Source organism: Streptomyces sp. V4I23 (assembly GCF_030817975.1).
In the GTDB taxonomy this organism is placed as follows: domain Bacteria; phylum Actinomycetota; class Actinomycetes; order Streptomycetales; family Streptomycetaceae; genus Streptomyces.
The window spans coordinates 7,750,583-7,974,224 of the sequence record NZ_JAUSZW010000004.1; the positions used below are offsets into that span (position 1 = coordinate 7,750,583).

A 223,642-nucleotide genomic window follows, 5' to 3' on the forward strand; every position below is an offset into this window, starting at 1 on the left:
AGGGCTGTCCGCTGTTGGCGAGCCGGTCGAGCCGGTCCGGCAGCGGTGGTGCCAGGTGCGGGCCCGGTCGAGGCGAACAGCGGCGCACCACACAAGGGTCCTGTCTCAGCAGCATCGGAACCCCTCGCGGGGATCGGCCTCCCGGGCATCCATGCGGCTGCGCTCGAACTCGCGGCGGGACATCACCTTCGCGGCCGGGTCGTGAGACCTGGCATGGGCGACGTAGCGGTCGTACACGGACTCGCCCGACACCTCGCGCACATACCAGCGGACCCAGTCCACCGCACGTCGCACTCCGCTCACGGCTGTCATGCACGCCATTGTCATCACACCTCGCCGCTGCCTGTAGCCTCGCGGTCCGTGCCCCCGGTTGCGGTCACCAGCTCCGCCTTCTCCTGCTTGGTGGTGATCAGCCCGGCGGGCGCGACCAGTTTGGACTCGACGTACGGGACCTCAAAGAGACGGATGCTTTCCGGATCGCGGATCGCCCTCATGCTGACTCTGGCCGCATCCGCGAGTACCACCACGATGAGGACGGCGAAGAGGGCCGCGAGCACACCGTCGACGGTCGAGTTGGTCACGATGGTGTGCATCTCGTCCATCGTCTTCGCCGGCGGCAGTACCTGGTTGGCGTCGATACCCGCCTGGTACTTGTCGCGCTGGGTGAAGAAGCCCACTCTGGGGTCGCCCGAGAAGATCTTCTGCCAGCTCGCGGTGAGGGTGACCGCGGCGTCCCAGGCGAGTGGAACGGCCGTTACCCAGGCCCATTTGAGACGCCCGGACTTGATCAGCAGTGTGGTGCAGACGGCGAGGGCGACGGCGGCCAGTAGCTGGTTGGCGATGCCGAAGAGCGGGAAGAGCTGGTTGATGCCGCCGAGCGGGTCGTGCACCCCGACCCAGAGGAAGTAGCCCCAGCAGCCGACGACGACGGCGCTCGCGAACCAGACACCCGGCTTCCAACTGACCTGTTTCATCGGCTTGTAGACGTTGCCCAACATGTCCTGGAGCATGAAGCGCCCCACCCTGGTTCCTGCGTCGACCGTGGTGAGGATGAAGAGTGCCTCGAACATGATGGCGAAGTGGTACCAGAAGGCTTTCATCCCGGCGCCGCCCACCACCGCGGAGAAGATGTCCGACATGCCCAGGGCGAAGGTCGGTGCACCGCCGGTGCGCGAGAGCAGGCTTGCCTCCTCGACGTCCCGGGCCGCCTGTGTCAGCTGCTCAGGGGTGATGGTGAAGCCGAGGCTGGCGACCGCCTGCGACGCGGATTCCACAGTGGTGCCGAGTACGCCGGCCGGGGCGTTGATCGCGAAGTACAGACCGGGGCTGAGAATGCCGGCGCAGATCATCGCCATGACTGCAACGAAGGACTCGGTCAGCATCGCGCCGTAGCCGATCATCCGAATCTGGGACTCCTTCTGGATCATCTTCGGAGTGGTCCCTGAGGCGATCAAGGAGTGGAAGCCGGACAGCGCGCCACAGGCGATGGTGATGAAGACGAACGGGAACAGCGAGCCCGCGAAGACCGGCCCCTGGCCGTTGCCGGCGAACTCGGTGACCGCCGGCATCTTCAGTGTCGGCAACGCGATCACCACGCCCAGCGCAAGCAGCAGGATCGTGCCGACCTTCATGAAGGTGGAGAGGTAGTCACGCGGTGCCAGCAGCATCCAGACGGGGAGTACGGAGGCGACGAAGCCGTACACCACCATCCAGATGACCAGGGTGCTCGGCTCCAGAGTGAAGAAATCGGCGAGTGAGGACTCGGCGACCCAGCCGCCCGAGACGATGGCGAGCAGCAGCAGCGCGACTCCGATGAGCGACACTTCGGCGACCTTTCCCGGTCGCAGCACCCGCAGGTAGAAGCCCATGAAGAAGGCGATCGGGATCGTCATGCCGATGGAGAAGACGCCCCATGGCGAGTGCGCCAGCGCGTTGACGATCACCAGCGCCAGCACGGCCAGCAGGATGATCATGATGACGAAGACCGCGATCAGGGCCGCCGCGCCGCCGAACGGACCGATCTCGTCCCGCGCCATCTGGCCGAGCGAACGGCCGTCGCGGCGGGTCGAGAAGAACAACGTGACCATGTCCTGGACGGCTCCGGCGAAGATCACACCGGCGATGATCCAGATGGTTCCCGGCAGGTACCCCATCTGCGCGGCGAGAATCGGACCGACGAGCGGACCGGCCCCGGCGATCGCCGCGAAGTGGTGGCCGAAAAGGACCCGACGGTCGGTCGGGTGGAAGTCGACACCGTTGTTGAGCCGCTCGGCGGGGGTGGCACGCGTCTTGTCGGCCCTCAGCACGCGGTACTGGATGAAGCGGGCGTAGAACCGGTAGGCGATGGCATACGAGCCGAGAGCGGCCGCGAGCATCCAGACGGCGGAGATCTCCTCGCCGCGTGAAAGGGCGAGCACGCTCCAGCCGACCGCACCCACCAGAGCAACGATCACCCAGAGGGCGATCGACTGCGGACGCATTCGCCGCTGGGAAATGTTCAATGACTCCGGCTCGGCCATGGCATGGCTCCCGTCCGTCACGATCACCGGACCGTTTCACCAGCGTACCCGTGTACACCATTGACTCCGAAGATCACGAGCACCTTCAGCGCGGCGTAGAGTCGCCGCCATGCGCCGTTCAGCACACACCGCCGCGGAGCCGGAGGCAGCCGAGCCATTGACTGCTTGAGCTCGCCAACGTTCGCTGAAGATCGCCGCGTGGACCGCCGGAAGGCCCTCAAAGGAGTGCTTCGTGTCCAGGATGGCCAGGGTCTTGGGGTCGCCCGGCTTCGCGCTGGGGGTGACGGGTTGCTCGGCGACCTGGCGGGTCTGGACGGTGGTCACTGCGGCGATATTGGTGCCTGGTTCCGGGCGGGCTGCGTGAGTTCGGCCCATACCAACTGGCCGTGGGGGAGGCGGTGGGTGCCCCATCGGGAGGTGAGGGCCTTGACCAGGTGGAGTCCTCGTCCGCCGCATTCGTCGCTTGCGGTGCCTGGGGGTGTCCGGTTGCGGTCCCAGCCGGGCCCGTGATCCCCGACCTCGATACGGACGACACATGCGGCGGCTTCGTCGTGGATGACCTTCAGGGTGTGCCAGATAGGCCCCGCTCCGTGGCGGACCGCGTTGGTGACCAGTTCGGAGATAACGAGCATGGTGTCGTCGGCCAGTTGGGAGTGACACGAGTGCCGAAGTCGGTCCGTGGCCTGCCGCGTGCCTGCCCGGGCGATTCAAGCGCCGCGGGGAGAACCCATATCCAGGTTGTGCCTGCGGTACGGGGCCGGGAGGAGCTGAGAATGGACATTGCATGCTCGCAGGGTGAAGGCGGCCTGTTCGTGTCGACGGCATCCGCGTTTCATGCGCGATGTCGTCTGCGGGCCACTGGGGATTTTCATTGGAGTTGTTCAGGCGCTCGATCCGGTTGACAGCACATTTCACGAGGATTCTCAGCCGGTTGCTGCCAGGACCCTCAGCCTGACAGCAACAGGCCACGGAAGCGGGCAGTGTGCGAAGTTGCCCGGGGTCCTGATCGGTCACTCCGTGGCCGATCAGGACCAAAAGGGGCCGCGACGAAGCGTCCGGCCGGCGATCAGCGCCTACAACTGATCGTGCATGAGAGAGTTGCGCGGGGGGCAGCCCGAACTCCAGAATGTCGGCATCTTCTACCGGGTCCGCATCACTGGCTGCCAACTCCGTCCCGAACCGAACGGCGAAACCGCCGAGTCGGTCTGGACTCCGATCACCGACGTCGCTCACCTCGGACGCTCTTCGCTGCTCGACGTCGGCCTCGCCTTGGCTCAGTCCGTTCCAGCAACCGGCCACGTTGCCCCGGTCCCAATCGGCGGTCTGATCCAGCACTGAAGCCACCAGCAGCATCACAGGGAATCCGTTCTTCCCGGCTTCTTCGACCAGTCGGTGCGGGGGCCTCGCCGGGTGAGCCTCGGGGCATCAGTGTGATGAGCGCCGGGCCAGGTGGGCTTCGCGGTGTCGCGGGAGCCGTTCGTAGTCGCGGACGTTGCGCCGGGACTTCATGCAGTACGAGGCGCACGTATGCACGGGCTCCCTTGCTTCGCGCTGCCGTTCCCCTCGCCCCCATGGCGCTGCGAGCCATGGGGGCGACGCGGCCTGCGCAGAGCGGCGGGCCGGTACCTGCTGGCTGTTCGCCCGGATTGGCTGGGAGCTGGCCGAATTTCGGCCCGCTAACCTCGCCGTTTCGGTTGGGTACGGCTGGCTTTGGGGCGGAAACGCGAAAGTGCCTTCCTGACCTGGGACGATGAACCTTGCTGAGGGGTTCTGTCGGTCCAGGCGGAGGGCACTTTCTACGTGCAGGCTATCGGGTTGCGTCCCAAGGTCCATGTCAGTGCCGATGGTTCGGGGGTGGTCGGGCATGCCGGGGCACGGTTGCTGGCGGATCTTGCCGATGCCACCGGGCTGACCGCCGCGTACTCCGCCGCTCTCAGGCCGCTTCGGCCGCGCGGGACCGGGCATGATCCGGGCCGGGTCGCCACCGATCTCGCGGTGATGCTCGCCGACGGCGGTGAGGCGATCGCGGATCTGGCCGTGCTGCGGGACCAGGGCGAGGTGTTCGGCCCGGTCGCCTCCACGCCCACGGCTTGGCGGTTGCTCGCCGACACCGACGAGGCTGCACTCGCTTCGCTGCGAGCGGCCCGCGCTTCAGCCCGGGAAGTCGCCTGGATGCAGGCCGCCGAGACCGGCGAGGGCATACCTGCTGCTCGGGCCGGCGGACGAGAACTTCCCGGCCTGGTCCTGGACCTCGACGCCACGCTGGTCACCTGCCACTCGGAAAAGGAACAGGCCGCACCCACCTATAAGGGCGGCTTCGGCTTCCATCCGCTGCTGTGTTTCCTCGCGAACACCGGCGAGGCCGTGTCGGGGCGGCTTCGGCCCGGGAACTCCGGAGCCAACACCGCAAGCGACCACATCACGGTCCTCGACCAGGCGCTCGCGCAGATCCCCGACGCTCACCGGCACGGCACCGACATCCTGGTCCGCGCCGACAGCGCCGGATCCGCGAAAGCCTTCCTCGCCCACATCCGCGACGTGCGGAAACGAGGAATTCGTACCTTCTTCTCGGTCGGATACGCCATCACCGAGCCGGTCCGCCGCGCTGTCCGGGCCCTGCCCGACCGCCTCTGGCATCCCGCCCTGGACCAGGACGGGACGCTGCGTGATGGCGCCGAGGTCGCCGAGCTGACCGACATGGTCGACCTGACCGGCTACCCCGTCGGCACCCGCATCATCGTGCGCCGCGAGCGCCCGCACCCCGGCGCCCAGCTGTCCCTGTTCGACCTCGACGAGGGCCTGCGGCATCAGGTGTTCCTCACCGACACCCCCTACTCCGGTGGTGGTTCCGCCCAGTTCCTGGAGGTCCGTCACCGCGGGCATGCATGCGTCGAGGACCACATCCGGTGCGGCAAAACCACCGGCTTCGGCCGCTTCCCCTCCCGCGACTTCGCCATCAACACCGTCTGGCTCGAACTCAGCCTCACGGCGATCGACCTGATGGCCTGGACCCGTGTCCTGCTGCTGGACGGGGAGCTGGCCACCGCCGAGCCGAAGAAGCTCCGCTACCGGCTGCTGCACGTCGCCGCCCGCCTCACCCGCGGCGGCCGACGCCTGCGCTTGCGGATATCAGCGACCTGGCCCTGGAGACACGAACTGGCCACGGCCTTCCATCGCCTCGCAGCACTGCCCCGTCCCGCCGACTGACCGGCAACCCTGCCCGCCACGACCCGAAGGATCCTGGAGAACCCGACCACCGCGCCGGGACTCCGCCATGTCCGAACACCGAAATCGCATCGGTCACCCGACAGTTGCCCCTCAGCGACGCCTCACCGCCCCAACCGAAACGGCGAGGCTAAGCGTCTCTTCGGCGTCAGTTGACGGTCCAGCCGCGGAGCTGGCGGGCGATGCGCGGGACGCTCAACGCCCCGGCGGCGACGTCACGCACGAGGATGACGGCCGCTTTGGGCGGGTACTCGAGTCTGCCCCATTCGAAGTTCATGGGCCAGTTGCCCCGGTCATAGCGTGCGTGCAGGTGGCGGGTAACGGCAGACAGGGAGACCGCCGCGTTCTGCGTCAGGCCGCGGAGCGAGGAGTGCACGTACTCCCGGCTGATGGGCACGGCCTGACGGTGGCAGCAGCCACTGACATGGATGCTGATACTCGGGTTCCGGTGGCCGTGGCCGGCCACTGACTGACGCTCGGCTGGGCTGTCCTCGTGTAACGCCCGCCGTGCGCTGCTCAGCTCTGGCTGGGGGGCTGTGGGGGTGAGGCAGGCGGGAAAGATGTGACGGCCTCGACCAGGGCGTCGCACCCTTCCCAGTTGAGCATGTGGCCGGCGTCGGGCACGGTGATCAGTCGTGCGCCGGGAATTCCGGCGGCGAGGCGCCGGGAGTGGATCGGCGGGGTGGAGCGGTCGGCCGAGCCGACCATCACGATGCTCGGCACCCTCACCCCGGCCAGGCGCGGGTAGCGGTCCTCGCGGGCGAAGGCCCGCAGGATCGGCAGCAGCGGGCGATGGTTCTGGCGAAGGAACACCTCCCGATAGACAGCGATCATTGCCGGCGAGGGCCGTTTGCCCGACTGCATGGCTCCGAACAGCACGCCGCCGGTACGGGTGCGCGCCCACCGCTGGAGGAGGCCGCTCTCCAGCAGGGGTATCTGCAGCCGGTTCTGCGGCGCCCCGTCGTAGATCCGCCCCGCCCAGGTCGCGAACAGCACCAGGCCGCGAAGACGTGGAGCGAGACGGGGATGGTCGAGCAGCGCGCGGATCGCGACGAACCCGCCCATCGAGTGGCCGACCAGCACTCCGTCCTGTACGTCGAAGTGCTCCAGAACGGCCGCATAGTCCCCGGCCATGGCCCGGGAGCCGGCGCCGTCGTGGCCGAGCGTGGAGCCTTCATGACCGCGCTGGTCGAAGACGATGACGCGGCGCCCCCGCGCGCGAAGGGCTTCAGCGACGAGGTTCCACTCCAGCAGCGACACACCATACCCATGGGCGAGCACCACCGGCGGGCCCTGCCCCGCGACAATTACGCGCAGCACCGTCCCGTCGGGGCGAGGAACGGACACCTCCTCACCCTCGGGCTCCCGCGAGAGCCGCTCGTAGGGGAAGGGATCCGGCAGGCGTTCGATCTCCGTGGCCACGGTACGCGCAGCGAGACCGCACCCCACGGCTGTGGCGGCCAGCGTGGCACTCCCCGCGAGCAAGCCCCTCATTGTTCCTCCTGTCGGCACTGATCAAATCCCGCACCATGCGTGTACATGCCCATGGTCCCGGATTCAACCGCGTTTCCGCTGCGCGCAGTTCAGCCCTCTACAGGGGCAGCAGCCCGCCGACCGAGCATGGTCGCGACAGTGCCGTCGAGCACGCGTGATCCACGAAAGGCTCCTGCCCGCCACACAGCGGCGGGGAAGCACGACGAAGCCCTGTGCGTCCAGCGTCCGGCGGTATCGATGAGTTCGAGCAACATGCCTGCAACGCCGCCGACACCCCCTCCGCATAGGCGGTGCGGTTCTCATGCGACAGAGGTCGCGCCCCTGTACGACGACGGTGTCGTCGCCCACCAGCAGGCCGCGATGCCCGAGCACCTCCTCCGTTCCCGGACACCGGTGCCGACGGCTCGTACGGCAGCCGTGGGTGACGGCCCGCGGCGTGCAGGGCCCGGGTGGCCTTCGGTATGGCTGCGCAGCTCCGAGCCCGTCGGAGCCCGTCCACAAGTGCTGTCAGCAACATCGACGAAGAAAGGCACGGAGTTGGTCAGTCCGGTCTCCAGGCAGGCCAGGCGCTGACGTATCGCGTCGACGTCGTCCAGGGACACACCGCGCGCCAGTGCTACTCCTGACCGACACCGAAGCCGCACCGCGTGGGCCACCTTCGCGGAGGCCGGGGAGCCTGGGCCGGGCACGCCACGGGCCCCGGGCCCCTGTCTCTTCCGTCAGCTCGGAGAGGATGGACGTCATGGCGGATGAGGATCAGGGTCGGGGCTGGATGGGTCGCACTTTGGTGCACTACGGCGCGTTGCGTGGAGACGTCGCCGGCTTGAGGGCGGCCCTGGCGGATGGGGCGGATCCGGGCCTTGCGGACAAGGCGGGGATGACGCCCCTGCATTTCGCCGCGCAGTCTCAGGCTGCGCCGGCCGCAGAGGTCCTCCTGGCGGCGGGTGCATCCGTGGACGTCGGCGACAGCAACGGCAATTCCGCTCTGTTCAATGCGGTGTTCAACTACCGAGGTGATCCGGCAACGCTCCAGGTACTGCTGGAAGCCGGAGCCGATCCCGAGCTGCAGAACGCGAAGGGCGTGAGCCCGCGCGGTCTTGCCGATCTGATCGGCAACTACGACGTGGCCGTTCACGTGCCCGGTGCTGGTCAGAACCGGTAGGCGCTGGTCAGGCCTCCTGCCTCTCACGCGGCTGCTGGACGTGGTTCGTAGAAGGTGCCGTCGCGGAGCATCGCGAAGAGGACGTCGGCTCGTCGTCTGGCGAGGCAGAGGAGGGCTTGGGTGTGGTGCTTGCCCTGGCTGATTCTCCTGTCGTAGGAGGCCTGAGAGGTCCCGGCGCGGGCGGCCCCGCCGTCCCCTGACGGACGGCTGCATTGCCCGGCCGAAGGCCAGGAACCGGTGTGCGACATCGGCGAGTTGCGTAGAGTGTGCGGTCGTGACGTTGTATGAGCGCTGGTCCCTGGTCGCCTCGTTCGGTGCCCTCCTGGTCAGTGTCGTCGCCTTCGGCGCGGTGCTGTGGCAGCTCGTGATGCTGTCGCGCGCCACGACACTGGACCATGACCGACGGCGCAAGCAGGCGACGGTGGAGTACCTCGCCGCCACCATGGACAGGCGCAAGGAACTGCGCGACGAGGGCATTCCCGACGAGCGGGACCCCGCGGCCGTCTCCGCGTTGATCGGCCGAATGGACGCGGGTGACCGGACGGCGACACGGCTCGTCTACGCCTACCTGACGATCTACAACCATCTCGGCGTGGCGGCGCGGTCGGACGCGTTCGACCTGCGAGTCATCGACCAGGCATGGGGCGGCTCGGTCATCGCCATCTGGGAGGGCTACCGACCGTGGATCGAGCGCCAGAGGCGTGCCCGCTGTGAGCCGCGGCTCTACGAGGACCTCGAGCATCTGGCCGCCCTGATGACTCCGCGGCGCGTCGCGGCTCCGCACGAGGGCAGGAGTGTCCCCCTGCAGAGATGACCTTCAGGGCCGTGGCGCCTCCCGAGTTCGAGGCTGTCGCACCCTGCCGCCCCTGCCCCCGCCGCGTCAGGCCGGCGGCGTCCGGTCCGCGAAACCGTGCTCCGCCGGGCGGGCCGCGCGCTGGGCTAGCCAGCCGGACACCCGCGGACCGCCGCTGACCGCGCTGCCTTCAAGGACCGTGCGGACGTGTTCGAAGCCCTGGCGGAGGTAATAGCGGTGCAGGGCCCGGTTCGTCGTCCAGGCGTCGAGCCTGACCCAGGCCGCCCGAGACCGGTACGCCCTGTCCCCGCCCCAGTCGAGCAGCCGCCCGCCGAGGTTCTGCCCGGCGTGTGTGCGGGCCACGGTGAGCTTGCTGATGTACAGCGCGGGGGCGGCCTCCTCCTCGGAGGTCCACAGCCCTTCCGGGGGGACCGGGGCCAAGGTGACGGTGGCGGCGGTCAACCCGCCGTCGCGCACCACGAACGTCTGCCCCGCTTCGACGGCTGCCCGCAGACGGTCTGCCGGGTAGGGACGGCGCCACTGGTCGGTACCCAGCTCACCGAGCCAGGCCGCCGCCTCGTCGCGGATGGACAACAGCATGGGCAGATCGTCCGGTTGTGCGCATGTGATGATCACGAAGCCTCCCCAGGACTCCACGGGCAGTTGACGCTGCTTCCATGCGCGGCCCGGCGGGGCCACAGCATGCCACGGCGCCGGCGCTCGCCGCCCGGCCCGGTGCCCGAAATGGCCTCTGCCGGTCGGCGGTGTTCCAGCACGTGTCGTCACCGGTGAAACACCCGTTCCCCGGCCCGGCCAGGCGGCAGCGTCCGCAGACCGGGCGTGGCCAGCGGCTACGCCCGATTCGGGACCACAGCCTGTGCATCCGGTGGTCACGAGCGTTCCAGCACTGCTTGCCCGATTGAGAACGCCGCGGCCACGATGCGGGTCACGAGCTGCCGACTCCCCGGGGCTCCTGAGCACACAGGTCGCAATCCGCCGCACCAGGACGCCTGCAGGGCCTGTTGACGCACGCCTTGCCCGGCCGGGCCCGGCGCGTCGGGTGCGCCGGGCCCGCACAGCCCAGATCACTCAGCACCGCAGGGCAGTCATCACAGACCAGCCGGCCGGGCCCCGGCGCCATCGGCCCGCGCCGTGACCCGCTGGCTCCTGACTCACCCGGACGCCCTGATCGAGAGCGACCAGGCCCGTCTCAAGGCCGTGCTGGCCAACTGCCCCCAGCAAGACGCCCTCGCCAAGCACGTGCGGACCTTCGCCCACATGGTTACGGACCTGCACGGTGACCAACTGCCGGAGTGGATCGCATCAGCCAGAACCGCAACCGACCTGCCCCGTCTCAGCCGGTTCGCCCAACACCTCGAACGCGACGTTGACGCCGTCGTCGCCGGCCTGACCAGGCCCTGGAACTCCGGTGTCGTGGAAGACCATGTCAACCGGATCAAGATGCTCAAGCGCCAGTTCCGCCGCGTAGGCTTCGAACTCCTACGCAAACGTGTCCGGTTGGCCTGACCGAGCGTCACCGCACCATACGAAAGGCCAGAGCCGAAGATCAGTCACAAAGCCACGAAGCTGAGTCGGCGCGTCACTGCTCATCGAGGGATGCCTGCCGGGTAAGGAACTCCTCGAACGCCGCCTTCTGCTTCGGATCCATGAAACCTTGGCGGACATCGCGGGCCTGCTCCTGGAGCCAGTGCGCCTCGTCGGGGTCCAGAAGCTCGGCGACCACCACGCCTTTGCGAGCAACCGCCGTGCGCCCTCCCGCGCGACGAAAGAGCGTGAACGCGCCGAATTCCGCTGGGTGGGCCAGTTCCGGCTCCTCCGCCACAGCCCGGCTCTCGTCCCCAGCGCCATTCGTCGGGTAGGCGGTGGGGGCCCAATGCTCCCAAAGCGCCAGCGTGGCCGCGGGCACCAGCACCGCGCGTTCCGCCTCTTCACGCCCCTCCCACATGAACGTGACAGTGACGGGCTCGCCGACCGCCTCAGCCAACCCGAGCACTCTCTCCACCTCATCGTTGATCGGGTAACCCACCACTACATCGATCTGAATGCCCATGGTGCCTGAGGCTAGTGGCCGCTTCCGACATGCCAGGCCCACTGCTCCTGCGCCTCGTCGACCACGGCTCACCAGGTGGACCGTCCGAAACCGGTGATCTCACCGGCTGAGCGCCTGTCCGAGGCAATACTGCGACGGGGAGCAACCGCTCCACATGATTTGGGCCAGAGCCGGTTTCTGGTGAACACCGAACACGGCGGAGTTCGGCTGCCTCCCAAAGATCTCTACGACCGCTGTCACGACTCGTGAAGAGCCACATGGCGGTGATTCTGGCCCCCGCCCCGACGGCAGGCGCATCTGCCACCATCGGTTGCTGAACAACACCCTCCTCCGTTGCAGCGCGGCGGCGCGCAGTCGGAGAAGCGCGCTGGGATCCACTGAGCCCAGCTCGGTTTCACTCACCCTCTTCCCTGGTGGCTGATTCACGTGCATGCTGTGCGGACCCCGCCCGGTGCGCCGGGCGGGGGCCAGTCCCTCCCGGCTCCCCACGGGAGGGCGGCCCATGCCCGCCACCGGATGCGACACTGACTTGCCCACCGCACGCTCGCAGTGCAGCGCTTCCCGCGCTCCGGCGCTACGCCCGTTTGTGGTGACCCGCCGACGGACCGCCAGCGCCTGCCGGTTGCCGGCGAGGCCGGGATTCACTTGCCCCAGGGGACGCTTCCTGTTCACTGGCTGCGTGGTGGTGCTCGCCACCGGTGTCGCCGCAGCCATCGCCATCGGGCTCCTGCACCGATGACCGCCGCCCCACCCGATGTCGGCCTTCGTGCCGGCCTGGGGGCAGGCCTCCCCGCTCAGCAGAACGCCCGCCCCGAGGGGCGGGCGTTCGTACTACATGGCTTCTTGCTGCCGCTCCTTCGCCTCGCGGATGTCGCGGACGCTGGCGGTGAGGGTGCCGTCCTGCTGCTCGTAGTGGGAGAGCGCCAAGCCGAGGCCGAAGAACGTGGGCGCCCATTCGCCGATGAAGATGCCCCATCGGTCGGCGCGGTCGAGGCCGGCGCCGGGTTCGGCTTTGAGGGACGCGGCCCAGGTGAAGATGGAGAAGCCGATGGACATGAAGGCTGCGGTGTAGGCGTGCTCGCTGCGGAGGCCCTTCTCGTGCAGCATCTTGATCATCACGTGTCTCCCTGGGGTGTGGGGGTCAGGGCACTTTCACCAGGGTCACCCGGCTGGCGGACGGTCGCATCTGGAGGGCACGGAACGCAGATGCCGCAAGAGGGGCGTTCGCGCGTATGCCTCCGATCAGCGTCGGTCGTAGGCAGGGCATGCTCGGGGCCGCACTGGAGGTCTCGTCAGGCACCTATCGGGCTCGACGGCGGCGGCAGCTCTCTGGCCCTGATCGAGTCCGAGGGCGATCCGATGGCGGCCCCCACCACCGGCTGGCCTCATTCCAGCGCTACCGCGCCGCCCTGAGTGAGATCTGTACGGAGCCGCCCACCGTGACCTACCTGGACGAAGCCGGCTCCCGCCGATCCGAGTGACCGCGGCCAACACCGCCACCACCTCACCACCCCAACAAGGAGATAGAGCGCATGATCCGGCCGCCGGTGCCGCCGTCCGCAACGGCCAGACGTTGCGCCAGTTCGCCGATCTCGGCACCGGTCACGGGGAGGCGCGGCAGGTCGGCGGAGTCGGCCTCGGAGGGCGACGCCTCGACGATGACGGCCCACGAGGCGCGATCCAGCACCTCCCGCAGCCGAGCCGTCGTCGGCCGGCCCTTGCCCGTACCCTCTCTTTCTTCGTAGCTCACGGCACTGACCTAGCCAGCTGCGGCGTCCGGTGCGGCCGACCGGCTGAAGGTGCTCTTCGGGCGCACTGGGCGGGATGGCCCGCGGCTTTCTACATCCAACCTGTGTTGTTCCTAGAATGGCCAGGTGAAGGACATCGACGCGATCGCAATGTTGCAGGATCCGGTGCGGCGCCGCCTGTACGAGTACGTGGCGGCACAGGGCCGCGAGGTCAGCCGCAACGAGGCCGCCGAGGCGGCCGGGGTGGCGCGCACGCTCGCTGCGCACCATCTGGACAGGCTGACTGAGGCCGGGCTGCTGGAGAGCGGTAGCCGCCGCCTGACGGGCCGCTCGGGGCCGGGGGCGGGCCGTCCCGCCAAGGTGTACACGCGGGCGCATGCCGAGCGGTCGGTGTCGCTGCCCGCCCGCGACTACCGCACCGCCGCCGAGTTGCTCGCCGAGGCCGCCGAGCAGGCCGGGCTCGACGCCGGGCTCTGCGCGGCCGCACGCCGCCGGGGTGAGGCCCTGCGCGGCTCGGCGGCGCCCTGTGGCGGCCTTGAAGAGGCCATGAAGTTGCTGGCTGCCCGCGGCTACGAACCGCATCTGGAAGACGTGGAGAGCGCCGAGTGCGCCCAGGGCGCCGAAGGCGCCGAGGGGGCGACCCGGGCATCCGCACGCGTCGTCCGTATGCGCAACTGCCCCTTTCATGCCGTGGCCGAACGCTTCCCGCCGCTCGTCTGTGGCATGAATCTCGCGCTGCTGGAGGGGCTGCTCGGCGCGGACGGTCCCGTCCGCGCTCGCATGGACCCCCGGCCGGGGGAGTGCTGCGTGGTCGTCGAGACTTCTAAATACAATGCTGATTGACATAGAAAGCCGGGCCGTGCTGGGATGAGGTCATGACTGCATCCGCGCATGCCGCCCACCTTGCCCAGCTCAACGTCGCCACGCTCCGCCACCCCTTCGACGACCCGCGCGTGGCGCCGTTCGTCGAGATGCTCGATCCGGTCAACGCCGCCGCCGACGGCGCGCCCGGCTTCGTGTGGCGGCTCGTGGAGGAGGGAGCGGCCGACGCCACCGGCCTGCGCCCGGCTGGTGAGAACGTCATCGTCAACCTGTCGGTGTGGGAGACCCAGGAGGCTCTGTGGGACTTCGCCTACCGCAGCGGGCACCTGGAGGTGATGCGGCGGCGCCGCGAATGGTTCGAACGGCACGTCGAGGCGCACCTGGTGCTCTGGTGGGTCCCCGCCGGGCACCTTCCGACCGTCGGCGAGGCCCTGGAGCGGCTGGCGGACCTGCGGGCGCACGGGCCGTCCCCGCGCGCGTTCACCTTCGCCTCCTCCTACACCGCCGCCGAGGCCGCCCAGCACCTTCAGGCCATGCCGCCAGCGCGGCCCGAGCAGGCCGCCCGGAGCGCGTGGCCGACGCCGGCCGGGGACTCGGCGGCGGTCTGAAGCAGGGACGCCCAGCCCAGCAGAGCGGCGGCACTGGTCTCCGTGATCGTCATGATCAATGCGGCCAACCGGCCGGGCGTCATGTCCGCAGAGCGACACATACGGCACACTGGCTGAGCCGGCCGCCGTCGACTGGCACGACCGAGCACATCGACCAGGTCATCGTCCTCCACAAGCCCGGTTTCGGTGCCGCCCCTGGACGGGTGTGGGCGCGAACATGCCGGGCGATGTCCGCGTTCTGGCGACGCTTGAGGGCGTCTGGTGGGGCATGTGCTCTGCGGGACGCAGGCTGTGACGGCGCCATCGGAGTCCATGGTCGACTTGTGCGCGGCGATCCGAGGTGATGCTTGCGACGGGGGTGTCCTGCCGAGCCTTGACAGTGAGCACGGTGTCGGGTTCCGCATGGTCGGATCAGCGGCTGGAGTCGCTGTCGACGGAGCCTCCAGTCCGGTCCGGAGACGGAACCGAGCGGACAGATACGGGCGTCCAGGCCACCATGAAGGATCACCCGGACGGCATCGTCCTCGTGAGCGATCCGTGGGCCACCGCTGTTTCGCTCAAGGACTGCGAAGAGAAGCCGGTCGACTGCCGCGGTCTGCTGCGCGTGGACAGTCGCCGCTCCGATCCGTACGGCGGCTGGGCCCGCCTGTGCGTGGGCGTGGCGGAGCGTCTTGGTGCCGCCGGGATGCTGCTGTCGCTCGGCCGGCGCCGGCTGCTCGTGGAGGGCTGCCGGCCCCCGGTCCTCCAGTACAGCCTCTTCGAGGGGTACGCGGCCAAACCGCGCGCCCTGCAGTCGGACGCCGACGAGGACGAGATCCATACGGGCACCAGCCGCTGCTCCGCACCCGCAGGGACGACGAGACGCAGCGCGGGTGCATCAGCGGCGGGAATGGTCAACTGCGTCACCAAGTGGTGGCACTGGTCGTACCGGGACCGCTCCAGGGCCTGGTGCACCACCGCCGTCTACGGTCCCGTGGAACGGGAGCGTGCCGCATGACGGGCAGCAGTTCTGTGATCAGCTCGGACGACCGCCGGGCCGGCACCTCCGTCGTGGCGAGAGCCCTGCGGATCACCGGCCGCGACCGGCGCCCCGTGTTCGGCTCCGCCGTCCTGGCCAGCGCGGCGGCGCTGCTTGTCGGAGGAGGGATCGTGGCAGGGTTCGCGCGCTGCGGCCTATGCCGGCAGTTGTCATTGTGATTGCCGGGGTGCTGATGACGTCCGGGTGTTCCGCACAACCAGAAGCGCGACCAGCCTCAGTGGTGCCGCGGGCGACCGCATCGGACAAGATCCCCGTAGCGCCTCTGACGAGGGAACAGTTGAGAGCGCTTACCTTTAAGGACGGTGAGGTTGCGGGGGCAGGCTCGATTCCGGTGCAGGACCCCCAGCCGAAGGAGGAACGGCGCTCTTTCCCGCCGGTGTCCGACCCCGTTTGCCAGACCGCGATCGACATCCGCAGTGGGGAGCGCGCGTCCACCGTCGTCTTGCAGGTATTCAACTGGAAGGGCGACATCTGGAGTGGCGGCTCGACGCTTGCCGCCTACGAGGATGGGAAGGCGCAGCAAGTCTTCGCGAAGCTCAAGCAGGCGCTCGGCTCCTGCCGCTCGTATGAGGGCACAGGCTGGGTCGGTAAGTTCAAGACCACGCTGACGATGGAACAGCCCCCGGACGTTGGGGACGAAGCCGCGCGTTTCCGGGAGACCATCCCCAGTAGTCCTGAGACCCCCGGGGACCGGCACGAGCAGTTCACCGTGGTGCGGGCCGGGAACACCATCGTGACGTTCCGGAAGCTGAACGTCGGCGGCAAGGCGTGCGCCACACCGGCGTGATGCCGGAGGTGGCCCACTGCCGCCGGAGACCGTCCATCATCGCGCGGACGGTGTCCTCGTCGGCCGCGGTGATGTCCAGGACCAGGAGCCCGGGCTCTGCGATGTGCTGCTCATCGACCTGCATGTCCCTTCCGACGGGCCCGCTGGGGCGTCCGGTTCGCGGGCCGCTGGAGAAGCATCCGTACGAGGGGGCCGGGGCACCGGCTCGCCCGGTACTGGTCGCGCGGACCGGGTCCGGGCCGTAGACCGGGGGGCGACGTCTTGGCCGCCTGAGCGAACCACACCTTCCTCATGTCCTCGCCGTTCAAGGCGGGAAAGGGCCTGTGGCGGCACCAGGATCCTCTACGGTGTCGCATGACAGTCTTGATCATTGGCGGCAGTGGGTTCCTGGGCACTGAGCTGGTCCGCCAGGCTCAGGCAGCAGGGCACGCGACGGCCGCGACCTTTGCGTCCAGGTCCGGCAGGGCTTCAGGTGGCACGTGGCACGCCCTCGACCTGAGGGAACCCGGCCGCATCGAAGCACTCATGGCTGAGGTGAAGCCCCGCGTGGTGGTCAATGCGACGAGCGGCTACGCCGACTGGGAGGTCACGGCTGAGGGGCCTGTCCGCCTGGCGATGGCTGCGGCACAGCACGGCAGCCATCTGATCCATGTGTCCAGCGACGCGGTGTTTTCTGGCGGCCGCGTCCACTACGACGAGTCCTGCCTTCCTGACCCGCTCACCCTACGGTGCGGCGAAGGCCGCAGCGGAGACAGGCGTACGCCTCGTGTATCCAGAGGCCGTGATCGCCCGCACCTCGCTGATCATCGGCGACCGGCAGTCTGCGCACGTACGCGCGGTGCACGACTTGGCCGCCGGCACCCGCGACGGCGTCCTGTTCACCGACGACATCCGCTGCCCTGTGCATGTCGCCGATCTGGCTGGAGCGCTTCTGGAGCCGGCGTCGTGCGACGCGTCCGGTATTCCATCTGGCCGGGGCCGACGCTGTGAGCCGTCACGAGCTCGGCGTCCTCATTGCCGGGCGTGACGGTCTCGACGCTTCCCGGCTGCCCGCGGGACTGCGGGCCGCGTGTTTCCTGGAGCCCTCGACCTGCGTCTCGACAGCCGGGCGACCCAGCGGAAACTGCGCACCACACTGCGCGGTGCTCGGCAGTCCCTGACGTCACCGGCATGACCGCCCAGCCCGTCGGCCGATGAGCGAGGGGCCGGGTCGTCCTCGCGACGCCGGCCGCTCTGCTGTTCGCGTAGAGACGGCGGTATTCGAACCTGCGGCGTGTCCCGGACGCGGAACCGCGAGCCGCCCCAGCGGCACGCGAGAACCACCTGGAGCGAAGCCGTACTTTCGGCGGACGGCGCCCGCCGCCCAGACTGCCGACAGACCCGCCCTTTTGGCCACGGCCCCAAGGCGCTGGCGACAGCCCCGAGGGTGGCCGCCGCCCGAGTCGCGAGCCCGCGCCGTGGCCACGGAGGCCGATCTGGACACCGGCCCCCTCCACCACCTCCAGCTCCCCGACCTTGCCGAGTTGAGGGACCGGGGCGTGCTCGACTCGGACGCGCTGGGAGACTGACCTGGTGAGCACGATGCGCCGCCCACTGGGCACCGGCCCCCGCCCGTATCCTGCCGCTGAAAGGGACGACCGCGGAGGACGCAGCCGCACAGCTGCCGAACTCGCCGCCCAGCTCGCTTCCGCCCCGGCCGAGCCTCAGCCGCACCGATCGGCCGCCAGCCGTCGTCCCCTGGGCGCCGGACCGGAAGTGACCCAGTAGCCCTCATTTGAGGGCCAGTTCATAGAAGGCTGGTGTGCTGATCACTTGCTGGACAAGCGGAGATCTCCGGACCAGGTCTCACACCGGACACGGCCGGAGCCGAAGGTGATCTCCAGTGCGAGCCGCCCGCTGTCCGAGGAACCCTCTTCGCTGACTGCCAGTACCGTCTCGCCGAGGTGAGCCGCGAGCGGGGTCTCGCCGCTGATCGGCGCCACCTCGACGCGGCCTGACTCCGCCATGTCGTATCCCGTGAAAGGGGCCGTCATCTCCACGATCAGGCACCAGTCCGAACCGGTCGTGACGTGCGTGGCGACCGCCTCGCTGTCGATCAGCCATACGTCCAGCGGGCGGGACGGAGCCTCTGAGCCGTACAGGTGCCACGAGGCGACTACTTGCTCAAGACGGCGCCCTACCAGGTAGCCAGGGCGCACACCGGCCCCGTGCAACGGGCACTCGCTCGCCCTCTTCGACTCCACCCAACGACCGTACCGTCAGATGAGCCCCCAGCTCACACTCTTATACGGGAGGAACTCAGACGAGTACCTATCCTGCCCAGATTTCCGGCCCCTGCTTGACGACGACGAGTCCGCGAGCCCGGTCGGATGGCCAGAAATCTACCTGATACAGGAAGTGGTCACCGGGGCCTCCATTGGTGTCGGCCGACGGTGGTCCGGCAGGGACGTAGGAGACCCGAACGCGTAGCAATCCAGCGGGAACAGTCAGGCTCGGCCCGTCGGCGGGATCGGTCCCGGGGCTGGACATGGTGAGCTGACCGGTTGGGGCGTCAAGGTCGGTCTCAACGATGTGCTCGGCCGTCGGGTCCGTTGTTGGCGTGGAGGCGTGAACGGTGATCAGCGACTCGACCATGTCGTCCCGAGCTGTGCCGACGGAGATCGAGTGCGGTTCAACGCCGATGCGATGGACGTAAACCGCTTCTTTCGTCCATCCGGCGGGGGCCAGGTCTGGGTCCGTCGCGTGTTCGGCGATCCACGCGTCATAGGGGTCAAGGTCTTGGACGTAGAACTGCCCGTGATCGGCGTCGATCACGAATCTCAGCGAAGCGTCTGCCGCTGCCCCCAGTCGCCGTAGGGCACTCTGGGAGGAATTCGCCTAGGCCGGAGCTGGGCATGTCTCGCGGAGTGGAGTCGTCTGTGTCATCGTCGACGGTGTACCCGCGCACTTGGTCCGTTGCGTTGGCGATCCCGTCGCTCTGACTGCCGAGGCGCGCTTCCGTCTGGTAGACGCCGTCGCCGGCGTAGGAGTAGACAGCCAGATCGGGATAGCGGTCGTGGTTGTAGTCGGCGACGGCGATGCCGCGCGTCTCGCCGAGGTCGAGGTCGCGGGTGCGCTGGCCGCCGCCCGCAGCTGAGAACGGCCCCCACCGAACCTGGGCAACGCTCGGGTCGATCGGATCGTCGCCGCGCCACTCTCCAGTGGCCACCACCACAAGGTCGGTCCACCCGTCTTGGTCGAAATCTGAGACAGCGGCCAAGACGTCCTGCTGATCTTTCCCGGCGCTGCCTACCAGTTGCCTGGCCCCCACTGGCGTGCCGTAACCGGAGTCTTTGCCGAAGGCGATAGTCAGCCGCTTTCCGACACGTGACGGATCTGAGACGCGATCGGCGTGGCCGTCGCCGTCCACGTCCACGACGAGATCGTTCGATCGCGTCAGGCAAGGCTCGATCGAGGGCTTTCCGGTGGGGCGCGGGGGTGCGGACGGGTCGCTGGCGCACGCGGCGATCGGCAGCAATGCCACTCCCATGGCCGCCGCCACGGTCCCCCGCGTGATCCGCATCCGGACAAGCGGGTGCGTGCGGGTCTTCATACGGGTTCAGACGCCGGTGGATGACGAACAGTTGCGGTGCAGGCTGGTTGGAGAACCGGGGTTCACCGCGATCACTGGTACCCGGTGTCACCGCACTGCCCGTGAGGGAACCTCCGCTTCAGTGACAACTGTGAGGATCGTGGGGTGCCGCCGGGGGCGGGAGCCTGACCTGTGTGACAACTGGCCTCAGCTGCCTTGGAGTAGATCTGTCGGCTCCGGCCCCGGGCGGTGCTTGCTGCCGCCGGACCGGCGGGCCTGTCCCGATAGGGGCCTTGCCCCACAAGGCGCCATCACATTTCTGACCGCCCACCCGGCCTGGCGTCGGCCATCAGCCCCAGCCGATGAAGGAGCCGCGTGACCCTCACCAGCATGCCCCAGCCCACGCTGCCCGCACAGCGGGCAGCACAGCCCGCGGAGGACGTAATCCTCGGGGTCGACGCCCACAAGGACGTGCACGTCGCCGCAGTGATCACCATGCTCGGCGCACGGCCGGCCCACCAGGAATTCCCGACAACCGCTGCGGGATACCGCCAACTCCTCGCCTGAGCACGCTCCTTTGGCATCCTGCACCGTGCCGGAGTGGAGTGCACCGGATCCTACGGATGGGCACTGGCACGGTTCCTGCAGCAGGAGAACATCCAGGTCATCGAGGTCAACCAGCCTGATCGCGCCGGCGCAAGCGGGGCAAGACCGACGCCGTCGACGCGGACGCCGCTGCCCGCGCGGTCCTGTCCGGCCGCGCCACGACCACGCCGAAGACGGTGAAGGCCCGGCCGCGGACCTGCGCGTCCTCAGACTGGCCAAGGAATCGGCCGTCAAGGCCCGCACTCAGGCGATGAACCAGCTCAAAGCCGTACGCCTGGGCGTCGATCCCGCACTCCGTGAGTCCTTGTCCGGCCTCAGGAACCCGGCGCTGATCGCGCGGTGCGCGGCCGGCCTTGCCGACAGCGACGACGCGGCCGTGTTCACCCTCCGCCTCGTGGCCCGCCGCATTCGGCACCTGACCGGCGAGGTCAAGGAGCTCGCCCGCCGAGTCACCCAGGCCGTCCGCGGACACCGCCCGCAGCTGCTGGAGATCGTCGGCGTCGGGCCGGACAGTGCCGCAGCCCTCCTCATCGCCGCCGGCGACAACCCCGACAGGATCGCCACCGAGGCGTCATTCGCCGCTCTGACATAGGGGCATCTACTGGCATGAACACTGCTCATCGGCGCCGGATTCAGGCGCTCGCAGGATCCAATGCTCGTCAAAACCGGCGCCTGCAATCGCCTTCTGGACCGCAAATCTATGGGTCACCATGCCACCAGTGACTACGGTTCGCGTAGATCATGCTGCCGAGGAAAGGGAGTGGGCAATCGTCCACAGGCCGCGGATCCGGTCGCGCCGATGAGGACGTCGGCGCCGGTGGAGTGCCAGGTGGGGATGGCCGCCGCTGGCAGGGATCTCGGTGTAGGGGCCGTCGACGCTCTTGGTGGCGGGCGCGAGGTGGGCGGCGGCGTATTCGTCGGCGGGCCAGGATCCGGGTGGCCGGCGGGGGACCGCTCCAGCACGGTGCGCCCCGGGAGAGCGGTGGTCATCACTGGTCACCGCCGTTCTCGTAGGCGTCGATCAGGTCGGCGATGGCATCAGGACTCGCCGCCTTGCCGAACCAGGCGCCGTCCTCGGTGAAGACAGGCACGGCGTCGCGGTCGGCGTCGAAAGCGCAGAGGTACGGGCGGTTTCTTTCCAACCTGGCCTGGGGCGGTGGTGAAGGGCACCTCTGGCGGTAGCGGGTGGATGCGTGGGGCAGGATGGGCTTCGTGCCCACCATGGTTGTTGAGATTCACGTGCCCTTGTCGCCGACGCCGAACCTGCCGGATGGGGCCTACCCGTATCCCTGGATCGAGGAGGTCGAGGACTTCCTGGCCGATCTCGAAGACCAAGGCGATGTAGAGGTCTTCGATGACGGTGAGGAAGTCGCGGACGCCTACGTCTTCTGCGTCACCGGAGCCGGTGAAGAGGATCTTCTGGCGGTGGCGTCCCGCGTGGCCACGCTGCCCGGAGTCCCTCCGGGGACCTTTGCGGTCGTCAGTGACGACGGGGCCGAGGAGCTCGGGCTGGGGCGACGGGTAACGCTTCCGCTGCCCATGGCCTGAGGCCCAGACTGAGCCTTCGTCACCTGGCAGAGTTCAGGTGAAGTGGGTGGGGCCACCGCGTGAGTGACGAAGTGAAGCTCCTGGCAGATGAGTTGTCGCCCGAGATCAACCTGACCGCCCGGAGCTTCGTGTGCTTGTCTGCCCATCGGGGGTCGATCTTTCCAGCTCGACCCTTCGGTTCCTGTCCAGCCTGCTGCGGGCCGACCTCTTCAGCGCGTACTCGACGGCGCAGACTCGCCGCCGACCGGTAGCGCTGCGGGTGCTGGCCCACCTGCGTTGCGGTCACTCCTACGCCAAGCATCCACCTGGTCCGCTCCCGCGGGATCCGCCCGGACTCCTCCGCGGGACCGGTGTACTTCGTGCTGTACGACCTGGAGACCCAGCAGCGGGCCCGCAAATTGGCCGCCGCACTGCACGCCGCCCTGTACGGAGACCTCGAACCACTCACCCACGCGGCGCCCGAAGCCGCCCAATGACCCCGGCGGGCACCAGCACCGGTGCCCCGCCGGCCGCCGCAGCGGCCCGGCAGCGCCAGAGAGCCCCCTCCAGCCATCGGCGCGGACAGGCCACCGGGCTGCGGGGTCCCCGGTGGGCCGCCCAGGCGCCGGGCGGCACCGGCGACTGGGCACCGGCCGGGAAGGAGCGCGTGCGGCGTGGTGACGAAGTCTGGGGAACTCGCCGGTGGGTACTCGCCACTGGATCATGGCCGGCGGATACCAGCGACGCCGCCGTCCCGCCGACCTTGCGGCACTCCCGCCAGCCGTGCGCGATCCCGCCGACGAATGGAGACGACAATGCAGGACAGCGCTCCGTCACAAGCCGCGAGCGGCCCGAGGAACCGACGACGCACCTCAGCACAACTCACCACGCCGTCACAGGCCGAAGGAGAAGACGGCTCAGACAGCGACGACAGCGACGACAAGGGCTCCTAGGGCGTGTATCGAAAGTGCATGCGGAGATAGGCGTGGCGTAGTACTCCTGGAGAGCCTCAGGAAACACGTCTTCCTCACTTGGAGTTGTTGATGGCCGTTCGCCGTGTCGTACCCAATGTCCAGTCGGAGGCTGTGCAGGAGAGCCGGGAGTTCTACGGCCTGCTCGGGTTCGAGGAGGTCATGAATCACGGCTGGATCATGACGCTCGGCTCCCCGTCCAGCCCGGCGGCGCAGGTCAGTTTCATGGCCAGCGACAAGACCGCACCGGTCACGCCCGACATGAGTGTCGAGGTGGAGGATGTGGACGCGGCCTACGAGATCATGCAGGAGAGCGGCGCGGAGATCGTGCACCCCTTGCAGGATGAGGAATGGGGAGTGCGCCGGTTCTTCGTCCGTGACCCCAACGGCCGGGTAGTCAACGTGCTGGGCCACCGCTGACGATCATCCTGGTCTTGAGCGAGGGTGCTGGTCACAGCCACTCGTTGATGGCCGCGACAAGTACGGTCGCTTCGTAGCGGATGGCGAGCTTCTCATAACGGGTAGCCACCGCCCGATGCCTCTTGAGGCGATTGATGCCGCATTCGACTGCGTGCCGCTCGCGGTAGTCGATCTCGTCGAACTGTGGCGGACGGCCACCGCCGGAGCCTCGCTTCTTGCGGTTGCGGACGTGGTCGGCCTTGTCCGGGATGGTGCAGCGGATTCCTCGACGCCGCAGGTAGGCGCGGTTCTTGCGGGAGGCGTACGCCTTGTCGGCTCGCACCCGGTCCGGTCGAGTGCGGGGTCTGCCCGGCCCCAGCCGGTGCACCCGGATCTTCTTCAGCACGGGTTCGAACTGCGGAGAGTCCCCACGCTCCCCGGCTGTGATCACAATCGACATGGGCTTCTGGCCCTGCTCAACGGCCAGGTGCAGCTTGGTGGTCAGGCCGCCGCGAGACCGGCCGAGACCGTGGTCGTCCGGCTCGGTGTCGACGCCGCCGGGCGGTTCGACCTGCAGGTCCCCCTTTTCCGCGCTCCGGCGGCGTGCTGGTGGGCCCGGCACACCGTGGAGTCGACATTGATGTCCCACGTGATCAGGTGTTTTGCGTCGGCCTGGGCCTGCAGCTCGGCGAAGATGCGCTGCCAAGTGCCGTCGCGCTGCGAGCGCCGGAACAGGTCGTACACCCGGGCCCACGGGCCGTATCGTTCCGGCACATCCCGCCACGGAGTCCCGGTCCGCGTCCGCCACCGTATGCCGTCGATCAGCTGCCGCCTCGTCCATATCGGCGGGCGCCCCGGTTCCTTCCCTTGAGGCAACAGCGGCTCCAGCCGGGCCCACTGCGCATCCGTCAGATCCCCACGTGCCACGAAGCGAGATCACCGCATCTCAAGATCCACTTTTGATACACGCCCTAGCTAGTAGTGCTTCGTTAGGTTGGGTCTCCTTCTGGTTTGGCAAGAGAGCGGCCGCAGGTGGTGCATGTGCCGGTCCAGCACTGCAGCAGATTCCGGAGGGCGTCGAGGACCTGGTAGAGGGTCAGGCCGGCGGTGTACTTCTGGGTCGACCCGTAGGCCGTGTATCGGAAGTGAATCGTGCGCATAGGGTGTCGGCACGTCGCTGAGCCACATAGCCCTCTCGTCCGGCCGTTCGATCGAGCTCACCGAGCTGCGAATGTCTTCGACCTACGGAGGGATGCTGGAGGGCTACCCGTGCAAGCCCACCAATGACATGGAGGTCAGCGACCTCCAGCGGCAGGCTGAACGTGCGTTTCCCTCCACGCCGGTCCATCTGGTTCCACCCTCCCGCGAGTACCCGGACCAGACGCCGGCGCCTTCGGCCCCGTCGAGGTGCTGCCTTCCGTGGCCTGCATCGCGGTGGGCAGCGGGCTCGCGGCGGCTGCCGGTGCAGGGACGGGCCGCTCGGCAGGCCACGTCCAGCCCGGACAGCCGCCGTTGCTGCTCTTCGGTTCCCCAGAACCTGCTCTTCACCACCACTTGGTTGCCGGCTCAATGAAGGGGGCTGCTCGGGGCTGAGGAACATCGCGTAGATCGTCCGCCAAGCCCCTGGTCGTGCTCATCGCGCATCGGCGTACAGTCGCTCGATCAGCTGGACGACGATCTCCGGCTCGCGTAGCGTCGGGAAGTGGTCGGAGGCGGCCAGTCGGACCGGGCGGCAGGGGGGATCCGGTCCGCAATCTCCTCGTTGCAGCGCACCACCCGCCCGGGGGTCCTCGCGCCCCACTGCGCACCGGTTCCAGCCGCGGTCTCCAGGCCCCCTTGCTCCCGCACCGGGCCGCCTCGGCGCCGTCCAGCGCCGCACGTAGTTCATCCGTGATGAATCGGTCGCTGACGCACACCCATGAGCCGAGTGTCAGTGCTGTGGCCCAGGATGACGGGCATGATCCAGACACTTCCGCTGGCCCTGCCGGGCACGCTGGTGGACTTCCACCGCATCGACTTGACCGCCCGCTACTCCAAAGGATGGGGTCCAGGGGTCGACGATGTCGCGGCCGGACCGACCGGTGAGATATACGCGCTGTCCCGCGTGCACCGGTACATCTACGGCGTGGCCGACGACGAACAGGACCCGGCGACAGCCAACTTCGGCTACCGGATCATCACGCGGTACTCCGCAGGTGGCGAGGTGCTGGCGAGTGCCGTGTGCTCCCCGGACGACGACGAAACCGCCTCGGCTGTGGCAAGCGGCGGTGACATGACGCTGTGCGTCCTGCCGGACGGCATCCTCGCCGTCAGTGCAGGCCCGAACAACACCACGCTGGTCGCCCCCGACCTGAGCCGGGTCATTGCTACCTACGACTCCAAGGACAACCGCCCCTTCGAGGAGTTCACACCGGGCGATGCTTTCGCCACCTCCATCAGCGTCACGCCCTCGGGCCGCCTTCTGTGCAGCGTCGCCGAATACGGTGTGTGGAACTACGGCAGCGTCATCACCAACATCGTCGGCGTGGCCGACGGCGCCCTGACGGCCGCTTCCAAGCCGACGATCAACGCACTGGCCTCGCTTGATCCCGAACCGGCCCGCCAGAGCGATGTCGACCTGCGCGCGCACGTTGCGTACCAGGGTGCCCCGGTCGGACTGGCGAACCGGCCCCGGCCCGCGCTGACCGAGCTGGTGGCCGGCGAAGACCGCCTCTCGGGCTGGCGCGACTCACGCCTCGGCCGGCCCGTGCCGCTGGCCGATGACCTATTCGTCGTCCCCCTCTACGCCAAGACGTTCCGCGGCGGCAGCCGGGGCCAGCCGTTCGTCTTCGCCCTCGTCAACGACCAGGGGGAGATGACCGGACGCCTCCACGGCATGCACGAATGGCGCGACTCCCCTTTCACCGGCTTCTGCTTCAACGTGGCCGCCGACCCGCTTCGGGGCTACGCCTACCACCTCAACCGCTACGGCCTGTACGCGTGGAACAAAGCCGGGGTACTGCGCGTCAGACTGGACACCGAGACCAAGGCCTTCAAGCCGCTGACCCACTTCACACTCACCGCCTGCTCGCCCGCCGGCGACCTACTGCTGGTCCACAACAAGCAGCACCTCATCCTGCGCGTGCCCGCTCCCGACGACCTCACCGGCCTCGCGGCCGCAGTCGAGGAGGCCCTGCGCGCGTACGCCCGGCAACGCACCGCCCTGAAGAAGCAGTGGGCACCCGTCAACTGGCACTGGACCCAGACGTCAGCACCGGTCCACCGTATCTGACCGGCCGCACCAAGCCGCCGCCCTGCGCGCCCAGGAGCGAGTCCTGCAGGGGCATTCCCGTCCGCCCGGGGGGGTGGGCCGAGGTCTGCACACGGCGCTCCCGGGCCCCGGCAGGGGCCCCGGGAGCGCCGCGGGCAGGCCACTGTTCGGCAGGCGGCTGGTGCGCAGGGTGCTGCCCGTAGCGCGGTGTCGTCATGCTGCCGCCTCCGCTCCCTGTCGCGGTGCGGGCAGCACAAGCGCGGCATCGGGGTGGCCGGAGAACGCCGCCGCGACGACGCATTGCAGTACCCACCGCAGCGCATCGATTTGTCACACGAAGTAGTCGTCCGAGGGGAAGTCGGCCACGCGGTCGTGCTTCTCCTCGAACTCTGACAGGACGGCACGGATGCCTGTGAGCGCCTTGCGCTCCGCTCCGCATCCGTGGATGTCGACCTCCGCAATTCGCGCGCGGAGGAAGGCTGCGAGAGCAGCATCCTTGGCAGGAGTGTTCTCCGAGCGGAGTGCGGCATCGCGACTGAAGATCAACGGTTTTCCTCTCTCCTCGGGCGAGGGATGCGCCCGAAACCTCTGGCGCTATCGGTGGTGAGGGCGTGCATGAGTTCAGCGGCGAAGCGCGTCACCGCCGGCATGCAGGCCGCCAGTGCCGGGCCTTCTTCGCGACGGGCGGCGGCCCGCGCAAGATCAAGGCGGCTGCCCGCCGTGGCGGTTGACCCACAACTGGGGTCAGCAGCCGGGGGAGGGAATGCCGTCACTTCGCTGACCTCCTGCCCTTGAGCCGTACGACCCGGTCGGGCGTGAGTCGGATCCGGCCCGGCCCGAGACAGGCGTGCTCCGGTGCCGAGTCGTCCTCCTGGCCGGGGCGAAGAACGACCGCCGACAGCAGCAGGAAGCCGCGGTCGGGGTCGCGGGCGATGCGGCAGAGCACCGTTTCGTCCTCGATGCCGATTGTGGTCACGACGCGGGCTGTGTAGAGGGACAGGGAGCGGTGGAGCAGGCCGGTCCGCGGTAGCCGGTAGCGGTCGCGGTGGCCGAGTGGTCCATGGGCTTCGGCCCAGATACGGACCGCTGCTGCAGGGTTCTCTGCTGACCGGTCGACCACGTAGTGACGGCCAGTAATCAGCTCCTGGACCACGACGTGGTCGTCCAGCCGCTGTGCGGCCGCAGCCTGCCGAATCTTGCGCCAGGCGGACATGAGTTCGTCAGCGCTGCGGCATGTGATGGGCTGCGAGATGACTCCGGTGTGGGCGGGGGACACCACGAACGCGGGCAGTTGAAGGAGCTGAGTCCAGCGGAGGGCCTCCATGAGGCTGGCCGTGCGCAGGGTGCGAGCGGCGGGTGTCCCTGCGGATTCCAGGAAGGCGGCCTGGAGTCCGCGGTCGTGGGTCGGTACGCGGGTGCTCATCGCCCGCTCGCGGCGTGGTGGACCGGCGCGTCGATGCCGACGACGAGCCGATCGGCGATATCGGCCAGGCGCTGGGCGCATGCTCTGTCGTCGGGGCCCTGCACGACCCAGTGGGCCAGTCGGTCGTCGATGCTGCTGAGGGGCGGCGCGGAGACGTAGGCGCCGAGACGCTGGTTCAGCACCAGTCGTTCGAGCCAGGGCTCGAACGTGTCCAGACCGGACTCGCCGGGGCTGGACACGCTGAGTTCGGAGATCCGGCCGCTGAGGCGCGGGGAGGCGAACTGGACCGCGGCGGTTGACGCGGCCCGCGGAGACAGGTCCGGTTCGGCCCCTGTGGCGACGGCGGCCGCCGCGGCCGGCAGGTCGATGCCGAGCGCGAGCTCGACGAGAAGGGGGATGAGGTCGCCTCCAAGGCTGGGGCTCACGTGGGTGATGCGCGGGCCCCGATGGGTGAGCCTCAGCTTGATGTGAAGCAGGCCGGATGAGATGCCGAGGGCCTCGACGGCGCGGCGTACCACGGACGTGACGGCTGGATCCCGCACGAGGGGGTCATGTGCGCGCACCACGTGGCCCACCTCAAGGACCGTGGGCGCCGGACCAAGCACCTTGCGAGTGATGGCGACGATGCGTGTCCGCTCCGGCCCCAGTACGATCGTCTCGGCGCTGACCTCCTCGCCCTGGAGGAACTCCTCCACAAGGCATTCCGTCACCGCGAACGCCGACAGGCCCAGGACGCTGGAACTGGTCGCCGCCCGGTAGGCGTAGCGCACCTCGGACTCGCTATCCGCGCGCCAGACGCCCGCACTCCCGTCCAGGCCACGCGGCTTGACGACAACGGGGAAACCGAGCACTTTCGCGCGGTCGACGGCGTCCTGCTCGGTGCCGGCCGCGTAGGACCTGGTCGACGGCACGCGGTGCTCGGCCAGGAGACACCACCTCTCGGCCTCGTCCCGGCAGCGGAGCGCCGCTTCCGGCGCCATCCCCGGAAGCCCGAGAGCGTGTGCGAGGCGCGCAGCAAGCTCCACGTGCTGGTCCATGTACGTCAGGACGCCGGCCACCGGCCGCTCGGAGGCGAACTCCTTCACCATCACCGCGGCCAGGTCGGGCGCTCGTAGATCAACGCTCAGAAATCCGGCAGCGTGCGAGGTCGTCCACGTCGGTGCGGTGCCGTCCACGAGCACGATCGGATGGATGCGGCGATGCGTTCCAGGCCGTGCAGGAGTGCCCGCAGGGGGAGGCAGAGAGCGGCACCGAGCAGTCCGGCTGTGAGGACTGCGGCCGCGGCGAGCAGGTCCCCGCCGGTCTCGATGGCCCAGGAGGCGAGGAGGGGAGCGGTTATGACGGCCATAGCGAGCTGCGTGCCCCACACGCCGGCGTAGAGGCCACGGGCTCCGTCCGGGCTGATGCGGTTGATGAGGTCGGAGGCTGTGCTGAAGAGAAGGACTTCGCCAGTGACCGCCGCGGCGGCGAGGCTGTATCCGACCGTCGTCGAGGCGAATCCGGCCGTGCTCATCCCGAGGCCAAGGATCAGCGAGAAGAGCGAAGAGGCCAACCATCGACTGCGTGCCGGCGGCGCGACGGCTCAGCACGGGCATGAGGATCGGTGTCACGATGACGACGCCCGTGGCGGCCGCCACCTGGGTCCAGCCGTAGGCGGCCGCGTCCAGGCCGTCGACCGCCATGAGCATCGGCAGGACGGTGAACATCCCTGCGCACGCCGTGAGAGCGAACAGGCTGAACACGCACACGAGCCAGAGCCGGACGTCGCGGAGCGCCTGACGGTCCGACGAGCGCGCGGCGCGCTCGGGCCGTCTGCCCGCGCGTGCTTTCTCCGGGCGCATGAACACTGCGGTGATCAGGGCGAACGGCGCACAGGCGACGGCGTTGAGAGAGAAGAGGAAGCCGATACCCGTGTCGGCGGCGAGCAATCCGCCGGCCGCGCCGGTCACGGCCGCGCCGACGTTGACCGCGAAATGGCGCCAGCCCGAGACGAGGGCGCGCCCGGCCTTCGTGGGGATCTGGTCCTGAATCGTGGCGGAGACGATCGGCCGGTGTGCGTCGTAGACGTGGCCACCACGAAGGAAGCGGCGATCACCGCTGCCTTCGACTCCGCGGCGGCGAGAAACGGCAGGGCCGACGCGGCGCAGACCATGGTGGCGATCAGCGCGGTGCGGCGGAGCCGAACAGGTCGGACAGCCAGCCGCAGGTGAGTTGGCCGACGAGCCGTCCGAGCCCGAACGTGGCGATCGCTGCGCCGGTCACGTGTGTGGTGTATCCGAGCTCGGCGAGCCGGTAGGACTGGAAGGGGAAGGCGAAGCCTGCGGCGCGGGCGATGAAGGTGCCGATGAGCAGTGCCCAGATGACCCCCGGCCACTGGGTGGGCGTCGGTGAGACGGGCGCGGGTGTGGGTGTGAGGGACAGCGACATGCGTACCGCGGTGGTCACAGACGCTCCAGGGATGAGGCGAGAGAAGCAGGTGTGGGGCGCCGCCTAGGTGGTCGAGGGCGCCCACTGGGGCTGACTGCCTCCGCAGCTGCGGATGCCCGAGGATCTCCGACGGGGGCGGTCACCCTCGGTGCGGGCCAGCCCGGCCCTGGCGAGGGCTCGGTGCGTCAGGTAGGCGTAGTAGACCCAGCCCGTCTTGCCTGCGTTTGGCCCGGATGTCACCTTGCCCCACGCCCAGTTCTGGCCATGGGGGTAGGCAAGGCAGTAGTGGGTGAAGCCGGTGCCCTTGTAAAGGACCCCGAGCGACGTGTAGCCCGTGCCAGGCCGGTCCGCAGGTTGACGGCCGTGGTCGTCGTCGCCCGGTGAGGCTCGTCCCACTCGTGGGGCGCAGTACTACAGCCTTTGGAGCGGCTTCGGCGAGGAGGGGTTCCATGCGGTCGGCCTCGAAGAGGTGAGGAGAGTCGAGCACGCGAACGAAGCTCGACAGGGAAGGCGGTGCTTGCCCCGTGGGTGTGTCGATCGAGGTACTGATCGTCGACTGGTCACACATCGAGGCCGCTCCGCCGGACGAGCGGGCTGACCTCCTGGAGGAGGCTGCATTCGGCGAAGCCACGCGGCCCAATGCCGACGAGGGCTGGACCTGGCCCACACGGCCTGCCGCCGACTGGTACGCGAGCTATGAGTTCTCCCGGACGCTCGGCTCGTACAAGCCTCACTTCTGGGCGGGTGAACGGTGGGAACGACTCCGCGACTTCGCGGATCAGCGGCTTCGGGGCATGTTGGACCGCTTCGCTTCTGTGCTGTTCTGGCACGGCCTCGAGTACATGGAGGACATCGATGCGGAGCAAGTACCCGAGCGGTCAAGCCCTTGGCCGGCGAGCACGCTCATGTGGAGCTCGCCAATCGAGACAGCAGAGCTGAAACTCCTGTGGGAATGCGTCTCTCCGCAGCTGGAAGCACTGCGCCAACCGTTCGACCGGCACGTCGCGCGTCCAGAGGGCTGGATCAACGACTTCGATTCGTTCGTGACGTTCCTGGAAGGGTGGAACGAAGTCGTCACTGCCGCGCACGCCAGGGGATGGGGAATCGTCGGACTGCGCTGCTGATCAGCGGGGCTGTTGTCCCCACCGGCAGCTTGCAAGGGAGCCCCCAACAATACTTTTGCGGCATGGCTGATCTCTACGAACTCCAGCTCGCTTTCGACCTTCCGGACGACCGCAGCAGGGACAAGGCCCCCGACGCTGGTGTACAGGTCGCCGAGGTGTACCGAGGCGTCCGCTGAGGCCATCGGGTGACGCGTGGGCTCGTCGGCCGCATGTCTGCTGACTCTCGCTTCGCTGTGCCGGGCGTTCTCACGAGGCGTCCGTCATCGTCTCGTCCACCTGCCGAGGGAGGGCCGCTCAGGGCCCGTTTGCGCAGGCATCACGACGAGAAGCCACTCGGGCGCTGAAGTGAGAGTCAGCACGGAGTGCGGTTCATCGTCCACGCCCAGAACCGGGCGCGCGCCCTGACCAGGCTGCGCAACCCCGGCCTCAGGGCGGTCTACCTGCGCGGCAACACCGCCCCGCCGACACCGGACGAGATCACGGCCGTCCTGCACCACCCCGACGGCCTCATATGGCGCACGGCCCCCGACAACGGTGTCGCCGTCGCCACCGAGCTGTGGCGGCCGATCAGGCGCCTGCTGAGGGCGTAGCGCCGGAAAAAAGATCGCGCACGAACCGAACGATCCGCATCCGCCCACCGTCTAAGTGCTGAACCGTCGTCGAGGGCATGTGGTGGGGGACTGTGCGAGCCGAAGAGCAGGATCCTCTCAGCCCGGCACAGGCCCGTCGCGTCAGGGCGGTGCTCGCGCTGGGAGGAGTCCCGCGGGACGACCACGCGGACGGTGTGCAGCAGGTACGGCTGAAGCTGATCGAGCGCCGCGCTCAGGGCACGGAGTCGCCCCGCGACATCGGCGCGTGGGCCGCGGCGGTCGCCTCCAACTACGCGGTCGACTGGCATCGCGGCAGGAACCGCCAGGAGCGGGTCAGTGAGCGGCTGCAGACCATGACCGCATGGCGGCAGTCCGTCCCCGGGCCGGAGGAGGGGGTGCTCACTCTGGCGGTGGCCGAGGGCATTGAGGCGCTGCCACCTCTGCAGAAGCAGGTGCTCATCCTGCGGTTCTACGCCGACCTGACGGTTCCGCAGATGGCGGAGGTCCTCTCGGTACCGCTGGGCACCGTCAAAAGCCGCCTGCATGCGGCGGTCCAGGCCATGCGAGTCCATCTTTCAGCGGATACAGGGGTACGAGGATGACGGGCGACCAGGAGACGGAGGACCTGCTCGACGAGCAGGTGAAGCTCATCGGCGGGTTCATGGAGGAGGACGAGCAGCCGGCTGGGGAGCAGGGCGTCGTGACGCTGCCCGAGGCGGGGGCCCGGCGTCGCAGGGTCCGCGCGCTGCTCGTCGCGGGGGTGGGCCTGGCGGCATCGGCCGCGCTGTTCCTCACTCTGTGGGCGCCTTGGGATCCGGCGCCGGCTGAGACGGCGAGACTCTCCGAGTCGGGAATCGTGGCGTGCTCGGAACTCATCGCCGAGGGGACCGTGAGCCGTGTGAGGTCCGCCGAGCCGGGGACGGTCCGCGTCCGGCTGGAGGTCGACCGGTACCTCAAGCCCGAATCGGGACCGGGAGAAACGGACTTCTCGGTTCCGCAGAAGGACGGTGCTGCCTACAAGGTGGGAGAAAAGGTACTGGTGAGCGTCTCGCGGTTCGAGGACGAGGTCCCGCTGCTTTTCATCGGCGAGGAAATCGAGCCGACCTGGGAGTGGATGAGGACAGAGGCGGGCAAAGCCGATCGCCCCACATGCCCGGGGCGCGGGTGACCGCAGGCGACGAATGATTTTTCCTTCCCTGGTGATCTTCAGACTGCTTGCTGACTCTGGCTTCGCTTGTGCCGGGCGTTCTCACGAGGCGGCCGTCATCGTCTCGTCCACCTGCCGAGGGAGGGCCGCTCAGATCCCGTTTGCGCAGGCATCACCATGAGAGCCACTCGGTCGTTGAAGTGAGAGTCAGCACCCGCCGGCCGACGGCTCCGGTGACCTTGCACGCGTCCTTCGTTGCTCTGGTCGGCGGCACGCGCTGGTCAGGTCCTGCGTCCACTGCCGCGGGTAACCGGAGTGGTCGGGGGCTCCTGCCCGGAGTCCCCGACCATCAGGGCCCCGCGAGCCATGCACGGCGCGAGGCCGCCCGGCCGAGCGGCGCCCGGCAGGGTGCTGCCGGGCGCCGCGGCGGATCGCAAGAGGAGTGCTGCCCGGTGGCCGGGGCCTATCCGCGCAGGGGGTCCGTCCGGGAGGCGGGCACCAGGTCCCACCACCAGGAGATCGACGCGATGTCCAGCGGGTCGGTGCTGTCGTCGGTCGGCCTGTCGGTGAACGCGCTGGGGAGCAGGGCCGGGTCGTCGGGCGTGGTGTAGCGCAGGGAGCTGATGCTCCAGTCCTGGGTGGCCCGGATGAAGGAGGAGAGGCCACGCAGGTACTGCCGCATCTGCGGGCTTCCCTGGTCCTCCAGCTTCGCGCGCAGGCTCAGGAACAGGCACATGACGCGGTCGCGCTGGGCGACGGCCATGGTGAGGGCCGCTTCCGGGCTCAGGTCGTACTCGTGCATCAGCACGCGGACGACGTTCAGGTAGTAGCCCGTCCCGCGGCTCTCCTTGTGGTGGGAGTAGATGTCGTTGTCCCACGTCGTGATGAACGAGGTCATCTCGGCGGCGGCCCGCAGTGCCTTGCTGTCCCGCTCGTGCGGCTGGAGCTCGAATCCTTGGCCCATCTCCAGGAACGGCTGCACGACGGAGGTGGCGCCGTCGTAGAGGCGCATCAGCGCGTAGTCGTTCAAGGTGGGCACCCGGTTCGCGGCGCGCTGCTCCGCCTCCCAGACCACGGCGAAGAAGTATTCGCGCAGGGTGTCCACCCACCGTCCGGCCTGCAGGGCGGTTCCCCAGCGCGACACCCGCAGCGTCAGGTCGCGCAGGCCTTCAGCCAGTGGATCGTCGGTGAGCATGGGCGCCTGGGGGTTCTGCGCTATGCGCAGCAGACGGTGGAGCACTGCCGCCAGCTCGTAGGGCTTGTCGCCCAGGTCGCCTTCCTCGCAGTAGCCGTCGTCCACGGCGAACAGCCATATGACGAAGTCGGAGAGCAGGGCGACAACTTCCTCCTCGCCCTCGGGAAGGATCCGCGAGGCGAAGACGCCGATGTCCTGCGTGACGAGCCGGCTGCGCCATTCCTGGGACCCGAGGTTGAACTGATCGGCCCAGGCGGCGGTCCGTGCATCGATGGCGGCGTGGCTCGGGTGGATGGCGGACGGGATGGGTGCGTACGTCGGCGGAATCGCCAGGGGTGAGGTCACGTGCTGCCCTTTCAGCTCATCAGTACGCGAGCACGGCGCGTGCACACGAATCATGGCCGGAATCTCACGTTAAGTAATCACCGCGCATGGTACTGATGCTGAGTCAGCCCTCCAAGGGGGCCTCTGTGGCAGGAGGTCACCAGAGGGGGACGGACAAGGGCCGCCAGTCTTCCCCTTGTTCACCTACGGGCACGGGCCGCACGATGCACCTGCTGACGGAGGACTATCAGGCACGCCAATGGCCTTGTCGCAAGCGACCTTCGTCCTCAACGAGCCCAGCGCCTGGGAACGGCCCGGCACGCCGCGGCCGCGAGGGCAGACACCGAGGGCGCCGGACCGAAGGGAATCAGAGTTTCCCTTTGTCCTGAAACAGCCGCTGAATCGGTACGGTGTGGCGCGAGCCGCCCGGTATCCAGGGCGCTCGGAGGTGGCCATCGCGGACGCGACAGCCGCTGGTCGGCCCTGTCGGTCGAGGGCGGACGGTTCCGGTGATGTCCACACCGGGGTCTGCCTCCTTCCCGGCCTGCCCGGCCACGGTCCATTCACGCCGCATGCCACCAGTCTCTGCCAGGCCGACATGGCTGACCTGGACAGGGCCGTCTCCCCGCTCACTCCGAACTTCACAACCCACTGTTTGGAGTGTCCGTGGACTCAAGCGGCAGCTGCCCGCTCGATCCCGCTGCCGACCTCGCCGAGGAGAGGCGACACCTCAATGCCATGCGCCCTCTGGTCGCCGTGGAACTCCCCGGCGGGGTGCCCGCGTGGACCGCAACGGATCTGCCCACCGCGCAGGCCGTTCTCGGCCACGACGCTCTCACCAAGGACCCCGCCCACTGGCCGGCGCTCACCGACGGCCGTGTGCCGGAGAACTGGGAGCTGATAGCCCTCGTGCGCGGGGCGGCGATGCTGCACCAGGGCGGGGCCGAGCACCGCCGTCTGCGGCAGCTGGTCACCAAGGCCTTCACCCGAGCCCCGACCCGATCGAAGCGCTGCGCCCTTGGTCGGGGCCCTCACCGAGGAATGCTGGAGAACCTCGCGGCCGCGGGCACCGGGGAACCGGTGGACGTGAAGGAAGTGTTCGCCCGCCCGCTGCCAGTGCGCGTCATCTGCAAGGTGCTCGGTGTGCCCGACGCCGCAAGTGATGCGCTCCGTGCGCACTTCGAGCGCCTGGTCATACCCCAGCAGGACGCCCCCGCCGACGACATCAGGGCGGCCTTCACCGCGATCTACGGCACCCTGTCCACCCTGGTCGAGGAGAAGCGCCGACACCCGGGTGAGGATCTCACCAGCGCCCTGATCGCGGCCCGCGATGTGCAGGACCGGCTCAGCGAGCAGGAACTGGTGGAGATGATCTTCCTGCTTCTCATCGCCGGTCACGAGACGACGATCCATCTGATCACCAGCACCGTGCACGCCCTGCTGACCCACCCCGAGATGCTCGCCGCCGCACTGCAGGCGCCCGACCCGGACGCCGCCTGGGCGGCCGTGGTGGAGGAAGGGCTGCGCTACTCACCACCCGTGCGTCACATCCTGCTGCGCTACGCCCTGGACGACGTCGAAATCGCCGGGGTCACCGTGGCCAAGGGCGAGGCCGTGATGGCGAGCGTGATGGCCGTAGGCCGGGACGGCTCCCGCCACACGAACCCGGACTCGTTCGACACCACCAGATCCACGAACCGCGAGCACATCGCGTTCGGCCACGGCGCGCACTACTGCCTGGGCGCCCGGCTGGCGAGGCTGGAGGCACAGATCGCGCTGCGCGCACTGTTCACCCGGTACCCGCATCTCACGCTGGCCGCAGAGCCGCAGCGCATGGCCTCCATCTCGGAGCAGGGGCTCCTCTCCCTGCCGGTCCACCTGCACGGCATCAAGGGCGCAGCGGCGGCCGCGGAGGGCCGCCAGACGGCTGCTGCGGCGTCCTCGTAGGTTCGGGCATCGACGAGCGCCGGGCCCGAACCAAGGGTTCGGGCCCGGCGCTCGTTACCCGCCCTGGCGCGCCGCCGGGCAGCAGCAGCGGGCGGTCACGCTCAAGGCGGTCAGCGGTTCAGCAGCGATCGCCACCACGAGCGGGGAGGTTCAGACGCGGCGGCGGTGACCGAGCCGGGCGCTTCCCGGGCGGCAACCGGCAGCGGCTGGGCGGCTTCCGGCAGCGGCTGGGCGGCCGCCGGTGCGGGAGGAACGGGCTGCGAGCCAATGGAGCGCGGCCAGGTGAACTGGACGGGAAGAGCGGAGGGACGGCGGGTAAGCCAGTCGGCGGTGATGCCGATCTCCGTCTCGGGGATGGCAAGCCGCACGTCCGGGAGCAGTGCCATGAGTTCGTCGATTCCGGTGTCCGCGATGGCGCGGCCGATGTCTCCGCACGGGCACTCGTGGGGCCCGGCGCTCAGTGCGAGGTGCGAACGGTTGCCGTGCATCGGCACGCTGAGATCGGGCCGCTGTTCCGGGTCCACATTGGCGGCGGCGATGCCGAGGAGGAGCAGGTCACCCTTCCGGATGTGCTGGCCGCCGAGCTTGGTGTCGTCGGTGGCCCACCGGCCTGGGACGACACTGATGCTGGGGTTGTCCCACATGACCTGTTCCAGTGCATCGGGCAGGGTCATGCGGCCCCCGGAGAGGCTGCCACGGAACCGGCGGTCTGTCAGGATCAGCCGGAGTGTTTGGGCGATCAGATTGACTGTGCCCTGATGCGCAGCCACCAGGGTCATGCGCAGATGCTCGACGATCTCGGTGTCCGTGAGTCGGGACTCGTGCAGGATGAGGCTTGAGGCGAGGTCGTTGCCCGGGGCTGTCATTTTGTGAGCGACCAGGTCCTGCAGCACCTGGGTCACGGCGGCGTTGCTGGCTGCCGCGGTCTCGCTGCCGCGCAGCAGGTCGAGTGTCGGCTCGACCAGGAGGGGGCCCTTGTCCGGGGTCATGCCGAGCAGGCGACTGACGACCAGCATGGGCAGCGGCTCGGCGTAGTCCCGCACGAGGTCGGCGGTGCCGTCCGCTTTGAAGCCGGCGACCAGCTCGCGTGTGTAGTGGGTGACGTACCGGCGCATGCCGCGGCGATTGAACTGGGCCAGACCGTCCACGACCGCGCCGCGCAAGCGGGCGTGCTCCGCGCCGTCGGCGAAAACGCACATCGGCTGCCAGGCCACCATGGGGAGGAAGGGCGAGTCTGCCGGCACGCGACCCTCGAGGAAGGCATTCCAGCGCCGCGAGTCACGGCTGAACACGAGCGGAGTGCGCATCACTTCCAGGTTCTCCCGGTAGCCGAGCACGATCCACGCCGGGATGTCCCCGTGCAACAGGACCGGAGCGACCGGACCGTGCTCCTGGCGCAGCTCCTCGTACGCGCGGGCCGGGTCGGTGATCTCCGCCAGACGCCGGAGGCCATTGGGGGCCATGCCGTGGGCGGGGCACCCGGGCGGCGGCACGAGCCTGTCGGCGGGTATCGGGGGTGGGGTAGTCACGGAGCCTCCGGTTATGGGAGCACCCTGTCACGAAGGCCGGCCGGGGCGCTCATGATCGTCACTGCTGACCGCGGGCTGCGGCCCCGGCTGCCGGTCTCCAGGCAGCAAGATCGCCAGCCACAGGGCAGCATATCGGCGGCGCGCCACGACCCGACACTCCGTCAAGCAACCTTGTGCGACGGGCGGGTTAAGTCATCACCAGCTCGGGCCGATCTCCCGGTGGCCCAAGCCGCCCTGTCGGAAGACGATCAAGGGCGAATAGTATGCGGCGAACTTGACCGCTCCGGCCGACCGACTGTTCGCGCGCACCTGACCAACCCCACCCATCACGCCGGGGCAGCTGAGCACCGGCGCGAGTCTGTCTCGCGAGAGGACGCACCGTGTCACTGGATTCCATCCCCCGTGTCAAGGGACGTGTGCCCGGCCTCGGCCACGTGCCCCGCCTGTTGCACGACCCGCTCGGAGTCCTGCGATCCCTCCATGCCGAAGGGCCCGTACTACGCATCGACATCGGCACCATGCCGGTGATCCTGGTCACCACCCCCGACACGGTCAACGAAGTCCTGGTGAAGAAGGGGCGCTCGTTCAGGAAGGGCCGACTCTTCGACCGCATCAGGCCGCTCGTCGGCAACGGCCTCGGCAACTCCGAGGGCGCGCAGCACATACGCAACCGGCGCCTGATCCAGCCGATGTTCTACAAGGAGCGCCTGGAGGGCTATGCCTCTGTCATGAGCGGGCGCGCGCAGGCTCTCGCCGACTCCTGGAGCGACGGCCAGGTCATCGACGCCAACCAGGTCATGGGCAATTACGCGATCGAGACCCTGGCCGCCACCCTCTTCAGCGCCGACATCGGCCGTCCCGCCGTCGAGTCCGTCCGCGAGGACCTACCGGTCATCCTGAAGGACATGCTGCGCCGGGCCCTCGCCCCCAAGGCCCTGGATGGGCTGCCGATCTGGCGGGCCTTCGATCGGTCCGCTGCCAGGATGCGCTCCGTGATCGATGATGTGATCACCACCACGCGTGCCTCCAACCCGGAAGGCCGCACCGACCTCCTGTCCCTGCTGCTCTCTGCGCGCGACGACACCGGCGCCGGCCTGACCGACGTGGAGGTCCGCGACGAACTGGCCACCATGCTGTTCGCCGGCACCGAGACCACGGCCTCCACCCTCGCCTGGGCGCTCTACCACATAGGCCGGCGCCCAGACGTGGAAGAGGAACTGCTCGCGGAGATCGACAAGGCGATCGGCGACCGTCCGGTCACCTTCGCCGACGTGCCGCGGCTGCCCGGCATCACCCGGGTCCTGGATGAGGCGATCCGCCTGCACGGCGTGGTCACCCTGATGCGGCGCACGATCGAACCGGTCACCATCGGCGGCTACGAGATTCCTGCCGACACTGAAGTACTCATCAGCCTCTACGCGCTGCACCGCCGCCCCGAGCTGTACCCGGACCCGGACCGCTTCGACCCGGACCGCTGGCTGCCCGAGCAAGTCGCCGCACGACCCCGCGACCACGTCGTCCCCTTCGGTGCCGGCAACCGCAAGTGCATCGGCGACAAGTTCAGCTGGCTCGAAGCCACCATCACCCTGGCCACCATCCTGCCCCGCTGGCGACTCCGCTCCGTCCCGGGCAGCAAGCCCCCCACTGAGGCGACTTCCTCCATGGCACACCCGACCCGCATGCCCATGGTCATCCACCAGCGCCAGAAACACTGACCCTCCGTCCCACCGGTTCCGCCTCGTGTGCCAGGCCGGGCCCCGGTCCGAGTTTGCTTGCAGCTTCGCGCGCCGTGGATCGTGCCGCACACGAGCACCCACACCCCCGTCGACCCTTGGCGTTGCTCGACAAGATGTGCTTTCCTGCGCGGCTAAACGGGAAGCACGGCCCCCCTATGCAGCGGGGAAGCACGACGACCAAGCGGGAAGTGATGTCGCAGGACCGCGAGATGCCACCCGAGCGAGGCGGGGATCGAGAGCCGGATCAGTTGGTGTGGGAGATGCTGGAAAGCGCGCGGGTCGCCGTGGGCCTGACGCGCAAGGATCTGGCCCAGGCCATGGACGTACACCCGAGGACCCTTCGTAACTGGATGAAGCATCCATCGAAGCTGACGGCTGAGCAGATCGAGCGGTTGGCCCGCCCGCTGCGCATCAGTGCGGAGAACATAGCCAACTTGCACCGGCTGACGACGCAACGACCAGCGCTTCCCACCGCCAGCGAGCTGCAAGAACTGCCGGACATGGAGATCTACCGCCGACTGGTCGACCACTGCCTCTACCCCTCGCTCGTCAGCGACTACACGGCAGAGAACATCCACATCAACTCAGCGTTCCGGGACCTCTTTGCGAGCGTTGCACCCCACGCTTTCGCGTCACCGCTGCGGAACGGACCGAAGTACATCCTGTTCCACCCACAGGCGAGCGACGTGCTCGGTACCGGCGACGACGCATCGTTTCGCGAGTACTGGCTCATGCCCGCTCTGGCGCACTTCCTGGCAGCGTGGCAGCAGCGGCCGGAAGACGGAAGGCTGCTGCACATCAAGCAGGAGATCATGCGGCGGCCCAAGGCGCGCCGAGCCTTTGAAGCGACCCCGGACTGGATCGTGCGGAGCGGCGACATCCATGTGAACAGCACCGCTCGCCCGTTCCGCGATCCGCGCTCGGGCGACCTGCGCACGGTCCACATCGTGACGGAAGGCCATCCCGGCTACCAGCCGCTCGCCGTGACGCACACGACGTGGGTCCTCGACGAGAGTGACCCCCGCCCGGTCCGCCGACAACGTCGGTGAGACTGAACGCTGTAGTTGGCCTCACCGGCCAGGTGCGTGCTCAGGCAGGTGCGAGGTCCCGTCCGCCGCCTGAGCCCTCGAAGCCGTCTGGCCTCAGATTCCGGCGGCATGCAGTTGGGCGAAGGTGCCGACCTTCGCCGACCATGCCCGCTGCCCCGGTACAGGACACCATCCGAGCAGCGAGTCGGGAGTGATGCTGTCGGGCCAGATCATGTAGCCGAGCATGACGAGCTCGCACCCCGCCGCATGGGCGGCATCGGCCGGGAAGGTCGGCCAGTCGGGCCAGTGTGCGAGGTCTTTCTCGGCGAGGGGCTCGCAGCTGCCATCGCGGACCACTTGCAGTAGATAGCCGCTGTCCGCGGCCTTGCATATGGCAGTGAGATCACGGCGGCAGTTCTCAGTCGTCATGGCATGACGCTACTGACTTCGGCTCGTTAGGGTGATCTTTATCGAAGTGCCTGATCAGCAGGGCGTGTTGTCTGTATCCCGTGGTGTATGAGGTATGCGGATGGGAGTGGGCTGACTCCTGCGGGACGTCAGCGCCGGGCGGACGACGCTCGGACCGGCTGTCCGTGGCCGGGCTGATCGCCATGCGGCCCGGCTCCCGCACCCGACTGTGCCACCGCCTGCGCACCCACCCCACCGGCAAAGGCAAGCGCCGCAGCATGGGCGAGCGCGACTTCATCACACTGAACGACAGCACCCACCAGCTCCTCAAAGCGCCGATCGTGCTGGTCTGGGACCGCCTGAACACCCACGTCTCCCACGCCATGCGTGAGCTGATCGCCGAGCGCACATGGCTGACGGTGTTCCTGCTCCCCGCCTACTCGCCCGACCTCAACCCCGTGGAGTGGGTATGGGCGCACGTCAAGCGCAGCCTGTCCAACCTCGCCGTCGTCGCCCTCGACCGGCTTGAGGCCCTCGTCCGGAACCGGCTCAAACGACTTCAGTACCGGCCCGACACCCTCGACGGCTTCATAGCCGGCACCGGCCTGACCCCCGACACCCCAACGTCACCCTGACGAGCCGAAGTCAGTAGCCGTCTATCCCGAAGAGGCGATCCAGGCGCTATGGCCTTCCTGGGCCCGTCGCCGGTCCCTCCGCCCGAGCGAGGAATACCGCGTCCCCACCGACGAGGAATGGCAGGAGTTCCTCGGCCACTTCGAGCGGCGCAAGGTCTCCATCGGCGCATGCGGCCGCGCGTTCGGAACCCCGTGCATCCACGAACACGCCTGCATCCGCTGCCCGATGCTCTGGCCCGACCCCGCCCAGCGTGACCGGCTCGTCGAGATCGGCGACAACCTCCTCGCCCGCATCGCCGAGACCGAACGCGAAGGATGGCTCGGCGAGGTGGAAGGGCTGCAGGTGAGCCTCGCCGGAGCCGAGGAGAAACTCGCCCAACTCGACCGGCGCCCCGCCAGCCGCAGCGTCGTCGACCTGGGCATCCCCACGATCACTGCTCCCGCCGTTCCACACCAGCACCGGCCAGATGAGCGAACGTGACCCCGACGTTCCACTTACATGCTGGCCGCGAATGGCCCGCTTTTATCCACGCGGTCAGCATTGTCCTGGGGCGCGAGCTACTCCAAGCAGTCCGAGGAGATCGTCCATCATGCGATTGAACAGCGGGACAAAGTCGTCGAATGGTGCGGCGAGATGGCGGTTCACGGCCATGCAGAGGAGCCCATAGATCTGCCGCCAGCAGGTGATCATCAGCATGGCGACACCGGCCGGGTGATCAAGTCCGATTAGGTCGCGGTAAACGATCAACTGCTTAAGCAGAGCGGGATCGATCTCGTCATCTGAAGGAAAGTCCAACTTTCCCTGCCGCCACAGCTCTGTGAACATCACGCCGAACGCGCCGCCCAACTCGCGGACGAGGAAGCGGTCTAGGGCGCCCTCCGATGCCGCCAACCGTGCGTACCCTGCGCCCATCAGAAGGTCGAACTCCGCGGGGTGGGCGATGGTCCAGTCCAGGACTGTGCGGGTGGCTGCGTATAGCTGGGCGCCCAGGTCTCCGGATGACTCGCGGCGCGCCGCCTCAACGACGAGGGAGACGAACTCGCGCGTCAGATCTTCGTATACCGCAAGGATGAGGCCCTTTCTGCCATCGAAGTACCTGTACAGCGCAGGCGGGGAGACGCCCACGCCGCGTGCGACTTCGGACAGGGTGAGGCCCTCGACGCCACGGACGGCGGTCAGTCGGCGCGCTTCCGCCCTGGCATCCCGCTCGAGTTCCGCCCGTAGGCGCTCGCGACGCGACTGTGCGCCCCCTTGTGCTCCTTCTGTACTCCCTTGCACCCTCTCGCCTCCTTAACCTGCTTGGGCGTCAAGTGTCCACCGGCGAAACGGAGTTGCCGCGATCGTGGCCCCTTGCTGGGCACTTGCGATGACGCCATGTTATGTGGTTAATGGTCTTCACTAAACTACAGCGCATCATTCTGGGGGTCTCAGCGCATGGCAACCGATCACTTCAGCCTCTTCCAAGAGGCGTCGAGGAGTCCGGAGCGCCCGTACCGGGTCATCCTCTTCGCCGATCTGTCCGGATCAACGGAGATGAAGACCAAGACGGGAGAGGTGAACTGGCTACCCACCATCGGCAAGTTCCTCGACATCACCACGGAGGCCATCACGTCCCACGGCGGCACCGTGGTCAAATATCTTGGCGACGGCACTCTCGCAGCCTTCGGCAGCGAGCACGCCGCCGATGCGATCAACGCAGCTATCCGCATCCAGGAGATGCTGCGCACCGAGAACAAGAACGCGCTCAAGGAGTGCCTCGCCACCATCGGCATCGCCACCGGCCATGTGGTCGAGTACGAGGCTCCTGGCGGGGGCCTGGACTACGTCGGCTCCGTGGTTGACCGCGCCGCACGCCTATGCAGCGCCGGCGCACCACAAGCCATCTGGGTCGACAGCGCGACCGTCGTCTCTGCGAACATGCTCAAGGTTTCGTCCACGCTGGGTCGAGAGTTGGACTTTGGCCCCGACGACTATCTGACGGAGACCGAGGAGAAAGTCCGGCTCAAAGGCTTCCCCGAGCCGGTCAGGTACCGCGAAGTCATCTGGCGCCAGGAGCCAGCCGGAGCCAAGAACGGGATGCTGACCGAGGCCATCGAGAAGCAGGAGGGCACGAGAGGCGCGGGTACGCAGCAGACCGTGACAACAGCACAGCCGCCCTTGTCCGCGTCGAACGCCTGGGCCCACCAGACTTCGGCACCGACAATGGACGGCACGGTCAAGCGCTGGGACGCCACCCTGGGCCGCGGCTTCATCGCAACGAATTCCGAGTACGGCGACCACTATGTCGACCGCCGGTTCATCGTCGGCGAGGGAGACCTGACAGAAGGACGCTCGGTCAGGTTCATCCCGCTGCCTCCGCTTCAGGAGGGGAAGCAGCCGCTGGCAGGCTGCACCGTGCAAGAGGGCAACCGCATTCAAGGACACTTCCAGCGAGTCTTCTCCGACAAGGGGTACTCCTTCGTCGACGTCATCGACTCACGTGGCAACCGGCAGGCGCTCTTCGTTCACCTAGGCCCCGAGGCGGGGAACCGACGGCCCGGAGACCCAGCTGTCTTGGAGGTGTGCAGGAACTATAAGGGGATCGCCGGTCAGCTCATCGCCAACGGCGACGCTGACCGCGCGGCCAGGAGCAGCGGCACCGACTTCGACCGGGACGGCGTCCTCCATGGCGAACCCGCCTGACCTCCAGGGCCTGCCCGGCGCGCTATCTGACGTTCGCGCCGAGCTGGTCCGCGCCGATCAGAAGGCGGCCACGCTCCTCGCACTGTTCTCGGCGATTACGGCGGCCATCGTGGCCACCTTCGCCGTGCGCAAATCGGGAATTTTCGCTCTATGGAACGGCGCCGAGTGGCTCGCCTGGTTGGGCATCGGCTGTATGGCCGCCAGCCTCGTCCACCTACTCTTCTGCGTCCGGCCCGGCGGCGTCTCCCGGCTCGGCGGAGGAGGATACTTCGCCTACTATGCGCAGTACCAGGGACGGGTGGCCGACCTTGTCGCCGATCTGTCGACCACGACGGATGCCGAACTGGAACGGTGCACCCAGCTCATCGAGTTGTCCCTACTGGCTACCCGGAAGTACAAGCTAATTGCCCGTGCAGTAGACCTCCTGGGCTGTGCGCTCTCACTGGTCGCCGTGGCGACCCTGCTCGATGCAGTGAGTTAAGCGGCGGGAACCCGGCCAGACGACCAACCTGCGCCATCGGCCGACGGCGCAGGTCGAGTCGCCCCGGCCGGAGGGCCCACCACCCGCATACCCAACGCCAAGGCCTACTCGCTTAGTTCAGAGAACACCGCGTTCGTGAGCAGAGCGTTGAAATTCATCGTCTTCTCCTGCTCGACGGGGTCGTTGTCGGCGATGACGCCGCGGTTACCGAAGCCGAGCCATTGGGAGAAGCCGTTGAACGCCTCGACCTTGTTGGTCGCCGCGGTCACCCGGCGCCGCAGCGGCGCGTCGGAGAGGTAGCGCAGCAGCTGCACGGTGCGGATCACGCGGCCGACCTCGCGGAAGGCGGTGTAGGTGGCGTTCTTCCGCGACCCGGAGCGCAGGCGCTTGAGCAGCATGGACGAGGAGATCGCCCCCTCCCTCACGGAGATGGCCACGCGCATCAGGTGGCGGAACTGGGACTCGATCAGGTCCCAGTCGATTGTGTTCTTGCCCGGCTCGCCGAACAGGGCGTCGATGTGCACGTACTCGGTGGTCCTGCTGGGCCGGTAGAAGGTCAGGCCCTTCCAGTTCCTGATCTTGGGCATCAGGTCGAAGCCCAGCAGGTGCGCGAGCGCGAACACCGGCTGGGACTGGCCTTGGGTATCGGCGTGCACGGTGGTCGGCTTCACCTCGGAGGTGTTCTTGAGCAGGCCCTCGATGATGTAGACGGCCTCCCACACCCCGCACGGGATGAAGTGCGTGAACAGTGCGATATAGGTGTCCGAGATGTAGTGGTAGGCGATGCCGCCCGGCTTGCCGTACCGGACGGACGTCTCGGCGAGCAGGTTGTCGAGGTAGGTGTCGATGTGTGTGCCGTCGCCCCACGCCTGCGAGATGTCGAGACGGGCATGCGCGTTCACCAGGTCGGCGATGGCCTCGTTCAGCAGCACGAGCGAGAAGTGCCGGTTCGCCGTGTACGACAGCTCGTGGCCGGAGACGCCGGGGATGTGGCGGGCTGCCTCGTACGGGCCCATGTTGGTGCCCTTCACGAAGGTGGTGATGACGTAGCGGCCGAACGGGTGCTCCAGCTTCGGCTCGTTGCCGGAGGCCGGGCCGAAGCGGCGCCACCACTCCACCCAGTCGGCGAGCGCCGCCGCAACGGCGGCGCTCGCAATCTCGCCTGTCACGACCACCGCATCCCGAGGGCCGCCAGCTCCTCCACCGCTCGGGCGCCAGTTTTGCGGCCTTCACACGCTGCTGGCTGACCCAGGCACCCAGCCGTAACGGTCTCGCCGTTGACGTGCTCGGTGTGGCTTCGGGGGACTTCCAGGTGCCCCTCGCGCTGGTGATACTGCCGGGCGGCGGCCAGGTTCTGGGCCCACATCTCGGCCCGGGTGCGCTTGGCCGGCGCGGCGGTGATGTCCAGCATGCTGGTGAGCATCCACTGCTGGGTCGCCGTCAGTCTGATAAAGCCGGCGCGCTGGGCGGCGGCCCACTTGCCCAGGTCCTCGCCGTCCGCGATGGCCACACCGGCCTTGTCGGGGAGAGCGCCGCCGACCTTGATGTGCAGCCAGGCGAGCCGGAAGGCACGCTGCCAGTCGATGCTCCACGTCGGACACCAGCCGGGGTCGATGTCTTCCAGCGCCTGGCGCCGCTCGTCGGTCAGGGGAGCCGTGCCGCCCTCCGGCTCGGGCAGGCCCTCGGCGCGGCAGCGTTCGAGCTCGGCTGCCCGGCGCGCGGCCGCCCTCTGGTTCTTCAGCCAGCGCCCTACCGGGTACTCGCCGACGACGGCGTCCACGGGTGCGGCCAGGCCCACTTCGTGCTCGTCGGCCCAGGCGGCGGCTGCGGCCAGGCCCTCTTCGAAGCTGGCGTCGAAGTGCGACCACACCATGCCGAGGGCCTGCAGCTGGGCCGCGCGGTCGGGGTCCAGGCGGCCGGCGTTGTAGTGCCGACGGCAGTCGGTGACCCACACACCCAGAGGGAAGTCGGCCGGGGACCAGTCGGCAGGGGTGCGGTAGCCGTAGGGCACGCGCATGTCCTGGTGCTCTGTGGCGTAGCGCTGGGCGGCCTGGATGCCGCGTCGCCAGTGCACCCGCTCGGGGTTGAGCACGCGCAGCTCAATGAACGCGGCCAGCTGGCGCGCGTCGCGCGGCGCGGAGAACCGCAGCAGGTCCTTGGCGGGGCGGCTGACAGTCGGTGTCTCGTCGCCGTCGGCGCCCTGGTCCAGGTCCTCGTCGAAGTCGGCGGTCTCGTCGCGGGGCCCGGGAACGCGGGTGCGGGAGTTGCCCGGGTCGGCGAGCTTCTCGATGCGAGCATCGTGTGCACGCAGCGCGGCGAGCAGCTTGGCCAGGCCGTTGTACGCGGGGGAGGTGAGCATGGCGTCCGGTGCCTCGCCGGGGGCGAGGAATGCGGGCACGACGAGCGTGGCGATCTTCCCTTCGCCGGGGTGCATGCGCAGCGCGCGGCCGACGGCCTGGACCAGGTCGGGCATCGAACCGCGGACGTCGCAGAAGATGACGGCGTCGCATTCGCGGGTGTCGATGCCCTCGCCGAGAACCTTCACGCTGGCGACCAGCCGCAGCCTGATCTCGGTGCTGTCGTCGGTCGTATCGGCGGCGAACTTCCCGAGTACGCCGCGCCGGTGGCGGGCTTGTGCTCGCCGTGCAGCCACTCGGCCCACACCTCGGTCTCGGCGGGGTACAGGTCGGGGTCCTTCGCGTGCAGCTCGCCCGCCTTCCCGGGCAGCCCCAGGGCGAAGGCCTCGGCTTCGGCAACCCGCTGGTGGAAGGAGAGCACGCGGCGCAGCTCTTCCTTCGCCGACACCTTCAGCGCAGCGGCCTGCAGCGCGCCCAGCCGCTTGCCGCGGACCTCTTCCGAGCCGTCGCCGGCGGTGCGCAGCGCGCTGTTCAGGGCCGGGTCCTGCACGTCGACGACCAGCACCTGGCACGGGGCGACGATGCCCCGCTCGATCGCCTCTTCCAGCGAGAGGTGAAACGCGACCCTGCCGAACAAGCCTTCGGGGTCGTTCAGCATCGAAGCGACCAGCTCGCCCGGGCCGCGACGGCCGCCGGGCTCGTCGTCGTCGACCTCTCCGGCCTGCCACACGCGCGGTGTGGCGGTCATGTAGAGGCGCCGTTCGGCGGGGATGCGGGTGTTGTCGTGAACGACGGCCCAGGGCTTCCCGATCCGGCCGGAAACCCGGTGCGCCTCGTCCACGATGATCAGGTTCCAGAGAGGCAGGCCCGCCGTGTGGGCCTTCTCCAGGAACCCAAGGCCGAGGGAGGCGTAGGTCGCGAACACCGTAGTGCGGCCCGGCCTGCTGGTGAGCTTGACCAGTTCGTCCGGGTCGGTGGTGTTGAGGAATCCGACCTCGTCCGACTTGAGGGAGGAGACGCCGAAGAACGGCCCGGGCCGGCCGCCCTCGCGCCAGGCCCGGGCGGTCTGTTCCAGAAGGCCGAGTGAGGGGACCAGAACCAGGACGCGGTCGGCGGTGAGCTCTTCGGCGGTGTGCACGGCCACCAGCGTCTTGCCGCTGCCGGTGGCCATGATGACCTGGGTCCGCAGGCCTGCCGATGGCAGCGGTGTGCCCGCCGGCAGCTCGAGCTCGCGCACCGTGGCGACGACCGCCTCGGCCTGGTGCTCCCGCAGGGGCTTCAGCATCTTTGTGTCTCTCACTCTCTGCGCGTTGGATGAGGCTTCCAGGTGGGAGTGGTCGCCGTCCAGCTCCCCCAAGGCATTGCGGACTGCATGCCGTTGACGGGGCGGCGGCCGGGTGTCGTCAGAGCAGGCGTCCGTCCTCGTACAGCTCTCCGTCCGAACCGCGGCCCGGAGACATCTGCGCGATGTCGGCGTCGTTCGCGTCCTGCCAGGCCAGGTACTCCTGGCGGACGTATCCGCGGGGGAAGTCGGCCCACTGGGCGTCATCGGGTGCGACCGGCCGGACCGCGGTGCCGTGCTCGGCGTCGTAGCCGATGAGCTTGTGAATGGGCCGCAGGGCGGCGGTCTGGACCTTCCCGTCGGCGGGGTCGGCGCCCAGGGTCTGCCGGTCGCCGAGCGCGGCGTGCCGCAACAGTCACTCGCGATTGCCGATCGCCTGGGCCCGCCGCAGCCGCATCAGCTCGTCGGCCTCCAGGTGCAGCGCGGGCGCTGCGGCGTAGGCGATTTCGGGGGAGGGTGGGGTGCTCGTCATGGAGGGTGTGCTCCCGGCAGTTGGGCGGGCAGCCCGGGCGGGCCGCCCGCTGGGGTGAGTCAGACGGCGAGGTCGGCCAGGACCCAGCACTTGGTCGCGACCCCCGGAGAAGCTGATCTCGCGGCCGTCGGCGGTGTGGCCGTAGCGGAGGCCGTGGCGCATCTCGAGTCGGACGACGGTGCGGGCTGGCCGGTGGGCGTGCGCCGGTCGCCAGCGGGCCAGATGCGGCCGTCGGACTGCTTGACGTACACGGCGAAGGGAGCGGTGACGCCCTTGCGGGTCCGCCAGGTCGGGGGGCCTCGGACGGCTCTTCCAATTTGGCGGATTGAGCCGGAGCGTCGTACAGCGCGCCGATCGCGTCGTGCCTTCGGCCAGGGTGTCGAAGAACCCGAGGACGCCGAGGACGTCGGTGCCGCTGGCGGCGGGTAGGAATACGTGCCTGTTCGGGTCCAGGTCATTGGCCTCGGTCCAAGTGCTCCTGCGAGCCATTACCTGGTAGTCAGCATCGAGTGAGTAGCGGGGATCCTGTCGATGAGTCAGCCGCCCGCGAGGTCGCGCTCACGCGGGACGACCCGACCCGGGTTGTCCTGACCGGCCAGGGCCAGGCCGCGCCCGAACCGTTCCCGCACCTCAGCTGCAACCGTCGACATGCGACTGTCCGCCATCGCGACATGCGGAGCACATGGCGCCGCCGGAGTGCGCATCCGTTCTCGGGCAGGCATCCGCTGGGGCGGGCCCCGTTCTCATCGCCGAATGAGTAATGCGTCCCTCGAACGCCACCAAGTCTGGCGGGAGTTGGATAGTCGGGCTATATCAGCGCGGCCTGTTTTGGTCCCCACAATAGGGAAAGTGTGACCAGGATCACATATCTGACTGTCCGCTGAAGTTGCCCGGTATGGCGCTCTCTGCCTGCTTATTTGATCTTTTCTCTCTGGATACCTTCCGCGTTGGTCATGCTTGTTACTTCTCAATAAGGGTGAGAATTCAGGATGAATCGCGATCATCTGCCTGCTCCGGAGGAGCGAGGGCGGATCTGGAGCGGGAGGAGTCTCCGCTATATAGCGGGCGGGCTCGCTCTGCTTTTGTCCGTAACGGTGATGGAAGGCGCGGCTGTTGGCGCTGAGTCGCAGTCGGCCCAGGCCGAGACGCCGGCGAACCTCGGCCCTGCCCAGGCCGACGACGAGGCGTCGGCGCAGGTGATGGCCCGGCTGCAGAAGCGGCCGATCGAGATCCTGGACGCGCGGACGGATTCGACGACGAGCTGGGCAAATCCAGACGGGACGGTGACGGTGCAGTCCTTCACCGGTCCGATCCGGGTGAAGGACTCCCATGGCGCGTGGCAGCCGGTGGACGTGACGCTGTCCGAGGTGGACGGCAAGGTGCTGCCCAAGGCCGCGGCCGCGGACATTGCCTTCTCCGCCGGCGGCAGCACGGCACCGCTGGCGCAGGTCACCCGCGGCGAGAAGACCTTCGGCGTGGCCTGGGACGGCGCTCTGCCCAAGCCGGTACTCAAGGGCAACATGGCCACCTACCCGAACGCGGTCCCTGGCGGAGACGTGGTCGTCTCCGCGCTGCCAGAGGGCTTCTCCCACTCGGTGGTGCTGCGCGAGCGGCCGAGCGGGCCGGTGGAGTTCCGCCTGCCCGTGACGGCCAAGGGCCTCACTCTTGCCGAGACGCCCGATGAGCGGCTGCGCTGGGAGGACACCAAGGGCAAGCAGGTCGCTGCCGCTCCGCCGCCGCTGATGTGGGACGGGACGCAGGATGCGAAGTCGAAGGAGCCGGAGAACGCCCAGGTCGTCACCACGACCGTGGAGACGGCCGCCGACGGCCGGCAGACGCTCGTGCTCAAGCCCAGCGCCACGTTCCTGTCCGACCCGGATGTGACCTATCCGGTGGTGGTCGACCCGACGAACACCCTGGCGGGTCCGACCACGGACACCTGGATCCAGTACGACGCCTACCCGACCAGCCAGCGCGGGTCGACGGAGCTGAAGGCGGGCACCTACGACGGGGTGCAAAAAGCCCGCTCGTTCCTGAAGTTCGACGTGGCCCAGTACACGGGCAAGAAGATCGTGGACACTGATCTGCGCCTGTACTCGTACTACTCCTCCACCTGCTCCACCACGGGGTCGGGTGTGCAGGTGCGGCGGATCACCTCGGACTGGGATCCGTCCGCGATCTCCTGGTCCGCGCAGCCGTCGACGACTACCACGGGTGCGGTGACCTCGACCGCGGCCAAGGGCTACAACTCCTCCTGCCCCGCGGGTCTGGTCTCGTGGGATGTGGATGCGGTCGTGCAGGCGTGGGCGGACGGCCAGCCCAACTACGGCGTCCGCCTGGCGGCAGTCAGCGAGACCGACACTCTCACTTGGCGGCGGTACCGTTCGGCGAACTACGTCGACGGCGCCCACGACCCCAATGTTGAGCCGTCGCTGACCGTGACCTACAACTCCTACCCGGCCGTGCCGACCGCGCAGGCGATCACGCCGAGCGCGGTGAACGCGTACAACGCCAAGCGGTATGTGACCTCACTGACCCCGACCATGTCGGCCAAAGTGAGTGATGCGGACGGCGGGACGGTCAAGGCCCAGTTCGAGGTCACCCCGGACCCCGCCTACAACGACACCACCTACACCTACACCGCGCTCAGCGGCAGTGTGGCCTCGGGCTCGACCGCCTCGCTGACCATCCCCTCGACCAGTGCCTTCCCCTCGGGTACGCATCTGCGGTACCGGGTCCGCGGCTACGACGGCTCCCTGTACGGATCATGGACCGGTTACACCGCGTTCGTTCTCAACACCGCCAAGCCCGCCGCCCCCAGCATCGTCTGCGACCCCTACACGAAGGACACCTGGACCGCCAAGGCCGCCAACGGTGCGCAGTGCACATTGGACACCACCTCCACCGACGGGCAGGGCTACTACTGGGGGTTGAACGATCCCAACACCCCCAACCGGATCGACGACACAGTCGACGGCAACGGCGGCGACCCTAAGACCGTGACCATCAATCCGGCCGACGGATGGCACACCCTCTACGCCAAGACCGTCGACTCCGGCGGCAACATCTCCGCCAGCACGACCGAGTACAAGTTCGGTATCGGCGCCGACGGAGCCGCCATCCTCACCCCCGGTGACGGCGACCGACCCGCACGCCGGGTGGCGCTCTCCGCCACGGGCAAGCCCACCTACACTGGGGTGACCTACCAGTACCGGCGCGGCGAGACCGATGCCTGGGCCAACGTGCCGCTGGCCGACGTCACCAAGAACTCCGACGGCTCGGCCGTCACCGCTTGGCCGCTGGCTGCACCCAACGGCGCGCCGCCCGCCTTGGTGTGGAACGTCACCACCACCTTCGCCGAGGACGGCCCGATTGATGTGCGGGCTGCCTTCACCGACGGCACCACCACCGGCTACTCCCAGCCGGTGACCGTCACCGTCGACCGTGACGCCGGCACCGCACCGTCCGAGGAGGTCGGTCCTGGTTCGGCGAACCTGCTGACCGGGGACTACACCCTCTCAGAGTCCGACGCCTCCGCATTCGACATGAGCGTCACGCGTACCGCCTCCTCACGCCGCCCTGATGCAGGAGCGAAGCAGGAGGGCCAGGCGCCGATCTTCGGTCCGCAGTGGACCTCCGGCACGGTCGCGGAACTCACCGAGTCCGACTGGGTGTATGTGAAGCAGACGTCGGCGACCTCGGTCGCTCTGGTCGATGTCGACGGTGAGGAGACCGGATTCACCGCAGCCGCCGGGGGCGGCTGGACGCCTGAGCCCGGTGCAGAGGACCTGATCCTGACGGGCTCACTGACCGGGTCGTTCACGCTGAAGGACACCGAGGGCACCACCACGACCTTCACCAAGGTCGACGCCGCTGTGACCACTTGGACGGTCTCGTCGACCTACCTGCCGACGAGCAACTCCACCACCAAGGTGGTTTCCCAGACGACCACGGTGGACGGCAAGACCGTGGCCCGGCCGAAGTGGGTCATCGCCCCTACCACCGCGGTGTCCGCCTCGACCTGCGAGACGACGCCGTCGACCAAGGGCTGCCGGATGCTGGAGTTCGTCTACGCGGCCTCTACCACTGCCACCGCCACGTCCTTTGGCGACTATGCCGGCCGGGTCCAGCAGGTCCGCCTGTGGTCCACCGCCCCGGGGGCGACCAGCTCCACCGCGTTCTCCATAGCTGCCTACGCCTACGACGACTCCGGCCGTCTGCGTGAGGTGTGGGACCCGCGGATTTCCCCGGCGCTGAAGACCGCCTATGACTACGACACCGCAGGCGGGGTCACCACGCTGACCCCGCCCGGCGAGCTGCCGTGGACCTTCACCTACGGCACGGCCGGCAATGCGGCCACTGCCGGCGCGGGCATGCTCCTCAAGGCATCACGCCCCGGCCTGCAGCAGGGCAGCGCCGACATCACCGAGGGCACCGCGGCCACGAGCGTCGTCTACGACGTCCCGTTGACCGGCGCCAACGCCCCGTACGCGATGGGCGCGGCGGACGTGAAGGCATGGGGCCAGTTCGATGTCCCCGCCGACGCCACCGCCGTCTTCCCTGCGGATGTCACTCCGGCTGGCCACGCCGGTTCCAGCCTGACGGCCGCAGACTACAAGCGTGCCACCATCACCTACACCGATGCCTCCGGCCGCGAGGTCAACAGCATCACTCCCGGTAGCCACATCACCACCACCGAGTACGACCGGTTGGGCAACACCGTCCGGGAACTCAGCGCCGGCAACCGCGCGATCGCTCTGGGCCTCACCGCGGCCGACACTGCGGTCCAGACCAGCCTCGGCATCACTCAGTACTCCAGCGCCGAACGTGCCGACCTGCTCTCCACCCGCTCGGTCTACAACGCCACCGGAACCCGGGAGCTGGAGGAGTTCGGCCCGCTGCGCCGAGTGGAGCTGACCAAGGATCTGGTCTCCGGCAGCACGACGCTGCTGCAGGCCGGTTCCTCCGTGGCCGCTCGCACCTGGACGGTCAACGAGTACGACAGCGGTCGCCCGACCAACGGTACGGCAACGGTCGAGAACCAGGTCACCAAGAGCACCACCGGTGCCCAGGTGCTGGACTTCTCGGCCATCCACGCCGAGACCCGCGCCACCCAGACCGACTACGACTGGGGCAAGGGCCTGCCGGTCAGGAGCATCCAGGACCCCGGCGGCCTGGCCCTGACCACGACGACCGAGTACGACTCCCAGGGCCGCATCACCAAGCAGCTGCTCCCCGGGGCGACCGGCACGGACGCGGCCACGAGGGTGACCACGTACTGGTCCGCGACCGGTACGGGCACCTGTGCCGGCCGCCCGGAGTGGGCTGACCTGGTCTGCTCCGCCGGCTCGGCCGGCGCCATCACCGGCGGCGGCACCAACCCGAGCCAGCTGCCCACGTCCACTACCGAGTACGACCAGTGGGGCAACCCCACCAAGGCCACCGACACCGCGAACGGCGTCACCCGCACCACCACCACGACCTACGACGCGGCGGGCCGCCCGACGAAGGTCACGGTCACCGGCGGTCTCGGCCAGGCGGTGCCCGAGTCCACCACCGAATACGCCACGGACACCGGCAAGGTGATCAAGACAATCTCGCCGAGCGGCGGGACGATCACCAAGGCATACGACAAGCTCGGCCGCCAGATCTCCTACACCGACGCCGACGGCGGCACCACCACGACCGAGTACGACCTGCTCGACCGCCCGGTCAAGGCCACCGACACCGTCCCCTCCACCGTCACCTACACCTACGACCACACCGCCGAACCACGCGGCCTGGCCACGAAGACCACCGACTCCATCGCCGGTGCCTTCACCACCACCTACGACACGGACGGCTCGGTCGCTACCGAGAAGCTGCCCGGCGGCTACACCCTCACCACCACCGAGGACACCACAGGCGCGCCGACATCGCGTCTCTACACCCGCGACAGCGACGGCGAGATCCTCGCCTCCGACACAGTCACCGAGTCCATCCACGGCCAAGTGACCGCCCACACCGGCTGGTCCGACCAGAGCTACCGCTACGACAACACCGGCCGCCTGACCACCGTCGACGACACTGTCAGCGACGTGTGCACCCGCCGAAGCTACGGCTTCGATCAGCGCACCAACCGCACGTCCCTGACCTCCGCGGTCGGCACCACCGGCGCGGCCTGCCCCACCACGGGAGGCACCACCACCAGCCACACCTACGACAGCGCCGACCGCCTCGCCGACACCGGCTACACCTACGACGCATTCGGCCGCACCACCGCCCTGCCCGGCAGCACGCTCGGCTACTACGCCAACGACCTCGCCTACCAGCAGACCGCGAACGGTAAGCGTCAGACCTGGCAGCTCGACGCGAACCTGCGCTTCCGCTCCTGGACGGTCGAAACCGAGACCTCCGGTACCTGGACGCAGACCGCCTCCAAGCGCAACCACTACGACAGTGACGGCGACAACCCTCGCTGGATCGTCGAGGACACCGCCAGCGGCGACCTGACCCGCAATGTGGAGTCCATCGGCGGTGACCTCGCCGCTACCACGAGCAAGAGTGGCGACACCGTCCTCCAGCTCACCACCATCCACGGTGATGTGGCACTCCAGCTTCCCCTGGACACCACCAAAGCCCCCGTCGCCCTGGACAGCGACGAATACGGCAACCCCCGCACCGGGCAGGCAGCCGCCCGCTACAACTGGCTTGGCGCCAAGCAGCGGTCGGCTGAGACCCTCACCGGCCTCACCCTCATGGGCGTCCGCCTCTACAACCCCACCACCGGCCGGTTCCTCCAGACAGACCCCGTCTACGGAGGCGGTGCCAACGCCTACGGATACCCCGGCGACCCCATCAACCAGTACGACCTTGACGGCAGGGCCTGGTACCACAAGGTTGGCCGCTGGGCCTGGCGCAACAAGTGGGGCATCGCGGCCACCGCCGCGATGTTCGTACCAGGCGGTCAGTTCGTCGCCGCAGCGCGCTTCGGGTACACGGCATGGCGGGCATACCGGCTGGCGAAGAGTGCCCGGTTTGCCAGCCGGGCACTGCAGTCCGGCCGCTGGGGTGGCATGAGCTACCGCTACGGCAACCTCAGCGTTGCCAACTACGGCCGTGCGAGGGGAACGTGGCGCGCCGGTCAGGCCTCCGGCAGGTGGAACCACAATGCTCGCCGCATGAAGATCGGCTGGAACTGGAACCGCTTTGCGGGAAGGCCGACATTCCGCTTCGGTTGGAGATGGCGCAACAAGCCGCGACACTTCACCCTGTTCTGAGGAAGCCATAGCTCATGACCTACCTACACACCGACGACAGGCTGAATGCCAGGGAAGAGCCAACGGTCCGCGAGCGGGAACTCCTCGACGCGATCGACGGTGTCCTCGCCGAAGCCGATCCTCCCGGAATCGTCCAGGACGAGGCTCTCTGGTATCTCGGCACCGCACTTGAGGGCCAGAGCAATCTGGAGATCACCATGTCGATCAGCTGGGATCGTGACATCGCGCTCCGCGTTCTGCTGACCGAGGATTCCTTCTCGATCGGCTGGGGCGGCGATCTCGGCGAACCCTTCACCTTCGAGTCGTTTCGGAGTCACGCCCTCTCCATCGAAGAGATGAAGGCAGCCTTCATGCGCGAGATGTCCCGCGACATCCGCGTGTCGCGCCGCCGACGTCTGCTCGGCGGCACGGCGGAGTTCCACATCCGCCACGAGGGAGTTTGGATCGATCTGCTGCGCGGCGGAGTCTCGTCAAAAGACAAGGCTCTTGGGGGCGCGGTACGCGAGGTTACGCTCCTGACGTGAGTCGGGCCGACAGCAAGAGCCCCTGGCCGACACCACCCTCAGCCGTCGGCCAGGGGCCACTGCCGTCGGCAGTTTCCTTAGCCTCGCGCTTTCATGAAGCCTGGTGTCCGACGGGTGGTCAGACAAACGAAAAGTGCCTCTGACCAGCAAGAATGAGGATTGTCGAGGTCCTTGTTCCTGCCAACGTCGGAGGCACTTCCCAGGTGAAGAAGCGTATCGGGTCCTACCCACGTGTCCGTGTCGAGGGTGGTGGCCGGGCGGTGGTCTCGCAGGCGGGAGGCGTCCTGCTGGTGGAGACGGCCCGTAAGACCGGGCTGGACCAGGCGATATCGGCGGCTCTGGCGCCGTGGTGCAAGTCGCGGGCGGTGCACGATCCGGGGAAGATTCTGCTGGATGTGGCCCTGGCGGTCGCGCTCGGCGGGGACTGTCTGGCCGATGTGGGCATGCTGCGGGCCGAGCCGGCCGTGTTCGGTCCGGTGGCCTCCGATCCCACCGTCTCCCGCCTCATCGATGTCCTCGCCTCGGCCGGGCCGAAGGCCCTGGCGGCGATCCGCTCCGCACGGGCCCATGTCCGCGACCGTGTCTGGAAGTTGGCCGGGGAAGCGGGACCGGATGCCGGCGGACAGGTGATCGTGGACATCGACGGGGTGCTCGTGCTGGCCCACTCCGAGAAACAGGACGCCGCCGCTACCTGGAAGAAGACGTTCGGACACCACCCGCTGATGGCCTTCGTCGACCACGGCCGAGGCGGCAGCGGGGAGCCGGTCGCGGGCTTGCTGCGGCCCGGCAACGCGGGCAGCAACACCGCCGTCGACCACATCACCACCGCCCAACTCGCCCTGGCCCAGCTGCCGAAGAAGTACCGGAGCGGGCGTCAGACACTGATCCGGACCGATTCCGGCGGCGGCACCCACGAGTTCGTGGCCTGGCTGGCCAGGCGCGGCAGGTGGCTGTCGTACTCGGTCGGCATGACCATCACCGAGCAGATCCACCACGCCGTCCTGAAGGTTCCCGCCTCGGCCTGGACCGCCGCCACCGAACCCGACGGAGAGATCCGTGACGGCGCCTGGGTCGCCGAGCTCGACGGCGACTGCCTCAAGGGCTGGCCGAAGGGAATGCGGCTGATCGTCCGCAAAGAACGTCCGCACCCCGGCGCCCAGTTGCGCTTCACCGACGCCGACGGACTGCGGCTGACCTGCTTCGCCACCAACACCACCGGCACGGCGATCGCCGCCCTCGAACTGCGCCACCGCCAGCGGGCGAGAGCCGAGGACCGCATTCGAGGAGCCCGTGCCACCGGCCTGCGCAACCTGCCCCTCCACGACACCGCGCAGAACCAGATCTGGCTGGAGATCGTCCAGCTCGCCCTGGACCTGCTCGCCTGGATGCCGATGCTCGCCCTGACCGGCCGGGCCCGGCTCTGGGAGCCCCGCCGCCTGCGGCTCCGCCTGTTCTCCGCCGCCGCCCAGCTCGTCACCACAGCCCGCCGCCGGCACCTGAAATTCGCGACGCACTGGCCCTGGACCGACGTGATCACCGACGCGATCGAACGACTGCAGGCCCTCCCGAACCCTGGCTGACCAGCAGCGACAACCCACCCCCACGACCAGAACCCGCACGCCGGAGCAGTGGAACCCGGCGCCCACCCGACGCGACAGCCGGGCCACTGGCCTGCCCGCACCCCACCCAACAAGCTGAAACGGCCCACCAGATGAACCGGCAAGCCGTCACGAAAGATCGAGGTTAGAACCGAGGACGCTGGTAAATGGCACGTACTCGAATTCGTGAGACGACGCAGCGGTGGTGTGCGCGCCACCCCTTCTTGGCAGGACTGGCCGCAGGAACGATCGTGACGCTGGTCTTCGTGACCCTTGTGGGCTACCACGCGTTGAGCGACATCCTGATCTCCTTCGCAGTGTTTTCGGCCCTGGTCACCCTCACTGCGCTGGGTGAGCGGCGCCGGAGGAAGCGGCTGGACCTGCCTCTGTAAGAGCCGACGCCGGGCACTGGAACCCAGTGCCCGGCGTCCGCAGAGAGCAGACGAGCTGCAGTCTTACCGGCGGGCGATGGAACTGCCCCTCATCGCGTCACCGCACCCATGACCAGGATGTCCGTCCTCTTGTATTCCAGTTCGTCAACACCCAGGCCATCGTCTGGACCCCCGCCTCCGGGGACTCCGTCTCACACGTTTAAACGAATGGTTATCAATGAGGCGCAAGTTGAATCTTCGTGCACTGTTCGTCATCGCAGCACTTTCTGCGACCGGGGCCATGATTTCCTTCATCGTCAAACTGTCCGGGATCGCTGAGGATCCGACTCTTCTATGGGGCATATGGTGGGGCGCAACAGCCCTCGGCGCCGGGACCGCAAGCCGCCAAATGCATGATCTTAATCGCGGTCAGCCCCGCCGCTAACCTGTCTCGTCGGCAATGCAGCCCGCTGTCCATTCGGCAGGCGCCGCCTTCTTCTCCACATCAAGGAACTTCATGCGTCGAGTCGCAACGCTCCTCATTGCATCCATTCTGGTGGCTGGCTGCAGTAGCTCTACTTCTGCCCCCGAGGGCAGCCATCGGCCGCTGCCTGCACCGACGGTGTCCGTGTCCCGGCAGGCCGTGCCAGCCGCCGTGACGACCGACACGGTACTGCCCGTCGTGTCCGGGGAGTTCGGGCGGAAAGGCGCCATCACCATCCCGAAGGCCGAGCCCAGCGGGAAGTTCGTCCTCACCACCACCTTGCCGGGCCAAGGCCGGAAAGCCCGTAAGAGCGACATCGTGATCGCTGACTACACGGCCAAGACCTGGAAGCGCGGCACGACGCTGCCCAGCACCTACGATAAGGGCAGCGCCCCCACGGTGTTCCCCGTCGGCCAGGGAGCGGTAATTCCCGCCCTGGACCGCGCCGTCCTCGGACAGCGAGCCGGCAGCCGGATCCTGGTCGTGGCTCCGCCCGCTGCCGCCTACGGCACTACCGGCAACGCCCAGCTCGGCGTCTTGGGCACCGATACCGTCGTCTTCGCCGTCGACATCACAAAAGTCATCGGGGCGAAGTCCACTGTCCCCGGGCAGCAGCAGGACGTGCCTGAGGCGCTGCCCCAGGTGAACGCCGACCACTCGGCCGTCGCGATCGCCGTGCCCGACACAGCCCCGCCAAAGAGCCTGGTCTCCAAGGCGCTGATCAACGGCTCCGGCCCCCCGGTCACGGCCGGCCAGACGGTGGTCTTCCGGCACGCCGCTGCCGTGTGGGGCACCAATCGCGGCAAGGAGGAGGCCACGCTCTTCGACTCCTCCTGGTCCCAGGGGCCCACACCCGTCGTCATTGGCCGCGGCAACCTCATCACAGGACTGGACCGGTCCCTGGTCGGGGCGAAGGTAGGCAGCAGGATGCTGCTCGTCGTTCCCCCGGGCCTTGCCTACGGGGCCCAGCCCCAAAAGAGGGTCCCAGCCAAGTCCACTCTTGTCTTCGTCGTCGACATCCTGGCGGCAGCGTAGGGCCGAACGCGAGTGCCGACGTGTGCCACGAGGACTGCCTGGTCAAGGGCGATCCCTCGGCTCTGACGGCAGAGGCGCTGCGCGGAACCACAACTCCGGGCAGCGCCTCCGCCACCTCACTGCCCCAGCGTGCGGCAGCTACGGGGCGGGGTGGAACCAACCCCGGGCAGGGAAACGATCTCCGCCGAATCGGGAAGCGATCTTCAGGCGGCGCTTTCGCTGCATGCCAGACGCACTCGTGAACGGCCCTCAGCGGCCCGGCTGGCGTCGTGTTTGAACGTACTCTTGCCGACCCTGACCGGGAACGCGACCGCCGCGAGGCGCCCGCGGCAGTCAGCGTTGGTCTAGCGGTTCTCCTTCCACGCGCGGATCTCCAGGCCGACGATGGGGGCGTCGGGGTCGAGGCGTCCGGTCATGACGAGCCAGTTGCGTACCGCGGCGGCGACGTCGCCGCCAGCGGCGTCGACCAGGGCCTTGGACTGGACGGCGTCGAAGCCCTGCTCTCCGGAGCCGGGACCGCCAAGGTTCTGGCCGTAGGCTCTTTCCTCGGTGCTGTCGGGGCGCTGGACGACATGACGTCGGACCCCGGGGGGAGTCGGCCAGACGGCCGGCGTCGTGCGTGAACGCTCTCTTCTTCGCCCGCACGGTAAAAGCGATCTTTCCGTGGTTCCTGGCCGCTTCTTCCACCACCGGCCGCAGTCGGGAGGGCGCCGGAGGCGATGTGCTGCCTACCGGCCTTGGCCAGGGACAAGCTCCAGGCCTTCACCGGCTTCCCGTCAGGGCCGATCACGGGGCGGCCCTTCTGGTCCTTCACGACCTTCTCCGCCCGGCAGTGGTTCTTGCCGCGCACCCGGGCCTTGTAGCCCTCACGGTTCAGGCGCGGCCGCACATGTCCCGCGGCCAGGGCCTTCAGGCTCTCCATATCGCGCGGGCCGCCGGCCTGGACCCTCCTGAACAACGGCTCGCAGGGCCTCCACGAAGCTGGCGCCCTTGTTCTTGGTGAAGAACTGGCTGACCAGGCTCGGGTTGCGGCCGAGGATCTCGCCGACCTGCTTCTTGCTGAAGCCCTCCGCGATCAGCTGGTCGGTGAGCCGCGCGGCCTCATTGCGCTGGGCACGGCGGCCACGTCCGCCGACGCTCCGCCTCCTGCGCGGCGTCACGCCGCCACCTCATCGTCCTCGTCGCCGACGCACTCGTGATCGGCGTACTTCGTGGTGTCGTCATCGAACTGGTCAACGCCGCCGGCGCCGCAGCCGTGACACTCCCACTCGGCGCTCCAGGTCACCACTCCGCCACGGTCGCAGTCGTGCCCGGACGACGCGGTGTCCTCGTCGTCCCACACCGCATCCCCGGACGCCCCGCACTCCGCGTGCTCCCACCGGCCGCCCCACGCCACCTCAGCGTTCACAGCTCCTCCGCCTCCAGGGCCTGCCGGCCGAGAGCCTGCAGTACTGCCTGCTCCTTCTCGCTCATGGCCGCTAACGCGGCCGACGTCACCCTCTGCGGCACGCCGACGCCGGAGGTCCAGGTGTGCTTGGCGTAGGCGAACGTACGGTCCATCTCGAACCAGCCGGGCACCCGCTCCGGCACACGCGGCGGGGTGATCAGCTCGGTGCGGCCCTGCCCGGCGGTGGCGTGCAGCAGGCCGCGGATCTCCTGCGACATGACCGGGTAGCCGTCCGCCCACTTCGCGCCGGCCTTGGCGGGGATGGTCCGCGACCACAGGTCCCGGCCCGTCTGCGACGGCGAGCCCATCAGCACGACATCGTCCCAGTGCCGGCGCAGCGCCTTCCACAGCTCGACGAAGGCGGCGCGCACGGTGGCCGGGCCGGCGCCGGCCGGGTCGAACCACTCACCCACGCTGCGGATTTCGGTGTGCTGGTCCTTGCCGCGCTGCCAGCGGCCCACCGGGTTGCGGGGGTGGACCAGGTGCCCGGCCTGCCGGTCCTTGCCGCGCGAGGACTCCACCTGCCAGCCCTCCGGCAGCGGCCCGTTCAACCACTCGGCCACGGCGTCCTTGAGGAACTGGTGGCGCCCGGCGCTCTGGTGCCAAGGGTCGCCGGCGGTGATGTAGATGCGCTCCACGTCCGCGGGGACCGACGCGTACACGGCGGTCAGGATCTCCGCCACGCTCGCGCGCCCCAGGTCCAGGGTGACCGTGCCGCCCTGCCACACCAGCACCCCGGTCGCGGTGTCCAGGAAGGCCATCTGCCGCGTGGCCTGCTTGAAGTTGGGCCGTTTCGAGGTCAGGTTCGGCTCGGCATAGATCCAGCGGTCACCCTCCGCACCCGCGGGAATCGACGGCAGCGTCCGCTCCTGCTCCCCGGTCGGTGCCATCGGCGCCAGCACCGGCACCGGCGCCGGGGTGGGGGAGGGCGGCCGCCAGCTCCTGGTCCTCGCTGCTGTCAGTGTGCCGGCCAGCCTCGTCGGCGGCCGCGGTGGACTGTGCTGCGGGGCGCAGGGCAGACGCCGGAGCGCCTGCCGGTTCCTTGATCGGCTGTGCGGCCGTCTGCGGCTCCGCGTGATCTCCGCTGGCGGGAATCGGTCGTCGCGGCCTCTGCAGGCATGCTGACAGGCTCTTGGGGCCCGAGAGAGGGCACCAGAGCGACGACGTCGATCACCGACAGGCCGGCGGACGTCGCGAGACGATCCGCCTTCGCCTTCTCGTATGCGCCCAGCTCCAAGATCCGCTTGTCGCGCTCGGCTTGCAGCTTCGCCAGCTGCCGCTCGAGCGGCTTGATCTCATTACGGATCTCGCGGAGCTCGGCGAGGCCGGCGTTGTATGCCTTGCTGTCCATCTGCAGCTGGTAGTTCCAGTGGAGGCCCCGCCTTGGGCGGCCGGAGCCGTTCGGTCAGTAGCTCTGCGGCTTATGGCTCTGCCCCTCTTCGCGGAGTTCCTGCAAGCGGCGACCACTGGGGAGGTGAACGTACTGGCCCCAGCCGTTGATGTCGCTCCCCGTCTGGGCCTTGAGCGCGGGGGAGGGCTGAGCGAAGGTCCGCCCATCAGGGATCTCCACCCATCCGTCAGCGGTGACGGTGGCCTCATGGGTCCGCTGTCGGCGGGGCTGGTGATGCTGCAACTTGTCGCCAGGCGCTACTAGGCCGGCCTCGATGATGAACATCAACGCCCCCGGGCCACGGGCCTGCTCTGCGTCCGGCTTCTTCTTGCCGAGGAGCTCGCGGCGCAGCACGTCGTTGGGGGTGTCGACGAGCGGCTCGCTGTGTCGCTGCAGATAGGCGAACACCTCATCGTCGATCTCAATCTTCCGCACGCAACCTCCACTCTGAACTTTAGGCTGCAAAGTCTGGCAGATTTGGAGTGTGGTGAGCAAGTCCCGGGACGGCGGCTTCTGGCGGTCACGTCCGGGGGCGGCGCCTGCGTGCTCGCCGGGCGGAAATCAAGTACCAAACTTGGGCAAAACCGCCATCTGGGAGCGGTTCGTACAGACTGCTTGCGATGAGCCGCCGCTGCTCGACCAGGAGCTGCCAATGAGGAAGGTCCCACTCTGCCAAGGAGACCAGAACATTTCGGTGCTGGGCGATCTCCTCCTCGCAGTCACACTCGCCGGGCTGTAGACGGATCAGCGCGTGGGTGGTGGCCGGTGCTGGAAACTCGGCATACATCCGGCCGAAGTCTTGCCGGTAGTCCGGATGATCGGCCCACATGCGGGCGATGTCTGCCAGCGTCCGCCACGTCATCTCGGCCTCGACGAGCCCCACCGCTCGGAGATTGATCCGAGTGTGCGCCGCGGCGAACTCAGCCTGATGGAAAAGGACAGAAGCCATCCGTTCCGCATCGGTAGCCGGTGCTTCCCGCAGATGAGGAGCAAGACGAGCCTGGACGAACCGCAGTGCCTCATCAACCAGTTGACTGCTGAAGGGCTGCGCTGCGAAGTCCCCAGGCACCGGCACACGAACGCTGGCACGGTCGACACTCATTCGGTCACTCCCTCGAACCACAGACATTTCAGGTACCTAGAACGACGCGTAAGCGTCCCCGTTGGGAGACTGGATCGCCATCTTCCGTTGTGCCAGTTCGAGCCCCTCCTCGAAGCTTCCGCCCCCGCAAAGGGCCCGGCCTGCCTGGTCTGCGAGGACAGCGGCCGCATCACCGCACCCGGCATCAGCATCGGCTGCACCGAGTGCGCAGGCCCCGCCGCCGAGCGCAAGGCCGAACGAGCCCGGAAAGGCAACACCCCGCCGCGCCGCGCCCGCCCGGGCGCCGGCGGCAAGACGACGGGAAACAGCGGCGGTCGCACCCCCGTCACCGGCCAGGGCGTCACGGTCGACGGGGACAATAACCGGCCCATCCGCGTCAACTCCCCCGCCGGCAGCGGTGGCCCGCTCACCGCCGACCAGGCCGCCGCCGTCCGGGACGCGGTCAGCTCGGCTGCCTCCCGCAACTCCAGCGGTGTGCACTTCGCCGGTACGAACAACGCCCCCATCGCCAGCGTCACCCGTGGGGGCAGCACCCGATCGGGCTAACCGGTAGTCGTGTGACCAGCCAGAACATAAGAAACCCGAACTCAATGTATGCATACTCTTGAAATGAATACTCGAAGTCTGCGTTATTGAGGTGTCGCAAGCACCCAGGGCGGCCGCCAGGTCGCCAACTCAGCCGGCCGCCCCGGGCCTTCCAACCCGCACAACCCAACGAGGGGAAGCAGAAGTGACGCAGCAGAACCGCACCGCCGCCCACGCCGGAGCCATCGAGCCGGACGTCAAGGTCTCAGGCGGCCGCATCAGCATCACGGTCGACCCGAAGGCCACTCACGCCAAGGTCACCGTCCACACCACCGACACCGAAGGCCCGATCGCCGAGGCTGTCGCGAGCACCACCTTCACCGAGAACGGGGCCACGCTCCGCGTGATCGTCTCCGACGAGACCAACAGCGGCACGGTGTTCAACGCCGGGGGCAGCGTCTTCAGCTTCGGCGGCAACAACGTGGTCATCGGCAGCAGCAGCGGCGTGGTGGTCATCAGCGGCGGCGACATCACCATCGGCGGCCGCAGGATCGTCTCCGGCGGCCGCGTCGTCGCCGACCAGGGCACCGTCGTCGCCGGCAGCGGCACCATCACCATCGACGTCACCCTTCCGGCCGGATCCTCCCTCTCGGTCAACACGAAGAACGCCGAGACCACCGTCCGCGGTGACCTGAAGAACCTGCGGCTCGACGCCCGCAACGGCTCCGTCCATGCCGCCGGCGTCCAGAGTCTGGAGGCCGAGACCCACAACGGCTCCGTCCTGGTCGACCGCGTCGACACCGACATGGAGGCCAGCACCCACAACGGCTCCATCACCATCGGTGCCTACAACGGCCAGCGCGGCTCCGCCCGCACCCACAACGGCGACGTCACGATCAGCGCCACCCCGGCCTCCAGCGGCAGGCTCTCCGCCCGTACCCACAACGGCAACATCCACGTCCGGGGAGCTAGCCACCTGGACCTCAAGACCTCCACCCACAACGGCCGCGTCTGGTAACGCCCACCGCCCCGGGGGCGGCCGCCAGGTCGCCAACACTCAGGCCGGCCGCCCCCGGGCCTCCCGACCCGCAGCCCGCAGCACGACGCCACCGAAGGAGCAGCACGTGGCACACATCTCCGCCGAAGCCGGCCAGTCTCGCCCGACCGCCGGCACCGCCCGCCGTCTCACCGTCCGCGCCCTGAAGCGAGCGCGTCGGCTTACCGATCCGGCCGCCAGCGCCACCCTCCTGGTCATGGTCGGCCTGTGGCTCACCCACACCGGCCCGGCCTGGCTCACCACCGCCAACGACTGGACGGTCCTGCTGTACGCCGTCGCCCTCCTCGGCATCAAGACCACGGCCGACACCGTCGCCGAGTACGTCATCGACCTGATCGACCCCGACCGCTGGGACGGCGACATCGCGTATGAGATCGCCGAGGGCCTGACCCAGCTGCGCGCCGACATCGACAACGGCGACGCCGACATCGACGACGTCCTGGACAGTTTCCGTGCCAGCAACCTGCTGCCCGAACTGCTCTACACGCTGCGGAACCTGACCGCCGGATACGCGGCCCGCGGCGACGAGGACGAGAACCAGCGGCTGCTCGCCGCCGTCCTGCACCTGCGCAACGCCGACGAGAACATCGGCTACGGCCACGACGAGATCGCCGCCCTCGAGGGCGGCGGGAAGTAGCTACGCCCCGGGGGCGGCGGCCAGGTCGCCAAACTCAGCCCGCCGCCCCCGGGCCTCCCAACCCGCTCCAACCGGAGCAGGGGGCCGGAACCATCGTCCCTCATCACCGCGAGGAGCAGAACCATGACCCCCCGATCCGACGACATCGCCAAGGCCCGCGAGGACCTGAAGAAGACGCTCGCCGCCGCCAAGGCCAAGCGAGACAAGATCTTCGAAGAGACCGAGAAGGTCCGCGAGGCCGCAGAAGCCGAGATGTGGAAGACGGTCAAGACCGAGCTGGACGGCGCCTACCACGGTGCGCGCACCGACGCCGTCGAAGTCCTCGGCGTCACCCGCGACTACATCCTCAAGCAGACCAAGAAGTACAGCTAACGCACCCACCCCGGGGCCGGCCGCCAGGTCGCCAAAACTCAGCCGGCCGCCCCCGAACCTCCCGACCCGACCAGTACGAGGAGTAAGCCATGGCTCTGCGTGAGCGCCTCCGCTCCGCCGCGTACGACGCGATGACGAACCCCGACGGCTCGCCCGCCGGCGCCCGCCGCGCCACCCAGGCCGCCTCCCTGCTCGCCGCCACGGCCGCCGACCACAGCACCGCCGCCGTAGCCATCGCCGGACTCGGCGCCGCCGCCGTCGCGGCAGAGGGCGCACTGTCCAACTACATCTACCCGTCCGGCACCTACGCCTCTTTCACCGTCAACGGCGGATCAGGAGAGTGACGATGTTCCAGGCAGGTGACGAGGTGCGGATTACCTCCTGCGAGGACGACCCCCGCGCGGCCGGCAGGACCGGCCGGATCGTGGACGAGGTCCCACCGGGCCCGCTCACCGCAGGCAGGTGGACGGTGAACGGGATCAGCCTCTTCAGCGGCCCCGTCCTGTGCCACACCCACGAGCTGCGCAAGACCGGCCGGCGACAGCCGCGCTGACAACCCCTCCCTCCTCCCGGGGCCGGCCGCCAGGTCGCCCGCCACTCAGCCGCCCGCCTCGCGGACCTCGCCCGACCCGACCCATGCCCAGACAGGAAGGCCTCGCCATGCCCGCATCCGCGACCGCGACCGCTCCGCGGACCTTCTGGTCCGAAGCGGCCCTCGCCGCAGCAGTCGACGCAGCCTTCGCCGAAGCACTCGCCGAAGAACTGGCCGCCGCACTCGCCGACGCCGCACCGGCCAGGTCCGCCATCGTCCTCCCGGACACCGACACCCTCATCCGCCAGGCCGGCATCGTCACCGGGCCGTGCCCGCCCGACCCGCGCACCCCCTCCACCACCGGCCGCTTCCTGAAGAAGGCGTCGATCATCACCGCCCGGGCCGCCTGGTGGCTGCTCAAGCACACCACTCTCTGCGTCGGCGTCCTGCTGGTCGGGACCCTGCGCATCGTCTGGCACCTCGTTGCCGAACGCAGGCCGAGTCCCGACTGGGCCATCGCCCCAGCCGACTTCCTGGAAGCCACGTCCGAGCACGTCAAGACCCGCGGCTGGACGCAGTTCGCCATGGAGTCCCGCCGAGGGGTGTGCGTCCTCGGCGCCGAGCGCGACCTGATCCGCTCCGGGACCGGCACCCGCGCCACCGCCTCCCAGGCCAACAGCCACCTGCTCGCCGTCACCGGCGCCCGCTCGGTCCCCGCCTGGAACGACCAGCTCACCCGCACCGAAGCGCAGGTCCACTAGGCGCTCCTGGCCGCCGCCGCTCGCGCCCGAGCCGCCCGCTCATCCCGCCCCGCTCCAGGAAGGCCACGCCATGCTCACGGTCACCAGCGACAGCGTCTCCTACTTCCAGCGCCGCCTCGTCAAGCACACCGAGTCCATCGCCCCCGACGCCGCGCGTCTGGTCGCCGGCCGCTTCGGCGCCCTGCCCCCGGTGCAGCTCGTCATGGTCGGCGACCTCAACCGCTGGTCGGCCCTCACGGCCGACGCCGAACTCGCCCTCGTCCCCGGAGTGTCCGACCGGATCCAGGCCGCGCACCGGCGCGAGTGCCGCCGAGGCCGGCGCAGCAGGTACGGCATCACCGTGCTCGGCCACTTCGTGACCCCGACCACCCTGACCCGCACGGCGCCCGCGGCCCCGACCGACCGCAGCGACCTGGTCCACGACATCCGCCTGCGCACCGCCGCCGGCACCGGCAACCCGACCCAAGACGTGCCGCAGCTGCTCGCCCACATCGAGATGCTGGAGCAGCGCCTGGCCGCCGCCGAGGCCGTCCTGCCCGGCATCACCCAGCTCACCCCGGCGAGCCGGTCGAGCTCACGATCTACCGCACGGAGTACGAGCACGGCCAGCTGCCGCTCGGCCTCTACACCAACCGCGACGCCGCCCGCGCCCACGGCGAGGACCTCCGCACCCGCGAAGGCCTGCCCACCGGCGCGATCCTCACCTGGATCCCCGACTTCGGCGACGCCGAGGCGATCGAGGAGCTGGCCCTGTTCTGGCCCGGCGAGGACGACGAGATGGAGGAGGACAGCTCCACCGGCTACCTCGTCACCCCGCTCACCCTGACCGCCGTGTACGACCCGGAGGCCGAGGAGTGATGAACCGCCGCACCGTGTGGGAGATCGACGTCCCCATCGAGCACCGGCTGGACAAGACCCGCAAGGGCGTCCGCGTCTTCACCAGCCTCGCCGCAAGCGGCAGCGACGCCCTCGCCTCCGCCCTGCGCGCCTGCGAGATCGCCCAGATGCACGCCATGTCCGGCCAGCCGATCCCCGCCGGCACCAGCCGCGGCGACTGGTCCGCCCGCGGACTGCGCCCCGACTGGAAGCTGCGCTGGGACCGCGCCGAGAAGAAGCAGATCGTCCTCTGACTACGCCCCAGGGCGGCCGCACAAGGCCTGAGAAACCGCCGGCCGCCCCGGGCCCCTCACCCCGCAGCAGCGGAGAAGGAGAAACCCCATCATGCACGCCCCGACCGTCCGCCCGAAGACCACGAAGCGCAACGCCGCCGCGATCATGCGCGCCATCGCCCGCCGCAGCCCCCGCCTGAACACCACCCCGGAGTCCGTCTGCGAACGCGAGCAGTGCTTCGTCGCCTGACCGGTGAAGAGGCCGACTGCTGGAACTGCGGCCTGCCCGCCACCCTCCGCAGCACCCGGCGCGGCTCCGCCCTCCAGCGGCTCCTGGCCGCCGTCGACGCCCACACCCCCCGCCCCCGCAACTCCCGGAAGGCGGCCCTGGCATGAGCACCCTGAAGTCCCTCAACCACCTCATCGGCGCCCAGGCACTGGGCGACCACCTCACCGCCGCCGTCCAGGACCTCGTCGACCGCGAGCAGCTCGACCGCGCCGACGCCTACCAGCGGATCACCGACGCGGCCGACGCCGGCGACCCGGCCGTCCTCGCCGCCACCCGCCAGATCTGGGTCCGCCGCGACGACGTCGACCCCGAAGAGGCCCCCGCCCGGCGGCTGTGCGTCCTGGAGCGCACCCGCACCGGCGTCTTCGTCACCTTCGCCGACATCGACCAGGCCGCTGACAACACCGACGACGGCGAACACGCCAACGTCATCCCGGAACTGCTCCCGTACAACGACCACTCCCTCGGCGCCGAGCTGCCGGTCGAGGTGCTTCAGATGTACCGCCTCGAGGCCTGGGAGCCGTTCGAACTGCTGCTGCCGACCATCGGCGGCATCGACAACGTCCGGCCACAGGGGGAGCGCAAATCATGACCACCGCCCGGCCCCGCCCGGGCGTGACCGCCTGCCGCCAGTGCGCCGGCCGCCCAGCCGCCGTGCTGGAGACCGTCTCCGCCAGCAGGCACGACAACACCCGCATCGCCGACCACCTGGCCGCCGACCTCGGCGACGGCGCCCACACCCACGCCGACCGCGACGGCGACATGCACGTGGTCCGCCCGATCGGAACCACATCGTGAGCGGCCGCCTCGCCCCCTTCCCCCGCTTCACCGGTACCGAGCCCTGCCAGGCCCCGGACTCCCACCCCGACTGGTGGACCAGCGACGACTCCAACGACCGAGCCGCTGCTCAACTGGCCTGCCGCCGCTGCCCCCTCGCCACGCGCGAGGCATGCCTGGCCTGGGCCATCGACCACCCGACCGACGCCATCTGGGCCGGCACCACCCGCACCCGGCGCTCCCAGCTGCGCCGCGAATTCACCACCACCGTCCCGAAGGAGCCGAAGTGAACGACGCTGACCGCGCCACCATCGTCGAACGGCTCCAGCATGGATGCAGTCCCCACGCGATCCACGCCATCCTTGGAGTGGAGCCGCGAAGCGTCGGAGTCCGCTCCTCGTCAGTGGCGGCCGTTAGCGTGAAGGCATCGGCTTTGACGAGGGTGAGCGGGAACTGGCGGAAGGGGCGGGCCGGGATGATGCGTGCGTACAAGTTTCTTCTGCGTCCCACCGCCGGTCAGGAAGCGTCGCTGCGGGCGATGCTGGCCGATCACTGTTCGCTCTACAATGGTGCGTTACAAGAGCGCCGGGACGCCTACCGGCACGTCTCGAAGACGAGTATCGAGTACGGCGACCAGTCCGCACAGCTCAAGGAGATCCGGGCGTTCCATCCGGAGCGTCAAGGCCGCTGGTCGTTCTCCTCCCAGCAGGCCACCTTGCGCCAGTTAGACAAGGCGTTCCAGGCGTTCTTCGGGCGCATCAAGGCGGGGGAGAAGCCGGGATACCCGCGCTTCAAGGGGGCCGGATACTTCGACACCGTGATGTTCCCGAAGGACGGGGACGGCTGCCGGTGGAACTCCACCCCGCATGACCGGCAGACCCGTGTCCGTCTGCAAGGTGTCGGGCACATACGGGTTCACCAGCACCGCCCCGTGAAGGGTCGGGCGAAGACGATCAGCGTCAAGCGGGAAGGCCGCCGCTGGTACGTCATCCTCGCCTGTGACGAGGTACCGCCCGCGCCCCTGCCCGCCACGGGAAGCATCGTGGGCATCGACATGGGCGTGACGCACTTTCTCACCACATCCCAGGGTGAGCACGTCGTGAACCCGCGCCTTCTTGAGCAATCAGCTGAGGCGCTGGCCGCCGCGCAGCAGCACCGGTCAAACTCTCCTTCGGCGTGGTCGCCGGAGCCGGCGCCCTGGTCGCCCTAATCGTTGCCTACCGCCGCCAGCGCGTCGACGAGGACGGCGCCCTGCGCGACGCCACCCGCCTGCACACCGAACGCTTCACCACCGCCGTCTCCCAGCTCGGCGACGAATCCGCCGCCGTCCGCCTCGGTGGCGTCCACGCCCTGGCCGGCCTCGCCGACGACGCCCCCACCCGCGAACTGCGCCAGACGTGCATAGACGTCCTGTGCGCCTACCTCCGACTGCCCTACACCGCCGAGGCCGAACTCCCGGCGGATGACGCGGAAGCCCGCCACAGCTACCTGGCCCTCCGGGAAGTCCGGCACACCGTCATCAGGCTCATCCGCGACCACCTCCGCCTGCCCCTCAAGCATCAGCACTCGTGGCAAGGCCACCACTTCGACTTCACAGGAGTCACCTTCGACGGCGGAGACTTCTCAATGGCGACGTTCTCGGGAGGCTCGGTCAGCTTCAGCGGGGCGATGTTCTCCGGAGACGGAGTCGACTTCCGCGGGGTGACGTTCTCCGGAGGCGCGATCAGCTTCATAGGGGCGACATTCTCCAGAGGCGGAGTCGACTTCCGCGGGGTGACGTTCTCCGGAGACGGGGTCAGCTTCCTCGAGGCGACGTTCTCGGGAGGCTTGGTGAGTTTCGGCGAGGCGACGTTCTCCGCAGACGTGGTCAGCTTCCGCATGGCGACGTTCTCCGGAGGCAGGATCGGCTTCGGCGGGGCGACGTTCTCGGGAGGCTTGGTGAGCTTCGGCGGGGCGACGTTCTCCGGGGGCGGGGTCGACTTCGGCTGGGCGACGTTCTCCGGAGACGAGGTGGACTTCGGCGGGGCGACGTTCTCGGAAGGCAGGATCAGCTTCGGCGGGGCGACGTTCTCCGGAGCCAGGGTGGAGTTCCGCGGGGTGACGTTCTCCGGAGCCAGGGTCGACTTCGGCTGGGCGACGTTCTCCGGAGGCGCGGTCAGCTTCCGCGGGGCGACGTTCTCCGGAACCAGGTTCGACTTCCGCGCGGCGACGTTCTCCGGAGGCGCGGTCGACTTCGGCGGAGTCACCGGTCCCGCACCCTCTGGCCTGGTTCCGCAAAGCGGATCGTCTCTGCCCACCGGGCTTACCCTGCCATCAGCCTGGCACCCCACAAATCCGTGACCCTCACGTGGGTGTTCTCTCGGCGATCACCCATCTTCCACAGTCGGCCGGACCTATGTCGAGTGCAACGATCACCGCAGGCATCCGGCGGCGAAAAGCTCAGACCGCGACGGCACTGGGTCTCGCCGAGCGCTGGCAGACGCCCGACGGCCCCGGGGAACTGGACGCGGCGGACCGCGGGCCGCACAGCGCGCCGTTCTGTCGAAGCGCCTACCGCGACCGATGGCCCACGTCAGGCAACCGCATCACGGCAGGCCCCTTGAGGGCGACGTGGTCGGGCGTGATCCAGTTCGGGCTGGTCGCCATGCTTATCTAGAGGTGCTTCCCGGGTGTCAGGGACGTGAGGTCAGGCCTCCTTCGTCTATGAGGGTGGCCAGGGTGCGGTGTGCCGTCGACATCATCGGCGTCGGGCCGGGCGCCGTACTCCCGCCGTCGCGTATGACGGGCGCGTGAGGAGATCGCGCCGCCGGCCGTTGCCGAGGGGGAGCAGCTGCTGCCGCGAGGTGGCCGAGCCCGTCGTGGGCGCTCCGCTCAGCGCGGCACCGTGGGCCCGAGCCGTTCGGCGAACTGGGTGTGAACTGCCCTTTGAGCGAAGGCCGTTCATCCACTCGGAGGCGTACAGTGGATACGCGACTTCGCAGCAGGCACTTTGTGCTGCGCCCGTCGGGAGAAAAAAAATCCTTCAACCCGGTTACTCACCGTGGGTTGTCGGAACTCCCCGTGAGGCGCGGGCGCTACGGCGCTCCCAAGTAGAGGGTCCACAAGTGATCAGCCTGCAGTTTTCCGCCGAGAACGGCTTCATCGTCCTGTTGAGCCTGCTCGTGGGTTGGGCGGTGTACCGGCACAGCATGAAGAACCGCCCCGGGCAACAAGCTCATGGGGATCTGGCCGTTGCTATTGGTGCCGTCGCGGCCTCGGTCCTCATTCTGGGTTTCCTCTTCGGGGTGGGTGATGGTTCGGGCACGGTCGACAACACTCCGCCAGCTCCGTTGTCGAGCATCACCACCCGCGAGTAACGGCCGGAGCTGTGGCCGAGGAGAACACTCCAGGACGACACCACTTGGCCTGGCATGCAGAGAGGGGCCCAGGACCAGCTGCCCGGGGCCCTCTCTACTTGTGCCGTAGCCGTCATCGTCGTCCAGTAGGGGCTCGTGCTCGCTGCCCCGGCCACGCTGACGAGCCAGAGGAGCAGCGTCCGCGACAGCGACACGTGCAGGTGCCGGCCGCCCTTCACCTCAAGCCCGCGGCGTCCCAGGCTGACCGTCCAGACGACGGGCTCCTTGTCCGCTGTTTCGGCTTCACTCACTTTCGCCATGCTTCTTGGCTCTCCTTCCCGCCGGTACGCCTGCGGCTCCCCGAACAGCCGGGGCAGGACAAGCGGCGGTACCTCCCATTGGCAGGGTGCGGGCGGGCCGTTCCCAGGATTCGGGGTGAACCCGGAAAACTTGGAACGCCCAGGTCAGAGCGCGAACCAGGGGATGTTCGCCCGAATCGTGCACCCCGTGCCGATGTTCCTGGATGTTCGCAGATATGGGCCGATGTTCCTGTCGCGAGGCATAGGCTTGGGCCGCAAGGAGCAAGGAACGCGGGGGACTCGGTTGGCCAGGGATGATCTGTCGGATCTCACCGACGACGAACTGCTGCTGGCCAGGGAACCAGGTGCTGGATGAGTTCGCGACCGCCCTCGAAATACTCCACATCGCCTGCGGGGCCCCGCCCAAGCTGACCCTCAAGAAGCGGACAAGGACGGCCGCTGTCCACTGCCCACCTCCACGCTGTCCGAGGTGTTCAACGGCAAGAAGCTCCCGAGCTTCGACTTCACCATGGAGCTGATCCGTCAGCTGCGGCCCGATGACGCCGAGCTGCAGGAAGAGTGGCGCGCACGCTGGGTCGATGCCAAGTACACGACCACACGGGCGGCCAAGGCACAAAAGCGCCTGGAGAAGGTAGCCGGTCAGGCGCGGGACCGAGCGGCCGGCGACATCGACCGGCTCCGCGAAGAGGCCGCCGCGGAACGGCAGAGAGCCTCCCTCCTGCGCACGGAGGCGGAGAAAGCCCTCACGGACGCCCAGGCAGAGGCCGCACGTGTCGTGGCGACGGCCGAGCAGGCCGCTCGCTCGACCGAGCTGAGGGCAGCTTCACGCGCTGAAGAGATCCTTGCCCGAGCCCTGGACGAGTCAGAGGAAATCAGGCGGCAGGCCCAGCAGGAAGCCACCCGGAACAGCGAGGCACAGGCCGACACATTCGACCCCGAAGAACTCCTTCGCCAGTTCCTCGACAGGGAGTTCAGGGAACTCACCGAATCGGGCACCTCCACCTGGCACGCCCTGGTCCAGCCCGAGCTGGTCCATGTCGCTGCCCCCAAGCGCCCTCTCCTCGCACGCCGCTGAGCCATATATGGGGAACCGCGGCCCAGCACGAGCCGATGCATGTCGCTGCCCCCGAAGCACCCCTTCCTCCCAGCAAACTGAGCGACTTGTGGCGAACCTTGCATCTGCTCGCCCTACGCCTTCCTACGGAAGACGCAGAAGGGTTGAGGACACGCTGGCGTGCGATCGCGCTCGGCACCCTCGGCTACGTGGACGGCGACGGGCTTGTTCCGGGGCTCCCCCGAGTCGTCGAAGCTCTGCCGCTTCGGTCGCCGGAGACCAACATGGCGCAGGCTGCGCTCCGCGACCACGCCGAGGCGCTGCTGGCGCGTGGCGCAGGCCCCAGATCTACGGTCGGTGACGAGCAAACTGGCTACTCGAAAAGATGCCGGTGTGCTCTGCCCCAGGCAATCCTGTTGTCGAGTTCGGCCAGGACCCCGTCGGCTACCCAGGTGGATTGGGGCTCATGACCCTGGTCGGCCAGCCGACGTACGAGGTCGGCATTGTCCCGCTGTCTGTCAATGACGGAGCTGACGATCCCGGCGGTTGAGTCAAGGCCGTACGCGGTACAGAAAACTTCCAGCCGCCGACGGCGGTCGGGCGGCGCCGGGTAGCGCAGCCAGCGCAGGCACTCGGCATCGTCACGGAACGGGGCGACGTACTCCAGCGCGTAGGCCACGTCGTGCAGCCGCGGTGCCGGGCGGGCGAAGTCCCAGTCGATGATTCCCACCGGTTGGTCGCCCTGCCACACGACGTTCCAGGGGCCGAAGTCCCCATGGCAGACGATCTCGTCATGGCCGGAGCCGTCCGCGTCTACGGACCAGGTCGCGCCCGGCGGGGGTGAGAAGCCGGCGCAGGCGTCGTGGTAGTCACGCAGCAGCCGGGCGAATTTCCTCAGGCCCTGGTCATCCACCACCTTGGCCCAGCCCGCAGGCCCGGAGTCACCTTCGATGAAGGTCAGGACTTCACGCCCTTCCTCGTCGAACCCCAGAGGCCGGGGCGCGTAGGTGAAGCCGACCTCCTCCAGGTGCCGCAGTAGCGCGTGGACACTGGGTGTCCACGGCTGGACGGGCCTGCGGACGGTGTCCCCGATCCGCACCACCCGACGATGGACACCATCCTGCATCACTTCCTCGCTGGTCACCTGATTCACGCTACCCAGCCGACCGAACTCGCCGCACCTCGATCACCGTCAGCGACATAGGACGACCAGTCACCTCCCCGGGTAATTGGCCGCCAGCGTCCCGCACACTGCACGATCGGGCAGCCCCAACCCTCGTTGCCGTCAGCAACCGACTGGGGAACGAAGAGCAGAACTGGCCGATTTCACAGATCCTCATCATCCAGGAGTACGCATACGAGAACCAGCTCCTGGCCCGGTACGACTCCCGCCTCGTCGTGGCACTCGACTCCCTTGCGAAGCGCCCGGTACGGCTCACCGACGGCGATGTCAGGGACAGATACCGTCAGCGAGTCGACGGTCGGCTCACTGAGCTGGCCCGGTCCTTAGAAGGGGATGCCACCCAGATCGTCCCCGCCCTCGTCAAGGCAGACGAAGTGCTGGCCGCTCTGGTGCCCGATCCACTGCCTCCGCGCGACAGCTGGTGGTACCACAGGCGCCGTGCTCTGCAGAAGAAGCTGACTTCCCACATCGTCGCGTGCGGAGTCGAGGTCCAGGCCCATGGAGCGCTATCCGCCGGCAAGGCCGAATGGACTGAGAACGACATCGCATCCGAAAAGCGGTCCGGGGACACCGTCCTGTGGTGGCTCCGACTGCCCTGCCGGGTCGCGGACGAAAGCTGGCAGGCAGGCCGCATGATCCACGAGAAGCCCACCGCGTCCGGACCAGCATCGGGATGCGCCCCGGCCAGTGGCGGCTGACGCTGGAGTCATGAGGGCCATCTGGTCCGGAGTGATCAGTTTCGGATCGCGTCGATCACCTGCCGTGGTACCGCCAGCGGCCACCTGGCTTCGGCGTCCGGTCCGGGAGTAACGGATCAATCCGCGCCCACTCGCGTCAGTCAACGGCATCCCTGGACCAACGGCAGCGTGCGAGTCGATAACGCGTATGTGGAAGCCGTCGGTGCCCCTGCAGCTGGAGTCAGGTCAGAGAGGCGAGCGTGAAGTGCCGCACCTGAAGTGGTGCAACAAGGTACTCGTCTTCACCCGGGAGCACCACGGGCTGGTCACGCCAGTGCCCGCCCTGCGCCACCGCCCGCTTCGAGGAGAGCTGACCGCAGTCCCGTCACTCCCACCTGCCCGGCCTCCGGATCGGAGGCCGGCATCGGCGTGCGCCCCTCACCACTGCGCCACGGCCCCGCCAGCGCCCCATCCCTAAGCTGTCGGGTGATGATCAACCCACCCCCCACAGCACCACCCACCCATGGGGGCTGCCTTGACTCTGAACCCGCCCACCGCGCACACCCTGACTCGCGCCACCGTCCACCGCTCCGGCCCCATCACCACACTGGTCACCGTCCAGGGCTGGTACACCGAGCAGCTGCTGGCCCCCGTCCGCACCGAGATCCTTCTTGAGGTCACGGGACGGAGCAGGGCAGACCTCGCCGGTAGTTGCTTGTGGGTCATGGCCCGCCTCGACGCGACCACCCCCGCTGGGCTTGCCCTGTACGGCTGGCCCCCGGACGAGCCCGCCGCGCCCGGGCACGCGGAAGCGGCGCTGCTCGGCGGCGGCGCAGACATGTGGGCCGGGACGTTGGCGATCACCGTGCCTGCCACACGCTGGGCCGCTTGACCTCAAGGATGGCCAGAGGTCTGCGGCTCCCTTGGTGCCGATGGCATGGATGGCTTTGTTCACGAGCTCCCCGGCAGCAGATGTCCATCACTCTGGGAGGCACCCGCCAACCGAGTCGGTCGATGTTCACGAGAGAGGGAGGCACCCGGCGACGGTGCGATGGTGGGCGCCACCTACGCCCGTAGCCAGCGCCTTCCCGATGCCGTCAGGCATCGATGTCCACGGCCTCCCGCTCCATCACCAGAGCCGAGCACACGCAGGAGCACCAGCAGGCCCCGCCCGCGTGCACGTAGTGCGCCGTGCTCAGGGGCCCGCCGCAGCTGACGCACTCCGACGCGCAGCCGCACACGCCGCAGTCGGCGCACTTCATCCGGTCGCACGCGGTGCACAGGGAATCCTGCGGGGGCGGGGTGGGGAAGCACTCGCGGCAGCTCAGGCTCCCGCCGCACTCCCCACGGCAGATCGTCGTCACCGCCCCAGCCTCGCGGCCCCGGCCGGGTGCGCGCCGCTGCGACACGTCCCGTTCACTCCGCCGCGCCGCCCTCTCCGGCGGACGTCCACTCACCGAGCTGCTGCCCGTTCTCGTGAACATTCAGCACGGCCACTGCCTCCCGAACTGCTGTCCAAACGCTGCTCTGTGAAGTGAACAGAGCCATATGGAGCCTGCCCGGCTTCACGGCTACGGCTGATGGCCTTCGCCGCGTTGCTCCCGGGCGGCCTGGAGGCTGGCCTCCAGCGCGGCTCCGCATTCACGGCTTCGACGCAGTGATTGAGTCGGCCCTGGCCGATCCCGCCGAGTTCCGTACGTCCGCTGCCGCGTACCGCCAGGCCGGCTCCCGGATCGAGGTGGTCGCGCTCGCGACCCCGCAGGCGCTGAGCCAGCTCGGGAGCCTGGACCGCTCGGGCGGGCGCTACGTGTCGTGGGAGAACCATGACTCCTGCGCAAAGGAGATGCTGACGACGCTGTCGGTCATCGAGGCCGAGCAACTGGCCGACCAAGGGGTCTGTTGTGGTGCCTGGCTGATGCGTGACGGGGGCGGCCTGGCGATTCGCGGGCACGCAAAAGGCCGGCGCCCAATCCGCCGAAGCGGGTGGCAAGGGCGCCGGCCAACCGAAAACACACACTCCGCGGGGGACCCGAGAGGCGGTCTCGCCAGCGAGTGTATCCGCCCGGCGCCACATGGGGTACGCGCTTCCTTGCCGACGGTGACGCAAAGAGGGTATTGTTGTCTCGTTGGCGTGTCGTGGCAGCGCGCCAGCACCGAACACACACCTCACACCAGGAGCAGCCCGTGCCCATCTACCTCGCCCGGCGCGATACAGACCAACATGTCCAGGAGCTCGAGGCCCCCGCCGTCATCGACGCCGCACGCCACGCCGCCTCTGACAGCGCACGCCTTGCCTGGCCGGCCACCGCCGCGGCCGCGGCCGCCGAACTCGCCGAACTCGCCCGCGACCTGGCCGACGCCGACGTCACCGTCCAGTGGCACTCCGACGGCCTCGTCCTGCCGGACCTCGCGTCGGCCCCGGGCGACACCGCCGGCATCCGCGTCCACACCACGCGCCGCGCCCCGCACGCCCTCTACGTCATCACCGCCACCGACCTCGTCCCGCTCACCCACGCCGCCGGTGCCCTCGCCTACCTGCGGCCGCTCATCGACGCCGCCGCCCGCAGCTGCGATGGATGCCTGGCCGAGCCCGGCGAGCCGTGCCTGCCGAACTGCCTGCCGGGCCCCGCAACCACCTGACGCCCGCCCCGGGCGGGGCGCCCTCGCCGGCGCCCCGCCCTCATCGTGATGGAGAAACGACGAAGATGATCCGCGCCGGACGCCTCAAGTACGCACAGACCATGGCCGACCTGGCCGCCCAACTGGGCATGCCGCTTGGCACCTTCCGCAACAAGAAGACTCACACTCAGGAAGGGCACCCCGCCCCGATCAGCTCGCCGACCTCGAGGGCTCTGCTGTGGGACAGTGAGCAGACGAAGGCCTTCCACGCCGGCCAGCCGGTCCCAGCCCTGCCGAAGATCGACGACGACGAGGACCTGCTGGACCGTCACGAGGCCGCCGCCGAGCTGGGTGTGTCCGCGGCCAGCTGGAACAAGTACAAGAGCGACCCCAAGTTGGCCGAGCACGTTGTCCTTGTCCCCGAAGAGGACGGTACGGAGCACTGGCCGCGCCGCGTGGTGCGCGAGTACAAGGCCGACCGGCCCGGCCGCGGCGCCGGCGGCGGCCGCCGCACCGGCAGCGGCGACATGATCCCGCGCGATGAAATCCTGCCCCGGATCGCCGAACTCCTCGACGACAACCCGGCCATCACGCTCACCGAGGTCGCCGACACCCTGGGCATTGCGAAGTTCCCCACCGCCCAGGCCGGCCTCGCCCAGCTCCGCGGCCGGCGCATCGCCGACCTGGTCGAGGCCACCCCCGGGCTCACCCCGCTCGAGGCCGCCGAGCGCCTCGGCTACCCCACCGTCACCCACCGCGGCGCCGCGACGATCGCCGAGGCTGAACTGCGTACCCGTCGTGCACGCCCGTATGTGCAGAAGGTGGCCGACGTCCTGGCCGAGGCCGGCGTCGCCGAGCCGGTCCAGGTGGAGGTGCGCCGACTCGGCGACGAGCACCTGGTGGCCGCCGTACCGCTCGCCGCCGGCCAGAGTGCACCGGCGCTGGTGTGGGACGAGCGGTACGGATGGCGCACCGCGACCAGTCGCCGCCACCCGATCGGCAAGGACGCCGGCACCGCTCCGGAAGGCGAGGGCATCCGCTACCTCGGCAGCGGCAGCGGCACCCGGCCGGAGCCGGCCGAGTTGCTCGAGGCGCTCGCCGACGGTCGCAAGGGCTCCAAGCGCCCCAAGGCCTGAAGCCGCGGAGGAGTCAGCCGGCCTGCAGGTAGCTCGCCGCGGGGGCCCACGGTGCCGGAGCCGAAGCGGGCGTTGAGCGCGTCGATGGCCTGCTCGGCGCGCAGCCGGTGTTCCCGGTCGGCGTCGAAGGACAGCTGTTCGGCGATGGCGGCCGCGTCCACGAGCTGCTCGCAGTGCAGGGCGACCGCCCGTACCCGCGCCCGCTGCAGCCCCAGGGCCCGGTACATGTCGTACGAGGCATCGCGCAGGTCGTCGGTGTGCGCAGACGGCCCGCCGGGCAGCTGGCGGCTGCGGTGCAGCTCGGTGCGGTCGGCGAAGGTCACGGTCAGCGTCACGGCCTTCGCCGCCTGCCGGCGTCTGCGCAGCCGCTCGCCGAGCTCGACCGCCAGCGACAGCAGCGCGGAGCGCACCAGCTCCGGGGCCAGGGTGTCAGTCGGGAAGCGGCGCTGCGCGGCCGCGCTGTGCGGCAGCTCGGCCGGCACCACCTGGCGACGGTCGATACCGCGGGCCCGCTCGCTCAGCAGCCGGCCCGCCTTCCCGCCCAGGACCCGCTGCACCGTCGACTCCGGCAGATTCGCCAGCAGCCCGATCGTGTGCACCCCGTACGTCATCAGCGTCCGCTCCTGGGCGCTGCCGATTCCGTGCAGCTCGCCGACCGGCCGCGGGTGAAGGAACGCCGCGACCGCCTCGGGACTGGAACCGACCGCGTGCACTCCGCCCCGCCCCGGCTCCCGGGACGCCATCGCCGCGATCGTCCAGTTCGGCCCCACCCCGATCGCCACGGGCAAGCCGTACCGCGCCAGTGCCCGCGTCCGGATCATCAGGGCCAACTCCGCCGGATCGCGTTCGAAATACCGGATGCTGCCGGAGACGTCCGCCACGGCAACCGACGGAGGCAAGGCCTGCACCACCGGCGTCACGTCCCCCACCAGGCCGAGCAGCAGCCGGTACAGCTCGGGATCGACATCTCTCGGGCAGCGCAGATGAAGAATCGGCGAACCGGCCCCCACGGCCTGATCCTGCTGCTCGTCCCCGGCGACACCTCTCACCCCCACCGTACTCGAACAAGAATCGAACGCATATCGTCCGGTGCGCTCCGGCCAGGGCTTGCCCACCTACACCCGAGGCTTGCCCAGCGCCACGCCCCTGGGGCTCGCCCAGCACCCTGACCAGCAGCAACGCCATCGGGTACATGTACCGGTATGGGACGCCTCCACTGGCCCGCCATCGTCGACCGCGCCCGGGCAATCGTGACCGCGTACGGGGAACTGGGCTGCACGCTGCGCCAGGTGCACTACCGGCTCGTTGCCGAAGGGCTCATCCCCAACACGGCGCCCACCTACCGGCGTCTGTCCTCCCAACTGGCCCAGGCCCGCCGCGACGGCCACTTCCCCGACCTGATCGACACCCTGCGCGAAGTCCACGTCCCTCCGGCCTGGACCGACGCCCCCGCATTCCTCGCCGACGTCCCCGGATGGTTCGCGCTGGACCGTACCGCCGGCCAGCGGACCGCGCTGTACGTCGCAGCCGAGAAGGACACGCTGCGCCGCATGTTCACCGAGTGGCTGGCCGACCTCGGCGTCCCCGTCCTGGTCGTACGCGGCTTCGGCTCCCAGTCCTACGTGGACGTCGTGCGGGCCCGCACCGCCCGCGACCCGCGCCCCGCCGTGCTGCTCTACGTCGGAGACTTCGACTGCTCCGGCGCCGACATCGAACGCGACTGGGTCGCCCGCACCAGCTGCTGGTCGAAGGTCGAGCGCATCGTCCTCACGTACGAACAGACTCAGGACTACGAACTTCCCGCGGCTGCGGGCAAACGGGACGACCCCCGCTGGCCGGCCTTCGCGCGACGGTACGGCTTCGACGTCGACCGGCCCGTCCAATGGGAGGTCGAAGCCTTCGAGCCGGCCGAGCTCCAGCGCCTGGTCCTCGAAGCGGTGGAGTCCCACTCGACCGCTCCCAGCTCGCCCGGCAGCTCGCCGAAGAGCAGCGCCAGCGCCGGCAGCTGGCCGACTTCCTGCGCCAGTTCCACGGCTCGGGGGGTCCGTGAGTCTGGGCAAGCCTGCCGGCGGCGCCCTCGAAGAGGGTTGCACCCACAGTTGTCTGCACAGTTGTCTGCACAGGCGGACCCAAAGTTGCACCGGAGGTACTACCGGAGGTGTGAACCCCCCTTTCGTGATCTTGAGCGTTTTCCCTGTTCAAACCCCCCGGGCAAGCCCATCTCCTACGCCGACACCTCTTTCTCCGCGATAGCCGGAGGAAGGGGCCTGTTGATCTGACGGCCCAGCGCGGCCTGCTCGCTCTCTCGTCCCTCCGCCGGCTCCCGCATCACTTCGGCGCCTCGTCCGCCGAACCCCGACTGCCTGCCCCGGCTCCGTTTGTCCGCCGCCCCGTCGCTCGCCAGCGCGCGGCGCGCCAAGCGGCAAATCGGGCACGCTCGTAGCGCTCTCCTGCCACACTGAAGCGCCCCGCCGCCTCCCCCGTCGGCGGGGCCCCTGCGTCTCCGGCCGCCGCTCATCCCGCGCTGTTGGCGGAACGCGAAACGGCCCCGCCGGTGGCAGATTCTAGGGATCGTCGCAACACGTGATCACTGGCGTATCTGGCGAGCTATTGCGCTGTGTTCCGACGAGCCCGGGGTGAGCGGCTCACAGAGGTTCCGCCCGGCCCCTGCTCCTCAGCCCTCCACGGGCAGGAACAGAATGAGCCCCATGAATGACGGATCGGACTGGCCGACGGACAAACTGACCGCGCTCAGACTCGGGAGGAGGCTGGTTGCGGAAGTCCCGGCATCGCGACCAGATCTCCGCGCATTCGTGGACATCCGTCCCACGCAGAGCGAGCCGGATGTCCAGGCTCGGGACGAGGGATGGGTTCGCAGCGACGCTGAACGTAGCTTTCGGCTGGAGCATTGGGAGTACGACCGCGAGCACATTGATGGCTTCGACTATGACGTCGGCTCAGCCCTCATCAGGTCCGCCGACCCCCCGGAAGAGTCTGAGCTGACCACCGTTCTCAACGCATGGGGCACCCAGCCCGGCCTCTTCGTCTACCCCTGGGAAAGCGACGATCCCAGGTAGGCGAAGATCAGCTCAAGGGCGCTGTCAGCTCGCGCAGACGCGCGGCAGGGGTTTCCCAGCCGAGCGTCTTGCGTGGGCGGCTGTTCAGTTCGGCGGCGACGGCGGCCAGGTCTTCGGGGGTGTGGACCGCCAGGTCGGTGGCCTTGGGAAAGTACTGCCGCAGCAGTCCGTTGGTGTTCTCGTTCGACCCGCGCTGCCAGGGGCTGGCCGGGTTGCAGAAGTAGACCGGGATGTCGGTGGCCACCGTGAATGCCCGGTCCTCGGCTTCGGCGGGCCGGTCGCTGATCATGACCATGTCCTTGACCGGGTGGGAGATGCGCTTGTGAGCATGGCGGTTGGGACGCCGTCGGGCACGGCCCGTGCCGAGGGCTCGGATCAGTTCCCGGCGCAGTTCACCGCGGCCCTGGACGTAGAGGGCCTGGTAGATCGTCTCGTGGGTCACGTGCATCTCCGGCCGGTCGGGGAAGCGTGCCCGCAGAGCCTGACAGATCTGCTCAGGGCTCCACCGCATCGTGAGGTGGTTCTGGACGAAGTCCCGCAGCTCGGTGTTCTGGCCGATCTTGCCGGGCTTTGGGCGGGGCCGGCGAGCATCAGCACGGGCCTGAGCGGTGTGTGGCCGGTAGTACCAGCCGCCGTTCGGCATGGTGCGCCGGTTGCGGTGTATCTCGCGGCTGACCGTGGAGGGACTGCGGCCCAGTTCTGCGGCGATCTGCCGGATCGATGCCTTCTCGCGCAGCCGATCGGCGATGTGGGTGCGGTCGTGCTCCTGCGAGTACCGCGACGGACGGGAGGGCGGCTCCCCGGGACCTGCCGGGTGTCCGGACGTCTGTCCGTGGTCCTGGTAGATCGGGGGAGTCGCCCTGCGGCCCTTGCCGGGCGAGTTCTGGCCGTTACGCCACTTCTTGCCCGTGCGGAGATCGATGCCCACGATGCGGGCCGCTTCCCGGGTGCTGTAGCCCTGCTCCATGAGCTGGAAGTATGCGGGCCCGCTCGCGGGTTAGTTTCCGGGCCCCCTGAGGCTTCCTGTTCTTGCGGATCTCGAAGTCCATCGCACCCCTTGAGCTGGGGTGTTGCAACCCACTAGAACCTAAGGTGGGCGGGGCCGTTTTGTCGGGGCCGACTCAGTGCGCGTCCCAGTCGATGCGGCGGCGCTGCGGGCGGGGCGGCTCGCTGCCGGTGCGCAGCGCCCGCTTGTGCGCCGCCCGGTCCCGCTTGTGCGCCGCCCGCTGAAGCGACGTCCGCTGCCGTCCTTCAGTAGCTGTGTCAGAACTGAGGGTCTTTCACTGATCAGTTTCGGCTCAGCCGGACCGGCGAGGGGCCGCCCGGCCTGCGTCCGGACAGCCCCTCAGCGGGAACCGCTCAGCCTTCTAGCCTTGCCGTTTCGCTTGGGTACGGCTGGCTTTGGGGCAGAAACGCGAAAGTGCCTTCCTGACCTGGGACGATGAACCTTGCTGAGGGGTTCTGTCAGTCCAGGCGGAGGGCACTTTCTACGTGCAGGCTATCGGGTTGCGTCCCAAGGTTCAGGTCAGTGCCGATGGTTCGGGGGTGGTCGGGCATGCCGGGGCACGGTTGCTGGCGGATCTCGCTGATGCCACCGGGCTGACGGCCGCGTACTCCGCCGCTCTCCGGCCGCTTCGGCCGCGCGGGACCGGGCATGATCCGGGCCGGGTCGCCACCGATCTCGCGGTGATGCTCGCGGACGGCGGTGAGTCGATCGCGGATCTGGCGGTGCTGCGGGACCAGGGCCAGGTCTTCGGCCCGGTCGCCTCCACGCCCACGGCTTGGCGGTTGCTCGCCGACACCGACGAGGCGGCACTCGCTTCGCTGCGAGCGGCCCGCGCGTCAGCCCGGGAAGTCGCCTGGATGCAGGCCGCCGAGACCGGCGAGGGCATACCCGCTGCCCGGGCCGGCGGACGAGAACTCCCCGGCCTGGTCCTGGACCTCGACGCCACGCTGGTCGCCTCCCACTCGGAAAAGGAGCAGGCCGCCCCGACCTATAAGGGCGGCTTCGGCTTCCATCCGCTGCTGTGTTTCCTGGCGAACACCGGCGAGGCGGTGTCGGGGCGGCTGCGGCCCGGGAACTCCGGCGCCAACACCGCGAGCGACCACATCGCGGTGCTCGACCAGGCACTCGCCCAGATCCCCGACGCCCACCGGCACGGCACCGACCTCCTCGTCCGCGCCGACAGCGCCGGATCCGCGAAAGCCTTCCTCGCCCACGTCCGCGACGTGCGGAAACGAGGAATCCGTACCTTCTTCTCGGTCGGATACGCCATCACCGAGCCGGTCCGCCGCGCCATCCGGGCCGTGCCCGACCGACTCTGGCATCCCGCCCTGGACCAGGACGGGACACTGCGCGAGGGCGCCGAGGTCGCAGAGCTGACCGGGATGGTCGACCTGGACGGCTACCCGGGCGGCACCCGCATCATCGTGCGCCGGGAGCGGCCGCACCCCGGAGCCCAGCTGTCCCTGTTCGACCAGGACGAGGGCCTGCGACATCAGGTGTTCCTCACCGACACCCCCTACCCCGGTGGCGGCTCGGCCCAGTTCCTGGAGGTCCGTCACCGCGGCCATGCATGCGTCGAGGACCACATCCGGTGCGGCAAGACCACCGGCTTCGGCCGCTTCCCCTCCCGCGACTTTGGTGTCAATGCCGTCTGGCTCGAACTCAGCCTCGCGGCGATCGATCTGCTGGCCTGGACCCGTGTCCTGCTGCTCGACGGGGAGCTGGCCACTGCCGAACCGAAGAAGCTCCGCTACCGGCTGTTGCACGTCGCCGCCCGTCTCACCCGCGGCGGCCGACGCCTGCGCTTGCGGATATCGGCGACCTGGCCCTGGAGACACGAACTGGCCACGGCCTTCCACCGCCTCGCCGCACTGCCCCGTCCCGCCGGCTGACCGGCAAACCCCTGCCCGCCCACGACCCCAAGGACCCCGGAGAACCCGACCACCGCGCCGGGACTCCGCCATGTCCGAACACCGAAATCGCGTCGGCCACCCGCCAGTTACCCCTCAACGACGCCTCATCGCCCCAACCGAAACGGCGAGGCTAGGCGTTGTTGTTGATCCACGGTGCGTCGCTGATGTCGCTGGGAGTGCAGGAGGTGTTCACAAGGTCGCGACGGCAGGTCTGGAAGCGAACCCTGCTGCCTTGGCCTTCGTAGTAGTTGGTGCTGGAGGACTCGTAGTAGTCCTTGTTGCACGCACCCCAGTTGGGGGCACCCAGGTTGTTGTTGCACCAGCCGTGTCGATACGGCTGCCAGACGCCGTTCGCGCCCCTGAGCCAGTTCTCCCAGTAGATGAAGGTCTGGTTCCCATCCGCGAGGGAGTCCTGGATGCTCCACTTGTCGCCGTACCTGGTGAAGCAGCCTTTGGCGGTCCTGTCGTACGAGAGCGATCTGGGGTTCCAGACGAAGACTTCCGAGCAGGACTCACCCGCCGACTCATAGGAGTGCGTGGACATCTGATCTTCGAACGGTTTCTCGAAGTCCGCGGCGAGGGCCTGGCCCTGCCCCGCTATGAGAACGGTGAAGATGACTGCAATTGCTGCGACTACCGAACGGATGCGCATCTGTCTCCTCGGATATCACGCGGACGAATGGAGAAGCTTCTGGTGGCTGCCAGGGAAACCGCGGTCCGCCTGGCGACGCCGTACCAGGCCGATGACTTCACCTTGGTTTGGGCTTGGTTCCTCGTGGCATCGAGCTTGCCGACATCGTCCGCGCCGGAGCAACAGTTTGCTATGTCCCGGACAACTGTTGCCTGTCTGACCTGGTCAGCGGCTTGTCCCGGACACTGTCCGGTTCGCTGGGCGTGATGCCCAGGGCCTCGCGCGCACCGGTTCTGACACAGTTCCTCAGCCCGTCCAGGGCTCGCGGCGACATCGTGCACATCGCCGCCGGCCCGAACGCCTACGGCGCGAAGTGGCCCAAGGCCGTGAAGAAGATCACCGACGTCCTGACGTCCCAGAGACGAAGGAAGCAGACGAGCCCGACGCCCCATCGACAGAGGAAGAGGAAGAAGCGGAGCCAAACGACAACAACGGGACGGGCGGCCAGGACTTCGACGGCCAGGTGGGCATCCAGTTTGGATACGCCTGTTCCCCAGTTGGCGCTCTCGGCATCGCTGAGGACGGCCGTCCCGCCAAGTGCTTCATGGGCAGGGACGGCCGGGCTCGGTGGGGTTATGACTCGAACCGTGGCTAGCGTCGTGGTGGGGGACTCCCCAACGACGGGTTCTTCTTCGTACGGTGCTCGTATGGGCAGGGACGGGGTGCCCCGGCTGAGGCTGATCGTGGTCGCCGACGGCGACATCGGTCCGCGGCTGTGCCGTGGGTGCGGTGGTCCGCTGATGCCGGGAGTGAAGGCGACGGCCGTGTTCTGCTCGTCGGGGTGCCAGTCGAGGCACGGGCCGGGTGGTTGAGACCGGCGGCGTCGTGCCGTATGAGGTACAGGACGCTGACGGACAGCCGATCGAGCCGGTGCGCCGGTACCTGCGTGACTTCGTCGCCCAGGGCCGCCGTGCCGGAAGTGTCCGGAGTTACGCCTACGACCTGTTGCGGTGGTGGCGGTGGCTTCAGGTCGTCGACGTCGAGTGGGACAAGGTGACCTCGGCGGAGGTGCGCGAGTTCGTGCTGTGGCTGCAACGCACGACGAAACCGCGTCACAGCCCCAGGAAGAAGACGGCCGCCACCGCCGGTACGGTCAACCCGATCACGCGCAAGCAGCACCCGGGCGATCAGTACGCCGTCCGAACGATCCGCCACAGCAACGCGGTGATCCGCAGCTTCTATGAGTTCTGGATCGAGCGGGGAGCCGGTCCGCTGGTCAACCCGGTGCCCCAGGAACGCCGCGGGGGACGGCGGCCGAACGCGCACCACAACCCGCTGGAGCCGTTCCGGCCCGAAGGCCGACTGCGCTACAACCCGCCACTGCCCAGACGCCGCCCGCGAGCGATGCCCGATGAGCAGTGGGACGCCCTGTTCGCGGCCCTGCGCTCGGACCGTGACCGGGCCCTGGCCTCGCTGGTCATCAGCAACGCCAGCCGCGCCGCCGAAGTCCTCGGGATCCGCTGCAGCGACCTCGACTGGGGAGACCAGCTCGTCCGGGCCCGCTGCAAGGGAACGGGAGCCGAACAGTGGCTGCCGGCCAGTAACGACGCGTTCGTCTGGCTGCGGGTCTACCTCGACAGCATCGGCCCGCTGGCGCCGAGCGACCCGGTCTGGTCGACCCCGCGGCGACGGCGCCGCGGCGAAGGACTACCGGCCCGGCAGCCGCTGAACTACGACGCCCTCCGCGCTGTCCTGCGCCGGGTCAACGTTGCCCTCGGCACGAACTGGACGATGCACGACCTGCGGCACACCTGCACCCGCAGGATGCTCCGGGATCGCAGTCTTTCGCTTCGCGACATCCAGACCATCCTCGGCCACGCGCACCTCTCGACCACGCAGCTCTACCTCGAAGAGGAGCCGGAGGAGGTCATCCGCCGGGTGCACCAGCACCTGTTGGACCTCAAGCAAGCCGAGCAACCCGCCCTCAAGCCCGTCCCGGCCCCGGCCCGCGGCTACGACGCCGCGGACTTGGCCGTGCTCTTCGGAGAAGTACCGCGATGACCAACACGACCAGCACGCCCGCCCAGCCCTCGCAGGTGACACGCTTTCCCGCCTTCATCGGAGCCCAGCAAACGGGTCCGGCCCGCCGTCGCGTCGGGCCGATCGACACCCTGTCCAGCCGCGAGGTGCTGCAGAAGCTGTCCCAGCTGCGAACGTGGGCCGACCTTCCCGCTGTTGAGGTACGCGCGCGACTGCGCGCCGCCGAACGTATGCTGGACTGGCTGACGCAGCGGCCCGGCGACGGGTGGCAGGAACGATGGGACTCCTGCGAAGCCGACCCGGGGCCGCTGAGCTGGGTCGCCAGCGCCGCCGCGGCAGAAGGACGCACAGCGAAGAACTTCCGCAACGAGGTCACCAGCGGCCTGGCCGGCCTCCTGCTGTGTCGCCTGGTGCTGCCCAGCTACGACTTCCTGGTCGGCTACGGCGCGGTCCGCCTGTTCGCCGACGTGCGCACGGAGCTGTCCGTCGAGGCCTTCACCCGTGCAGAGGAAGCCGCCCGAGCACGGGGCATGGCCGGACGCCAGGTCGCAGAAGTCCTCACCGCCCTGTCCAAGATCGTGCTCCACGCCGGCAAGGAGCTCGACCAGGTCACCACTGACGACGTGCTTGAGTTCCGTGCTTGGAACATCAGCCGCTACCACCGGCACAAGAGCGGCCTGCACGGGGCCTGGGACGTGCTGCGCGACATCGGCGTCCTCGACACGGACAAGAGTCTGCGCGCCGCGATCCGGCTGGGCCAGCTCACGCCCGAGGAACTGGTCGCCCATCACAAGATCCATCCGCGCTGGTCCGCGACATGCTGGTCCACTACCTCAACGAGCGGCGCCCCGGCATGGACTTCAGCAGCTTCCGCCAGCTCACCAGCACCCTGGCCGGCACATTCTGGGCCGACATCGAACAGCACCACCCCGGCATCGACACCCTCGACCTCCCATCGGAAGTCGCCGACGCCTGGAAAGCCCGGCTCGCCTTCACCTCCGGCAAACGAGGATCTCCAGGCCCCGCAAGGGGCGCCTGGAGATCCTCGGCCGCGTCCGGACGCTCTACCTCGACATCCAGGAATGGGTACACGAAGACCCGTCCTGGACACCATGGGCGGTCCGCTGCCCGATCCGCCGCAGCGAACTCGAAGGCGTCTCCAAGCGCAACCGCGCGCGGACAGCGGAGGTGCACCAGCGCATCCGCGAGCGCCTGCCCCACCTGCCCGTGCTGGTCGACACGGCAGAGAAGCACCGCGACGACCAGGCCGCCCTGCTCGCTGGCGCCCGCCACACGCCCATCGGCGAGACCTTCGAGCACGCCGGGAGAACCTACCGCCGGACCCGATACCGGTGGGACACCCGCAGCGCCAGCCAGCACGGCCCGGACGCAGTCCTCGTCACCGAAGAAGGAAGCGGCGAACGCATCGAGTTGCTCGGCAAGGACGAGGACGCCTTCCGGGCTTGGGCCATCATCGAAACCCTGAGGCACACCGGCGTCCGCGTCGAGGAACTGCTGGAGCTGACCCACCTGGCGTTGGTCTCCTACCGCCTGCCCGACAGCGGCGAGGTCGTTCCCCCGCTGCAGATCGTGCCGTCCAAGAGCAACGAGGAACGACTGCTCCTGGTCACCCCGGAGCTGGCCAGCGTGCTCGCCACCGTCGTCTGCCGGATCAGGGGAGACGACGGCCGGGTCCCTCTTGCGGCCCGCTACGACGTGCACGAACGCGTGACCGGCCCGAATGCTGCCGCACCTGTTCCAACGCAAGATCGGATGGCGCCGGGAGATCGTCAGCACTCGAGTCGTCAACCGGCTCCTCAACGACACGCTGAAGAGATCCGGACTCACCGACCGGGCAGGCCAGCCACTGCGCTACACACCGCACGACTTCCGCAGGATGTTCATCACGGACGCCGTCACCGGCGGTCTGCCCGTCCACATCGCCGCGAAGATCCTCGGTCACCACAGCCTGAACACCACCCAGGCATACCTCGCCGTCTTCCAGGAAGAGCTGATCAAGTCCTACCGGGCCTTCCTCGACACCCGGCGAACTGCCCGCCCGGCCGCGGAATACCGAGAACCCACCGAGCAGGAATGGGACGAGTTCCAAAAGCACTTCGAGTTGCGCAAGGTCGAACTGGGCACCTGCGGGCGCCCCTACGGCACCCCCTGCCCCCACGAACACGCCTGCGTCCGGTGTCCGGTGCTCCGAGTCGACCCGCAGCAGCGCCGACGTCTGGACGAGATCATCCGCAACCTCGGGAATCGCATCGAGGAGGCCCGCGTCAACGGCTGGCTCGGCGAGGTCCAAGGACTCCAGATCAGCCTGGAAGCCGCCCGGAACAAGCTCGCCTCACTCGACCGACTCGCCCGGACCCGCAACCGCACCCCTGTCACCCTGGGCATGCCGATCATCCCGGGCCAGAAGGTATGACCTCAGCGATATCACCAGAGTGGAATTCAGTCCTTGCGCCCGGTCGCGGCCACGGTGACGCCGAGGCCGATCATCGTGAGCCCACCGATCCCACCGACCAAGGAGAGCCGCTGAGGCGAGCGGCCGAACCAATCCCGCGCGGTGGCCGCGACCAGTCCCCACACGCTGTCCGAGGCGACCGCGATGGCGTTGAAGACCAGACCGAGCACGAGCATTTGAACCGCGACATACCCCTGACTGCGGTCGACGAACTGCGGCAGCACGGCCGCGAAGAACACGATGGTCTTGGGGTTCGACACACCGACCGCGAACCCCTCCCAGAACGTGCGCAGGCCGCCGTGCGCCGCCCCGCCGTCGGCGAACGAGGCCTGCAGCGAACCACGCTCCCGCCACGCCTTGACGCCGAGATACACCAGGTAAGCGGCCCCCGTCAGCTTGAGCACCGTGAAGACGAGGACCGAGCGTTCCACGATGGACCCGATCCCCAAGCCCACGGCCACGATGAGCACGTAGGCGCCGAGCGTGTTCCCCACGACCGTGGTCAGTGCGGCACGGCGCCCCTGCGCCAGCGCCCGCCCGATCACGAACAGCACGCTGGGGCCAGGGATCACGATCAGCAGGAACGACATGACGGCGAAGGCAAGCAAGCGGTCGGTAGACACCATGAAGCTCATGCAAGCACGGGGAAGGTTCGCTCTTCCAGCCGTTTCTCAACCAGCCTCACGATCCGAACAGACCCTAGTCCGGAAAAGGCTCAGCTGTGTGTACTGCGTCCTGGCCGGCCCTGACGCGCTCGTGCTGGCCACTCGAGCATGCTTCGCTCTCGGCCTCTCACTCCCCACCACCTACGTGGCCCTGGAGCAGAGGATCGGCCACACCTTCAAGCAGGACCTGCGCCTGTCCGCCGTCGTGGCCGCAGCCCGAACGCCCTTGATGGCCAACTGCAGTGGGCCCGCGGCGACGCGATCCGCCACCAGCTCGGCGAGGCCGTAGCCGACGACTACCTCAACCGCCTGGCCTTGGCCGCCTGACCCCGCCCCGGGCCCGCCGCCTGCCGCGGCGGGCCTGGCCTGCTTCCATGCGAAGGGCACAGTCTTGAACACCACCCCCGTTTCCGCCGGCGACGGCCCCGTCGTAGTGGTGCCGTGCAGCGCTGCCAAGCTCGGCACGACCATCCCCGTCCCGGCCGCGGACCTCTACGTCGGACCGTTCCACCGGCTGTGCCGACGGGCCGCGCATGCCATCGCCGGCAGCGTCGGCACAGTCCTGGTCCTCTCCGCGGCCCACGGCTTCCTGACGCTCGGCGAGCCGCTGGCCCCGTACGAGCTGCGCATGGGCGAGCCCGGCAGCGTCCGGCCCGACCAGCTACGCGACCAGGCCGCACGCCTCGGCCTCCACCACGTCGCCCAGCTGGTCGCCCTCGGCGGCCGCGCCTACGTCGATGCCGTCGCCGCCATCCGGCCGGACGTCCTGCGCCCCCTGGACGGCTGCCGCGGCATCGGACAGCAGCGCGCCCGGCTGTCCCGCATCGCCGCCGCCGAGCAGCCGCTGTTCCTGGCGCAAGAGTTCGCCGTCGGCCGCACCGGTACACCTGCCCCGCCCAACTGCCGCCCTCTAACTGATCATTTCAGAATGAGGCCCTGGGGACAGCGGTCCGCGATAGGTTGGCAAGCCACGCGATGGATGCCGCCGGGAGTGAACCAACGATGGATACTGTGTCGCTGGTCTCAGCAGTTGTCTCAGTGGCGGGCGCGGTCGTGACCGTGACCCTGGGCGGGCTGTTCGAGTGGCGTCGCCAGCACTCCGACCGCGAGCAGGCCCGTCGTGAACGCGTGGGTCGGTACCGCGATCCCCTGCTTCAGGCGGCGGCGGGCCTTCAAGCGCGGCTGGGCAACGCCGTAGCGCTGCTGTCCGGGCGGCCAGTCACCCAAATCGCGCCCGATTCGGCCCGGCAGGAGGAATACAACCGGTACGAGAGCCTCTACCGGTTCGCCGTCTACCAGGGTTGGGTGCACATCCTCTTCCAGGAGGCGGGCTTCCTCGACCTGGGCAGCCGCCGACGCAACCGCCGTCTGGTGGAGCTGCTCGCCGGGGTGAGTGGCGCGATAGCGGGACACGAGGACCACGGCCGGACGGGAGTGCTGCAGGGGGGCGAACAACGGCTCCTCGGAGAGCTGATGGTCGTGCCGGACGGCTCCGACCAGGCACGTCGGCGCTGCCTGGGATACATGGAGTTCCGTACGAAGCTTGAGAGCGATCCGGAGTACGCCCAGCGGTTCCAGCCGGTACTCGACTATATCGACGGCCTCGTAGCGGATGGTGCGGCGATGCATGGGCGACTGACCGCCGTGCACAATGCGCTCATCGACCTGATCGACTTCCTCGATCCTCACCGAGTGTGGGTCATGGGCGCGCGTGACAAGCTGCCGCTGCCTGTCGCGGAGGAGGGAGCCGAGAGGCCGGAGCTGGTCGACGGTTCGAATGACGCCGTCGACGTCACCGACGCGCAGGCCGCCCCGCCGGGCGACAACGAGCTGCCACCGGAGCCGCTGGACAACCCGCGCTGACTGCTTGTATGGCCGACTTTGGGGCCTGCTCTTCGGAGTCGGCGGAGGCAGATGATGCTGCATGCCAGCTCCAGCAGGCCCTGGTGGAGGTCGGCGCGGCGTTCGTAGCGGATCCGCAGACGTTTGGACTGATGGAGCCAGGCAGAAGGTGCGCTCGACCACCCACCTGGTTCGGCCCAGGCCGGAGCCATGGGCGGCACCGCGCCTGGCGATGAGGGGCTTGATGCCGCGCTTCCACAGCAGACGTCGGTACTTGTCGAAGTCATAGCCGCGGTCGGCGAACAGGCGCTTTGGCTTGTTACGCGGACGTCCCCGCAGCCCTCGTATCCGAGGGATCGCGTCGAGCAGGGAGATGAGTTGGGTGACGTCGTGCCGGTTTGCGCCGGTCAGGGACACGGCCAGCGGGGTGCCGTGCCGGTCCACGATCACGTGGTGCTTGGACCCGGGGCGGGCACGGTCGACGGGCGAGGGCCCCGACATGATCCCCCTTTGAGCGCCCGGACGTGGGAGCCGTCAATCGCGCAGTCGTCCATCTCCAGCAAGCCCGCCTTGCGTAGTTCGGCAAGCAGGGTCTCGTGCAGGCGGGGCCAGACGCCGGCCGCCCAGTCCCGCAGCCGGCGCCAGCTGGTTACTCCGGAACAGCCCACAGCCTGGGCGGGAACGTCACGCCAGGCCACACCCTTACGCAGCACGTAGAGGATGCCGCCCAGCGCGACCCTGTCGGGTACTCGAAGCCGCCCAGGATGCCGGTGCCTGCGAGTCGAGTGCGGTGGCAGCAACGGAGCTATGCGCTCCCACAGTTCATCAGGGAAGAGATCAGCAGACACCCCGCGACCCTGCCCATGAAGATCGTCAGAATCCAGCCGACACACCGATCTCATTCTGAAACGATCAGTAAGCCCGTGGAAGGGTGAGCCGACCGCCCATTCCGGCCGACCGGCAACGGGCGCCACCGGTCCCGCGGGATCTGGCACACGAGCACAAGGCCTCCGCCGGCGGCGGGGGCCTCGTTGCATCTCCGGGCGGTGAACGGCCTGCGACCTGCGCAATCAGTGCCGTGAAGACGCCCTACCTCACCCCAATATGTGACTAATGTGGGGTATAGTTGTCTTGTTGGTCGGCGGTGGCAGTCGGCCAACACCGGAATCCCGCACCCGAATTCACAGGAGAGCTCTGTGTCGACGCAAGTCACCGACCCGTTCGCGGTCCGCACCTTCGTGACCCTCCACCCCGACCGCCTCGTCCGCGAGCGTGAGCAGGGGCCGGACGGCCACCTGGACCTCGCCGAGCTGTTCTCCGACCCCGGCCAGGGTAGTCCCGGGTTCCTGGAGCGGAAGAGGTCTGATTCGTCGGCGGGGTTGACGAGGTGCAGGGATGTCTCCATGTGGTTCGGAGCGCGAGGAGGTATCAGGCGGCCGTCCCGTTTGCCCGGGGCGGCCCTGCTCCGTGCTGCCACGCCAGGAAACCCCCTGGTGGCATGCCTTCTACCTGCTTTTCGCGCCAAGAGAAGGCGCAGCTGCTCGCCGTTTGGGGCTTCTTCGGAGAGCCCCATTCGCTGCCGTGGCCTGCGGCGACAGCTCGGCCTTGGCTCGTTTCCTGGGCCCCCTTCTTGAGGTCCGCCACCTACCTTGCGGTCCGACCAGATCGCCAACCGACAGCGCCAAGGTTGTGCCGGCGGGCGGCCGAACCCCCCGCGTGCTGGAGGCGGTCCGAGGTTGACAGGCGTCCCCAGCGTCGCACTTGACTCCGGCCCGTCGACTACGCGGGCCGAGCCGGCTGCCCGGGCACGTCCCGGCGGCCCAATTGGTGGCATCGCTTCTGGGGCACGTCTTGAGCGGCAGGCGCGGCGCCTATTCGCTATGGGCCGTTCGGCATTCTGTCCAAATCGGCCATATCGCCAAAGCTCAAGGAATACTCAAGCGGTAACGAAAATATAACGGTGGTCCGATTAAACCCGGAGGCGCTGGTGATGTTGTGGTTTGATCATCTCGCCGAACGCCGAATTGACCACCCGCCCTAAGAAAATTCAAATATGGGGGGACCATGAAGCGCTCTGTAGTTACGGCTGTCGCGATATTTGCGATCGCCGCTGGTGTTCCGGGCATTGCTCAGGCCGACTCGCCGGATCCGGCGCCTGCCGATGTGTGTGACGGCGGGTGGAAGGTCGACATCTACGCGCAGTCGAAGAAGCACCTGGGGATGGGGCCGAAGTACAAGGACGGCCCCGGGGGGACGATGGTGCTGACACGGGCCGAGGCGGGGACGGCTTCGACCAAGATCACGGATGGCGGCGGGGTGACGGTCAGTGGCATCGTGGCCGAGGCGAAGGTTGAGGTGAGCCGCGAATCGGTCAAGGAGGTGTCGTGGGACACGCAGCACCAGTTCCGCCGCAACATCACCCGCAACAAGTACGGCAACGCCCAGCACGGCTCCTGGGGCCACAACGTCAAGTGGCAGAAGTACTACCAGCTGCCCAACTGCAGGAAGACTCAGATCACCCACGGCGCCGCGGACATCGCCAACACGACGATCGGCTTCAGGTACTGGGAAACGAGCTCATGATGCGCGCGCCCGCGGCACTGGCCGCCTCTGCACTCCTGGCACTGTCCCTCGGGGCCTGCACGAGCGACCGGGACTCCGACCACCCGCGCCCTCCCGTGGAGTCGGCGTCCCAGCCGGCGCCGATCCCCACCGAGCCCCTGCTCTCACCAGAGCTGGAAAAGGGCTTCGAGGAAACCTTCGCGGAAGGACCACGCCAGGGAGACAGCCAGTTCGGAACGGTTCACTTCCCGAAAGGTGAATCCTGGGTCAAGCTGAACTGTTTCTCGGATTCAAAAACCGTTCAGCTGAAACTCTCTCTGGAATCCATCGGCGACTACACCGTGGGGTGCTCCCACTCCAGAGTCGAGAAGAACGCGAACCAGCTCAATCTCGCTACGAGCCGCAAGCTCCGCTTCACCATCGAAGCAGACAAGGAAGCTCGCTGGATAGTCAGCATCCAAGCACCCCAGAAGTAGCCGGTGGTGGCTCGCCCTTTCAGGGAGAGCCACCACCATGTCCGGCTCCGCATCCCTTGCGGCGAGCGGAGCCGCCCTGAGGGCGCTCGCCTGACGCTGACCTTCCCGGGCAGAGCTGGTCCGCACCAGGCCCGCCCCTTGCGCGGCGGCGGCCCCCTGACTTCATCCGCACGCGCGTCACCCTCGACGGCCTGTCCCGGAGCCATGAGGCCATCCTTGATCCGGCCAACCGCTGGAACGGCTTCCTCTCCCTCTTCTTCACGCTCGACACCGTCCGGCAGTTGGCCGTCGACACCCAGGCCCTCGCGGCCGGGTGGCCAGCCAGGCGAGTTCGTCGAGGTGCAGGGTGCCGGACCGTCGGTACGCGGCACAGAAGCGGTACGCCGAGGCCATCACCAGGAGGCCTGCGACAGGCCCCTGGAAACGGAGGTTCCATCATCGATCTGGACCCTGGCTGTCGCGACCCGTCCGGCGGCGGTATCGCCTCCCGCGCGCTCCATCAGCTCAGCAAGTGCGGAGAACCGGTGCTGTCCGTCGACGACTACAAGCCGGTCGGCGAGCAGCGGGGCCTGCGGAGTGGCGAGATACGCACCACAGGGGCAATGAGATGATCTTGAAGCTGAGCGGGCCCGGCCAAGGTGAGCCGAAGGGCCGCAATGAAGCGATCTTTGAGTGTGCGAGGCTCTGGCTCAGGACGGCCGCCACAGGCCGACGCCCACAGTCGGGACGGGACTCGGGGCGACTCCACTCGGCCGCTGGCGGACCAAGCCAGGCATTCATCTGAGAGAATGGCTGAATAGCCCATAGCGGGCATCGCGCCCGCAGGGCGCACGAGACGAGCCCAATCATGACCACCCCCGAGCCCTCTGACGGTTCGCCGCCAGACCGCCCGCCCTCGAACTGGGGTACCCCGCCCACCGGCCCGCCAGGGCCGCCGGGTGCCGTGCCGCGCAATGGTCTCGGCATCGCAGCGCTTGTCCTGGGCGTCATCGGCGTACTGGCGGGGATTATCCCCATACTTTTTTCCTCGCCGGGGTCCTCGGTGCGCTGGCCCTGGTCTTCGGCATCATCGGCGCGCAGCGTGCGACCCGGCGCATCGCGACGAACAGGCGCATGGCGATCTCGGGAGCCGTCCTGGGCCTGATCACGCTCGTTCTGTCGGTGGTCGGAGCGGTGATTGTCTTCAGGGCGACCGACGAGCTCGTCGAAGACCTGAGCCCCACCGAGACCAGGCCGCCCTCGGCCCGGTCCACTGTCCCCTCGGGTGAACTGAAGATCGGCGCGACCCAGGAATACCAAGACGGCCTGAAGGTGACCGTCAGCGACCTGAAGACCGTCGATGTGTCCGACACTGCAGAGGGCTACAGCGGTGACCGGGCCTTCCAGGTGACGGTGACCATCGACAACGGTACCGACCAGACCGTCGACACAGGGCTCACCACCGTCGAGGCCCGCGATGCCGACGGCGCCGAACTCGCCGAGATCTTCGACATTCGCAGCGGCCTGGGCTCCCTGGACCTGAGCGATAGCCTCCCCGAGGGGAAGAAGGTCTCCAGCCCGGTCGCCTTCGACCTTCCCCAGGCCAGCGGCACCACGGTCGACATCGAAGTAACCCCGGGCTTCCTGGACTACGACTCTGCTGAATGGACCGGCACGGTCCCCTAACCGCGATCCCGCACGCCAAGGCCGGCCATCGTAGAAGGGCGCCGACGAGGACGACGAGGAGGTCACGGTGACGGTCGCGCTCGTCACCGAAGAGGTCACGTACGAATTCGAGGCCGAGCTGGAGCTGCCCGCCCGTGCCGTTGCCGACTCCGAGACGCTGCGCGACTACCTCGCCGAGAACGAAGAAGTCTGGCTCGATCACCTCGACCCCCTCACCCACTGCATCAGCGTCGACGAGCGCAGCGTGGACGACGCGACACTCGTCCTTGCTGCCTGATCCTCCGTGCCGGCCGACAGGTTGCGCCGTCGGCCGGCGCTCTCCGCCTCGCCTGCCGAAGGAGAACCGTGCCCGAGCCATCCAGCGCAACGCCGCATCCTGGGCCGCCGTCTTCACCGTCCACGGCGACACCCAGGCGGCCACCGTCGATCTGGACCCCGACTGTCGTGACCCGTCCGGCGACGGAGTCCCGCAGGTCGTCCTCGCCGCCTGACCGCCCCTCCTGCGCCCCGGTACGGCCCCGCGCCGCACCGGGGCGCACCCGTCTGCCGGACCGCCTCCTGGCGACCGCTCGTCGATGTGTCGGCGGTGCGCGGCGGCGCTGGGCCGGCCATCCCCCAAATGGCCGCTGACCTCGGAAAACGCCGAGAGGAGATCGGGGTCGACACTCCTGAATGTGACTCGTGAGTGGTATAGTTGTCTCGTTGGTCGGCGGTGGCAGTCGGCCAACACCGAAACCCACACTCCGAACAAAGGGGACAGCTATGCCCGCGACCGCAACGGCCGCCTGGACCTTCGCGCTCTGGGTGTCGCCCACCGGCACGTTCCGCCTGCTGCACTGGAACACCGTCACCACCCCGCAGCGCGCACTGTGCAGCGATGTCGTTCTGCCGATCAGCCTCACCGGCGAGCTGACCATGTGGGCGGACGAATGCGCCATCCCGATGGGCCGCCCGTGCAACGCGCACGCCTCGGAACTGCTGCGGGCCTACCATCCGCATCCCGGCGTGCACTTCGGCGACGTCGTCTTCACCGGCGCCACGGACCCCGACACCGACACCGTCCACGGGCTTGACCAGGACCAGGCCCTGACACTGCTCGACCTCTACCTGCTGCGCATCAACGCCCGCGTACCGGGCGCGCGGCGCGGCTGACGCCAGGTCGCGCCGGGCTCCGGACGCGAATTCCGGGGCCCGGTCCTCCGGATAGCCGAGAAAGGGAAAGCCATGAAATACACGATCGTCGGCGACTGGTACGAATGCTGGGATCTCGCCTCGACTTTCGCCGTCGTCGCCGAGGGAGAAAGCCTCGACGAGGCGAAGCAGAATGCGGCCGAAGCCGTCCTGGAGCACTTCCCGCACCGAGCCCAGGGCGAGGACGGCGAGAGTCCCGAAACCCTCTGGGGCGGCGACAACGGCGCCTACGTCGTCGCGGCCTTCGAGGGAGACCTGCGCCCTCGGGCCATCGAGAGCGCGACATTCGAGCTGATCGCATGACCGCAGCAGCCACCCAGACGTTCACCGTCATCGGCCTGACCCTGGACGTCGACTGCACCGAGCTGCTCATCGCCGCCGTTCTGCCCGGCCCGGTCGCCGACCAGATCGAGCTGCTCGCCACCAGCGAAGCCGACTTCACCCGCTGGGCGAAGGAGTTCGACGCCCCCGACCCCGACACGGCAGCCGCCCTCGCCTACGAGCACTGCCGCAGGTGGGACGACGAGGCCTGATCCACGGGGCACAGCCGTCCGGCTGCCCCCTTATCTCCCAGGCTGAGGAACCGACGAAATGCGGTTCGCGGGGTGACGGAATGCGCGGAGCTGGGCCATCCCGCTCCTCCTGACATCCCGAAAAGGCATCACGGAGTCGTATCGAGGCCGCCATAGTGTCAGCGTGATCGGAATCTTGATCTCCGCGTTCAGCTCGCTTGTTGCGCTGGGAGCATTGGTGGTTAGCGCTCTGGCTCACCGTCATCAGGTGGCGCGCAGCGTGGCTCTGGACGCTCGGGAACGCGCTCTCGAAGCGCGGGAGAAGGAAGCCGAGAGGCGTGAGCGCCGTGTGCAGGCGTCGATGATCGAGATCCGGGCCTCGTCGACTGGGTCACCACTGCACGACGGCTGGGTGACACATCGTCTGGAGATCCTCAACCCCAGCAATCAGCCGATCACAGATCTAAGTGCAACGTATAACGGCGAAGCGGTGGCTGACGTGTCGGGGTCGCTCAACTCGGGCTCCACACATGCGTTTCCGCTGCCTCCGCCGGAGAGCGGTGTTCCGGCGTACATGGTTCTTCAGTACATCACCGTCTTCTTCACCGACGCTGCGGGAATGCGATGGCGCCGCGACGGGGCCGGAGGCCTGCGGCGTGGCGCCATGACGCCGGACGGCGAGTGGAGGTGGACGGATCGCGAAGACCCAGTCATCACGCCATCGATGGCGAACGACATAGCCGTGGGACCGGGAGCTGGGAGCTCCCACTGGGCGGCCCTCGCCGATGCCGACACTCACCAGAGGCGCGGTGTCTTCCTCTGGGTGGCCGCAGCCCTCGCGGCGGTGCTCGCGCTGTTTGTGGTGTTGCTGTTCATCTGAACTCGGCCCTCGCCATACGGACCGCAAAGCGGAGTCAGCGGGCCGGGCGAGCACTGTTGAACGTCGGCGTAGGCATGTTCACTGGGAAGCCCCACGCTTCTACATGGGACCTGCACTCTGCAGTGGCCCGCGTTCCAGCAGGTCAGAGAATTCCGTCAGTTCCCCAGGCTTCCCGCGGCCGCCGCCAGGCATAGCCCGGTCTCGCGACCGGGCTTGCGTACACGGCTCTTCGCCGAAAGCTCGCCTCGTCGACGGTCCTCAATCCGGCCAAAGCCGGGACGGGCAGCCGCGCCCCTACGGTGCCTGCTACGGGCGCCCCAGGGGGCCTCGGCCCGCGGTCGGTGGGGCCGACAGCGGCTACTCGTCGAACGGGTCGCTGTCGGCGTCGGGGTCGTATGCCTCCTCCCAGCCCTCCAGCGTGCCCTCCTCGTCGCCCTGGAGGGCCGCGTTCCGGTCCGCCCAGCTGGTGACCCACGACGGATCGGCCCTGTTGACCCAGTGCGAGAGCAGAGCCAAGGCCGCCGCCGTCTTTCCGGAACCCAACGTCATCGTCTCCTGGTGTGCCGGCCAGGCCACTGCGTCGGTGTCCGGCGCGTAGGGGGCGCCGCCGTCGAGGATCCGAGGGAGTGGACCGCTCTTGACGACCGGTACCAGGAGTCGGGTGTCCCAGAAGCACGCCGCGTAGTGGATGGTGCTCTCGAAGAGGGCCTGGCCGGAGATCTGCCAGCGCACGTTGACCGTGCACCATTCGTGGTCCCCGAGGCGGTAAGCGCGGGCGTCGGTCACTTCCCGGGCCGCAGCCACAATCTCGTAGGGAGGGGCCCATCCGAGGGCTTGCATCCCGGGGACCGCCGCGAAGAAGGAGCCCGGCTTCATGGCCGTGGGGAAGCGTGCAGTGGCGGCCCGGCCGAGCTGCAGCACACCCCACCGGGCCAGTGCCTCGTCGCGGGCGTGGACCGGCGTGGACTGCGTAGTCGCGCAGCAGCGTCCACAGGGCTTCCTCGTCGACGGTGGCTGTGGGCGCGAACTGGCTCAGCACGCCGTCCAGGTTCGTCAGGTGCACGAACCTTTTACCCAGGTCCTCGACGTCCTTGTCCATCGGGGCGGGTATGCTCCGCCCTTGCCGAAGTCTTTGTGGTTGCTACTGACGAAGTACACCGTCTCATCCGGGTGTTCCCGGGCGTACTCGACCGCGGTCAGCCAGATCGCCACATCACGCGCGCCGACCTTAACCGCCTTGTCGCCCTCACCCTTCAACGTGGCCGGCGGAAGGACGTTGGCCTCCCGGTAGACGCCTTCACGGAGCGCCGTTTCGCTCGTCGGCAGCACCTCGAGCAGCTGGCCGTACCTGGCACGCCAACTCTCCCGCATCTTCTCAGGGTCGGGGGCACCGAGCTTCGGCTGCTCGGTGACGCTCACCCTCTGGAGCTTCCTCAGCGCCCTAGCTGCCTCCCGGTGAGCGTTGCTGTAGTCCACGGCCTTCTGTGCTGCCAGCTCCTCGAGCGCCATCCAGGGGACCGCGATGCGTTCGGTCTCTGTCTCCCGGATGGCGCAGGACGTCCGCGTCACTGCTCCGGAGGCCTATCCCGCGTATGACACAGGTATCCAAAAAGATCATGAGGCTGCCTTTTGGTTGGCCGGATGTTCCGCAAGCAGTAGCACCCGAATCACGCTCCGTGCACGCGAGTTGCCCAGATAGGCCGCCGCCCGCTACTCGGTCCCTCGCTGCGACAGTGCGCGTACGGCCGCTCGGCTGACTGCTGGGGCGCAGCTGTCCGGCTGCGTCCCGGACTTCTCCGGCCCATGTCGGTGCTGACTGGCAAGGGGCTGGCGGGCTGGAGTCTCGCCGAAGCCGCCGGGCCCCCCGCGCAGGGCCGCGGGGGCCCAAGCGCACTGGTTGGCTGGGTGCGGCACTGTGGGGGCGCAGCGCTCTGTTCTCTCCCCGGGGGCGGGGTGCTGGGTGGTCTGTGTCGCCTGGTGGGGCGATGTGCTGCGCTTCCCGTCCCGCCTTGCTGTGTGCCGGGTGCTTGGCTGCGCTGCGGCCCGGTCCGAGCGCTGTGCGCTCTCAAGCATCGGGGTTCTGGCAGCCGGTGGGCGGCCGTGGCCCGCACAGTGCCCCGCTCGGACGTCGTGGTGTGCAGCGGGTGCTCCTGCCGGGGGCGCCGGGGGTGGCTCAGGCGTGGGTCCAGGCGCGGAGCTGGCGGGCGATGCGGGGGACGCCGAGTGTTCCGGAGGCGGCGTCGCGGACGAGCGCGACGGCTGCTTTGGGCGGGTAGTCGAGCCGGTGTCCTCCCAGGGCGAGATAGGCCTCGCACGAGTGCCAGGCGAACGCCTCGTTCGAGTGCTCGAGGCAGGGGAGTTTCGCCAGGGTCTGCAGGAGCGCGGCGGCTTTGAGGTGGAGGGAGCCGTAGATGTCGCGGTCCATGGCCCGGGCTTTGACGCGGGCGACGGCGGCGTAGAGCGGCCCGAGGTCGTCGACCTGCGGGTCACCGTCGAGCAGCTCGGCGGCGTGCAGCAGGAAGGTGACGTCGAGCGGGTGCACGGGTTCGGGCTGCGTCACGCGGCGTGACCCCGCTCCTGGTACTCGAGCTCGGCCCTCGCCTGCTGCTCGGCGGCGCGCTGCTCCGCGCCCGCGTCGATGCTGCTGGGTTCGGCGGCGAACGCGGCGCCGCTGCGCGCCATCGACTCTCTGAAGCCCTCGAGGAACCGCTGCTCGACGGCGGTTGCGCGGGCGTAGGCGGCCGACAGGATGTACTCCTGCAGGCTCACCCCTTCCTGCCTCGCGGCGGCCGCGATCGCGGCTCGCTGCTCAGGGTCGGGAAAGCGCAGATTCATGCCTTTGGGTTCTGACATGGTACCTATGGTACCAGCGGTACCAGCCGTAGGCGCAGGCTGTTTCCGGGGCCGGGCGCGGGAGTGGCGCCGAGAACATTGCCGTGCTGCCCGGCCCGGTTGCCGACCAGATCGAGCTGCTCGCCACCAGCGAAGCCGACTTCTCCCGCTGGGCAGAGGAGTTCGATGCCCCTGACCCCGACACGGCAGCCGCCCTCGCCTGCGAGCACTGCCGCAGGTGGGACGACGAGGCCTGATCGACGGGGCGCGGCCGTCCGGCTGCGCCCCGCACCTCTCCGGCCCACGTCGGTGCCGCCCGGCAAGGACTGGCCGGCCGCAGCCTCGCCGAAGCCGGCGGCCCCTGCCATCACGCCGCGGGGGAGCCCGGGTGCAGCGGTCGGCCAGGTGCAGCGGCGTGGGGGCGCAGCGCCCTGCTTTCTGGCCCCGGGGGTGGGGTGCTGCGCCGTCCGCGCCGCCCGGTGGGGCCGGTCCGCTGCGCTCCCCGCCCCACCTCGCTGCGTGCCGGGCCGCGCTGCGCTGCGGCCCGGACCGGCGCTGCGCGCTCTCACGCACCGGGGGCTCGGCAGCCGGTCGACGGGGACGCTGCGCGCCCCGCTGGCTCGCTTCGCGCTGCCGTTCCCCTCGGCCCAGGGCGCTGCGCGCCATGGGGCGGCGACACGGCCCGCGCACTGCCCCGCCCCGGGGTCAGAAACCCGCCCCGACCTCGGGAAATGCGACGGCGAATTGATCCAGAACCCTTGAAATGCATACTCGGAGAATGCATAATTGAAGTATGCGGATCGGTGGTGGCAGCCGATCGGCAGCCGAAAGCACGCACTCCCGAACCGAGGGGAACCATGCCGAACGAGAACGCTCGCCGTCACCTCTCCGCCGTCCCCGCCCCGGCACCGGCTCCCGAGCCGGAAATGCCCTACATCGAGGCTGAGATGGAAGACGCCATGGGCTACCTCCTGGCCCGCATGGTGCCGCTGACGCGGCGCACCGGCTGGAAGATCGAAGAGATCATCGAATCCGACATCTTCGGCCTGCTCGCCATCGCGTACGTCGCGGCCCTGCGCACGAACCCGCCGCTCCCCAAGACCGGCCCGGCCAAGGAACTCGACGCGCTCGCGTTCTCCTTCTACCTCCGCATGCTCGCCAGCGCCCCCAAGGGCTTCGACGACGTCACCGACCTGATCGTCCTGGACAGCATCCAGTGGTGCTCCCCGGCGCTCGATGCAGCCGCCCAGGCCCGGCACCTGCGACTCGTCCAGAACTGACTCAACCCCTGGGGCGCAGCCGATGCGCTGCGCCCCGCCCTCCGCGGCGGGGGAGTGGCACCCCCGCCGCCGGGACGGAGGGCACATCACCTGAAGGGAAGTCCAAATGGCTCACGAGATCGAACAGTTCACTGACGGCACCGCAGCATTCGCGTCCGCGCGGGAGAGTGCGTGGCACGGCCTGGGGACGATCACGGAGGGGGCGATGACCGCCGAGGACCACGAGCTGCTGCAAGTTCGCCGTCGGCACTGCTGCCGATGACCTGGCCCTTGACGAGACCAGGGCACTGGAAGGCGCGGCAGCCGACCTCGCGGCCGCCCTGCACTCCGCCCGAGACGCCGGACGCCGCGCCCTCCCCACTAACGGAGCAGTCGAACCCCCTCCGGCGCGTAGGCAGCACCCTGACCGGTGGCACATTTGCTGCCCCCGGTCGCGGAAGTACGCAGAGCCGAGCCCAGTCACCAGTCGACGTGCGCGCTGATCCATCTGTTCAGGCTGTCGTCGTCTGCGGGTGGCAGGTCGGGGCCGCAGGTGAGGGGCGTGTAGGACAGTTGGAGGTGGGTGAGGAGGCCGTAGGGGCCGTTGTCGGATGCAGGCCCGAGGACGAGGGCGTGGGTGGGGGTGCGCCAGATGCGGTGGGTCAGCGCGGGTCCGGTGACTGTGGCTGCGGATGACAGGATCGTCCGCTCGGGGCCTTGGCCGAGGTGCTCGGTGACTGCCTGCGCTGCCTGTTCGAGTACCGCCTCGCAGTCCTGGTCGGTGCACGGCCTGCGGCCACTCCAGCCGGGCAGCTGCTGCCAGTCGTCGATGAGCTCGTACAGCCACTCTCCGTTGGTCACCTCGTTGTCGTCCGGGTCGACGGGATAGACCTCGCCGAAGACCAGGAAGTGCCGGACTTCCGGGCGCCCGAACGGGTTGCTGCCTTCGGTGCACAGTACGTGCCCGTATCCGGTGCGGTAGGAGTCGCAGACCAGGTCTTCCCATGCCCATCCGCGCTTCTGCACCTCCGCATTGCGGGATTCGAAGTCGTCGGGAACGTGCGGCGCGGTTGACAGGGCGACGAGCTCGGCGACGGCCTTAGCGGTCAGCGGCCGGTGGGCGAGGGCATGGACGGGTATCGGCATGCTGATCACTCTATGAGCGGCCGATGCCGTCGTAACTCGTGAAGTATCGGCGATCCCGATGCCTGAGGGTGCCGCCACCGGCGAGCTGGTCCTGCCGGGGTCGGGCGCGGAGTACGGCGACGCCCCGCCCGTAGAGGCCTGACGCCCGACACCGGGGCGCAGCCGGACCGGCTGCGCCCCGGCCCGGATCGGCCGCTCGGATTTCCCGCCGGTGAAGGGTGTTTCGCTAGACGCGTGTGATCTTTATGGGATATAGTTGTCTTGTTGGTCGGCGGTGGCAGTCGGCCAACACCGAGAACACACCTCTGCGAGAGATGGAGTCACCCATGACCCGCACGCCCGATGCCCTGCTCATCACCCCCGAGGCGGACATTGTCCCGGTCAACCTGCCCCGCCGACTCCGACGCGCGGCTGACCGTCATGCGCTCCGTGATCCGCTGCGAGCGGGTGGACGTCGTGGGGCTCACCAGCCAGCTCGACATGTGGCTGGACGACGAAGGGCTCTACAACCACCCGGTCAACAAGCTCGCAACGGTGCTCGCGGTCCGCTTCGGCTTCACCTACCAGGACTACCACGGGCCCGTGCTGCTGACCGGCGGCGCGGACGCCGAGGGCGAGACGGTGCCGCTGTCCAAGGACAAGCTCCTGGCACTGCTGACCAGCCTCGAAGAAGAGCTCTAACCCCCGCCGCCGGAGCAGCCGACCGGCTGCTCCGGCCCCCCTTGCGGCGGGGGAGTGGCACCCCTGCCGCGCCGAGAACACCACCCCGAGAAAGGGCACCCGTGATGAGCGCGCGCACCGCCGAGACCGTCAGCCAGTTGGTCAGCGTCCTGACCCTGTCGGCCCGTATCGCCGAGTCCGGCAGCATCACGCACCTGCCGGAGACCGTCCGCCCCGTGGGCTGGGCGGCGCACTACGCCGGAGCCGAACAGCCCTGGGAGCGGGTAGCAGAGGCCCGCGTGAACCAGGAAGTCGTCCCGCTGCTCGCCGAGATCGCGAGGGCCGAGCCTCCGGCCGACGTCGCGCATCTGTACGTGTCCGTGGAGAGTTGGCGGCGCGCGGCGGTGGCGGAGACGCGCCGGACGGCCAGCGAGGAGGCGTACGAGCGAGTGGTGGGCGAGATGCGCCGGGAAGCTCTGGCCGCCATCGATGCGGAGGGTGCGGCCTTCCAGCCGGTCGGGTGGGAGGAGTCAACGCGCATCTTCCGCGTACAGGGTGAGTGGACCGTCACGGTGTCCGTCAGCGGAACCGACCACTCGGCTGTACGGGAGACGTTCACGGCCGGCCTGCCGGTAGGCGGGATGAGATCCTGGCAGACGCGCAGAACCGCATCCCGCGCGTCTCCGGCACCGTCCGCGCCGCCGCCGACACCCCGGAGCGGGTGCGCAAGGCGTGGCAGCGAGACCGCCGCAAGGGCACCGCACCGAAGCCCGCCACCGGCTACTACTCGCCCGGCAGTTGGGTGACGTGGCAGCACCCCGAGACCGGCCGGACGCTCACCGGGATCGTCACCAAGTGGCTGCTCGGCGAGCGGACCGACCCGGCCCGCCGCACGGTGATCCCCTCGGACGGCAGCGAGCCGGTCGTGATGGTGCTGGCACCCTGGGCGAAGCCCACGGCAGGCCCGTGGAACGTCGTCTACGGGGAGAGGTCCAGCCCGGTCCAGCCGGGCGCGCGGCAGCTCTCGTTGGCGTGAGCGCCGGGGCGGGGCTGTGAAAGTGGCCTCGCCTTTTCCTCGCCCCCGAGGAGCGGGTCACCACCCGAGGGGCGCACTGTCCGGCCGGGCTCGGCCGTCGGCGCCGTCTGCCGGGGTCTTCTCAGGCTTGGCAGGCGTTGACAAAGATCAGGGGGGCGGGGGCGGGGTGGTCGGGGCCCTTTCGGTGGGAGCTGCCGGAGGGGATGTGCCGCGTGGTGATGAGGTCGCCTGGGATGTCGGTGGCCTGGTCGGTGAGCCACAGGTCGGGTAGGGCGATTCCGTTGCGGTGCGCCTCGCGGGTGGCCATGTGGGTCAGCGTGGTGAAGAGCAGGTCCTCGAGGGTGGAGGCCGGCAGCTGGCGGGCGATGGCGGCGGCTGCTCCGGTGAGTTCGTAGCGGTCGTCCGTTCCGCCGTGGGAGAGGGGGACCGGGTGGACACGGCGGAAGAGAAGGCGGAGGGTGCGTCGTGCGCGCGGCGGCGCGGGGCGCGTGCCGCGGTCGGCGGTGATGCGGTGGTAGGCGTCGATGTACAGGCTCTGATCGGCCGGGCGGATGCCGCAGGCGGTCAGGAACGTCCCCAGCTGCGCGGTGGTGGGCGGCAGTTTCCTGCGCTTCACGATCCGCCAGGCGGTGGTGGGCGGGAGCGGGGCCCGGCCGGGGGCGAGGCGGCTGAGCTCGCGTAGGGACGGGGCGCCGGCTCGCTCGTAGGCCGCGGCCAGGGCGGCGCCGAGGTCGTCCTCGGTGTGGATGAGGGCCGGGGCCGGCGCGTCGAGGGTGCGGAGCCGGCCGCGCTGGGCGGTGCGGCCGCGGCTGCGCAGGAGGAGGGCCCGGGTCTGGTCGGCCGGACTGCCCCCGCAGGCGCGGACGTAGGCGTCGAGGACGTCGGGGGAGGGGGCTGCGGTGCCGGACTCGGCGCGCTGGACGGTGCCGCGGGAGACGTTGGCGGCCGCGACCAGCGCGCGCTGGGGCAGCCCCGCGGCCCGGCGCAGGGCGAGCAGGTGCTCGGCGAGGTGTGCGAAGGGGCGCTCCGGGGCGCCGCAGTGACGGGAGCGGGTCATGTCCGCCGCCTACTTGGCCGCGGAGGACCGCACGGCGGCTTCGACGAGGACCGTCACCAGGCGGCGGCCGCCGCCGGCTGCGGTCAGGGTGGCCGCGCCGATCGCCCCGCAGCCGCCCAGCAGGGCGAAGACGGTGTCCAGCGGGGTGCCGACGAGGAACAGGGTGCTGCCCAGCCCCAGGATGGCGATCAGCAGAATCAGCGCGTGTGTGGGCCCGAAGCGCCCGGTGGCGCCGGCCACGGTGCAGGGGCAGGCGCGGACGGGGCCTGCCAGGCTGGGGACAGGGAGGTCGGTCATGGTGTGCAGGACTCCGTCCTGACGGGGGCCGCGGCGAAGCGCCGGGGCCCGGGCTACTGGTCGCAAAGTCGCGCAGTCCAGAGACAGTTGGCCCTGCCGGAAGCGGGCTGCGCGGCACACAGCCTTCCACGCCCTGGTGGCCCGCCGCCTCGCCCCCGTATGGCTTTTGCCCGTTGTGCGGCATCCTGGCCCCGCCGGTGTGCCCCGCTCCACCACGGAATCCGCGGTGGGCCGTACCACGAACCGTGGCCTGACGACGGTGAGTTCCGCGCAGCGCGTGCCTGCGGCGGCCCACCGTTTGTTCCGGCCGACTTGCGGCGTTGGCCGCTTCAGAAAGACGCTGCTCCCCACACGACACCGACGGCGAGCCGCCGGTGTCCTCCTGACGGCTACTGGTCGCAAGCCCGAACCGCTTCAGGACCCCCCGGCAGGCGCGTTGGCCCGCGCCCGTCGACACGCCAAGCCGGCACCCTCTGGGTGTCGGCTTCTCGTGCCTCTTCAGGGCGTCACGGTGGCGAGCCCGAGGGCGGTGCCCAGGTCGGTGCCTGCCGTCCCGGCCGCCGTGACCGGCACCTCGAGCTGTACACGAACGCTGAACGGCTGCAGGGGCCCGGACCCAGCTGCCCCTGCTGCTTTCTTCAGGGGCAGCCCCCACGGCCGGCCCCGCCTGTGCTGCTCCGTCGTTTGTGGGTTGTTGGGTGCGGTCCGGGCGTGGCGGCGTGCGGCACGGTTGGGGCGTAGCGTTCGCTTCTTGCGCCTGCCGGGGGTGTGCCGGTGGGCGCAGCTCTCGTTTCCGGGTCGGGGGGTGGGGCGTGGCCCGGGGCGTCGGGGTCGGTGGAGGCGGTCCGCTGCGCTCCCCGCCTCCACCTTGCTGCGTGCCGGTCTCCGCTGCGCTGCGCCCGGTCCGAGCGCTTTGCGCTCTCACGCGCTGCGGAGGCTGTCAGCCGGTCGGCGGGGCGCTGCGCTTCCCGCTCCCTCGCTTCGCGCTGCCTGCCTCCTTGCCCTTTGGCGCTGCGCGCCACGGGGCGTCCGTCCCCGGCCCCCGGGCCGTGCCCCGCCCCCTTGGCCCGGAAACCCTTTGTGGCCTGGGAAGTTGGTTGAGAAGAGCGGGGAAACCACCCTCCATTGCGTGATGCATCTATGGTATAGTTGTCTTGTTGGTCGGCGGTGGCAGTTGGCCTGCGAACGGGTGTGTCAACTTAACGGCCCTGTCTCACATTCGGTGGTGACGGAGTGTGCCGCTATCCGAGGAGGATGCGGTGGCGAAGTAGGGTGAAGCCTGCTCGTCCGTGCATCTGGCGCGCGATCCGCTTGGTTTTGGTGTTGACGCCCTCGGTGGGGCCGTTGCTGTACGGAAGCGTGAGCGCGGCGATCACTGCGTCCCTGTCTCGGTCCAGGCCCCGGGCGAAGGAGTGCAGATGGGGCAGATCGGTTGCGCGGACCTGGATGATCCAGCGTGAGAGTGCGTCGGTGTTTCCTTCGCGAGGCGTCAGGAGCTGGGCGAAGTCCGCGGTGTGGGGGGCCAGTTGGGTCATCTCGGGGCAGGCGGCGGTGAGCCGTGCCAGGAGGTCGTGATGTTCGGTCTTGAGGTTGTCTGGCCTGGTGAGGAGCATCCGGGCGAGCCGGCGTGGGGAGATGTGGCTGCGGTCGGCGTCCGCGCGGCCTTGGTTGATGTACTTGTGCAGGAGGTTGAGGCAGCCTTCGTAGCCGAGGGCCTTGATCTCTTCGAAGAGGTGCTTGACGGGGACGGCAGGGTCCCCAGCCCGGCGTTTGCGCAGGTGCTCGCGGTAGGGGTCGACGAGGCTGGCGCGGTATTTGGGGACGCGGAGCATCCGCTCGGGCCGGTCGGCTCGTGCGTAGCGTTTGACGGTGTTCAGGGCCAGTTGCAGACGGCGGGCGCATTCGAGCAGGCCCACGCCCTGATTGAGCAGGTCATGGACCTGGTGCCAGCGTTCCAGGGTGGTTCGGGCGCGTGGCCCGTCGTAGATGGGTGCGTCCAGTACGGTGGCCCAGCAGCTGCTGTGCGCCTTCACCTCGCTGAGGGCGGCTTCGCACAGGTTGTGCCACAGATGCCACCTGTCCGCGACCTGGACCGCGTCGGGCAGGGCGCGGCGGATGGCCTCGGCGTAGGTGGCTGAGCCGTCACGGCACACGACCTCGACACCCGGATGCCCGCGCAGCCACGCTTCCAGCGTGTCGGCCGTGCGGTCGGGCAGCACGTCGATCCGCTCATGGGTCTCGGCGTCGATCACCACGGTGGCATAGCGGTGCCGCCGGCGCAGGGCGAAATCGTCGACGCCGATCACGCGGGGCACCCGCCCGGTGGGCAACGGGATGCGCAGCACGGTACGCAGGGCCGCGTGACGCGACAGGCCCACCGCGAGTATCGCCAGCAAACGTGATCCCGCCCGGCCCGCCAACTCTTTGACCACGGCCTTGACCTGCCTGGTCAGACGGGCCGTGCGCCGCTGGTATCGCTCCAGCACCCCGGGCACCTGTTCGCGGAAGGTGTGGCGACAGCCTCGCGTGGGCACACCAGACGCCGCACCCGCACACGGACCACCACCCGTCGCCCCTCGACCGGAACGTCGGCCACCGTCCGCCAGTGATAGCCGTGCACCCGTCCCGACGAGGCCCCGCACATCGGGCAGACCGCGGTGTCCAGCGGCGTCCGGGCCCGCACCACGATCCGCTCACCCTCATCGGCCACATCCTCCATGACCAGCGGGGACAGACCCGAAAACACCGTCTGCACAAGCTCGTTGACATCCATCACATGAAGGTCAACGACCCTCACAACTCTCCGTCACCACCGAATGTGAGACAGGGCCGTTGATTAGACACTCCCAGCGAGGGTGCCTTCACCGCCGTGGTCGGGCTCGGCCGCAGTCGTTGCGGTTACCGGGCTCCGGGTCGAGAAGGCGGTCGGCAGCAGACTTCGGGATGGCGACACCTCCACCTCCGGCATTGGCCAGAAGGCCAAAGCATTCCTCACCGTCTTGGCCAACGCGCACACCCCTCCCCACCCCGCCACTGCGCATCATCAAGGGCCGGAGTGGGAGCTGTGAGAGGAGTGGACGCGTGGACACTGTGCGGACGACCCCGCGGAGAACCGCGGATGAGGTCGGGGCTGCGAGCAGGTTGACACGGCGGCGGGAGGTCGCCGATCTGGTTGCCGAGGCCCGTGGTGGCGAGCTGCGGCGGACGATGGGGCTCACCCAGCTCACGCTGCTCAGCGTGGGCGCCACCCTCGGGACCGGGATCTTTGTTGTCCTCGGCCAGGCAGTGCCCGAGGCGGGCCCCGCCGTCGTGGTCTCCTTCGTCCTCGCCGGGATCACCGCACTGTTCTCCGCCCTGTCCTACGCCGAACTGGCGGGCATGATCCCGGGCGCCGGATCCTCGTACAGCTATGCCTACGCCACGCTCGGCGAGCTGGTCGCGTGGGTCTGCGGCTGGTGCCTGGTGCTGGAGTACGGCGTCTCGGTCGCCGCCGTCGCGGTCGGCTGGGGCCAGTACGTGAACGAGCTGCTGGAGCTCACCGTCGGCTGGACGCTGCCCGAGTCGCTGGCCGCCCCGCCCGGCGCGGGCGGCGTGCTGAACGTTCCGGCCGCCGCGATCGTCGTCCTCGCCATGGTGGTCCTGCTGCGCGGAGCACGCGAGAGCGCCGTCGTCAACACGATCATGGTGGCGGTGAAGGTGGCCGCCCTGGTGATGTTCTGCGCCGTCGCCTTCACCGCGTTCCGCGCCGGGAACTTCCAGCCACTGTTCCCGCTCGGCATGGCGGGTGTGAGCGCGGGCGCTGCCTCGCTGTTCTTCTCGTACATCGGCTTCGACGCCGCGTCGACGGCCGGTGAGGAGGCGAAGAACCCGCAGCGTGACCTGCCGCGCGCCATCCTCCTCTCCCTCGGGCTGATCACCGCGCTGTACTGCGCGGTGGCGATCGCGGCCGTCGGCGCTATGCCGTGGCAGACGTTCGCGGGCACCGAGGCCACGCTCAGCCAGGTGCTGGTCCGCTCGGTCGGCGGCGGCAGCCTGTGGCCGATCCTGCTGTCCGTCGGCGCGGTCGTCGCCACCACGAGCGTCGTCCTCGCCGTGCAGTACGGGCAGACCCGCATCCTGTTCTCGATGGCGCGCGACGGGCTCGTGCCGCCGCTGTTCGCCAAGATTCACCAGAAGACCGGGGTGCCCCGCGCCAATACGGTCATCGTGTCCGCGTTCATCATGGTGCTCGCTGCACTCGTGCCGCTGGGCGCGCTCGCCGACGCCACCAGCATCGGCACACTGTTCGCCTTCGCGCTGGTCAACTGTGCCGTCCTGATCCTGCGCCGGCGCAGTCCCGAGGCACCGCGCAGCTTCCGGGTGCCGCTCGCGCCGGTGACCTGCGTGCTGGGCACGCTGTGCTGCGGCTATGTGATGTGGGGGCTCGGCACCGACACGTGGATAGCGTTCGGCCTGTGGATGGCGGTCGGGTTCGCGATCTACGCGCTCTACGGCATCAAGCACTCCCGGCTGGGCCGGCCTGTCCCGCAGGAGGAGACCGCCGCATGACCTCGCTGGACCTGACCGCCGACCTGGTGGATCTCACCCGGGCCCTGGTGGACACTCCGTCCGAGAGCGGCGACGAGGCCGACCTCGCCGACGCCGTGGAGTCCGCCCTGCGCGCGTGCGGGCATTTGACGGTCGAACGCATCGGCAACTCCGTCGTGGCCCGCACCGACTCGGGCCGCGCCGAGAGGGTTGTCATCGGCGGCCACCTGGACACCGTCCCGGCCGCCGGAAACCTGCCTTCCCGGCTGGACGGAGAGCTGCTCCACGGGCTTGGGGCGTGCGATATGAAGGGCGGCGTCGCCGTCGCCCTGCGCCTCGCGGCCACCGTGACCGCACCGGTACGTGACGTCACGTACGTCTTCTACGAGTGCGAGGAGGTCTCCGGCGACCGCAACGGCCTGAACCGTATCGCCGCCGAACGCCCCGACGTGCTCGAGGCGGACCTCGCGATCCTCATGGAGCCGTCCGACGCGGGCGTCGAGGCGGGCTGCCAGGGTGTCCTGAACGCGGACATCACGGTGCGCGGCGAGCGCGCGCACACCGCCCGCTCTTGGATGGGCGTCAACGCCGCGCACCGAGCGGCCACCGTACTGCAGCGCCTCGACGACCACACCGCCGAGCGAATCGTCATCGACGGCCTGGAGTACCGCGAAGGGCTGAACGCGGTCGCTGTCCGCGCGGGCATCGCCGAGAACGTCGTCCCCGACACCTGCGTGATCACGGTCAACCTGCGCTTCGCGCCGAGCCGTTCGGCCGGGCAGGCCGAGGCGTATCTGCGCGGGCTCTTCCCCGAGTACGAGGTCGAGGTCACCGAGGTCGTGCCGGGCGCCCTGCCGGGGCTCGGACATGGCCCGGTCGCCTCGCTCGTCGAGGTCCTGGGAGCAACCCCCCGCCCCAAGCTCGGCTGGACCGACGTCGCCCGCTTCGCCGCGCTGGGCACGCCCGCGCTCAACTACGGCCCGGGTGACCCGACCCTCGCGCACACCGCCGGGGAGTACGTGCCCGTCGGGCAGCTGCGGGAGTGCGAGGCTCGGCTCGCGGCCTGGCTGAGTGGCTGAACCCCACGGGGGCGCGCTGCCCCGGGCTGGTGGAACGGACGGTGGCGACCGTCGGATCCCACGACGCCGACCGGTGACCCCACCTGCTGCCTGCTGCAGGTCAGGCCCGGTCGGCGCCACGCATGCCCCCGAGCGTCCGCAGCTGCAGCCACAGCACCAACCGCTCGTCCGGATCCTCCAGATCGATGCCGAGGTGCTGCTGCGCCTGTCTGAGGCGGTACCGGCAGGTGTTGGGGTGTACGGCGAGCAGCTTCGCCGCCCGCGCCATGTCGTATCCGGCGTCCAGCCAGCACACCAGGGTCCTGGCGTAGTCAGTGCCGTGCTCCGCGTCGTGCGCCAGCACCTCCCGCCAGGCACCCGCCGTCAAGGTCCGCTCCTCGCCGATGAGTTCCCGCAGCCGGAGCAGGGTGACACGGGCGCGTACCTCGGTCACAGCAGCGACGTCCTCGTCCGGGGCGAGCACCCGCAGGACGAGGTCGGCGTCGTCCCGTGAGCCGCGCACGGCCGCAAGGTCCTCGACCACGTCGCCCAGCCCGGCCCGCAGCGTCACCCGCAGCGCCCGACCCGCGCGCCGCACGAGGTCCTCGGCGAGCCGCTTGTGCCGTTCCCCACCGCGCTCACCGGTGACCGGCAGCAGCGCGTACACGCTGCCGTCCACCAGCACGCACGCGTGCCGCCCGTACCGCGCCTCGCATTGGAGCCGTACGAGGTCGAGGAGCCGCAGCGCGGTCTGTTCCCCGTCGGGCCCGGACACCGCGCCGTCGAGGGCGAAGGCCGCGACACGGACCGGGGTGCCGGCGGCGAGGCCGAGGCGGTGCGCGGCGTCGGCGGGATCGGCGGTGCCGTCCAGGAGACGGCGCAGCAGGTCGCTCGTCAGATGCCGGGACAGTTCCTCGCTCGCCCGTGCTCGCAGCAGGAGCAGGGCGGCCGTGGACGCACCTCGGGTGAGCGCGTCCTCGGCATCGGGTCCGATGTGCCCGTCGTCGACGACCCACATCGATCCCAGCGTCTCGCCGCCCGCGCGGATCGCAACGGCGAGCCGCGGCAGCTCGTCGCCGTCGAGTGCGGCGAGGCGTACGGGTCCGGGGACGGCGAACAGGACGCGGTACTGCTCGGTGTTCTCGGGGCTGCTCGGCACTTGGCGGCCCAGGATGCCTTGCCGCCGGACCTCGTCGACGACCTGCCCGGGGACGGTGGAGTAGGCCAGAATCCGCTGGCGAGCGTCCTCGATGACGGTCGCGCCGCCCACGGCCGCGGCCACCGCGTTGGCGAGCGCGAACAGGTCACCGAAGGCCGCCCCGCCGCCCACCGGGCCGGGCCGGGAGCCGATCGCGGAGGCCAGCAGCAGATGGACGTGATGCCAGGCGGCATCCTCGTCGACGGCGAGCAGCGCGAGGCCGTGGGCCTTCGCCGCCGCCATTGTGTCGGGCTGCCCGTCCCTGTCCCGTATGACGAGCCCGGCCATGCCGGCTGCCGCAGCATCGCGTGCCAGCGGCGCGACCTCACCCGCTCGCGCCCCGACCGTCAGCAGCAGGGCGCCGGGCGCGCTGTGCGGAAACGGCGCCCCGGCGTCGTACAGCAGCACCTCGGACACGGGCGCGGTGAGGCCGGCCGGGGCGGTGAGCACGCGGAGCATGGGCTCGCCGAGGGTGTCGAGAAGCTCCTCGAGGGTGCAGGTGTCCATGGGCGGTCGGGCTCTCCGGTGGGGGGACGGTCACGTGGGGACAATTGGCCTTTCTATCGGAGGTGACCGCTCAGGGGCTTGGCCGATCACAACAGGGAGACGGGATCTCATTGTGCCTGACGACAATGGCCTACAGGCTCCGGCCCCGGAGACTCGAGGCATGACACTTGTGACGATCCCCGCCGCCAGTTCCTGGGCGACGGCCGGTACGCCGGACGTGAGTACCCTCGCCGCGAAGGCGGCCCGTACCGCCGGGGTCACGATCCGTACTGCGCACGACGCAGCTGGTATCCGATCCGTGGCCGACTTCTTCGCTGATGTGTGGCAGACGCCGCGCGCCGCCCCGCCCTACCCCGCGGAGGTGCTGCACAGCCTGGTGCACGCCGGTGGCGCGGTGCATGCGGCGTACTCCGCCGGGCCGTCGGGCGAACGGCTCGCCGGGGCGGCGGTGGCGGTGTTCGGGCCACCCGCCGAGCGGGACGTGTACTCGTTCGTCGCGGCGGCGACCGCGTCCGGCCGGGGCGTCGGCCTTGCGGTCAAGCAGGCGCAGCGGCTGTGGGCGCTGGAGCGGGGCGCCACCACCATGCGCTGGACCTTCGACCCGCTGGTCAGCCGCAACGCCCGCTTCAACTTGGTCAAGCTGGGTGCCGTCGGCAGCGAGTACCTGGTCGACTTCTACGGGCCGATGAGCGACGGCGTGAACAACGGCGACGAGAGCGACCGGCTGACCATCATGTGGGACCTGGTGGCGGGGACCACGCGGACGGACGACCCCGCCCAGGGCCGCTCCGCCGCCGACGTCGTTCGCCGGGCACCGGACGGCGGCCCGCTCGCCCTGCGCGACGCGGACAGGCTGTGGTGCCGCGTGCCCGAGGACATCGTCGCGCTGCGCGCAGCCGACCCGGCGCTCGCACTCGATTGGCGGCACGCCGTGCGCGAGGTCTTCAGCGATGCGTACGCCGAGGGCCTGCGCGCGACGGCCATGTCTCGCGACGGCTGGTACCTGCTGACCCGCCCGTCCCCCGACCTCCCGTCGGTGGGGGCCGGCGCCAAGGCCACCGCCGCGACCTCTTCCGAGGCCACTTCCACGATCCCCTCCGATGCCGCTTCCGAGGAGCTGAAATGAAGCTCGAACGCGTCGAACTGCTCCACCTCGCCATCCCGCTCGTCACCCCGTTCCGTACCTCCTTCGGGACGATGACCAGCAAAGACACCTTCCTGCTGCACGCAGTGACCGACGAGGCCGAGGGCTGGTCCGAGTTCGCCGCCGACCCGGAACCGCTGTACTGCTCGGAGTTCGTCACCGGCGCCGAGATCGTCATCCGGGACTTCCTGCTGCCGCGCGTCGCCGCCCTGCCCGAGCCGACGACCGCGGCCGTCGCCCCCGCCATGGCCTCCGTCAAGGGCCACGAACTCGCCAAGGCCGCCCTTGAAACCGCCCTCCTGGACGCCGAACTGCGCGCCTGCGGGATGTCAATGGCGACCTTCCTCGGCTCGGTCCACGAACGGGTGCCCGCCGGGGTCTCGGTCGGCATCAAGAACTCCGTGCCCGAACTGCTCGACGACGTCGAGCGGTACCTCGCCGAGGGCTACATCCGCATCAAGCTGAAGATCGAGCCCGGCTGGGACGTCGAGCCGGTGCGCGCCGTGCGGGAACGCTTCGGCGGCGAACTCCCGCTCCAGGTCGACGCCAACACCGCCTACACGCTCGCCGACGCCGAGCACCTGCGAAAGCTCGACGACTTCGGGCTGCTGCTGATCGAGGAGCCGCTGGAGGAGAACAACCTCCACGCCCACGCCCAGCTCCAGAAGCGTCTGGCCACCCCGGTCTGCCTCGACGAGTCGATCCACTCCGCGCGCGACGCGGCGTCCGCGATCGCGATGGACGCCTGCCGGGTCGTCAACGTCAAACCGGCCCGCGTCGGCGGCTATCCGGAAGCCCGTCGCATCCACGACGTGGCCGCCGCCCACGGCGTGCCGGTGTGGTGCGGCGGAATGCTGGAGACGGGCATCGGCCGCGCCCCCAACCTGGCGCTCGCCGCCCTCCCGGGCTTCACCCTCCCCGGCGACACCTCCGCCTCCAGCCGGTACTTCGCCGAGGACATCACCCAACCGTTCGTCCTCCAGGACGGCCACCTGCCCGTACCCACCGCCCCGGGCATCGGCATCGACCCGCTGCCGGACGCGCTTGCCCGGTTCACGACGGCGACTCGGGAGTTGTACGCGGGACGGCAGTGATCAGGTGACGGTGGTGACGGGGCCGTGGGCGGGGCCGTGTGGCCACCAGCCGGTGGACGACGACGAGCTGATGGCGGCACCGGCTCCCGCAGCCCACTTCCTCACGCCTCCCCGAGCAGGGTGAAGGCGCCCTTCCGCAACTGCCCAACCGGGCGTACGTCCTCCGGAGCAGCTTCTGAGCGCTTTACAACTCACGGCTGTCCGGGACGTGCTGCTGACCTGCCCGGGCAGTCATGCTCTGTCCGGGACAGCTCAAGGTCGTGGACTGCACTCCTTTCACACCACCCTCGGGGTCGGTCGTGTGGTCGGGAGGACGCCGGCCACGATTAGGCGGGGGATTGCCGTGGCGCTCCGGGCGTGCCTGATGATCCAGATGCTGTCTTCGATGTCGCGGTAACCGGCTGAGTGGTCGCTGGCGTCGCCGACAAGGAGCAGGGCGAAGGGCGGTCCGGTGGCGGTGTAGTTCGCGGCCTGGGCGAGGTGGTCACGTTCGACGGGTTGCTGGGTCTTCCATCGCGTGGTGCGCAACTTGATCTCGGCGACGAAGCGGCTGCCGGGCTCCGGCGTGTAAATGACGTCGGCGCGACCGCTGGCGACGTCCCACTTATCCCGCTCCACGGTGCCCGGCGGGAGAGAGGACTGAGGTGGTGGTGGAAGTCGTCCTGGAGGCTCTTTTCATTCCAGGGGACGACGGTGCCATCGGTGTCCTTGCGCGCCGGCCCTAGGTAGGCGGTGCGCTCACCGTAGAGGTTGGCCTGGGCATCGAACCGGTCGTATTGGAAACGCAGGAAGTGCTCCAGCAGGGGGGTGAAGTAGTGGCTGTCGCTCGGCTTCCAGGCCGGGCTGGTCTTCAGGATGTCGAGCAGGGTCTCCAGGTGGGTGTCCACGCGGGCGTTGCCGGTGGGGGTGTAGCCCTTGGCGAGTTGGTGCGCGAGCTGCTCGAGCCGGTCGAGCTGGTGAGAGTCGAGGTCGTCGCGAAGGCCGGTGGCGTCAGATTGGAACAGCGCGGCAAGCGCGGGACGGCCCTCGAGGGATTTTCCCGGCACCCCCTCCTGCGCTGCCACTTCATCAGCCGATTTGCTGGCGCCGCTGGCGTACAGCGTCGTACAGCGTCTGGGCGTCCGGGTGGTCGGTGAACTGGGGGTCGTGAGCGAGGGCTTGCTCCAGTTGGTGCAGCAGGCCTTGGCTGCGCACGAACGGCGCCTCCACGGCCGGACTGATCAGTGCCGTGAGCCCCTGGGAGTCATTGGCGGGGGCGTGGATGCTGCGGCTGGCGAGGAAGATCTGCAGGAGGTCGTTCAGGGCCTCGGCGGGGTTGTACCAGCTGGGCTGGTCCAGGTGTGTCTGTGCGGCGTGGAGGGTGGTGACGAGCTTCGACCAGGCGCTTTGGGCCAGGCTGCGGGCGCTGAGCCAGTCGAGCTGGTGCATGCGGCCGGTCCAGGCGGCGAGGTGCGCGGCCGTGGTGTCCAGCTGGTCGGCTGCGTCGGTGAGTCGTTGCCGGGCGCTGTTGTCACCCGTCGGGTTCTGTTCGAGGTCGGCGAAGGCGAGGACGGCTTCGATGGCGGCGGCGTGGGCGCGGGCGTCCAGGCGGGCCTCATGGCTGCGGTCGAGCTCGGTGAACCGCATTAGGGCTCGCCGCAGCTGTTCCTCGGCGGTGATGCGGTCGGCGGCCTCCAGTGCGGTTCGCTCGTCGGCCAGGGCAAGTTCAAAGGTCGCATCGGCTCGGGTTGCCGGAGACAGGTCGGGCTGATTCTCCAGAGTGCTGAGGGTCGAGGAGGTGGTCGGTGTCGGCGAAGTGGTCGCGGGCGATGCCGATAGGACCGGCAGACGTTCCAGGGCATCGGCAGGCTCACTGCCGGTGATCTCGGTGAGCAGCGCGAGCAGACGGTGCGGGGAGCCTCCCCCTACCGCCAGGCGCAGCAGGCCCGCGATCGCCGGCTGGGCGAGGGCGGCGTCACAATCGCCGGCGAGCGCGTCCTCTGCGAGCGTGGCCAGATCTCGTACGGTCCGGTTACCCAGGCGGGCGGCCAGTTCCGGCTGGGTGCACACGACGTCGAGCGCGTCGGCGAGGACCCACGCCGAGTGAGGATGGCGCAGGCCCCGAGCCGCGGCCGCGAGCAGCGAAGCAGCCTGGTCGGCCGGGATGGTGTCAAGGCCGTGGGCCAGTGCGGTGAGGAGGTAGGGCAGTTGAGGGCCGGCGGCCAGCGTGTCCGCTTCAGCCGCGACGGTGTCTGCTCCGCCGAGGTCCTCCAGCCGGGGCCCGGCGTCCAGTTCTTCATCGCTCGCCCGGCTGGCCCACTCCTGGAGGGCCTGGTCCACGCTCGATCGCGGAACGCGGGTGGTCACCGGCGGACCGGTGGCCACCCGCGTGACCCGCGAGGCGCTCGGGCTACGCCTTGAAGACGCCCCGGTTGCAGCGCAGCGCCGCCACGACGACGGCGATGATGACCGCCGTGATGACGGCCGTCCCCACGACCGAGCCGGTGGCGGCGAAGATGCCGCCGAAGCCGGCCACGCCCAGCGCCGCACCCATCGCGAGGGCCGTCTCCTGGAGGGCCGCGGCGCGCGCGACGTCCTTCGGCGGGACGCTGCCCAGCAGGTAGGCGTCGCCGGAGGCCATGGAGACGCCGACGCCGAGGCCGATCAGGAAACTGGCGGGCCACAGGCCGACGAAGGCGGCCACGATGAGGCCGACGGCGCAGGTGGCCAGGCTGACCTGGAGCATGTGCACCGCGGTGAAGCGAGCCTGGAGCTTGTGGAACGCGAACCCGCCGAGGGAGACCCACAGGGCCAGGACCGAAACCGGCACGATCGACAGGAGCGAGTCGGCCTCCGCGCTGAACAGGAAGACCGATCCCGTGTAGCTGGCGGAACTCACGACGAGCGCAAGGGAGGGCGCGCCGAGCCGGGAGAAGCTGAGCATCCGTACGTCGATAAGCGGGTCGCGCGAGCGGAGCTGCCGCGTGCAGAAGACCGCCAGGACCAGGCAGCCCGCGACCGTCGCGAGGAGGCGCCCGAACGCGGCGCCATGGCTCTGCAGACCGGCCACGAAGAGTCCGAAGCCCACGAAAGCGAGGGCGGAGGAGGCGACGTCGACCTTGGTCGACGAGGCCTGTCCCAGAGTGATGCCGCGCAGCAGCGCGGTGGCGAGCACCCCGCACACCAGGGCGACGGCGGCGGGCAGCCAGAAGAGCATCGTGTAGGCGTCCATGCCGACGAACGCCCGGCCGATCAGAGGTCCTGCACCGGCTCCGATGGCGTACGTGGTGATCCACAGGGAGTAGCCGAGAGTGCGCTCCGACGTCTCGGGCAGTCCACCGATGACCGAGGCGACGCTGGAGACGATCAGCGCGTAGCCGAAGCCTTGGATGAACCGGCTCCCTGTCCACATCGTCGCCGAGTCCAGCAGTGCGGGACTCGCCCCCGCGAGGGCGAAGACGAAAAGGCCGGTCGCCAGCGTCACACCGGGACCCAGGCGTGCGCCCAGACGCGAGCCGAGGACGACGCAGGAGGCGAGGGCGATCGTGTACCCGTCGATGAACCACAGGCGCCATGAGTCGGTCAGGACCGGCAGGTCGTAGGCGATGGAGTTGAACAGCGTGGAGTCCACACCGCCCAGGAACATGGGGACCAGCAGCAGCAGGAAGAGGACCTTCTTCGACACGGCGGTGGACCGCGCTGGAGCAAGGACAGTTCCGGTCATGGCAGACCTCGTCTCAGTTGGCTTTCTTCGGCGAGCGCAGCAGGAGGAGGACCCTTGCGACGACGCCCGGCAGGACTGCTAAATCCGCAGTCGGTCTTCTCTCTCCGAGCCCGGTGGGACGTGCGTGCGCCGCGCGGTGGGCCGCAGGGCACTCAGGGCTGGTTTTCGAGGGCGCCATGAAGTCTCCGAGTCGAAAAGTGAACCCCCTAAGACGGTTCTACCAGGCCGTGATTCCTACGGCAACCGGCCAAGCCGGTTCCACGCTCCTGCCTGGGGCGCCGCGCGAGTAACGCGTCGGAGGCCGACCCCGCGGCGGACCGGCGGCCGCAACTACGCAAGCCGGGCCCCGGCCCGTGCGGCGCCCGGAGAGGGGGCGCCACGGCCGGGGCCAGCACGGCCTCACCTGTACGGCGACGGGCGCGGGTGCCCTACACGCCCCGCGGGTAGGGGAATTCGCGGTTGCTGAGGTACTGCGGACGCGGCGCGTCCGCAGCGTAGGGTGCCCCCAGCGTGTTCTCCACGCTGTTGTAGACGATGAAGATGTTCGAGCGCGCGAACGGCGAGAGGTTCCCGTTGGAGCCGTGCAGCAGGTTGGAGTCGAACATCACCGCGGAGCCGGCGGGACCCGTGATCTGCTCGATCCCGTGCTCCTCCGCCATGCGCGTCAGGTGCTTGCGGTCCGGGGAGCCGACGCTGGGGGCGGCCACGCGGAGCGACTCCTTGTGGTAGTCCTGCGGGGTGGCCCCGACCGTGGGGACGAACGTCTTGTGGGTGCCGGGCATGACCATGAGCGGGCCGTTGAACGGGTGGTTCTCGGTGAGGGAGATCGAGACGCTGAACGCGCGCGGCCGGGGCATGCCGTCCTCGGAGTGCCAGGTCTCGAAGTCGGAGTGCCAGTGGAACGGGGCGCCGCCGAACCCCGGCTTGTAGTTGACCCGGCTCTGGTGGATGTAGACCTCGGAGTCGAGTACCTGGCGGGCGATGTTCATGAGCCGGGGCGACCGGAGCAGCTCGGCGAAGATCTCGCTGACCTTCTCGACCTCGAAGACGGAACGGACCTCGTCGGACTCCGGTTCCAGGATGACGCGCTCGCTCGCGCGCAGCGCCGGGTCCTCGCCGAGGCGCCGGAGTTCGGAGAGGTAGAGGTCCACCTCCTGCGCGGAGAGCAGGTCGTCGAGGACCAGGTAGCCGTTGGACTCGTACTGCTTGAGCTGCTCGCCGTCGAGCGGGCCCGGAGCCTCCCCCCACACCGACGGGTCCGTCCGCGGCTTGGGAACGGCCTCACCGAGGACTCGGGTCGGATACAGGTCGGGGCGCTGAGCGACAGTCATGTACTGTTCTCCTTTTCAGGGGAGCGGCGGCTTTTTCTGCCCGTATAGGAGCGCAATTCATCGGCTCGCGGGGCGAGGTGCCGGAATTCCAAGACCTTTTTCTCGCGGCTCATCGGTCCGTCCTCCGGCCCTTTCGATACTGCAAGCTCGCAGAGAGTAAAGAAAGGGTCTTCGAGTGTCCTGAATCGTCCTTGGCCTAATCAGGACCGCGAAGTGCACCGTCCGTCCACGGAGACGCGGACGCGGGGTGCCGTGCCCTCCAGCAGCGCGGAACCACCTGGAGCAGTTCTCTTGCTTGTCCTCGACATGGCAACCGGCTAAGGTGGTTCCATGTCCGTCAAGCGATTCCCCGAGTTCCGTCTCGGCAAGGTGCTGGCGACCAGCTTCACGGCGACCCTCACCGAACGCTGCGGTGAACCCGTCGAACGCATTCCCGTCCCCGATCGGCTGGTCGACTGGTTGGCGGTCAACGGGCTCAAGGTCGTTTCGTGCAGCGATTCCCAGCTGGAGCATGCTCGGCAACTGCGTGAAGCGATCCACGAAGCCGCCACCGCCGTCGCGACGCAGGTCCCCCCTCCCGCCGCAGCCATCCAGGTCATCAACGACTGCAGTACGGGCGGCCAGGCCTCGGCGGTCCTTTCGCCCCGAGGCGAACAGGAGTGGTACCTGGGTTCCGCCTCCGTCGAGGACGCCCTCAGCGTGATCGCCGCCGACGCGGTCGACATCGTCTCGGGCGCGCGCGAGGGGAGGATGGCGTTGTGCGCGTCCCCGACGTGTCGGGCCGCCTTCTTCGACACCAGTCGGGGCGCCACGCGCAGATGGTGCGAGATGAACACCTGCGGGAACCGCGAGAAGAAGGCACGTTTCCTCGCCAACAAGCGCCAGGACCCGAGCCGCGCCGGCTGAAGTCGCACCGGGCGCCGTTCTACGCCGACGCCCTCCTGCCTCCTGGCCGTCCCTCCCTGTCAGGGAGGTGCCCGACCCAGTCGCACGGTGGCCGGAGCGCCCCGTGTTCGACCGTCGCAAGCGAGTAGCCGCGCCATCGTCGCTCATCCCGACCGCGTCCAACACCAGGACTTGCCTCGTGCGTTGGAAGCGGCCCGCGCCGCAGTGTGCTGCTCGCAAGTTCGGAATGCTGCCGCTCGACAACCGTCGGGCGCTGTAGACGACGAGGACAGGGCGTCGTTGCCACCAGGCTCCCGCACCCCCTCGTCCCGCCACCGCACGCAGGTGCAGAGAGGGAAGTACATGCTGGACGTTCTGAAAATCGACGCCACCGCGGAAGTGGTCTACCGCGAGATGCTGGCGCATCCGCAGGAGGGCGTGGCCGAGCTGGTGCGCCGGCTCGAACTGACCGAGCAGGACGTACGGGCAGCACTCGACACCCTCGGCGAGATGGCCCTGGTGCGGCACTCCCTCGAAGACCCTCAGAGCTTCCACGTCGTGGAACCTCACCTCGCCGCGGAGATCCTGCTCGCCAGGGAACGGGCCGACCTCGCGGCCCAGCAGCAGCGCGTGCAGGAGGTCCAGGCCGCCGCCTTACAGCTCAAGTCGGAGTTCACCCAGGAGAGTCCCAAGGACGAGGTGCACCGCCTGACCGGGGTCGACTCCGTACGCGACTACCTGGCGGCGCTTCACAACGAGGTCCAGGACGAGCTGCTGACCTTCGCCCCGGGCGGAGCGCAGACGGAGGCCAACCTGCGCAGCTCGCGCCCGATCGCGGACGCCCTGCTTGCGCGAGGGGTGCAGATGCGCACCGTGTACCTGGACAGCGTCCGCAACGATCCCCTCACGGTCGCGCACGCGGACTGGCTCGTCGAACGGGGCGGCCGCATACGCACCGCGCCTTCGCTGCCGAACCGCCTGATCATCTGCGACAAGAAGATCGCCATCGTCGCCGTCGACTCAGACGACACCTCGGCCGGGGCGGTGGTCCTCCGGACGGCTGGAGTAGTGTCGTCCCTGTACGCCCTTTTCGAGAACATTTGGCAGGCCGCCCAACCCATGGGAGAGAGCGCCCAGTCGAGTGACGAACAGGGCCTCAGTCCGCAACAACTGGAAGCCCTGAGGCTGTTGTCCCTCGGGCACACCGACGACTACGTTGCGGCGCGGCTGGGCGTGTCAGGCCGCACGGCACGCCGAATCGCCACGAAGCTCATGGGCCACCTCGGCGCGCGAAGCCGGTTCCAGGCCGGCCTGCACGCGGCTGCTAGGGGCCTCATCCGGCCGTGACGGCCCGTACGTCGCCGATCGACAAGCAGTCGAAAGGGAATGGCCATTCGGACAGGACACCCCACTCATGTACCTCGTACAGCTCACCCTTGCACCCTCGGGCGATGCCCACCCACCCGCTGAGATCAAGCAGGCGCTCCACGACGCGGCGCCGGACGTCGTCGACCACGTCACCGTTCACACGCAGACGCGGCCCCACCTTGTCGTCAGCCTCTTCCTCCGCGCCGCCTCCCTGGACGAGGCCGAGGCGGCGGCGAAGCGGATCTGGCAGCACGCGACCACCAGCTGCAGCCCTCTGGCCGCCTGGTCCCTGCGGCGGGCCGAAGTGCCCCTCCACCCCTACGACGTGGAGTGAGCCCGGCTCCTCTCGACGCCCGTCCCACGCGCCGCCGCTGCCCGCGCCCGGGCGGTGCGTGGGACCTGCATGCACATTTTTGCGTGTCCCAAACGGTCCAGCCCGGAGAATGTCGCGATCGCCGTGGCCCTTTGGCCGGATGACTAATCCGACCGCAGTCCTGAACAGGTCAGGACCCATTTAGGCCAACCGTCCGCCCTTCCCTCGCCGCTGCGAACATCGCAGACTCGTTATCGCCGGACAGCAAACCAGCGAGAGGCGAGTCATGAAAGAGCGAATGTTCATCTCCGATAGCTCACCGGTGGAGAGGGGAATTCCTTGCCTCTCACCCGAAGACGACGGCGGGTGGCAGTGACCGTATGACGACCTCGAAGAACAGTGTCCAGGGAAATTCGATGGCGGATCTCGCCGAGAAGTACGGCACCCCGCTGTTCGTCTACGACGCGGACGTCCTCGCGGACACGTACCGCACGTTGCGCGGCCTGCTCCCCGCCGGCGCCGACATCTTCTACTCGCTCAAGGCGAACCCGAACATCAGCGTCTGCGCCCTGCTGAACTCGTTCGGTACGGGAGCCGAGGTCTCCTCCTACGCCGAACTGGCCACCGCCCTGCGGGCGGGAGTCGACCCTGGCGACATTATCTTCCTCGGCCCCGGCAAGGACGAGAGGGAGCTCACCGCGTGCGTCGAAGCCGACATTCACGCGATTGTCTGCGAGTCACTGGACGAACTCGACCTGCTCGACTCGCTGTTGGCAGCGGCAGGACGTGACGACTTCCCGGTGCTCCTCCGGGTGAACCCGGCCTTCGGCAGCAAGGGGTCCGGGCTGGCCATGGGCGGTAAACCCCGGCAGTTCGGCATCGATGAAGCCGAACTGCGCGGTTCCAAGTACCGCCTCGCGGCCCTCCGCAACGTCCGAGTGAAGGGCGTGCACGCGTACATGGGGACGCGGTTTCTTAACCACGAGGACGTCGTCGAGAACACCCGGCGCATCCTCGCCACCGCGGAGGACCTGGCCGGACAGCTCGGTTTCCCTCTGGAGACCGTCGACTTCGGCGGCGGACTCGGCGTCGCCTACTTCGAGAACGAGGAGGACCTGGACCTCGATGCGCTGGGCGCCGGCCTCGCGGAGGTCATCACCCCCTTCTCGGTGCGCAACCCAGACTGCCGGATGATCATGGAACTGGGCCGCTTCCTCACCGCCACGGCCGGGACGTACGTCGTCCGCGCCCGCTACGTGAAGGAGTCCATGGGAGAGAGCTTCGTGGTGGCCGACGGCGGCACGAACCACCACATGGCAGCCGTCGGCGTCGGCAGCTTCGTCAAGCGCAACTTCCCGGTCCGCCACCTGGAAAACCGGGCCGCCGGAGCCTCGCGCCCCTACAGCGTGACCGGACCCCTGTGCACGCCCAACGACGTCGTGGCCAAGAAGGTCCGCCTGCCGGAAGTACGGCCGGGAGACCTGCTCGCGGTGGAGCGGTCCGGAGCCTACGGGCCGACCGCCTCACCCGGCCTCTTCCTGAGCCACGGCTTCCCGGCCGAGGTGCTCGTCCACGGCGGGCGCGCCCACCTCATCCGGGAGCGCGACACGACGGAGGACCTGCTGGCGAAGCAGCGCCTCGTCGATCTCCGCGCCGCGTCCGCCTGAACACGTGATCCGTATGGACACCTGATCCGAACGAGAACCTGATCCGAATGAGAACCGCAGCGAAGCAAGCTGCGCGAGTCGGACTGGACGTACTCGACCGCTCCGAACTCCGCCGCCTCATCGAACGACCCTGGTTCTTGCGCTTCAGTTTCGCCCCGGAGGAAATAGCCCACGCCGAGACCCTCGGCGAAGATCGCCGCCTGGAATTCCTGGCCGGTCGGTTCGCCGCCAAAGAGGCCCTCCTCAAAGTCCTGAGAATCGGTTTCCTACAAGGTGTGACGCCACGGGAGATTTACGTGGAACACACCGCGCACGGCGCCCCTGTCGTCCACCTCCGCGGACGAGCCGCGCAACTGACCCCGTCATCCGTCTCGGTCTCCATCACTCATAAGCAGAACGTCGTGGCCGCCGTCGCCATCAGCCTCCCCGAGGCCCTTGGTGCGACCGCCGACGACCCCACCGGCGAAGCAGCCGGAAACGGACGAACCGAACCCACTGCACCGAAGGAGCTTGACGCCGTGCCGCCGCCGAACACTCCCGTGACCGCGACCATCGGGACCAGTACCCGCGACGAGCGAGAAGCACAGACCACCGCCTTCCTCCGCGTACGCGTCGGCCAGGAAGAGGCTCACTACGGGGGCAATCTCGTCGACGGTGCGCGCATCTTGCGCCTGTTCGGCGACCTCGTCACCGAGATCACCATCCGCACGGACGGCGACGAAGGACTGCTGGCCCAGTACAGCGACATCCGCTTCACCGCACCCGTGAGGCCTGGCGACTACATCGAGGCGCGCGCACGGCTGGTGCGCCAGACTCGACTGCGCCGCGTGGTCGAGCTGGAGGCGCACAAGGTCATCCGCGCCAGCCCCGAAGAGGCCGACAGCGCCGGCGAGGTCCTCGACGAGCCTCAACTCGTGTGCGCTGCGACCGCCACCACCGTTGTACCCCACCGCCGGGCACACACGGCGACCGCCCGCACCCCCACGGCCGAGGAGGCCTGATGCCCCGCACTCCGCAGCTCCTGCACGAGATACTGGACCGAGCCGCCGACCGCGATCCGGAGTCGGCCGCACTGAGCTCACGCGATCGCGGCCTCACCTACCGGGAATTCGCCACCGCCACCACCGCCATGGCCGCCCGCCTGCGGCGCGAGGGCCTGCGGCGCGGCGACCGGATCATCGTCACCGCCTCCGACGGCATCGGCATCGCCATCCTGGTCTACGCCGCCTCGCGCGTCGGCGCCGTCTTCAGCGTGCTCCACGAGCAAGTACGCGGCGGGCCGCTGGAACACGTCCTGCGCGACTGCGAGCCCGCGCTGCTGGTCTCCGACGACCTCGACGCCGGACGGACCGCCGCCGAGCACGGCGTCCGCTCCCTCGTGCTCGACGAGCTCGTGCGCACGGCACTCGACGCGGACATCGCCGAGGCCGCTCCCCCCGCCGGCCCGAACGCCCTAGGCGTGGACCCTGTCAGCCTGATCTACACCTCGGGCACCACCTCCCTGCCCAAGGCCGTGGTCAGCACCCACCAGCAGGTGCTATTCGCCGCCACCGCGATCCAGGAGTGCCTGGAGTACCGCAGCGACGACGTCGTCTACTGCCCGCTCCCGCTCTCCTTCGACTACGGCCTCTACCAGGTCTACCTCGCGGCCCTCAGCGGCGCCCGACTCCACCTGGCCACGGTGGCCGAGGTCGGCCCCCCGCTGCTGCGCAGCCTGGAGGAGGCGGGCGCCACCGTCCTGCCCTCCATGCCTTCCGTCTCGGACCGACTCGCCTGGCTGCTCAGCCGCAGCAGCGGGGGGCCGAGCCGCCTACGCCTGCTCACCAACACTGGTGCGGCGCTCTCCGAGCCCACCATGACCGCGCTGCGCGCCGCCCTGCCCCACCTGCGAATCCAGGTGATGTACGGCCTCACCGAGTGCAAGCGCACGGCGATCATGCCCCCCGATGGGGACCTGGACCACCCGGGCTCCTGCGGGCTGCCGCTGCCAGGCACCGAGGTCTTCATCGTCGACGACGACGGAGACCGGCTGCCCGCGGGAGAGATCGGCCAGATCGTCGTCCGCGGACCCAACGTCATGGCCGGGTACTGGCGTCGCCCCGAGCTGACCGACGAGCGCTTCCCGCGCACGGAGGGGCTGTTCCCCGAGCTGCACACCGGCGACTACGGCTGGCAGGACAAGGACGGCTACCTCTACTTCTCCGGCCGCAGGGACGACCTCTACAAGGAGCGCGGGTTCCGCCTCAGCACCACCGAGGTCGAGGCCGCCGCGACCCGGGTCGACGGAGTGACCTCTGCCGCCGTACTGCCTCCCGAGGGCAAGCGGACCGCACTCCTCGCCGTCGTCGCGGACCTCACCGCCGGCCAGGTGCGCGAGGGCATGCGGGACCACATCGAACCCTTCAAGATCCCGCGCCGCTGCGTCCGCCTCGACGCCCTGCCCACCAACGGCAACGGCAAGGTCGACCGCAAGAAGCTGGCCGCCTTGATCGAACAGGACCCGCCCGCCTCGGTCACCACAGAGGCCCTCCAAGCGCGCCTGGCCCACTGACCCCTGTACGCCCCACCAGAGCAACGCCCGAGAACGACAACCACCCGACACACGTGAGGAACTGACCATGGACCGCCAGCACGTCGTCACCGCCCTCGAGAACGCCCTCACCGACGTCCTGGAGCGCCCCGTCACCGGTCTCACCGGCGACGTGAAGCTCTTCGCCGACCTGCACCTGGACTCCACCACCATGCTCGAGATGCTCATGTTCCTCGAGGACTCCATCGGCCTGGTCGTCGACCCGGAGGAGCTGGACGCGGACGACTTCGTCTCCGTGGACACCTTCACCGACTTCGTCCTCGCCACACAGGGCGAGCAGGTCGCGGCATGACGCTCACTCAGCCCGACCTCAGCGTCTTCACGACCCTGGAGTCCGAGGTACGCAGCTACTGCCGCAGCTGGCCCACCGTGTTCAACCGCGCGCAAGGTAGCCGGATTTACGACGAGGACGGGCACGAGTACCTCGACTTCTTCGCCGGGGCCGGTTCCCTCAACTACGGCCACAACAATCCCGTGCTCAAGCGCACTCTGCTCGACTACCTGGAGCACGACGGCGTCACCCACGGGCTGGACATGTCCACCACGGCCAAGCGCGCGTTCCTCGAGTACTTCCAGAACACGGTGCTGCGCCCGCGGGACCTGCCCTACAAGGTCATGTTCCCGGGCCCGACCGGCACCAACGCCGTCGAGGCCGCCCTCAAGCTGGCACGCAAGGTCAAGGGCCGCGAGTCGATCGTGTCGTTCACGAACGCCTTCCACGGCATGTCGCTCGGCTCGCTCGCCGTGACCGGCAACGCCTTCAAGCGGGCCGGCGCCGGCATCCCGCTGGTACACGGTACCCCCATGCCGTTCGACAACTACCTCGACGGCAGGACCCCGGACTTCATCTGGTTCGAGCGGCTCCTGGAGGACCAGGGCTCGGGCCTGAACCAGCCGGCCGCCGTCATCGTCGAGACGGTCCAGGGCGAGGGCGGCATCAACGTCGCCCGCGCCGAGTGGCTGCACGCCCTCGCCCAGCTCTGCCGCCGGCACGACATGCTGCTCATCGTCGACGACATCCAGATGGGCTGCGGCCGCACCGGCGCCTTCTTCTCCTTCGAGGAGGCGGGCATCACGCCGGACATCGTCACCGTCTCCAAGTCCATCAGCGGCTACGGACTGCCCATGTCGCTCTGCCTGTTCCGAGCGGAGCTCGACGTGTGGGAGCCGGGCGAGCACAACGGCACCTTCCGCGGCAACAACCCGGCCTTCGTCACCGCGACCGCCGCCCTCAACACCTACTGGAGCGACGACACGCTGGAGCGGCAGACCCTGGCGCACGCCCAGACCATCGAGGCCGCGCTCCACGACACCGCCGCACACCACAGCGGATCGGCCTACCGCGGCCGTGGGATGGCCTGGGGCCTGGAGCTCGCCGACCCTTGGCACGCGGGGCGCGCCGCACGCCGCGCCTTCGAACTCGGGCTCCTCGTGGAGACCTCCGGGGCCCACGACGATGTCTTGAAGCTGCTGCCCCCGCTCACCCTCACCACCGACGACCTCGACGAGGGACTGCGCACCGTGCAGCGCGCGGTCTACGAAACGGCGTGACCGCGCCCGCCACCGACATGAGAGACACACGAGAGAAAGGCCCGACCCGACATGACGATCACCATGCCCACTGCAGCCTCCACGGAGCCGAACACTGCCGAGAAGAAGCGGGCCGTCTTCCGCGCACCGGTCCCTCAGGACGGACCCGCCGTGTGGAAGATGGTCGAGGACACTCCCGGCCTGGACTCCAACAGCCTCTACTACTACTCGCTGTGGTTCCGGGACTTCGCCGACGGCTCGCTGGTCGCGACGGTGGACGACGAACTCGTCGGCTTCCTCACGGGCTACCGCCGCCCCGAGGAGCCCGAGACCTACTTCGTGTGGCAGACCGCCGTCAACCCGCGCCACGGCATCCCGTTCCTCGGCGTCAAGCTCTTCCAGGAGGCGGCCGACCAGCAGGTTGCCAACGGCGCCCGGTACGTCGAGGCCACTGTCTCCGCCGAGAACAAGGCGATCATCATGGTGCTGAAGCAGTACGCGAAGAAGCACTTGGCCCCCGTCGAGACCCGCGTGCTCTTCCCTAGCTCCCTCTTCGCCGACAGCGAGGGCCACCACGACGAGGTCCTGTACCGCATCGGCCCGCTGACCGCCGGCTGAACCGGGCCGCCCGTCACTGGTCCGAGCAGCACCGCATCCGACGACTGGGAGCCGACCGCCATGGCCACGCAACCCACGACACTGCACCTCGACATCAGCAACGCCCACTTCCGCATGGACTCCGAGGAGGTGCGGAAGGCACGAGACGCCCACTGGTACGCACGTACGGATTGGGGCATCGCCGTCCTGCGCTACGAGGACAGCAGCGCCCTCCTGAAGAGCCCCCTGTTGACGCAAGGATCGGCCAAGTGGCCCGCTCAGCACGGGGTCGTCGAAGGACGCTTCGACGAGTGGTGGCAGAAGACCCTGCTGGTGCTGGAGGGCGGCGAGCACAACAGGATTCGCCGCCTGGTGAACCCCGCCTTCTCGCCTCGCCGGATAGCGCCCCTGCACGCGAAGTTCCAGGACCTGGCGGACGGCCTGGTGGACGAGTGGATCGAGGACGGGCGCACCGAGTTCGCGAGCCGGTTCGCCGCACCGTACGCGACCAGGATTCTGTGCGTGATGCTGGGCATCGACGAGAACGACTGGAAGAAGATCCACGAACTCGCCTCTACGATCGGCCTCGGCCTCGGCATCACCATCCAGGAGAACATCGCCCGGATCGACCAGGCCATCGTCGAGCTAACCGAGTACGCCGAGTCCCTGGTCCGCAGCCGCAGGGAGTCCCCCAAGGGCGACATCCTGAGCACCCTCGTGGACGCGAGGGACGAGGACGCGGGCAAGCTTTCCGACGAGGAGCTCATCAACCTCATCATCCTGTTGATCTTCGCGGGCATCGACACGACCCGGAACCAACTGGCCCTGAGCGTCGAGGCGTTCTCCAAGCAGCCCGACCAGTGGGAGAAGCTGGCATCGGACCCCGAGCGCTACTCCGCCGCGGCGGTCGAGGAGGCGCTGCGCGTCAACCCGATCGGCCGCTGGATCTCGCGCGAAGCGGCGGAGACGTTCCAGTACAAGGAGCGCACGATCGAGAAGGGGACCACGCTCCACCTCTTCACCATGACGTCGGCCACCGACCCGGCCGCGTTCGACGACCCTGACCGCATCGACCTCGACGCCGAGCGCTCCCCGCACTTCGCGTTCGGCGGCGGACTGCACCACTGCCTTGGGCACTTCGTCGCCCGTGCGGACATCGGCGTGGCCCTCTCGACGCTGGCCACGCGGCTGACCGACCTGCGCGTGGGGGAGGACGCCGAGTGGCTGCCCGACTCCGGCAACACGGGGGCGGTTGCGCTGCCCATCACGTTCACCTCGCGTTCCTAAACCGCGCTTCCGATCGGAGGAGACCATGAAGATCACTGTTGACGAGGTCAAGTGCCAGAACCACGGCCTGTGCGCCATCTCGGCGCCGGATCACTTCGAGCTCGACGCCGACGGGAAGCTGGCGTACCAGGAGACGTTCGACGAGGAAAGCCTCGACGCGATCGAGGACGCCATCGACTCGTGCCCCTTGCAGGCGATCGTCATGGACCGTGACGCCGCATGACTGGCGCAGCGCCGCGCATCGGCATCGTCGGCTCCGGCATAGCCGGCCTGCGGGCGGCCCAATCGGTCCTCACTTGCGAAACCGGTGCCAGGATCACCGTCTTCGGGGACGAGGCCCACCGCACGTACAGCCGGCCGGGTCTCACGAAGAAGCGCTACCCGCCGTCGGCCGACCTCAGAGCGGCCATCACCGAGGACCTGAGGGTCAAGGGGGCCGAGACCAGCGCGCTCGACTGGCACCTCGGCACCCGCGTCGAGGTGGCGGACCTGCGCGGCAGGGTCCTGCACCTGAGCACCGGCGGAACGTTCGCCTACGACGGCCTGGTAGTCGCCTCGGGAGTACGCCCGCGGACCGCCGCCCGCGACGACGAGGAGTGCGCCTCGCACGCGCACAGGACGCTGCGCGGCCTGGACGACGCGCACTCCATCCACCAGGAGCTCCATAGGAGAGAGGTGGTGACGATCGCGGGCGCCGGGTTCGTCGCGTGCGAACTGGCCTCGTTGGCCAAGGAGTACGGCTGCGACGTGGTCATGCTCGAAGCGATGAGGCACGGGCCCTTCGAGAACATCCTGGGCGAGGACGTCGCGCGAGCGCTCGGACGCTGGGTCACCGCGAACGGCGTCACCCTGCTGACAGGCGAGGCGGCGAAGGAGCTCCTCTGCGACCGCTCGGGAAGGCGCTCCGGAGGCGGACACTCGGCGTCGCCTCCCGGGGCGGCGTCCGAACGACCGCTCTTCATCGAGGCCATCGGCAGCGTTCCCAACGTGGAATGGCTGGACGGGAACGGCCTGGACCTGTCTGACGGGGTACGGGTCGACGAGTATATGCGCGTACTGGGGTGCGAGGGCGTTTTCGCAGCCGGCGACATCGCCCGCTATCCCGACCCGTGGGGCACAGAAAGACTAACCCGCATGGAATTCTGGAAAAATGCGATTGACACCGGCAATATCGCCGGGAAGGCGCTAGCGTCGTCTCTGGGATACGGATCGATGATGACCCGGATCGCGTACTTCCCCAGCATGGCTACCGAAGTATTCGGACTTCGCATCCAGATCGCGGGGAACCCCAGGAACGCGGACTCCATGGAGATCGTTCGCGGCGACCTCGAACGCCCCGGTGACGGAGTCCTCGTCACGTACCTGCAGGAGAGCGCGATCGTCGGGGCGGCCTACCTGGACAAAGGGGCCCAGTTCAACCGCCTCTACATCGAGCTCCTGAAGTCGCTGAAAACGCGCTAGCCCTATCGACCTCACCTCATTTGTCATAGCGCCAAGAATTCGAGAACGATCAGGAGGAACATCATGCAGGTTCGTAGGATTTCGGAGATCGAAGGTACTGACCGCGATGTCACGGCGGCGAGCGGCGCGTGGCGCAGCAAGCGCATCCTGCTGGCTTCGGATGGATTCGGGTACTCGGTTTCCGAGACCGTCGTGTACGCCGGAACCGAGACCGACATCTGCTACGCGAACCACGTGGAAGCCGTCTTCTGCATCTCCGGGAAGATGATTCTGGTCGACCGCGACGAGAACGAGGAACACGTCATCACGCCCGGCACCCTCCACATCCTGGACGACGCCGACAACCACACGATCAAGCCGATCGAGGACAGCACGTTCCTGTGCATCTTCACCCCGGCCCTCACCGGCCGTGAGGACCACGACGAGAACGGGGTCTATCCGCTGCTGACGGACGAGGTGGTGGAGGCCAAGTAGGCCGCGCCGCGACCCCGCGCACCCCTGGAGTCCTCGCCAGGCCACTGGCGGGGACTCGGCGTCACCGCGTCCGGGACGGCCCCGGCGGCGGGTTGCCCCAGGACGGGCCGGGTAGGTGCGCACGATCATGGATCTGCCAGAAGGGAATCTACAGTGAAAGTCCTGTGGCTCACCGCCCACCCCGAACCCCGTTCCCTGAACGGCTCCTTGTACCGCGACGGTGTCCAACACCTCCTGGACCAGGGGCACGAGGTGCGCACCAGCGACCTGTACGCGATGAAGTTCGACCCGGTCGTCAGGGCCAGTGACTTCTCCCACCCCGACGGCGAGCGGCTCGTCGTCGGCAGCGCGGCCCAGCAGGCCTTCGAACGGGGTGCGTTGTCCCCTGACATCGCCGTCGAGCACGACAAGTTGTCCTGGGCGGACACGCTCGTCGTGCAGTTCCCGTTGTGGTGGTACGGAATGCCGGCCATCCTCAAGGGCTGGTTCGACCGCGTCTTCGTCGGCGGGTTCGCCTTCGGCGTCCGCGACGCCCGGGGGCGCCAAGTGCGCTACGGCGAGGGGGCGCTCGCGAGTAAGCGCGCGATGGTCGTCGTCAGTGCCGGTGCTCGGGAGGCGAGCCTCGGCCCTCGCGGCGTCAACGGTGAGCTCAACGACCTGCTCTTCCCTCTCCAGCACGGCACGCTGTGGTACGCAGGGATCGAGGTCCTGCCCCCGCTGCTCGTCCACGGAGCCGACCGTGTGGACGAGGCCGCGTACGCCTTCCACGCGAACGTCCTGCGCCAGCGTCTCGAGGACCTTCCGTACACCGGACCGCTGCCGTTCCGCCACCAGAACGGCGGCGACTACGACGAGGACCTGGTCCTGCGCCCCGAACTCAACCCGCACGCCACAGGGACCGCCGCCCACTACCGCACTGAGAGCTGACGACGAGGCCGTCCTCGTCAGTCGCCGTGGAAGAACAGAGCGAGCGCCTAGCCTCCCTGTTTCGCTTCGCGTGGCTGAGCTGATCGGATTGTGGTGAAGCGGGGGTGTTGGTTGCTCGTGGCCGGGTGGGCATGGCCGGGGCCCGACGCGCGGGTCGGGTTCTCCAGGGTTCCTTGGGGCGTGGGTGGTCAGGGGCGGTGCTGCGGTTCAGGTGGCCGGCCGTGGCAGGGCCGTGAGGCGGGCGAATGCGCTGGTCAGCTCGTTTCTCCAGGGCCAGGTTGCGGAGATCCGCAGGTGCAGGCGGCGACCGCCGCGGGTGATGCGGGCGGCTGCGTGCAGTAGCCGGTAGCGGAGCTTCTTCGGCTCGGCGGCGGCCAGTTCGCCTTCCAGCAGCAGAGTGCGCATCCAGGCAAGCAGGTCGAGGGCGGTCAGGGACAGCTCCAGCCACGCTTGGTTGATGGCGAAGTGGCGGGAGGGGAAGCGGCCGAAGCCGGTGGTCTTGCCGCAGCGGATGCGGTCCTCGACGCGGGCATGCGCCCGGTGGCGTACTTCCAGATGCTGCAAGGAGCCTTCGCCGTAGGGGGTGTCTGTGAGGAAGACCTGGTGGCGCATGCCTTCGTCGAGGTCGAACAGGGACAGTTGGGCGCCGGGGTGCGGGCGCTCACGCCGCACGATGATCCGCGTGCCGTCGGGGTAGCCGTCCAGGTCCACCAGGCCCGTCAGCTCGGCGACCTCCGCGCCAGTGCGCAGGGAGCCGTCCTGCTCCAGCGCGGGATGCCAGACGTGATCGGGCAGGGCGCGGATCGCGCGGCGGACCGGTTCGGTGACGGGATAGCCGACCGAGAAGAAGGTGTGGATGCCGCGGGAGCGCAGGGCGCGTATGTGGTGCAGGAATGCCTTGGCGCCTCCGGCGCTGTCGGTGCGGATGAGGATGGGGGTGCCGTGGCGGTGGTCGTCGGGGATCTGGACCAGGGCCTGCTCGAGGACGGCGATGTGATCGACGGCGGTGTTGGCCCCGGCGTTGCCCGGCCGCAGTACTCCGGCCAGGGCTTCTCCGGTGTTGTCCAGGAAGCACAGCAGCGGGTGGTAGCCGAAGCCGCGTTTATAGGTGGCAGCCGCATGCTCCTTCTCGGAGTGGCAGGTGATCAGGGTGGCGTCGACGTCCAGGACCAGGCCCGCAAGATCGCGTTCGCCCGCGTGGGCCGCGAGTATCCCAGGGCCGGTGTCGGCGGCCTGCATTCAGGCGACTTCGCGGGCGGTGGCACGGGCCGCCCGCAGTGCCGCGAGGGCGGCAGGATCGATGCCGGCCAGCAGCCGCCAGGCGGTCGGAGTGGAGGCCACCGGACCGAACACCTCGGCCTGATCGCGCAGTAGAGCCAGGTCCGTGATGGCCTCGCCGCCGTCGGCGAGCATCACCGCCAGATCCACCGCGATCATGCCCGGACTGTGTCCCGTCCCGCGTGGCCGCAGTCGGCGCAGCGCGTTGGTGAACGCGACGGTCAGGCTGGTGGCATCGGCGAGATCGGCCAGCAGACGGGACCCTGCATGGCTGACCACCCCGCGCCCGTCGGACGAGACGACGAGCTTGGGGCGCGACCCGGTAGTGTGCACGCAGAAAGTGCCTTCCTGCTGGAACGACGGAGACCTTAGACAAGCCTCATCGTCCCAGCTCAGAAGGCACTTTCGCGTTCCCGCTCAAGATCCGGACACCGTGGCAAGTGAAACGCGCAGGCTAAGCGTTGTCCGATAAGGGATCTTCGGTAGCTGCGTTTGGTCCAGTGGCACTGCACCCGCCATGCGCTCTGCTCGTAGCCATGACGCCTCAGGCGCACTGGGGGAGTCAGGATGATGGACGTAGGGCGAAGCAAGGCCGAGGACGTCGTCGCATGGCCAGGGGCGCCGTCAGAGAGGAGCGGAAGCCAGCCTGACTGAGAATATTCGCCCGCTGCTTCCCTGGAGTCCTTACGGACCTGTGCCGTCGCCGCGCAGGACCAGCCGGCGCCGGAGCGCCGGTGGCATTCGCCCCCGCACTCAGTCGTCGTCCTCACCAGGGGCGGCCCGGGTGTCGGCGTACGTGCCCACCCACACGCCTGGCTCGCCCGGCACGCGCCAGGCGGTCGACGGGCCGGAGGTGCGCCACCGGGCGCCGATCTCCTCGATCGCGGCAAGCGCCGTGGTTTCGTCGGCGGCCGCCACCTCGATGACGACAAGTCCTGGTTCGCTGATGTGCAGGTCCTCGAAGGGCTTCATGCTGTGACCGAGGCAAGCGCTCCGGCCGTGGTTCCGGCCGGAGCCGTCTCTCACCCGAACGGGGCGAGGCGAATGTTCCATGAGACGGCGCCGGCGCGTCGTGGACGATGGTCTCCTCGCAGGGGCCGTCGGCGAAGACCTTCAGCCCTTCGAGCTTGGTGGCGTCGAATCTGCAACGGCGTCATCAGCGTGGTCCGCGCCCTGCCAGCCTCCGCCATCGGCGGTCCAACGCCGTTGGCCGGAAGACTCCGTTCCCCCCAGGCACCGCCGCCGGGGACACGCAGTAGTGCACCGCGTTGGTGGCGAGCAGGGCGCGCCAGCCCCGAAGTTGGAATCAGGAAGTGACGACGTAGCAGGTGTAGGCGCCCGTCACAGTCGTGTCTGTCCGGCCGCTGCCGGTTGTGGACTGCTCTTCGGACCTGCCGGTGACGGCCCATTCGACCCCGCGGCGGCTGTCGGCGAACCACTCCTTGGGGGCAGATGCCGCCTCGCGCTCGCACTCTTCACGGGCGTAGTCGAGGCCGCTCTTGACCGCTGTCTTCCCGGGCACGGTCCGGTCCACGGCGACCTGGGCGAACACCCTCATGTCGTGCGGCTTCCCGCAGCCGACGGGACGCACGACGGCCGGGGTGCCGATGGCCGCTTCCGTTGCGGCGCACTGCCCGCCCTTCAGCGTGCCCTTGAGGGCGAGCACCTTCGTGGCGTCATCGACTCGCACGCCGTCCTCGCCGGGCGCCGGGTGCGCATAGGGGTCGCCGAACGCCGTGACCTGGTACGACGCCTGCAGACCGGTGACACCGATCAGGTCCATCTCCCGCAGGAGCGGGTCGAGGTCGGCAGTGACCTTGGCCAGACGCCCTTCGGTATCCAGCGTGACCGTCATGGCGACGGGCTCCGTTCCCATGCCGGCCTTCGCGGTGGCCCGGGCCCTCCACAGCAGCAGCTCGGCCGCGATCTCGGGGAGCACGGTGACCCGGTAGATGCGATTGCCGTCCGCGTCGCGCTCCGGTTCCTCGCGGGGGACCGTGCGCGTGAACGGCAGAGACGTTCGGACGAGATGCCCACTGATCGGCAGGATCGCTGGCGGCCCTACTGGACGCTGTCGTACACAGAGTCCGGCCACGGCTCGCGGAGCCCTGCCCACGGGTCGTGATCGCCGTGGGTGACGTCCTCCGCAACCGCGTCGGCGAAGTCGTTCGGGTCCGGTTGCGGGGGCTGGGGGTAGCGGGAAGTGTCCTGGCCCCAGGCGGCGAGTCGGTCGATGGCGTACCAGCGGTAGGGGGTGTCCCGGGCGGCGAGTTCGTGAACTACGTCGGTCAGGGCGGGGACGTGGCGGGTCAGTGCCGGGTCGGCGAGCAGAGGCAGGATCGCAAAGAGGGCGGCGTCGCGGACCTGCTGTTCACTGTCGCCGAGGAACGGGTGCACCGCGTCGTAGAGGACGGGACGGGTCGCAAGGAAGGCCTCGATGTCTTCCTGCCTGCCAGGCGGCCACTCGGGCGGATAGTCCGTGTCCTGGGCGGTGTCCCCGAGCCAGCCGAGCAGACGTACCCGCAGCAAGGACAGCTGCTCGCCGTGCTGGTCGATCTCCCACGGCCTCTGGCTCGTGACCATCGCCAGCGTCCGCGGATCGCCCAGGATCGCTGCGACGAACAACGCGGCCGGCGCCGTGGCGCTGTAGAAAGTTCCCTGATGCGTCACCGCGCCGTACAAATCCCGCACCGCCGTGCCCTGGACACGCGGATCATCATCAAGCAGCTGCCGAAGGATCACCGGCGTCATCGGCGCCACGTTCGGGCAGCAGTGCTCCACGGCATTCCAGTCCGTCCGCAACAACAGCGCGCGCACGTCCACGAAACCCGCGCTCCCACCCTCATTCGTCATGCGGCGAGCGTGACAGGTACCTCCAACATGCCGGCTCTGTGGCCGTAGAGCCGGGACACCGTTTTTCGAAGACTTGCGCTGCCAATGCGGGGAATAGCGCACGGTTGGAATGACGCTCCCCGCCAGTTGTTGCCTCCGCCTGGACCGCGGCGCGGCGCGAGGCATACGCCAACGACCGGGGTGTGCGCGCGTCGCTGGTCGCGGTCACGGCACGGTTCAGCCGTCAAAAGGTTGACCAGTACCCGGCGACCGGACGCCGCCGGCGGCCGCCGCCTACTGCCAGTACGTCGCCGAATGGGTCGGCACCAAGTTGCGCTGGCAGCTGGGCGTCGAGGAGGCAGAGTGGGAGGTGTTGAAGGTGTATGCCGACGGCCCGCGTGAGGACACGCTCGTCAACTACACCACCGCGCCATAGCCGTGAGCGTGAACGCTGCCGCGCGGAGCCCCGGGCGTCCTCGGGCTTGGCCGTCGCGCTCGAATCAGCGGCTACTGGGCTCCTCGACGGGTCTGACCTTGCCGCACCCTGCGGCGGGGCCAGAACCACAGGGGCGGGTGGAAAGTCGACCCGACCCGAGAATGGCCCGGCTCGACCGGCCGCCGCGCGCCGGGTCGCGACCGGTGAGCGCTTGCTACGATCCGCGCGCAGGCGTTCGCATTGCTGGGCTGGGGGCTCGGACAGGGCACGATTGCCGTCTGCATTCGTCGCGTTGGTTTTCAGGGGAGGGGCTCATATGAGGCAAGTACGTATGCCCGGACAGAGGTTTACCGCGGCGATCGCGATAGGGGCTGCTGTGTGTACGGCGATGTCCGTGACGCCGGCCGCGGCGACACCGGCCGTACCAGCGGCGGTTCCCGATGCTGCCCCGGCAGCAGACACCACAGCGGGGGCCTTGGGCACCGAGCCGGGCTCGCAGATCGTCAGTGCCGGTCCGAGCGGGTTCCTCACCGAGGACATGGACGGCGACATGCGCTGGACCCGCTACGCCGACGGCACCAGCACGGTGCTGGGCAGGCACACATCGGAGCTCGGACTGGCCCAGGAGTGGGGCTCACTGTCCGACACCGTCGTCGTGCCCCGCCGCAATCCGTTGGGCAGTCCGCAGTACGACGGGGCAACGCTCCACGACATGGCGTCCGGCGCCGCGCCGGTGGAGATCGACCTGCAGACGCTCGGCCGGGAATACGCGTACGTCGGGACTGTCGGGTCCACGGTGATTGCCGCCGTGACCACGGGGACCGGTCAGCAGGCGCATGTGGTGACGAAGGACGGCGCAGCACTGTCCGACCGGGCGGTGACCGGTCTGCCCGCCGATGCCCAGGACATTCGCACGACCGGGGCCAGCGAAGGGTCGGTGCTGCTCAGTTACCGGATCGGTGAGCTCGGCACCAGCCCGTGGTACCTGGCACTGGTCGACCTTGGTACCGCGACCGTCACCGAAACCCACGATGTCGGCCGTTACGGCATGGCCCACGCTGCGGCCTTGTCCGAAACCCACATCGCCTGGTTCGAGCGGACCGGCTCCTCCACCACGAAGATCCTCAACGTCGCCGTACGCGGCGGCAGTACCCCGCCGCGCCGGGAAACCGTCACCGGGCTGGACAGACCCGTCCTCGGCTTGACCGGCAACTGGCTGACCTACGCGAGCGCGACCAAGGTGTACTTGGGCAACTCGGACTATCAGCTGGCGCTGACGGCCGTCCCGGTGGACGGCGGCTTGTCCCACAAACTGCTGGAACATGTCACTGCGCTGGTTCCTTCGCCCGATGGCAGCCTGCTGGCCATGGGCGGAACGCTGCCGGAAGGGGAGGGCCTCTACCGCATCGCACCGGACACCGACGGTGCCCCGACCACGACATTGGTGGCGAGCTCGGATCGGCCGACCGCGGTGACCGTCCTCGGGCACGATGTTCCATCGGTGATCGACCTCGACAAAAACTCCGGCAACGTGTTTCTGGCGTGGCACCTGTCGCGGGCGAATGTCCAGTTCACGGCGGCCCTTCGCCACGTGCGCACCGGACTTGTCCAGTCGGTTCATCTGTCTCCGCTCCTCGGGGGCTACCCTGTTTCGCAGCAGGTGGGGTTCTGGTGGGAGGGGCTCCTCGACGGCGGCAACGGCAAGGCGGTCAACGCGCCGAACGGCGCCTACACCTGGACGATCGAGGCCAAGCCCAGAAACGGCATCGGCCCGACCGCGACCGCGTCCGGCACCTTCACAGTCGTCCGCGAGCCAGCCCCGCACGACTACAGCGACAACGGCTCCCCGGACCTACTGGCCCGCGACAGCAGCGGACGCCTGTGGCGGGAGGACACTGCTACCTCCTCGAAGGCCAGCCGCACCCTCAGCGAGACGGGGCACACCCTCGTGGGCAGCGGCTGGCAGCAGTTCAACAGGATCGAGGCCGCAGGCAATCTGGCCGGCGGTCCGGCCGGTGATCTGGTGGCCCGGGACACCGCCGGTGTGCTGTGGCTCTACCAGGGCAAGGGTGACGGCACGTTCGCCACCAAGGCGCGGATCGGGTCGGGCTGGCAGATCTACCGCCACCTGGCCGGGGCCAGCGACCTCACCGGCGACGGCAGACCCGACCTGGTTGCCACCGATGCCGCCGGCGCACTGTGGCTCTACAAGGGAACCGGCAACGCTACCGCGCCGTTCGCCGTCCGCAAGAAGATCGGTCTGAGCGGCTGGCAGCAGTTCAACACCATCGAGGCCACCGGCAACATCGCCGGCAGCGCGGCTGGGGACCTGGTCGCACGGGACAAGGGCGGTGTGCTGTGGCTTTACCAGGGCCGCGGTGACGGCACCTTCACCACACGGATCAGGATCGGTGGCGGCTGGAGCGCCTACAACCACCTCGTCGGCATCGGCGACGCAAACCGCGACGGACGCCCCGACCTTTACGCGGCAGGATCCGACGGCAGCACCTACGTCTATGAGAGCACTGGAAACGCTGCCGCACCCTTCCGCTCACGAAGGTCCACCAGCGTCCTCTTTGGCACCGCACCGACCTACGATCACATCGCATGACGCACCCGGTTCTGGCCCCGCCGCACACCGCGGCGGGGCCAGAGCTAGTGGCTCGTCTCGCAGCCTTGGCCGGGGAATCGACCCGCTGCCGGTCGGCCAGCAGACTGTCTCCAAGACCTGATCTTGGAGGTGGTCGTGGGACGTCGACCGAGTGTGTTCGTCCGGCCGGTCTCGATGGACGAGGGCCGGAAGTTGCAGCGGATCAGCCGGAGTGCGAAGGACCCGGTGAAACTCCGCCGGGCGATCGTGGTGCTGATGTCGGCCCAGGGCCAGACGGTCAAGGACATCACCACGCTGATGCAGGTCGGCGAGGACTACGTCCGCGATGTCATCCACGCCTTCAACGAGCGGGGGTTCGACGCTCTGGACCCAAAATGGAGCGGGGGACGCCCCAAGACGATCAGTGACGAGGTGCGCGAGCACATCTGCCTGATCGCCCGGACGTCCCCCGCCGACTGGAAGATCTCTGCGTTCTCCGCCTGGAGCCTGAGCAAGCTCGCCGAGCACCTCATCAAGCAGAAGGTGACCGCAGCCATCAGCCGGGAGACCCTGCGCCGGATCCTGCGCGCGGGCAAGGTCTCCTGGAAGACCACCACCACCTGGAAGGCGTCCACCGACCCCGAGTTCATCGCCAAGATGCACCGCGTCCTGGCGCTGTATGACACTCCGCCCGCCGACGGGCGGGTGATATGCGCCGACGAGTTCGGGCCGCTGAACCTGATGCCCCGCAAGGGCAAGGCATGGGGGCCGGTGAGGCGTCCGCGCCGGCTCCGGGCCACCTATAGCCGCCACCACGGTGTGCGGCACATGCTCGCCGCCCTCGATCTGGCCACCGGCAAGCTTGTACTACCGCATCCGCCCGCGCAAGCGGTGGCGGGAGTTCCTCGGCCTCCTCAAGGCCCTACGCGCCCGCTGGCCCGGTCAGAAGCTGTATGCGGTGCTGGACAACTTCTCCCCGCACAAGCACGCCAAGGTCCGCACCTGGGCGACCGGCAACGACATCGAGTTGGTCTTCTTGCCTACCTACGGCTCCTGGCTGAACTGGATCGAGGCCGAGTTCGCGGCCCTGCGCTACTTCGCACTCAACGGGACCGACCACCGCAGCCACGACGAGCAGAACGCCGCCATCGCCGCCTACGTCCGCTGGCGCAACACTCGCGCAGAACCGAAGACCAACTTCGCCCCCGATTCACCGATCCGATCATGGACCGATTACCCGGCCAAGGCTGCGTGACGAGCCACTGGCAATCTGCGGCAACGTCGAGGACACAGGCAACGGCGACCTCGCCACCCGGGTCCTGGTCCCCATCGAGCACACCATCCCCACCGAGGCCCGCTACACCCTCTTCCACCACGGCCGCGGTCAGATGATCGACCACATGCTCGTCACCCGCAATCTCCTCGCCCACTACCGCGGCTCAGAGATCCACAACGACATCCTCCACGACGACTCCATCGCCTTCGCCACGGACATCAAGTACCCCGAGTCCGACCACGCCCCCGTCATCGCCACCTTCGACTTCGACTGACCCCCGCAGCGCCTCGCCCGTCACGTGTTCGATGCCAGCCGGTGGCCGTCACGGCAGGAAGCCCGGCCACTCGAACCGCTGCCTGCGGGTCTGTCAAACGAGCGGTGTAACTGGGTTGTTGGTTACTGGCGGGCTGCTGAGAGCCGGCCGTCGAAGGTGATGTCGAAGGCGTTCAGCGCGGTCTTCCAGCGCATGGTCCAGCGGGCCTGTCCTCTACCGGTGGGATCGAGCGACATGATGGCCATGTAGACGCACTTCAGGGCAGCTGCTCGTTCGGGAAGTGGCCGCGGGCCTTGACCGCCCGGCGGATCCGCGCGTTGACCGACTCGATCGCGTTGGTGGTGCAGACGATCCGCCGGATCTCAGTGTCGAACCGCAGGAACGGGGTGAACTCCTCCCAGGCGTTCTCCCACAGCTTCACGATCGCCGGATACTTCCTGCCCCAGGCGTCGGCGAACTCGGCGAACCGGTCCAGGGCGGCCTCCTCGGTCGGCGCCGTGTAGACGGGCTTGAGGAGCCTTGCGATCTTGTCTCAGTCCTGGCGGTGGCGCCAGGGTGATCCGGAGATCCCAGTCGAGCTCGACTCTGCATACGACGCACCCGCGTTGCTCACTTCGTGGCCGTCCTGCCAGTGCAGGTCTCTGGGCCGCCTGCGGTAGCGGGTCCTGCGCTGGCAGGCACCACCACGCGTCCATGAGACTTGGAGCAGTATCTGGCGCCGGTCGTGTGCGGTCGCGTCGTGACGGTCGTCGTTGCGGCAGGCACGGCGGAGGTGACCTTCACGGTGAAGTGCCGCGCAGGACGGTGAACGGCTCCGCGAGATGTGCCGTGGCCAAGGTGCCGTTCCTGGCGCGCAGTCTGGTGGTCAGGCTGATACGCGTGGCGGTGGCGGTCTCCTGGTCGTCGTCGTACAGGTACGCGGCGGTGGGGTCGGTGAGTTGGACGGAGTGATGGATGACATCGCCCGAGACGATCAGTGCGCCGTCGCCCACCGCGACGGACTGATGCCCCGGTGTATGGCCGGGAGTAGCCATAATCGCGATGCCGGGCATCATCAGGTAGTCACCATCGACGACGTTCAGGCTGCCCGCCGCGCGCAGCGGGTCGACGATGCGTTGACGCACGGGGTGTTCTGGGTCCTCAGGCAGGCATCGCAGTTCGGCATGCTGAACGAGGTAGCGGGCGTTGGGAAAGGCGGGGGTGGAGCCGTCGCTTGCGATGCTGCCGCTGACGTGGTCGCTGTGGAGGTGAGTGAGGACCACGGCATCGATCTCTTCGGCTGTCACGCCGGCGGCGGCCAGTTCGGCGGTGAGTCGTCCGGGGACCGGTGCCCACGTTGCGGCCGGGGAATCGGCAGCGCCCAGGCCAGTGTCCACGAGAACCGTACGACCTCGCGGGTCTCGCAGCAGATAACAGTGAAAGTGCAGGACCCATTCTCCGGTCGGATCAGGCGTCTCCGCCAGGGCCCACACCGGATGACCCGGGCCCCCGAACAGCTCGCCCAGTGGCCGCGCCAACTGTGGACCCATGGGACCTACAGCATCGCAGAGTGGGACTACCTCAATGCCCGCGATGGTGCGTGAAGGGTGATGCATCAGGATTGGCCCCACTCCGCTTTGCGAATCAGCGCTGAGGCCGTCCGGCCCGGTCGCTGCGAGTTTCGGCGTATACGTGCTCCACTTACGAAGCAGACTCGACTGAGTATGCGGATCGTAGCCACAGGGACCGCAAAGCCGTCAACCCTGCTTGGGGCTTGACTCCGGCCTGCCCAAGTCCCGAGCCGCCGTGCCGCTACGGGGGAGCGAGGTCTGGGTGCGGCGCACAAGTACCAGCCGAGGGGGCGGGGCCTGATCGTGCCCCGGACCCACGTGGAGCCTTCAGTCGACGACGGTCAGGAAGTGGTTCTCAAGCTGGTCAGTGGGTCCCGGTGTCCGCTGCACGGCTCGCGGTTCGGCGTATCCCGCTCGCTGGTTGAGTCCTTCGTGCGGCGACCCTCCGACGCCAGCTGCCAGGTCCGAGCGGTCGGATTCACGCCCTGGGTCGGTTGATCAGCCGGGAGAGCACGATGACGCTCTCAGTGCGGTCGATGGAGTCGGCCTCGCGGACACGTTGGATGGCCTGTTCCAGGTGCGTGATGTCTCGGGCCAGCATGTGGAGCATGGCATCCGCTGCACCGGAGACTGTGCACGCTTCGACGACTTCTGGGATCTCCTCCAACTCCTGCCGTAGTTCGACGGGAGTGGGGTTGCCCTTGCAGTAGACCTCGACGAACGCCTCCGTCCGCCAGGCCAGCGCCTGAGGATCGATGAGGGCGGTGAAACCGCGGATCGCACCGCTGGCCACGAGGCGGTCGAGGCGCCGTTTGGCGGCGGGCGCGGACAGCCCGGCTGCCTCGCCGAGCTCGGCATAGGTGCTACGGGCATTGCGCAGCACGCAGCGAATGATCTCCTCGTCGATGCCGTCCACGCCGCCGCCTCCATGGGTTGAAACGAATCTCACACAATAAATCTACAAACTTAGCTCAGATATGCAATAAAGCGGTTGTGATCAGCAAGATTTAGCGATTGATTGCGTAGGAGTCGCGACCATAGCATCCGTGATCGGCCCCATCCGCCATAACGGAAAGCGACTACGCATGACTACGACGCTTGCCGCCGAAGAGGTCGCTGCCCTGGCGGCGATCGATGAGGCGGCCATCGCCCGGACGCTGCTTCAACTGCTCGCCCTCCCGAGCGTGACGGGCAGCGCAGCCGAATCTGAGACACAGCATGTTCTGGCCCGGCACCTGGAACAGCTTGGGCTTGACGTCGACCTGTGGTCCATGGATCTGCCTGCCCTGCGTGAGGATCCCCTCTTTCCCGGCGCCGAGGCTCCGCGGGATGACGCGTGGGGCCTGGTGGCCGTCACCCAGGGCGGCGACGATGGACCGACGCTGATCCTGCAAGGTCATGTGGATGTCGTTCCGCCCGGCGACCTGGCGCAGTGGAATGGAGACCCGTTCGTGCCACGAATGACTGGAAATGTCGTCCACGGCCGTGGTGCTTGTGACATGAAGGCCGGGGTGGTCGCAAACCTCGCCGCCCTGGCCGCGATACGTGCTTGCGGGGTCAGGCTGCGCGGGCGGGTGGCAGCTCACTTTGTGGTCAGCGAGGAGGACGGCGGTCTCGGTGCATTCGGCACGCTCCGGCGTGGTCATACCGGCGATGCCTGCCTCATCACCGAACCAACCGGCGGGACTCTGGTGACCGCCAACGCCGGCGCGCTCACCTTCCGTATCGAGGTGCCGGGCAAAGCGACCCACGCCAGCACCCGCTACACGGGCGTCAGTGCTATCGACGCGTATCTGCCGATCCACCACGCACTGGCTCGCCTCGAGGCGCGGCGCAACACCAGCCCTGATCCGCTGATGGCCGACTACGCGATTCCGTATCCGCTGTCCGTGGGCGCGCTGCGCTCGGGTGACTGGGCGAGCAGCGTGCCCGACCTTCTGGTTGCCGAGGGCAGGCTTGGCGTCCGGCTCGATGAGGATCCGGCGGAGGCACGGGCCGAACTCGAGACATGCGTGGCCGAAGTCTGCTCGGGCGACCCGTGGCTCAGTAGTCATCCGGCGACTGTGACCTGGCCCGGCGGCCAGTTCGCCAGTGGCCGACTGCCGGACGACAGCCCGCTTCGGGGTTTGGTCCACGACGCGCAGGCCGACGCCGTCGGCGGGCCGCGGATGCGTGAACGCGGCGCGCCGTACGGAAGCGACCTGAGGCTCTACTCCGCAGCAGGCATACCAACGTTGCACTTTGGGCCTGGCGATGTGCGACTGGCGCACGGACCCCGAGAGCAAGTCTGCGTCTCCGAGGTCGTCGCAGTAACCCGCACGCTTGTAATCGCAGTGCTGCGGGCGGTCGGTACCAAGTAGGCAGTCATCCAGGCTGTTTATGGGCAACGACGTTCTGTGCCATTTCCACACCAGCTGAGCGATCGCCGTCTCCCAATGGCACAGCACAGTGCTGGAGCTCAGCCACGTCGACGCTGATGCCACCGTCAACTCGCCGATGTTGGTTCATCCGCTTGACCGATGCGCGGGAATATGGCCGTCATGAGACGTGATGAGCCTTACGAGTTGGTGGGTGATAGCGGATGGGGCCGTGGTGGCCTGGTCGCGGGTGGTCGTTCAGGTGGTGGCGGTGCGGTCGGAGACGAGGCCGGCGATGGCGCGGTAGGTGTCGGGCAGTCGGTCTCGGCGGTGGGTCCAGCGGGTCAGTTGCTTCCAGCGCTTGTGGTCGGCCAGGGCGTGTTCGACGGTGATGCGGTCGGATGAGTGCCAATGGCGGTCGCGTTCCCAGCGTGCGTGGAGGTCAGGCAGTGCACTCTTGTTCGGCTTCCGGGGTGGTGTGATCGCCTGGCCCGGGTAATCACGTCGCAGACCGAGGTAGCGTCGTCCAGGAGGACCTCGACGTCGGGGAAGTGCTGGAAGCACAGGTCGATGCCCTCGTTGCGGGCCGCGGTCACATCATGCATCCGCCCGGGTCGCAAGGCATCGGTCCACAGCGTGCGGCCTTTGTAGTCGGCGATCACGGTGGCTTTCATCGTGTTCTGCTTCTTCTTGCCCGAGACGAACGCCCGCCTGCCGCCGCGGCCGGCCACGGGGCGGCGGACCTGGATCTCGGTGGCGTCGAGCCGCAGCTCGATGCCCTCGGCCTGGGCGTAGGCGAAGACATCGGCCAGTGTCCGCAGCCGCAGACCGGGACGGTCGGGGACCGCAAATCCGCGCTCGGCCAGCAGGGTGCGGATCTCGCCGATGGCGCGGGTGACAGTGGAGCGGTCGACACCGAACAGCAAGCCCAGGACGGCGTGCGGGAGGTCGTGCCGATGGATCAGCGTGGCCACCAGCCGGTCGACGAAGACGAACTGATGCCGGGCGCCGGCCCCTGCGGCCCGCTTCCTGGCACCACCCCGAGCAGCATGACGGCGCCCCTCGACGCACGCCTGCCACGGCTGGGCCAACTCCTCTACCGGACAAGCAAGATGACGCCGGGAGATTCCCGTGAACAGCCGATGCGCGAGTACCGCCCGATTGACCGTGATCGCCACAGTCGGATCATGCCACCCACCAGCAGAGACGCTTCACCTGCTATCACGCACCAACTCGTTAGTCGGTGGTGGTCTGGGTACGGCGGGCGCGGGCGGCACGGGCGCGGTCGCCGCAGCGGACCGAGCACCAGTGGCGGCGTCCGGTGCGGAGCAGGTAGCGGTTGCAGGGTGCGGAGGGGCAGGCCGTCAGCCGTTCGGCGTCGGGGCCGGTGAGCAGATCGGCGGCGTCGGCGGCGAGGATGCCGAGGGCCTGGTCGACGATTTGGTCGATGGGGTGTGGCGCGGTGCGGTGCATGCCTCGTACGGAGTCCCAGCCGAGCGGGGAGGCCGTGGGGACCCGGGTGAGGGCGTCGTTGACGGCGGCCAGCGCGGCGGCTGGGGCGGGATGGCCGCCGACCTGGGCGGCGAGCAGGGTGCGTACCTGCTCGCGCAGAGAGCGCATGCGTGCCGCGCAGATCTCCTGCAGCCCGGCGTCCGCGGGGGCCAGGTTGTGGTCGACCAGCCACTGGTTGGCGCCGGACGGCGTGCCCAGCAGGTCGAGGAACCGGTCGCCTGGCAGGGCGATGGCACTGTTGGCGAGGTCGAGCGCGGGGTACTGCCCGGCGCCCGGCGCCGGCGGCAGTCCGGGGTCGACGGTGTCGGCGGTAGCGGTCTTACTCACGCGTCTCACGGTACAGCTTGCCTTCATCCGTGACCGCATCTCCGGTCACGGATACAAGTCAATCTATCCGTGAGGTGATTTCGTCGTGGCAGTAACCGACACGTCCAGTGAGCAGGTCCCCGTCCGTGTCTTCGGCGGGCCGACGTCGCTCATCGAGTACGGCGGGCTGCGGTTCCTGACCGACCCGACCTTCGATGCCGGCGGGCACCTACGCCTCGGGTCTGACCAAGACCGCGCCCGCCTCCGCCGCACCCGCTGACCTGGGCCGTATCGACGTGGTGCTGCTGTCGCACGACGAGCACGACGACAACCTCGATGCCTCGGGGCGCGCCCTGCTCGCCGACGTGCCCCTGACCCTGACCACGCCCAGTGGCGCGGGCCGCCTGGGCGGCACCGCCCGGCCCCTGCCGGACTGGGAGTCCATCGAGCTGAACCGCCCCGGCGGCGGCAAGATCACCATCACCGGTGTTCCGGCCCTGCACGGCCCCGGCGCGCGCGAGGATCTCGAGCCGGTCGTCGGCGAGGTCGTCGGTTTCATCCTGACCGGTGACGGCCTGCCCACCGTCTACGTCAGCGGCGCCAACGCCCAACTCGCCCTGGTCCACGAGATCGCCGACCGCTTCGGGCCGGTGGACACCGCCGTCCTGTTCGCCGGCGCGGTCCGCACCTCCGTCCTGGATCGCCAGTTGCTCACCCTCAACAGCGCTCAGGCCGCCGAGGCGGCCCGCATCCTGGGCGCCCGCCGCATTGTGCCCGTCCACTTCGACAGCTGGGCCCACTTCACCGAGGGCCGCGAGCAGCTGGTGGACGCATTCACCACCGCCGGTCTGATCGACCGCGTGGAACTGGCCTGATCCCGCCGGTCCGGCCGCTGCGGTGCGCCACGAGCGCACAGGAGCGCCCTTCCACGGTCCTAACAACCCTGCACCGGGACCAGTGCACCCCAGAAGGAACCCCCGTGAACGACCCGATCAAGGGCACGGCCCGCGGATCCGCTCCCGCGCCGTTGTCCATCCTCGACACCGCCCTGGCCGGCCGCGGCATCAGCGCCGCCGACGCCGAGAGGCGCGGCTTCACCCGCTACTGGGTGACCGAGCACCACTCCATGCCCGGCGTGTCCTCCTCCAGCCCCGCCGTCCGGCTGGCCCGGCTGACCGCGCGCACCACGCGGCTGCAGCTCGGGGCAGGCCGAGTGATGCCGCCCAACCATCCCCCCACTGATCGTCGCCGAGCAGCACGGCCTGCTCCAGGCCCTCGCCCCGCGCCGGATCGACCTCGGTCTGGACCGCGCCCCGGGCACCAACCAGGCTCCGATTGCACGAGAGGAGACGGACGTCATGACACAGCTGTCCCACTACGAAGTCGACGTCCCGATACATCACTCCACCGACCAGACCCGGCGCGGTCTGCACGTGTTCACCGGCCCGGCCACTGGCCCCAACGAGGCGCTGGCCGCCGCGCACAGTGCCTACGACCAGGCCGTGCAGCGCGTGTCCGCCGGCCCTCTCCCGGATGACTCCAGCAACAGGTGGGCCGTCTGCGGTCTGCGTCCCGACTGGGTCCTGGAATGGCACAAGGCCACCACGAAGGCGTGGGTGAACCCCAACAGCCTGACCTGAATTCGCCCCGGGACGGCCGCCACAGGCCGGAAAACCAGTCGGCCGCCCCGGGCCTACCCATCCCGTACGAAACGAGAGGGAGATCCCAAGTATGGACTCCGCCCTGCGCTTACAGGCCCGTTCCGAGCAGCGCGCCCTGTTCCTCACCACGCTGGCGGTTCCGCTGGCCGTGGACTTCGCTGCCGCTCCGCCCCACACCGACCGCCGCTACACCCGAATCGACTTGCTGGTCGACGTTCTGGATCTGGCCCTTCCCCAGGCCCACCCTTGTGCGCGGCGGGAGCACGTACCGCTGCGGGACCTCGCGGCCGACACTTGGATCGTCGGCGATTCCTGCAGCTGTTGCGGGGCGATCACCCGGTCCCTGTGCGCCGCGAACGGCTTCACCCCCGACATCCGCCATGCCGTCAATGACTGGCAGTCGCTCGCCGCCCTCGTCGAGACGGGCATGGGTGTCGCGCTCGTCCCGCGCTTGGTCCAGCCGCTGCACCGCCCCGGCCTGGTCCTACGCTCACCGGCCGGGCCGCCACCCACCCGACACGCCTTCGTGGCCGTACGCGCTGGATCCGACAACGACCCGGTCCTGAGCGCGGTCCTGAACCACCTGCGGGCTGCGAGAAGGCCGCCACGCGCTCGCCCGGAAGATCTTCCACGGCCGCGCCGGGCAGCTCTACCAGCACTACCAGGAGGGCATGGAGGACCAGATCGGTGCGCTCGGCCTGGTCCTCAACGCCTCGGTGCTGGTCAAAACCCGCTACATGGACACCGCTTCTCAGAGTCCGCACGTGGTCGACGGCGACTGGGTGCATGTGTCCGGGACGACCGGTTTCGACTACACCGCCATGACGATCTCCGACGACGTGGTGGACCAGGCCGAGCAGTGCCCGCAACATCGAGGCCGCGCTGGCCGAGGCGAAGTGCACCTTCGACCATGTGGTACGGGTGCGGTATCTGCTGCCCGACCGGGCTGACTCCGAGCCCTGCTGGCCGGTCCTGCGCCGGTATTTCGGCGAGGTCCGGCCGGCCGCCGCGATGCTGCGGTCTCGCCGATCCCCACGTGTTCGCGACCCCTATGAGCATGGCGGGCTGTCGTCTGCCACACGAGAGGTCTATCTGACCGCTTGCCGGAGCGCTTGCCGAACGGCCTGGATGGCGGGGTGCTGGCTGCTGCCGCGGCGTACGGCGGTGAACAGTCTGCGCGCCTGCTGGCCTGCCGGCAGCGGCTGCAAGGCCACGGCTGGCGGACAGCCCTGCCACACGAGGGCCGGGAGGAGCGCGACCGCATGCCCCTGCTCAACGAGCCGCAGGTGAAGGTAGTGGTCGGTGGACTCGTAGCGCACATCGGGTTCAAATCCCGCATCACGGCACAGGGCCATCGACCAGCGGCGCGGGACCGTCCCCTCCGGTTCCATGATCCACGGGTGGTCAGCCAGCGCGCGCAGCGCCTCCTGAGGCGCACTCGAGTCGGCGTTGCCCGGTCGAGCCAGGTGCAGGGAGTCTTCGCACAGGTCCTCTTGCTCGAGTTCAGCGGGACGAGGGCTGGGATCGCCCGGGTATTCCACGTCAATGACCAGGTCGAAATCGCGCGCGAGCAAAGCCGGTACAGCGCTTTCCCGTTCCATCTGGGTGACATGGACGCGCAGGAGCGGATGGGCGTTGCGGAGAAGCGTCAGCGCCGTCGGGACGAGAGCCAGCGCAGCAGTTTGGAAGGAGGCGATGCGCATGGTGCCGACGAGGTCGGTCAAAGAGGTGGCGATGTCGGCTTCCGCCTGTTCGAGCCGCTCGAGCAGGGCTTCGGTGTGGGCGACGAGGATCTCGGCCTGCGGAGTCAGACGCACGCGTCGGCCGACGGGCTCTAGGAGAGGGACCCCAGCTTCTGATTCCAAAAGCGCGAGCTGCTGGGAGATTGTGGAAGGGCTGTACGACAGAGCGGAGGCGACCGCGGCAAGCGTGCCGCGGTGCTTGAGCTCCCGCAGAAGGCGGAGCCGGTGTAGATCAAACATCAGACCTCGAGAACAGTCGTTTTTCTCAATGAATATTGCTCGAAAACGTGCGCTGGAACAAGGGGCTGTCCGTCGGCACAGTGGTCGCGTGCTGCAGAGCCGACCACCGCTCCGTGCACTACCTGCCGCGGATCACGCTCACAAGGCTGCTCCGTGCCACATTTCCTGATCGGACGCAGTGACCGAGTCCTGCTCGCTGCGCCCGGCCTGCCCAGTCGCGCGCTGGTCGCTCTCCTCCCGGCTCTTGCCGGAGCTGCTTGAAACCTGCTCTTCACTGTTCTCGGTCCGCCATGCCACCCCACTGCCTTTCCGCAGCGGCGACGAGTGCCAAAGCGGCACGACAAAGGAACAAGCGATGCAAAAGCAGTCAGTACGGCGGATTTATCCTGAACTTCCGGTTCAGGACAAGCGGCCGATCGTGGTGTCGGTGGATGAGCCCTCGGGTTCGACACTGGCCCCGGGGTTGGATCGTGCCGGCCTCGCCCTCAGCGGAGCTGTGCGGTGGGGAAGTGAGTCGGCTTGTGCCTCCCTGCTGGAACGAAGACCAGCGATGATGCTGCTAGATCTGCCCACGACAGAGGTTGACGGCATGGCCAGGCTCGTCCGGGCCGCGTCATTGATCGCCCCCGTTGCCGTGTTGCGGCACGAGGGACTTGATGCCGTCGTCGCATTCGCCGCCGGGGCGTTCGATGTCATCGATCGGCGAGCCCCGGCCGCTGAGCTGGCCTGGCGCATCCATGCCGACCTGAGACGCTGCCCGCCCGCGCCGCCGCCTCCTGCGTATGCGAGGGGCACCGCAAGCCAGCGCCTCCTGTTCGACGTGCTCGCCAGAGCGCAGGCTCCCGTCTGCTGCCACCATCTGAGACTGCTCCTGGGAACGCTATGCCTTCCCATGACACTGCGGGCACTGAGAGCGCGGATACGGCGGCTGCTGCCCGCCTTCGCTGATCATGCCCTGGAACTGGTCGTCGATCAGCAGTGGGGGCTGGCCACCTTCCGCACCTGGAGTGCAGGAGATCCAGGCTCCCCTGCCCCAGTGCGGCGAGGGCGTGGGGCGCTCCCCAACTTCCCGCTACACGCGGCGAATCCCCCTTTGACAGCACGTCCGCATGCCAAGCAGGATTCCTCGCGTGAACCTGTCAGGCAGCCTGACAGGGTTCGGCGGAAACCCACCCTGCCCTCATAGGCGGAGCTCTGCCGCCAGCTGGAAGTCAGCCGTCTGATCCGCGAGGTTGCAGGGCCCTGCAGTGGGTCCGCACCGTCTCCCGTACAGGAAAGGGAACATTCGTCATGTCCCACGAACTGGTGGGGGACCCAACCGGTGACCATCGGGATATGGGACTGTCCCAACAGACGGAACGGCATCCTCCGGGATGTCGTCAACGCCGCCCATGCAGAAGGCCGGCGAAATGGCGCAGCCGCCGCCTGGCAACTGATCGAACCCCCAGCGAACACATGCTGCGCTGAGCCATACAGCTCGGCGCCCAGTCTCTGGTAGCCGGCGTCGGCGACGATCTCCACCACGGCCCGCTGGCAAGGAGCTTGACCAGGCCTAACTGTCAGGCACCGATCGACAGGACCGCGGCGCGGCCCTGCTCGGCGGGATCGGCTCGGGGCGCAGGCTCCTCAACCTGTTGAGAAAATAAAGGACGCTGCATTGTGAAGCCCTCCAAGTCCGCCGCCTTCGCGACGATTGCTGCGCTCGCGGTCGCCCTCACCGCCACCGCCTGCAGCGGCGAGTCCGGTAATGCCTCCAGCGACGAACCCACCAACAGCTCGAACGGAACCCACCCGCGGCTGCCCACGTACACGGTCGCCAAGGACGTCAAGATCGACTCCCCTACCCTGCACAAGGCCCGAAAGGCCGGCAAGCTCGTCATCGGCGCCCATAACGACCAGCCGTTCCTCGGCTTCGAGGAGAAGGACGGCAGGCGCTCCGGCTTCGACATCGAGATCGCCAAAATGGTCGCGGCGGATCTCGGGTTCTCGCCCGACAAGATCGAGTTCAAGACGGTCGACACGAAGAACCGTGAGGCCGCCATCTCCAGCGGGCAGGTCGACCTGTACGTCGGAACGTACACGATCAACGACGAACGCAAGAAGAAGGTAGGCTTCGCCGGCCCGTACTACATGGCCGGCGCCGACCTCCTGGTCCGCAAGAACGACAGCACGATCGGGGGCCCGTACTCCCTGGAGGGCAAGACGGTCTGCGCGGTCAAGGGCTCGACCGCTCTCCGGGAGATCCAGAAGCCCGACTACAACACCATGACGGTCGAGTCGACCAAGGACACGGAGTGCGTCCAGCAACTGCTCGACAAGAAGATCGACGCCGTCACCACGGACGACGCCATCCTCATGGGCTACGCCGCCCAGCGCCCGGACAAACTGAAGGTCGTCGGCAACCCGTTCACCGAGGAGCCCTACGGCATCGGCATGAACAAGGACGACGAAGCGCTGCGAGAGGCGGTGACGGACGCGCTCGAGGCCCACGACGAGAACGGCGACCACAAGAGGGCGTACGCGGCGACGCTGGGCCTTTCCGGCTCGAAGTACGGCGGGGCGCCGGTGGTCGAGCGCTACTGACACGAGGCCCTGGTCCACCCTTGCAACATCCGACGCTCGGCATCGGACAACACCAGCGGCTCAAGCCTGTTGTCACCCACATCAACAGCAGACCGCACACCCACCACCCGGCACTACCACACCACCAATCCGGGACGGAACGCCACTCTCGAGGCGACGAGGCAACTCAAGCCCAGATCACTAACCGCCGGTAGGAGGCGGCGGTGAGCAGGGCCGATCTCCAGCTCGACGGTCGCGTGTGTGGCCCGCAGTGTGCTCAAAAGCGATCTGCGACCGCGAGGCGCCGACCCACTAGCACCCTAGGCGTGCCCCGCTGCCTACGGATGAACAATCGTACGCAGCCGGGGAAAGAGAGCCGCGCCTGACATCAGTCCAGGAGAACTCAAAGTATCCGCCGACGGATCACTGACTCAGCTCGCCAGGAGGGCGGAGGAGTGTGGTCTCTGAAGGTTTGTCAACCGCCGTTACGAGAGCTTGCCGAATGGCCTGGATGGCGGGGTGCCGGCTGCTGCCGCGGCGGACGGCGGTGACCAGTGTGCGCGTTTTCTGACCGAAGGGCACTGGCCGCAAGGGGATAGTTGGCCGACGGCCAAGCCATACGAGGTCTGGGAGCAGGGCGGCGGCATGTCCTTGTTCCACGAGCCGCAGGTGGAGAAGGAGGTCGGCCGACTCGTAGCGCACGTCGGGTTCGAATCCGGCGCCACGGCACACGGTCATCGCCCAGCGGCGAGCGGCCGTGCCATCGGGTTCCATGACCCATGGGTAACCGGCCAGCATACGCAGCCCCTCCTGCAGCTTGGTCGTGTTTGTGACGGCCGGATAGACCAGGTGCATGGAGTCGTCGCCGAGGAACTCCTTCTCGAGTTCCGCGGGACGAGGGCTGGGAACGCCCGGGTATTCCACGTCGATGACCACATCGACATCGTGGGCGAGCAGAGCCGACAGCGCGCCTTCCCGCTCCATCTGGGTGACCTGGATGCGAAGACTGGGATGTGTGTCCCGTAGCAGTGTCAGTGCCGTCGGCACGAGAGCCAGAGCAGCAGTTTGAAAAGAGGCGATGCGCAGAGTCCCGGTCAGCTCGCTCAGAGAGCTGGCAATGTCGGCCTCGGCCTGCTCCAACTGCTCGAGCACGGCTTCGGTGTGAGCGACCAGGACCTCAGCCTGGGGGGTCAGACGCACGCCGCGCCCCACGCGCTCAAGGAGGGGGACCCCAGCCTCCGACTCCAGCAGGGAGAGCTGCTGGGAGATGGAAGATGGGCTGTATGACAAGGCGGAGGCGACCGCAGCGAGCGTGCCTCGGTGCTTGAGCTCGCGCAGCAGGCGGAGCCGATGGAGATCGAACACGAAGTCCCGCCCAACGATCGTCGGATTCTCTAATGATTAACGCTCAAAAACATCCACTGGAACAATGGCAGGAGAATCGGCACAGTGGCGGTGTGGCTACGGAAACCTACGCGCTTGTCGGGCGACCAGAGGCTCCAGACCCCTCGGCACCTGGATCCTGATCATGGTCTACTCGTTACTGTTGTGGACCCGCTGCGAGGGCTGCCGGGTCACCCGAGCCCGCTACCAACTGCCCTGGGCCACCGACGCCCAAAACCAGCTGCTGATGTATGCCGACAAGGGGCATACAGCACCACGGTGCTGTGTCTGCCGCCGGCCGTGGCGGCCCTGGTCGGCGGTTGTTTCGTGGCCCGCCGCCGGGTGGACACCATACTCAGCGCCGCGGTGGCCGCGGACAGCGAATTCGGGGCCTGACGGGTGGCGCAGACCGACGGGGAAGTTGGCTACCCGGAGCGTGCGCCGGCAAAGGCGGCAGCTATTCGTGAGCCCCGCCATGCCCCGCTCGCCCATGTGGTGCGCGGAGACCTCATCGAGGGGGTCCATTACGGCTCGGTCGTCGTCCTGTCCGCCGATGGTGGCGTGGAGTTCCAAGCGGGCGACATTGAGGCGGCGTTCTGCCCGTGCTCCGCACTCCGGCCGGTCCAGGTCGTGGGCTTGCTGCGCGCCGGGCTGCCCCTGGACGGCGAATTGCTAGCGCTGGCTGCGGCGAGTCACTCAGGCGAGGAGCGCCATCTGGTTGGAGTCCTGCGCCTATTGGCGGTTGCCGGGCTGATCGAAGCAGACTTGGGCAATACGCCCGACTGGCCGTGCGATCCCGCGGTGCGTGAAGCGTGGGTCCGTGGTGGACACGGCTTGTCCCGGCTCGCGCAGAACGGTTCCGGCATGCATGCAGCCATGCTGATGACAGCTCAGGCCCGGGGCTGGCCGCTCGACACTTACCTCGACTCCGGGCATCCGCTGCAGCAGTCAATCGCCGCTGCGGTGGAGGATCTGACGGGTGAGAGTATCGCGCAGGTGACGGTCGACAGGTGTGGAGCACCGCTCTTCTCCGTCTCCTTGCACGGCCTCACCCGAGCTGTGGCTCGGATCGCCTCTGCGGCGCCGGGCACCATGGAGGCCAGTGTCGCCGACGCCATACGCGACTATCCGGAGATGGCTTCCGGGAGTTGGCGGGATGTCGCACGGCTGATGCGAGCCGTCCCGGGCCTGCTGGCCAAGGACGGGTTCGAAGGGGTCCAAGTGGCCGCCCTGCCAGATGGCCGCGCTGTCGGGGTGAAAATCGCCGACGGAGCCGACCGTGCCCGGATGCCGGTGGCCGCAGCGGCTCTCGTGCTGTGCGGAGTCGACCGGGACGCCCTTGCCGAATTCGCCAACAGGCCCCTACTGAGCGGCATGACCATGATCGGCAGCCTAAGAGCCGCCGGTGCCCTGACCCTCGACCTTCCCGCCGTACCGCCGGCTTCTGAAGCATAGGAGCAGAGGGCCGGCGCCATGAGAACACAGCGCAAGGCCCAGGCGTATACCGCCAACCAAGCGGTGTTGGGGAAGCCCGGGTGGGTGAAGGTGGGGGCGCCTCCCGTGCCCGAAGGGCTACGGGGGAGGGGCGAGGGCCGAGTCCGGCAAGGCGGAGGATGGGGGTCCTCCTGCCAAAGGCAGGGGAGAGTCCACGCGGAGCGTCGGCGACTGACGACAACGCAGCCAGGCGACAGCCATCGGTCCGCGACGCCGCCCGGACTTCCCCGGGGCCGCTTAGAGTCCGTATTCGGAGTCGTTCGCGATGCGGATTGCTTCCTCCTCTGTGTCGAACGGGATGGCCGCGAGCACTGGCCCAAACACCTCCTCCCGGGCGGTCTCCATGTCGGTGGTGACGTCGGTGAACAGGGTCGGCTCGACCCAGTTGCCGCCACCGGGGACCGTGATCCGGCGCCCGCCCACAACCGGCTTGGCGCCTTCAGCGACAGCGCCGTCGATCAGCTGCATGACCCGGTCGGATACGGCCGGGTTCACCAGCGGGATGGAGGTGACGGTCGGGTCGAAGGAGTCGCCGAGGTGGACGCTCTCGATCTGCGCGGCCGCGGCTGCGACGAAGTCGTCGTACACCGACCGCTGCACGAGGGCGCGGGTATGGGTCGAGAACAGTTGTCCGGACAGGCCCGGGCGACCCGGGGGACGCCGATGCCTGGGACGTGACCGGTCGCGGCACCGTACGGCTCGCGGACGTCGGCGGCGAGCGGGGGGCTCGACGAAGAGGGGTTCGACGATGCCGTCGGCCAGCTGGGCGACGTCGCGGAGGCCGAGGCGGATGGCCCGGGCCCGCAGCTGCTCCAGGGCCACGTAGGTGGTGGGGAGTGAGGGCCGAGAACGAAGCATGCTCGGGGTGGCCAACAGGAGCGCGTCAGGGCTGGCCAGGACGCAGTACACACAGCTGAGCCTGGGAAGCAGCGTGTCGTAGATCGGGGGGTACTCCAGGCCCTCGGCGGCGATCTCTTCCCAGACCGCCAAGTTGGACAGGGTGAAGATCGGTGCCACGTCTACGCCGCCGTCCACCGTGCGGCCCGGCCGGGATGGACCCTTGAGCTGTTGCGTATCAAGGGCTGTGCTTGTCACCGGGCATCGCGCTGTCGAGCACGGCGTTCAGTGCCTGGCGGTCGAGACGGTGGACCTGCCGGTGTGGCACCGAGACATAGACGCCGACCCAACAAGGGCGAGGGCTTGTCACAGCGAGTTCGACCGCCAATGGGTTTTCGCAGATCTCGATGTCGGGGCGGCGGCGCAATGCGGTGTCGATCGTTTCCCTGCTGAGTTCCTCGCCCTGGCGCCACAGGGTCACGGGCCCGACCGACCGCCAAGCGTTCACCGCACCGAGTTCGGCGAACTCCACCCTGGCTTGCGGGGCGCCGCCAAGCAGAGCGAACAGTGCCGCCTCTGCCGTGTGACCGGCAGCCAAGGCGTCGTATGCGTGCCCGGTCCGAAGGGCGGCCTCGTCCCTCCGGTCGACGGTCCAGCGTACGCCGAAGATGGCGTTCGCCGGCCACATGATCTCCACGGCGATGTCGTGTTGAGCCGACCGAGCGACCTGCTCTACGGCCTCCAGCGCACGGACACGACCCTCCGCGAGGGTGACCGCCGCTGCTGTTTCCCAGTAGCCGTCAGCAGCAATTTGCAGTACGGGCGATGTCGCTGAGGACACTGACTGCCCAAGCGCCGCCCACCATGGTTTCGCACTGTGTTCCGACATCACTGCATTGTCTCCTCGGTGCTGTGATCGTCGCAGTCACACCGGTTCAACACCGGCGACGATCCCGGTGCGCTCGGGCGACCCCGGTGAGGTGATCCACGACCGTGACGGGTGCCGTGGCGGCGGCTGGCGATGCGAGATCGTCGTCCCGTGGCCGTCGCTGATGGAAACGGCCGCCCCCTGGGGGCAGGGCGCGGCCGTGCTTGAGCGACCGGCACCGTGAAGGCGTGCGCAGCCACCACAGGCAGGCCACGACGTACGGGCCGCGGTCATCGCCGCTCTCGAAGCGGCCCGGGGCCGCGGCCCCGAACGAACCAGCCTCCGGAAAGAAGGACCGACCTGCTCTCGGGCGGCGGGTCACTTCGCCGCGTCAACGACCTCCTTCGCCGTCACCACGCGAGCGAAGCCGATCCCTTGCAGGGACACCGCCGACGCCTGCGCGACCTCGTCCGCGGTCCGCCGCCACCCGAACGGGCCCTCCACATCGAAGGTGTAGGTTGCATCGTACGCAAACAGCACGTCGTACCCCAGGTTCCCGCCATGCCGCGCGGTCGTCTCCACACACCCGTTGGTCTGGATCCCGACCAGGACAAGCTGCGAGATGCCCTCCGCTTTCAGCCAGGCGTCCAGATCGGGCGTGCCCAGGAAGACCGAGTTCACCGACTTCGTCACCAGCAGTTCCGCCGCTCCGGTTCCCTTGCCGCGCCGCTGCTCCACGTACTCCTTGAAGTCGTTGCCCTCGTACCCGGGCCGCAGAGGCGAGTCCGGCTTGTCCGAGTCGTTGCGGACGAAGACGACCGGCCGGCTCGTTGCCTGCCAGACGTCGATGAGGGACGCGATGCTGTCATCCGCCCCGGGGTTGTTCCGCGGTCCGAAGTAGTCGAGCTCCTCGAAGCCCTTCTGAACGTCCACGACAATCAGCGCTGCGTTCTGTGCGATGTCCATGCCCACGATCCTGGCGTCGCTGACATCCTCACCCCAGATCCACAAAAGTCAGTGATCGATGATTTACTGCCAATATGGAGCGTACCTACCGCGTCGCACTCGTCGCCTTCCCCGGTATCCGCGCCTTCGACGTCTCCGTCATCACCGAAGTCTGGGGCGTCGACCGCACCGACCACGGCCTCCCCGCCTTCGACCTGCACCGCGCCGCCACCGACGGCACCCCGGTCCCGATGCGCGGCGGCCTTACCCTCCTCCCCGACCGCACCCTCGCCTGGCTGTCCCGCGCCGACCTCATCGTGGTCCCCGGCCTCGACGACCACATCACCCCGGCGCCCCCACCCGTCCTCGATGCCCTCCGCCGCGCCCACGCCCGCGGCACCACCATCGCGGCCCTCTGCGGCGGCGCCTTCACCCTGGCCCAGGCCGGCCTCCTCGACGGCCGCCGCGCCATCACCCACTGGAAGCTCGTCGACCCCCTCCGCGCACAGCACCCCCACGTCACTGTCGTCCCCGACGCCCTCTTCATCGAGGACGGCAACATCTGGACCGCGGCCGGGACCGCCGCCGGCATCGACCTCTGCCTCCACCTCGTACGCACCGCGCACGGCGCCGAGGCCGCCGCCAGCATCGCCCGCTCCATGGTCACGGCGCCCTTCCGCACCGGAACCCAGGCACAGTTCATTGAGCACCCCACCCCCCACGCGGACCGCGACGGCGACGCCCTGGCCGCCGTACGCGCACACGCGCTCCGCCACCTCCACGAACCACTCACGGTCGCCGAACTGGCCGCCCACGCGGGCATGTCCGCGCGCTCCTTCGCCCGCCACTTCACCGCGGCGACCGGCACCACCCCCCTCCGCTGGCTCCTCGACCAGCGCATCGCCGCCGCACAGAAGCTCCTGGAACGCACCGACCTCCCCATGCCCGAGGTCGCCCGCCGCGCCGGCTTCGGCAGCGAGGTCACCATGCGCCAGCACTTCGCATCGCGCCTCGCCACCAGCCCACGCGCCTACCGAGCCGCGTTCAGCACGGCTCCGGCAGCAAAAGCGGCCGACAGCAGCCCCTTCGCACGATAGACGGCGTTCATCGCCGAGCCCCTTCGCACGATAGACGGCGTTCATCGCCGATTAGCTCCAGGCAGCAGATTCGCCGGCCCGTTCTACATGGCCGGCGCCGACCTCCTGGTCCGCAAGAACGACAGCACGATCGGGGGCCCGTACTCCCTGGAGGGCAAGACGGTCTGCGCGGTCAAGGGCTCGACCGCTCTCCGGGAGATCGGGAAACCCGACTACAACACCATGACGGTCGAGTCGACCAAGGACACGGAGTGCGTCCAGCAACTGCTCGACAAGGAGATCGACGCCGTCACCACGGACGACGCCATCCTCATGGGCTGCGCCGCCCAGCGCCCGGACAAACTGAAGGTCGTCGGCAACCCGTTCACCGAGGAGCCCTACGGCATCGGCATGAACAAGGACGACGAAGCGCTGCGAGAGGCGGTGACGGACGCGCTCGAGGCCCACGACGAGAACGGCGACCACAAGAGGGCGTACGCGGCGACGCTGGGCCTTTCCGGCTCGAAGTACGGCGGGGCGCCGGTGGTCGAGCGCTACTGACACGAGGCCCTGGTCCACCCTTGCAACATCCGACGCTCGGCATCGGACAACACCAGCGGCTCAAGCCTGTTGTCACCCACATCAACAGCAGACCGCACACCCACCGCCCAGCACTACCACACCACCAATCCGGGACGGAACGCCACTCTCGAGGCGACGAGGCAACTCAAGCCCAGATCACTACTGACTGCGGCTCGTCAGGGTGATCCTTCCTGAAGTGCCTGCTGGTCCTGGTCCTGGGGTGGTGGCTGTATCCGTGGTGTGTGGTATGCGGATGGGGGCGGGCTGACCCCTGCGGGACGTCAGCCCGAGACGGTACGGATGCAGGCGGCCGAGCTGTTCGAGCGGAAGGTCAAGCCGCCCGAGGTGGCACGGCGCCTGCGGGTGAGCCCGAAATCGGCCTGCCAACGGCACCAGCTGTGGCGGGACGGCGGCGTGCAGGCGCTGGCCTCCCGTGGCTCGAGTCGCGATGCCGTCTGTCTCCGCGCTGCCTGGAGAAGCTGGCCGCCCGCAACACGTACTGACCGCCTGCGCGATCAACCTCGTCCGCACCGACGCCTGGCAGACCGGCACTCCCTCGGACCTACCCGCACCTCACGCTTCTCCTGACTCCGAACTTCCTCCACTCTTCCGTGAAATGACCAGCAGAGTATCTACGTTGACCTCGCAGCGACGGCCGAGGGCCAGCGGGAGATCTCGGACTGTGGGCCGGCGACGGCGTAAAAGGAGCCAAGCACCGGCTGCAGATCCTCACCGAGATCAAGAACCGCGGCGTCGGCGACCCTCATGCTCGTCTGCGACGGACTGAAGGGCCTGCCCGGCGCGGTCGGGACGGTCTGGCCGACCACTATCGTCCAGACCTGTGTCGTGCATCTGCTGCGGAATTCCTTCCGCTGTGCCCGCCAGGATTGGGACAAGATCGCCAAGGTCCTCAAGCCGTCTACACCGCACCGGCCGAAGAGGCCGCTCTGGACCGCCTCGCAGAGGGCGTGGGGCAAGAAGTACCCGGCGATCGTCCACGCGTGGGAGGAGTTCCCTCCGTTCCTCGCCTTCAATACCGAGATCCGCCGCATCGTCTGCACCACCAACGCCATCGAGTCGGTCAACGCGCGGATCCGCCGGGCGGTCAAGGCCCGCGGTAACTTCCCCAACGAGCAGGCCGCACTGAAGTGCGTCTACATGGCGATCATGTCGCTCGATCCGACAGGCAAGGGACAAGCCCGCTGGACCAGCCGCTGGAAGACCGCCTTGAACGCCTTCGACGGACGGCTCTCCGCAGCCCGCCAGTAGCCTTAACGCCCCGAGCGTCACCCTTCATTGGACAGACCCGCACCAGGTGTCCCTCGGCCGCGAGTCGCCGCGTAACGCGGCGACGATCCCCGCGGTCGCTCCCGTAATCAGTGCAGTCGTCATAGGCGGCACGATAGTGCCCCGTGTGCGGGCGCGGCGCATGCGTCCACCTTGCCCGCCGCGCCCGGAAACCGGGGCTAACCGCAATACCGGTGATTTAGGTGTGTTTCTGGCGTCTGCTGGTTGGTTTGGTGGGTGGGACCAGTGTGACTGCGACGGCCGGTGGCCGGGGTGGGTTGCGGTGGTGGGTGTGTTTGAGGTGCCAGTTGGTCATCTTGCGTTTGATGACACGGGGGTTGGAGCGCTGCCTGCGGGGTGGCAGGAGTCGTTCCAGCAGCTCACGGACGGTGTGAGTCAGGGCTCGGTTGAGTCGTGAGGGGGGAAAGTGCCGCCTGGTCGGTGACATGGCGGCGGGCGATGCGAAGAGTGCGGGTAAAGGACAGCCGGTCCGGGTCGAGGCCGGCTTGGTGAGCGGTGTGGTGCATGACGTCCCGGAGCGCGTGGTGGACGAGGAGGAAGCCGTAGATTTCCTGCTCAACGCCATCGGGATACTGCGAACGCAGGACGAGACGGTGTCCGCCCTGATGGGTCTTGATCTCGTCCAGGGTGTTCTCGATCTCCCATCGCTGGTGGTAGAGGCTCGCCAGGTCGGTGGCGGGTGCCTCCTGCGGGTCGCAGATGGTGGTGATCAGCCGGTAGACCGATTCGTCGGCGGGGCGGCCGAGGGTGTACGCGATGACGCGGACCCGGGCCGGGTCACGGCGGTCGCGGTCGCCGGTGGCCACGATCTCGGACAGGTAGGAGCCGTCGTCGAAGGCCTCGAGGACTGGCAGCACGATGTTCTTGCGGACGCGCCACAACAGGTCCGCGCTCGTGCCAGAGGCGGCCTGCCACAGCTCGAAACCGGTGATGCCGCGATCGGCCATCAGCAGCATCCCGGGCTCGAGCCGGTCCAGCAGGCGGGGAATCAGCTGCTGTTCGTGAACCGACAGCGGGCCACTCGCCGCGGCGAACACGGCGTGTGTCCCGCACTCCACCAAAGGGGCGACCCTCACCTGCGGATACGCACTGCGCTGCTGGCCCCGGCCCGAACCGGGCCGGCCGAAGAGCACGCTGTTCGCCTCGGTGTCCGGAACGTCGAAGACAGTGCCGTCCACCGCGACCAGCCGCCACCGCCGATACCAGGCACCAGCCGTGCCCTCGACCGCCACCGGCCGACACACCCGCGCAAACAACACCTTCAACGGCTCCGGCCCCAGTCGGCGGCGGGCCCTGCCGATCGCCGCCGTCGTCGGCACCCGCCACGGCTTCTCCCACCGACGCACCCGCTCCAGCCCCTGCGTCAGCAGCCGAGCCACTTCCTCATAGCCCTGCCCCGAGAACAGGCACATCGCCAGCACGAAGTAGACCACTACCCGCGCCGGAAGAAGCCGGGACCGCTGTTCCAGACGCCCGCACTCCACCACCACCTCATCCACCAGCTCCGGCGGAAACACCCGCGTCAAGCACCCAGAGCGATCCGGTCCGACAACCGCTCACCCGACGACTTCACCTGTCCAGGCCTTGGCACACCACACTCAACGACCAACACCCTCAAAGTCACCGATATTGGGGCTAACCGCTCTGCTTGGCGACGTACTCCCGTGAGGTCCTGAGCAGTTCGGGATGGAGCGTGTCGCCCGCCGCGAGCACCTTAGGCAGCAGTGTGCGCTCGGTGGTCTCGGCCCGGAACGCCACCTCCACCGTCACTTCGTGGTCCGGCCGGTGCACGATCTCGATTGTGTCGCCCGCGCGGATCTCGCCGGGCTCGATGACTCGCAGATAAGCGCCGGGAGCGCCCTGTTGGGTGAAGCGCTTGACCCAGCCCTTCTCACCCAGCCAGCTCGCGAACGTACGACACGGAATGCGGCCGCTCGTCACTTCGAGCACCAGCTCGCCGCCGATCCGCCAGCGCTCGCCGATCTTCGCCCCGCTCACGTCGAGCCCGCTCGTGGTGAGGTTCTCCCCGAATGCGCCGTTGCCGAAAGGCCGCCCCAACTCCCGCTCCCAGAAGTCGAGATCCTCGCGCGCGAACGCGTACACCGCCTGGTCGGTGCCGCCGTGGTGGCGCAGATCGCAGACCGCGTCCCCCGCGACGCCGCCTGCCCCCTGGCCCTTGGGACCGGGGTCGCTCACCCGAACGGCCCCCTCGGCCGGCTGTTTGTCGATGCCGGTCGCGCCTCCCGCCGCGTCGGTGTAGTCGACGATCTTCGGCCGGCCCACATTCACGGTCAGAAGCTTCATGGACGACACGCTAAACCCACTCCCAAAGGGACAAATCGAATGCAAGGATTCGCGCCCAGATCACCTGGGACCCGTAACTCGACGATCCGCGCGACCTTCTCGCGAGACGCCATCGACGACGGAAATTACGGCCAGAGCGACACGACCAATCGGCGGCCGACGGCCCGTGGTGGTTACAGGTCCTGGGTGCGCTGGCGGGCCAGGTCGGTGGCGGCGGTGTTCGTCGAGGTGTTGTTCCTGTCCGCCAGTTCGAAGACCTCGGTGAGGGTGTGGCCGATGCGGGCGCAGTCCTCAAGGACGCGGGTTCGGTCGTAGCCGTCGAGCAGGGCCGCGTTGTTGATGAGACCGCCGCCGTTCGCGATGAAGTCGGGCGCGTACAGGATACCGGCGTTGCGCAGCAGGTCTCCGACAGCGGGGTCGGACAGCTGGTTGTTCGCGGCGCCGGCCACGACCCTGGCCTTCAGCTGGGGCACGGTCGTCGGGGTGAGTGCGTCGCCGAGCGCGCAGGGGGCGAACACGTCGGCGGGCTGGGTGAGGATGTCCTCGCTGGACACTTCCTGGGCTTCGAGCTCCTTCACGGCTCGGCGTACGGCGTCGGGGCGGATGTCGGCGACCAGCAGGTGGGCACCCGCTTCGGCGAGCATCTGGGCCAGGAAGTAGCCGACCTTGCCCAGGCCCTGGACGGCGACGGTGCGGCCGCTCAGACCGGAGGTGCCCCAGACGCGTTGTGCCGCGGACTGGATGGAGGCCAGGACTCCGGCGGCGGCGGGCTCGTCGGAGTCGACTCCCTCGCCGCCCAGGACGTGTGGGGTGTTCTCGCGCATGAGGGCCACGTCGTCGACCGAGATGCCGACGTCCTCTCCGGTGACAAAGTGGCCGGCGAGCCGGTTGACCGCGGCACCCATGGCGCGGAGCAGTTCCGGTGTCTTGTCCCGTCCGGAGTTGCCGAAGATGACAGCCTTGCCGCCGCCGAAGGGCAGCCCGGCCAGGGCCGACTTGTAGGTCATCGCCTGCGAGAGGCGCAGGGCGTCGCCGATGCCGTCTGCCTCCGTGGCGTACTCCCACATGCGGGTGCCGCCCATGGCGTTGCGCGGTCCGACGCGGTGGACGGCGATCACGGCCCGCAGGCCGGACTTCGGGTCGCTGACGAACGCGACCTGCTCGTGGTTGTCGAGGGCGGGATGCTGGAACAAGGTCATGAGGGCCTCCACCTGGTGAGCGGCTGCGGACGTGGCGTCATCAACGTAGGTCCGCGCCGTTCGCGCACTCCGGTCCAAGCAGCGGTGAAAAGACCGGACCGTCCGTCCGCCGACTTGGTGCGGTCTCTTCGGCCTTCTTTGGTCCGGGTGTTCCCCCGGACGGCTCCCTAACTTCGGAAACGACCGTGCTCGGGCCCTTCCTCTGCATGTCGTGCTCGAGTCTTCCTCGCACGTCGTAAGGAGTCGTCCATGACGGAAGCGACCACCGATCGTCAGCCTCTGCTTGGCTACCACCACCTGCGCTACCACGTAGGCAACGCCAAGCAGGCCGTCCACTACTACCGCACCGCTTTCGGCTTCACGCCCATCGCGTACTCCGGCCCGGAGACCGGCAACCGCGACAGCGCCTCCTGGGTGCTGGCGCAGGGCGACGTACGCCTGGTGCTGACCGCCGGTCTGCTGCCGGGGCACCTCGCCACCGACCAGCAGCATCTGCACGGTGACGGCGTACGGGACATCGCCTTCGCCGTACCGGACGTGCGGGCCGCGTTCGACGCCGCGCTCGCCGGCGGGGCCAAGCCTGTGACCGAGCCGCACGAGCTCGTTGACGACCACGGCAAGGTGGAGCTCGCCAGCATCGCCAGTTACGGCGACACCATCCACACCTTCGTCGACGCGTCCGGCTACTCGGGCCCCTTCTTGCCCGGTTACCAGGCGGTGGGGGACACCGGCAGGCTGGGCGGACTGAAGCCGCTGTGGACCGTGCCGCCGGGCCGCGACTTCGGTATCACCGCCATCGACCACATCGTGTGCAACGTCCCGTTGCACGAGATGAACACCTGGACCGAGTTCTACGAGCGGGTGCTCGGCCTCACCCAGCTCGTCCACTACGACGACGAGACGGTCGGCACTCAGTTCACGTCGATGATGAGCAAGGTCGTCTGGGACGGCACCGGCAAGATCAAGCTCAATGTCAACGAGCCCGCGCAGGGCAAGTCGCTGTCCCAGATACAGGAATACCTGAACTACTACGGCAGCTCCGGGGTGCAGCACATCGCCTTCGCCACCGACGACATCGCCACCACGGTCAAGGAAATGCGGGACAGCGGGGTGCGGTTCATGCGCGTTCCGGACACCTACTACGACGAAGTGCGGGAGCGGGTCGACATCGATGCGCTGGGCCTTGACCTGGACCGGCTCGCCGACCTTGGCGTGCTGCTGGACCAGGACGAGGACGGCTACCTGCTCCAGGTGTTCACCGAGCCCGCCCAGGACCGGCCGACCCTCTTCTACGAGGTCATCGAGCGGCACGGCACCCGCGGGTTCGGCCTGAACAACTTCAAGGCCCTCTTCCAGGCCATCGAGCGGGAGCAGGCCGCCCGCGGCAACCTCTGAGCCGTACACAGGCGGGGAGCGGGCATAGTCCTGCGAGGCCGCGGTGGGTGCTGTGCCCACCGCGTACGCCCCGGTCACGCGGGCACAGATCGAGACATGATGGGGCCGGTGCTAATGTCCAATTTTGTGCAGTTCGACCACACGGCCCGGGGGTCGGAACTCCTGCTCGGCATGGACCGCTCCAGCGACACCCCGATGCACGTACAGCTGGAGGGCGCGCTGCGCGACGCCATCCGCAGCGGCCGCTTCGCCGATGGGACGAAGCTGCCCGCCTCCAGGGTCCTGGCCGCCGAGCTCAGCTGCTCGCGCTGGGTGGTCGTGGAGGCCTACCAGCAGCTCACCGCCGAGGGATATCTACAGGCCCGGGCCGGCGGTGGCACGGTGGTCGTCAGTCCTCCGCCCCCGGCCGGGGACATTCCACGGACTCCTGTTCCTGCGCCGCCCGCGGTTCTGGTCGACTTCGAACCCGGCCTCCCGGACCTGGCCGCGTTTCCCCGCAGTGCGTGGCTGCGGGCGCTCCAGCACACGGTGCGAAGTCTGCCTCACCACGATCTCAACTACGGGGCCGACGCCGGGGTGCCCCTGCTGCGGCGTGTTCTGTCCGAGCATCTGGCGCGTACGCGGGGAGTCCGGACGGACGCGGACGGCGTGCTGGTGTGCGCAGGCGTCACGCACGGCCTGACGCTGCTGTGTGAGGTGCTGCGCGAGCGGGGACATCGCCAGGTCGCTGTCGAGGACCCCGGCTGGCCGCGGCTGAGCAAGGCCGTACGCAGGGCGGGTCTCACGCCGGTCCAGGTACCGGTGGACGAGGAGGGTCTGGTCGTCGACGCGCTGTGGCGGACGTCGGCCCGTGCAGTGCTGGCATCTCCGGCCCACCAGTTCCCGGCGGGCGTCGTGCTGTCGCCGAGCCGTCGGACGGCTCTGCTCGACTGGGCGCGCGAATGCGACGCGGTGGTCTTCGAGGACGACTACGACGCCGAGTACCGCTACGACCGCAGACCGGTCGGCGCGCTGCAGGGACTGGCTCCCGACCGGGTCGCGTACCTCGGCACGGTCAGCAAGACGCTCGGCCCAGGCGTGGGGATCGGCTGGCTGGTCGCGCCCAGAGAGCTACGGCCGGCCCTGGTCGGCCTCCGGGACTGCGGGGACCCCGTCCCGGCCACCCTCGATCAGATGGCGCTGGCCCATCTGATCGAGTCGGGCTCGCTGGACCGGCATCTGCGCCGCACCCGGAGCAGTTACGTGGAGCGCCTGAACACGCTCCGCACCGCGCTGGCCGAGCATCTGCCCGGGGCCCGTATCCAGGGCGTCGACGCCGGTCTGCACCTCACGCTCCTGCTGCCCGACGACGCGGATGAGGCTGCCCTGGTCCGTGAGGCCCGGCGGCTGGGCGTGCTGGCTGCCGGACTCGGCGCCTACCACAGCGGTACGTCGCCAAGGCCCGGTCTGGTGATCGGCTACGGCAAGGTCCGCCGGCGGCAGATCACCGAGGGGATCGCCGCGCTGGCCGAGGCCTACCGGACGACTCGGCGCATCGGAAACTGACCTTTGAACCGGTCTCCACATGGACCGGTTCACCGGCCCCTGAATGGTCAGGTTCATCCAGGAAATCGCCGCATAGCCTCCTTGGCACAGAGCAGTTGGTCACAGACTTTCTGGAGGTAGGGATGGCAACGAAACCGCAGGCAATCAGCGCACCCGAGCTGCCTTCCGTCCCGGCCGCGAAGTTCTTCTACAACCACGCAGTCCGCCACGGCAGTCAGCTGTGGATCTCGGGCCAGGTCTCCATGAACGCAGACGGAGCCGTCGTCGGCGAAGGAGACATCACGCGGCAGGCGGAACAGGTCTTCGAGAACATCTCGGCTGTGGTGCGGGCTGCGGGCGGCGACCTGTCGCACGTGGTGTCCACGGCGACGTACGTGACCGACCGGTCCCTGCTGTTGCCTGTCAATGAGGTCCGCGGCAGGTACCTGACGTCCGATCCGGCGCCCACCAGCACCCTGCTGGTCGTGGCAGGGCTCGCCCGGCCGGAGTTCCTGCTGGAGATCAGCGCGATCGCGGTCCTGCCCGAGTGACCACGCTCGCTCGTAGGGCTCGGCGGGCGCGAGGCACAGCTCCCGCCGCCCCTGAAGAATCCCACTCACCAGGAGACCCCAGATGAGCAAGCCGTTCGCCTCCTCGGCGGATCTGTCCGAGAAGCAGCAGTGCCTCGAAGTGCTCGCCGACGGCGTCTACGCCCTGACCGCCGAGGGCGACCCGAACGTCGGCGCCATCGAGGGCGAGGACTTCGTCGTCTGCTTCGAAGCCCTCGCCACCCCGGTCGCGGCCCGCGAGTGGCTGGCGCAGCTGCGCGAGCACACCGACAAGCCGGTCAAGTACCTTGTCCTGTCGCATTACCACGCCGTACGCGTTCTGGGCGCGAGCGCCTTCGACGCGGAGGTGATCATCGCCCACGACCGCACCCGCGAGCTGATCGCCGAACGCGGCAAGCAGGACTGGGCGTCCGAGTACGGCCGCATGCCCCGCCTCTTCAAGGAGCCGGACTCCGTTCCGGGCCTGACCTGGCCAACCCAGACCTTCAGCGACAGGGTCACCATCGACCTCGGCGGCGACCGCGGCGACCTCGTGCTGGAACACGTCGGCCGCGGCCACACAGAGGGCGACATCGTTGCCTGGCTGCCCAAGCACAAGATCCTCTTCGCAGGTGACCTCGTCGAGGCCCAGGCCGCCCTGTACACCGGCGACGCATTCCACCGGGAATGGTCCACCACCACGCTGGACCGCGTGGCCGACTACCGGGCCGAGGCAATCGTCGGCGGCCGTGGCGCGGTCGCCCACAGACGCGCAGCAGTCGACGCCGCCATCGACCAGACCCGGCACTTCCTCCAGGTCATGCTGCGCGAGGTCGGCGACGTCCAGACGCGCGGCGGCACCCTCAAGGAAGCTTTCCAGGCCACCCACGACGCCCTCGTCGACCGCTACGGCGGCTGGCCGATCTTCGAGCACTGCCTGCCGTTCGACGTGGCCCGGGCCTGGGACGAACTGTCCGGCATTGACCGCCCCGTGATCTGGACGGCCGAACGCGACCGTGAGGTCTGGAACGCCCTCCAGGACTGACAGTGGGACCTTCCCGGCCAGGCCCTCTTCCATCGCCTCGCCTCGCTACCCCGCCCGGTCGGTTGACCGACAAAACCACCTGACCGCCACGACCCGAAGGACCCCGGAGAAACCGACCCCGCGCAGGGACTCCACCATGCCCGAGCACCGAAATCGCGTCGCCCACCCGACAGCTGACGATCAGCGACCGCCTCATCACACCAACCGAAACGGCGAGGCTTAGAAGCCGTATCTCAACCGAACGTGATCTCTTGATTTCTGCTGGTCAGGCATGGTTTCGCTTGGAGTGAGGGAGGCATGCGCAGCCCCGAACCCACCGTCGACATCAGCAGCGCCGTGGCCCGACAGCGGCGGCAAAGCGGCCAACGCCGGCGGCGTGGCGACCTCCGCCCTGGAGATGCAGCAAAACGCTACACGGGCAAGGTGGACCTTCCAGGACACCGAGCGGACCCTGGCAGAGATCATGCACAGCATTCACAACACATGCCTGATCACTGCAGCTGACTACGGCAAGGCTGGCGACTACATCGCCGGTGCCAACATCGCTGGCTTCCTGACCGTGGCATCCGCGATGACCTCTCTCGGCCTGGTCTGACCCGCTGACGTGGGGTTGATCGGCCGATACCCCACGGCGGTCGGTCAACCCCCTGCCACCTCAGCCTCACCTGCCTCGCACCGTGGCACATGCATGAAGGAAGATCCTTATGGCCACGTACGCCTCTCGCTGCCAGTGGCTCACAGGCTGCAGCAGGAGCATGCTGGCTTCATACAGCCGCACCTCTCACCTGCACCGTCGAGGGGCACGGTCCACAGGAGCGGCGACATGAGCACCATCGACATGCCGCATCCCGCGGCCAAACACGGCGCGCTGATCACAATCGACTGCCGCGGCTGTACCACCATGTGGAGCCCTATGGCTCAAACCATGCTCGGATACGCCCCCCAGCAAGTGATCGGCCGCTCCCTCAACACCCTCCTCGCCACTCCAGCACCCACCTTCTGGACCCAGAAGACGGAAGCGGAATGGGCCGGCACCCTGGCCTTCAACCTCCCCCACGGGCACACCCGCCACCTGTTCGCACAAGCCTGCTGCATCGGCATGCCCGACCGTGAGGAATTCTGGCTCATCTACATCGAGCCCGCCGCCGCCGGAACTGAGTGCGTGTTTCTGATCCCCGGTTCTGAGTAGCTTTGAGTCCTACGCTGGCCCGGTGTCCGGGAACGCCGGTTGGGCTGGGGAAAGGATCTGCCGGGGTTGCGGGGAACGGCTGAGGCCGGGTGCCCGGCCCGGGGCGGAGTTCTGTTCGTCGGTGTGTCGGTCCAGGCAGTGGCGGCGGGAACGGCGGTTGCGTAAGCGGCTGGCGGCCGTCCGGGGCGGCACGGGCGAGGTGGAGTGCCCGGAGTGCGGGGCCCGGTGAGTGGCCGGCGTTGACCGCCGTTCGGACGCGGTGTTCTGTTCGCCTCGGTGCAAGGTGAGGGGTTGGCGGCGCCGGGCGGAACCGTTCGGCGAACGGTCACAGTAACCGCTGGGCGAACGCACCCGGGGTCCATTTTCTGTCATCACTCGGTCATTTGCGGTCATTCATTGTGATCTTAGGATTTTCGGTCTGACTCTCGGCTTGAAAGCGGGCCCTGCCCCGTGCGGTCCCAAGCGCCGTGCCCTGGCCCGCAGTTGGTGGTGAGACACCATGCCCGAAGTAGCTGAGAAGGTCGGGAGCGTTAGCGAGTCTCGTTACGAGCAGATCGTTGCCGAGCTGCGCGATGTGGTCGAACAGCAGACGCGTGGGCAGTTCACGATCGGTGACCGCGCTCTGGAGATCGAGCCGATGCGGCAGCGGGGCGGCCTGGTCGGGGAGACGGAGTGGACGGTCGAGGCGTCGCTGAAGCGTCTGGCCGATGACATCGGTCTGAGCGTCGCCACGGTGAAGACCACGAGGTGGGTGGCCTCCCGCTGGCCGAAGGAGCACCGGCAGCCCAAGATCGCGTCCTACACGGTCCACCGGGCCCTGGCGAACATCGAGGACAAGGACGAGCGGTTCGCCGCGATTCTGACGCCGCCGGACGGGAAGGCCCGGTGGACCACGGACGACGCGAGCCGACGGGTGGGGCAGCAGGTCGAAACCCCTATCACGGCGCAGGAGAAGGTCACCGCGATCCATTCGCTGGCTCAGGAGGAGGAGGTCGCCGCGGCGGTGACCACGGACTTCCTGAAGCGTCCGCAGGTGGCGGCCAAAGTGTCGGCGGAGGACAAGGTCCGGGTGGTGGAGGAGTTCACCCGTGACGAGTCGGTCGCGACCATGGCCGCGACCAGCCTGCTGCGCAGGCCGGACGTCGCGTTCAAGGCGATGAGCGACGACACCGCCCGCTTCCAGGTCAACCATGCCCAGCCCGAGCGCAGTCGGCAAGCCCGCGAGCATGCACGATCGTGCACGAGAACGTCGCCCGTGTGAGGGGTGTGTTGACTGAACTAAGATCAGGGTTTCCGCAGGTCAGTGACCTATTGAGGGAGTTAGCGTTAGCTGATGCGTGAGTGATGCTGACGGACTGATCCGTAATCCGGCGTCCTTCGTCGTGCCGCAGACCGGTCGGCTGGAGGAGACCGGAGAAGCCGCTGAGCCGTACCGACTGCTCGACCCCGAGGAACGGCTTGTCGTACCGGCGGCGGTGTTCTTCGCCGATCTGCAGGCGGCATCGAAGCCGCCGACGACGATCCGCTCGTACGGCATGGACCTGCTTCGGTGGTACCGCTTCCTGTGGGCCGTGGATGTGCCCTGGAACCAGGCGACGAGGGTCGAAGCCCGGGACTTCTCCCGCTGGTTCCAGCTCGCCGACAAGCCCGTACGTGTCCACTGGCGGCATCAGCGCAAAGGCGTCGCAGCGGACGTCGTGCCCGCTCCGCGCAGGTCACAGCGGCCAGAGCCGGGAACGCCGAACCCGGTTACCGGCAGGCCTGCGCCGAGCCTGAAGTACGCGGCCTCCACACGGGCCCACTGCGAGACGGTGCTGCGGGCCTTCTACGACTTCCACCTTGAAGAGGGCACCGGGCCGATCGTCAATCCGTTCCCGCTCGACCGGTCTCGCCCCGCCGGCCGGGCCCACGCCCATCACAACCCGATGGACTCCTTCCGCCCCGAGCGGCGGGGCCGCTATCGGCCGAAGGTGCCCAAGCGCATCCCGCGGCGGATCCCGGACGAGCTGTTCAACGCCCTGTTCGCCGCGCTGAAGTACAACCGCGACCGGGCCCTGCTCGCCTTCTGGGTCTCCACCGGCGCCCGGGCCGAGGAACTGCTCACCAGCCGGGGAAAGGATGCTCTGCCCGGCCAGCAGCTCATCGGCGTGCCCCGTAAAGGCACTGGGACCTACCGGCAGCTTCCCGCCTCCACCGACGCGTTCGTCTGGCTGCGGCTGGCCCAGGAGGAAGCCTGGCGCAAGGGGGCAGCCCGGGGCCGCAGCCATACCCTGTGGTGGACCCTGTGACGTCCATGGTGGCCGCTGAACTACCACGCCGCCCGGGCCATGCTGAACCGCGCCAACGACCTGCTCGGGTCGAACTGGACCCTGCACGACCTGCGGCACACCGCGGCTTATCGGATGGCCCGCGATCCGCAGATGTCGCTGACCGACGTCCAGTTGGGTCCTCGGGCACGCCCATCTGTCCACCACCGAGATCTACTTGGCCGCGAGCCAGCAAGAGGTCATCGAGCAGGTCCTCGCCCACCACGCTCGCCGGGAACGGCAACAGGTGCAGCCGCCGGCGCCGGCGCCCGGCTACACCCCCGCCAGCCTCAATGTGCTCTTCGGGCAGGCGAGATGACGACCACAGCCACGACGTCGGCCACGGCCGCCTCGCAGGGGAAGGTCGTCGCGTTTCACGGGGCGGCCCACAAGGCCTTGCAGGAGACCTTCCCACCGCGATCAGTGCCGGATACCTGGCCGGCCGCTGAGTCCCGCGACCAGGTCGTGGCTCTGCTCCGCGAACTTTCCGCCGAGTCTTCAAAGCACGCCCGCTACGTCCGAGTGCGTGGGGCCGACCTGATCATGTGCTGGTTGGAGACCTTCCCCGGGGAGACCTGGCAGCAGCGGTGGCGGGACAGCACGGCGGATGACCACCCGCGGAGCTGGAGCGACCTCCCTGCGTCCTGGCATGCCGAACGCGGCGTTGGCACTTCGTCCTTCCTTCCCTCGGGCACCCTGCATCTGATCTGCGGAGACGTGATCCGGCCCAGCGTGTCCTGGCTGCTGCACCTGCGCTCACCGAACATCCGCAGTCGGATGGAACTGACCCGGGACCCGGACGGGTACGCGGACCTCGCCGCGGTCGCCGGCCCTACGTGGTCGTCCCACCGGGGGCGGCTGGCCCGCCTGCAGATCGCGGTGCTGCTGGCCGCCAAGGGTGGCCGCATCCGCGACATCACGGTCGGCGACTGCCTTGAACTGCGGTCGACCGAGGCCCGCGTCTACCGGTTCGGAGGCACGGGCCGGTCACTGTTCTACAGCTGGCTCAAGGACCTCGGGCAGTTCCCGCCGGACGCACCGCACACCCTTCGTGATGTGACCAGGCACTCGGGGCAGGTCAGCGTCACCGGCCTCGTGGACCGCTACCAGCTTGAGTGCACTCCCGTCCGTGATCTGCTGGTCGACTACCTTGCCGAGCGTCAACCCTCCTTGGACTTCTCGTCGTTGGAGGATCTGTCGCGGATCCTGGCCCGACACTTCTGGAAGAACCTTGAAGAACTTCGCCCCGGCATCGACTCCCTCCGCCTCTCTGCAGAGAGCGCAGCGGCCTGGAAGGAACGCGTCCGCACCAAGATCGACCGCAAGCGCCAACCGGACGGCACCTACACCACCAGCTTGCGGCAGAACTACATCGACCTGCTGACCGCGGTCCGTGCCTTCTACCTCGACATCGCCCAGTGGGCCGTGGAGGAGCCGTCCCGTTGGGGTCCCTGGGCTGCCCCTTGCCCGATCAAGGCCAACGAGGTTTCCCACAGAAAGCGCGAATCACACCGGAAAGCGCGGATGGACCAGCGGACCCGTGAACGGCTCCCGGTCCTGCCCGCCCTGGTGAGGACGGCCGACGACGAACTGAAGAAGGCCCAGATCAGGCTGGAAGCCGTCCGCGCGGCAGCTCCGGGCGCCACGTTCACAGTCCTGGGCGAGACGTTCACCAAGGCCCGGGCAACCGATGGAGCGACCCAGAGCAGATCACGACCGCCTTCGACACGCACGGCAAGCGGCGACCGCTGGGCAGCGCGGAACGCCGAGCCTTCTGGGCCTGGGCCTCGGTGGAGTTTCTCCACCTCACCGGCGTCCGCATCGAGGAGATGCTGGAGGTCAGCCACCACACAAGCTCCCGACCACCAGTGAGATCGTCCCGCTGCTGCAGATCGCCCCGTCCAAGACCGACGAGGAACGGCTGTTGCTGGTCAGCCCGGAACTCGCCGACGTCCTGAGCACCATCGTCTGCCGAGCCCGTGACGCCTCCGGCACCATCCCGCTCGTTGCCTCCTACGACCACGGAGAACGCGTCTGGAATCCGCCGATGCCGCTGCTGTTCCAGTGGTGCAGCGGCGGGCAGAACCGCAGGGTGTCGATGACCACCATCCGTGCGGCACCGGACGAGACCTTGGATGCGGCCGGGCTGACCGACAACACCGGGCAGCCCCTGCGCTATCAACCTCACGACTTCCGCAGGATCTTCGTCACCGACGCGATCATGAGCGGGCTACCCCCACACATCGCCCAGATCCTCGTTGGGCACAAGAACATCTCCACGACGATGGGCTATAAGGCGGTCTACCCGACCGAGGCCATCGAGGCTCACCACGCGTTCATCGCCCGCCGCCGGGCCCTGCGTCCAAGCGAGGAATACCGCATCCCAACCCCGGAGGAATGGGACTCCTTCCTGGGACATTTCGAGCGCCGCAAACTTTCGGTGGGCACCTGCGGCAGGGCATTCGGCACCGACTGCATCCACGAACACGCCTGCATCCGCTGTCCCATGCTCCGGCCCGAGCTGACCCAGCGCTCCCGCCTCGTCGAGATCCGCGACAACCTCACTGCCCGGATCGCCGAAGCGGAACGGGAGGGGTGGCTCGGCGAAGTCGAAGGACTCCGCGTCAGCCTCGCTGGCGCGGAGGAGAAGCTCAGCCATCTGGCCGCCGAGGCAAGACGAAAGACGACCGCCGTGGACTTCGGCATGCCCACATTCGGGCAGATCGCTACACGAACCAGTGATGTCGCGTCCCCAGAACAAGGCGGCTAAGAGGCCCTAACAGAAGTTGTTGATCATGTGGCTTTCTGCCGGCATCGGCCGACAGATCACTCGCGACGGCGGTTGACAGTCTCGGTTCGCGGGCGGCGCCTTCTGTGCGAAGACGGTCCGCGTAAGATCACCGCTCGAGGGGTGATGGCATGGCCATGACTAACTACCGGTGGTGCGTGGCGATCGCGGCGGCACTGCTGCTGGTCGGCTGCGGCGGTGGCGCGGAGAGCGACAGCGGGAACGGCAAGGCGGTGGCGCTCACGAAGGAACAAGTACGGGAGACGTTGCCGGATGGCGAGGCCATGACGCGTTGGAAGGAGTCGGCTCGGCCCACGGCCGTTGAGATGGACAAGCTCTACCGTTCGCAGGCCTGCCCCATCAAGGACAACGCGGGCTGCGAGAACTCCCGCTTCTACGGCGCCTCGACCTTCCGGCACAACGACAACGTCGCCACCGTCACCTTTCTGATCATCGCCTACGACAGCGAACAGGCCGCCCGTAAGGCGTACGACGTGCTCTGGGACGGCTACTACGGCAAGAGGGCGGGACAGCGGGCCAAGACGTTCAGCCTCGGCCCGATCGGTGACGAGCGCGACGCCCGGTTCGGTTCCTCCGGCTTCCATGGCGAGCCCGGCGCCGTGACCCAGACCCGGGTCGGCACGACGCTGCTGTGGACGCTGGCGGATTCCGCGGACAAAGACAAGGATGGCATCGACGAGGACGGTGTCCGGGACCTGGCCACGGTGCTCGCCAAGCGGGCCCGACAGGCCCAGAACGGGGACGCGCCTTCCGCCGCGCTCGAGGGCTGACCGGACGGCCACGCCGGGACCCGCCCCGCTGCTGGAGAGCAGAGGAGCTAATCCACCCGAACTTGGTCCCGCTGCACGAGCTCTTAAGCCGCAGTTCTTAGAAGCCGTTGTCGTACCGATCATGGTGAGCGTGGGTTCGAGTGCGGCGACTCGGGCGGGTGATTTCCGGCTTGCCGGGCATGGAGGCAGGGCCTCCTGCACAGCTCGTGGGTGTCGAAGTCCATGAGCAACAGGAGGCCCTGGTGCCGCAGTCTTCCGTGTTGTTGCCTGCTGCGTCCAACTCGCCCGTCCGGCCGTGTGATTGCCTCGCGCACGTGTACGGCAACGCGGCCGATCGTGGCGAGCGTGTGCGACGCTACCCGTCGGACATGACCGACGCGGAGTGGGCGGTGGTCCGCAGCCTGCTACCGGTGCCGTCATGGATGAACGGAAAGGGCGGCCAGCCGGAGGGCTATTGCCATCGGCAGATGATCGACGCGATCCGGTATCTCGTGGACAACGGGATCAAGTGGCGGGCGATGCCCGCGGACTTTCCCGCCTGGGACCGCGTCTATGCGTTCTTCCGCCGCTGGCGCGACCATGGCCTGATCACCGAGTTCCACGACCGACTGCGAAGCCGGGTTCGCGAGAGCGAGGGCCGGGAGACGGAACCGACGGCCGCGATCGTCGACTCGCAGTCGGTCAAGGCAGCCGCGTCCGTCCCGGCGCCGTCACGGGGTTTCGACGGGGCCAAGAACATCAACGGCCGCAAGCGGCACTTGATCGTGGACTGCCTTGGTCTGCTGCTGATGGTGCTGGTCATCCCGGCCGACGTCACTGACCGGGACGCCGCCTGCGGCATGCTGCCCCGCCTGCTGGCCGGCCACCGCAAGATCCGGCTCGTGTGGGCCGATGGTGGCTGCGCGGGCCGCCTCGTCGAGTGGGCCAGGAACAAACTCCGCCTCACCCTGGAGATCGTCAAGCGCAGCGACGACATGCACGGCTTCGTCGTACTGCCCCGACGCTGGTGCGTGGAGCGCACCCTGGGTTGGCTGATGCGCTCCCGTCGCCTGGCCCGCGACTACGAGACCCGGCCCGCCACCAGCGAAGCCGTGGTGCACTGGTCGATGGCCATGCTCATGGGACGCCGCCTCGCCCGCCGCCGCACCTGATCACTCACCCCGCCGGGCAGATGAACAGGCCCGGCCGGTCCTCGGCCAGCCAGCCTCGCGCGACCAGCCGCTTTGCCTTGACCCGCACACCCTCGACCTTCGCCGGCACCAACTCCAGGCCCAACCGAGCAGCCAGGTCCTTCGCCCGCAGCCCCTCCCCGCCGCTGTTGGCCTCCAGCACGGCCAGCAGCCTCCGGTACTCGGGAGCAAGCACCTGAGCCGTGACGCCCTCGCGCCACTCGGGGACCACCGAACCGGCCACGGGCTCCTTCACTTCGACCGGAACCGGTGTCGGCCGGACCGGCTCCTGCGGCACAGCACCTGCGGCCAGGGCCTCGGCCAGTTCCATGAGCGCGACGACCCGCCGTTCCAGCACGGCTTCCGCCTCTGCCAGCTCGGCCCGAACCCGGTCCGCCTCGGCGCGCAGTTCCTCCACCCGCACCAGGGCAACCGACTCCCGAGCCTCCAACATCCCCATCACCGACGGCACCTGCATACCACGGCCGGCAAGCTCGGCCTGCCCCACCTGGCCGAAACGATCAACGAGTACACCCGGCGGGCCGACGAGGGGAAGATGGGCTACCTCCGAGGAACTGGCCGTCCGCGACGACCGCCGCTTCCGCCAGGGCCTGCGGCTCTCCCGGCTGCCGCACCACAAGACGCTCGACGAGTACGACTTCGCCTTCCAGCCCGACCTCGACCCGCGCAAGGTCAAGGACCTCGCCACCCTCTCGTTCGTCGACGGTCCCTTTTCATCCGTACGCGGGTGGGGACGTTCACGGCCCTGGCAAGATTTTCGTGAAGCGGGGGTGTGCCACCGTGCGCCGGTGACGCTCCGTCACGGGTAGCGGGATTGTCGGCGAGTGTGATGACCTCGTACGAACTGTGTCTCCGCACCTGGATGTGGTGCAGGTGGAACGGGTGTGGGCGGAGGGCGGAGTGGTCCGTATCGCCGCTCGTACTCGCGAGTTGAGTGTGGCGTGTCCGGACTGCCGTCGCGGTTCCGCGCGGGTGCACAGCCGGTATTCCCGTACGCTTGCCGACCTTGCTGTCGGTGGCCGCCCGGTGCTGATCGTGCTGTCGGTGCGGCGGTTGTTCTGTGACGGTGCGGACTGTGGTCGGCGGACATTTGCCGAGCAGGTGGAGGGGCTTACGGTGCGCTATCAGCGTCGCAGCCCGCTGCTGCAGCATCTGGTGGAGATGGCCGGGGTGATGCTCGCCGGCCGTGGCGGGGCCCGGCTCCTGCATATCTTGAAGGCACCGCTGTCACGGACGAGTGTGCTGTTCCAACTGATGCGCATGCGGTTGCCTTCGGCCGTGACACCGCGGGTGCTGGGCGTGGACGACTTCGCGCTGTACGCGGACGTCTACGGCACGCTGCTGGTGGATGCAGACACGCGGCTGCCGATCGAGCTGTGGGCCGGGCGCGATGCCGAGCAACTGACCGCCTGGCTGCGCACGCACCCCGGAGTCGAAGTGGTGTGCCGGGACGGCTCGCTCACCTACCGGCAGGGCATCACCGACGGCGCCCCGGACGCGGTGCAGGTCAGCGACCGTTTTCACCTCTGGCAGGGGCTGTCGAAACGGGTCTCGGACATCGCCGCGGGCCACCGTGGCTGCCTGACCGCGTCAGTCCCCGAGCCCGAACAGGCTGCGTCATCACCGCCGTCGGCGGAACTGTCCGAGGCAGCCGATACTCCTGCTCACCGCCACGCCAAGCAGCTGTTCGAGGCGGTGCACGCGGTCTCCAACTCCGGCAAATCGCTCAGCGCGATAGCCCGCGAGCTGGGCCTGAACCGACGCACCGTGGCCAAGTACGCACGCGCTGCCTCCTGGCAGGAGTGCGTACGGCGAACTCCGCCCCGCCGGTCCACGAGCCTCGACCCGTACCTGGAGTATCTGCGTCAACGCTGGGAGGAGGGCGAACACACCGCGACAGTGCTGCACGAAGAGATCGTCGCCAAGGGCTACGGTGGCCACTACCAGAGGGTCAAAATGGCCATCGCTCCGCTGCGTCGGGGTCTGCCCATCGACACACCGCGCGAGCGACCTCCCTCGCCCCGCCAGGTCGCCCGGTGGATCACCATCACACCGTCCCGGCGCAGCCTGCACGCCACCGAGACACTCCGCCGGCTGCTTGAGCACTGCCCGGAGCTCGACCGAGTCCACGACCTGGTTCGGCAGTTCGCGGCCATGCTCGACGCCCGAGACGCCGCCTCGCTGCCGGACTGGCTTGACCACCTCGCATCCTCCGGCTTCCCAGCCCTGGCCGGCCTGGCCAAGGCCATCCGCGAGGACCAGCCCGCAGTCGTGCAGGGGATCACCACCCCGTTCAACTCTGGTGTCAACGAAGGCCGGATCACGGATCTGAAGCTCCAGAAGAGGATCATGGCGGGCCGGGCCGGAGTTCCACTCCTCCGCCACCGCGTCATCCTCATGGCCGGACTCCGACGCCGCTACCCGTGACGGAGCGTCACCGGCGCACGGTGGCACACCCCCGCTTCACGAAAATCTTGCCAGGGCCACGTTCACGTGTACGCCGACAGCATTCTGCCCAGGCACTTTCTTGGCGGCGTTGGACGGCTTCGTGCCAGCGGGGTTGGTGAACGCAGAGCTTGGTCCGCTGATAGTTGCCGGTGAACCCATACTCCGCCACCAGCCGCCCATGAATCACCGCGGCCTTCATCAAGATCTCGGCCCGCAGCATCGAGTCGACCAGCGGCGCGAACTCGTCGATCACCCTCGCCTTCGATCGCCCGTTCGGCGAACGGCGCGGCGGGGTCGCCGGCCCCGGTGCCGACAGATATTTGCGGACCGTCTTCCGGTCCAGCCCCGTCTCCCGGGCCACCTCCGACAGGCTGATCGCCCCGGACTCCAACAGACTCCGGAAGCACCGCAATTCCAACCAACGATGCGGATCCAGGACCACCGCCGACCGCCTTCCGCCGCCTCTCACCGACCAAACAGCAGAGTGCCGAGCAGCAGGTCCCAACGCATCAGCAACTGTCGTCTTGAGGTGCTCGGCTACCGCCCGCTCCGGAGCGCCTGCCCGGCTGCTGTAGTGCAGCGGTATGACATAGGTGAACACGGCGGCGCCCGCGGGCACCTTCAGGTAGGACGCCTTGTCCCAGCGGGGCGGCAGGAAGAACAGGCTTCCGCTCAGCTCACCGGAGGGCCGGTATCCAGGAGGCGGCGTCACGGTGGCTGACGCCTCGAACACCGAGGCGATCGCGTCGTCGCGCCCGGTGCCCTGCCCGGCGGTCGCGTTCAGGGTGCGGGTGAAGCCGACCGACTGCTGGGCGGCCAGGGCAGCGAAGCTCCTGGCTCCAGGAACAGCCCCGGTCTGGGTCACCCGAGCTGTCGACGGCCACACCTTGGGCACCTTCACCTTTGGCGTGATCATCAGGCCGGACGTCGCCACTGAGCCGGTCTTCTTCATCTCGGTGAAGTACTGCGTCATGCGCACGGCTCTGCTGTCCTTGGCGATGGTTCCGATGGACAGGTAGACGAACTGCGTTTCCCCGACAGGCCGGTTGTTCCTGAGCCAGACACTGAAGAACACAGCGCCTGAGCAGGCGGCGTAGCGGGACTTGATGAAAAACTTCTTGTCCGTTCCCAGCCCCGTGATGCACTCATTGGGAGTCAGTGTCCGTGCCGGAGCTGGGTAGGTGACAGCCGCGGTCGCAAAACCGGGAGTCGGCTGGAGCGCGACAGCGGACGCCTGACGGTCAATCCTGCCGTGGGTGGCGGCCGGCCCCACGACCTACGTTCAGGAAGCCCGGCCTCGGATCGCCGAGGAGCTCGGCATCACGCCGAAGGAACTCGCCGGGATACACCGCCGGTTCGAGGTGATCCCGGGCGCCCAGGCTCAGGTGGACTGGGGCGACGAGGGCAAGATCCTCGCCCACATGGGCATCCCGAAGGTCTACTCCTTCCACATGACGCTGTCGTACTCGCGCGACCCGTTCTGCTGCTTCACCACCAGCCAGGACCTGCAGACGTTCTTCGACTGCCGCGGTGAGGCTCGGAGAACACCCCCGCCCCCCGGTCCATTGCCTCGAGCCCGGCAGCGCCGGACCGTTGCAGCTCGCCCAGTGTCGGGACCCGCGCCCCGACGGGCAGCAGCGTGGTGTGCAACTGGAGATCGTCCTGAACAGGCTCAGCGACAGCGGGGGATGAGAAGGGTACGAGAGCAACGGCAGCCACTACGGCAGCTGTTTTCACAAACGTGCGCATGCGGCGCAGCGTGATGTCTTTCATGGCCTCGCTCGGTGGTCAAGCTGCCCCTCATCGCCTCCCGCAGCACTCATTGCGGTACGAGACGAGAGGCGGTCAGGCAGCAACGGGCATCGGCAGCCTCAACGGTTCTCAGGAGGCGGCACCAGCCTCGCATCCTGCATAACGAACAGATATACGATTTTTGGTCGGCTTGATCGGGACGCCATGGCCGAAGAGTGCATGCCGCCGCCGACGGGTTACCGCGAAGCGCTGTAACCGCCCACTGCGCCAGCGCGGGTTGAGAGGCGAGGCGCGCGCCGGCGCGGCCGCACCGGCGTATCGGGGAATGCCGACTGGCCCTGCTCACGCCCGGCGGTCCGCGTGCCGGTACATGATCGATCAGGGTGGTCGAGCAGGTCAGTGGGCTGAGTGAACGCTATCGCCCGTCCAGTCTTGGGTTGAAGCAGTGGCCGCTGGCCATGGCCGTGGAGCTGGGCCGTCGGGCAGGCGAACGGCTCTGCCGGAAGATGCAGAAGCCGTCGGCTGCGGTCAGAGCTGACAGTTGATCCGTTGAGCCAGCCCTTCGAGGAACTCTTGAAGGGTGGCTGCGGCAAGGTCGAACTGACCGGACCACGAGGCGGTGGTGGACCGCCAAACCCGCCCCGAGCCCGAGAGCGCGAAGAGATGGCCGCCGCCGTCGCTGGCGAAGACCAGGGCTGGCTCTTCCCCGTCGATCTGGATGTCTCCGTACTCGCGGAAGTGGCCTGCGACTGTTGAGGCCGGGTGGATGAAGTAGCCGCTGTCCACATCGGGCAGGAGGACCTCGTCGATCACTCAGTACATCGTGGTCAGGTCCGAGGGAATCGGCGTCAGTTCCACGAGCGCGGCCGTCGTCTTGTGGCTCTCCTCCGTACCGAGCGCGACCACGTTCCTGCCGGGTTCGAAGCCGTGCCGCACCTGGAACGACTGCAACAACTCCACGAGGGCCGCATCCGCCTGCTCACACCAGCCGCGGACCCACTCGGCGTCAAGCCGTTCATCAGCCACGATCGCCCCCTTCGGCCCAGGCAAACTCGCCCGCCGCGAGTCCGGAAGAACATACCGGAGCGTTCACGCAGATCCGGTCAGAGCCGGATTCCAATGTCTCCATCACTTCCGCTTGCACACGCGAGACCTGCAGGGCGAAGCGGGCGAGCGTCACTGATCCGCAAGGCTGCCCGCCCGCAGGTGGCTGACCGCGCGGGTCAGTTCCACAGGCGTGAGACCTCGAGCACGGGACAGGACTTCGCGCTCCGCCGGACGCTGGGCGGCATGCGGAGAGCGGCAGGCGGCGAGGGTCAGGGCCATCAAGGCTGTGTTGGGGTCGTAGTCGTCGGCGCCGTACTCCCGTGCCGTGCGCAGCGCCCAGTCCGCTGCCCGAACACGCTGATGCCGGGCAGCGTGGGGGCCGTGGTGGCTCAGGAGCTGCACCCACACAGGCCCTGCTGATGCCGTGAGCCGCATGAGCCAGTGCGCGTCCTCGAGTTCGCACCACGGGGTCAGCGTCGAGCCGAGCCGCATGCCGCGCAACAGGCCGGCTGGCAGAGCGAGCCGGCCGCCTGCGCCGGCGCGCAGCGCGCACTGCACGGCCAGCAATCGCGCCGGCGCGCCGACGTCCTCAGGCAGGCATACATGCAAGGAGGCCAGCGTGTCCCGGACGAGGACCCGCTCCGGCAGCTCGAGACGGTTCATGCTCCCCAGCCGAGGAGCCGCCCCTGCCGACCGCTGTGTACTGAGGGCGGTGTCGGGGACCACGGCGGTCCGCGGGGTAGCTGCGGCACAGGCGGCGCACACATCTGCCAATCGCCACACCCGGCCGCCCCGTTCCTGCGCAAGGACGAGGAGAACCGGGCCGGCGCATCCGCGGTGGCGTGGATGCCATCGGCAGCCGCGCTCATGGCACTGGCAGGTACGCAGGTGCGCGGGAAGCGTGTCGCGGCGTGCGTGGCCGGCGAGATGAGCGAGGGCTGCCGGGCGCCCGGCCTGCCTTCCCAGACGTTGGCCGCCCGTGGCGCAGCGGTGGCAGTGCAGCGTGGGGGCCGCCTGGATGGGGGCGCAGCTCCACCGTCCAGGTGCGGGGCACCAGGGGGTATGTGGGGCACGGCCTCATGATGTGCGCTGTCCTCCTGCTTCTGCGCCGGCGGTCAGCCGTACGTCGTGGTGCTCGGCCGCGGGGGAGTGGCGGCGGCCGCACACCGTAGTGCAGACCTCTGCCCTGCGCCACGCGGCGGTCACCTGCAGAAATAGGGCAGAGGTCTGCACTGACAGGGCAGGGGTCTGCACCTTCGGATGGTGGGGTGACGATCTTCCCGCCCGACCCGAACCTCACCGCGCTACGCCTGGAGCTGGCGCGCCTGAGGAGCGAACGCGGCTGGACCTACGACGAACTCGCCCGCCGCAGTGGCCTGGCCAGGCGCACCCTCATCGACATCGAGCAAGGCCACACCATCGGAACCCTCAAGAGCTGGCACGCCCTCGCCCACGCCCTCGACGTGTCCATCGATCACCTCCTCGGCACCCTCTGTGAAGGCCACACCCCGCCCGTCGGCACCGCCGACTAGCCACACCATCGAGACCACCCGAACGAGACCCGCAAATAAGACGCCCGTACGTCAACCGGTCACACATTCCCCCCGATTGCGCCGTTGGCGTGAGATTGGCGGCGTGCTCGCTGTACGTGCGGCGCGTCGCTGTCACCGTCGCGGCCATGCATCCCCGCCATACCGCCGAGCCTGGCCGCCACTGGGACGGCACCCCTACCACTCGCCGGCCGCTACGCTCCCTGCGCGTCGCAGCAGACAGCCCCAGCCGTCTGCTGCGCACCGCCCAACCGGCCCCGTGCCGTGCCTGTGGAAACCGCACCGACTGGTACACCAGTCCCCACGGCCGCCCGATCGGCCTGCATCCCCAAGAACTGCCCTCAGCCGCTGTCCCTGCCGCCTGCCGCTGGCACGTTGCCTCCGGCGTCGCCTACCCCTCACACGACGGCTCCGCCTGGTGCCGCATCCCGCACACCCCGCTCTGCCCCGCAGACAATGCCCCCAAGCCGCTGACACCGCGCCTGAACGAGCTGCGCCGGCGTCTCGCCCTGCGCACCCGCCGCCTGCTCGACACCGGCGCCTTCACCCCTGTCGCCGAATCTGAGCCAACCTCACAGGCTGCGGTATGCCGGCCGGCCAGGCCCGTCGTGCAGATCCTCTACGGCTGCTACCTCGCCACCTGCCCAATCGACGCCATCCAGTGCGTTGCCCAGACTCGCAGGCGACACCGCTGCACCAACTCCGTCCTCGACCCCGATGACCCCAGCGGGATCTGGAGACTCATGGCCACCACCGCCCGTCACGGGCAACTCGCCCTAACCGCCCGTGACATGGCCGTCTACGACCTCACCCACCTGCCCTACGACACCCAGATCCGCTGGCGCACCCAACGCTGCACCACCCACGCAGCCGCCCCCGCGGCCGCCGACCTGACCCTCACCGCCTGGGAACCCTTCGACCCACTGCTCCACCACGCCCACATCCACCACCGCCTCCCCGACACCGCCCGGCGAACGGGACGCACCAACTCCCGCACCTGCCCCGCTCGTCCTGCTCGCGGCCAGGCGTGAACCATGCCCCTGCATGCCGTCGAGATCACCCTGACCCGCCCGGCCACACCCGGCGAACTCCGCCGTGCCACCCAGGCCATGGCACTGGCACCGGACGCCGACCGCACACGGCTGATGACCGTCGCCTGGGAAAAGACCGCCCGCAAGGCCCTCCAACGCACCCGGGCCCGCCTGGAGCACCTGCTGCCGATCGACATCCTGACCACGCACTACCCCGACTCCACCGGCAGCGTCCTCGTCAATGTCGCTCTGCCAGAGCGTGTCCACGCCTGGCTCGCGGACGCTGCGCGTCGCGAGGGTTGCAGTACCGAAGCCCACCTGACCGCCGCCGTACACCGCGCCCTGGCGCGTGCCGAGCACGACAGAGCCCGGCGCCTCGACGCTGCACTCGACGAGCTCCTGACCTGGAGCACACCGCATCAGCTGCTGGCCGCCGCAGCCCGCACCATCAACCACATCACCACCAGCACGCAGGGAGCACCAGGGTGCTGAATCCCACCGACGAACAGACCACCGCCGCCGACACCTTCAAGACCGGCGACCACCTTGCCCTCCAGGCAGGAGCCGGCACCGGCAAGACCAGCACCCTCACCCTGCTCGCCGCCGCCACCCCGCACCGCCGCGGCCGCTACATCGCCTTCAACAAAGCCATCGCTCTCGACGCCGCCACCCGCTTCCCACCCACCGTCACTTGCAAAACCGCCCACGCCCTCGCCTACGCAGCCGTCGGACACCGCTACGCCCGCCGCCTCGGCGGCCCCCGCCAGGCCGGCTGGCGAACCGGCCAAGCGCTCGGCATCACCAAACCCGTCCACATCGGCAACCGCGAAGTCACCCACAAAGCCCTCTCCCAGGCCGTGCTGAAAACGGTAACCCGCTACTGCCACTCCGCCGACCGCACCCTCACCCGCCACCACGTACCGCGCCTACGAGGACTCGACGCCCCTGAGCACCACGCCCAACTCGCCGACACCGTGATGCCCTTCGCCCGCAAAGCCTGGGCCGACCTCCAGCACCCGGACGACGGCATCGTCCGCTCGGCCACGACCACTACCTCAAGATCTGGGCCCTCACCGACCCCACCATCGAAGCCGACTACCTCCTCCTCGACGAAGCCCAGGACACCAACCCCGTCCTCGAACACGTCATCAACGCCCAGCGCGACCACGCCCAACTCGTGATCGTCGGCGACTCCGCCCAGGCCATCTACGGATGGCGCGGCGCCCGCGACATCATGACCGGCTTCGACGGCACCCACCTCACCCTGACCCAGTCGTTCCGCTTCGGCCCCCGCCTGGCCGACGAGGCCAACCGCTGGCTCCAGGCAGCTGACGCCCCCATCCGCCTGACCGGCACCCACACCATCGCGACCGTGCTCGCCCCCGTCACCCACCCGCAGGCAGTGCTGTGCCGCACCAACGTCGGCGCCATGACCGAAGTCATGCACCACCTCAACGCCGGCCACCGCGTCGCCCTGGCCGGGGGAGGGGAAAGCCTGCGCGCCCTGGCCACCGCCGCCCGCGACCTCAAAGAAGGCCGCCGCACCTGGCACCCCGAACTCCTCCTGTTCCCCACCTGGAGCGACCTGCAGGACTACGCAGAGACCGACCCCGCCGGCCGGGACCTGAAACCCTTCGTCGACCTCATCGACCAGCACGGCACCGACACCATCCTCGCCGCAGTCGACCAGCTCATCCCCGAGACCTCCGCAGACGTCACCATCTCCACCGCCCACCGCTCCAAAGGCCGCGAATGGAACACCGTCAAGATCGCCGACGACTTCACCCCACCCGCCGACACCGACGAACACGACGCCAACGGCCGACCCGTCCCCGGCCCCATCGACGACACCGAAGCACGCCTCGCCTACGTCGCCGTCACCCGGGCACGCGCCCGCCTCGACATCGGTGGGCTGTGCTGGATCCACGACCATCCCGACTCGCCCCCCGACCTCGGTCTGAGGGACTGTAAATCGTTCGGCCCTGTCTCACTTTCGGTGGTGACTCAGCGTGCTGCTATCCGAGGAGGATCCGGTGACGCAGGAGGGCGAATCCGGCCCGGCCGTACATCTGTCGCGCGATCAGCTTGGCCTTGGTGTTGACGCCTTCTGCGCTGGTAAACCGCCGCATCGGCTGCAGGAGGACTGCGGTACATAGCGGATGGGCGTCCGCGGACCCGTGCACAGCCGGCTCGGATGATGGGCTGGCTGTGCCCAGGACGTCGGCCCTTCCGACGCGGTGCCCTAACGAAGGCTCAACGAAGCCTGAATACAAAGCCCTTGTCGGATCGTTGAACGATCCATTAGCTTTATCCCATCGGCTCAGAGCCGAGCCAAGAGGCGGTCTGGCACCGGCCTTTGCCGTCACCGCCGTCGCCTCCCTCCGCAACTCTCCAACCCTGACGGGAGATTGATGTGTCATGCGTCTAATGAAACGCATCACCAGCACGTTTGACACCCTGTGTCGACCGACGCCGCAGCAGCTTCGGGAAGCCTGGGAGAGTGTCGACGCCTCGCTCGACGAAGTCCTGCCGTACGCCGGTGACCCGGGTGTCTACCCGTACGGTCGGAAGAAGCTATACGCCTCCCAGGACATCGAGATCATGGCCATGAACTGGGCGTCGCACCGTCCGTGTGCCCCACACGATCACGGGCAGTCGTTCGGGTGGATCAACGTCATGTCGGGCACGGTCCGCCACACTCTGTACACCCTTGACCAAGATGACATTCCGGTCTCCTTCCTCACCCGCGAAGAGCAATGCGGATCGCAGTACTTCGCTCCGCGCGGCATGGTCCACGGCATGGAGAACCCGTCCGACGAACTCACGCTGACTCTCCACCTGTACGCACCGCCCATCACCGGCATGCGCGTCTATGACCTGGAGCGCTGCGCGGCCTGCGTGGTCAGTGATGACTGCGGCGCGTGGTGGCCGGATGAGCAGCGACAACTTGTCCATGAGATCAAGCTCCACCGAACCCAGAGCACCCGAGAAGGGGTCCTGTCGTGACCACAGCAGCCCAGATCCACCACGCCGTATCGCTGGAGCGTGCCCTCGATCCCGGTACGGCCGGTTCCGAGCTCGGCGCGCTGCTGACCAGAGGGTCCGTGGACATCGACTCCTTCAGTAGCCTGCAGGAACGGATCTGTCTGCCCAACGGCAGGACTCTCGCTAAGCGATGTATCACCGATCCGGTCTGCCTCACCGCCAGGGACGAGTCGTTCCTCATAGTGCTCTCCGGGAGGGGTGAGTTCATACCCCTTAGTGATGAAGCCTCGGCTGAGCTGGTCGGAGAAGGCCAGGTGCGCCGTCTGGAGCAGGGCACCTCGGTGGGCATACGGCCCAGCACCGGGACCACGATGTGCACTGTCGCCGAGATCTCCGCCGCCCCCGACGCGCTGATCGAGTCCCCGGAGCGCATCTCGGAAATCGCGGTGGTTCCCCCGCTGCGCGACTACTACTACGGCTACTCAGACCGTTACGCGAGCGTCTACGCCGCCGGAGCACCGCTCTGGGAGCCCCCGGAGCCCAATGAGGCACTCGTACAGGCCCTGGAAACGATGAGCATCGAGCCCTGCTCAGTCATCGACCTCGGCTGTGGCGAAGGGCGCGACTCTAACTACCTGGCCACCCAGGCGTTTGACGTGGTGGGCGTCGACGTTGCCCGGCCGGCACTCACCAAAGCGCGGGAGCGTGCCAGTGCCCTGGATACACAGGCCACGTTCCTCGAACGGGACATCTGCGTCCTGGCGGACCTCCCCAGGGAGGAGTTCGACCTCGCGATCAACATGGGCTGCCTGCATATGATCCCGGACAGTGACCTGCGCTCCGCCCACCTGAAGCGCGTGCATGAAATCCTCGCGCCGGGCGGGCTCTTCCTCGTGGCGCACTGCCGGGAGCGGTGGCTCGACGGCTTCTTCTCCGTACCCGACTACGAGTCGGTAGGCCCCGTCGTACCGGGGCGCGCCATCCCCCGACGGATTCGGCTGGAGGATGGCAGCACCACGGAACTGACGCTCCCTCTCGTCCCCTACAAGGAGAGCTCGACCAGCGAGCTCATCGACGAGATCTGCGGGCACGGTTTCTCCCTCGTCTCCGACCTGAGCCGCCGCACGGCCGCCTTCGGGAGCACCACTGTGCTGGCGCTGCGGAAGCGCGTCCTTCATGCCTGAGGGACACAGCCGGTCGTTTGCATTCACTTGGGCGGTCTTCGCGACTCTCTGCATCGCATGGGGCAGCACCTGGGTCGCGATCCGCTTCGGGGTCACTTCGATGCCCCCACTGTGGTTCGCCGCGACGCGCTTTATAGTGGCAGGCCTGCTCCTGCTCCTGCTTGCAAGGTGGCTCGGCGGCTGGCAGCGGATCGCGCGCTCGGACCTGCGGCCACTGACAGTGATGTCGGCCGGTGCCATCAGTGTCTGCTTCGGCCTCATCTTCTGGGGCGAGCAGTACGTCGACTCCGGAACCGCCGGCGTCATGGTCCAGGGGTTCGTGCCGATCGGCCTGTTCTTCTTCGCGGCGACGATGACCCGCGAATTGATCGGCCGGACCCAGTGGGCCTTCCTCGGCGTCGGGCTCTGCGGAGTCGTGCTGCTCCTGTACGGGCAGAGCAGTAGCGACTGGTCAATGCGCAAAGCTCTCGCTGCCGTGGCCATCATCGTTGGCACGCTCGTCTATGACTGGGCGGGGGTCTACGGCGGGGACATCCTCTCCCGCTATCCCGCGGCCCTCATGTCGGCCTTCGAGAACCTGGTGGGCGGCTTGATACTGCTGCCCGTCTCACTGGTCCTTGAAGGAGACCAGATCTTTCGGCAGCCCCTGCCGGAGGAGACATCGGTATGGCTGAGCTGGGGCTATCTGGTCCTCGTGGGGTCCGTGTTGGGCTTCACCGCCTACACGTACCTGCTACGGGCATGGGGGCCCACACGCACCTCAGCGTACGCGTTCGTGACCCCAGTCATCGCCCTGCTGCTCGGTGCGACCCTGGCGGACGAGCACATAACGTGGCAGCACGTCATGGGAACCGTGCTCATCCTCGGTGCTGTGGCCGGGATCACCCGGCAGCGAAATCGAACTCCGCGCGATGACCAGACGACCGGACCGGCTCCGGAGGCGCTGGGAACTCCGCAGCATTAGCACCCGGACGTCTCCCGAGGTAACTCACTGTGGGCCGCCGCGCTCCTGCGGCGGCCCACAACACGTCTCGTATTCCAGCTTGGCCGGCCGGCCAGCATCTTGGGCGCCCGCAGGTGCACAGCCTGCCGTTGCGACAGGGCCGTACGCTCCAGGTCCTCGTCCGGGCGCCCGGTACATCCGCACCGTGTCCACGGACAACTCCAAGCTCAAACGGCCATCCTCAGCGTCCCATCGCCTCCTGCTCGGGCGGCTCCATGTCCAGGTGCCAGGTCCCCAAGCGAAATCTTGCTGGTGATATATGGGGTCACGGTCGCCATGTCCGCCGGGTCGACCTCCCAGCCCTCGTCGACGAGGTCGTTGACCACGTTCGTGATGTCCTGAGCGGTATGGAAAATAAGCGAGTTCGCGAGCAGCTCGTTGAACTGGACGATCTTCGCTTGCTGGCACGGGGTCCTTGTCCTGAAGGACGTCAGAGGCGAACATTGCGGTGCCTCTCGTGCTGTCGAGGGTGTGACGGGCCTGCCGGGATGTCGTGGCAGGCCTGGGGCCGGGCACCGGAGCGGTCCGGTGCCCGGACTGCGCGGTCATGCGCAGGCGGTGCGGTGGTCGGGCTCACGCGACCGGTAGTCGCTCACTCCGAGCGGTAGTCCGGGGCCTTGATCAGCCGGTGCTCGTGCCCGGTGATCTGACCGACGACGACCTGCTCGTCCCAGTCCTGTTCGGCGACGGGCCGCAGGGCGATCGAGACGGCGCCCTCGTAGGTGCCGAAGTGCTCGACGACGACTGCGGTCAACGCGTCGGCCAGGCGGTCCTTCTGGTTGTCGGTGAATTCCTTGGGGAAGTGTGTGATGTCCAGGTGGGGCATGGTGTGTGGCTCCCGTTTCTTGGTGGGCGTGGCTAGTTCAGGCCGAGGCTGGTGCGTATAGCGGTGACGAGTTCGGCGACGCCGTGCCGTTTGAGGACGCTGTAGTGGTCGCCTTCCAGGTCGATCACGGTGGGAGACGCGGCGGAGTAGCTGGAGGTGCCCTCGATGAAGGAGCAGTCGTCGCCCGCTGCCTTGAAGATGGTCACCGGCGCGTCGAGCCGGCGCATGCTCAGCTCGTGGAAGTGGTACTCGAACTCGTAGGTCTCCCCGACGATCCGGGTGATCCGCCGTACCAGCTGCTCGTCCAGGCCGGGAAGCCGGTCGAGGACGAAGGTCACGAAGCGGAGGTTTTACTTGGCGGGAGCCGTGTTGGAGGGGCGGCGTGGTTTCAGTGCGGTGAGTCCGACTCCGGTGATCACGAGCGCTGCCGCGCAGGTCGCCATCAGGCTCATCTCCTCCCCGAGCAACAGCCAGGCCGAGGACATGCCGAAAACAGGTACAAGTAGCGAGTACGGTGCAACTGCGGTGGTGTCGTAGGTCCGCAGCAGATGGCCCCACGCGCCGAAAGCGAAGAGGGTTGCTACCCAGCCCACGAAGGCGATCGCGCTGAGCCCAGCGAGGTTGAGGGAGCGCAGCGCCGCCAGGTCTGCTTCCGGCCCCTCGATGAGCAGGGAGAGGGCGAGCAGAGGCACGGGTGGGATGGCGCTGATCCAGACGGTCCAGCGCAGCAGGTCGGGTGGGGACGCTTTGCGGGTGAGCACATTGGACAGCCCCCAGGCGACGGCTGCGAAGACAACCAGCGCGAAGGCTCCGATGGGTCCTCCTCCCCCTTGATCGGCAGCGGCCAATCCGATGCCGAGCAGGGCCACTGCCATCCCGGCCACGACCAGCCGGCCGGGACGTTCGTGCAACAGAACAGCCGCAATGGCGATGGTGAACACTCCTTGGCTCTGCACCACCAGGGAGGAGAGCCCGGCGGGCATGCCAAGGTGCATTCCGACGAAGAGCAGGCCGAACGTGACCACCCCGAGAACGATTCCGACCGCGAACACCCAGCGCCAAGCAACTCTTGGTGCTCCTACGAAGAAGACTCCAGGCAGGGCAGCCGCCGCGAATCGTGCCGAGCAGAAGAGCAGCGGTGGAAAGTTGTCGAGGCCAACGCTGATGAAGACGAAGGTCACACCCCAGGTGGCTGCCACCGCGGTGGCTAGAGCCATATGCCGGAACGTCATGCCGTTGCCCCGGCTGGCCGACGAGAGCTTCGCTTGAGGAATGTGTTCTTGTGTCACGGCCCGCCCGCCGTCAGCTAAGCGATCTTGTAGTCGATGTCACGGGCATCTGTGATGAACATGTAGCCGGGTATATGGGTGATGGCGAACGGAGGCTTGGCGTCCATCAGTGCAGCCTGTGTGGTCACCCCGCATGCCCAGAAGACGGGCACGTCATCGTCGTGCATCGTGACGGCCTCGCCGAATTCGGGTTGATCGAGGTCGCGGATGCCGAGAGCTTCAGGTGCCCCTATGTGAACGGGCGCTCCATGGACAGCCGGCATGAGGCCGCTGACCTGAACGGCCTTGGGGACCAGTGAAGCCGGGACGGGACGCATGGAGACGACCATGGGGCCGTGCAGCCGTTCTGTCGGAACGCACGGCCGGTCCGTGACATACATGGGGACTGCCTTGCCCTGCTCGACATGGCGCAGCGGGACACCCGCGTCACGCAGCAGCGTCTCGAAGCTGAAGCTGCACCCGATGAAGAACGTGACCAGGTCCTCACGCCACATCTCAGTAGCGTCCGTGAGCGTGTCCGTGACCTCTCCGTCCTTCCACACGTGATAGCCGGGCAGGTCCGTGCGCAGATCGGCCCCGGGAGCCAGGACGGAGCGCCAGCTGCCGGGACCGGTGACCTCCAGGACGGGACACGGCGTGGGGTTGCGCTGCGCAAACAGCAGCGTGTCGTACGCCCACTCCTGTGGCACGGAAAGCATGTTGACCTGAGTTCTGCCAGGGGCCAATCCCGACGTGGGCATCTGCAGCCCGGTTCGGAAGGCTGCTCTGGCCTGCTCCGGGGTCCATGAAGCCGAATCCGGTGTCGTCTGCGGCATGTTGCCACCTCTTGTCTGAGGTTGAGGGCGAACGCGATAACGGCACGTTACGGGATTGTTCAACAATACTTCAAGGGTTGCGGCAGCTTGCGTCGGCAGCAGGTGGAGGGTGGGCTTGCGTATCATGTGCGACGTTCGAGTCGTTGAAGGATCGTTGAACGATTGCTATCATTTTTGAGGGGCGGTCACGGCCCAGGCATTGCTCCCCCAGTGCCACGAGGTGGGGTGCCGTGACCGCATTCACTGGTTCGAAACAGAGGTCATCATTGCCCTGCGAGCGCCGGCCCGCGGTTGCCTGAAACCGTGACGGTGCTGGAGCGCACCCCGCTCCCATGCTCGGTCTGATGTCCTTTCGCGATCCGACTGCTCCTGCATTCGTCGCTGATCATCTGAACCCATGCGTGATGCCCCTGCTGTCGATGCGGCACCTGATCCCAGGCATCAGCGTGCGCAGGCCTTACGCGACGGTGATGGGGCGCCGGGCTTCGCCGATGTCGGAGCGTTCCGTGAGCATGGTGGCTAGCTGAGCTCCATGCCGCGGGTTTCCGGAAGCCCCAGGAGGGCTACCAGCGCAATCGCGTAGGCGATGACGCCGTAGATCAGGGCTTCGCCGACGCCGGAGCGGCCTGCGGTGAACCCTACTGCGGTGGGGAAGAAGGCGCCCACTGCGCGGCCTACGTTGTAGGAGAAGCTTTGGCCGGTGCCGCGGACGGCTGCCGGGTAGAGCTCGGCGAGGAAAGCGCCGAAGCCGGCAAAGATGGCCGAGGCGCAGAAGCCGAGGGGGAAGCCGAGAAGCAGCAGCAGGGTGTTGGCACCGTGCGGAATGTTGATGTACGTCAGCAGGAGGCACGCGCTGAGCAGCGCGAACAATGCGAACGTCTTCTTCCTGCCGAGACGGTCGGTCACGTGGCCGGCGGTGAGATATCCGAGGAAAGCACCGGTGATCAGCGTGAAGAGGTATCCGCCGGTGCCCACGACGGTCAGTCCGCGCTCGGCCTTGAGATACGTGGGCAGCCACGTGGCGATCGTGTAGTAGCCGCCCTGAGCGCCCGTGGCCAGCAACGTTGCGAAGAGCGTTTTGCGGGCCAAGCTCCCGCGGAAGACCGAGGAAAGCGGAACGCGATCTTCCTTGCGTGCCAGTCGCTCACTCACCCCTGGTGCGTCCTGGACGTGGCGGCGTATGTACACCAGCAGGAGTGCGGGCAGCGCGCCGGTCCAGAACATCACTCGCCAGCTGATCGAGGGGGAGAGCCCGCCCATCACGACGGTGGCAACGATGACGGCCAGCCCCCAGCCCACGGCCCACGAGCTCTGGATGAACGCCACCACCCGGCCGCGGTAGCGGGCCTGGGCATACTCGGCCACGAGGATGGCGCCGGCTGCCCACTCCCCTCCGAAGCCCAAGCCCTGCAGTGCCCGGAACGTCAACAGCATGGGGTAATTGGCAGCGAAGCCGCACAGCGTGGTGAATAGGGCGTACGTGCTTACGGTGATGATCAGTGTCCTCACGCGGCCGATCCGGTCGATCAGCGCACCGGCCAGGATCCCCCCGACCGCTGACATCACCAAAGTGACCGTGGTCAGCAGCCCGGTTTCGGCGTGGCTGAGACCGAAGTAGGCGGCGAGCGCCACCATGCTCAGCGGCAGCACTTGGAAGTCGTAGGAGTCGAGAGCGTATCCGCCGAAGGCTCCCTTGAAGGCGCGGCGCCCCTGCTGGCTGAACGACCGGTACCAGCCGAAGGCGCCGGCTCTTGTCTTTTCGACGGGGGGAGGGCTGTTGCCGCTGCTAGTCATCACGACCTCATGCCGGGGTGGGTGCCTTGTGGTCCCCCTGTTGGCGGCACCGGTTCGTCCCTGGGTTCCAGCCTCTTACAGACCCCGGCTTTCCGCATGCCCCGGGTCGGCAGCCGCGGCTGGGACGGCGGAAGCGTGCGTCGTTGCACGCCCGTCGTCGCTGTTGACCTTCTGCCGGGTGGCCCTGCCGCTCGAGCCGCGGCGAGGCCTGGGACCCGGCCGTGCTTTCGGCTCATGCCTGGGACGGGCTTCCCCTGCCGGTTGCGCTGTAGGCGATGTGGGGGAGAGCGGACAGGCGATGGAGAGCGAGGTGACGCACGGCGATAGCGGATGCGGGATCGGCCCAAGCCGACTGCGGGGAGCGAGCCGGAACCGTGTGGGCGGCCGCGTGGCTCGCCTGTGCTTGAAGCACTGCGATGACCGCGGCGAGCTCTTCGGGACTGGGTTTGCCGCGCAGCACTTTGATGGAATTCATGGGTGTACTCCTGGGATACCTGAAGGATGGACGCGCTGGTCGGCCACCTGGTGAGCAGGGCTAGAGCGGGATGTTGCCGTGCTTTCTTGCCGGCAGGGCTTCCCGTTTGGTGCGTAGCGCCCGCAGCCCGCGGACGACGTACTGCCGTGTCTGCGAGGGCTTGATGACTGCGTCGACATCGCCTCGCTCGGCGCTGATGTAAGGGTTGAGCATCGCCTGTGTGTATTCGGCGGTCAGCTTGGCATGCTCGTCCTCCTGCAGGGCGACGGCGACGGCGTCGGAGTCGGCGTGCTCCTGTGGGAACAGCCGGTCCACGGCGGTGTGGGCCCCTGCCGCGGAGATCTGTGCTGTTGACCAGGCCAGGTTCAGATCGGCGCCCAGTTGCTTGGGGCCCATCACCTCGTAGGCTCCGCCGTATGCCTTACGGGTGATGACGGTGATGAGCGGGACGCTGGCCTCGCCGTAGGCGTATATGAGCTTTGCTCCACGCCGGATGAGGCCGTTGTGCTCCTGGTGAGCGGCAGGGAGGAATCCCGGGGCGTCCACGAACGTCAGCACTGGGAGGTTGAACGCGTCGCAGGTCCGCACGAACCGGGCGGCCTTTTCGGCGGCATCGATGTCCAGGCAGCCGCCGATCTGCATCGGTTGGTTGGCGACCACACCGACCGCGCGGCCCTCCACCCGGCCGAAGCCGGTCATGATGTTTGGCGCGAACAGGGGCTGGGTCTCGAGGAATTCCTCGTCATCGAGCACGCGCTCGAGGATCTGACGCATGTCGTAGGGTTGGTTGGGGGAGTGGGGAACGACACTGTCCAGCTCGAGGTCCTCGGCGTCGGTGTCCGGGTTGATGTCGTACGGGTAAGCGGGCGGTTCGTCGCAGTTGTTCGACGGCAGGTAGGACAGCAGCGACCTGACGTAATCGATGGCGTCCTCTTCGTCGCCCGCCATGTAGTGGGCCACACCGGATGCGGACGTGTGGCTGCGGGCTCCGCACAATTCCTCGTAGCCGATGTCGTCGCCGGTGGCCGCCGCGATGGCAGCCGGAGGGGCGGTGCACATGTACGAGGTCCGCTCGGTCATCACCGTGAAGTCGGTCAGAGCCGGTGAATACACCGCGGTGCCGATGCACGAGCCCATGACGAGCGAGATCTGAGGGATCACACCGGAGGAGTGCACGTGGCGGCGGAAGATATCGCTGTAGACCCCCAAGGCGCTCATGCCGTCACCCGGACCGGCGTCGTGGATTCCGATGACAGGACAGCCTGTCTTGAGGGCGAAATCCATCACCTTGACGATCTTCAGGGCCAGCGCATCGTCCAGAGCACCACCGAAAGCCGTGTCCCCCACGCAATAGACGCCCACCGGCCGTCCGTCGACTGTGCCGTATCCGGCAACCACACTGCTTCCGCACGCCTGGGCGCCGGACCACTGTGCGCCGTCCCGCCGGTGCTCTGCGGCCTTGTCCAGCTCGAGAAACGATCCTTGATCGACCAGCTGGCGCACCCGCTCGTGGGCGGCCACACCTCTACGATGCGTCAAGAACGCGCCGCTCCAGTGCTGCATGATGTCCCTTCGCACTGCGGCGGCACGGTGGTTGGTGTCCTCGGCGTCCATGGGCGCCTCTCCTTCTCTGGCGAATAGTGGTGACAAGAGGGACGGGCCACTCCGGCCCCGGCTGTTCAGCGGCACGTGCGCGGCATGGCTGCTCGACTGCTACGCGAGAGCCCTCAGGTCGCGCGCATGAGGGCGCGGCCTTCACGTCTGATCAGTCCCTGATCTCGCAGATCGTGGCGCCCGAGGTCAGCGAGGCGCCGACCTCCGCAGTCAGGCCCTTGACGGTGCCGGAGCGGTGCGCGTTCAGCGGCTGCTCCATCTTCATCGCCTCGAGGACGACGATGAGGTCGCCCTCCGTGACCTCCTGGCCCTCCTCGACCGCGACCTTGACGATCGTGCCCTGCATTGGGGAGGGGAGGGTGTCACCGGAGGCAGCGGACGTGGACTTCTTCGCCGCGCGGCGCTTCGGCTTCGCGCCGGCCGCGAGGCCGGTGCGCGCCAGCGTCATGCCCAGCGAGGAGGGCAGCGAGACCTCCAGGCGCTTGCCGCCGACCTCGACCACGATCGTCTCGCGGCCGGCCTCGTCCTCCTCGGCCTCCGCGGGAACGGCGAACGGCTTGATCTCGTTGACGAACTCGGTCTCGATCCAGCGGGTGTGGACCTTGAACGGATCCTGGCTGCCGGTCAACTCCGGGGCGAAGCCCGGGTCCTTGACCACCGTGCGGTGGAACGGAATGGCGGTCGCCATGCCCTCCACCTCGAACTCCGCGAGCGCACGCGCCGCGCGCTGCAGCGCCTGCTCACGGCTGGCGCCGGTGATGATCAGCTTGGCGAGCAGGGAGTCCCACGCCGGGCCGATGACCGAGCCGGACTCGACACCCGCGTCGAGGCGGACGCCGGGGCCGGTCGGCGGGCGGAAGGTGGTGACGGTGCCGGGCGCGGGCAGGAAGCCCCGGCCCGGGTCCTCGCCGTTGATGCGGAACTCGAAGGAGTGGCCGCGCACGGCCGGGTCGTCGTAGCCGAGTTCCTCGCCGTCGGCGATACGGAACATCTCGCGCACCAGGTCGATGCCGGTGACCTCTTCGGTGACCGGGTGCTCGACCTGCAGACGGGTGTTGACCTCCAGGAAGGAGATCGTGCCGTCGACGCCGACCAGGAACTCGACGGTGCCGGCGCCGACGTAGCCGGCCTCCTTGAGGATGGCCTTCGACGCGCGGTACAGCTCGGCGTTCTGCTCGTCCGTCAGGAAGGGGGCCGGGGCCTCCTCGACCAGCTTCTGGTGGCGGCGCTGGAGCGAGCAGTCACGGGTGGAGACGACCACGACGTTGCCGTGCTGGTCGGCCAGGCACTGGGTCTCGACGTGACGGGGCTTGTCGAGGTAGCGCTCGACGAAGCACTCGCCGCGGCCGAAGGCGGCGACGGCCTCGCGGACGGCGGAGTCGTAGAGCTCGGGGACCTCTTCGAGCGTGCGGGCGACCTTGAGCCCGCGGCCGCCGCCGCCGAACGCGGCCTTGATGGCGATCGGCAGACCGTGCTCCTGCGCGAACGCGACGACCTCGTCCGCCCCGGAGACCGGGTCGGGCGTGCCCGCGACGAGCGGGGCGCCGGCGCGCTGGGCGATGTGCCGGGCCGCGACCTTGTCGCCGAGGTCGCGGATGGCCTGCGGCGGCGGGCCGATCCAGGTCAGGCCCGCGTCGATGACGGCCTGGGCGAACTCCGCGTTCTCGGACAGGAAGCCGTAGCCGGGGTGGACGGCATCGGCTCCCGAATCGGCCGCGGCCTGAAGCACCTTGGCCATGTCCAGATAGCTGGCGGCCGGGGTGTCACCGCCCAGGGCGAACGCTTCGTCGGCTGCGCGGACGTGCAGAGCGTCCCGGTCCGGATCGGCGTAGACGGCTACGGATCCGATCCCGGCGTCCCGGCAGGCACGGGCAACGCGGACAGCGATTTCGCCACGGTTGGCGATGAGCACCTTGCGCACGATGGCTCCCTCCTTGGCGCGAAGCACGGCGGGTGGGGTGCAGAGCACCAGCCGTGCTGTCCGGCCAGCTTAGGGATTGTTGAACGATTCCTCAACGCAGTCCCCGGTGGATTCCGAATGCCCCTCGCAGTTCCAACCGCTCGAGGTGGGTAGTTTTGGGGGTTGACAATAGGCGAATCGACTGATAATCCTGAAAAAGCATTGTAGAACAATCCTACGCCGAGGTGGGCGGAGATCGGACCGCGAGCCAGTTCAGCGGTCCCGTCGATGTCAGAGGCGCCAGCCGCCACCCATCTGCCGCGAATCGCTTCCGGCGGACCATCTGCGGTCCAGGTTCGGTCATGTCCAGGCCGCATTCCTTCCTCGAGGTGCGTCATGCCTCCCTTCGTCACCGCCTCCGCTGCGCGGCCCGACTCGCACGCCGGCGTCGTGGGTTCCCAGGGGAGTGCGACCTGGCTCCTGCCGCCGGCGGATGCGTCGGTCCCGGCCGCCCGTCGGCAAGTGGCGGAGCAGCTGAACGCCTGGGGCCTGCCTCGCCTGGTCGATGACGCCGAGCTGATCGTGTCCGAGCTGGTCACCAACGCGGTGCGGCACGGTTCGAGGTCGGGTCCCGTCTGGCACACCGTGCGCCGCATTCCTGGCGAGGTCCTTGATGAGGTCCGGCTGGAAGTCGGCGACAGCGGCACTCGGAGTTGGGGTGACGCGGGCCGAAGTGACGTCGACGAGCCCGTCGGCGACGAGGCCGATCTCTCCTGCAGCGGGCGAGGCCTCCTGCTGGTCGAGACGCTCTCCTCCGACTGGGGAGTGTGCCGGCTGCCTCACGGTCACGTGGTCTGGGCCCTGCTGTCGAACGGCGACGAGGACCACGGCAGTGCCTGCCCGTAGAAAAGAGTTGCCATTCCGTTGAAGGATCGTTCCGCGAAATCTGACTTCTCCATCGTCGAGCCGAGCAGCCCGTAGCGCGTGGTTCCCTGCAGCGAAGGACCGGAGTGACCAGCGGTCGACGGCAGCCAATGTCTCGATGCCCGCCCTTCCACTCCCATGAGGTCACCGTGACAACCACTCCCACCAGCAGTCCCGCGACCGCGGAGGTCGAGGTGACCGGTTCGTTCGCTTGGTACCGGTCGATGTCTCCGAAGGGTCGCAGGGCCTTCAAAGGCGCGTTCGGCGGCTACGCCCTCGACTCCTACGACTTCCTCGTCCTGCCGATGGCGGTGGTGGCCATCACTGCCTACTTCGGCCTCACCACGGCGCAGACCGGCCTGCTCACCACGGTCACCCTGCTGGCATCAGCGGTCGGCGGGGTGATAGCGGGAGTGCTGATCGACCGGATCGGCCGTGTGAAGACTCTGATGGTCACCGTGGGCACTTATGCGCTGTTCACGGTGCTGTGCGGCTTCGCCACCAGCTATCCGATGCTGCTGTGCTTCCGCACCCTGCAGGGCATCGGCTTCGGCGGCGAATGGGCAGCCGGAGCGATCCTGGTCGCCGAGTACGCAAAGCCGCGCTACCGTGGCCGGGTCCTGGCCTGGGTGCAGAGCTCCTGGGCGGTGGGCTGGGCGCTGGCGGTCATCGTCGGCACGGTCCTGACCGGCAGCCTCGACTCCAACATCGTGTGGCGGGTGCTGTTCTGGACCGGCGCGGCGCCGGCACTGCTCCTTGTGTATGTGCGCCGCAACGTCGAGGACGCCCCGAAGGCGACCGAACACCTGGCGCACAAGTCGGCGCGGCCGCTCCTGTTGTCCGTCTTCCGGGGCGGTCTGGCCCGCAGGACGCTGTTCGCGACGCTGCTGTCCACCGGCGTGATGGGCGGCTACTACACCTTCGCCACCTGGCTGCCCGCCTATCTCAAGACCGAGCGCGGACTGACGGTCGTCGGCACCGGCGGCTACCTGTTCGTCCTGATCACCGGCGCCTTCTGCGGTTACATCACCGCCGGCCACCTCATCGACCGCCTCGGACGCAAGAAGTCCTTCGCGCTCTTCGCGTTGCTCAGCGCAGGCCTGCTCATGACCTACGTCAACATCCCCGCAGGCTCGAACAGCCTGCTGCTGTACCTCGGATTCCCCCTGGGCTTCTGTGCCTCCGCCATCTTCTCCGGATTCGGCTCCTACCTCGCCGAGCTCTACCCCCACGCAGTTCGCGGCACAGGCCAGAGCTTCACCTACAACGTCGGGCGCGCGCTCGGGGCGGTCTTCCCCACTGCCGTCGGCTTCTCCTCCGCCGGCGTCGGCGGAGCCCTGATCTACGGTGCCATCGGCTACGCACTCGCCCTCGTGGCGCTGATCGGCCTCCCCGAGACGCGTGGCAGCGAACTCACCTGAACCAACAGCTCAGCAACTTGACCTGGCGCCCAGTGGGGTCGGCAGCACCCAGCCAGCCACCACTGTCATGCCTCGACCGTCCCGGGTTCCCGGAGACGCGCACAAGGGGCGCCAGCAGCGGCTCTGGCCGCGGCGGATGCGGCCGTTGATCTGGTCGATCTGCTCGGGGATCGTCGCCTTGATGCAGCGCCGTCGCAGGTAGGCGCGGACCTCGTGGATGAGTAGCCCTTGTCCGTGACGATCCGCTCGGGTCGGGGCCCGGGGTGACCGGGCCAGCGCCGCTCGACACGGATACGGGCCATGACCTGCTCGAATCGAGTGCAGTCGTTGACGTTGTCCGCGGTGACGGCGAAGCCAGCGGCCGGCTCTGCCTGTCACAGGTCAGGTGGATCTTCGTGGTCAGCCCGCACCGGCGCCGGCCAAGTGCGTCCCCCGGCCAGTCCTGCCTCCAAAATCTCCCTCGCCATGGCCGCCCATGCCTGCCTGACCATCCTGCGGGCCCGCGAGCTGGATGCCCTGATCCGCCGACTTGGCAGAACGCAATCCGATGGCCAAGGCGGTCGCCGACTTGTATCGGGAAAGGTATTCCCCGCCCGTGAACGACGACGCCGCCCGCGCGTTCGCCGCCGTCATGACGCTCGCCCAAGGCATCGACAGTGGCGGCTCGGCGACCGGGGCCGTCATTCGCTCGGCACTGATCAACACGGACATTCCGGGGCGGGGCACGATCATGCCGTGGGACGGCGTGAAGTTCGACGACGACCATCAGAACATCGGGGCCCGCGTCGTCGCCGAACAGGTACAAGACAGCCACTACCGCCTTGTCTACTCTCCCGGACGTGGCGCAGTCCGAGATCATGTCGGAAACGCAGAATAAGCCCCCCGGGGAATCGCCTGAGCCGGGATCCACCCCGGCAGGCGAGGCCTGCGGCCGGTCAGGCGGGCAGCAGCTCGCTGTAGCGTTGGATCAACTGCTTCTCCGCGTCACTGAGGTAGGAGGTCAGCAGCAGCTCCGCCCGTACCTTGTCCCCTTCCTGGAGCGAGGCAAGGATTTCCCGGTTGCGCTCCAGGTACGGCTCGTGGAAACCGCGCGGATTGTCCATCGCGTGAAAGACGAGCCTCAGCTCGGCCAGCACTGCGCGCATCACCTCGTTCACGCGCCGGCTTCCGGCCAACGCCACGACGGCGTAATGGAAATGGATGTTCGCCGTCCCCAGCTGCAGCCAGGAACCGTCAGCCGCCGCCCTGTCTCCCTCGGCGACCGCGGCCTCGGCCGCGGACAGGTCATAGGGTGGGACCCCCAGGCCACGGACGGCCGCGCACTCGATGAGCCTGCGCACCTGGTAGATGTCGTTCACGTCCTGCACGGTGAGGACACGGACGAACACGCCTCGGTTGAGTTCGTGGACCAGCAGTCTCTCGTGGGTGAGCAGGCGGAAAGCCTCCCGGAGAGTGTTGCGCGACACGCCAAGGGCGGTGCCGATGATCTCCTCCGACAGCTTGCTGCCCGGTGGCAGGTAGCCCTCGGCGATACGGGACCGCAGGATGTCAGCCACTCGCTCTGCCGTGCTGGAGCGTCCCAGAAGCGCTCGGTCTCCCGCAAGCACAGACGGGTCCATATCGGCTGTCATTCTGCTGACCTTCTCCTTCTCCCACGTCCGACAGTGTCTGTGACCGTCTTTCGGCTCGGCTCGGTTCCAGTCAACCGGAGATCAGCAAACAAAACAACAGAGCCACTGTCGGATCGTTCAACGATTCTATAGTATGGTGGTAGAAAATGAGCTACCTTGCATAACGGGAGGATCATCGATGTCAAGCACTTCCGTGTCTGGAGCCCTAGCCCCAACGGAAGCACGGAGCAGGTTCCGCAACGGGGCCGTCGCGCCCACCACTGGCTGGTGCGCTGGCTACACCCAGGCCAACCTGATCGCCGTACCGGCCGACTGGGCCTACGATGTCCTGCTCTTCTGCCAGCGGAACCCCAAGCCGTGCCCCGTCCTCGACGTGACCGACGCCGGATCCTGGACGACGATCCTGGCGCAGGGTGCGGACCTGCGCACCGACATCCCCCGCTACCGCATCTGGGAAAACGGCGAGCTGACCGGCGAACCCACGGACGTCATGGACGTCTGGCGGGACGACCTCGTCTCGTTCCTCATCGGCTGCAGCTTCTCCTTCGAAACAGCCCTGGCCCAGGCAGGCGTGCCGTTGCGCCATGTCGACCAGGGGCGCAACGTTGCCATGTACCGGACCGCACGCGAGTGCAGACCGGCCGGACGTGTCGAGGGGCCCATGGTGGTCTCGATGCGGCAGATCCCTGCGGACCTGGTCGACACCGCCACCCACCTCAGCGCGCTCATGCCTGCCGTTCACGGAGGCCCCGTTCACACCGGCGACCCGGCCGATCTGGGCATCGAAGACCTGTCCCGACCCGACTTCGGCGACCCGGTGGATGCCGAACCGGGTGACGTTCCGGTGTTCTGGGCCTGCGGTGTCACGCCCCAGGCCGCCGTCATGGCATCACGGCCACCGTTCGCCATCACCCACGCCCCCGGCTACATGTTCATCACCGACGCCCGAGACACCGACTACCGCATCGCATGACGGCACAGTGGGAGATCGTCCCGTGCGGACTCCTCCGGGAGGATAAGCCAACAATGACGGACCTCGTGATCGACCTCAACGCCGACCTCGGTGAGGGCTTTGGCCGGTGGACTCTCACCCATGACACGGCCATGCTCTCGGTGGTGACCAGTGCCAACGTCGCCTGCGGCTTCCACGCAGGCGACGCGAGCACGATGCGCCGCGTATGCGAGACAGCAGCGGCGCGCGGGGTACGGATCGGTGCGCACGTCTCCTACCGCGACCTGGCCGGCTTCGGCCGCCGGGCCATGGACGTTCCCGCGCAGGTACTCGCCGACGAGGTCGCCTACCAGATCGGTGCTCTCCAGGTGTTCGCCCGGGCAGCAGGCGTGAACGTCGCATACGTCAAACCGCACGGCGCCCTCTACAACCGGGTCGTCACCGACCAGGAGCAGGCCGCCGCAGTCGTCGCGGGGGTCCGGCTCGCCAGCTCGGAACTGCCCGTTCTGGGTCTGCCGAACTCGGTACTGCACGACGAGGCACGCCGCGTCGGCCTGCCGGTAGTCGACGAAGCCTTCGTCGACCGCGCCTACACGGCCGAGGGCACCCTCGTTCCACGCAGCACCGAAGGAGCCGTCATCACCCACCCCCGGCATGTCGCCCGCAGAGCCGTCGAAATTGCCCGGAACGGCCGGGTCACATCGCTCGACGGCAGCCCCGTGAACGTACGGGCACGGTCCCTGTGCCTTCACGGCGACACCCCCGGAGCCGTCGAACTGGCCAAGCAGGTCCGTTCCGCGCTGCAGGCGGCCGGCGTCAGGGTGGAGGCCTTCGCATGAGACTGAAGCCGGTAGGGACCGATTCCGTTCATCCCCCAACCTTCCGGCACGCGGGCACCTCCCGTGGGGCCACGAACGCCGAAGGGCACAGAGCATGAGTGACGGCAAGATGGAGGTCGTACGAGCCGGTGCGCTCACCACGGTTCAGGACTTGGGTAGATTCGGCTACGCCGACCTCGGCGTACCGCGCTCGGGTGCGCTCGATCAGCCCGCACACCGCCTGGCCAATCGTCTGGTGGGCAACCTGCCCGACGCTGCGACACTCGAGACCACACTGAACGGCGTGGCAGTGCGCATCACGCGGCCGGCGATTGTCGCCGTGACGGGTGCACCCGCACCGGTCAGGCTCGACGGCCGCCCTGTTGCCTGGTCCAGCCCCGTGTTCCTGCCGCCCGGCGCTGTGCTCGACATCGGTCCGGCAACCAGCGGTCTGCGCAGCTACGTGGCGGTCAGCGGAGGTATCACCGTTCCTGCCGTCCTCGGCAGCCGCTCCACCGACCTGCTCTCAGGTCTCGGGCCGACCCCCCTGGTAGACGGCGTGACCCTGCCGGTGGGCGACACCGCCGGCCCACCAGTGCACTCTGACACGCTCCCGTGGCAGGCACCCCCGCAAGAACTCGTCCTGCCCGTACTGCTCGGCCCGCGGCACGACTGGTTCACCCTCTCCGCGATCAACACGCTGGCACGTGGCCGTTACCAGGTCTCATCGAACAGCAATCGCATCGCCCTGCGAACGGACGGCCCTGCCCTCGAACGCGCCGTTCACCGCGAAATGGCCAGCGAGGGCATGGTTGTGGGCGCGATCCAAGTACCACCCGACGGCCGACCGGTGATCTTCCTCGCCGACAGCCCCACTACCGGCGGCTACCCCGTGATCGGCGTTGTTCCCGAGCCCAGCCTTGCCGCGGCCGCCCAGGCAGTCCCTGGCCTGCCCGTCAGATTCAGCCCGATCCACCGCCGCCCGAGCACCAAGCGACCTGCGGGACAGCGCTCCGCCCGGCATGCCAACTGCGACTCCGTCACGACCCTTGAACAGGTCTAGCGGCGAGAATGGCAACGGCCTTTATCCGGTCGACCTGCAGTGTGGCAAACATCGGCAACCCTTGACTTACTGATCGTTTCAGAATGAGTTGAGCTGCGGTCTTGTGCTCGACGATCTTGGTCGGCAGAGTGTCCGGGGTGCGTGCTGATCTTGTTCCTGACGGCCTGTGGGTGCGGGTGGCCCCGCTGCTGCCGCCCACTCCCGAGCGGCGCCGTCGCCACCCCGGGCGGCTGCGTGTTCCCGACCGAGTGCCACTCGCCGGTGTGATGTACGTGCTGCGGACCGGTGTCGCATGGCGTGATGTCCCCGCGGAGACCGTGGGCTGCTCCGGTGTGACGGCCTGGCGCCGACTGCGGGATTGGACCGAGGCCGGCGTGTGGCCGCGTCTGCACGCGGCTCTGCTTACCGAGCTTCCCCGCGCCGGCCTGCTGGACCTGGACGACTGCTCCGTGGAAGGGTCGCACGTCCGGGCTCTCAAAGACATCTCAGGGAGCCAAGAGGTCGAGACGCCTGCCCGGTGGAGGCCGTGAGTAGTGGGGCGAAGGCGTGTTGTTCGTCGTTGCCCTGCCGTGTCGGAAGGCAATGGTGGAGCTGGCCGAGTAAGCGGTTGAGCAGGTTGCGTTGAGCAGGGTTGTGCCAGTCTCCGTGTTCGCGCCGACGTCGGTAGTGGGCGTCGGCTTCCGGTGAGGCTTGGAGGGCGGCGAAAGCCCAATCCAGCGTTGATGAGCCGGTTGTTGTAGATGCCGCCTGCCGGGGTCGCCTCTCGCAGTGTCACCGGTAAGCATCGCTTGTAGGGCATGGGCTCGACCTTGCCCTGGGTCTTCCGGCGGCGGCGGTCGGCGAGAGGCGCAGATGTGCCGCGCAACAGGTGCGTTCACCTTTGGCTTCGGGTCTGCGCCCGTGCGATGAGCTGGTCGAGTAGCGCGAGTAGCACCTCACGCACGGAATCCCTGCTGCGGGCGTCGACCATGAGGACGGCGGTCTGCGGATCCTGCAGGTTGAGGGCCGTGCGGACCTGTTCGGGGGTGTAGGGCCGGACACCGTGGAAGCAGTTCACCGCGATGACGAACGGGGTGCCGCGGTTCTCGAAGAAGTCGACCGCTGCGAAGCTGACCTCCAGACGGCGGGTGTCGACGAGGACGACCGCGCCGATGGCGCCCCTGAGAAGGTCGTCCCACATGAACCAGACGCGTTCCTGGCCGGGCGTGCCGAACAGCAGCAGTGTGGCGGCCTCGAGGGTGATCCGGCCGAAGTCCAGGGCGACGGTGGTGGTCGTCTTACTGTCGACGGGGCTGAGTTCGTCGATTCCAGCGCTGGCAACGGTGAGTTGCTCCTCGGTGCTCAGCGGAGTGATCTCGCTGACGGCGCCGACCAGGGTCGTCTTGCCGACGCCGAATCCGCCGGCGATGAGGATCTTTGCTTGAGGAGGCGTGCTAGAGATCTTCAAGGCCCTTCCTGATCTTCCGGAGGAGGTTGGTGTCACAGGCGTCGTCTTCGGTCAGCGGCGCCTGGTGGTGGACCAGGCCGCGGGCGACCAGCTCGCTGAACATCGCCACGACCGTGGTCAGCGGTATGTGCAGCACGGCGGCGATCTCGGCGACGGCGCGCGGGTCTCTGCACAGGCGCATCGCGGTCTGCCACTCCTCGGGCAGGCCACCTGCGTGTTCGGCTGGCACCGCGGCCATGACGGCGGAGTGCATGGACAGCGGTTCACCGTGCCCACTGCGGTGGGTGGCTGTCCGGGCCGGGGCGAGCGCGAACAGGCGGGTCCGGCGAGCACTGTCGCCGTGCATCACTGTGCGGTCAGCTCCACGCGGGGCTGGCTGCCCATCTGCGCGGCGTACGCCTTCGCCTTGCGGATGATCTCCGCCAGTGCGAGGCCGATCTGGGCGGTCGCGGCGGCGACGACGAGCAGAGTGCTGCCGTCCCCGCATGCTGTGATGATGATGTTGCGCGCTTTCATGGTTACCACCGTGTGCGCGACGTTGCTGCCGCCCACTGCCTGGGACATGGAGGCCGACAGGCTGGCCATCCCGGAGCAGGCGGCGGCGATCAGCTGCGCGTCGTCGGTGGTGAGTCCGTACGCGGCCCTGGCGATTCCCTCGTTGGACAGCAGGACCAGCCCGATGATGCCGTCGACGCGGCGGAGGCTGTCGCGGAGCATGTCGTAGATCCCGGAGTCTCCTTTGCCAGCGGGGGCGATGGTGTTGGGCAGGGTCTCAAAGGCTCTGGTCATGGGGACGTCTCCTCATCGGGGTCGGCGTAGATCGGAAAGCCGGCGAACTGGGCCGCGATCTGGTCGGGAGTGCGCTCGTCGACGTCGTCGAGAGCCACGGGATGCGGTGGGGGCCCCCAGGTGCGGTCCGGGGCCCCGGGCCGGGCCGCGCCAGCGATCTGGCGGAGCTGTGCGGCTACATGGGCGCCGCGTGTGCGCCGTGGCAGGCCGTCGGGTGTGAGCGTGGGGGCGGTCGGCTGCGCGGGTGAGGGCTGCGTGGGCGTTACGGTCGCATGGGCGGGGGTGTCGGCCGCGCGGGCCGATGACGAGGCGTTCGCGGTGTCGCCGCGTGAGTTGGGAGGGGACGCACGGGTGCCGGGCTTGCGCCAGGGCAGGCCGCTCGTGGTGACCGCAGGGGCTTCCTGCCCCGCAAGCAGGGGCCCTGGCGACGCACAAGTGTCAGACCCGGCCCGTTGATGAAAAGGCCTCTTCAGTTCGGGCTCGCCGGAATGGGCGGCGTTACTTGCGGCGGTCAGCGCAAACTGCCCACCATGCTGAGTGGCGTCCTCCGCCAGGTTGGATGAACCGTGCTCTGACGTGGAGTGCGGGGCGTGCTCAGCCACGGGTTGCGGGACGTGGGTGAGCAGGGAGGCGGGCACCATGACCACGGCGGACAGACCTCCGTAGGCCGAGGGCCGTAGCGTGACGCCGATGTTGAGCTGTGCGGAGAGACAGCCGACGACGAAGAGGCCCAACTGATCGCTGTCCGCGATCTCCGCGAACAGCGGGGCGATCCGCAGGCGGCCGTTTAGTTCCGTCAGCAGACTGTCGGACAGACCGTTGCCCCGGTCCTCGACTTCGAACGCGATGCCTCCGGCTGTACGGACGGATCGTACGACGACGCTGAGCTGGGGGGCGGAGTAGGCGAGCGCGTTGTCGATGAGTTCGGCGAGCAGATGGGTCGGGGCGCCGGCCGCCTCGGGAACGATCCAGCCCTCGGCCCCGAACTCCGTCTGCACACGCTGAAGGCCCGGGGACTCGCCGACCGCGTCGATCACGATATTGCCGGCCGTCACCGGCCGGGTGTGCGGGTGTGGCACGGCACCTCCGGCGAGCAGCAGAAGGTTCTCCAACTGCCGTCGAAGCCGGACGATTTCATGGTCCAGCGCGTACAGGGCTCCCCGGGTCCCCGCGTCCTGGTCGGAGCGTTGGTGCAGTTGGTCCAGCTCCCGCAGCAGCGCGGCGACCGCGACGAGGGCCTGCCCGGCGACTCCGGCGCAGAACCGGTTGAAGCCGTCCCGCTCCCGATGGACGGCGTAGGCGGAATCCAGCGCGTAGCGGGCGAGCCGAGCCACGGCATCGCTGATGGCGCCGAACTCGTCGCGGCGTCCGGTTGCTTCCGGCAAGCTGCCCGTGTCGATGGGCAGTCCCTGCTGGAGACGCACGACCAGTTCCGGAAGATGCTGTTGGGCGACGGTCACAGCGGTGATCCGGGCCCGGTCCGCCCGGCGGATCACGGCACGGCCGACGGTGGCGACAACCGCGGTCACCACGATCGTGACGAGCGCACCGGATCCGGCCAGGGCATAGGCCTCGTACTGAAGCAGCCGACCGGCTTCCTCGTCCCTGACCGAGCCGCCGCGCAAGGCCCCGGCCTGCCGGAGCATCAAGGCCGTGGAGGCCACGACGTGGGCCGTCATCGCCAGGGCGACGACGACGGTGACAAGGCGATAGAGGGTGCGCAGCGTAACTGGGCCGGACGGCTCGTCACGCTGGTGGAGCGGCGAGGGGCGTGCCATGGGTGCTGTGGACAACGATCCTCCTGGAGAGGGCACGGAGGTGGAGCAGCGGGCGGAAAGGGTGCCGTCGGACCGTGCGGCGGCTCACCAGACGGGCGAGCGCCAGCCCAGCAGTTGCGGCCCGGCGGTCGTCAAGGAACCGGCTAGGCCCGGGCGAATTCCTTCTGCGGGTCGACATCGGTCACCTGTGTGCGCAGGACGCCAACTCCACCTCCGGCGAACTCGCTCTCTCGGGCCACCTGGGTGCGCGGACCGCGTTTCACGAGCTGGCGCAGCATGTGCCGGGGTGTCACCTCGACCACTCTGCCCTCGGCGTCGACGACGTCAGCGAACACCAGTGCGGCCCGGGGCAGAACGGCCGCATGCTGTCCAGGTGTCGGGGGCGCAGGCACACACGTCCTCCTACCCGGTTTCCTAGGACGCCAGCCTGTAGCCGTCGAGCGTGTGCACGTCGACGTCGGAGGCGAAGACGTAGGCGCACATCTCCGTGCCGTCGGCGATGATCCGGTCCATGAAGTGGCCGGCGTGGTGTCGCTCGCCTTTCTGCATCCCCTGCATGTCGGGGGCTGCCAGGAGCATGGTGTCGGCGCGGCCGGTGGCCTGAGTTGCGTAAGCCGCCCAGCCCAAGCAGGGCCGACGGGCGATCGGGACGGCAAGCGGTCCGAACTCCAGTGGGCAGTGGATGGTGAGCGTTCGGCTAGGCATGGGTGCCCACCGGCTCGTGCGGCATCTAGATGACCTCCCTTTCGAGGGCGGCCATGTCTGGGCTGCTGTACATCGGAGTGGAGTACGAGCGACGGGCCACCCACCACCACCCCGTGGCCAGCAGCAGCACGACGACCAGAGCCACCGAGGCGTAGTTGAAGGAGTCGAGGGTGACGGGATGGCTCTGCGGGAGGCAGAACAGCACCGTTACGACGGCCACCCATACGACCGCCACCCAGCCGATCGGCCCGCTCCAGCGCCCGAGGTTCCAGGGACCCGTGGGGAACCGCTGCTTGGCACGCAGTCGCAGGTAAATGGGAATGGCATAGGCTGGGGTGATACCGATGACATTGATCGCCGTCACGGCTCCGTACGCCGTCACCGAGTACAGCGACGGCAGGGCCAGCACCAGTGGCACACCGACCGAGAGCCACACGGCCGGAGCGGGTGTGCCGGTCCTGGCGGACACCCGGCGCCACAGTCGCGAGCCCGGCAGCGCACCGTCCCGGGAGAACGCGAACACCATGCGGCTTGCCGCGGCGACCTCGGCGTTGCCGCAGAACAGCTGGGCCACGATCACGATCAGCAGCAGGACCTTGGCTCCGGCCAGACCCACGGCGTCGAGGAAGATCTGCGCCGGCGGCACCCCGGTAGCGGTGGCCTGGGTGCCTGCATAGTCCTGGATCGCCCAGGTCAGCCCGGCCAGCAGCACGAACCCCGCAATCCACGACACCCAGATCGAGCGCACGATGCCACGGGCGGCTGACACCTGCGCCCGGGTCGTCTCCTCGGACAGATGCGCAGAGGCGTCGTAGCCGGAGAACGTGTACTGAGCCAGCAGTAGTCCAATCGCCGCGACGTACAACGGGCTCGACCAGCCGGTGCTGTTGGCGTAGTGACCGAACACGAACTGAGCCGACTGGTGCTCGCTCGGCACGATCGCCAGCACGGCGACGATGACGGCCACACCCAGCAAATGCCACCACACGCTGATCGAGTTGAGGATGCTCACCAGGCGCACCCCGAACAGATTCAGCGAGGCGTGCAGAAGGAGGATGCAGGCGAAGATGACCAGGATCCACCCCGAGGTGGGCTCGAAACCCCACTGCAGGTTCAAAAAGGCACTGGTGAACAAAGCGGCACCGTAGTCGATTCCAGCGATCGCGCCGAGCAGGCCCAGCAGGTTCAGCCACCCGGTGTACCAGCCCCATCGAGGGCCGCCCAGCTGGTGCGCCATGTAGTACAGCGCACCGGAGGTAGGGTAGGCGCTGGTGACCTCGGCCAGCGCCATGCCGACGCACAGGACGAACAGACCCACCCCGACCCAGCCCCAGAGCATCACGGCCGGACCTCCGGTGTTCAACCCGAACCCGTAGAGGGTCATGCAGCCGGACAGCACCGAGATGACGGAGAAGCTGATGGCGAAGTTGCCGAAAGGGCCCATGCGGCGGGTCAGCTGCGGTGTGTAGCCGAGTTGGGAGAGCAGCTTGTCGTCCTCCATGGACGACAAGTCGGCCGCTCTTGCGGAATGCGACAACGGAAAAGACCTCCTTAACGGACCTGGCAAGTCGTACGGGCCAATGCGGGTGAGGGCATGCCGCCGCATGGCAACCTCCGAAAGGGCCGGTGGCCGACCGCACCAGGCCGACCGCGTGGGCCTGGGCGGCCATACCGGGTTCAGCCGTAGCGCGCCCCACGTGAACAGGCCGCCTCAGCCGCGGCCAGACACTGCGCACGCGCCCACACGAACTCCTGCTCGGCGAGGTCTGCACGGCCGGGAACGTCAGTGACATGCATCCACGGCTGGTGCGTGGCGTACACGCCGATCGCCCCGAACACCTCCGCGGCTTCAGAGAACCGGCTCCCCGCCCACAACGCGTGGGCAAGGTGGTTGAGGTCCAGCGCCGCGTACGGCGCGGCGTCCGGGTGCCTGAACCATCCCTGCAACGCCCGGTCGGTGTCACGGACGATGTGCACGCGCCGCCACTGCTGGCGTACCAGCGGATCGGCTTCGCTGCCGGTCCTTTCCCGCTGGGTCCGGTAGTAGCGCGCGTATGCGTACAACGGCAGTACGAGCACCGCCGACCCCTCCGGCACCAGTGAAGCCACCCAGTGCACGAAATGCAGTGCGTCGGCCGGTGAGCCGCCGGCCCGGGCGTAAAAGAACTGCAGCATCCGCTGGTACGCCTCACGGTTGAACGGATGCCGGATGTGCGTCTCCTGCAGCAGCTGCCATGGGCCGTGGAGGAGTGTCCGCTCCGGCGGTGGTACCCGCTGCTCCTGCCGCAGCTGTTGCTCGTCCAATTGCGCCAGTGCCAGCAGGCAAACCCACGGCACCGGATCGTCCGGCAGACAGTGCGCGGCCAGCTCGCACGCCTCCCGGGCCTGCTGGGCCAGCTCCTCCTCCCGGAAGTGCCGGTGCCGCCGCGCCTGCAAGGCCCGTTCCACCATGATCCGCGCACGCATCATCAGTGCGTCGGCGCTGTTCGGCTCCTCGGCCCGCCATGCCTGCACCACGTCCGACCCGGCAGCAGCCGCGGCGAGTACCTGGCTCCGTGAGGTTCTCAGCGCCCAGTCGGTTCCCGTGTGGGCGAGCAAGGTCCGCATCGCCATCCAGCGACCGGTCCGCAGGTCCTCCAGCGCCACCCGAAGCGCCTGGTCGTGGCCGGCCGGGTGGTACACCGGACGGAAGTCGCCATGCTGTGCAGGCCTATTCCTGGCCATCAGTTCGTCAACCCTCACAGTGAGCCCGGAGGAGTGGTGCGGCGTACCACCGTGCTCCCGCGCTGTCGCTCCCGCCCGGCAGGTGCTGCCGCCGGTCGGTGTCCTTGCGGTTCTGCAGCTGCGGAAACTCGGCGGCGGGCGCATCATGGGTCCGTCGCCGGGGCGAGTTCCCCAGCGGTACGACGTGTGTCATCTGAGCCTTGTCGGTGGGCGGTTCTTCATCTGCAAGGGGTTGTCAGTCGGGCAGGAACCCGGTGAGCGGCAGCTCGCGGCGGGATGTGACGCGTGACGGCGCGGGCAGCCTTGGCGAGAGGCCCGGGCTCCCTGCGTGAGAGGGACAGTGGTGGACGACGGACGCACTCCTGGCGTTCAAAGTGTCGACGTCACTGGTCTCGGTGGATTCCGGTCCTCTGGAAGACCCACTCGTCACGCATGCCGGACTCGGGACGCAAGATGCTCGACTCGTCGGACGAGGATCACCCTGCACCACCTGGCATACCGTCAGCATCCGTAGAACTACTCAACGGTCACGGTCTGAATCAAATGGAGACTCAGGATGCCAGGGGGCCGGCGGCAACCGGTTCGAGTACCGCTCCTTGCCCTCGGCACCGGCGGAGCCCGGCCGGTGCCCCGTCGGCCGCTTGGGCCGGCCGAAGGCGGCCGCCTCCCGGGCCGCGTGTGCGGGCGGCTGGCGCGGCGGACCTACCCCATCGTCTGGGACCAAGTGACCGGCGACGACCGCCTGGACGAGCTCGACACCTGCGCCGCGTACGGTGACGGGAGGGAGTACATCCGTACCGTCGGCCGTCAGACGGTCGAGCTGCCAGGCGAACTCGGCGAGCCGATGAACCGGCTGGAAGAGCAGCTGACCCGGCTCGCCGACCTGGCCGCGTTCAGCTGCATCGGCAGGACCTGGTGCTGCTGATCGAACACCCCGGCTTGGTTCCGCTCCCACAGCGGTCTCCGGCAGGTCATGCCCGAGCCGGAGCCCAGCCGCTTGGGCCGTCGTGGTCGCGTTCGCTCACCCTGCTGATGCTCAGCCGCCGGCGAGGGCCAGAAAACGGTCTACGGCGGTCCGCGCCTGGATATGGATGTCCTTCTCGGTGGGGGGTCGCCCAGCAACACCCGGATCTGGAGGTCGCGGACCACCAGACCGTAGAAGAGCTGGAACGCTTCCCCCGGTTCGTCGATGCGCAGGAGGCCCTCGCTGGCCAGCCGCCGAGGAAGGCCGCGCCGGTGGTGTGCTGGCCGTGCCGCAGCAAGAGTTCGGCCAGTTCCGGCGAGGTCATGGCTGCCCGGTTGAGCGCCACTGAGACGTCGTTGACGAGCAGCGTCAAAAGGTCGTGGGCGATGGCGGTGAGGGTGGTGCGGGGGTCGGCCGGCCGGTCGATCAGCGCGGCGGAGCAGCTCTTGGCCGCTGCCGAACCAGGCGTACAGGCTCTCTTTGGACGAGCCTGCGGGTTGCCCGCACGACACGATGCTGACGCCGAACGCGAGCTCTGGGACGCCTTCGTGGAGAGCGTGCGGACCAGGCTCTCGAATCCGAGTCCGTGTTCCGCTGGAACCGTCAGACAGGGTACCGGTGGGGTGTCGAGCAGCACGCCGACACCCACACACACCTGCTGTCCCGGCACCGAGGGGCGGGGCTGCCGCACTCGCCCTCTTGCCTCCCGCGCGCCGCCCCTCACCGGAGCGGTACCTCCGTGGCCCTTTTCCGGCATCGAGCTGCGACGGCACCAGAATCCGGGCTGCTCGTCCAGGCCGACGTCGCCGGGGGTCGGTACCCCCTGCAGGAGGGAGCCGACTGTGCCGCTCATCCGCATCGACTGGCTGCCTGGATGCTGGAAGAAGCGCCGATCAAAGCGTCAACTCGCGGAGGTCCTGGCTGGCCGCACCGAACTTGTCCGGCTCGAATCGGCACCCCTTCGCCTTGGTCGAGTGAACCGGATTCCGGCCGGTCAGCGGCGCCAGTCGCTCCACCGCCAGCCACTGGGCCGGTGCGGGCAGATTGATCACCAGATCAGGTCGGCTGCCGAGGTTCTGCGCCGTCTGCCCTTCTCGGCCCAGTCCGAGCACGACCGTTTGCCCAAATGCCCACGCAGAGGACATGGGGGGCGAGATTGGACGAACCGTCGTGATTGTCTGTGGACAGAGCACCACAGGCGTCCCGAAGTAGCAAGATGCTCGGCTCGATCGCTATGTGGCGGAGGGCCTGCTCCCGCAGTGCGAAGTGGTGTCGCGTCCATGTGCGGAGCCTAGGAAACCGGACGCTTCGGCACATGCCGAAGCGTCGCCAGCGACAATCGAGCAAACGGATACCCAGCGCGCACGCACGGTATGCCCTGACTGACCTCCATAGCCAGACTCCTGGCCGATGGCACGCGCGCAGGCTTCTGTCTGGCCTTGCGCCCCGGCCGTGCATGGACAGCGGGCGAGCTGCGTGTCATGCCGGGGTAGCGGCCTCAACCGCCACCGAGCACGTGAACGCACTCGTGAGAGGAAACCTGCTTGCCGAGGAACGGCAGGGATGGCACCGCTATGTGAATCTGGCCAACCCCCACGTTGCCGTGCTGATCGAGAACCTCGCCGCGATGGCGCCCGGCCGCCCCTCGCCGCCTCGTTCATTGTCGGCGGCCAGCCGATAACACGCCCTCGCCCACGCTCGTACGTGCTACGACCACCTTGCCGGAACTGTCGGAGTCGCGATCACCGGCGCGATGGCGGCCATGCGCCGCCACGCTGCTGGGGGAGGAGGCCGGTCGATCGGCCACGGCGGGATCAAGCTGGTCGCCCGTGCCGCTGGCATCCGGGAGGCCACAGTTTCGCTGGGTGCAGATGAACTGGACTCAAGTGAGGCTCCGTTGGGGCGGTGCGCCGGGCCGGCGGGGGCCGCAAGTGGACGGTCGATCTGGACCCGGGACTGCGTTCGGCGCTGCTGGCTGTGGTCGAACCGGATGTGCGGGGTGATCCGATGTCGCCGTTGCGGTGGACGACGAAGTCCACGCGCCACCTGGCCGCCGATCTCACCCGCCAGGGCCAACGGATATCCGCCGACACCCTCGCCGACGTGCTGCGCGAGGAGGGCTTCAGCCTGCAGGGCAACGCCAAGACCGTCGAGGGCCGGCAGCACCCTGACCAGATGGTCAAGTACGCCACCGCGCTGCGGCTGGGCACGGCGGAGGCCGAGCAGGTGCTGCGGCGCTTCACCCGTGGCGGACCCAAGCACCTCACTTACCAGGCCTGGAAGAACTCGGCCGCGCGGTCCGCACCATCTTCGCCACCGACTACCAGGCCATCCCCGGCCTCCCCCGGGAGATCCACGGCGGGCTGCAGGTGGTGGAGAACTGGAACTCGGCGAACACCGTGCTGCACTACGGCAAGGACGGCGGCGCCCTGACCGGCCAAGGTGCACGACGAGACCTCGATGCTCGCCCTGCACCTGCTCCAGTCCAGCCTCGTGTACATCAACACCCTGTTGCTGCAGCAGGTCCTCGGAACCGGCCTGGGCGAAGAAGCTCACCGATGAGGATCGACGAGGGCTGACCGCGCTGTTCTGGTCGAACATCAGCCCGTACGGCACCTTCCGACTCGGCATGGACAAACGCCTGGACCTGGGGCTGCCCATCATGGTGCCCGGGCCTCGAACCACCCAGACCGTCACGACGCCCCAGAGTTGACTACCCGCGCTGTCGAAGGGGCCGGTCCTCCCTCCGGCTCTCGCGAGGATCTTTCGGTCCTGGTTTGCGCGGGATGCGGGTAGCCAGCAGGATGCCCGCCGCGATGGGCGCCACGGCCACTGCCTCACGGACCGTGAGCGGTTCGGCGAGGAAGACCGCACCGATGCCGACGCCGAAGACGGGGGGAAGGAATTGGGCGATGCTTGCCTGCCCCGGGCCTGCTCTGCGGATCAGCAGGAGCCATAGCGACATGCCGATGACGGATGCTCCGAGGGACAGGAACAGCGTCGTCGCGAGGAGCCGGCCAGATGGGTGCACGGCGGGCTGCAGGATGGCGGTGAGTGCGAGCAGGGGCAGGCCGCCGATGGCGGCCTGCCAGCCGGTTGCCGCGTAGATGTCGGTGTCTGCGGCCAAGCGGGGGGTGAGCAGGGTTCCCGCTGCCAGGCACAGCACGCTCACCGCACCCCACGCGACGCCAGCCGGGGCGATGCCGGTGCCATCCATGCGGTCGAGTGCGGAAAGGGTGACGCCTCCGAAGGCGAGTGCCACGCCGAGGAGGTGGACGAACGTCAGTCGGCGCATCCCCAGCGCGGCTGAGGCCAGGAGCACCAGGAGCGGTGTGCAGGAGGAGAGGATGGCGGCCATCCCAGCGGAGAGGTGGTGCAGGGCCAGGCCCATCACGCCGAGGTAGCCGGTGT

General features: G+C 68.6%; 214 protein-coding genes and 34 pseudogenes (1 of these 248 only partly in view). 147 read left to right on the plus strand and 101 right to left on the minus strand.

All coding sequences use genetic code 11. The features are described from left to right. Positions 1-105 precede the first annotated feature (105 nt). From QFZ82_RS37680 to QFZ82_RS37690, 3 genes are all read right to left on the minus strand, one after another. Positions 106-312, minus strand: coding sequence for a YbdD/YjiX family protein (locus QFZ82_RS37680; protein ID WP_307717389.1), 207 nt, complete (start codon positions 310-312; stop codon positions 106-108). A 14-nt stretch (positions 313-326) separates the two neighbouring features. After that, entirely contained in the window at positions 327-2,480 is a 2,154-nt protein-coding gene (locus QFZ82_RS37685; RefSeq protein WP_307717390.1) for a carbon starvation CstA family protein, read from the minus strand. 359 nt (positions 2,481-2,839) lie between these two features. Further along, positions 2,840-3,226: an ATP-binding protein gene (locus tag QFZ82_RS37690; RefSeq protein ID WP_307717968.1), complete on the minus strand. Its 387-nt coding sequence runs from the start codon at positions 3,224-3,226 to the stop codon at positions 2,840-2,842. A 400-nt stretch (positions 3,227-3,626) separates the two neighbouring features. Between QFZ82_RS37690 and QFZ82_RS37695 the strand changes: the two are divergent. Beyond that, positions 3,627-3,857: pseudogene (locus QFZ82_RS37695) on the plus strand (NUDIX hydrolase); the annotation flags it as partial. Positions 3,858-4,319: 462 nt separating this feature from the next. Continuing rightward, positions 4,320-5,726: an IS1380 family transposase gene (locus tag QFZ82_RS37700; protein WP_307711223.1), complete on the plus strand. Its 1,407-nt coding sequence runs from the start codon at positions 4,320-4,322 to the stop codon at positions 5,724-5,726. Between the two features lie 166 nt (positions 5,727-5,892). On the opposite strand, the pseudogene QFZ82_RS37705 reads toward QFZ82_RS37700, so the two are convergent. Both QFZ82_RS37705 and QFZ82_RS37710 read right to left on the minus strand, forming a co-directional pair. Continuing rightward, a pseudogene (locus QFZ82_RS37705) lies at positions 5,893-6,003 on the minus strand (fic family toxin-antitoxin system, toxin component); the annotation flags it as partial. A 257-nt stretch (positions 6,004-6,260) separates the two neighbouring features. Next, entirely contained in the window at positions 6,261-7,238 is a 978-nt protein-coding gene (locus tag QFZ82_RS37710) for an alpha/beta fold hydrolase (RefSeq protein WP_307717391.1), read from the minus strand. Positions 7,239-7,980: 742 nt separating this feature from the next. On the opposite strand from QFZ82_RS37710, the gene QFZ82_RS37715 reads away from it, so the two are divergent. Next, positions 7,981-8,400, plus strand: a complete 420-nt coding sequence (locus QFZ82_RS37715; RefSeq protein ID WP_307717392.1) for an ankyrin repeat domain-containing protein — start codon at positions 7,981-7,983, stop codon at positions 8,398-8,400. A gap of 23 nt (positions 8,401-8,423) precedes the next feature. On the opposite strand, the pseudogene QFZ82_RS37720 reads toward QFZ82_RS37715, so the two are convergent. Next, positions 8,424-8,567, minus strand: a pseudogene (locus tag QFZ82_RS37720) (IS110 family transposase); the annotation flags it as partial. 107 nt (positions 8,568-8,674) lie between these two features. Here QFZ82_RS37720 and QFZ82_RS37725 point away from each other — a divergent pair. Next, the gene (locus QFZ82_RS37725; protein ID WP_307717393.1) at positions 8,675-9,214 is read left to right on the plus strand and encodes a DUF4760 domain-containing protein; all 540 of its coding nucleotides are present in this window, start codon (positions 8,675-8,677) and stop codon (positions 9,212-9,214) included. A 66-nt stretch (positions 9,215-9,280) separates the two neighbouring features. Here QFZ82_RS37725 and QFZ82_RS37730 read toward each other — a convergent pair whose 3' ends face one another. Beyond that, positions 9,281-9,829, minus strand: coding sequence for a GNAT family N-acetyltransferase (locus QFZ82_RS37730; protein WP_307717394.1), 549 nt, complete (start codon positions 9,827-9,829; stop codon positions 9,281-9,283). 516 nt (positions 9,830-10,345) lie between these two features. Between QFZ82_RS37730 and QFZ82_RS37735 the strand changes: the two genes are divergently transcribed. Beyond that, positions 10,346-10,720 carry a hypothetical protein gene (locus tag QFZ82_RS37735; protein WP_307717395.1) on the plus strand — a complete coding sequence of 125 codons (375 nt, stop codon included), beginning with the start codon at positions 10,346-10,348 and terminating at the stop codon, positions 10,718-10,720. 73 nt (positions 10,721-10,793) lie between these two features. Here the strand turns inward: QFZ82_RS37735 and QFZ82_RS37740 are convergent, their stop codons facing one another. The 3 genes from QFZ82_RS37740 to QFZ82_RS37750 form a co-directional block, all read right to left on the minus strand. Continuing rightward, positions 10,794-11,264: a hypothetical protein gene (locus QFZ82_RS37740; RefSeq protein ID WP_307717396.1), complete on the minus strand. Its 471-nt coding sequence runs from the start codon at positions 11,262-11,264 to the stop codon at positions 10,794-10,796. 831 nt (positions 11,265-12,095) lie between these two features. Then, the gene (locus tag QFZ82_RS37745; RefSeq protein ID WP_307717397.1) at positions 12,096-12,380 is read right to left on the minus strand and encodes a hypothetical protein; all 285 of its coding nucleotides are present in this window, start codon (positions 12,378-12,380) and stop codon (positions 12,096-12,098) included. A 388-nt stretch (positions 12,381-12,768) separates the two neighbouring features. Further along, complete coding sequence (locus tag QFZ82_RS37750; protein ID WP_307717398.1) at positions 12,769-13,014, minus strand: hypothetical protein; 246 nt, start codon at positions 13,012-13,014, stop codon at positions 12,769-12,771. A 124-nt stretch (positions 13,015-13,138) separates the two neighbouring features. Here QFZ82_RS37750 and QFZ82_RS37755 point away from each other — a divergent pair, with 124 nt between their 5' ends. The 5 genes from QFZ82_RS37755 to QFZ82_RS37775 all read left to right on the plus strand — a co-directional run bounded on the left by QFZ82_RS37755 (position 13,139) and on the right by QFZ82_RS37775 (position 16,268). Beyond that, entirely contained in the window at positions 13,139-13,855 is a 717-nt protein-coding gene (locus QFZ82_RS37755) for a metalloregulator ArsR/SmtB family transcription factor (RefSeq protein WP_307717399.1), read from the plus strand. A 32-nt stretch (positions 13,856-13,887) separates the two neighbouring features. After that, positions 13,888-14,442: a DUF3291 domain-containing protein gene (locus tag QFZ82_RS37760; protein ID WP_307717400.1), complete on the plus strand. Its 555-nt coding sequence runs from the start codon at positions 13,888-13,890 to the stop codon at positions 14,440-14,442. Between the two features lie 496 nt (positions 14,443-14,938). Further along, on the plus strand, positions 14,939-15,439 hold the full coding sequence (locus QFZ82_RS37765) for a hypothetical protein (protein ID WP_307717401.1): 501 nt from the start codon (positions 14,939-14,941) through the stop codon (positions 15,437-15,439). Next, complete coding sequence (locus tag QFZ82_RS37770; RefSeq protein WP_307717402.1) at positions 15,436-15,639, plus strand: hypothetical protein; 204 nt, start codon at positions 15,436-15,438, stop codon at positions 15,637-15,639. The genes QFZ82_RS37765 and QFZ82_RS37770 overlap by 4 nt, the downstream gene beginning before the upstream one ends. Positions 15,640-15,812: 173 nt before the next feature. After that, on the plus strand, positions 15,813-16,268 hold the full coding sequence (locus QFZ82_RS37775; RefSeq protein ID WP_307717403.1) for a hypothetical protein: 456 nt from the start codon (positions 15,813-15,815) through the stop codon (positions 16,266-16,268). On the opposite strand, the gene QFZ82_RS37780 is transcribed toward QFZ82_RS37775, so the two are convergent. Next, positions 16,186-16,392, minus strand: a complete 207-nt coding sequence (locus QFZ82_RS37780; protein ID WP_307717404.1) for a DUF6207 family protein — start codon at positions 16,390-16,392, stop codon at positions 16,186-16,188. The genes QFZ82_RS37775 and QFZ82_RS37780 overlap by 83 nt on opposite strands. A 230-nt stretch (positions 16,393-16,622) precedes the next feature. Between QFZ82_RS37780 and QFZ82_RS37785 the strand changes: the two are divergent. Continuing rightward, positions 16,623-17,442 (plus strand): annotated as a pseudogene (locus QFZ82_RS37785) (NAD(P)-dependent oxidoreductase). A 634-nt stretch (positions 17,443-18,076) separates the two neighbouring features. Here the strand turns inward: QFZ82_RS37785 and QFZ82_RS37790 are convergent. The 3 genes from QFZ82_RS37790 to QFZ82_RS37800 all read right to left on the minus strand — a co-directional run bounded on the left by QFZ82_RS37790 (position 18,077) and on the right by QFZ82_RS37800 (position 19,683). Beyond that, positions 18,077-18,511, minus strand: coding sequence for a hypothetical protein (locus tag QFZ82_RS37790; protein WP_307717405.1), 435 nt, complete (start codon positions 18,509-18,511; stop codon positions 18,077-18,079). Positions 18,512-18,578: 67 nt separating this feature from the next. After that, the gene (locus QFZ82_RS37795) at positions 18,579-19,082 is read right to left on the minus strand and encodes a hypothetical protein (RefSeq protein ID WP_307717406.1); all 504 of its coding nucleotides are present in this window, start codon (positions 19,080-19,082) and stop codon (positions 18,579-18,581) included. Then, positions 19,039-19,683 (minus strand): VCBS repeat-containing protein, encoded by a 645-nt coding sequence (locus tag QFZ82_RS37800; protein WP_307717407.1) that lies wholly within the window; start codon positions 19,681-19,683, stop codon positions 19,039-19,041. Before QFZ82_RS37800 ends, QFZ82_RS37795 begins: the two co-directional genes overlap by 44 nt. A 531-nt stretch (positions 19,684-20,214) precedes the next feature. Between QFZ82_RS37800 and QFZ82_RS37805 the strand changes: the two genes are divergently transcribed. From QFZ82_RS37805 to QFZ82_RS37830, 6 genes and pseudogenes are all read left to right on the plus strand, one after another. Then, on the plus strand, positions 20,215-20,406 hold the full coding sequence (locus QFZ82_RS37805) for a hypothetical protein (protein ID WP_307717408.1): 192 nt from the start codon (positions 20,215-20,217) through the stop codon (positions 20,404-20,406). Positions 20,407-20,695: 289 nt separating this feature from the next. Next, positions 20,696-21,037: a hypothetical protein gene (locus QFZ82_RS37810; RefSeq protein WP_307717409.1), complete on the plus strand. Its 342-nt coding sequence runs from the start codon at positions 20,696-20,698 to the stop codon at positions 21,035-21,037. Positions 21,038-21,666: 629 nt separating this feature from the next. Continuing rightward, positions 21,667-21,993 (plus strand): hypothetical protein, encoded by a 327-nt coding sequence (locus tag QFZ82_RS37815; protein ID WP_307717969.1) that lies wholly within the window; start codon positions 21,667-21,669, stop codon positions 21,991-21,993. Between the two features lie 130 nt (positions 21,994-22,123). Next, a pseudogene (locus tag QFZ82_RS37820) lies at positions 22,124-22,303 on the plus strand (IS5/IS1182 family transposase); the annotation flags it as partial. Between the two features lie 40 nt (positions 22,304-22,343). Next, complete coding sequence (locus tag QFZ82_RS37825) at positions 22,344-22,469, plus strand: hypothetical protein (protein WP_307718004.1); 126 nt, start codon at positions 22,344-22,346, stop codon at positions 22,467-22,469. Positions 22,470-23,015: 546 nt separating this feature from the next. Then, complete coding sequence (locus QFZ82_RS37830; RefSeq protein ID WP_307717410.1) at positions 23,016-23,363, plus strand: VOC family protein; 348 nt, start codon at positions 23,016-23,018, stop codon at positions 23,361-23,363. Between the two features lie 31 nt (positions 23,364-23,394). Here QFZ82_RS37830 and QFZ82_RS37835 read toward each other — a convergent pair. Next, positions 23,395-24,269, minus strand: a protein-coding gene (locus tag QFZ82_RS37835; protein WP_373429381.1) for an IS5 family transposase whose coding sequence is annotated in 2 segments (ribosomal slippage) — positions 23,395-23,879 and positions 23,879-24,269 — 876 coding nt in all. Because the reading frame shifts where the segments join, the coding sequence is not laid out codon by codon here. 304 nt (positions 24,270-24,573) lie between these two features. On the opposite strand from QFZ82_RS37835, the pseudogene QFZ82_RS37840 reads away from it, so the two are divergent. Both QFZ82_RS37840 and QFZ82_RS37845 read left to right on the plus strand, forming a co-directional pair. Next, positions 24,574-24,779, plus strand: a pseudogene (locus tag QFZ82_RS37840) (hypothetical protein); the annotation flags it as partial. Between the two features lie 520 nt (positions 24,780-25,299). Further along, positions 25,300-26,613, plus strand: a complete 1,314-nt coding sequence (locus QFZ82_RS37845; RefSeq protein WP_307717411.1) for a hypothetical protein — start codon at positions 25,300-25,302, stop codon at positions 26,611-26,613. A gap of 309 nt (positions 26,614-26,922) precedes the next feature. Here the strand turns inward: QFZ82_RS37845 and QFZ82_RS37850 are convergent, their stop codons facing one another. The 6 genes and pseudogenes from QFZ82_RS37850 to QFZ82_RS37870 all read right to left on the minus strand — a co-directional run bounded on the left by QFZ82_RS37850 (position 26,923) and on the right by QFZ82_RS37870 (position 30,460). Further along, positions 26,923-27,138, minus strand: coding sequence for a hypothetical protein (locus QFZ82_RS37850; protein ID WP_307717412.1), 216 nt, complete (start codon positions 27,136-27,138; stop codon positions 26,923-26,925). 223 nt (positions 27,139-27,361) lie between these two features. Continuing rightward, positions 27,362-28,015 (minus strand): hypothetical protein, encoded by a 654-nt coding sequence (locus QFZ82_RS37855; RefSeq protein WP_307717413.1) that lies wholly within the window; start codon positions 28,013-28,015, stop codon positions 27,362-27,364. Then, positions 28,012-29,190 (minus strand): acetyl-CoA carboxylase biotin carboxylase subunit family protein, encoded by a 1,179-nt coding sequence (locus QFZ82_RS37860; RefSeq protein WP_307717414.1) that lies wholly within the window; start codon positions 29,188-29,190, stop codon positions 28,012-28,014. The genes QFZ82_RS37855 and QFZ82_RS37860 overlap by 4 nt, the downstream gene beginning before the upstream one ends. Further along, a complete protein-coding gene (locus QFZ82_RS37865; RefSeq protein ID WP_307717415.1) occupies positions 29,139-29,528 on the minus strand; it encodes a hypothetical protein in 390 nt (129 codons plus the stop codon). The genes QFZ82_RS37860 and QFZ82_RS37865 overlap by 52 nt, the downstream gene beginning before the upstream one ends. 85 nt (positions 29,529-29,613) lie before the next feature. Next, positions 29,614-30,162 (minus strand): annotated as a pseudogene (locus QFZ82_RS39905) (MFS transporter); the annotation flags it as partial. 13 nt (positions 30,163-30,175) lie between these two features. Then, a complete protein-coding gene (locus tag QFZ82_RS37870; protein ID WP_307717416.1) occupies positions 30,176-30,460 on the minus strand; it encodes a hypothetical protein in 285 nt (94 codons plus the stop codon). A gap of 506 nt (positions 30,461-30,966) precedes the next feature. Here QFZ82_RS37870 and QFZ82_RS37875 point away from each other — a divergent pair. The 4 genes from QFZ82_RS37875 to QFZ82_RS37890 all read left to right on the plus strand — a co-directional run bounded on the left by QFZ82_RS37875 (position 30,967) and on the right by QFZ82_RS37890 (position 33,324). After that, positions 30,967-31,566 (plus strand): hypothetical protein, encoded by a 600-nt coding sequence (locus QFZ82_RS37875; RefSeq protein WP_307717417.1) that lies wholly within the window; start codon positions 30,967-30,969, stop codon positions 31,564-31,566. A 362-nt stretch (positions 31,567-31,928) separates the two neighbouring features. Next, a complete protein-coding gene (locus tag QFZ82_RS37880; RefSeq protein ID WP_307717418.1) occupies positions 31,929-32,156 on the plus strand; it encodes a hypothetical protein in 228 nt (75 codons plus the stop codon). Positions 32,157-32,233: 77 nt separating this feature from the next. Then, entirely contained in the window at positions 32,234-32,758 is a 525-nt protein-coding gene (locus QFZ82_RS37885; RefSeq protein WP_373429382.1) for an RNA polymerase sigma factor, read from the plus strand. Then, entirely contained in the window at positions 32,755-33,324 is a 570-nt protein-coding gene (locus QFZ82_RS37890) for a hypothetical protein (RefSeq protein ID WP_307717420.1), read from the plus strand. Before QFZ82_RS37885 ends, QFZ82_RS37890 begins: the two co-directional genes overlap by 4 nt. A 442-nt stretch (positions 33,325-33,766) precedes the next feature. On the opposite strand, the gene QFZ82_RS37895 is transcribed toward QFZ82_RS37890, so the two are convergent. Further along, positions 33,767-34,843 carry a selina-4(15),7(11)-diene synthase gene (locus tag QFZ82_RS37895; protein WP_307717421.1) on the minus strand — a complete coding sequence of 359 codons (1,077 nt, stop codon included), beginning with the start codon at positions 34,841-34,843 and terminating at the stop codon, positions 33,767-33,769. 645 nt (positions 34,844-35,488) lie between these two features. Here QFZ82_RS37895 and QFZ82_RS37900 point away from each other — a divergent pair. Beyond that, a complete protein-coding gene (locus QFZ82_RS37900) occupies positions 35,489-36,769 on the plus strand; it encodes a cytochrome P450 (RefSeq protein ID WP_307717422.1) in 1,281 nt (426 codons plus the stop codon). A gap of 110 nt (positions 36,770-36,879) precedes the next feature. Here the strand turns inward: QFZ82_RS37900 and QFZ82_RS37905 are convergent, their stop codons facing one another. Continuing rightward, positions 36,880-38,298 carry a cytochrome P450 gene (locus QFZ82_RS37905; protein WP_373429383.1) on the minus strand — a complete coding sequence of 473 codons (1,419 nt, stop codon included), beginning with the start codon at positions 38,296-38,298 and terminating at the stop codon, positions 36,880-36,882. Between the two features lie 380 nt (positions 38,299-38,678). On the opposite strand from QFZ82_RS37905, the gene QFZ82_RS37910 reads away from it, so the two are divergent. Both QFZ82_RS37910 and QFZ82_RS37915 read left to right on the plus strand, forming a co-directional pair. Continuing rightward, a complete protein-coding gene (locus tag QFZ82_RS37910; RefSeq protein WP_307717424.1) occupies positions 38,679-40,013 on the plus strand; it encodes a cytochrome P450 in 1,335 nt (444 codons plus the stop codon). A gap of 212 nt (positions 40,014-40,225) precedes the next feature. Beyond that, the gene (locus tag QFZ82_RS37915; protein WP_307717970.1) at positions 40,226-41,083 is read left to right on the plus strand and encodes a helix-turn-helix transcriptional regulator; all 858 of its coding nucleotides are present in this window, start codon (positions 40,226-40,228) and stop codon (positions 41,081-41,083) included. Positions 41,084-41,176: 93 nt separating this feature from the next. Here the strand turns inward: QFZ82_RS37915 and QFZ82_RS37920 are convergent, their stop codons facing one another. Beyond that, entirely contained in the window at positions 41,177-41,491 is a 315-nt protein-coding gene (locus tag QFZ82_RS37920) for a hypothetical protein (protein WP_307717425.1), read from the minus strand. A gap of 182 nt (positions 41,492-41,673) precedes the next feature. On the opposite strand from QFZ82_RS37920, the gene QFZ82_RS37925 reads away from it, so the two are divergent. Together QFZ82_RS37925 and QFZ82_RS37930 are read left to right on the plus strand one after the other, a co-directional pair. Continuing rightward, on the plus strand, positions 41,674-42,105 hold the full coding sequence (locus QFZ82_RS37925; protein ID WP_307717971.1) for a transposase: 432 nt from the start codon (positions 41,674-41,676) through the stop codon (positions 42,103-42,105). Positions 42,106-42,331: 226 nt separating this feature from the next. Beyond that, the gene (locus QFZ82_RS37930; protein ID WP_307717426.1) at positions 42,332-42,586 is read left to right on the plus strand and encodes a hypothetical protein; all 255 of its coding nucleotides are present in this window, start codon (positions 42,332-42,334) and stop codon (positions 42,584-42,586) included. Between the two features lie 54 nt (positions 42,587-42,640). Here QFZ82_RS37930 and QFZ82_RS37935 read toward each other — a convergent pair whose 3' ends face one another. After that, complete coding sequence (locus QFZ82_RS37935; protein WP_307717427.1) at positions 42,641-43,384, minus strand: TetR/AcrR family transcriptional regulator; 744 nt, start codon at positions 43,382-43,384, stop codon at positions 42,641-42,643. A 156-nt stretch (positions 43,385-43,540) separates the two neighbouring features. On the opposite strand from QFZ82_RS37935, the gene QFZ82_RS37940 reads away from it, so the two are divergent. Continuing rightward, positions 43,541-44,788, plus strand: a complete 1,248-nt coding sequence (locus QFZ82_RS37940; RefSeq protein WP_307717428.1) for an adenylate/guanylate cyclase domain-containing protein — start codon at positions 43,541-43,543, stop codon at positions 44,786-44,788. After that, a complete protein-coding gene (locus QFZ82_RS37945) occupies positions 44,772-45,269 on the plus strand; it encodes a Pycsar system effector family protein (RefSeq protein ID WP_307717429.1) in 498 nt (165 codons plus the stop codon). Before QFZ82_RS37940 ends, QFZ82_RS37945 begins: the two co-directional genes overlap by 17 nt. A gap of 104 nt (positions 45,270-45,373) precedes the next feature. Here the strand turns inward: QFZ82_RS37945 and QFZ82_RS37950 are convergent, their stop codons facing one another. The 4 genes from QFZ82_RS37950 to QFZ82_RS37960 form a co-directional block, all read right to left on the minus strand. Then, complete coding sequence (locus tag QFZ82_RS37950) at positions 45,374-46,438, minus strand: transposase (protein ID WP_307717430.1); 1,065 nt, start codon at positions 46,436-46,438, stop codon at positions 45,374-45,376. Then, positions 46,435-47,922 (minus strand): Helicase associated domain protein, encoded by a 1,488-nt coding sequence (locus QFZ82_RS39910; RefSeq protein WP_373429384.1) that lies wholly within the window; start codon positions 47,920-47,922, stop codon positions 46,435-46,437. The genes QFZ82_RS37950 and QFZ82_RS39910 overlap by 4 nt, the downstream gene beginning before the upstream one ends. Further along, a complete protein-coding gene (locus QFZ82_RS39915) occupies positions 47,811-48,911 on the minus strand; it encodes a DEAD/DEAH box helicase family protein (protein ID WP_373429385.1) in 1,101 nt (366 codons plus the stop codon). The genes QFZ82_RS39910 and QFZ82_RS39915 overlap by 112 nt, the downstream gene beginning before the upstream one ends. Before the next feature lie 118 nt (positions 48,912-49,029). Next, the gene (locus QFZ82_RS37960) at positions 49,030-49,320 is read right to left on the minus strand and encodes a hypothetical protein (RefSeq protein ID WP_307717431.1); all 291 of its coding nucleotides are present in this window, start codon (positions 49,318-49,320) and stop codon (positions 49,030-49,032) included. Between the two features lie 1,217 nt (positions 49,321-50,537). On the opposite strand from QFZ82_RS37960, the gene QFZ82_RS37965 reads away from it, so the two are divergent. The 5 genes from QFZ82_RS37965 (at position 50,538) to QFZ82_RS37985 (ending at position 60,711) form a co-directional block, all read left to right on the plus strand. After that, positions 50,538-56,699, plus strand: coding sequence for a DNRLRE domain-containing protein (locus QFZ82_RS37965; protein ID WP_307717432.1), 6,162 nt, complete (start codon positions 50,538-50,540; stop codon positions 56,697-56,699). Positions 56,700-56,713: 14 nt separating this feature from the next. Next, positions 56,714-57,223, plus strand: coding sequence for a hypothetical protein (locus QFZ82_RS37970; RefSeq protein ID WP_307717433.1), 510 nt, complete (start codon positions 56,714-56,716; stop codon positions 57,221-57,223). Positions 57,224-57,426: 203 nt separating this feature from the next. After that, positions 57,427-58,803 (plus strand): IS1380 family transposase, encoded by a 1,377-nt coding sequence (locus QFZ82_RS37975; RefSeq protein WP_307711945.1) that lies wholly within the window; start codon positions 57,427-57,429, stop codon positions 58,801-58,803. 269 nt (positions 58,804-59,072) lie between these two features. Further along, positions 59,073-59,213: a hypothetical protein gene (locus QFZ82_RS37980; protein ID WP_307717434.1), complete on the plus strand. Its 141-nt coding sequence runs from the start codon at positions 59,073-59,075 to the stop codon at positions 59,211-59,213. Positions 59,214-59,847: 634 nt separating this feature from the next. Continuing rightward, positions 59,848-60,711, plus strand: a complete 864-nt coding sequence (locus tag QFZ82_RS37985) for an FKBP-type peptidyl-prolyl cis-trans isomerase (RefSeq protein WP_307717435.1) — start codon at positions 59,848-59,850, stop codon at positions 60,709-60,711. Between the two features lie 866 nt (positions 60,712-61,577). Here QFZ82_RS37985 and QFZ82_RS37990 read toward each other — a convergent pair. From QFZ82_RS37990 to QFZ82_RS38015, 6 genes are all read right to left on the minus strand, one after another. Beyond that, positions 61,578-61,871, minus strand: a complete 294-nt coding sequence (locus tag QFZ82_RS37990) for a hypothetical protein (RefSeq protein WP_307717436.1) — start codon at positions 61,869-61,871, stop codon at positions 61,578-61,580. After that, positions 61,868-62,119 (minus strand): hypothetical protein, encoded by a 252-nt coding sequence (locus tag QFZ82_RS37995; protein WP_307717437.1) that lies wholly within the window; start codon positions 62,117-62,119, stop codon positions 61,868-61,870. The genes QFZ82_RS37990 and QFZ82_RS37995 overlap by 4 nt, the downstream gene beginning before the upstream one ends. Then, positions 62,116-63,048 (minus strand): hypothetical protein, encoded by a 933-nt coding sequence (locus tag QFZ82_RS38000; protein WP_307717438.1) that lies wholly within the window; start codon positions 63,046-63,048, stop codon positions 62,116-62,118. The genes QFZ82_RS37995 and QFZ82_RS38000 overlap by 4 nt, the downstream gene beginning before the upstream one ends. 68 nt (positions 63,049-63,116) lie before the next feature. Next, entirely contained in the window at positions 63,117-63,509 is a 393-nt protein-coding gene (locus QFZ82_RS38005; protein WP_307717439.1) for a hypothetical protein, read from the minus strand. A 54-nt stretch (positions 63,510-63,563) separates the two neighbouring features. Further along, the gene (locus QFZ82_RS38010; RefSeq protein WP_307717440.1) at positions 63,564-63,983 is read right to left on the minus strand and encodes a hypothetical protein; all 420 of its coding nucleotides are present in this window, start codon (positions 63,981-63,983) and stop codon (positions 63,564-63,566) included. Positions 63,984-64,068: 85 nt separating this feature from the next. Then, positions 64,069-64,650, minus strand: a complete 582-nt coding sequence (locus tag QFZ82_RS38015; protein ID WP_307717441.1) for a hypothetical protein — start codon at positions 64,648-64,650, stop codon at positions 64,069-64,071. A gap of 87 nt (positions 64,651-64,737) precedes the next feature. Between QFZ82_RS38015 and QFZ82_RS38020 the strand changes: the two genes are divergently transcribed. From QFZ82_RS38020 to QFZ82_RS38105, 18 genes and pseudogenes are all read left to right on the plus strand, one after another. Then, entirely contained in the window at positions 64,738-65,196 is a 459-nt protein-coding gene (locus QFZ82_RS38020; RefSeq protein ID WP_307717442.1) for a hypothetical protein, read from the plus strand. A gap of 184 nt (positions 65,197-65,380) precedes the next feature. Next, positions 65,381-66,193 (plus strand): DUF4097 family beta strand repeat-containing protein, encoded by an 813-nt coding sequence (locus QFZ82_RS38025; RefSeq protein ID WP_307717443.1) that lies wholly within the window; start codon positions 65,381-65,383, stop codon positions 66,191-66,193. 106 nt (positions 66,194-66,299) lie between these two features. Beyond that, the gene (locus tag QFZ82_RS38030; RefSeq protein ID WP_307717444.1) at positions 66,300-66,869 is read left to right on the plus strand and encodes a hypothetical protein; all 570 of its coding nucleotides are present in this window, start codon (positions 66,300-66,302) and stop codon (positions 66,867-66,869) included. 123 nt (positions 66,870-66,992) lie between these two features. Further along, the gene (locus tag QFZ82_RS38035) at positions 66,993-67,241 is read left to right on the plus strand and encodes a hypothetical protein (protein WP_307717445.1); all 249 of its coding nucleotides are present in this window, start codon (positions 66,993-66,995) and stop codon (positions 67,239-67,241) included. Between the two features lie 89 nt (positions 67,242-67,330). Beyond that, on the plus strand, positions 67,331-67,585 hold the full coding sequence (locus QFZ82_RS38040; RefSeq protein ID WP_307717446.1) for a hypothetical protein: 255 nt from the start codon (positions 67,331-67,333) through the stop codon (positions 67,583-67,585). Positions 67,586-67,587: 2 nt separating this feature from the next. After that, positions 67,588-67,794 carry a hypothetical protein gene (locus QFZ82_RS38045; protein WP_307717447.1) on the plus strand — a complete coding sequence of 69 codons (207 nt, stop codon included), beginning with the start codon at positions 67,588-67,590 and terminating at the stop codon, positions 67,792-67,794. Between the two features lie 107 nt (positions 67,795-67,901). Continuing rightward, a complete protein-coding gene (locus QFZ82_RS38050) occupies positions 67,902-68,534 on the plus strand; it encodes a hypothetical protein (protein ID WP_307717448.1) in 633 nt (210 codons plus the stop codon). Positions 68,535-68,604: 70 nt separating this feature from the next. Next, positions 68,605-69,360, plus strand: a complete 756-nt coding sequence (locus tag QFZ82_RS38055) for a hypothetical protein (protein WP_307717449.1) — start codon at positions 68,605-68,607, stop codon at positions 69,358-69,360. 31 nt (positions 69,361-69,391) lie between these two features. After that, positions 69,392-69,664, plus strand: a complete 273-nt coding sequence (locus tag QFZ82_RS38060) for a hypothetical protein (RefSeq protein ID WP_307717450.1) — start codon at positions 69,392-69,394, stop codon at positions 69,662-69,664. A gap of 91 nt (positions 69,665-69,755) precedes the next feature. Then, on the plus strand, positions 69,756-69,893 hold the full coding sequence (locus QFZ82_RS38065; RefSeq protein ID WP_307717451.1) for a hypothetical protein: 138 nt from the start codon (positions 69,756-69,758) through the stop codon (positions 69,891-69,893). Next, positions 69,878-70,039, plus strand: coding sequence for a hypothetical protein (locus QFZ82_RS38070; protein ID WP_307717452.1), 162 nt, complete (start codon positions 69,878-69,880; stop codon positions 70,037-70,039). The genes QFZ82_RS38065 and QFZ82_RS38070 overlap by 16 nt, the downstream gene beginning before the upstream one ends. Then, positions 70,036-70,524, plus strand: coding sequence for a hypothetical protein (locus QFZ82_RS38075; RefSeq protein ID WP_307717453.1), 489 nt, complete (start codon positions 70,036-70,038; stop codon positions 70,522-70,524). Before QFZ82_RS38070 ends, QFZ82_RS38075 begins: the two co-directional genes overlap by 4 nt. Beyond that, on the plus strand, positions 70,521-70,730 hold the full coding sequence (locus QFZ82_RS38080; protein WP_307717454.1) for a hypothetical protein: 210 nt from the start codon (positions 70,521-70,523) through the stop codon (positions 70,728-70,730). Before QFZ82_RS38075 ends, QFZ82_RS38080 begins: the two co-directional genes overlap by 4 nt. Next, positions 70,727-70,999 (plus strand): WhiB family transcriptional regulator, encoded by a 273-nt coding sequence (locus QFZ82_RS38085; RefSeq protein ID WP_307717455.1) that lies wholly within the window; start codon positions 70,727-70,729, stop codon positions 70,997-70,999. Before QFZ82_RS38080 ends, QFZ82_RS38085 begins: the two co-directional genes overlap by 4 nt. A gap of 185 nt (positions 71,000-71,184) precedes the next feature. Next, positions 71,185-71,880 (plus strand): annotated as a pseudogene (locus QFZ82_RS38090) (RNA-guided endonuclease InsQ/TnpB family protein); the annotation flags it as partial. Between the two features lie 5 nt (positions 71,881-71,885). Next, on the plus strand, positions 71,886-73,049 hold the full coding sequence (locus QFZ82_RS38095; RefSeq protein ID WP_307717456.1) for a pentapeptide repeat-containing protein: 1,164 nt from the start codon (positions 71,886-71,888) through the stop codon (positions 73,047-73,049). A gap of 764 nt (positions 73,050-73,813) precedes the next feature. After that, positions 73,814-74,065 (plus strand): hypothetical protein, encoded by a 252-nt coding sequence (locus QFZ82_RS38100; RefSeq protein WP_307717457.1) that lies wholly within the window; start codon positions 73,814-73,816, stop codon positions 74,063-74,065. A gap of 768 nt (positions 74,066-74,833) precedes the next feature. Then, the gene (locus tag QFZ82_RS38105; RefSeq protein WP_307717458.1) at positions 74,834-75,439 is read left to right on the plus strand and encodes a hypothetical protein; all 606 of its coding nucleotides are present in this window, start codon (positions 74,834-74,836) and stop codon (positions 75,437-75,439) included. A gap of 352 nt (positions 75,440-75,791) precedes the next feature. On the opposite strand, the gene QFZ82_RS38110 is transcribed toward QFZ82_RS38105, so the two are convergent. Then, positions 75,792-76,562 (minus strand): phosphotransferase enzyme family protein, encoded by a 771-nt coding sequence (locus tag QFZ82_RS38110; protein WP_307717459.1) that lies wholly within the window; start codon positions 76,560-76,562, stop codon positions 75,792-75,794. 254 nt (positions 76,563-76,816) lie between these two features. Between QFZ82_RS38110 and QFZ82_RS38115 the strand changes: the two genes are divergently transcribed. From QFZ82_RS38115 to QFZ82_RS38135, 5 genes and pseudogenes are all read left to right on the plus strand, one after another. Next, the gene (locus tag QFZ82_RS38115) at positions 76,817-77,299 is read left to right on the plus strand and encodes a hypothetical protein (protein ID WP_307717460.1); all 483 of its coding nucleotides are present in this window, start codon (positions 76,817-76,819) and stop codon (positions 77,297-77,299) included. Between the two features lie 514 nt (positions 77,300-77,813). Next, on the plus strand, positions 77,814-78,170 hold the full coding sequence (locus QFZ82_RS38120) for a hypothetical protein (RefSeq protein WP_307717461.1): 357 nt from the start codon (positions 77,814-77,816) through the stop codon (positions 78,168-78,170). A gap of 642 nt (positions 78,171-78,812) precedes the next feature. Further along, positions 78,813-79,154: pseudogene (locus tag QFZ82_RS38125) on the plus strand (zeta toxin family protein); the annotation flags it as partial. Between the two features lie 308 nt (positions 79,155-79,462). Then, a complete protein-coding gene (locus QFZ82_RS38130) occupies positions 79,463-79,918 on the plus strand; it encodes a hypothetical protein (RefSeq protein WP_307717462.1) in 456 nt (151 codons plus the stop codon). A 65-nt stretch (positions 79,919-79,983) separates the two neighbouring features. After that, a complete protein-coding gene (locus QFZ82_RS38135) occupies positions 79,984-81,033 on the plus strand; it encodes a DUF6292 family protein (RefSeq protein WP_307717463.1) in 1,050 nt (349 codons plus the stop codon). Here QFZ82_RS38135 and QFZ82_RS38140 read toward each other — a convergent pair. Beyond that, positions 80,937-82,082 carry a hypothetical protein gene (locus tag QFZ82_RS38140; protein WP_307717464.1) on the minus strand — a complete coding sequence of 382 codons (1,146 nt, stop codon included), beginning with the start codon at positions 82,080-82,082 and terminating at the stop codon, positions 80,937-80,939. The two genes, QFZ82_RS38135 and QFZ82_RS38140, sit on opposite strands and share 97 nt — an antisense overlap. Positions 82,083-82,235: 153 nt before the next feature. On the opposite strand from QFZ82_RS38140, the gene QFZ82_RS38145 reads away from it, so the two are divergent. Together QFZ82_RS38145 and QFZ82_RS38150 are read left to right on the plus strand one after the other, a co-directional pair. Beyond that, positions 82,236-83,312: a hypothetical protein gene (locus QFZ82_RS38145; RefSeq protein WP_307717465.1), complete on the plus strand. Its 1,077-nt coding sequence runs from the start codon at positions 82,236-82,238 to the stop codon at positions 83,310-83,312. 429 nt (positions 83,313-83,741) lie between these two features. Beyond that, positions 83,742-84,110 carry a hypothetical protein gene (locus tag QFZ82_RS38150; protein WP_307717466.1) on the plus strand — a complete coding sequence of 123 codons (369 nt, stop codon included), beginning with the start codon at positions 83,742-83,744 and terminating at the stop codon, positions 84,108-84,110. Positions 84,111-84,117: 7 nt separating this feature from the next. Here QFZ82_RS38150 and QFZ82_RS38155 read toward each other — a convergent pair whose 3' ends face one another. Continuing rightward, positions 84,118-85,077, minus strand: a complete 960-nt coding sequence (locus QFZ82_RS38155) for an IS30 family transposase (RefSeq protein ID WP_307717467.1) — start codon at positions 85,075-85,077, stop codon at positions 84,118-84,120. A gap of 524 nt (positions 85,078-85,601) precedes the next feature. Here QFZ82_RS38155 and QFZ82_RS38160 point away from each other — a divergent pair. Continuing rightward, complete coding sequence (locus tag QFZ82_RS38160; protein WP_307717468.1) at positions 85,602-87,008, plus strand: IS1380 family transposase; 1,407 nt, start codon at positions 85,602-85,604, stop codon at positions 87,006-87,008. A gap of 151 nt (positions 87,009-87,159) precedes the next feature. On the opposite strand, the gene QFZ82_RS38165 is transcribed toward QFZ82_RS38160, so the two are convergent. Beyond that, positions 87,160-87,573: a hypothetical protein gene (locus QFZ82_RS38165; protein WP_307717469.1), complete on the minus strand. Its 414-nt coding sequence runs from the start codon at positions 87,571-87,573 to the stop codon at positions 87,160-87,162. 972 nt (positions 87,574-88,545) lie between these two features. On the opposite strand from QFZ82_RS38165, the gene QFZ82_RS38170 reads away from it, so the two are divergent. Then, positions 88,546-89,721 carry a tyrosine-type recombinase/integrase gene (locus QFZ82_RS38170; protein ID WP_307717470.1) on the plus strand — a complete coding sequence of 392 codons (1,176 nt, stop codon included), beginning with the start codon at positions 88,546-88,548 and terminating at the stop codon, positions 89,719-89,721. Here the strand turns inward: QFZ82_RS38170 and QFZ82_RS38175 are convergent. Both QFZ82_RS38175 and QFZ82_RS38180 read right to left on the minus strand, forming a co-directional pair. Beyond that, on the minus strand, positions 89,673-90,488 hold the full coding sequence (locus QFZ82_RS38175; protein WP_307717471.1) for a hypothetical protein: 816 nt from the start codon (positions 90,486-90,488) through the stop codon (positions 89,673-89,675). The two genes, QFZ82_RS38170 and QFZ82_RS38175, sit on opposite strands and share 49 nt — an antisense overlap. Positions 90,489-90,528: 40 nt before the next feature. Then, the gene (locus tag QFZ82_RS38180; protein WP_307717472.1) at positions 90,529-91,230 is read right to left on the minus strand and encodes a hypothetical protein; all 702 of its coding nucleotides are present in this window, start codon (positions 91,228-91,230) and stop codon (positions 90,529-90,531) included. 211 nt (positions 91,231-91,441) lie between these two features. Between QFZ82_RS38180 and QFZ82_RS38185 the strand changes: the two genes are divergently transcribed. Further along, positions 91,442-92,134 carry a tyrosine-type recombinase/integrase gene (locus QFZ82_RS38185; RefSeq protein ID WP_307717473.1) on the plus strand — a complete coding sequence of 231 codons (693 nt, stop codon included), beginning with the start codon at positions 91,442-91,444 and terminating at the stop codon, positions 92,132-92,134. Between the two features lie 26 nt (positions 92,135-92,160). Here the strand turns inward: QFZ82_RS38185 and QFZ82_RS38190 are convergent, their stop codons facing one another. Further along, entirely contained in the window at positions 92,161-92,808 is a 648-nt protein-coding gene (locus tag QFZ82_RS38190) for a LysE family translocator (protein ID WP_307717474.1), read from the minus strand. Positions 92,809-93,274: 466 nt separating this feature from the next. Between QFZ82_RS38190 and QFZ82_RS39920 the strand changes: the two genes are divergently transcribed. Together QFZ82_RS39920 and QFZ82_RS38200 are read left to right on the plus strand one after the other, a co-directional pair. Beyond that, entirely contained in the window at positions 93,275-93,895 is a 621-nt protein-coding gene (locus QFZ82_RS39920) for a DUF6884 domain-containing protein (protein ID WP_373429465.1), read from the plus strand. Then, a complete protein-coding gene (locus QFZ82_RS38200; RefSeq protein ID WP_307717476.1) occupies positions 93,877-94,701 on the plus strand; it encodes a hypothetical protein in 825 nt (274 codons plus the stop codon). The genes QFZ82_RS39920 and QFZ82_RS38200 overlap by 19 nt, the downstream gene beginning before the upstream one ends. Positions 94,702-94,730: 29 nt before the next feature. Here QFZ82_RS38200 and QFZ82_RS38205 read toward each other — a convergent pair. After that, a pseudogene (locus QFZ82_RS38205) lies at positions 94,731-95,528 on the minus strand (IS5 family transposase); the annotation flags it as partial. A 1,216-nt stretch (positions 95,529-96,744) separates the two neighbouring features. On the opposite strand from QFZ82_RS38205, the gene QFZ82_RS38210 reads away from it, so the two are divergent. The 8 genes from QFZ82_RS38210 to QFZ82_RS38245 all read left to right on the plus strand — a co-directional run bounded on the left by QFZ82_RS38210 (position 96,745) and on the right by QFZ82_RS38245 (position 101,966). Continuing rightward, the gene (locus QFZ82_RS38210) at positions 96,745-97,263 is read left to right on the plus strand and encodes a hypothetical protein (protein ID WP_307717477.1); all 519 of its coding nucleotides are present in this window, start codon (positions 96,745-96,747) and stop codon (positions 97,261-97,263) included. Beyond that, positions 97,260-97,718: a hypothetical protein gene (locus tag QFZ82_RS38215; RefSeq protein WP_307717478.1), complete on the plus strand. Its 459-nt coding sequence runs from the start codon at positions 97,260-97,262 to the stop codon at positions 97,716-97,718. Before QFZ82_RS38210 ends, QFZ82_RS38215 begins: the two co-directional genes overlap by 4 nt. Positions 97,719-98,831: 1,113 nt before the next feature. Continuing rightward, complete coding sequence (locus QFZ82_RS38220; RefSeq protein WP_307717479.1) at positions 98,832-99,383, plus strand: DUF4352 domain-containing protein; 552 nt, start codon at positions 98,832-98,834, stop codon at positions 99,381-99,383. A 67-nt stretch (positions 99,384-99,450) separates the two neighbouring features. Beyond that, positions 99,451-99,660 (plus strand): hypothetical protein, encoded by a 210-nt coding sequence (locus tag QFZ82_RS38225; protein ID WP_307717480.1) that lies wholly within the window; start codon positions 99,451-99,453, stop codon positions 99,658-99,660. Between the two features lie 485 nt (positions 99,661-100,145). Next, positions 100,146-100,535 (plus strand): DUF3846 domain-containing protein, encoded by a 390-nt coding sequence (locus QFZ82_RS38230; protein WP_307717481.1) that lies wholly within the window; start codon positions 100,146-100,148, stop codon positions 100,533-100,535. A gap of 72 nt (positions 100,536-100,607) precedes the next feature. Continuing rightward, positions 100,608-100,877, plus strand: a complete 270-nt coding sequence (locus tag QFZ82_RS38235; protein WP_307717482.1) for a hypothetical protein — start codon at positions 100,608-100,610, stop codon at positions 100,875-100,877. Next, positions 100,874-101,107, plus strand: a complete 234-nt coding sequence (locus QFZ82_RS38240; protein ID WP_307717483.1) for a hypothetical protein — start codon at positions 100,874-100,876, stop codon at positions 101,105-101,107. Before QFZ82_RS38235 ends, QFZ82_RS38240 begins: the two co-directional genes overlap by 4 nt. Before the next feature lie 163 nt (positions 101,108-101,270). Next, positions 101,271-101,966 carry a hypothetical protein gene (locus tag QFZ82_RS38245; RefSeq protein WP_307717484.1) on the plus strand — a complete coding sequence of 232 codons (696 nt, stop codon included), beginning with the start codon at positions 101,271-101,273 and terminating at the stop codon, positions 101,964-101,966. Positions 101,967-102,323: 357 nt separating this feature from the next. Here the strand turns inward: QFZ82_RS38245 and QFZ82_RS38250 are convergent, their stop codons facing one another. From QFZ82_RS38250 to QFZ82_RS38265, 4 genes are all read right to left on the minus strand, one after another. Then, the gene (locus QFZ82_RS38250; protein ID WP_307717485.1) at positions 102,324-102,842 is read right to left on the minus strand and encodes a hypothetical protein; all 519 of its coding nucleotides are present in this window, start codon (positions 102,840-102,842) and stop codon (positions 102,324-102,326) included. 177 nt (positions 102,843-103,019) lie between these two features. Then, the gene (locus QFZ82_RS38255; protein ID WP_307717486.1) at positions 103,020-103,535 is read right to left on the minus strand and encodes a PIN domain-containing protein; all 516 of its coding nucleotides are present in this window, start codon (positions 103,533-103,535) and stop codon (positions 103,020-103,022) included. Positions 103,536-104,139: 604 nt separating this feature from the next. Beyond that, positions 104,140-104,526, minus strand: coding sequence for a fic family toxin-antitoxin system, toxin component (locus QFZ82_RS38260; protein ID WP_307717487.1), 387 nt, complete (start codon positions 104,524-104,526; stop codon positions 104,140-104,142). Further along, on the minus strand, positions 104,523-104,819 hold the full coding sequence (locus QFZ82_RS38265) for a DUF1778 domain-containing protein (RefSeq protein ID WP_307717488.1): 297 nt from the start codon (positions 104,817-104,819) through the stop codon (positions 104,523-104,525). Before QFZ82_RS38265 ends, QFZ82_RS38260 begins: the two co-directional genes overlap by 4 nt. Positions 104,820-104,902: 83 nt before the next feature. On the opposite strand from QFZ82_RS38265, the gene QFZ82_RS38270 reads away from it, so the two are divergent. The 3 genes from QFZ82_RS38270 (at position 104,903) to QFZ82_RS38280 (ending at position 106,340) form a co-directional block, all read left to right on the plus strand. After that, entirely contained in the window at positions 104,903-105,055 is a 153-nt protein-coding gene (locus tag QFZ82_RS38270; protein ID WP_307717489.1) for a hypothetical protein, read from the plus strand. Between the two features lie 600 nt (positions 105,056-105,655). Beyond that, the gene (locus QFZ82_RS38275) at positions 105,656-106,078 is read left to right on the plus strand and encodes a hypothetical protein (RefSeq protein WP_307717490.1); all 423 of its coding nucleotides are present in this window, start codon (positions 105,656-105,658) and stop codon (positions 106,076-106,078) included. 106 nt (positions 106,079-106,184) lie between these two features. Further along, complete coding sequence (locus QFZ82_RS38280) at positions 106,185-106,340, plus strand: hypothetical protein (protein WP_307717491.1); 156 nt, start codon at positions 106,185-106,187, stop codon at positions 106,338-106,340. Between the two features lie 197 nt (positions 106,341-106,537). Here QFZ82_RS38280 and QFZ82_RS38285 read toward each other — a convergent pair whose 3' ends face one another. Further along, positions 106,538-107,203 carry a hypothetical protein gene (locus tag QFZ82_RS38285; protein WP_307717492.1) on the minus strand — a complete coding sequence of 222 codons (666 nt, stop codon included), beginning with the start codon at positions 107,201-107,203 and terminating at the stop codon, positions 106,538-106,540. A gap of 420 nt (positions 107,204-107,623) precedes the next feature. Here QFZ82_RS38285 and QFZ82_RS38290 point away from each other — a divergent pair, with 420 nt between their 5' ends. The 3 genes from QFZ82_RS38290 (at position 107,624) to QFZ82_RS38300 (ending at position 108,899) form a co-directional block, all read left to right on the plus strand. Beyond that, entirely contained in the window at positions 107,624-107,884 is a 261-nt protein-coding gene (locus QFZ82_RS38290) for a DUF3846 domain-containing protein (RefSeq protein WP_307717493.1), read from the plus strand. A 104-nt stretch (positions 107,885-107,988) separates the two neighbouring features. Continuing rightward, complete coding sequence (locus QFZ82_RS38295) at positions 107,989-108,669, plus strand: hypothetical protein (protein ID WP_307717494.1); 681 nt, start codon at positions 107,989-107,991, stop codon at positions 108,667-108,669. Continuing rightward, entirely contained in the window at positions 108,666-108,899 is a 234-nt protein-coding gene (locus tag QFZ82_RS38300; RefSeq protein WP_307717495.1) for a hypothetical protein, read from the plus strand. The genes QFZ82_RS38295 and QFZ82_RS38300 overlap by 4 nt, the downstream gene beginning before the upstream one ends. A gap of 121 nt (positions 108,900-109,020) precedes the next feature. Here QFZ82_RS38300 and QFZ82_RS38305 read toward each other — a convergent pair whose 3' ends face one another. From QFZ82_RS38305 to QFZ82_RS38315, 3 genes and pseudogenes are all read right to left on the minus strand, one after another. After that, positions 109,021-109,956, minus strand: a complete 936-nt coding sequence (locus tag QFZ82_RS38305; protein ID WP_307717496.1) for a helix-turn-helix transcriptional regulator — start codon at positions 109,954-109,956, stop codon at positions 109,021-109,023. A gap of 9 nt (positions 109,957-109,965) precedes the next feature. Next, a complete protein-coding gene (locus QFZ82_RS38310) occupies positions 109,966-110,253 on the minus strand; it encodes a hypothetical protein (protein WP_307717497.1) in 288 nt (95 codons plus the stop codon). A 1,241-nt stretch (positions 110,254-111,494) separates the two neighbouring features. After that, positions 111,495-113,026, minus strand: a pseudogene (locus QFZ82_RS38315) (ISL3 family transposase). Positions 113,027-113,334: 308 nt separating this feature from the next. On the opposite strand from QFZ82_RS38315, the gene QFZ82_RS38320 reads away from it, so the two are divergent. Both QFZ82_RS38320 and dapE read left to right on the plus strand, forming a co-directional pair. Then, on the plus strand, positions 113,335-114,801 hold the full coding sequence (locus tag QFZ82_RS38320) for an amino acid permease (RefSeq protein WP_307717498.1): 1,467 nt from the start codon (positions 113,335-113,337) through the stop codon (positions 114,799-114,801). Continuing rightward, positions 114,798-115,859 (plus strand): succinyl-diaminopimelate desuccinylase, encoded by a 1,062-nt coding sequence (dapE, locus tag QFZ82_RS38325; RefSeq protein WP_307717499.1) that lies wholly within the window; start codon positions 114,798-114,800, stop codon positions 115,857-115,859. Before QFZ82_RS38320 ends, dapE begins: the two co-directional genes overlap by 4 nt. Before the next feature lie 100 nt (positions 115,860-115,959). Here dapE and QFZ82_RS38330 read toward each other — a convergent pair whose 3' ends face one another. Then, on the minus strand, positions 115,960-117,543 hold the full coding sequence (locus QFZ82_RS38330) for a CdaR family transcriptional regulator (RefSeq protein ID WP_307717500.1): 1,584 nt from the start codon (positions 117,541-117,543) through the stop codon (positions 115,960-115,962). 160 nt (positions 117,544-117,703) lie between these two features. On the opposite strand from QFZ82_RS38330, the gene QFZ82_RS38335 reads away from it, so the two are divergent. Together QFZ82_RS38335 and menC are read left to right on the plus strand one after the other, a co-directional pair. Next, positions 117,704-118,669, plus strand: coding sequence for a chorismate synthase (locus QFZ82_RS38335; protein ID WP_307717501.1), 966 nt, complete (start codon positions 117,704-117,706; stop codon positions 118,667-118,669). Continuing rightward, positions 118,666-119,781, plus strand: a complete 1,116-nt coding sequence (menC, locus tag QFZ82_RS38340; protein WP_307717502.1) for an o-succinylbenzoate synthase — start codon at positions 118,666-118,668, stop codon at positions 119,779-119,781. Before QFZ82_RS38335 ends, menC begins: the two co-directional genes overlap by 4 nt. 276 nt (positions 119,782-120,057) lie before the next feature. Here menC and QFZ82_RS38345 read toward each other — a convergent pair whose 3' ends face one another. The 4 genes from QFZ82_RS38345 to thpD all read right to left on the minus strand — a co-directional run bounded on the left by QFZ82_RS38345 (position 120,058) and on the right by thpD (position 124,815). Continuing rightward, on the minus strand, positions 120,058-120,399 hold the full coding sequence (locus tag QFZ82_RS38345) for a hypothetical protein (protein ID WP_307717503.1): 342 nt from the start codon (positions 120,397-120,399) through the stop codon (positions 120,058-120,060). Positions 120,400-120,849: 450 nt separating this feature from the next. After that, positions 120,850-122,127, minus strand: a complete 1,278-nt coding sequence (locus QFZ82_RS38350; RefSeq protein WP_307717504.1) for a hypothetical protein — start codon at positions 122,125-122,127, stop codon at positions 120,850-120,852. Between the two features lie 43 nt (positions 122,128-122,170). Continuing rightward, positions 122,171-123,484, minus strand: a complete 1,314-nt coding sequence (locus QFZ82_RS38355) for an MFS transporter (RefSeq protein WP_307717505.1) — start codon at positions 123,482-123,484, stop codon at positions 122,171-122,173. A gap of 428 nt (positions 123,485-123,912) precedes the next feature. After that, positions 123,913-124,815, minus strand: coding sequence for an ectoine hydroxylase (gene thpD / locus QFZ82_RS38360; RefSeq protein WP_307717506.1), 903 nt, complete (start codon positions 124,813-124,815; stop codon positions 123,913-123,915). Positions 124,816-125,145: 330 nt separating this feature from the next. Between thpD and QFZ82_RS38365 the strand changes: the two genes are divergently transcribed. From QFZ82_RS38365 to QFZ82_RS38430, 14 genes are all read left to right on the plus strand, one after another. Then, a complete protein-coding gene (locus QFZ82_RS38365; RefSeq protein WP_307717507.1) occupies positions 125,146-125,721 on the plus strand; it encodes a CGNR zinc finger domain-containing protein in 576 nt (191 codons plus the stop codon). 342 nt (positions 125,722-126,063) lie between these two features. Further along, positions 126,064-127,047 (plus strand): LuxR family transcriptional regulator, encoded by a 984-nt coding sequence (locus tag QFZ82_RS38370; RefSeq protein ID WP_307717508.1) that lies wholly within the window; start codon positions 126,064-126,066, stop codon positions 127,045-127,047. Between the two features lie 67 nt (positions 127,048-127,114). Then, positions 127,115-127,402, plus strand: a complete 288-nt coding sequence (locus QFZ82_RS38375) for a hypothetical protein (protein ID WP_046914743.1) — start codon at positions 127,115-127,117, stop codon at positions 127,400-127,402. Between the two features lie 395 nt (positions 127,403-127,797). Further along, positions 127,798-129,048: a diaminopimelate decarboxylase gene (locus QFZ82_RS38380; protein WP_307717509.1), complete on the plus strand. Its 1,251-nt coding sequence runs from the start codon at positions 127,798-127,800 to the stop codon at positions 129,046-129,048. 47 nt (positions 129,049-129,095) lie between these two features. Beyond that, positions 129,096-130,049 (plus strand): 4'-phosphopantetheinyl transferase superfamily protein, encoded by a 954-nt coding sequence (locus QFZ82_RS38385; RefSeq protein ID WP_307717510.1) that lies wholly within the window; start codon positions 129,096-129,098, stop codon positions 130,047-130,049. Further along, entirely contained in the window at positions 130,049-131,599 is a 1,551-nt protein-coding gene (locus QFZ82_RS38390) for a class I adenylate-forming enzyme family protein (RefSeq protein ID WP_307717511.1), read from the plus strand. The genes QFZ82_RS38385 and QFZ82_RS38390 overlap by 1 nt, the downstream gene beginning before the upstream one ends. A 67-nt stretch (positions 131,600-131,666) precedes the next feature. Then, on the plus strand, positions 131,667-131,930 hold the full coding sequence (locus QFZ82_RS38395; RefSeq protein WP_099918042.1) for an acyl carrier protein: 264 nt from the start codon (positions 131,667-131,669) through the stop codon (positions 131,928-131,930). After that, entirely contained in the window at positions 131,927-133,189 is a 1,263-nt protein-coding gene (gene ectB, locus QFZ82_RS38400; protein WP_307717512.1) for a diaminobutyrate--2-oxoglutarate transaminase, read from the plus strand. The genes QFZ82_RS38395 and ectB overlap by 4 nt, the downstream gene beginning before the upstream one ends. A gap of 63 nt (positions 133,190-133,252) precedes the next feature. Further along, complete coding sequence (ectA, locus tag QFZ82_RS38405) at positions 133,253-133,786, plus strand: diaminobutyrate acetyltransferase (RefSeq protein ID WP_107069182.1); 534 nt, start codon at positions 133,253-133,255, stop codon at positions 133,784-133,786. A 60-nt stretch (positions 133,787-133,846) separates the two neighbouring features. Then, positions 133,847-135,052: a cytochrome P450 gene (locus QFZ82_RS38410; RefSeq protein WP_307717513.1), complete on the plus strand. Its 1,206-nt coding sequence runs from the start codon at positions 133,847-133,849 to the stop codon at positions 135,050-135,052. A gap of 25 nt (positions 135,053-135,077) precedes the next feature. Next, on the plus strand, positions 135,078-135,275 hold the full coding sequence (locus QFZ82_RS38415; protein WP_040029662.1) for a ferredoxin: 198 nt from the start codon (positions 135,078-135,080) through the stop codon (positions 135,273-135,275). After that, positions 135,272-136,513, plus strand: a complete 1,242-nt coding sequence (locus tag QFZ82_RS38420) for an NAD(P)/FAD-dependent oxidoreductase (protein WP_307717514.1) — start codon at positions 135,272-135,274, stop codon at positions 136,511-136,513. The genes QFZ82_RS38415 and QFZ82_RS38420 overlap by 4 nt, the downstream gene beginning before the upstream one ends. 63 nt (positions 136,514-136,576) lie before the next feature. Continuing rightward, positions 136,577-136,987, plus strand: a complete 411-nt coding sequence (locus QFZ82_RS38425; protein ID WP_255918540.1) for an ectoine synthase — start codon at positions 136,577-136,579, stop codon at positions 136,985-136,987. A 153-nt stretch (positions 136,988-137,140) separates the two neighbouring features. After that, complete coding sequence (locus QFZ82_RS38430; RefSeq protein ID WP_307717515.1) at positions 137,141-137,914, plus strand: NAD(P)H-dependent oxidoreductase; 774 nt, start codon at positions 137,141-137,143, stop codon at positions 137,912-137,914. A 207-nt stretch (positions 137,915-138,121) separates the two neighbouring features. Here QFZ82_RS38430 and QFZ82_RS38435 read toward each other — a convergent pair. The 4 genes and pseudogenes from QFZ82_RS38435 to QFZ82_RS38450 form a co-directional block, all read right to left on the minus strand. Beyond that, positions 138,122-139,525: pseudogene (locus QFZ82_RS38435) on the minus strand (IS1380 family transposase). A 420-nt stretch (positions 139,526-139,945) separates the two neighbouring features. After that, the gene (locus QFZ82_RS38440; RefSeq protein WP_307717516.1) at positions 139,946-140,164 is read right to left on the minus strand and encodes a DUF6207 family protein; all 219 of its coding nucleotides are present in this window, start codon (positions 140,162-140,164) and stop codon (positions 139,946-139,948) included. Positions 140,165-140,498: 334 nt separating this feature from the next. Continuing rightward, positions 140,499-141,131, minus strand: coding sequence for a hypothetical protein (locus tag QFZ82_RS38445; RefSeq protein WP_307717517.1), 633 nt, complete (start codon positions 141,129-141,131; stop codon positions 140,499-140,501). 122 nt (positions 141,132-141,253) lie between these two features. Continuing rightward, positions 141,254-142,045, minus strand: a complete 792-nt coding sequence (locus QFZ82_RS38450; RefSeq protein ID WP_307717518.1) for a hypothetical protein — start codon at positions 142,043-142,045, stop codon at positions 141,254-141,256. A 131-nt stretch (positions 142,046-142,176) separates the two neighbouring features. Between QFZ82_RS38450 and QFZ82_RS38455 the strand changes: the two are divergent. From QFZ82_RS38455 to QFZ82_RS38475, 5 genes and pseudogenes are all read left to right on the plus strand, one after another. After that, positions 142,177-142,460: pseudogene (locus QFZ82_RS38455) on the plus strand (HNH endonuclease); the annotation flags it as partial. A 475-nt stretch (positions 142,461-142,935) separates the two neighbouring features. Next, the gene (locus QFZ82_RS38460; RefSeq protein WP_307717519.1) at positions 142,936-145,071 is read left to right on the plus strand and encodes a VCBS repeat-containing protein; all 2,136 of its coding nucleotides are present in this window, start codon (positions 142,936-142,938) and stop codon (positions 145,069-145,071) included. Between the two features lie 255 nt (positions 145,072-145,326). Then, a pseudogene (locus QFZ82_RS38465) lies at positions 145,327-145,866 on the plus strand (IS630 family transposase); the annotation flags it as partial. A gap of 46 nt (positions 145,867-145,912) precedes the next feature. Continuing rightward, entirely contained in the window at positions 145,913-146,305 is a 393-nt protein-coding gene (locus tag QFZ82_RS38470) for a transposase (RefSeq protein ID WP_307717520.1), read from the plus strand. 145 nt (positions 146,306-146,450) lie between these two features. Continuing rightward, positions 146,451-146,600: a hypothetical protein gene (locus QFZ82_RS38475; RefSeq protein ID WP_307717521.1), complete on the plus strand. Its 150-nt coding sequence runs from the start codon at positions 146,451-146,453 to the stop codon at positions 146,598-146,600. Between the two features lie 122 nt (positions 146,601-146,722). Here the strand turns inward: QFZ82_RS38475 and QFZ82_RS38480 are convergent. The 3 genes and pseudogenes from QFZ82_RS38480 to QFZ82_RS38490 form a co-directional block, all read right to left on the minus strand. After that, positions 146,723-147,120 (minus strand): annotated as a pseudogene (locus tag QFZ82_RS38480) (transposase); the annotation flags it as partial. A gap of 259 nt (positions 147,121-147,379) precedes the next feature. After that, entirely contained in the window at positions 147,380-148,195 is an 816-nt protein-coding gene (locus tag QFZ82_RS38485; protein WP_307717522.1) for an MBL fold metallo-hydrolase, read from the minus strand. 433 nt (positions 148,196-148,628) lie between these two features. Continuing rightward, a complete protein-coding gene (locus QFZ82_RS38490) occupies positions 148,629-149,066 on the minus strand; it encodes an Lrp/AsnC family transcriptional regulator (protein ID WP_307717523.1) in 438 nt (145 codons plus the stop codon). A 169-nt stretch (positions 149,067-149,235) separates the two neighbouring features. On the opposite strand from QFZ82_RS38490, the gene QFZ82_RS38495 reads away from it, so the two are divergent. Next, positions 149,236-150,510: an ArgE/DapE family deacylase gene (locus tag QFZ82_RS38495; protein ID WP_307717972.1), complete on the plus strand. Its 1,275-nt coding sequence runs from the start codon at positions 149,236-149,238 to the stop codon at positions 150,508-150,510. Positions 150,511-150,765: 255 nt separating this feature from the next. Here QFZ82_RS38495 and QFZ82_RS38500 read toward each other — a convergent pair. Both QFZ82_RS38500 and QFZ82_RS38505 read right to left on the minus strand, forming a co-directional pair. After that, positions 150,766-151,685, minus strand: a pseudogene (locus QFZ82_RS38500) (transposase family protein). Positions 151,686-151,743: 58 nt separating this feature from the next. Then, positions 151,744-152,346, minus strand: a complete 603-nt coding sequence (locus QFZ82_RS38505) for a CGNR zinc finger domain-containing protein (protein WP_307717524.1) — start codon at positions 152,344-152,346, stop codon at positions 151,744-151,746. A gap of 85 nt (positions 152,347-152,431) precedes the next feature. Between QFZ82_RS38505 and QFZ82_RS38510 the strand changes: the two are divergent. The 6 genes and pseudogenes from QFZ82_RS38510 to QFZ82_RS38535 form a co-directional block, all read left to right on the plus strand. Continuing rightward, positions 152,432-153,200: pseudogene (locus QFZ82_RS38510) on the plus strand (MBL fold metallo-hydrolase). Positions 153,201-153,268: 68 nt separating this feature from the next. Beyond that, positions 153,269-153,665 (plus strand): annotated as a pseudogene (locus QFZ82_RS38515) (LLM class flavin-dependent oxidoreductase); the annotation flags it as partial. Positions 153,666-153,683: 18 nt separating this feature from the next. Further along, on the plus strand, positions 153,684-153,965 hold the full coding sequence (locus tag QFZ82_RS38520; RefSeq protein ID WP_307718005.1) for a hypothetical protein: 282 nt from the start codon (positions 153,684-153,686) through the stop codon (positions 153,963-153,965). Positions 153,966-154,056: 91 nt separating this feature from the next. Then, positions 154,057-154,521 (plus strand): annotated as a pseudogene (locus QFZ82_RS38525) (LysR substrate-binding domain-containing protein); the annotation flags it as partial. A gap of 55 nt (positions 154,522-154,576) precedes the next feature. Next, positions 154,577-154,729: pseudogene (locus QFZ82_RS39925) on the plus strand (Tn3 family transposase); the annotation flags it as partial. Then, positions 154,724-155,003: pseudogene (locus QFZ82_RS38535) on the plus strand (Rid family hydrolase); the annotation flags it as partial. The pseudogenes QFZ82_RS39925 and QFZ82_RS38535, both read left to right, overlap by 6 nt. Before the next feature lie 71 nt (positions 155,004-155,074). On the opposite strand, the gene QFZ82_RS38540 reads toward QFZ82_RS38535, so the two are convergent. Both QFZ82_RS38540 and QFZ82_RS38545 read right to left on the minus strand, forming a co-directional pair. Next, positions 155,075-155,968, minus strand: a complete 894-nt coding sequence (locus QFZ82_RS38540; protein WP_307717525.1) for a LysR family transcriptional regulator — start codon at positions 155,966-155,968, stop codon at positions 155,075-155,077. A 613-nt stretch (positions 155,969-156,581) separates the two neighbouring features. After that, the gene (locus tag QFZ82_RS38545) at positions 156,582-156,827 is read right to left on the minus strand and encodes a hypothetical protein (RefSeq protein ID WP_307717526.1); all 246 of its coding nucleotides are present in this window, start codon (positions 156,825-156,827) and stop codon (positions 156,582-156,584) included. An 800-nt stretch (positions 156,828-157,627) separates the two neighbouring features. Between QFZ82_RS38545 and QFZ82_RS38550 the strand changes: the two genes are divergently transcribed. After that, positions 157,628-158,551 (plus strand): glutamate ABC transporter substrate-binding protein, encoded by a 924-nt coding sequence (locus tag QFZ82_RS38550; protein WP_307717527.1) that lies wholly within the window; start codon positions 157,628-157,630, stop codon positions 158,549-158,551. A 402-nt stretch (positions 158,552-158,953) separates the two neighbouring features. On the opposite strand, the gene QFZ82_RS38555 is transcribed toward QFZ82_RS38550, so the two are convergent. Further along, a complete protein-coding gene (locus QFZ82_RS38555) occupies positions 158,954-159,895 on the minus strand; it encodes a LysR family transcriptional regulator (protein WP_307717528.1) in 942 nt (313 codons plus the stop codon). A gap of 417 nt (positions 159,896-160,312) precedes the next feature. Here QFZ82_RS38555 and QFZ82_RS38560 point away from each other — a divergent pair, with 417 nt between their 5' ends. Further along, positions 160,313-161,368, plus strand: a complete 1,056-nt coding sequence (locus QFZ82_RS38560) for an asparaginase (protein ID WP_307717529.1) — start codon at positions 160,313-160,315, stop codon at positions 161,366-161,368. Positions 161,369-161,644: 276 nt separating this feature from the next. On the opposite strand, the gene QFZ82_RS38565 is transcribed toward QFZ82_RS38560, so the two are convergent. From QFZ82_RS38565 to QFZ82_RS38575, 3 genes are all read right to left on the minus strand, one after another. Continuing rightward, positions 161,645-162,397 (minus strand): aldehyde dehydrogenase, encoded by a 753-nt coding sequence (locus QFZ82_RS38565; protein WP_307717530.1) that lies wholly within the window; start codon positions 162,395-162,397, stop codon positions 161,645-161,647. An 85-nt stretch (positions 162,398-162,482) separates the two neighbouring features. Then, positions 162,483-163,133: a hypothetical protein gene (locus tag QFZ82_RS38570; RefSeq protein WP_307717531.1), complete on the minus strand. Its 651-nt coding sequence runs from the start codon at positions 163,131-163,133 to the stop codon at positions 162,483-162,485. Between the two features lie 357 nt (positions 163,134-163,490). Further along, positions 163,491-164,078, minus strand: a complete 588-nt coding sequence (locus QFZ82_RS38575; protein ID WP_307717532.1) for a cysteine hydrolase family protein — start codon at positions 164,076-164,078, stop codon at positions 163,491-163,493. Positions 164,079-164,152: 74 nt separating this feature from the next. On the opposite strand from QFZ82_RS38575, the gene QFZ82_RS38580 reads away from it, so the two are divergent. From QFZ82_RS38580 to QFZ82_RS38590, 4 genes and pseudogenes are all read left to right on the plus strand, one after another. Further along, positions 164,153-165,154 carry a GlxA family transcriptional regulator gene (locus tag QFZ82_RS38580; protein WP_307717533.1) on the plus strand — a complete coding sequence of 334 codons (1,002 nt, stop codon included), beginning with the start codon at positions 164,153-164,155 and terminating at the stop codon, positions 165,152-165,154. 87 nt (positions 165,155-165,241) lie between these two features. Further along, positions 165,242-165,694: a hypothetical protein gene (locus tag QFZ82_RS38585; protein ID WP_373429386.1), complete on the plus strand. Its 453-nt coding sequence runs from the start codon at positions 165,242-165,244 to the stop codon at positions 165,692-165,694. A 321-nt stretch (positions 165,695-166,015) separates the two neighbouring features. Then, a pseudogene (locus QFZ82_RS39930) lies at positions 166,016-166,200 on the plus strand (helix-turn-helix domain-containing protein); the annotation flags it as partial. 280 nt (positions 166,201-166,480) lie between these two features. Further along, on the plus strand, positions 166,481-166,984 hold the full coding sequence (locus QFZ82_RS38590) for a transposase (protein WP_373429387.1): 504 nt from the start codon (positions 166,481-166,483) through the stop codon (positions 166,982-166,984). Positions 166,985-167,382: 398 nt separating this feature from the next. On the opposite strand, the pseudogene QFZ82_RS38595 reads toward QFZ82_RS38590, so the two are convergent. The 3 genes and pseudogenes from QFZ82_RS38595 to QFZ82_RS38605 form a co-directional block, all read right to left on the minus strand. Further along, positions 167,383-168,614: pseudogene (locus QFZ82_RS38595) on the minus strand (IS4 family transposase). Between the two features lie 44 nt (positions 168,615-168,658). Beyond that, positions 168,659-169,327 carry an MOSC domain-containing protein gene (locus QFZ82_RS38600; protein WP_307717534.1) on the minus strand — a complete coding sequence of 223 codons (669 nt, stop codon included), beginning with the start codon at positions 169,325-169,327 and terminating at the stop codon, positions 168,659-168,661. A gap of 173 nt (positions 169,328-169,500) precedes the next feature. Further along, positions 169,501-170,526 (minus strand): Glu/Leu/Phe/Val dehydrogenase dimerization domain-containing protein, encoded by a 1,026-nt coding sequence (locus tag QFZ82_RS38605; protein ID WP_307717535.1) that lies wholly within the window; start codon positions 170,524-170,526, stop codon positions 169,501-169,503. 249 nt (positions 170,527-170,775) lie between these two features. Here QFZ82_RS38605 and hppD point away from each other — a divergent pair, with 249 nt between their 5' ends. From hppD to QFZ82_RS38665, 12 genes and pseudogenes are all read left to right on the plus strand, one after another. Continuing rightward, a complete protein-coding gene (gene hppD, locus QFZ82_RS38610) occupies positions 170,776-171,921 on the plus strand; it encodes a 4-hydroxyphenylpyruvate dioxygenase (RefSeq protein WP_307717536.1) in 1,146 nt (381 codons plus the stop codon). Between the two features lie 114 nt (positions 171,922-172,035). Continuing rightward, on the plus strand, positions 172,036-173,466 hold the full coding sequence (locus tag QFZ82_RS38615) for a PLP-dependent aminotransferase family protein (protein ID WP_307717537.1): 1,431 nt from the start codon (positions 172,036-172,038) through the stop codon (positions 173,464-173,466). A 122-nt stretch (positions 173,467-173,588) separates the two neighbouring features. Continuing rightward, positions 173,589-173,996, plus strand: coding sequence for a RidA family protein (locus QFZ82_RS38620; RefSeq protein ID WP_307717538.1), 408 nt, complete (start codon positions 173,589-173,591; stop codon positions 173,994-173,996). Positions 173,997-174,078: 82 nt separating this feature from the next. After that, the gene (locus QFZ82_RS38625) at positions 174,079-175,038 is read left to right on the plus strand and encodes an MBL fold metallo-hydrolase (protein ID WP_307717539.1); all 960 of its coding nucleotides are present in this window, start codon (positions 174,079-174,081) and stop codon (positions 175,036-175,038) included. Between the two features lie 271 nt (positions 175,039-175,309). Continuing rightward, complete coding sequence (locus QFZ82_RS38630) at positions 175,310-175,633, plus strand: hypothetical protein (RefSeq protein WP_373429388.1); 324 nt, start codon at positions 175,310-175,312, stop codon at positions 175,631-175,633. A 228-nt stretch (positions 175,634-175,861) separates the two neighbouring features. After that, positions 175,862-176,227, plus strand: coding sequence for a PAS domain-containing protein (locus QFZ82_RS38635; RefSeq protein WP_307717540.1), 366 nt, complete (start codon positions 175,862-175,864; stop codon positions 176,225-176,227). A gap of 499 nt (positions 176,228-176,726) precedes the next feature. After that, positions 176,727-177,482 (plus strand): annotated as a pseudogene (locus QFZ82_RS38640) (DUF6192 family protein); the annotation flags it as partial. Between the two features lie 82 nt (positions 177,483-177,564). Then, positions 177,565-178,515: an integrase gene (locus QFZ82_RS38645; protein ID WP_307717541.1), complete on the plus strand. Its 951-nt coding sequence runs from the start codon at positions 177,565-177,567 to the stop codon at positions 178,513-178,515. A gap of 570 nt (positions 178,516-179,085) precedes the next feature. Beyond that, positions 179,086-180,405 carry a hypothetical protein gene (locus QFZ82_RS38650; RefSeq protein WP_307717542.1) on the plus strand — a complete coding sequence of 440 codons (1,320 nt, stop codon included), beginning with the start codon at positions 179,086-179,088 and terminating at the stop codon, positions 180,403-180,405. A gap of 52 nt (positions 180,406-180,457) precedes the next feature. Continuing rightward, positions 180,458-181,303 carry a site-specific integrase gene (locus QFZ82_RS38655; RefSeq protein ID WP_307717543.1) on the plus strand — a complete coding sequence of 282 codons (846 nt, stop codon included), beginning with the start codon at positions 180,458-180,460 and terminating at the stop codon, positions 181,301-181,303. A gap of 149 nt (positions 181,304-181,452) precedes the next feature. Continuing rightward, entirely contained in the window at positions 181,453-182,112 is a 660-nt protein-coding gene (locus QFZ82_RS38660; protein WP_307717544.1) for a hypothetical protein, read from the plus strand. A gap of 368 nt (positions 182,113-182,480) precedes the next feature. After that, on the plus strand, positions 182,481-183,263 hold the full coding sequence (locus tag QFZ82_RS38665) for an IS5 family transposase (protein ID WP_307717545.1): 783 nt from the start codon (positions 182,481-182,483) through the stop codon (positions 183,261-183,263). 4 nt (positions 183,264-183,267) lie between these two features. Here QFZ82_RS38665 and QFZ82_RS38670 read toward each other — a convergent pair whose 3' ends face one another. Then, on the minus strand, positions 183,268-183,789 hold the full coding sequence (locus QFZ82_RS38670; protein WP_307717546.1) for a hypothetical protein: 522 nt from the start codon (positions 183,787-183,789) through the stop codon (positions 183,268-183,270). Between QFZ82_RS38670 and QFZ82_RS38675 the strand changes: the two are divergent. Both QFZ82_RS38675 and QFZ82_RS38680 read left to right on the plus strand, forming a co-directional pair. Then, positions 183,754-184,006 (plus strand): annotated as a pseudogene (locus QFZ82_RS38675) (ATP-binding protein); the annotation flags it as partial. The gene QFZ82_RS38670 and the pseudogene QFZ82_RS38675 sit on opposite strands and share 36 nt — an antisense overlap. 178 nt (positions 184,007-184,184) lie before the next feature. Further along, positions 184,185-185,729, plus strand: a complete 1,545-nt coding sequence (locus QFZ82_RS38680; protein ID WP_307717974.1) for an ISL3 family transposase — start codon at positions 184,185-184,187, stop codon at positions 185,727-185,729. A 127-nt stretch (positions 185,730-185,856) separates the two neighbouring features. Here QFZ82_RS38680 and QFZ82_RS38685 read toward each other — a convergent pair. After that, positions 185,857-186,192, minus strand: a pseudogene (locus QFZ82_RS38685) (IS21 family transposase); the annotation flags it as partial. 835 nt (positions 186,193-187,027) lie between these two features. Between QFZ82_RS38685 and QFZ82_RS38690 the strand changes: the two are divergent. After that, a pseudogene (locus tag QFZ82_RS38690) lies at positions 187,028-187,288 on the plus strand (IS21 family transposase); the annotation flags it as partial. Positions 187,289-188,030: 742 nt separating this feature from the next. Here QFZ82_RS38690 and QFZ82_RS38695 read toward each other — a convergent pair. From QFZ82_RS38695 to QFZ82_RS38705, 3 genes are all read right to left on the minus strand, one after another. Continuing rightward, positions 188,031-188,315 (minus strand): hypothetical protein, encoded by a 285-nt coding sequence (locus tag QFZ82_RS38695; RefSeq protein WP_307717547.1) that lies wholly within the window; start codon positions 188,313-188,315, stop codon positions 188,031-188,033. Continuing rightward, positions 188,316-188,528: a hypothetical protein gene (locus tag QFZ82_RS38700; RefSeq protein WP_307717548.1), complete on the minus strand. Its 213-nt coding sequence runs from the start codon at positions 188,526-188,528 to the stop codon at positions 188,316-188,318. 150 nt (positions 188,529-188,678) lie between these two features. Further along, positions 188,679-189,212 (minus strand): hypothetical protein, encoded by a 534-nt coding sequence (locus tag QFZ82_RS38705; RefSeq protein ID WP_307717549.1) that lies wholly within the window; start codon positions 189,210-189,212, stop codon positions 188,679-188,681. A 605-nt stretch (positions 189,213-189,817) separates the two neighbouring features. Between QFZ82_RS38705 and QFZ82_RS38710 the strand changes: the two genes are divergently transcribed. From QFZ82_RS38710 to QFZ82_RS38740, 7 genes and pseudogenes are all read left to right on the plus strand, one after another. Continuing rightward, positions 189,818-190,081: a helix-turn-helix transcriptional regulator gene (locus QFZ82_RS38710; protein ID WP_307717550.1), complete on the plus strand. Its 264-nt coding sequence runs from the start codon at positions 189,818-189,820 to the stop codon at positions 190,079-190,081. A gap of 146 nt (positions 190,082-190,227) precedes the next feature. Further along, a complete protein-coding gene (locus tag QFZ82_RS38715; protein ID WP_307717551.1) occupies positions 190,228-191,130 on the plus strand; it encodes a DUF6083 domain-containing protein in 903 nt (300 codons plus the stop codon). 3 nt (positions 191,131-191,133) lie between these two features. Further along, entirely contained in the window at positions 191,134-191,622 is a 489-nt protein-coding gene (locus QFZ82_RS38720) for a hypothetical protein (RefSeq protein ID WP_307717552.1), read from the plus strand. After that, positions 191,619-193,078, plus strand: a pseudogene (locus tag QFZ82_RS38725) (UvrD-helicase domain-containing protein); the annotation flags it as partial. The gene QFZ82_RS38720 and the pseudogene QFZ82_RS38725, both read left to right, overlap by 4 nt. A gap of 479 nt (positions 193,079-193,557) precedes the next feature. Further along, positions 193,558-194,136 (plus strand): cysteine dioxygenase family protein, encoded by a 579-nt coding sequence (locus QFZ82_RS38730; RefSeq protein ID WP_307717553.1) that lies wholly within the window; start codon positions 193,558-193,560, stop codon positions 194,134-194,136. Next, positions 194,133-195,299 (plus strand): bifunctional 2-polyprenyl-6-hydroxyphenol methylase/3-demethylubiquinol 3-O-methyltransferase UbiG, encoded by a 1,167-nt coding sequence (locus QFZ82_RS38735; protein WP_307717554.1) that lies wholly within the window; start codon positions 194,133-194,135, stop codon positions 195,297-195,299. The genes QFZ82_RS38730 and QFZ82_RS38735 overlap by 4 nt, the downstream gene beginning before the upstream one ends. After that, complete coding sequence (locus QFZ82_RS38740) at positions 195,292-196,263, plus strand: DMT family transporter (protein ID WP_307717555.1); 972 nt, start codon at positions 195,292-195,294, stop codon at positions 196,261-196,263. Before QFZ82_RS38735 ends, QFZ82_RS38740 begins: the two co-directional genes overlap by 8 nt. Positions 196,264-196,469: 206 nt before the next feature. Here QFZ82_RS38740 and QFZ82_RS39935 read toward each other — a convergent pair whose 3' ends face one another. The 9 genes from QFZ82_RS39935 to QFZ82_RS38780 form a co-directional block, all read right to left on the minus strand. Further along, positions 196,470-196,802 carry a Tn3 family transposase gene (locus tag QFZ82_RS39935; RefSeq protein WP_373429466.1) on the minus strand — a complete coding sequence of 111 codons (333 nt, stop codon included), beginning with the start codon at positions 196,800-196,802 and terminating at the stop codon, positions 196,470-196,472. Between the two features lie 92 nt (positions 196,803-196,894). Next, a complete protein-coding gene (locus QFZ82_RS38745; protein WP_307717556.1) occupies positions 196,895-197,128 on the minus strand; it encodes a tautomerase family protein in 234 nt (77 codons plus the stop codon). 32 nt (positions 197,129-197,160) lie between these two features. Beyond that, on the minus strand, positions 197,161-197,466 hold the full coding sequence (locus tag QFZ82_RS38750) for a hypothetical protein (protein WP_307717557.1): 306 nt from the start codon (positions 197,464-197,466) through the stop codon (positions 197,161-197,163). A gap of 12 nt (positions 197,467-197,478) precedes the next feature. Further along, positions 197,479-198,360 (minus strand): EamA family transporter, encoded by an 882-nt coding sequence (locus QFZ82_RS38755; RefSeq protein WP_307717975.1) that lies wholly within the window; start codon positions 198,358-198,360, stop codon positions 197,479-197,481. A gap of 74 nt (positions 198,361-198,434) precedes the next feature. Further along, entirely contained in the window at positions 198,435-199,232 is a 798-nt protein-coding gene (locus tag QFZ82_RS38760) for a putative hydro-lyase (RefSeq protein ID WP_307717558.1), read from the minus strand. Positions 199,233-199,751: 519 nt separating this feature from the next. Further along, positions 199,752-201,026: an MFS transporter gene (locus QFZ82_RS38765; RefSeq protein ID WP_307717559.1), complete on the minus strand. Its 1,275-nt coding sequence runs from the start codon at positions 201,024-201,026 to the stop codon at positions 199,752-199,754. 232 nt (positions 201,027-201,258) lie between these two features. Next, entirely contained in the window at positions 201,259-201,501 is a 243-nt protein-coding gene (locus QFZ82_RS38770) for an acyl-CoA carboxylase subunit epsilon (RefSeq protein WP_307717560.1), read from the minus strand. A 60-nt stretch (positions 201,502-201,561) separates the two neighbouring features. Further along, on the minus strand, positions 201,562-203,064 hold the full coding sequence (locus QFZ82_RS38775) for an acyl-CoA carboxylase subunit beta (RefSeq protein WP_307717976.1): 1,503 nt from the start codon (positions 203,062-203,064) through the stop codon (positions 201,562-201,564). A gap of 202 nt (positions 203,065-203,266) precedes the next feature. Beyond that, positions 203,267-205,036: a biotin carboxylase N-terminal domain-containing protein gene (locus QFZ82_RS38780; protein ID WP_307717561.1), complete on the minus strand. Its 1,770-nt coding sequence runs from the start codon at positions 205,034-205,036 to the stop codon at positions 203,267-203,269. 375 nt (positions 205,037-205,411) lie between these two features. Here QFZ82_RS38780 and QFZ82_RS38785 point away from each other — a divergent pair, with 375 nt between their 5' ends. Continuing rightward, the gene (locus QFZ82_RS38785) at positions 205,412-205,921 is read left to right on the plus strand and encodes an ATP-binding protein (protein ID WP_307717562.1); all 510 of its coding nucleotides are present in this window, start codon (positions 205,412-205,414) and stop codon (positions 205,919-205,921) included. Positions 205,922-206,049: 128 nt separating this feature from the next. Further along, on the plus strand, positions 206,050-207,360 hold the full coding sequence (locus QFZ82_RS38790) for an MFS transporter (protein WP_373429389.1): 1,311 nt from the start codon (positions 206,050-206,052) through the stop codon (positions 207,358-207,360). A 114-nt stretch (positions 207,361-207,474) separates the two neighbouring features. On the opposite strand, the pseudogene QFZ82_RS38795 reads toward QFZ82_RS38790, so the two are convergent. Further along, positions 207,475-207,805: pseudogene (locus QFZ82_RS38795) on the minus strand (transposase); the annotation flags it as partial. 150 nt (positions 207,806-207,955) lie between these two features. On the opposite strand from QFZ82_RS38795, the gene QFZ82_RS38800 reads away from it, so the two are divergent. Beyond that, a complete protein-coding gene (locus QFZ82_RS38800) occupies positions 207,956-208,237 on the plus strand; it encodes a hypothetical protein (protein ID WP_307718006.1) in 282 nt (93 codons plus the stop codon). Between the two features lie 58 nt (positions 208,238-208,295). Here QFZ82_RS38800 and QFZ82_RS38805 read toward each other — a convergent pair whose 3' ends face one another. After that, the gene (locus tag QFZ82_RS38805) at positions 208,296-208,979 is read right to left on the minus strand and encodes a GntR family transcriptional regulator (RefSeq protein WP_307717977.1); all 684 of its coding nucleotides are present in this window, start codon (positions 208,977-208,979) and stop codon (positions 208,296-208,298) included. Between the two features lie 190 nt (positions 208,980-209,169). On the opposite strand from QFZ82_RS38805, the gene QFZ82_RS38810 reads away from it, so the two are divergent. The 4 genes and pseudogenes from QFZ82_RS38810 to QFZ82_RS38825 all read left to right on the plus strand — a co-directional run. Next, a complete protein-coding gene (locus tag QFZ82_RS38810) occupies positions 209,170-209,964 on the plus strand; it encodes a putative hydro-lyase (protein ID WP_307717564.1) in 795 nt (264 codons plus the stop codon). 53 nt (positions 209,965-210,017) lie between these two features. Next, entirely contained in the window at positions 210,018-210,782 is a 765-nt protein-coding gene (locus QFZ82_RS38815; protein WP_307717565.1) for a LamB/YcsF family protein, read from the plus strand. Between the two features lie 94 nt (positions 210,783-210,876). Continuing rightward, positions 210,877-211,824: a biotin-dependent carboxyltransferase family protein gene (locus QFZ82_RS38820; protein WP_307717566.1), complete on the plus strand. Its 948-nt coding sequence runs from the start codon at positions 210,877-210,879 to the stop codon at positions 211,822-211,824. Between the two features lie 137 nt (positions 211,825-211,961). Next, positions 211,962-212,351 (plus strand): annotated as a pseudogene (locus tag QFZ82_RS38825) (transposase); the annotation flags it as partial. Here QFZ82_RS38825 and QFZ82_RS38830 read toward each other — a convergent pair. The 9 genes and pseudogenes from QFZ82_RS38830 to QFZ82_RS38870 all read right to left on the minus strand — a co-directional run. Beyond that, positions 212,299-212,566 (minus strand): annotated as a pseudogene (locus QFZ82_RS38830) (IS110 family transposase); the annotation flags it as partial. The pseudogenes QFZ82_RS38825 and QFZ82_RS38830 overlap by 53 nt on opposite strands. A gap of 132 nt (positions 212,567-212,698) precedes the next feature. Beyond that, positions 212,699-213,271 carry an ATP/GTP-binding protein gene (locus tag QFZ82_RS38835; RefSeq protein ID WP_307717567.1) on the minus strand — a complete coding sequence of 191 codons (573 nt, stop codon included), beginning with the start codon at positions 213,269-213,271 and terminating at the stop codon, positions 212,699-212,701. After that, positions 213,258-213,617 (minus strand): DUF742 domain-containing protein, encoded by a 360-nt coding sequence (locus QFZ82_RS38840; protein WP_307717568.1) that lies wholly within the window; start codon positions 213,615-213,617, stop codon positions 213,258-213,260. Before QFZ82_RS38840 ends, QFZ82_RS38835 begins: the two co-directional genes overlap by 14 nt. Beyond that, positions 213,617-214,060, minus strand: coding sequence for a roadblock/LC7 domain-containing protein (locus QFZ82_RS38845; protein ID WP_307717569.1), 444 nt, complete (start codon positions 214,058-214,060; stop codon positions 213,617-213,619). Before QFZ82_RS38845 ends, QFZ82_RS38840 begins: the two co-directional genes overlap by 1 nt. Next, on the minus strand, positions 214,057-215,853 hold the full coding sequence (locus QFZ82_RS38850) for a hypothetical protein (RefSeq protein WP_307717570.1): 1,797 nt from the start codon (positions 215,851-215,853) through the stop codon (positions 214,057-214,059). Before QFZ82_RS38850 ends, QFZ82_RS38845 begins: the two co-directional genes overlap by 4 nt. A 128-nt stretch (positions 215,854-215,981) precedes the next feature. After that, the gene (locus tag QFZ82_RS38855) at positions 215,982-216,230 is read right to left on the minus strand and encodes a hypothetical protein (protein ID WP_307717571.1); all 249 of its coding nucleotides are present in this window, start codon (positions 216,228-216,230) and stop codon (positions 215,982-215,984) included. A 22-nt stretch (positions 216,231-216,252) separates the two neighbouring features. Next, entirely contained in the window at positions 216,253-216,543 is a 291-nt protein-coding gene (locus QFZ82_RS38860) for a hypothetical protein (RefSeq protein WP_307717572.1), read from the minus strand. 25 nt (positions 216,544-216,568) lie between these two features. Beyond that, complete coding sequence (locus QFZ82_RS38865) at positions 216,569-218,044, minus strand: amino acid permease (protein WP_307717978.1); 1,476 nt, start codon at positions 218,042-218,044, stop codon at positions 216,569-216,571. A gap of 176 nt (positions 218,045-218,220) precedes the next feature. Further along, positions 218,221-219,267 (minus strand): hypothetical protein, encoded by a 1,047-nt coding sequence (locus QFZ82_RS38870; RefSeq protein ID WP_307717573.1) that lies wholly within the window; start codon positions 219,265-219,267, stop codon positions 218,221-218,223. A gap of 724 nt (positions 219,268-219,991) precedes the next feature. Between QFZ82_RS38870 and QFZ82_RS38875 the strand changes: the two genes are divergently transcribed. Beyond that, on the plus strand, positions 219,992-220,192 hold the full coding sequence (locus QFZ82_RS38875) for a hypothetical protein (protein WP_307717574.1): 201 nt from the start codon (positions 219,992-219,994) through the stop codon (positions 220,190-220,192). A 962-nt stretch (positions 220,193-221,154) separates the two neighbouring features. Here QFZ82_RS38875 and QFZ82_RS38880 read toward each other — a convergent pair. Then, positions 221,155-221,467 (minus strand): annotated as a pseudogene (locus tag QFZ82_RS38880) (flavin reductase family protein); the annotation flags it as partial. A 517-nt stretch (positions 221,468-221,984) separates the two neighbouring features. On the opposite strand from QFZ82_RS38880, the pseudogene QFZ82_RS38890 reads away from it, so the two are divergent. After that, positions 221,985-222,418, plus strand: a pseudogene (locus QFZ82_RS38890) (ISAzo13 family transposase); the annotation flags it as partial. A 30-nt stretch (positions 222,419-222,448) separates the two neighbouring features. Continuing rightward, positions 222,449-222,597, plus strand: a pseudogene (locus tag QFZ82_RS38895) (Tn3 family transposase); the annotation flags it as partial. Positions 222,598-222,944: 347 nt separating this feature from the next. Here QFZ82_RS38895 and QFZ82_RS38900 read toward each other — a convergent pair. Next, positions 222,945-223,642 carry the 3' portion of a DMT family transporter gene (locus QFZ82_RS38900; protein ID WP_307717575.1) on the minus strand. 229 nt of this gene lie beyond the right edge of the window, so only the last 698 of its 927 coding nucleotides appear in the window; its start codon lies beyond the right edge, outside the window; the stop codon is at positions 222,945-222,947.

What these genes read in the sequence shown, in the direction of transcription:
- QFZ82_RS37680 (WP_307717389.1), bottom strand. Translation starts at nt 312, where the DNA reads ATGACAGCCGTGAGCGGAGTGCGACGTGCGGTGGACTGGGTCCGCTGG.
- QFZ82_RS37685 (WP_307717390.1), bottom strand. Translation starts at nt 2,480, where the DNA reads ATGCGTCCGCAGTCGATCGCCCTCTGGGTGATCGTTGCTCTGGTGGGT.
- QFZ82_RS37710 (WP_307717391.1), bottom strand. Translation starts at nt 7,238, where the DNA reads ATGAGGGGCTTGCTCGCGGGGAGTGCCACGCTGGCCGCCACAGCCGTG.
- QFZ82_RS37715 (WP_307717392.1), top strand. Translation starts at nt 7,981, where the DNA reads ATGGCGGATGAGGATCAGGGTCGGGGCTGGATGGGTCGCACTTTGGTG.
- QFZ82_RS37740 (WP_307717396.1), bottom strand. Translation starts at nt 11,264, where the DNA reads ATGGGCATTCAGATCGATGTAGTGGTGGGTTACCCGATCAACGATGAG.
- QFZ82_RS37745 (WP_307717397.1), bottom strand. Translation starts at nt 12,380, where the DNA reads ATGATCAAGATGCTGCACGAGAAGGGCCTCCGCAGCGAGCACGCCTAC.
- QFZ82_RS37760 (WP_307717400.1), top strand. Translation starts at nt 13,888, where the DNA reads ATGACTGCATCCGCGCATGCCGCCCACCTTGCCCAGCTCAACGTCGCC.
- QFZ82_RS37765 (WP_307717401.1), top strand. Translation starts at nt 14,939, where the DNA reads ATGAAGGATCACCCGGACGGCATCGTCCTCGTGAGCGATCCGTGGGCC.
- QFZ82_RS37770 (WP_307717402.1), top strand. Translation starts at nt 15,436, where the DNA reads ATGACGGGCAGCAGTTCTGTGATCAGCTCGGACGACCGCCGGGCCGGC.
- QFZ82_RS37780 (WP_307717404.1), bottom strand. Translation starts at nt 16,392, where the DNA reads ATGCAGGTCGATGAGCAGCACATCGCAGAGCCCGGGCTCCTGGTCCTG.
- QFZ82_RS37810 (WP_307717409.1), top strand. Translation starts at nt 20,696, where the DNA reads ATGAACCAGCTCAAAGCCGTACGCCTGGGCGTCGATCCCGCACTCCGT.
- QFZ82_RS37815 (WP_307717969.1), top strand. Translation starts at nt 21,667, where the DNA reads ATGGTTGTTGAGATTCACGTGCCCTTGTCGCCGACGCCGAACCTGCCG.
- QFZ82_RS37830 (WP_307717410.1), top strand. Translation starts at nt 23,016, where the DNA reads ATGGCCGTTCGCCGTGTCGTACCCAATGTCCAGTCGGAGGCTGTGCAG.
- QFZ82_RS37845 (WP_307717411.1), top strand. Translation starts at nt 25,300, where the DNA reads ATGATCCAGACACTTCCGCTGGCCCTGCCGGGCACGCTGGTGGACTTC.
- QFZ82_RS37855 (WP_307717413.1), bottom strand. Translation starts at nt 28,015, where the DNA reads ATGAGCACCCGCGTACCGACCCACGACCGCGGACTCCAGGCCGCCTTC.
- QFZ82_RS37865 (WP_307717415.1), bottom strand. Translation starts at nt 29,528, where the DNA reads ATGAGCACGGCCGGATTCGCCTCGACGACGGTCGGATACAGCCTCGCC.
- QFZ82_RS37885 (WP_373429382.1), top strand. Translation starts at nt 32,234, where the DNA reads ATGTGGTGGGGGACTGTGCGAGCCGAAGAGCAGGATCCTCTCAGCCCG.
- QFZ82_RS37890 (WP_307717420.1), top strand. Translation starts at nt 32,755, where the DNA reads ATGACGGGCGACCAGGAGACGGAGGACCTGCTCGACGAGCAGGTGAAG.
- QFZ82_RS37915 (WP_307717970.1), top strand. Translation starts at nt 40,226, where the DNA reads ATGTCGCAGGACCGCGAGATGCCACCCGAGCGAGGCGGGGATCGAGAG.
- QFZ82_RS37920 (WP_307717425.1), bottom strand. Translation starts at nt 41,491, where the DNA reads ATGACGACTGAGAACTGCCGCCGTGATCTCACTGCCATATGCAAGGCC.
- QFZ82_RS37925 (WP_307717971.1), top strand. Translation starts at nt 41,674, where the DNA reads ATGCGGCCCGGCTCCCGCACCCGACTGTGCCACCGCCTGCGCACCCAC.
- QFZ82_RS37930 (WP_307717426.1), top strand. Translation starts at nt 42,332, where the DNA reads ATGCTCTGGCCCGACCCCGCCCAGCGTGACCGGCTCGTCGAGATCGGC.
- QFZ82_RS37940 (WP_307717428.1), top strand. Translation starts at nt 43,541, where the DNA reads ATGGCAACCGATCACTTCAGCCTCTTCCAAGAGGCGTCGAGGAGTCCG.
- QFZ82_RS37945 (WP_307717429.1), top strand. Translation starts at nt 44,772, where the DNA reads ATGGCGAACCCGCCTGACCTCCAGGGCCTGCCCGGCGCGCTATCTGAC.
- QFZ82_RS39915 (WP_373429385.1), bottom strand. Translation starts at nt 48,911, where the DNA reads ATGCTGAAGCCCCTGCGGGAGCACCAGGCCGAGGCGGTCGTCGCCACG.
- QFZ82_RS37965 (WP_307717432.1), top strand. Translation starts at nt 50,538, where the DNA reads ATGGAAGGCGCGGCTGTTGGCGCTGAGTCGCAGTCGGCCCAGGCCGAG.
- QFZ82_RS37970 (WP_307717433.1), top strand. Translation starts at nt 56,714, where the DNA reads ATGACCTACCTACACACCGACGACAGGCTGAATGCCAGGGAAGAGCCA.
- QFZ82_RS38000 (WP_307717438.1), bottom strand. Translation starts at nt 63,048, where the DNA reads ATGGCACCGACCGGGGAGCAGGAGCGGACGCTGCCGTCGATTCCCGCG.
- QFZ82_RS38005 (WP_307717439.1), bottom strand. Translation starts at nt 63,509, where the DNA reads ATGGACAGCAAGGCATACAACGCCGGCCTCGCCGAGCTCCGCGAGATC.
- QFZ82_RS38015 (WP_307717441.1), bottom strand. Translation starts at nt 64,650, where the DNA reads ATGAGTGTCGACCGTGCCAGCGTTCGTGTGCCGGTGCCTGGGGACTTC.
- QFZ82_RS38035 (WP_307717445.1), top strand. Translation starts at nt 66,993, where the DNA reads ATGACCCCCCGATCCGACGACATCGCCAAGGCCCGCGAGGACCTGAAG.
- QFZ82_RS38040 (WP_307717446.1), top strand. Translation starts at nt 67,331, where the DNA reads ATGGCTCTGCGTGAGCGCCTCCGCTCCGCCGCGTACGACGCGATGACG.
- QFZ82_RS38045 (WP_307717447.1), top strand. Translation starts at nt 67,588, where the DNA reads ATGTTCCAGGCAGGTGACGAGGTGCGGATTACCTCCTGCGAGGACGAC.
- QFZ82_RS38050 (WP_307717448.1), top strand. Translation starts at nt 67,902, where the DNA reads ATGCCCGCATCCGCGACCGCGACCGCTCCGCGGACCTTCTGGTCCGAA.
- QFZ82_RS38055 (WP_307717449.1), top strand. Translation starts at nt 68,605, where the DNA reads ATGCTCACGGTCACCAGCGACAGCGTCTCCTACTTCCAGCGCCGCCTC.
- QFZ82_RS38060 (WP_307717450.1), top strand. Translation starts at nt 69,392, where the DNA reads ATGAACCGCCGCACCGTGTGGGAGATCGACGTCCCCATCGAGCACCGG.
- QFZ82_RS38065 (WP_307717451.1), top strand. Translation starts at nt 69,756, where the DNA reads ATGCACGCCCCGACCGTCCGCCCGAAGACCACGAAGCGCAACGCCGCC.
- QFZ82_RS38075 (WP_307717453.1), top strand. Translation starts at nt 70,036, where the DNA reads ATGAGCACCCTGAAGTCCCTCAACCACCTCATCGGCGCCCAGGCACTG.
- QFZ82_RS38080 (WP_307717454.1), top strand. Translation starts at nt 70,521, where the DNA reads ATGACCACCGCCCGGCCCCGCCCGGGCGTGACCGCCTGCCGCCAGTGC.
- QFZ82_RS38135 (WP_307717463.1), top strand. Translation starts at nt 79,984, where the DNA reads ATGATCCGCGCCGGACGCCTCAAGTACGCACAGACCATGGCCGACCTG.
- QFZ82_RS38145 (WP_307717465.1), top strand. Translation starts at nt 82,236, where the DNA reads ATGGGACGCCTCCACTGGCCCGCCATCGTCGACCGCGCCCGGGCAATC.
- QFZ82_RS38150 (WP_307717466.1), top strand. Translation starts at nt 83,742, where the DNA reads ATGAATGACGGATCGGACTGGCCGACGGACAAACTGACCGCGCTCAGA.
- QFZ82_RS38155 (WP_307717467.1), bottom strand. Translation starts at nt 85,077, where the DNA reads ATGGAGCAGGGCTACAGCACCCGGGAAGCGGCCCGCATCGTGGGCATC.
- QFZ82_RS38165 (WP_307717469.1), bottom strand. Translation starts at nt 87,573, where the DNA reads ATGTCCACGCACTCCTATGAGTCGGCGGGTGAGTCCTGCTCGGAAGTC.
- QFZ82_RS38175 (WP_307717471.1), bottom strand. Translation starts at nt 90,488, where the DNA reads ATGGGCGACCAGTTCCTCGGGCGTGAGCTGGCCCAGCCGGATCGCGGC.
- QFZ82_RS38185 (WP_307717473.1), top strand. Translation starts at nt 91,442, where the DNA reads ATGCTGCCGCACCTGTTCCAACGCAAGATCGGATGGCGCCGGGAGATC.
- QFZ82_RS38190 (WP_307717474.1), bottom strand. Translation starts at nt 92,808, where the DNA reads ATGAGCTTCATGGTGTCTACCGACCGCTTGCTTGCCTTCGCCGTCATG.
- QFZ82_RS38210 (WP_307717477.1), top strand. Translation starts at nt 96,745, where the DNA reads ATGAAGCGCTCTGTAGTTACGGCTGTCGCGATATTTGCGATCGCCGCT.
- QFZ82_RS38215 (WP_307717478.1), top strand. Translation starts at nt 97,260, where the DNA reads ATGATGCGCGCGCCCGCGGCACTGGCCGCCTCTGCACTCCTGGCACTG.
- QFZ82_RS38220 (WP_307717479.1), top strand. Translation starts at nt 98,832, where the DNA reads ATGGCGATCTCGGGAGCCGTCCTGGGCCTGATCACGCTCGTTCTGTCG.
- QFZ82_RS38230 (WP_307717481.1), top strand. Translation starts at nt 100,146, where the DNA reads ATGCCCGCGACCGCAACGGCCGCCTGGACCTTCGCGCTCTGGGTGTCG.
- QFZ82_RS38235 (WP_307717482.1), top strand. Translation starts at nt 100,608, where the DNA reads ATGAAATACACGATCGTCGGCGACTGGTACGAATGCTGGGATCTCGCC.
- QFZ82_RS38240 (WP_307717483.1), top strand. Translation starts at nt 100,874, where the DNA reads ATGACCGCAGCAGCCACCCAGACGTTCACCGTCATCGGCCTGACCCTG.
- QFZ82_RS38250 (WP_307717485.1), bottom strand. Translation starts at nt 102,842, where the DNA reads ATGAAGCCGGGCTCCTTCTTCGCGGCGGTCCCCGGGATGCAAGCCCTC.
- QFZ82_RS38265 (WP_307717488.1), bottom strand. Translation starts at nt 104,819, where the DNA reads ATGTCAGAACCCAAAGGCATGAATCTGCGCTTTCCCGACCCTGAGCAG.
- QFZ82_RS38275 (WP_307717490.1), top strand. Translation starts at nt 105,656, where the DNA reads ATGCCGAACGAGAACGCTCGCCGTCACCTCTCCGCCGTCCCCGCCCCG.
- QFZ82_RS38280 (WP_307717491.1), top strand. Translation starts at nt 106,185, where the DNA reads ATGGCTCACGAGATCGAACAGTTCACTGACGGCACCGCAGCATTCGCG.
- QFZ82_RS38285 (WP_307717492.1), bottom strand. Translation starts at nt 107,203, where the DNA reads ATGCCGATACCCGTCCATGCCCTCGCCCACCGGCCGCTGACCGCTAAG.
- QFZ82_RS38290 (WP_307717493.1), top strand. Translation starts at nt 107,624, where the DNA reads ATGCGCTCCGTGATCCGCTGCGAGCGGGTGGACGTCGTGGGGCTCACC.
- QFZ82_RS38295 (WP_307717494.1), top strand. Translation starts at nt 107,989, where the DNA reads ATGAGCGCGCGCACCGCCGAGACCGTCAGCCAGTTGGTCAGCGTCCTG.
- QFZ82_RS38305 (WP_307717496.1), bottom strand. Translation starts at nt 109,956, where the DNA reads ATGACCCGCTCCCGTCACTGCGGCGCCCCGGAGCGCCCCTTCGCACAC.
- QFZ82_RS38310 (WP_307717497.1), bottom strand. Translation starts at nt 110,253, where the DNA reads ATGACCGACCTCCCTGTCCCCAGCCTGGCAGGCCCCGTCCGCGCCTGC.
- dapE (WP_307717499.1), top strand. Translation starts at nt 114,798, where the DNA reads ATGACCTCGCTGGACCTGACCGCCGACCTGGTGGATCTCACCCGGGCC.
- QFZ82_RS38330 (WP_307717500.1), bottom strand. Translation starts at nt 117,543, where the DNA reads ATGGACACCTGCACCCTCGAGGAGCTTCTCGACACCCTCGGCGAGCCC.
- QFZ82_RS38335 (WP_307717501.1), top strand. Translation starts at nt 117,704, where the DNA reads ATGACACTTGTGACGATCCCCGCCGCCAGTTCCTGGGCGACGGCCGGT.
- menC (WP_307717502.1), top strand. Translation starts at nt 118,666, where the DNA reads ATGAAGCTCGAACGCGTCGAACTGCTCCACCTCGCCATCCCGCTCGTC.
- QFZ82_RS38355 (WP_307717505.1), bottom strand. Translation starts at nt 123,484, where the DNA reads ATGACCGGAACTGTCCTTGCTCCAGCGCGGTCCACCGCCGTGTCGAAG.
- thpD (WP_307717506.1), bottom strand. Translation starts at nt 124,815, where the DNA reads ATGACTGTCGCTCAGCGCCCCGACCTGTATCCGACCCGAGTCCTCGGT.
- QFZ82_RS38365 (WP_307717507.1), top strand. Translation starts at nt 125,146, where the DNA reads ATGTCCGTCAAGCGATTCCCCGAGTTCCGTCTCGGCAAGGTGCTGGCG.
- QFZ82_RS38370 (WP_307717508.1), top strand. Translation starts at nt 126,064, where the DNA reads ATGCTGGACGTTCTGAAAATCGACGCCACCGCGGAAGTGGTCTACCGC.
- QFZ82_RS38375 (WP_046914743.1), top strand. Translation starts at nt 127,115, where the DNA reads ATGTACCTCGTACAGCTCACCCTTGCACCCTCGGGCGATGCCCACCCA.
- QFZ82_RS38380 (WP_307717509.1), top strand. Translation starts at nt 127,798, where the DNA reads ATGGCGGATCTCGCCGAGAAGTACGGCACCCCGCTGTTCGTCTACGAC.
- QFZ82_RS38385 (WP_307717510.1), top strand. Translation starts at nt 129,096, where the DNA reads ATGAGAACCGCAGCGAAGCAAGCTGCGCGAGTCGGACTGGACGTACTC.
- QFZ82_RS38390 (WP_307717511.1), top strand. Translation starts at nt 130,049, where the DNA reads ATGCCCCGCACTCCGCAGCTCCTGCACGAGATACTGGACCGAGCCGCC.
- QFZ82_RS38395 (WP_099918042.1), top strand. Translation starts at nt 131,667, where the DNA reads ATGGACCGCCAGCACGTCGTCACCGCCCTCGAGAACGCCCTCACCGAC.
- ectB (WP_307717512.1), top strand. Translation starts at nt 131,927, where the DNA reads ATGACGCTCACTCAGCCCGACCTCAGCGTCTTCACGACCCTGGAGTCC.
- ectA (WP_107069182.1), top strand. Translation starts at nt 133,253, where the DNA reads ATGCCCACTGCAGCCTCCACGGAGCCGAACACTGCCGAGAAGAAGCGG.
- QFZ82_RS38410 (WP_307717513.1), top strand. Translation starts at nt 133,847, where the DNA reads ATGGCCACGCAACCCACGACACTGCACCTCGACATCAGCAACGCCCAC.
- QFZ82_RS38415 (WP_040029662.1), top strand. Translation starts at nt 135,078, where the DNA reads ATGAAGATCACTGTTGACGAGGTCAAGTGCCAGAACCACGGCCTGTGC.
- QFZ82_RS38420 (WP_307717514.1), top strand. Translation starts at nt 135,272, where the DNA reads ATGACTGGCGCAGCGCCGCGCATCGGCATCGTCGGCTCCGGCATAGCC.
- QFZ82_RS38425 (WP_255918540.1), top strand. Translation starts at nt 136,577, where the DNA reads ATGCAGGTTCGTAGGATTTCGGAGATCGAAGGTACTGACCGCGATGTC.
- QFZ82_RS38440 (WP_307717516.1), bottom strand. Translation starts at nt 140,164, where the DNA reads ATGAAGCCCTTCGAGGACCTGCACATCAGCGAACCAGGACTTGTCGTC.
- QFZ82_RS38450 (WP_307717518.1), bottom strand. Translation starts at nt 142,045, where the DNA reads ATGACGAATGAGGGTGGGAGCGCGGGTTTCGTGGACGTGCGCGCGCTG.
- QFZ82_RS38475 (WP_307717521.1), top strand. Translation starts at nt 146,451, where the DNA reads ATGCTCGTCACCCGCAATCTCCTCGCCCACTACCGCGGCTCAGAGATC.
- QFZ82_RS38485 (WP_307717522.1), bottom strand. Translation starts at nt 148,195, where the DNA reads ATGCATCACCCTTCACGCACCATCGCGGGCATTGAGGTAGTCCCACTC.
- QFZ82_RS38495 (WP_307717972.1), top strand. Translation starts at nt 149,236, where the DNA reads ATGACTACGACGCTTGCCGCCGAAGAGGTCGCTGCCCTGGCGGCGATC.
- QFZ82_RS38520 (WP_307718005.1), top strand. Translation starts at nt 153,684, where the DNA reads ATGACACAGCTGTCCCACTACGAAGTCGACGTCCCGATACATCACTCC.
- QFZ82_RS38540 (WP_307717525.1), bottom strand. Translation starts at nt 155,968, where the DNA reads ATGTTTGATCTACACCGGCTCCGCCTTCTGCGGGAGCTCAAGCACCGC.
- QFZ82_RS38545 (WP_307717526.1), bottom strand. Translation starts at nt 156,827, where the DNA reads ATGGTGGCAGCAGACGGGAGCCTGCGCTCTGGCGAGCACGTCGAACAG.
- QFZ82_RS38570 (WP_307717531.1), bottom strand. Translation starts at nt 163,133, where the DNA reads ATGTCGGAACACAGTGCGAAACCATGGTGGGCGGCGCTTGGGCAGTCA.
- QFZ82_RS38575 (WP_307717532.1), bottom strand. Translation starts at nt 164,078, where the DNA reads ATGGACATCGCACAGAACGCAGCGCTGATTGTCGTGGACGTTCAGAAG.
- QFZ82_RS38580 (WP_307717533.1), top strand. Translation starts at nt 164,153, where the DNA reads ATGGAGCGTACCTACCGCGTCGCACTCGTCGCCTTCCCCGGTATCCGC.
- QFZ82_RS38585 (WP_373429386.1), top strand. Translation starts at nt 165,242, where the DNA reads ATGGCCGGCGCCGACCTCCTGGTCCGCAAGAACGACAGCACGATCGGG.
- QFZ82_RS38590 (WP_373429387.1), top strand. Translation starts at nt 166,481, where the DNA reads ATGCTCGTCTGCGACGGACTGAAGGGCCTGCCCGGCGCGGTCGGGACG.
- QFZ82_RS38600 (WP_307717534.1), bottom strand. Translation starts at nt 169,327, where the DNA reads ATGAAGCTTCTGACCGTGAATGTGGGCCGGCCGAAGATCGTCGACTAC.
- QFZ82_RS38605 (WP_307717535.1), bottom strand. Translation starts at nt 170,526, where the DNA reads ATGACCTTGTTCCAGCATCCCGCCCTCGACAACCACGAGCAGGTCGCG.
- hppD (WP_307717536.1), top strand. Translation starts at nt 170,776, where the DNA reads ATGACGGAAGCGACCACCGATCGTCAGCCTCTGCTTGGCTACCACCAC.
- QFZ82_RS38615 (WP_307717537.1), top strand. Translation starts at nt 172,036, where the DNA reads ATGTCCAATTTTGTGCAGTTCGACCACACGGCCCGGGGGTCGGAACTC.
- QFZ82_RS38620 (WP_307717538.1), top strand. Translation starts at nt 173,589, where the DNA reads ATGGCAACGAAACCGCAGGCAATCAGCGCACCCGAGCTGCCTTCCGTC.
- QFZ82_RS38625 (WP_307717539.1), top strand. Translation starts at nt 174,079, where the DNA reads ATGAGCAAGCCGTTCGCCTCCTCGGCGGATCTGTCCGAGAAGCAGCAG.
- QFZ82_RS38630 (WP_373429388.1), top strand. Translation starts at nt 175,310, where the DNA reads ATGGTTTCGCTTGGAGTGAGGGAGGCATGCGCAGCCCCGAACCCACCG.
- QFZ82_RS38635 (WP_307717540.1), top strand. Translation starts at nt 175,862, where the DNA reads ATGAGCACCATCGACATGCCGCATCCCGCGGCCAAACACGGCGCGCTG.
- QFZ82_RS38660 (WP_307717544.1), top strand. Translation starts at nt 181,453, where the DNA reads ATGGCCATGACTAACTACCGGTGGTGCGTGGCGATCGCGGCGGCACTG.
- QFZ82_RS38665 (WP_307717545.1), top strand. Translation starts at nt 182,481, where the DNA reads ATGACCGACGCGGAGTGGGCGGTGGTCCGCAGCCTGCTACCGGTGCCG.
- QFZ82_RS38705 (WP_307717549.1), bottom strand. Translation starts at nt 189,212, where the DNA reads ATGAACCGTCTCGAGCTGCCGGAGCGGGTCCTCGTCCGGGACACGCTG.
- QFZ82_RS38715 (WP_307717551.1), top strand. Translation starts at nt 190,228, where the DNA reads ATGCATCCCCGCCATACCGCCGAGCCTGGCCGCCACTGGGACGGCACC.
- QFZ82_RS38720 (WP_307717552.1), top strand. Translation starts at nt 191,134, where the DNA reads ATGCCCCTGCATGCCGTCGAGATCACCCTGACCCGCCCGGCCACACCC.
- QFZ82_RS38730 (WP_307717553.1), top strand. Translation starts at nt 193,558, where the DNA reads ATGAAACGCATCACCAGCACGTTTGACACCCTGTGTCGACCGACGCCG.
- QFZ82_RS38740 (WP_307717555.1), top strand. Translation starts at nt 195,292, where the DNA reads ATGCCTGAGGGACACAGCCGGTCGTTTGCATTCACTTGGGCGGTCTTC.
- QFZ82_RS38745 (WP_307717556.1), bottom strand. Translation starts at nt 197,128, where the DNA reads ATGCCCCACCTGGACATCACACACTTCCCCAAGGAATTCACCGACAAC.
- QFZ82_RS38755 (WP_307717975.1), bottom strand. Translation starts at nt 198,360, where the DNA reads ATGACGTTCCGGCATATGGCTCTAGCCACCGCGGTGGCAGCCACCTGG.
- QFZ82_RS38760 (WP_307717558.1), bottom strand. Translation starts at nt 199,232, where the DNA reads ATGCCGCAGACGACACCGGATTCGGCTTCATGGACCCCGGAGCAGGCC.
- QFZ82_RS38765 (WP_307717559.1), bottom strand. Translation starts at nt 201,026, where the DNA reads ATGACTAGCAGCGGCAACAGCCCTCCCCCCGTCGAAAAGACAAGAGCC.
- QFZ82_RS38770 (WP_307717560.1), bottom strand. Translation starts at nt 201,501, where the DNA reads ATGAATTCCATCAAAGTGCTGCGCGGCAAACCCAGTCCCGAAGAGCTC.
- QFZ82_RS38775 (WP_307717976.1), bottom strand. Translation starts at nt 203,064, where the DNA reads ATGCAGCACTGGAGCGGCGCGTTCTTGACGCATCGTAGAGGTGTGGCC.
- QFZ82_RS38785 (WP_307717562.1), top strand. Translation starts at nt 205,412, where the DNA reads ATGCCTCCCTTCGTCACCGCCTCCGCTGCGCGGCCCGACTCGCACGCC.
- QFZ82_RS38790 (WP_373429389.1), top strand. Translation starts at nt 206,050, where the DNA reads ATGTCTCGATGCCCGCCCTTCCACTCCCATGAGGTCACCGTGACAACC.
- QFZ82_RS38805 (WP_307717977.1), bottom strand. Translation starts at nt 208,979, where the DNA reads ATGGACCCGTCTGTGCTTGCGGGAGACCGAGCGCTTCTGGGACGCTCC.
- QFZ82_RS38810 (WP_307717564.1), top strand. Translation starts at nt 209,170, where the DNA reads ATGTCAAGCACTTCCGTGTCTGGAGCCCTAGCCCCAACGGAAGCACGG.
- QFZ82_RS38815 (WP_307717565.1), top strand. Translation starts at nt 210,018, where the DNA reads ATGACGGACCTCGTGATCGACCTCAACGCCGACCTCGGTGAGGGCTTT.
- QFZ82_RS38820 (WP_307717566.1), top strand. Translation starts at nt 210,877, where the DNA reads ATGAGTGACGGCAAGATGGAGGTCGTACGAGCCGGTGCGCTCACCACG.
- QFZ82_RS38840 (WP_307717568.1), bottom strand. Translation starts at nt 213,617, where the DNA reads ATGCACGGCGACAGTGCTCGCCGGACCCGCCTGTTCGCGCTCGCCCCG.
- QFZ82_RS38845 (WP_307717569.1), bottom strand. Translation starts at nt 214,060, where the DNA reads ATGACCAGAGCCTTTGAGACCCTGCCCAACACCATCGCCCCCGCTGGC.
- QFZ82_RS38860 (WP_307717572.1), bottom strand. Translation starts at nt 216,543, where the DNA reads ATGCCTAGCCGAACGCTCACCATCCACTGCCCACTGGAGTTCGGACCG.
- QFZ82_RS38865 (WP_307717978.1), bottom strand. Translation starts at nt 218,044, where the DNA reads ATGGAGGACGACAAGCTGCTCTCCCAACTCGGCTACACACCGCAGCTG.
- QFZ82_RS38870 (WP_307717573.1), bottom strand. Translation starts at nt 219,267, where the DNA reads ATGGCCAGGAATAGGCCTGCACAGCATGGCGACTTCCGTCCGGTGTAC.